The following is a 218,818-nucleotide window of genomic DNA, read 5'->3' as shown; positions in this document are numbered from 1 at the left end:
GGGGGGGCGGCCGCGGCGCCGGCCCGGCCCTCGGTGCGGGGCGGGGGGGGGGGGGGGGCCGCGGCCCCCCCCCCCCCCCCCCCCGCCGCCCGGCGGCCTGCGCGACCCGGGCCCGAAGGGTGATCCCAGGAAACTGCGGCCCTCCGCGTTGCAAAGCTCGCCGGGGGCCGACCCCGGCTGCGCTTTGCGCCTTGACGGCCTTTGTTTCCTGGGTCACGCGAGCCCTCCGGTAGCGTTAACAGGCCCTAGGCAATCAATCGAACCGGATTGGCGCCCGCCGCGCCCTCGCCCTGGGCGAGGGTCGACGGGTCGTCGCCGGTCATGGTCAGGCCGACCACCACACCGCCCAGCAGGGCGGCGGCGATCAGTGCGCTGGCCAGCGCCGAACCGATGCGGGTGTGGCGCGGCAGGATCGGAGGCTCGCGATGCAAGTCGGCGGCTGGCCGGGCTTGGGCATTGACGCAGGTGCTCATGGTCGACTCCTTGGCTATGGCTCGGCCCGCGGCATGGGCTGCCGCGAACCCTGGCCCACGCTAGGCTTGGGGCGCCGCTTCCAGCAGCTCGAAGTCGGCGCTCGGCCAGCCCTCGGCCACGACCGAGACGCCGGGCGCCAGCGCCACCGCCTCGCCGGGGCGCAGCCACTCGTCGGCGGGCAGTCCGCGCTGCTCGGCCACATGCAGCGCCCGATCCCGGGTCAGCCACAGCCGACCACCGGCCAGGCGCAACCAGCGCGGCTGGGCCGACGGCGCCAGGCGCACCGCCCGACCCGGGTCCAGATGCCACAGCATCCCGGCAGCGGCCATGGATTGTTGCGGTTGGTGCATCATCAGAGTGCTCATCATCGGCTCCTGAAACGGCGGTTGGTGAGATGAATCTTCCTTCTTGGAGGGGGCCCGGTCCAATGACTTCGCATCACCTGATCAATACGCGATGAACATCAATCGGATGCGACATCGGCCGCTGGCCATCGGCCCGCTGCGGGCCTTCGAGGCGGTCGCGCGGCTCAACAGCTTTCGCGCCGCGGCAGAGGAGCTGAGCCTCACCCAGCCGGCGATCAGCCGCCAGATCCAGTCGCTCGAGGAGGAGATCGGGGCCCAGCTCTTCAGCCGCGGCACCCGCCACGTGGCGCTCACCGGCGCTGGCCGGCTGCTACTGCAGACCGCGCGGCCGACGCTGATGCGCCTCGATGCCACGGTGCGCGAGATCCGCTCGGCGCGCGGGCGGCGCATGGTCAGCGTCACGACCTTCGCCTCCTTCGCCTCGCTGTGGCTGATCCCGCGCCTGCCGGCCTTCGAGCGCGAGCATCCCGACATCGACATCCGCATCCTCGCCACCGATCGCCTCGAGGCGCTCGACCAGACCGAGCTCGACGTCGCGCTGCGCTTCGGCGAAAGCAGCGCGGTGCCGGCCGGCACGGTGCCGCTGTTCGACGAGGTCGTGACGCCGGCGATCAGCCCGGCGCTGGCGGCGCGCATCGCGCAGGGCAGCGCACCGCCGATGGCGCGCGCCGCCGACCTGGTGGCCCACACCCTGCTCGAGGAGGACGACGTACGGCCGAGCGCGCGCTACCTGCGCTGGCAGCACTGGCTCAGCCGCCACGGCGAGCCGACGCTGGAGCCGCGGCGCTGGCTGCACCTCAACTTCACCCACCAGCAGGTGCAGGCGGCCGAGGAAGGCCAGGGCGTGACGCTGGCCCGGCTGGCGCTGTCTTCCGAGGCGCTCGACAGCGGACGCCTGGTCGAGCCCTTCGGCGCCGATGGCCGGCTCGCCGTGCCCTGCGCCTACTGGCTGGCACGCGGCGAGCCCGATGTGCAGCGGCCCGAGGTCGAGGACTTCCTGGCCTGGGTGCTGGAGCAGGCGAGCCGGACGCGCGAGCGGCTCGCGTGCACGAACTCATGAGCTAGTGTGCTGTCCCACAAGTACCTGCCCATGAAGGCGCGCCTTCATTTTGTGCAGCTACCTGCGGGTCAGCACACTTGTAGAGACCTCCAACAAGGCCTGCGCGAAGCGCTCCGTTACAGTGTTCTCGACCCACAGCTGTTGCCCCTGCGCCAGAACAAGATGAAGTCGTTGCTGCGCCGCCTCCTTGCCTCGTCCTCGCTGGCCGCGATCGCGCTGAGCGCCTGCCTGGCGCTGCCCACGGCCGCCGCGCCGATCAACGTCTCCGACGCCAGCCGCGCCACGCTGCTCGACGCCCGCGAAGCCCTGCGCAAGAAGGACCGCGCGCGCCTGGCCGGCGCCGTTGCGCAGCTCGGCCCGCAGGATCCGCTGGCGATGTGGGCCGCGTACTGGGAGCTCGGCAACCGCCTGCCCGAGGCGGGCCAGGCCGAGCTCGAGGTCTTCTACGCGCGCTGGCCCGGCACCTACGTCGAGGACCGGCTGCGCAACGACTGGCTGCTCGAACTCGGCAAGCGCCGCGACTGGGCCAACTTCCGCGTCGAGTTCCCGCGCTTTCGCATGAACGACGACCGCGAGGTCACGTGCTACGCGCTGCTCACGCGCCACCTTGACGGCGAGGACGTACGCGCGCCGGCACGCGAATCCTGGTTCGCGCAGCGCGAGGCCGACGACGGCTGCACGTTGCTGGCCCAGACGCTCTACGAGGCCGGCCAGTTCAAGCCGGCCGATGCCTGGCGCAAGGCGCGGCTCTCGATCGAGGCCAACCGCAAGACGGCGGCGCGCAACGCGGTGGCGCTGGTCGATGCCGACGCCGCGGCGGCGGTGGGCGATCTCTACGACCAGCCGCAGCGCTACCTGGCGCTCGGTGGTGGCAACGGCAAGAAGGGCGGCAAGGGCGCCGGCACCGCGCGTCGCGCCTCGGCCGAGGACGCAACCGCGCAGCAACTCGCGGCGCTGGCACTGGTGCGCCTGGCGGCGAGCGATCCGGCCGCCGCCGCCGATGCAATGGACAGCCGCTGGGCCGCGAAGCTGGCGCCGACCACCGCCGCCTGGGTCTGGGCCGGGATCGGCCGCCAGGCCGCGCAGAAGCTCGATGGCGGCGCCAGCACCTACTACCAGCATGCGCAGACGGCGGCGCGCTCCACCGACCCCGAGCTGAGCGACGAGACCCTGGCCTGGGGCGTGCGCGCGGCGCTGCGCGCCAACGATGGCGCCGGCCGCTGGCAGCAGGTGGTGCAGGGCGTGGGCGCGATGAGTGCTGCCGAGCAGCGCGATCCGACCTGGATCTACTGGAAGGCACGCGCGCTGCAGGCGCTCAGCGCCGACAGCCAGGACAGTGCGGCGCTGGTGGCGCAATCGCGCGAGCTGCTCAAGAGCATCGCCAGCCCGCTGCACTTCTACGGCAAGCTCGCGCTCGAGGACCTCGGCCAGCCGCTGACGCTGCCGGCGCGCCCGCCGGTGCCGAGCACCGAGGAAAAGCGCGCCACCAGCGATAACGCCGGCCTGCAGCGCGCGCTGGCGCTGATCGCGATCGGCCTGCGCAACGAGGGCGTGCGCGAGTGGAACTACTCGCTGCGCGGCATGAACGACCGCGAACTGCTGGCCGCCGCGCAACTGGCCTGCGAGCGCGGCGTCTGGGATCGCTGCATCAACACCAGCGAACGCACCCGCGAGCAGGTCGACATGGCGCAGCGCTTCCCCACGCCCTACCGCGAGGACGTCGTCGCCAACGCGCGCGAGTCCGGGCTCGACCCGGCCTTCGTCTACGGCCTGATCCGCCAGGAGTCGCGCTTCATCACCGACGCGCGCTCGGGCGTTGGCGCCTCGGGCCTGATGCAGATCATGCCGGCCACCGCCAAGTGGACCGCGCGCAAGCTAGGCCTGTCCTACACCCAGGCCCAGATCGACAATCCCGAGATGAACCTGCGCCTGGGCACCGGCTACCTGCGGCTGCTGCTCGACAGCTTCGAGGATTCCAAGCCGCTGGCCACCGCCGCCTACAACGCCGGCCCGGGCCGGCCGCGCAAGTGGCGCGAGGGCCCGGTGCTCGACGCCGCGGCCTGGGCCGAGAACATCCCGTTCAACGAGACGCGCGACTACGTCAAGAAGGTACTGTCCAACAGCACCGACTACGCAGCGCTGATGAGCGGCAAGCCGCAGTCGCTGCGGGCCAGGCTCGGCGATTCGGTCGGCCCGCGCGTGGCGCCGCTGGCGCCGGCGGAGAAGGAGCTGCCATGAGACTTCTGGTGCTCGGCGGCACTGGCTTCGTCGGCAGCGCGCTGGCCGCGCAACTGGTGACGCGTGCCGGCGGCGGCGACACCCAGATCGTGGTGCCGAGCCGTCGCCCGCCGCGCCACAAGGCGCTGGCCAGCCTGCCCGGGGTGCAACTGGTGCAGGCCGACGTGCACGACCCGGCCGCGCTGGAGCGCCTGCTGGCCGGCTGCGACGCGGTAGTCAACCTGGTCGCGATCCTGCACGGCAGCGCGGCCGAGTTCGAGCGCACGCACGTGGCGCTGCCGCGCACGCTGGCACAGGCGTGCGTGCAGACCGGCGTGCGGCGCGTGATGCATCTGAGCGCGCTCGGCGTCGGTCCACAGGCACCGTCGAACTACCTGCGCAGCAAGGCCGCCGGCGAGGCGGTGCTGCGCGAGGCCGGGCTCGATCTGACGCTGCTGAGGCCCTCGGTGATCTTCGGTGCGGGCGACCGCTTCCTGAACCTGTTTGCGAGCCTGCAGAAGTCCTTCCCGCTAATGCCGCTGGCCGGCGCCGATGCCGCCTTCCAGCCGGTCTGGGTGGAAGACGTCGCACGCGCGATCCTCGCCTGCCTGGACGACCCCTCCACCATCGGCCAGACCATCGAGTGCGCCGGCCCCAAGGTCTACCGGCTGGCCGAACTGGTGCGGCTGGCCGGCGGCTGGGCCGGCAAGGCACGGCCGGTGATGCCGCTGCCCGACGCACTGGCCCGGCTCGAAGCCGGACTGCTCTCGCTGTTGCCGGGCGAGCCACTGATGAGCGCCGACAACCTGGCCTCGATGAAGGTGCCCAACGTGGCCAGCGGCGATCTGCCAGGGCTGGAGCGGCTCGGCATCCGCGCCACCGCGCTCGAGGCGGTGGGGCCGGGCTACCTCGGCGCGCTCGGCAGCACCGAGCTCGACGCCTACCGCGCCGCCGCCCGGCGCGGCTGAGCGAGCCCGGCGCGCGCATCACTGCGATGCGCGATCCTCAACCCTGGCGCAGGCGTGCTCGCCTAGCATCGCGCCACGGGCGGCCGCGGCGCCGCGAAGGAACAGCGAGATGCAACTGGTGATCGGCAACAAGAACTACTCCTCGTGGTCGATGCGGCCCTGGGTGCTGATGCGTGCGGCCGGCATTGCCTTCGACGAGCGCAAGCTGCGTTTCGGCAACGGCTTCGAGACCGACGGCGAGTTCAAGCGCCAGGTCGCCACGCTGAGCCCGGCCGGCCGCGTGCCGGTGCTGGTCACCGACACCGGCCTCGCGATCTGGGACACGCTGGCCATCGCCGAGACGCTCGCCGAGATGCATCCGCAGCTCGCGCTGTGGCCGGTCGATGCGGCGGCGCGCGCGCGCGCCCGCAGCATCTGCGCCGAGATGCACTCGGGCTTCACGACGCTGCGCAACCACTGCCCGATGAACATCGAGGCCGCGCTGCCCGAGGTCGGCGCGCGCCTGCTGGCCACCGAGCCCGGCGTGGTGGCCGACCTGCAGCGCATCGGCTCGATGTGGGAACAGCAGCTCGAGCAGCATGGCGGGCCCTGGCTGTTCGGCGCGCGCTTTTGCATCGCCGACGCGATGTATGCGCCGGTCTGCAGCCGCCTCAAGACCTACGCGCTGCCGCTGCCGCCGGCCGCCGCGGCCTACGCCGGGCGCGTGCTGGCGCATCCGGCGGTGGCCGAATGGATCGCCGGGGCGCTGGCCGAGCACGACTTCGTCGCCGTCGACGAGCCCTACCGCAGCGCGCCACTGCCGGCCTGAGCCGGACGCGGCGCCTCCTACACTGGCGCCATGGAACTCTACGAAGTCGGTGGCGCGGTGCGCGACGCCCTGCTCGGCCGCGCGGTCAACGACCGCGACTGGGTCGTCGTCGGCGCCACGCCGCAGCAGTTGCTCGACGCCGGCTACACGCCGGTCGGGCGCGACTTTCCGGTCTTCCTGCACCCGCAGACGCGCGAGGAAGTGGCGCTCGCGCGCACCGAGCGCAAGAGCGGACGCGGCTATCACGGCTTCGTGTTCCACGCCGCACCCGAGGTCACGCTCGAGGACGACCTGGCCCGGCGCGACCTCACCATCAACGCCATCGCGCGCGCTGCCGACGGCCGCCTGGTCGACCCCCACGGCGGCCGGCGCGACATCGAGCAGAAGCTGCTGCGCCATGTGTCACCGGCCTTTGCCGAAGACCCGGTGCGCATCCTGCGCGTGGCGCGCTTCGCGGCGCGCTTCACCGAGTTCTCGGTGGCACCGGAGACGATGGCGCTGATGCGCACGATGGTCGAGGACGGCGAGGTCGACGCGCTGGTTGCCGAGCGCGTCTGGCAGGAACTCGCGCGCGGCCTGATGGAAGCGATGCCCTCGCGCATGTTCGAGCTGCTGCGCGAGTGCGGCGCGCTGGCGCGGCTGCTGCCCGAGGTCGACCGGCTCTGGGGCGTGCCGCAACGCGCCGACTACCACCCCGAGGTCGACACCGGCGTGCACCTGATGATGGTGCTCGACATGAGCGCGCGCCTGCAGGCGCCGCTGACGGTGCGCTTCGCCTGCCTCGGCCACGATCTCGGCAAGGGCACCACGCCGGCCGAGGTGCTGCCGCGCCACATCGGCCACGAGGAACGCAGCGTCAGGCTGGTGCGATCGATGAGCGAGCGCCTGCGAGTGCCGACCGACTGCCGCGAACTGGCCGAGGTCGTGGCGCGCGAACATGGCAACGTGCATCGCAGCGCCGAGTTCGGCGCCGCCGCGACCGTGCGCCTGCTCGAACGCTGCGACGCCTTTCGCAAGCCGAAGCGCTTCGACGAGGTGCTGCTGGCCTGCGAGTGCGATGCGCGCGGGCGACTCGGCTACGAGGCCAGCGCCTACCCGCAGGCGGCGCGCCTGAAGGCGGCGCTGGTGGCGGCGCAGTCGGTCGACACCGCGTCGATCGCGGCCGCGCAGATGGAACTCGGCAAGAGCGGTCCGGCGGTCGGCGAGGCGATTCACGCGGCGCGCATTGCCGCCGTCGAACCGGGTCTTGCCGCCTGAGAGGCAGGCTGCCGGGCGCCGCGGCGACTACATCTCGACGAGGCCCTTGAAGCCGCCCCAGAACATGCGCTTGGCGTCGAAGGGCGCGGCCTTCGGGTCCATCATGCTGGCCAGGCGCGGATCGCTCATCACCTTTGCGTTGACGCTGTCGCGCTGGCGGCGCGACTTGTAGACGATCCACGAGAACACCACCACCTCGTCGGCCTTGAGCTTGACCGCCTGCGGGAACGAGGTGAGCTTGCCCGGCTTGACGTCGTCGGCCACGCACTCGACGTACTCGAGCGCGCCGTACTCCATCCAGATCCTGCCGCACTTGCGCGACATGCGGCGGTACGCGTCCAGGTTCTTCGTCGGCACCGGCACGACGAAACCATCGACATAGCGGGCCATGCGGATCTCCTTGCGGGTACGCAGCAAGCTGCGGCGGCAACGGGTCGGAACGCGGTGGTAGGCCGTGCTGGGCTCGAACCAGCGACCAAAGGATTATGAGTCCTATAACTTCGACTTTTTAGGACTTAATCCGTTATGAATCAACAGCTTAACATGGTCAATGCTTGCACATCAAGCTGCACACGTCCTGTGTGTGCAACGGTTTTGCACACGATTCCGACAGTGTGCGCATGGATCAGCGCCACGCTGCGATAAGAACGCGAAAGTCGCGCAATCGAGCTCAGATCATTGAAGAGACACACGCATAACGGCCCTGGTGACTTACTCGTACCCCACCCTCTCCTGCTTCAGCCGCGGGCCGCGTGCTGAGCGGTTCATCCCCACCCGCGTGGGGAACGCGGCAGCGCCGAAGATCAGATGGACGGGCTTGAGCGGAGGGGGACGGTTTCCCCGTTCCCTTCCCTTGAGGTGGGACTAGTTCATTCATCATTCGCGAGAGGGGCGGCTTCCCCGTCCCCTCTCTCTTTCTATGAATGGCGAGTGTGTGTTCGTGCTCTAGCCCGGGGCCATGCACCCGAGAGCAGGCAACGAGTGGCTCCAAAAGGGGCCACACTCTCATTGCTCCCAGACGGGCGCGCCACAATGGCTCTCAATACAGCAGAGACCATTCGAAATGGCCGATGAATCCGCCAAGCCCACGCCCGACGAGCACGCCAAGGCTGTCGAACACCTGAAGGCCGACGAGCTTGCCCGGCTTGCGCGAATCGAGGGCAAGCTCGGCGTGCCTCACGGTTACTACCAGTCGCTGCTCGAGAATGGGTCGGACTGGGAGTTCGCCATCAAGCTGGTCGTGCTGCTGGAGGCCGCACTCGGCGCCGTGATTGCGGCGAAGCTTCAGAACGATGTCATGCGGGAGCACTGCGACCGCCTGAACTTGGTTGGGCGCACGGGAAAGCTCGACTTGGCGGTCGGACTGGAAGCGCTCAAGCCAGTTGAGGCAAGCTCATTCGCGATCCTGGCCGAAGTGCGCAATCGATTTGCCCACCGGGTGGAGAACATCAACTCGAACCTTGAGACCTTTGCCCGGAGCCTTCCCAAGGGAGACCTGCCGCGGTACTTGCGCACTGTAATGATGGTGCCCAAGGAAAGTCAGAAGGAAGTCGAGTTCCTGTGGGCGAGCGAGCACGCGCCCAGGCTGTTCCGCCACGTTCTCTGGACCGGCGGTTCAATGGTCTTGGACGCCCTGGCAACACAGGATGCGAAGGCCGAAGCAGAGGCCAAACGTCGAGGCTGGTGGACGTCCGGCGCGAAGCGACAGTGGACGCTGAAGGACCTGTTTGAAGTCGGGCATGCGTCGGCGACTAACGATACGAAGAAGTAGCAGTACGGGCGGCGGCATCGCGCCGCCGAATCGCAGCGGACTATCGGCAAACCGTCGAGCGCGGTCCGCAGCGCCCCTTGTTTCCCGCCCGGCCAAAGCTAGCGGGTAATGCTCAATGCTGCCCCTACGCGGAGGTCACGGCTGGAATTCGTGCAGCTGCGTCACGCGGATGACATCCGCCGCCGGCACGGCCTGGCGCAGCCGCGCTTCGGACTCGTAGAGGTGTGCATCCGGGCGGATGGTTCGGTGATAGTGGCTAAGCACAGCCATCGCCATCGGGTGTTGGGCCTCCAGCACAGCGCCGGGTAGCGAGACCTCAACGACCACGGGCTGTCCAATGGCCTCCAGCTTGGCGGCCACGGATGAGTCGTTCTTCAGCGGCATGAAGACAGCCTCACCGCCGAAGTATCGGTAGAACGTCTCCGTTCCCGACGTCTTCGCTAGCGACCGCGACAGGCAGGCCCACACCAGGCCGTTTCGATGGCGACGCTGCCCACCTTGCACGAAGTACTCATGCCACGCAACCTTCATCTCCGCCAGTTCGGTCTCGGTAAACCGGTCCCCAAAAGCGGCGAGAAACTCGGCCTGATGCGTCTCCACGTCCGTCGGACGCAGGCCACGCGCGACGAAGAACCCAGGCACGGGTTCCTTCGTGCTGTGGTAGCCGTGGATGCGCTGCTGGCTCAGGTGCGCCTCGAGCTCGTCCGCAATCGCGCGGACGGCCGTGTGCTCCAGGACCGAGTCCAAGAACTCGTGCATTCGGAAAAGGGCTCTGTGCGCGACTAGGCGCGAGGCCAACCCGGCGGGCAGGGCGTCTGGAGATTCGAGGCGCAGGGGCAGCATGACAGGCAGTGTCCTTCACTGGCCGACATATTTCCTCCGGCCACTACGAACCTCAATGATGGGCCGTTCGTCATCGATGGCTCGTGGACGTGAGCTCACACCGCTTCCTGCAAGTAGGGATGACCGGCTAGTTGCGCGTCCACGGCTTCGACTGCGAGGCGACGCTTCTCTTGCTGGGAGTTGCGGCCGGCGAGCCAGTCCGGGACAAGCGCCCCTTGAGCCTTGGCGTGGATCACGTGGACGAAGCGGACCCCCATGCTGTCGTAGCTGACAGCATTGACGGCCCGGGCTTCGCCTCGGGCGCGCCCTACTTGCTCCCTGCAGAACTCGATGTAGCGAGCCTCGTTGCCCAACAGAACGACAAGCTTGGTGCGGTCCGGAAGGTCACGCAGGAATCTTTCCACGCAGTTCTTCGCGACCTGGGCCGTGAGGTCGCCTTTAGCGAACTTCTGCAGGATGGCATTGCCGGACTTCGAGTACTTTTCCTTTTGCGGGTCCCATTGGGCAACACTGCACCGGATAAGGGACCCGAAACCAAGGCGTTGCTCACCTACTCTGATGCAGTCATCGATAGGGCGAGCCAAGAGGCGCAGCGACTGGAGAATAGCGGCGAGCTGCTTTCGCATGCCATTGAATGCGATGCCATCAAACGCCAGACCAGCCTTCGACTGGTTTACTCCCTTCGAGAACCCAAGAACCAGCACGCCAGGGCTTGTTGCGCCGAAGGCAGCAGGAGAATTTTCGAGGCACCACCGTGAACCGTCAGAGTTGCTGAACTCCCACTGTGCGTCCGTTCCTGGGAGGCAGCGTCGGCAAGCGATATAGCCGTGAGACGGGAGTGCCATAGTCGCCAGAGAAGTTTGAGTCATAACGTTCGAGTTTCATCAAGACCGGCGAAAGCTTGTCAGCGGGAGAATCGGGAACCGGCCACCTCGAAGGACAACATCCTTTGCTGGACCACCGCACCGGCTCTGGTCAGCAGCGTCGTACGCCGGACACCAGCACCGCTACGGACGCCACGGCCGACAGTACGCAGCCATCGCGTTCGAGGCGAGGCCTACATCCACGGCGTTGCGGCCGCCAGGACCGCATCGACGACCTCGGCCACGCCGGTCGCTGCTCGCCCCTCCAGCACCACGCCCATCTCCATCGAGTGTTCCAGCGAGGCGGCCGTCACGTTCGACGAGCCGAGGTAGGCTGCGCTCCTGTCGCACAGCACCGCCTTCGCATGGAAGGTCTCGCGCCCGCCGTCCATGCGCGGAATCGAGTAGTTGAAGACCCGCACACCCTGCGCCTTGATCCACGGAGAGATGGCGTCGAATCCGAACGGGTAGTCCTTCCGCGTGTTGTCTTCCAGGCTACGAAGAATCAGGGTGCGGTCGACGCCCGGCGACGCGTACGACAGCAGCTGCTGCAGCCAGGCGGCGCCCGTGCTGTCAAAGAACGGCGTCATGACAACCACACGTCGCCGGGCCGCTCGCACCATGCCGTGGAAAGCGTGCTCAGTGGCCTCGAGTTCGGCAGTTCGCCATCCCAATGCCGAGAGCTTCTGCTCCAACACGCTGGGCCGCGGCGGTCTGGTGAGCACCACCTGCGCCACAGTTGCGTCGCGATGCACGGACGACCGGTAGTGCTCCACGGCATGGAGGGCGAAGGCTAGGCGCGGGAATCGCTCGTGCGCTCCATTGCGTGGCCTGAATCCCGCGGGCGTCGACTCCACGAGCCCCAAGCGAGCTGAGCGCTCGAGCAGCCCCTGAGTCGCACCTTCTTCGGTCACGTTCAGTTGCGCTGCGTCGATGAGCGAGCGGGCTGACTGCACCGAGCCGGCGGGCAGCTCTACCCAGGCCTCCAGCAGCGTCGCGGCGAGCCCGGCCTTCTCAGCCATGCCGGCGATGACGGTCTGCTCGAACGCGGTCAACCTCTGGGTCGCCATCGCGGAACACCTACGGCTTGACCGTGTCGAGATAGCCGCGAATCGGCGTGCCCCGCTTATCGAGACGAGGCCTGCCCCCGATGGACCGCAGAACCGACCGCGAGAGCAGCTTGTTGCCGGCAATGCACGATGTCTCCGGCATCATCACGCAGTCAGGGCAGGCGCCGCCGCGCTCTGTACAAAGTGAACCGGTACCGCATTGCGTCGCCTTGGAGCTGAGCATTGCGGTCAGCATCGCCGGGCCGGAATTGCGCCAGAGTGCAGACAGGTTGCCCAGGTCCATCGTCGTGCCGTTGCGATAGACCACGAAGGCGAGGTCAGCCGGGAAGATGTACTCGCCGAGCGAGCCTAGGTCCAGGCCGGAGTACTCCGACAAGTGCTTCATCAGCAGGTGCGAGTAGCTGTGGAGCAGGGTGTACAGGTAGTAGTAGACCGGGGGCGTCGTGGTCTCAGGCAGGGTGTCCAGGAACGGACTCATCGGCTGAGCCGCACCCAGCAGGCCGGCGCCAATCTTCTCGCCCCCGTTCAGGGTGAACATGTCCGGGCACTTCAAGGTGCGCAGCCATTCGAGAACGAGTTCTTCCTTGAGCCGCACATAGATAGCCTCATTACCCTGCTGCACCACGTAGACGGGAAACCGATAGCTGTCGTTTTGCTTCACCGGCGGAAACAGGTTGAGGCGAACCGGCATGTCCATGCCCCGTTTGTCCCGCAGGATGGGCGTCGACTCCATGCGCGAGTAGCCGAAGCTGAACCGACACAGGTCGAACTCCCGGATGAGGCCCATGTCTTCCAGACCGAGCTTGTCTAGCAAGGCACGCGTGGCGCTTTGCACCTGGTCCGTCTTGTCCTTGTCTTCTGGCGCAAGGTCTTCGTCCAGCCGGGTGAAGGACACATACGGCTTCTTCCCGTTGGTCCGCGTCTCCACGTCCAAGCGCGTGCTCTTGAGCGCCGCATGTTCGACGGCCAGGCGGAAAGGGTCGAACTTGGACGCGAACGCCGACTGCCTGTTCTGAAGATTCGAGACGACAGCTACCGGAAGCTCCACCTTGGGCAGCAGAATCTGTCGCCGGCGAAGGTCCTCCAAGATTCGCTGCCGGCTGGTATAGGCCATCTCGATGGCACCCTTGAGCGTAGTGCGCATCGGCTCGGCGAAGCCCTCGAGCGTGCGAATCTGCTCCACAGCGGCCAGGTAGTCCGCCAGGTCCTTGACGCACTCCGGCTTGCCCTTGCAGGACTTCTGCACGTCCTCATCCGTGATGGGCTGCGCGGCAAAGCCATACTGCTTGGCCACGAAGTCTTTGAGTTCTGCTTCCCGTCCAGGACGCAGCCGAGTCAGCAACTGCTGGCTGCCATCCTTGAAATCGATGAACAGGTCGGACTTGACGTAGTACGCGCTCGACGCGCGATAGGGCGTCGCCTGCATCCGCACTTCGGTCAGTCGGTCCGGTCCCATCGCCGGTCCGAGAATGCGCAAGGTGTCGCGGTCGTTCTGCAGCCATTTCGGTGACAGCGGCTTGTCGCAGGCGGCGCACTCGAAGAACCAATCGCCGATGCCGGCAGTGCGCCGATTCAACCTGAACAGGTAGCTTCCGCAGACGCAGTTGTCGCGGCGCTTGACGACCTTGGCATCGCGGTCGCTCCAGTGCCATTGGCCCGGAAATGCTGCCTCCCAGTGACCGGACCAATGCACGAAGACGACATCGAGCTGCTCCCAGTCGCACTGACCCTTCTTCTTAGGATTGGGGCAGCGGTCGGGCGTCAGGTTCTCGAGATTCTTATCCAGCTCTGAGAGGGTCTCGTAGTCCTGGAACATTCCACAGGTCCGGCACACAAACGTCAGCGGCGCCGGCGTGTACTCCATGTGCGAGGGCCGGCACAGATAGAAGCGGTCCTGCCCCGGCAGCTGGAACTCCGACCTCGTCGGGTCAAGCAGCACCTGGTCGACGCACTGCGCCGGCAGGATGCGCGGCTTCGTCGGGTCGCCATCACGCGCGGACGAGGCGGTGCTGAACCAGGCACGCCCCAGTTCGTTCATCCGCTCGAACACCAAGTCGATGGTGGACTCCGAGAGCTGGACTGGCTCGCCGGCCGAAGAGCGGGCAATGCAAGCCCCCATTCCGCCTTCGAAGGTGAAAAAGCTCTCTGGGGCGTAGGCCGTCGCGAGCTGGTTGCGCGATCGGTTCATCGTTTTGGCTTTTGCCATCTCGTTTCTCCCTCAGCTCCGCGCTTCTGTCGCGCTATCGGTCGAATCGATGTCGGCGCCGGAGCCTCGCCGAATGAAGGTCATCGCCCGCGCTGTCATTCCGTCTCCCACGCGCTTGTACGACGCATCGGCACCCGACTCGTAGATAAGGCCAGGCTGGTCTACGTCGCGCAGCGATGTCATTGGCCGCAGGAGGCTGTTGCGCGCAGCAAAAAACTGAACCAGGCGAGTGCTGTTCACCAGGCGGTCGACACCCAGGTCCTGCTGGTAGTGGGTGAGCTGGCTCTTGAGCAGCGAGCGGTAGTAGTTCTTCCCTTCAGGCGACGGCGAGAAAGAGAGCCCGAGCGCCTTCTCCATGAACGCCTCAGTGGCCTTCATGTGGGCTGGAACGGCCAGGAAGTCGCGCACGTCGGGCGCCATGGCAAAGGTGGGGCTGTTGCGCTTCTTGTCGTCATCCGCCGCGCACAGGCGCTCGATGGCGTTCATGCCGCACACATACTCCTGGAAGAAGCTCGGCATCACCCGCACCAGCGCCTTCTCCGCCCAGCGGTCCACGGCCGCCGGCAGAATCATTCGCTCCAGGAATCGGTGGAAGATGTCGTGAATCTCGAGCACAAACCGGTCGCGATACCGCTGCGGCACGGGCACCAGCAGCGAGAAGCCGACGTGCGTTCGGCCCACCCGTGACGAGGCCTGGATGTACTCCGCGATGTCCGACGGGATGCCCGCGAAGAACATCGCGTTGAACTCCTCCACGTCGACGCCGTGCGAGATGGCGGAGGTGGCAATGACCGACCTGAGGGTGTCGTTCAGTTCCGGGAAGGGCTTGTTGACCCCAACGCGGGTCTCGGCCCGCCGGACAATGTCCTGGATGTCAGCGGCGGATACCGCTCCCGAGATGAGTTCCGAGCTCAGGGCCTGGTCAGCGTAACCCTCGGCCTGGTGAAGCTTCTCGAACTGAACCTTTTCGGTATCGATGACCTGGTCGCCACCTTTCTTGTTCGTTACGTAGGTCAGGGCGATGCGGTGCAGGTCCACCAGCGTCAGCAATGTCGCGGCATCCGCGCTCGCCAGGAGCCGGACGAACTGAGCCCGCAGCGGCCCAGGAGACACCCACCGAATCAGTTCGTTGCGGGCGGCCTCTTCCTTGGTCGGGTCCTCGCTGCGCAGGCGCTCGTACAGGCCGGTGAGCATCGCGTGGTAGTGGCCCAGAACTGAGGCCATGGCCACGGTATGGCGGTGTCCGTTGGTCAGGACCGAGGCGTAGACGCGCGCCCAGTGGCTGCGCAGCTCCACGTCACCCGCAGGAATGGCCGCGCGCTCGATGTCGTCAGACGTAGCGTCGGGCTGGAGGGGCGTTGCGTAGAACGAGTCATAGAGCGTGGGCCCCGGATACGGGAACTGGACCGTGTTGTCGCGCTGGTAGAGGTTGCGCATCTGCCGCTGCGGCTCGCTGACCGTGGCCGACGCGGCAATGACCTTGATTTTTCGACGGACCGTCGACTCGGGCTCGTACGAGAGATGGCCCTTCAACAGCGGCGAGAGTTGGTCGAGCGCCGCTTCCAGTGCAGATTCGAACAGACCCGAGAACGTCCCCAGGGACTCGTCCAGCAAGTGGGCCTCGTCCTGGATCAGCAGGGCCGGAAACGGGTCGAAGAACCTCTTTTCGCCTGAAGCGAACGCGGGGAACAGCGCGCGTGTGCCAGCGCCCGGGTGACCATCCCAGTCCTTGGGCTTCATCGGTACGTACAGGCGCTCGCTGCCGGTCTCGACTAGCGGCGCAAACCCAAACATTCCGAAGAACTTGCGGATGGTGCCCTGCGACTGACCAATGGCGGCGAGCTTGTCGACCGTGCCCAGGAGGACGGACGGAGCTAGGTCGTAGATGTCCTCATCGACTATGTAGAAGGGCAGCGGCGTGGGCTTGGCGAACCGGGCGTTCCAGGAGCACTTGTCCTTCGGGGCCGTGCAGTAGTGCCCCATCCCGTTGGCACCCGTGCCTGATTGACGGCGCAGCGCCAAGAGGCTGCCGTCCTTGTTGCCACAGAACGGGCACGAGGACAGCTTCAGCCAGCGCTCGCGCGCGCTCTTGTAGGGCTGGACATCCTTGTGCTTGGCCTCCGCACTCGGGGCGACTTCATCGTCGCCGGGCACTTCGGTGTAGCCGTCCTCGGAATGCCAGTTTGGCGTGTTGCTGCCTCCAACCCAGAACCCGAGCGAGAACGGCTCGCCGGTATGCCCGCGCGTGTGTCGGACCTCCTCGGCAGCGCCCATCGTCGCGAAGGTACGGCGCGCTTGCTGCAGGGTGAGCAGGCGCAACGGGTAGCGCATCAGGGCCGACACGCCTCGGTGCTTTCCCCGCAGACGGTCGAGGAAGAGCACGAATGCCAGCAGGCCCAGGAACGCCTCGGACTTGCCGCCGCCGGTCGAGAAGTACAGCAGCGTCACGGCGTTGGCGTGCTTGGCGACCTCGGGCGTGTAGTAGCTGTGGAACTCCGGAATGCGCGTCGCGAAAGCCGGAATGGACGCCAGGATGAAGGCAAGCTGGAACAGTCGCCACTCTTCATAGCCCTTTGACTTGCCCACCTTGGCCATAGCGGCGTTCATCGACACCCAGGCTTCGAACGGCATACCTAGCGGCGACTTTTGCACACCAGGTCCGCTCCAATTCGCGCGGGACTTCTCCAGGATGTCAAGACCGCAGCGGATGGCACCCAGCTCACGGCGCCACGCCGCGAGGTCCAGGTACAGCTTCTCCTTCTCGGCCGCCCGCTGCACTGCCGCATTCGGTCCGTCGAGGCCCAGGTCCACCGGACGCCGCTCGACCTTGGTCAGCCATGCCTCGTAGGCGGTGACGAGCGGCTCTAGGCCGGCCAGGCAGTCGGGTTGCGACAGCTTTTCGATGTTGCTTACCACGGCACCATCGGTCGGGATGATGCGGGGCAGCACGTAGCGCGGCGCCCAAGTCGTGGACAGACGGTGCAGTGCGCCATCGACAGTCAGGGTGATGCCACCGTTGAACCCCAGCGCCGGGTATCTGAGGTACTCGTTGTACCGATAGGACGGCTTGACGCGGTCTAGGCGCAGGAACTGGTGATCAGCCGCCGGCACCGCCGTGGTCACCGAGACCTGGAAGAGCGATGGCTCCAGCTCCTTGAAGTTGGTCTTCGTGAGCGGAGCTGTCCAGTTTTCGAGCGCCACGTGGACAGTCATACGGGTCTCGTCGACCGGGTCCGGCACCGCCTGAACGACCCAACGCAACTCAATCTGGGGCACGATGATTGCGAGGCTCGAGGCGCGTACCCGTTCCAGATAGCGCTTCCAGTCCCGCACATCGGATGGCCGGACTCGCGTTCGCCGGTACCCCCACATCTTTCCGCCTGTTGCTGGGTCGGAGCTAGCCGCCCAGTCCGCGAGCTGCTTGGCGATGACCTCGTTCAGCGCATCAGTTGCCTTGTTTGCGTCAGCGCCGGCTGTGGTCGGCGTGAACTCGAAGGAGGGCATGGTGAGCTCGAGCCGGAGCCACTTCGGCGGGGGAGGAATGTCTTCAGCCAAGCTGTCAGGGGTGGTCAGGCCGACGGCAACCTCCTGGACCGGGCGGGACTCACCTTCCTCGCCGCCTTCGTCGCTGCCACTTTCGGCGCCATCGGTCTCCGCATCTCCCTCCACCGGCGCACGGTCCAGACGGTTGTCGAACGGCAGGCCTATCGACTCGTACACTGCCTTGCGGGCGTCATAGCTCTTCGCGGCCCACTCCGGGTGCGTCTTGCCGCCTGGCAGCTCAGTGACGAGCTTGCCTAGCGCATCCTTGACCTTGCCACGGATGTCGGCGCGAGCCTCTCGCGTCAAGGGGAACGTGGCTTCCAGCCGTCCCCCAGGCTTCACATCGTCCTCGGTCGGCAGAATGCGGACGTACACGGCGCCGGTCAACGACACGCCCAGCTTGGTGCCTGTGGCAGCCGAGCGAACCTGGAAGTCCATGCCATGTGCACTGATGCGGATGGGGTCCGCCTCCTCGTCGCCGCCGCGCTCCTCGGGCGGCATCGGTACGATGAACTCCGACATCAACGCTGAGCTCGGCTTAGCCCCGTAGATGACCTTGTAGAAGTCACCTCGGCCGGCGAGCCGTGCCGACAGTCCGTTGATCAAGCTGTCGACAACGGCCTCTTTGTAGGCCGGATGGATGTCGCGGGGATTCCTACTGAGGATGGGCACTTGTCTCTCCCTTCTTGGTTGTGGTCACACGCGCCGGGGGCGGCACCACTCGTTCGACTCGATAGACGCAGTGCAACGCCTCCTGCTGCAGTTGCCGGATTACCTCTTCGGGCACCTTGCGGTATATCGCGGCGCTCTCGGGCTGGAACAGAATTTCGGCGTATCGGGCGACCAGCTCCCGCCCCAGGTACTGGTTCAGTCGCCGCGCATTGCGCACGAAGCCCCAGTGCTGCTCAGCCGCCTCGTCGCTGATGCCCAAGGCCTTGCAGAAGACATTGAAGTACTTGGAGTCCTTGGAAGCGTGGGGCCGCGTGTCGTCCTTTGCCTGCAGGGCCAACCAGTAGTACACCCGGCCCGGCCGGCAGTCCGCGGCCTTCGGGTCCAGCTCGACCATCCGCGCGTGAATCTCTCGCGCCAGCGCCGACCGCTTCGTGGACTTGAACATCAACGCGCAGCGCCTTTGAACATCGTCGTGGTACAGCTTGAGCAGCATGCGCACCGGGTCCACCACGGAGCTGACCCCTTCACTGTTCAGCTGTAATGACGACTCCAGCTTGGCGCGCAGCTCGTCGCTCATGTCGAAGACGAAGTCGCCAGGCTGGATAGCGCTTGCGGCCGCACGGCGGAACGGAGGATCTTCGTCGGGCACGTGGCGATACACCCAGCCAGAGGCATATGCCCGGCCGCCACCTTCCAGCTCAAACTTGTAGTACGCCTGCTCGCCGATCTGGCCGTTGTGGCCGTTGCCGTCAAACTTGAACGTGAGGGGCATCTCACGGAGCTTGCTGATGACCAGCGGGTTCGGCACCTCCGCAAGGCGCCGCTCCAGCTCCTGGGCCAGCAGACCGATGCGCCCGCGGTAGGCCTTGAACGCGTCCAAGTCCTTCATGCTGGTGAGCGTAGTGAGCGTGGATTCGGCCTGCCGATAGGCCACCAGCACGGCGGTTCCGTGCGGCACTTCCGGATGCGTCACCAGTATGCGAAGCGCGTCTGGATTGATGCCGACAAAGGTGAAGTGCTTGCCTTTTCGGTCGCCAGAGAGCGTCTTGCCCACGGCGGAGAGCGTGTGCCACTCGATACGCGCTTCGGCGGCGACCCAATCCGCCCCCAGCTTCCGCTGCAGAAACCGATGCGCCAGCAGCACGTACCGGTTGCTCGGCAGTACCAGCGAGATGCCTTGTCGGCCGGCAACTGCGTGCTTGCGAACTTCGGCCAGCATGCGAGATGCCATTGGCGTGGCATCGTTCCAGTCGTCGAGAAGCTTCTCGGCTCGCGCGATTGCTCGTTCAACGGAGTCGCGCACCGGGTTCAACGAGCCCGAGTCGAGCGCTGCGGCGAGTTTGAGCTTTACAGGTGTCCAGGCGTTCTGCTGGCTGCTGTAGTCGCCTTCGCCGGCCTCTGCCGACGTCGCTGTGAGGTCGGTGTATCCCGCCGGCATGTTGGACAGCCGCAGGATGTACATGCAGGCCTCGAGCAGTGCCTGGTAGACCGGGCTCTCCTCGTTGCCGGCCGCCGACGTCAGACGTTGGAACGCCAGCGCAAGCTGGGACGCGTCCCGGTCGACGATGCTCACGCTGAAGTTCGAGTTGCTGCGCTGAGCGGGCTGCCAATCGGGAGCTACCGGGTGTGCCGAGAGCAGCACCTCCTCGGATTCGGCGGCCCAGACCCTCGTTGAGATCGTGCTCACGGAATCGCGAATCTGCGACCGCAAGATGAAGAAGGTCTTCGGGTCGTCCGTCACGATGACTGCACCCGTGTCGGACAAGCCGTGCTCTCGTGTAAACATCAAGAAGTCGGGGATTCGCTGGACCGCGGCGAAGTTCGTGCGCCTCGCGGCGTCCGTTGCGTCCAGCAGCAAGACTTCCGGACGACCCTGGCCCTTCAAGGTCTGGGCAGCCAAGGCTGTCCGCCACGACTCCTTCTTCGCCGTGTGGTGCATCACCATAAGGGCGCCTGGTGCCTTGTCGGGGATGTCCCACTCGAGGCTGACCCTCTGACGGAGGTCGCGGCGAAGCGCCAGGCGTCCGACCTTTGCGAGGGTGCGTTCCAGGGGGTTGGAGGTCGTCGTAACCCAGGCTCGCTTGGCGGGGTCAAAGACAAACGTCGGAACGAGCTCTGCGAGAGAGGGGTTTGGAGCCGCGGGCGTGTGCTGTGTAAGGTCGTTCAGCGCCCATAAGGCGCCGAGGAACGCCGGCGATGAAGTGCACGACTCCGCCCCGAATGCGCCGCTCGGCTGCTGCACCCACAAGGTCCGGTAGAAAGCGCTCAAAGCCTCGCGGTTGGCGAGCACGCTGTGCAGCGGCGCGCGGCAGGCATGCGTGCCCGGATAGAGCAAGGTGCGGACGCCGCGGAGATCCCTGGCGAAAACGCGCTCGACGTTGGCAAGCGCATGCAGCAACGGCAGCGCCGTGACCTTCGCCGGCCAAACCAGGCACAGCGTCACACCACCCTGGTCGGCGGCCGCGAGCACCGTGCTCACGAGCTCTTTGGTCCATGGCTGCGCAGCCGCTGCCTCGTTGGTTGTCCGTGATTGGTAGGTCAAGTGGGCATTGCCGGTGCGGATCTGCGCCCACGGCCGCTGTGGACGCACCGGCGCGGGCGGCTGGGGAGGGGGTGTCGGCACTCCGCGTGGCTTGGCCGACGACTGCTTCCCTCCCACGGGCTTAGTGGCGTACCTGCGAGCCCGTTCGGCTTCCTTCTCGCGGGCCTTCGCTTGGTCTGCCTGGCGCGCTGCCAGTGATTTGAACTGAGGCATTAAAAAGTCCGACCTATGTTTGCTTTGTTTAGTTAACCCTCGGAAACCAGTCCGAACGCCCGGCGCACTGCTTCGTCCATGGACCCACCATTGACGATGGCCGCACGAAGCGCCCGCGGGTCGGGAAGCGCGAGCTGATTGAGCTCAAACGCCGAGACGTTGGTGGCGCCCGAGATGCATCGGAAGCAGCGGTCGACCGCGTGCGCACTCAGGAGCTTTGCCATCTTGGTGGGCGGTAGCGCAGGCTTGTCGCTGACCGCTTCGATGATGACGACATGGTTCTCGCCAATGAACCCGCCATACGTCTCGAAGACGCCCGGCGACACGGCGGCCGCCACAAGGCGCCGCGGCTGGTTGTTGGACGTCACTCGCTGCAAGACCACGCATGGCGACGTGACCACGGACGTGTGCTCCTTGTCGCCCAGGTCGACGAAGCGATGCTCACCGTCGTAGGCAGAGGTGTCCTCCAGCCTGACGATGCCGCCCGGGACGATGTCCCGCGACCACATGAGCGGCATCGCCGTGTACGCCTTGACCTTACGGGCGTCCTGGAGCGACTCGAACTTGGGCCGCTTGTCGCGATTCCAGACGTATGCCCCGATGCGCACGCGGTAGCCATAGTCGGACAGCCGGAACCGCGAGAGGGTGGCCGTCTTGAGGAGGGCCACGTCTTCGACAGAGCGCGGGATGGGCCACACAGCGCCGGCGTTGGGCAGGGTGCACTCACCGACGCTTGTGTACTGACCGGTACCCGAGACTACAGAGACGTTGGCCCGGACCTGCGTGCGGTCCTCCTCGGCGCGGCGCCGCAGCACCGTCATCGCCGTCTCTTGTTCGACGTCGATGAACACACCCTGACGGTCGCTGACCATGCCGATGTGTTCGATGTCTGTATTGCGGATGAGGAACTTGCGCAGCCGCCCGAAGTACTGCCCGGAAAGAAAACTGGTCGGGGTGACCAGTGCGGCTCGTCCTCCCACCCGAAGCAAGCGGACGCAGAGAGCGATGAAGAGACAGTAAAGGTTCGGCTGGGCCTCGATAACGTCCGCGTACGTGTCGCGCGACGGCTCCAGCTCCCCAGCGGTCATCTTGCGGTACGGCGGATTGCAGACAACGACGTCCACGGTACCGAGGCAGGCGGCCAGACTAGTGAGGGAGTTGGCCGCGCGGACGTTGAATCGCGGGACGTAGCCTGTCTTCTGGATCTCCTCGTGCAGGGCCATGCACAGGAAGTGCTTGGATAACTCGCATAGCGTCTTGTCCAGGTCGCAGCCGTAGAGGTGGTTCTCGATGTGCCTAAGCACCTTCAGCGCCGTGAAACCCCGCGCCGTCAGCGCCGTTCGCATCCGCAAGGCGATGGGCGCCAGGAAAGCCGCGCCGCCGCAGGCCGGGTCCATGAAGGACTGGCTGCCGAAGTCGACGCCCTGCTCGGCAAGGTCATCGAGCAGGCCCTCGGTCAGCGAGGCCGGCGTGAAGAACATCGCGAGACTCCTCCGATGGTCATCGTCGACGAGCATGGCGTACGACGAGCTCAGCCAGTACGTCGCATCGAGAAGCGTCAGCCGGCCAAGAATGGCCACGAAGCTTGTGACCTCGGCCTGCAAGGCAAGCGCCTTCGAGTAAGGTAATGCGGGCTTTGACAGCGCAGGGAATGCCGTCTTGCACCAGAGGCGCAGGACAGTGCCTACCAAGGTCGAAGCATCGCATTCACATCGCTCAGCCGCTGTACCGATGTCTCGAATGCGTCGAGTGATTGACAGTTTTGATGGGGCCTCCATCAAGTTCAGTCCCTGCCCCTAAGCGCTTCTGTCGGTGATCCATCGGTCACGTGTTCCCTCCATGGAGTTGGAGTTGTTCCAGATCGGCCAGCAAATCGCCGGCCACTGGTCCACGACTCGCGTCGTGGCAATGCGGGTCGTTGGGCTGCAGCATTCGAAGGCTGTCGCGGCCGGTTTAAGCAACAAGGCCGACTGCGCCGCAGCGCCTGACGTGCCGGGGCTGGGATCCGCGCGAAGAAATCTGCCGGACGACGCGACTCAATGAACTGCTGAGTTGGATGCCCGGTGTCCTTGAGAGCCCAGTTTGGGGTGGGTACCGACAAGGCGATCTGAAAATCGGCTTGTCAAAGAACTGGTCGCTCATGCTTGACTGCTCGTCTGAAGCGAGCATCTCCCCCGACTATTGCACTTATCGAGCCAGTGTAAGCGTCGGTTCGGATTCGTCATGTCGACCGGACGACAGAGCAGCCGCGCTTTCGGGAATTTTGACCGGGAGCGACTGTTCGACAGTGTCAATACAGAGCACGCATGGTCGCAAGACAGAGCTAACGAAGCTCGTCCAGACGACGGCTCGACGACGCTCGTATGGGCAGGACGACCCGTTGGTAGGCCGGGTGGGATTCGAACCCACTGTCGCCCGATTATGAGTCGGGTGCTTGTACCAGGCTTAAGCTTCCGGCCCCTCGAACGATTGTATGAGGCACCCCACTACGAGCATGCTAGTCCGCTCGTCCGCTCGTCCGCTCGTCCGCTCGTCCGGACGAGTTTCGGCCGCGGGCGGGCATCCGGCTTTGGAGCGACGCAGTTCCACTCGCACCCGATGACATCACCGATCTAGATGAAGTTCAGGTCATCAAGTTCGAATTAGTGATGTCTACACAGGGCTCTACTCATAGGAGCCCTTCCCGTGTACCTGCGATTCAAGAAGACCCACATTGCGCTCGTTCGCCTCAATGACCCGAGCCGTTCGGCCGACACGCCACGCGAGCAGACGGTTGGCGTCGTTGCTCTCGACGCCACGAGCGTGCCGGCGGAACTTGCGCCGAAGTTGCGCGATGCCGAGCTTCATCAGATCAACTCACTGCTGAGTGCTCATCAACAAGCCCAGCGTGCACGCGCTGCGAAACCGACTGGCATCAGCTCGCTGCGGTCCTTCTCGATCGACTTTGCGGCGGCACTCAATGCCTGTGCCGACGATCTCGACGAGACGTCCCTGACCGCACTGCGTCTGGTTCGAGACCTGGCAACAGAACGCCTGGCGCAACATCGCCCGTAGGGCAAGGACCCGACCTCGTCCGCCAAGGCGGATGTCGGTCTGTCCGACAAGGACGGAGTGCCTTCGCCCGGGCGATTCAGGCGTCGATGACCAACACTGGGTTGAACGACGCGTTCTCGAGGTCGAATCGTCCCGTCCGCCGTGACTCGCGCACGCTGTAGCAGTACCCAGCCGGGTTGCAGACCACCCGGCACTTGCCTACCCGATAGTCAGACGAGTTGTGCATATGCCCGTGCACCCAGACGTCGGCCCGCTCGACCAGACGCTCCAGGTCGTTGCCGAAGGCGCCATTCACGTCCGAGTCCGCAAAGCTCTCATGAATCGACGCCCGGCTGGGCGCATGGTGCGGAACCACCAGCGTCTTGCCGTCCCACGGCTCATCCAGCTTCGCTTCCAGCCACGCGACAGAGCCCGCGTGCAGCGCGAGTGCGTCATCCGGCTCGAACAGTCGGTCGTCCAGACGAATGAGTCGATGATCGTTCAGCATCATCCGGGCGTTGACCATCGCCAGCGACTGCGGAATACGAGGCTCGTCCACTCGGTAGTCGGTCCACAGCGTGCAACCCAGGACGCGGACGATGCCGAAGCTAACTGCGCTGTTGTCAAGAAAGTGCAGCCGCCCTTACGCCAACTGGCGCTGCCGCGCCATCGATTGATGGAACTCTGTGCCGTAGAGCTCGTGATTGCCCGAGACGGCGACGACCGGGCATGGCCAGTCGTCGAACAGCCGCGCAACGGCCGTGTCGAAGCCGATGTCTCCCGCCAGGACGAGGAGGTCCGCTTCGTCCGTCGGCTGGACGAGCGTCTCCTGAGGCGCGACAAGGCGGCAGTACTCGAGGTGGGTCGTTGGCGATCTGAATATTCATCGTGAAGTCTTCCAATTGAATGCCTAGACCTTCGAGGCGTCGTTCGAACGACGGCTGGACGTCGTCCGGACGTGGATCGTCTGGACGAGTCGTCCGAACGAGTCAATCGACGGTTGAGACGGTCGCATGCCAGTCGGCGAACTCCGCTGGCGCCGCCCCCAACTGCATTTCGGCGTCGACCAGGCCGGCGCGGCGCAAACCCGCCAGCAGCGCGTTGTTGAGCACGCGAGCCGAGTCGGTCGGGCCGACGGTCACGTCCGGCGGGAACGCGAACTCGAAACGTCGGCGCATCAGAAAGTGTCTTCCGCAGGCGGCAACCGACACGCCCTTTCCATCGGGCCATAAGTACGCGATCGCGATCAGGTAGACGAACGTCGGCCCGGCGATCGAGAACTGCCAGCGCAGCCGAGCGCCGGTCGGCGTCCGGACGACAGCCACTTCCTCGATCCAGACGCCGGTCGAAGTCAACGCCGGCTCGTCGGTCGGACCGGGGCCAGGTGCGAAGGGGAACGGGTCGAACGGGATGGGGTTCATGGCGTGGGCTGCTGATCGAGCTGGCCTCTGGCTCCGGGGCGAGGCGTGCTCGGGCAGCTAGTTGAAGTGGCCGGTTAGTCTGCTGGCACCGCCGCTGCATTGGTACTCCCGCTACGGCGGATGGCGCTTCCCAGCAGGCACGCCATCGTGCGCTCGGAGAACGGTGCACTTTGCTGACCGGCGTCCCTACACGTGGGAGGTCAATCCGACCTGCCTAGTAGGAACGTTGATGAGATCAAACTGCGTGCTGCCGTGGGCCGCACACTTGAGCACTGCAGAGATTGGGCGACCTGGCGGCTACATCCTCGCCGCAGTCCGGGCGGAGATTGAGCGCAGGGGCTTGGCACGGCACGAACTGCCAACGCACATCGGCATCACGGCGACGCACTTCGGCAAGTTGCGCAGCGGCACCAGCCCGATCAAGCACGTGAGCGCTCCAGTAGCACGGCGCTTCGCAAAGTTTCTGGGGCTGTCGCTCTATGAAGTTCTGATCGGCCTCGGACAGATCGAGCCGATCGAGACGCTTGCTGAACAGCAGGCCGATGAATGGTTGCACCGTGGCCTAGACGCCATAAGCCGTGATCGCAGCCTCGGGCCGTTGCCGGCAGCCGATCTCGAGTCGACGCCGCGAGCAGTCAAGGTCGCGTTGGTGCACCTTCACCAGCTCGCCAGCTCCGTTCCGCATCAGTCACTGGCGCAAGCACTGTGCGCAACAGAAGAGCCATAGGAGACGAATGCGGGCGACTGCAGCGACGCGATGCGTTTGAAAAGGGGCGGCCGATTGGCCGCCCCTGCTTGCGCCAGATCCCATGATGAGCTCGGGCATTTCTGCTCGACCGTGTAGTAGATCCGGGTCCGGTACTTCATCGGCAACACCCCCTTCCGCTATTGCAGAGAGTCAGTGTGTTGCATCGACCCGTTGAATCCGCCAGCGGCTGCTGTCGTTCGCATCTGCTGATCGTGCGGCAGATTCTTATTGCAAACAGTTGAGCGCAACAAGGGTTGAGCAGCATTTACCGCGAGCGCCGCATCTTTTGCATGTGGCACGACCAGCCGGACGCAGGTGTCACGGCGACCCCGAGCCGGGCTACGCGTCGATGACCGACCCTCCAGTCGAGGCCGGAACCTGAATGTCGCAATACGCCAAGAACGGACACTGCTCGAACAACGTCATCGATCGACTCGCGGCGCCATCCCGGTTCGGTGACCACCTGCCCGCGTATCGATTGCCGTTCGCGGCATCGAGGATCATCTGGTGCACGGTCCGAAGATGCTTTGACTGCGTGGAGATGAACCCGACGCCGACCCGAACTCCGGGGGCTGCCTCTAGCGGCATATGCAGAACCGCGACGGCAAATCGACCGGGATACAACATTAGTTCCACCGATGAGCGCCATGCCGTGTTCGCTGTCGCGTCCGGCCGAACAAGGTGAAGCTCCACAAGCCCGGTCCCGGCATACCTGCCGCGCACAGCTGCTTCCTGCCGCTCCTGTGCTCGGTCGAAGACAAACAGGTCGTCCCCCTTCTGCCCGATCCTGACCGTCTTGCGGAGTGCATCGACCATTAGTCGGAAGTCCTCCCCGCGTCCCCAGAACTCGTAGTCGGGCGCCATCCACGCCACCGAGCCGAAGTGCTTGCCAAGACCCTTGTGCCCCGTCCTAGCTTCATGAACCAAAGACAGCACAACGTCCCGGTTCTTCTTCAAGCAAAGGTTGCCAAAGATTGGCTGCACGCCGGCGGGTGCGGGCAAGCCTCGCTCAACGTCGGTTGCCAGCTTGTGCACGTTCAGCGCGGCTCCTACGGCGTAGGGCTGCAAGAAGTCCAGCTGGAATATCTGCAGGAAGTCCTGCAGGCCCCCATCACCGTCGCAGCTTTGCGCCTCGAACGACAGCGCCATCCGCTCACGAAACTCGGTGAGCAATTCCAAACTCGCGCCAGCCTCGAATTCGTTGGGCAGCCTGGCAGAGAACACGTTGCGTGCGTCTACCTCCATGCTGACTGTCAAAGGAACGAAGCCCGCCTTTCGTGGCTCGACGCTCTCAATCGAGTGGACGCCGTAGGAGCGCTCCCGCTCCTCGCCGCGCGATCGAGCCGATTCACGCTCGATGCGTCCAAAGCTCTCGCGGTACGCGCGCCTGGCTCTTTCCACGCTGCTGCCAACGATGTCTGGCGATGGATTCAGCTTCACCCAGTTCTCCGTCGCGAACGCGAACTCGGCGCGACCCAGCATCGAGAACGTCAACAAGTCGAAGGGAACTACGTCCGATCGCTTCTTGAGCTTCGTCACCCAGGGGCAGTCGTCCGGCGATGCTTCGAACCTCTGCCGCATTTCCTCGCCGAGGGTCAGCTCATCGTCTGACAGGCTGACATAGCCTTGCCGATCCAACGACTCGATCACCGACAAGGCTTCCGCCTCTGAGAACCCGAAATAGTCACGGAACGCCGCCAGAGAAACGCGACCACAGGTGTGCAGAAGCCGGAGCACAAACTCGGTGACCGCCGGCAGACGCTCCTCTGTTGAGATGAACGCCGTCACCTTGAACGGTTGCACCGGCAAGGCAAAGGTGACGCGATTGAACTGAATGTGGTCGGTGCTCATGCCTTGAACTCCTGCCCTCGGACAATGGCGGCGCGCTGCGCGCCAGCCAATGCCTCCACCTTCTTGAGAACTTGGCCCAGCGGCGTCCCCTCATTCTTTCCGCGCCACATCGCCGTAGAGCCAACCACGATCAGGCGCTCCATCGCACGTGACATCGCTACATTGATGCGATACGGGCTCCGAAGGAACCCAGGGTTCAGCTGCGGGTTGTTGCGAACCGTAGAAAGGATCACCACGCGGTTCTCTTTGCCTTGGTAGCTGTCAACCGTGTCCACCTTGATCAGCTTGCGAAGCTCAACGGGTATCCAGCGCGCCTCGCCTTTCATCCGGTTGAGAACCTCGCACTGCTTCGAGTACATGCTGATGATGCCGACGATGGGGTCACCAGGCTGTAGCCCCTCTCGCAATGCACGCACGAGCGCTGGGTTCTGAAGTAGCGCTCGAAGCACAGCCATCACAACGCCTGCTTCGGCGTCGTTCCAGCTGTCTATGCGATCCGGAGAGGTGCTCTCCAGCGCGGCTCTCCCAAGGGTACTGGTGTCGACCCACGAGACCTCATGCCGAAGAGGCGGTGGGAGCAAGCTCGTATCCAGCCACGAGGCGTTTCGCCCCGTAGCGAGCCGCCCACCATAAAAGACATCGGAGACCAGCTCGCCGATGGCAGGCGCCATGCGGTACTGCTCCTTCAGTGACGCACCAACGGCGGCGCCGTACGGTGAGTCGAACACCCGCTCGAAGTCGCTTGCGAAGGCCTTTGAATCGTGGGCGCGGCTCAGCTTCTTGGCCACAACGTCCCGCACCTCCTGCGAGAACGTCGGGGGCAGTTGCTTGTGGTCTCCCACGAGAAGAATGCGCCGACCGGTCTGCATGGCAACCGCCAGCTCGCTGGGCGCTGCCCGTCCTGCCTCATCGATGATGACCCAGTCATACATGTTCTGAATGACACCAGCCGCACGGCGCCCGATGCCCACCAACGTACCTGCAACCACCGTACGCGACTTGGCCAGAAACTCCACGAAATTGGCGGCGGGCTCCCCGAGCGTCTTGAGCCAGTCATCCGACATCTTCAGCAATCGCCGAAGGCGGTGCAACGCCTGCGGCGACTGAACTTCGTACTTCTCGGCCAATTGCTCGAACAAGTCATCGAGCACCTCGCCGAGCTGAACTTCTCCCACCTCGTATTGGTAATCTCGCTTGCAGACCTCGTGAAGTGCCTCCGTCAGCTGACGCAGTCGGTTGGCCGCTAGGTCTTCAGCGGGCGCATCGCCGTCCTTCTCTCTCGCTTTGCGTGATGCTTGTTCTGGGGGCTCCATCGTCAACATGGAGATCTGATCCACAAGGCGACCGACACTCACATGAAGACGTACGGCCGCCGACGCGAACGGGGCCGATAAACCCATTTCAGTCGCGAGCCGGACCACGCGTTCCTTGTACTCAGCCTTGAAGCCCTCTCTGTAAGACTGCTCGATGGACGCCGCGTGGAGGTGCCGGATCGGCTCGGAGACAACGGATTCATGCCCCAGGCGAACGGCATCGAAGGCGATGCCCTTGCTTTCGAATAGCTCCAGCGCCTTTTCGAGCGCGGTGTTCACCGCCTCGTGGGCTTGGCTGACCACCAGAATGCGGCGAGCGCCTTCTTTTGAAATCAGGTAGTGAAGCAGCGACGCGATGAACCAGGTCTTGCCCGTCCCCGGAGGACCCTGAAGCAAACTGAGCGGGCCAAACTGCAGCGCCTTCCGGAACGCGTCTTTCTGGCTCGCATTGAGGCGCTTGCTGCCTTGCGCATAGGCATCGAGCGCTTCCTCAGCCGGAAGGTGAAACTTCATAGGCACCGGCTGCTTGCCAGATGACTGGAAGTAGTCCATCAAGTCCGGAATGACGGACCGGCCTTCCAGGATTCGATCAACTGCGGCAGCGCGTCGGGTGAGGGAGGCATTTTCCATGTTGCTGCGCAGCCGCAACTTGTCTCCCGGCTTCGGTGGCTTTCCGCCCCAGCGCTCGATGGCCAGCTCCGCGTTCGCACCCAGATAGGTGTCGCGCAATTCAAGGTCCCCACAACGGCGCCAGATGCCCTCTGCGTTCTTGCGCTCAACCCATGTCCTGTCGTCCACATCCGGATCAAAGCCAGCCCCGTCCAGGACGCAGGGCAGGAGCATTTGATGCTCGCGCTGCGGATTTCGCCGCGCCTCGGCGGTGACCGTTGCCAGCGGAAGCGATTCCTCTTCGGCGTCCAGCAGGCTGCGCCAAAGCTCCTCCACGTCAACTTCAACCGGTGCTTCGGCTTGCTCGGTCTGCTCTCCGTCTGATGTTTGCGCCGGCAACTGCGGCTCGTCGGATGCAGGCTCGCCTTGATCAGCCTCTGCGGGCTGTCCGGGGCGGTCACCGAACTCTTCGTCCCACAGCTCCAGAGAGGGTTCAAGGTCAGACGCTTCGTTCCGAGCCCCGTCCGCCAACACTAATCGGACACGAATTCGACCGAGGCACTTGTCTTGGGCCCAAATGAGCTGGGTAAGGTCCACCTGCTTGGCCGTCACCCACGCAGCGCGCCGCTCGGTGCTCTGCCACTCGATCGTCAGCCGAGCACCTGCTCCGGTGAGGTGAATCAATCTGGAGCCCGGGTTCCTTCGCGAGTTCTCCATCGTGAGGTAGAAGAACCCGTTGTCGCTGACCATCTCGCCCTGGGCCACTCCAGTTGCCGAGAGGTTCCTGACCGTGATTCGATACGGCTCGAGATCCGGCACGTCGGTCGGCTGCCCTTTGCCGTCGAGTGCGCTCTGCAGCGGTTCGAGGGCGGAGAGGTGGCGTTCGCTGAGGAGACGCTGAATCTCGTCGCGAACCAGCTCCAGCCCCAACAAGGCATCCTCACCTTGGGTGCCCACCAGCAGCTCATTCAGCACGGCCGCCAGCCCATAGCGGTCGCGCGCCAGTGGCGACATCGACTTGTAGTCCGCAGGAAGGTATGCCGTCGTGTAGGCATCACCCGAGGAACGGCGGAAGTCCAGTATGTCGACGTAGACGGGTTTGCCGTTGGCGTCGATGACGATGTTGTCCGGCTTGATGTCTCCGTGCGGCCACTCGAAGTCGTGCATCTGCGCCAGGGTTCGCGTCAAGGCACGTGCGACAGCGAGCTTTGCATCGCGCGACTGCGGGCGTTTCATCCACTCGGCCAGCGTTTCTCCTTCAACCCAGCCCTGAACGAGCAGCAAGCTGCGCCGGCTCAAGCCGCAATCGAGCACCTTGGCTAGGCCTGGCAGGGCGGCGGCACGCAGGTTCCGGGCACGCTCCAGGAAGGATAGGAGCCGGATGGCAAGGTCAGGCCGCTTGAGGTCGGGCTCAACCCCATGCCACTCCTTGACCAGCACGGGCTGGCCATCAAAAGAGCTCCGGAAGGCCAAGAGATCGTCATCGTCAGCCAGTGGCTTGCTTTCTTCGGAGTAGTCCCTGACGCGGCTCTTGGCCCGATAAATGTCGAAAGCCGCGAGGTCGATGACCTGCTCGCTATCCCCCTTGGAGACATCGTTCACCGCCTCCAGCATGTCGCGGGCCGACTCGTAGCGATCCTTCGGCTGGGGGCTCAGCGCCCGCGAGAGCACCGCGTCGAAGCCACCGCTGTGGGCGTCGTCGGCACGCTTCTCCCAGACGAAGTTGCCTTCCACACGAGGAGGACGTTCGCCGTGGAGCATCAAGTGCGCGAGCACGCCCAACATGTAGATGTCGCGCCTGTAAGGTGTCGCGCCTTCGGCGTTGCCTGAGTCCTCAGGCAGGTTGGCCCGCTCAACCTTCACTCTGTCTCGGAAGGCGCCGACGGTCGCCATGGTCGGGTAGTAGGCCGCTGGGAAGCCGGAAATGATGACTTTGGCGGGTCGCTCCACCCAAAGGCAGTGTGCGCCGATGTCGCGGTGCGCAACGTTCAGATCGTGCAGGTCGGCAAACCGCTGAAGCATCGCTTTCACGAGGACAACGCGCTCCGGCGCAGTCAGCCTGGCCAGCCCGGCGTTCACGAACTCGCTCAGCCGGGTCACCTTGGGGGGCAAGGCATAGAGTTCCGCGAAGTCTCGCGTCACGTCGGCTTCAGACATCCGAGCGATCGGCCTCAGCAGGCTGCGCGACAGTTCCTCGTTTCGCAGCTCGACGTGTTCATAGACGCGTTGTTCACGCAGGCCGATGAAGCCGCGCTCGCCCTCACCGATGAGTTCCGAGCCGAGGGCGGAAAAGTCCCACTGCCTCAGCAATGCGAGCTTGTCGGGGTCGGTCTTCTCCTTCGCGCGGTACTCGGCATAGAGCCGCTTGGGGTGTTCCCACAGCGGTTGTGGTTCCGGCCGGTAGCCATGGATGTTGAAGCCAGCAGGGCGACCTCGCTGCCCCTCGAAGAAAAGGTCGTACGCGTTCAGGAAGGTCAGTGGCCTGATGCGGGAGGGGCGGTTGACGAACTTCCGATACTCGTCTTCCTTGGTCCACTCCAGCAACTCATCGATGAACAGCACGGACTTCGCTTCTTCCTGCTCCTCTGAGAGATCCAGTTCCTCGATCGTCCCTGTCAAGACAACGAACGACAGCACCAAGGGCGTCTTCGCAGGCCCCAGACGCGTCTGCATCGTGGTGCCCAGGCGCTTGGCCTTGAGGTTGATGAGCGGCACTGGCGATCGCCCGCGAGGCTGCCCATCCACGTACCAGTTACCGCCGCGAGCGACCAACGCCTTGCCTCGCCAGTTCTTCAGCTCGATGGCGATGATGTGGGTGTGGGTCACCAGGACAAGGTCGAAGTCGTCGTCGCCACCACCAGGGCCGCCTCGGCTCAGCTTGAACGACGCATACCCCCGCCAGCCCTTGGTAAACGCGGCGGCATCGAATCCCTTCTGAATGCGCTGCTGCGCATCGATTTCTGAAGCCGGAACGCCGGCTTTCTCGATGAGGCGAATCTCCATGGTCGCCCCTCAGCCCCGGCCCGGGACACCGCGGCCGTAGCAGTCCGGCGACATCACGGCGCAGGTCGACTCAATCCGTGCCGCCCCGGGCAACGCTCTGAACATGTTGTATGGCTCCCTTTGGTTGCTGCTGCCGCCTCGTACGGGCGTGTTCTGATCAGTCTTTGCCCTTCCGCTCCGGCCGAGGTCACGTTTCCGCCAACTCCCACTTGGTGCTCAGCATCTCCAACAGGTCGGCTTGACGCTGCTCGACGACCGCCGGTGTCCAGGCCGCAGTGTTCAAGACCTGGGTGGTCAGCGCGTATGACGACACGCCTTGCTTGCCGCCGAAGTAGGCCTTCTTCTTGCGCTCGAAGTCGTAGTTCTGTGCCTGTGAGTTCCGACGCTGCGTCAGCGGCACCAGGTTGGCTAGGCGGTGGAGCCAGAGGATGCGATCGCTGAAGTTCGGCCACTGCGTGGCCCACACTGAGCCCTCGACCACTGTCTGCGGCAGCACGTGCTCGATGGTCAGAACGGTGGGGTCATAGGTGGCCGCACCATCCACCAGGAACGAGTCCAACCGCAGGATCAGGTAGTTGCGGCGCCTTGCAGTCATCAGGTAGATGTCGCTCTGCAGCACGCGTCGCAGCGCCGACTGCTCAAAGGCCGTCAATTCGACGGCCTCCACGGGCGACGCCATCGAGTGGCTCCTATCCAGCGCCCGTAGCAAGGTGGCGTAGCGCTCGATCCGCGCGTTTACGTCGTAGCCGCAGATGTGCATGCACGCGGCCAGGCGCTCCAGCTTGCGCAAGAAGAAGTGCACATAGGCCGCGTCGTTCTCATGCTCGGCCAGGAACTGCATCGCCGAGGGCAGCCAGTCCGAGTTGTCGATGCGGTTCAGCCACTTCAACAGCGCGTTGATCTCCGCCGCGTTCGAAGTCGAGATGTACTGGCAGTGCTTGGCGATGAGGTAGGCTCGGGTGTACGGCTCCACTACCTTGGAGACTAGGTCCTCTGCCGAACCCACCTTGGGGATAACGCGCTCGCGGAACTCTTCCAGCAGTGAACGGCGGGCCTTCTCTTTCGCGTAGATCATGCGGATGTGGCCGAAGACCTCCGCGAAGCCGTCGCGCCCGGTCTCGACTTCCAGCTCTTCCCAGATCTCGGTGAAGTCTTCCTGGTGGACTTGCTTGATGCTGCCGATGACATCGGACTTGATGATGTCTGTGGGCAGCAGGTCCAGGCCCCGGCTGTTGAGCACCGAGAACACGCGGAAGGCCGACTGCTGGCTGGGCGTCGACACCGCCACCAGGAAGCAGCGCTGAACCAGAAAGGCGCCGAACTCGCACAGGCGGTCCGTGTCCTCGCCGAAGGTCGCCTTCAGGCGCTGCAGCATTACCTCGGCATTGCGCCGCACGTTGCGTTGCGACTCGTTGTCCACCTGCGCTGGATCAAGCGCCACCAGTTCGGTCAACTTGAGGCCTTGGATGTAGTCCGCGAAGAACTGCCGGTCACGTTCGCGCAGTTCAAGCCGTGGCTTGGGCTTCAGGCCTTGCGAGGCGCGGCCGGGCTCGCGGATGTAGTTCTCGAAGTCCGCACGAAGCTCGCCCGAGAACTGGGTTGTCAGCGCCGCAAGCAGAATGGTCAAAGTGGTCAGCCGCTGCTGCCCGTCGATGACCTCGGCGTGCGGCTTGCCTTCTTCCTTGATGAGCACGATGCTGCCCAGGAAGTAGGTGTCGTCTTTCTCCTTGGTGAAGAAGTCCACTAGGTCCGAGAACAGCTCCCCCGCCTGCACCTCCGTCCACGCATACGGCCGCTGGTAGGACGGAATTGCGTAGTCAAAGTCGGAGCTGAATATCTTCGCTAGCGGAAACTCGGCTCCGCTGATCTTCTTGGTCATGCCCTCTCCCCGGTGGCGCGTTTGCCGGCCATTGTTCAGTGATGGTAATTGACGCACGCGCTGCAGGCGGGCCTTTGATGCTCTCCGGTAGGCCGCATTACTCCGGTGCAAGTTGCCCTCCGCCAGCGACGATCCCCGCAGTTGCAGACCCCTCTGCTTATGTTGGATGTCGCGGCCGTTTGATCGCACGCTCGGCACATGCGTTAACGCCGGTGGCAGTAAGGCAGCTCCAGACGGCTCGATCAGACGATCACGGTTCTTACAGTTTCCGCAAAGCACTGCCGCCTCGTCTCGGGAGGTAGGCCCGAAAGCACTGCCAATGCCTACGCATTCACCGTGTCTACGCCGCCGCCGGCTCCTATGGACACCAAGCTGTCCTACGGACGTTCACTGCGAACGGGTGCACCCAGTCTGGAGCCGCGTGTGAGATCAGGACGGAAGAGCGTCAGCAGGCGGTCGACCGCAGCTAATCGAGAGCATCCTTGCCACCGACAACATTCTCGAACTGATGGTTCAAGGCGACCGAGATCGGCAGGCGTGCCGCTGATCACCGTCTCATACGGAAAATTCGTGCTTGCCCAAGCGCTCCCTCGCCTGCGGGGCAACCCGTAGGGCGATCGGTGTGACACTCGTTGCCCGCATTTGAGCCACGACGACCATGTAGCCCGCGCTGATCTCCAGACGCAACAGCAACACACCGCAGGTGTGTTCGCTGAGTTGCGTCACCTTGGAGATCACATGCACATTCGTACGTCCAGAGCCTCGGTCGCCGTCGACACCCCCGGCGAGTCCAAGCCGTCTTCCCGTCCTGCCAACCCAGGCCGCAGGCCCGCAGCCCAGACACTCTGGGCCACCCGGCCCCTCGCCCTGCGCGACGGCAGGGCCATCGCGGTCCGGCTGGTCGGCGACCGTCTCGAAGTCGCTGTTGTCGATGCGACGACGGCAACGATTCGGTGGCGCCTCGCTTCATCGGTCCTGACCGAGCGGCAAGCAACGATCTGGGCCAACACCTCCGACTCCAGGCGCACCCGCTGAGAACGACAGCGAAGCAAGGGGCAACCTCTGCCTCGCTGCTGTGACCAGCCTCAAACCGGGTCTGCGACTTCATCCATCGGCGCAACTGGTTCGCCACCCGCATCCTGTCCGAAGGCGTCCAGAAAGCCAGCCGCGGTCGCTGCCGCAGCAGCACCGCGCGCCGCGGCTTCTCTTTGCATCATGTTGGCGAGCGTGTCGAGCCTGAGCGGCTCCGGCGCGTGGTAGCACGCGAAGGACTTAGTCAGGTAGGGAATGCGCTCTGTCCAAGGGAACGCCTGGTCGGCTCGATGCGTCCGCTGCCAGGCCTCGCGCCCAGCCTGCTGCAGCTCTAACTTCTGCTCTCGAATTCCGGCGTAGCCGGGCATCCTCTTGACCGCATCAAGGTACGTCAGCAACCGGTCGCCGACGCCGGATCCCGGGCCATGAGAACGGGACAACTGGCGAATCATCTTCAAGTGCTGCTCGAAGCGCTGCGGCGTCATCGCCCACGTCCACCGTTTGCCGCCACCGGCTTCGCGCTGTCGCTGCCGGTGCACGAGCTTGTACTGATCCCCGAAGGTGACCCGTTCGCCCGAGCGATGCGCGTGCTGAAGCTTCTCTCGCTCGTGCACCAGCCCACGGCCGTCCGACGCGAGCAGCCACCAGCGAAAGCAGGTCACGTCAACCGGCCAGAGCAGCAGCTGCGCCGAAGCCCTGCCCTTTGCCCGGACAGCCGTGCGCTGTGCGGGCGTCAGATCGGTCTGATATAGCTCTGCGAACTTGAGCGACAGCGGAACCGCCTTGTCGACCGCAACGGTGCCTGTCGACCACCAAGACGAGCCCCGCTCCACGGTCTCCAGGACGATCCGCATGCAGGCAGTCTGCGAGGACGGGATGCGGACATACGAGGTCCCGACGGGGAAGAGCTTCGGCAGGGGTTGCACAGCGCAGCGTTGCAGTTGAGATGCGTCGTGTAGGCACGCTGCGGTGTGTTCGCGCACCGCAGTCGAATGTCCACGGCGAGCCGCACAGGCGCGCACTGAATGCACCGTGTGATTCGATGAAATCGAATCACACCTAAAGATGTTCCTTGCGAGGGGTACGGGGAGCGCAGCGTCCCCGTTCGACCGGATGGCGCTCAATGCGCCGCCTGGTCGAAGGCATGGCTGCGACCTCATCGGCCATGTCAATGGCTGATGAGGTCGCCGAGGCCGATCTGAGCAGGCATGCGAATGGTCGGTCTCGATTCGGTGGCGCCTGTGCTACACGAGGCAGGTCGAAGCAAAAGCTTCAGGACACCTCATCGGGCAAAGCGCCAACTCACCGCAACTTTTGATGCGAGGGGCGCGCCAACGCCCATCGCAATTTCGTTCTCTCTGCACCGGCCGCCAAGCCGGTTGCAGCACAACTGCCCGTCGCGCAGTGCCTCTAATCAGGCTCGCTGCGTGGCGACGGGCGCTGGGGAGTTAACCACTCCCCTTCGACCCAATCCATGAAGAGGTTGGGCGACACGGAAACGGCCACCTGGGTAACCAGGATCGGACCTGTGTCTGGTGAAAGCGGGAGCAGCAGATGCTGCGTCAGAACCGCCTGTGGGCAGCCGGCAACGGTTGAACGCATGCTGCACGTGTGGGCTGCACGCGCCGCGGGTAACCGCGGCGAGGCGATCAGGCGAAAGCTCGGATCGTTGGTACCAGGGGGCGCAAGCCGCCTGGATCGCTGGATAGCTCAAGCACGTAGTCGCATCCAAACGGGGATGCGTTGCAGAGCTTCATGAAGCCATAGATGCCACTGAAGTGGGCATCGATCACAACTGGAAATCGTTGACAGAGTACCCCAGCCGCTATGGAACATCGGGCGGGGGAAATCGCGGTCGAGACATCGACCGGAGAGCTCACAGAGCTATGTCAATTGATGAGGTGGTGGCGTCACGAAGCGCAGTAGCCGGGCAATAACGTGGGAACTTCCGAAGGCGTCAGGTTGGCACCTGACATCAAGCCGCGCCTCCGAAAAAAGAGGCTTGTCGGAAGGGGAGCGGAGCTGAGTAGTCGTCGAAAGTCTTCATGCGATGTGATCGAAGCATGGAGATGACGGCCGTCGAAAGACGGCGGACGAAAGGCGCCGGGCAGTTGATGAGACACGGCATCGGGAGATGCCAGTTGCGAACTGAAACCGACCCGCGTCGCTTGGCGGCGACGTGGGTCATTGATGGGTCTTGCTTGGCAGCGAGAACCAGAAAGATCGAAAGACAGAAAGGAAACTCAAACAGAACTGGTGCGTGCGATTGCGCGCACCCGTCCCCCGCCGATTTGGCGGGGGACACCCCAATTCTTTGCAGCTGGTGAAGCCATGTCTTCACCGGCTGCGCTTTTCGGTGGTGTGGCGACGCGAAGCGTGCTCGGTGCACTTCTGAAAACAGCGTGCCTATACGGGGCAGGTCAAGACAGTCGTCAAGACCAGTTCAACAGTAGAGGACAGAGATGAAAGACCAAACGAACCAAATGTTCACGCTGCTGCAGCAGCTGCGTTGCGGAGGACTGCTCGACAGAGTCGAGCTTGCTTCGGCATCACCCGATGCGGCGGCACGTAGTCCCAGCGACTACTTGCTCGAGTTCACAGCAGTGGAGAAGGAGATTCGCAGGCTCGAGAGCGGCTTCGTCCCGATCGGCGGACGGATGACGGTGTTTCCATCGCGAGCGGGCGTGATGTACTGCGTGCTGACCGTGCAGTCAGGAAGTATGCAGTGGCGGCACATCGTTCCGATGTCCGATAGCCGGTCCTACAACTGGCTCGAGGAAGTCATCGCCAAGCGCATGGCCACCTTCGCGTGCCACGTGCTGGATACCGGCAAGGTCAACATCCTGCAGCTCGGGATGAATCTGCCGCAGGACGATGGGCTGCTCAGGCTGGTCGAAGAGTGGCCGGAGTTGGCGCCGGAAGACAAGGTGATTGACTGTGCCGTCATGCTGCGGTCGCTGGCATCGCTTGAAGCCATCGGCACGGCGATCGAGGGGTTCATCGTTCAAGAGGTGAATCTGGTGGTTCATTGGCCATGGCTTGCACAGCAGATTGCCGGCGAGCCGGAGATCGTCAAGTTGGACGAGTCGGACATCGACGACTACGCACGGATCGTTCACTGAACGAGCGTGCGTGCAGGTAAGCCGGCATAGCGCCAAGCGCTATCGCCAGTTCGAGAGGCCCCGACTGGGGCCTCTTCTTTCTTCTGGGGCACAAAGAGGGCGGCCAAACGGCCGCCCTTGGGTCTTGCGCCTGGCCCCATGGACCAGGCTGGAACATCAGTTGCGCGATCGAGTGATCCGCGTCCGAGCGCGCATCGAGCCCCAGCGTCGCTGCCGCGTGCCGATGCGGCCGTGTTCGGCGAGCATCAGTCGGAACAGTTGGCATCGGCGTCGCGCCGGGGTACGGTGCGATGCTTGAGGAGCGAATGGAAGACGAAGTTGCTTGTCTTGAGTCATCTCTACTTTGATGGCAGGTCGACATTGACCTGCACCGTGTAGCGAGCTCGCGACAGAAACGCGACCGCGAGATGCGGAGTCGATCCCTCGAAGTAGCGCGTCGTGTTCCTGCTGCGCTTCCAGGCCTGCGAGCGCGTGGCCAGATCGGCCTGACGTCTCTGCCCTACTCGGCCTTTCGACGCGCGCGCGGCGGTCGAACAAGCGGCCTCTTGGCCTGGGTACCTGTAGTGGGTGCGATCTGCACCGACCGCCTCGATGCCATGATGTCCGCGTTAGTCGTGAACATCGCCGGCTCCTTCGAGACCGGCTGACCGCTCTGAGCAGCGCGCAGCTGGCTCGGCGTCATGCCGAGGATCTGGGCAAACCCGAGGAATACGTCACTCGTGATCACACTGGTCGTGTGCTCGTCGATCGCCGCGCGCTGCGTCTTCGCCAGCACGTCCCCCTGGTCGTAAATCTGAACCGATGCAATGGACCGTTGCCCAGTCTGCTTGCCGATCCTCGCGTAAGTCATGCCCTCTTCAATCGCGCGCGAGATGAACTCGCGTCTCATGGCGTGCGTGTGGAATCCAGCGGCGACGATGTCGAAGGCAAGCAAGGTCTTTACCGCCCCCGAATAGTTGAACGGACGAAACGGCTCCGGCGCATCCAATGCCCTGGCGAGCGACGTGAAGACGTACGGCGAGCCGGGGAAGAACTCCAGAGAGTAGTCCTGCTGCGTCCGCAGCACTTCCAGCACCGACGGTGTCAGATGCACTCGGCGGTTCTCTGCCTTGTACTTCGTATTGGTAAACATCGCATCGCCAGACGGCCAGTTGACGTTCGACCACATGAGCCGCGACAGCTCGCCGGCCCGGCATCCCACCCAGCGCATCAAGTACATGAACCGACTCGCTTGCCGAACCACCGGATCCTCATGGTGCATGCCTGCCTGGATCTTTGCGATCTCGATCGGCGGGACGCGGCGAGTCCGCTTCGCCTGGCCCGGCCTCGAAATGGTCCGCACGAAGTTCTCTTTGACGTAGCGTCGCTTCTTGGCCCAAATCACTACCGACGACAGCGCTGCGATCTCGAGGCGACGAGACGTGGACGACAGCGGCTTGCCGGTGCGATGCGAAACCGCTCGCTCACGCAGGTCGATGAACTCGTAGATCAACCCCGGAGCATTCTCAAGATGCTTGAGGGCGTAATCACCGAGGTGCCTCAGCACCGGCTTGATGCGCCCGCTCTCGGTCGTCTGGGTCGTCAGCGCCTTCGTGCGGAAGTCGCTCGAAGCCGCGTACTTCTCCCACAAATCACGCAGCGTGATCTCCGCCGGCTGGAAGCCCTGGGCCGGCAGACTCAACTGCTCCGCCTCGACCATCCTCGCCTCGTTCTCGGTCTCGAAGACCTTGTCGAAATGCGGCAACCCTTTGCGGCGGATCTGAACGCGCCAGCTTCCACTGGGCAACTGAAAAACAGGCATGAACTCCCCTTCAGGCAGCGCGTGTGCAACGGATTTGCACACGGACTGCACACGACGCCTGCTCAAGGAGCGTCTGGCCGACGCTCAATATCGAAGAAAGCAAGCATCCATGCGGCTTCCAAGACATCCGTCTCGATGTCCGCATCTTGTTAACGAAGAGATTATGAGTCCTCTGCTCTAACCAACTGAGCTAACGGCCCGCGCGCGGATTCTAGGTGGGGCCTGCCGGCGCGAGCCTAGAAGCGCAGCGACAGGCCCAGCAGCGCCTCGCCCTGGTAGAAGGCGTCGCCGCGAAGCGAGACGACGCAGCCGCCCGAGCAGAAGAAGCCGCCGCTGCTGTTGATCAGCGTGATGTAGCCGCGCAGTTCCATGCGCAGCGCCAGTGCGTTGGTCAGCGGCTGGTCGAAGCCGAGCGCCAGGCTCATGGAGGGTCGCAGCTCGGCGCTCAGCCCGTCCAGGCTCGGCGAAAAGTAGGTCGCGCCCAGGCCGCCGGCCACGTAGAGCCCCTGGCCGACGAAGCCCTCCACGTAGTTGGAGCCGCCCAGGTGCAGGTAGCCGATGCGCATCGACACCGAGCTCGGCGCGCCGGCGCTGGCCGGCGTCAGCGCCAGTTGCGTACGCTGGCCACTGGCAAAGAGCTGGACGTTGCGTGCGCCGTCGAGCGCCCAGTCGATGCTGAGCGCACCGGCGCCGCTGGCGTCGACATCGGCACTGGCATCGCTGTCGACCTGCTGGAACGAGCCGCCGCCGCGCCACCCACCGTAGAGCGTGACCGCGTTCTGCGCCGCCGCCGGCTGCGCCGCCTGCAGCAGCAGAAGGCCGCAGCCCAGGGCGATCAGCGTGTGGCGCAGCCTCATGCGTGGTGTCCGCTATTTCTGGCTCAGCGCATGCGTCACCAGCCGCGACGTGACGTCGACGATCTGGATCATGCGGTCGTAGGCCATGCGTGTCGGCCCGATCACGCCGAGCGTGCCGACCACCTGGCCGTCGACCTCGTAGGGCGCCGAGACCACGCTCAGCTCCTCGTAGGGCACCACCTGGCTCTCGCCGCCGATGAAGATGCGCACGCCCTCGGCACGGCTGCTGACGTCGAGCAGGCGCATCAGCTGGGTCTTGTGCTCGAAGAGGTCGAAGAGCTTGCGCAGCGAGCCCATGTCGTTGCCGAAGTCCTGCACCGACAGCAGGTTGCGCTCGCCCGAGACCACCACCTGCTCGACGCTCTCGGAGAAGGCCTCGCCGCCGGCCTGCACCGCGGCCTGCATCAGGTGCGAGATCTCGGCGCGCAACTGGTCGACCTCGTTCTTGAGTCGCTCGCGCACCGCCTCCACCGAGAGACCGGCGTAGTGGGTGTTGATGTAGTTGGTGGCCTCGACAAGTTCGGCCAGCGAATGGTCGCGCGCGGTCACGATCACGCGGTTCTGCACGTCGCCGTCGGGCGCGACCAGGATCACCAGCACGCGCCGCTCGCCCAGGCGCATGAACTCGATGTGGCGGAACACCCCGTGCTTGCGCGGCGCCGTCACCACGCCGACGAAGTTACTGAGGTTGGACAGCAGGCTCGCCGCCTGTGCGATGACGCGCTGCGGCTGGTCGGGTTGCAACGCGGCGTCGAACTGCGGTGGCGCCACTGCGCCGTCCGCGGTCAGCGGCCGGCTGGTCAGCATGGTGTCGACGAAGAGCCGGTAGCCGCGCGCGGTCGGGATGCGCCCGGCGCTGGTGTGCGGGCTGGCGATCAGGCCGAGCTCCTCGAGGTCGGCCATCACGTTGCGGATGGTCGCCGGGCTCAGCTCCAGGCCCGAGGCGCGGCTCAGCGTGCGCGAGCCGACCGGCTGCCCGTCAGCGATATAGCGCTCGACAAGGATCTTCAGCAGGCTCCTGGCGCGATCGTCGAGTGCGGTGTTCATGGCTGAATTTCATTCTAGGACCACGGCGTCGCGCCGGCGCCGCAGCCCCGTCTGCGCAACAGGCCCTGTGGTGTAATTTGACGCGCAAACTCAGCACCTCATGACCAGCCGGTTCCGTCACGCCGCCCTCGTGGGCAAGTACCAGGCACCCGGCAGCCGCTCGGTGATCAGCGAGGTGGCCGCGTTCCTGCAGGCGCAGGGGCTCGAGGTCTCGCTCGATCGCGAAACCGGCCTGAACACCGGCCTGACGGAGCCTGCGCTGCTGTCGATCGACGAGATCGGCGAACGCTGCGACCTGGTCGTGGTGGTCGGCGGCGACGGCACCATGCTTGCGGTGGCACGCCAGCTGGCCCGGCATGGCCTGCCGCTGGTGGGCGTCAACCAGGGCCGCCTGGGCTTCATCACCGACATTCCGCTGACCGACCTGCACCAGACGCTCGCGCCGATGATCGCCGGCGACTACGAGGAAGAGCAGCGCAGCCTGCTCGCCGGCCGCATCACGCGCGGCAGCGCCGCGACCACCGGCCACACCGACACCATCCACGAGGGCTTTGCCGTCAACGACGTCGTCATCACGCGCGGCGCCACCGCCGGCATGGTTGAGTTGCGGGTGCAGGTGCAGGACCAGTTCGTCGCCAACTTCCGCGCCGACGGCCTGATCATCGCCTCGCCGACCGGCTCCACCGCCTACGCGCTGAGCGCGGGCGGGCCGATCCTGCATCCCGGCATCAGCGGCTGGGTGATGGCGCCGATCGCGCCGCACTCGCTGTCCAACCGGCCGATCGTGCTGCCCGATGCCGGCGAGGTGATCGTCGAGATCGCCGCCGGCCGCGACGCCAGCGTCAACTTCGACCACCAGAGCCTGGCCAGCCTGCAGATCGGCGACCGCATCCACGTGCGGCGCAGCGAGCACCGGGTGCGCTTCCTGCACCCGCGCGGCTGGAGCTACTACGCCACGCTGCGGCGCAAGCTGCACTGGAACGAAGGGGTGGTGGTGTGAGCCCCCGCTCCTGTCACCCCGGCCCGGCCGAGCGCACCGATACCCTGATCCCATCATGCTGAGACGCCTCGCCCTGCGCGACTTCGTCATCGTGCCGGCACTCGAACTCGAGTTCAGCGCCGGCTTCTCGGCGCTGACCGGCGAGACCGGCGCCGGCAAGTCGATCCTGGTCGACGCGCTGCAGCTCGCGCTCGGCGCCCGCGGCGATGCCGGCGTGGTGCGCGAGGGCGCGCTCAGGGCCGAGGTCAGCGCCGAGTTCGATGCGCTCTCGCCGGCGCTGCGCGCGCTGCTCGACGAAGCCGGCATCGACAGCGACGACGGCACGCTGCTGCTGCGCCGGACCATCGACGCCCAGGGCAAGAGCCGCGCCTGGATCAACGGCAGCGCCGCCACCGTGGCGCAGCTGCGCGAGTTCGGCGAGCAACTGCTCGACATCCACGGCCAGCATGCCTGGCAGGGCCTGACGCGGCCGGAGTCGGTGCGTGCGCTGCTCGATGCCTACGCCGGCTTCGACGGCGCGCCGCTGGCCGCCGCCTTTGGCGCCTGGCGCGCGGCGCGCGACCGGCTCGACCACGCCCGCACGCAGCAGGCTGATCTGGAGCGCGAGCGCGAACGCCTCGCCTGGCAGATCAACGAGCTGGCCAAGCTCGCGCCGGCCGAGGGCGAGTGGCCCGAGCTCGAGGCCGAGCACCGGCGCCTGAGCCACGCGCAGTCGATCATCGACGCGCTGCAACTCGCACTCGATGCCACCACCGAGGCCGACGAGGCCGCCGACGCGCGCCTCGCGCAGGCCATCGACGCGCTCGACGGCGTGCTCGCGCACGACGCCGCGCTGGCCGAACCGCTCGAGGTGCTGCGCAGCGCCCAGGCGCAATTGCAGGACGCCGCCCACACGCTGGGCGCGCGCCTGCGCCACGGCGAGCTCGATCCGGCGCGGCTGGCCGAGCTCGACGCGCGGCTCTCGGCCTGGATGAGCCTGGCGCGGCGCTTTCGCCGTCCGCCCGAGGAGCTGCCGGCCTTGCTCGCGCAGTGGCAGGCCGAGCTGGCGCAGCTCGATGCCGCCACCGACCTGGCCACGCTCGAACGTGATCTCACCGCCGCGCGCGCCCACTACGAGCGCGAGGCCAAGGCCGCGACGCAGGCGCGCCGCGCCGCCGCGCCCAAGCTTGGCGCCGCGGTCAGCGCCGCCATGCAGCAGCTCGGCATGGCCGGTGGCCGTTTCGAGGCCGCGCTCGAACCCGTTGCCGAGCCGCAGCGCTTCGGCCTGGAGAACGTCGATTTCCGCGTCGCCGGCCATGCCGGCTCGTCACCGCGCGCACTGGCCAAGGTGGCCTCGGGCGGCGAGCTGTCGCGCATCGCGCTGGCCATCTCGGTGACCACCAGCGAGCTCGCGGCGGCGCAGGGCGAAGGCGCCCAGACACTGATCTTCGACGAGGTCGACGCCGGCGTCGGCGGCACGGTGGCCGATACGGTCGGCGCGCTGATGAAGCGCCTCGGCGCCGAGCGCCAGGTGCTGACCGTGACCCACCTGCCGCAGGTGGCAGCCTGCGCCGACCATCATCTGGTGGTCAGCAAGCGAACCGAGGCCGGCCGCACCCACAGCACCGTGCAGCCGGTGGCCGGCGCGGCTCGCACCAGCGAACTGGCGCGCATGCTCGGCGGCGAAGGCGCCACCAGCCTCGCGCACGCGCAGGCGCTGCTGAGTGCCGGCGCCGCCACCAAGCCGAGCCCGCGCAGGCGCGAGAAGGCCTGATGAACACGCCTGCGGCCCTGCCCGCCAGCGACGCCCGGCACGAGCTGGTGCTGGTGACCGGCATCTCCGGCTCGGGCAAGTCGGTCGCGCTGCATGCGCTCGAGGACGCCGGTTTCTACTGCGTCGACAACCTGCCGCCGGAACTGCTGCGCGAGTTCATCCGCCTCGAGGCCGGGCGCGCCGACCGCAGCCAGCGCCGGTTGGCGATCGCGGTCGACGTGCGCAGCCGCGGCTCGCTGCCGCACCTGCTGCCGCTGATCGAGCAGCTGGGCGAGGAGGGCGTCGCGGTGCGGTCGCTGTTCCTCGACGCCAGCACCGAGTCGCTGATGCGGCGCTTTTCCGAAACGCGCCGGCGCCATCCGCTGAGCGCCGAGTCGCAACCCGGCGAGCTCGACGAGGCCGCCTCGACCCGCGCGCTGATCGACGCCATCGAGCTCGAGCGCGAACTGCTGGCCGACCTGCGCGAGGCCTCGACCGTCATCGACACCAGCACCCTGCGCCCGACGCAGCTGCGCATCTGGGTGCGCCAGCTGGTGGCGGCCACCGCCGGTTCGCTGACGCTGGTGTTCCAGTCCTTCGCCTATCGCCACGGGGTGCCGCTCGACGCCGACCTGGTCTTCGACGTGCGCGTGTTGCCCAACCCGCACTACGTGCGCGAGCTGCGCCCGCTCTCCGGCCGCGATGCGCCGGTGTCGCAGTACCTCGCGGCACAGCCCGAGGTGATGGAAATGCTCGGCCAGATCGAGGCCTTCATCACGCGCTGGCTGCCCGCCTTCGAGCAGGACCAGCGCGCCTACCTCACGGTGGCGATCGGCTGCACCGGCGGCCAGCACCGCTCCGTGTGGTTTGCCGAACAGCTTGCGCTGCGTCTGCGGGGCCAGGTTCCAGCGCTGGTGCGCCACCGCGAGCTCGACGCGCGATGACGACCCCCACGCTCACTTCGTTCGCAGCCCCCGCGGGGGCTGCGCCCGGCTTGGGGCGGCCCGGCGCTCGGCCGCGGCCCTGCGCTGAGCGTCATTTGATTTTCTTGCTGTCGACCGACCGATGATCCACCCCCGCCTCGCCGAAGAAGGTGCCTTCGAGCTGCCGCTGTTTCCGCTGACTTCGGTGCTGTTCCCAGACGGACTGCTCGGCCTCAAGGTCTTCGAGGCGCGCTACCTCGACCTGGTGGCCGACTGCCTGCGCCAGAAGAGCGGCTTCGGCGTCGTGGCCATCCGCAAGGGCAGCGAGGTGCGCCATGCCGGCGACTCGGGCGCCGGCGCGGAGTTCGAACGCGTCGGCTGCATCGCCGAGATCCTCAGCGTCGACAGCACCCAGCCCGGCATCCTGCAACTGCGTTGCAAGGGCACCCAGCGCTTCGAGACGCTGAGCACCGAGCAGCAGGCCGACGGCCTGTGGGTGGCGCAGGCCCGGCGCCTGCCGGCCGACGAGGCCGTGCTGCCGGCGGCGGCGCTGGTCGGCTCGGCGCAGGGCCTGGCCAACGCGATCCAGGCCCTCAAGCAGCAGGGCACCGAGCCCTTTCTCGCGCCCTACAACTTCGAGAGCGCGGGCTGGCTGGCCAACCGCTGGTGCGAGATCCTGCCGATCCCGATGGTGGCCAAGCAGAAGCTGATGGAGCTCGACGATCCGCAGGTACGGCTGCAGCTGGTCGACGAGTTCCTGCGCAGCAAGGGCGTGGTGCAGTAGCCCCTCGCGCAACGCGAGCCGGCGCCGGACGATGATCACTGCCATCGAGCGTTCGCCGCAGTTCTACGCGCGTCTGGGCGGGATCCTGTACCTGGCGATCATCGTCTTCGGCATCTTCGGCGAGCTCTTCGTCAGGGGAGCCCTGGTCGTCTCGGGCGACGCCCCGGCCACCGCAGCCGCCATTTCTGCTTCGCCGTTCCTCTGGCGTGCCGGCGTCGCCGGCGACCTGCTGATGCACGTGCTGGACGTGCCGGTGATCCTGATCCTCTACCTGTTGCTGCGGCCGGTGAGCGAGGGCCTTGCGCTGCTGGCGACCCTGTTCAACCTGGTCCAGACCGCCGTCCTGGCGGCCAACAAGCTCAATCTCCTGGTTCCGGTCTTCCTGCTCGACAACGCCGCCTACCTGAAGGCGTTTTCACCGGAGCAGCTCCAGGCGCTGTCCTACCTGGCGATCAACGCGCACGGCCACGGCTTTGGCATCGGGCTCATCTTCTTCGGCTTCGCGTGTCTGGTTCGGGGCTATCTGATCTTCAGCTCCGGGTACTTCCCGAGAATCCTCGGGCTGCTGATGTTGGCTGCCGGACTCGGCTACCTGGTCAACAGCTTCGCGCTGCTGCTGGCCCCGTCGCTGGCCGCGGCGATCTTCCCGGCCATCCTGGTGCCCGCCTTCATCGGCGAGCTGTTCTTCTGCCTGTGGCTGATCGTGAAGGGCGTGGACCTGGGGCAGTGGGAGCAGCGAGTCGGCTCATGGCGCGCCCGGGCGGCACACTAGCAGTGCCACCGGAAACACCCCGCCACCAGCGGTCTTGCACCGCCACCAGAGGCCAGCCATGAACGAACCGACCTCGCCCTCCGAGTACCTCGTCATCTCCCGTGGCCAGTGGGACAGCGACATCCCGCGCGAAGCGATCCAGCGCGCGATCGACGACTTCTACATCTGGTACGAGCGGCTGCTGGCCGAAGGCAGGTTCAAGGCCGGGCAGCGCCTGGCGCGCGAGGGCAAGTTGGTCTCGCGGCAGGCGGTGACCGACGGCCCCTTCACCGAGACCAAGGAGCTGATCGGCGGCTACTGGTTCATCGTCGCCGGCAGCCTGGACGAGGCCGCGCAGATCGCGGCCGACAACCCCTGCTTGGCCTGCGGCCTGGTCTACGAGATCCGGCCCGTCGACCCGACGCGCGCCAGCGCCTTCGCGCTGGCTGCCGAGACGCCGGGTGAGCGCCGATAGGCTAGCGGGAGCCACGGCCCGCGCGGCCCGCCCGCGCGTGCCTCGCATCGAGCCCCTCGATCACCGCGAACCCGCGCTGGCCTCGCGCATCCACGCCGTGCTGATGCTCGCCTACGCGCAGGAGGCCAAGTTGCTGCAGGTCAGGCACTTCGCACCGCTCGATCGCACGGTCGAGGACATCCGCTCGAGCCGGGAGTTCTTTCTCGGCGCGCTACGCGATCAGGAGCTGCTCGGCGTCGTCGGCATCGGGCCCGACGACGAGCCCGGGCAGATCTGCATCGCCTCGCTGGTGGTGCACCCCGCGCACCAGCGCCAGGGCATCGCGCGCGCGCTGATGCTGGAGGCGCTGCGGCGTGGCGAAGGCATGGTGTTCTCGGTCTCGACCGGCGCGCAGAATGCACCGGCGCTCGCGCTGTACCGCGAGCTGGGTTTCGTCGACTACCGCTGGGGCACGATCGGCGCCGAGCAGCTGGCGCTGGTCAAGTTGCGCCGGCCTCCCACCAACAAGGACTGCTGATGAGTTCGAACACTCCCATCGCCACCTGGCACCAGCTGGTGCAGAGCCGCAATACGCGCGGTCTCGGCGCGCTGCTCGCCGACGAGGTGGTCTTTCACTCGCCGGTGGTGCACACGCCGCAGCTCGGCAAGGCGGTGACCACGCTGTACCTGTCGGCGGCCTTCCACGTGTTCTTCAACGAGTCGTTCCGCTACGTGCGCGAGGTGATCGGCAGCCACGACGCGGTGCTCGAGTTCACGGTCGTGATCGACGGCATCGCCGTCAACGGCGTCGACATGATCAAGTGGAACGACGCCGGCCAGATCACCGAGTTCAAGGTGATGATCCGCCCGCTCAAGGCGATCAACCTGATCCACCAGAAGATGGCGGCGATGCTGCAGGCGCAGCAGTCGCAGCAGTAGCTCCGCACGGGTCCGCTTGTCGATGCCGGCCAGCAAGCCAGCCGCTCCCGGCGAGCCGCGCTTCTTTGCCACCGCGGCGGCCTTCCGCGCCTGGCTGGCACGCAACGCCGGCAGCGCCACCGAGTTGGTGGTCGGCTTTCACAAGGTCGGCAGCGGGCAGCCGAGCATGAGCTGGCCTGAGTCGGTCGACGAGGCGCTGTGCGTGGGCTGGATCGACGGCGTGCGCAAGCGCATCGACGAGCAGCGCTACCAGATCCGCTTCACGCCGAGGAAGCCGGGCTCGACCTGGAGCGCGATCAACATCGCGCGCGTCGCGGCACTCGAGGCCGAGGGCCGCATGCAGGCCGCTGGTCTGGCGGCCTTTGCCCGGCGCGTGGAGCACAAGTCGCGCACCTACGCCTACGAGCAGGCCGAGAGCGCCACGCTGGCGCCGGCCGAGCAGAAGCTGTTCCAGGCCGACCGGGCCGCCTGGACCTTCTTCGAGCGCCAGCCGCCGAGCTATCGCCACAAGCTGCTGTGGTGGGTGACGAGCGCCAAGCAGGCCGCCACCCGCCAGAGCCGGCTACAGCGGCTGATCGAGGCCTCGAAACGCGGTGAGCGGATCTAGCACGTCCCTGCGCCTGCTCGCGGATGCGGTGCTGATACTGCATGTCGGCGTGGTGCTGTTCGTGGTCGGCGGGCTGTTGCTGGTAATCGTCGGCAACCTGCGCGGCTGGCGCTGGGTCAACGCGCTTTGGTTCAGGCTCGCGCACCTGGCCGCGATCGCGGTCGTCGTCGCCGAGGCCTGGCTCGGCCTGGTCTGTCCGCTGACAACGCTCGAGATGTGGCTGCGCGCGCAGGCCGGCACCACCACCTACGGCGGCGGCTTCATCGAGCACTGGCTGCAGCGCCTGCTGTACTGGGACGCGCCGGCCTGGGTCTTCGTGCTTGGCTACACGCTGTTCGGCCTGCTGGTCGTGGCAAGCTGGTGGATCTTTCCGCCACGCCCGCTGCGCGGCGGCCGCCGACACGCGTCGCCCAGCACGGAGAATGCCGTCATGGCCGACCACACCAGCGACGATCACGAGGTGCTCAACGTCCGCGTCTTCGCGGTGCCGCGCGCGCGCCTGTTCGAAGCCTGGACCGACCCGGCGCAACTGGCACGCTGGTGGGGACCCAAGGGCTTTCGCAACAGCTTCGAGGCCTTCGAGCCGAGCCCCGGCGGCCACTGGCGCTACGTGATGCACGGGCCGGACGGCGCCGACTACCCCAACCACAGCGTCTTCGTCGAGCTGCTACCGAACGAGCGCATCGTCTTCGACCATCTCGGCGACCATCTCTACCGATTGACCGCGAGCTTTGCCGACGCGCCCGGCGGCACCGAGCTGCGCTTTCACATGCGCTTCGAGAAGGCGCACGACGCGGCGCTGCGCGGCTTCATCCTCGGCGCCAACGAACAGAACCTCGACCGTCTGCAGGCGGTGCTCGACGGCACGGCCTGAGGCCGGCGTCCTTCTCCCTTTCCGATCCCACAGAAGCAATCAGATGAACAACAAGAAGCCCTGGCTCAAGTACGTCCTCATCGGCACGCTGGTGTCCTTCGTGCTGCTCGACCTCTTCATCATCGTCAGCGGCACCCGCATCCTGGCGAGCGCGCTGCAGCCGGCACCGGCGCCGGCCCCGGGCGCGCAGGCGCTCGTGCTGGTCTGCGAGTACTTCACCGGCACCGGCTTCGAGACCCGCACCTTCCCGGCCTCGGCCGGGCTGGCAAGCTGCCCGGTCTTCCAGTGAACGAAGCCGGGGCACGCCCCCGGCGAAGCTCCCACACGACCTTGTGTTCGGCGATGAAGGATCGAGCCGCCGCGAGCGACCGTTGAAGGCGCATTGCTGACCTTCAATGCTGGTCGCCGAACGCACCCTCCCGGCCATCACCAGCCATTCAATGTGGATGCCAGAAAGCAGCCGCTCTCGACCTATTGCAGAAGCCGCACGTGCCCGAGTGTCAGGTCGCTACCCTCAGAACGCCGGCATAGGCCCGTGCTCTTTTTTCCATGCTACGGCGACGGGATGTTCAACGAGAGGGGTAACGGACAATTTCATGTACGGATACAGCGGAAGAGACCGTACCGCGGCATGAAGCTCCTCAAGACTGTCAGCCTCCCAGATGCAGCAGGTGTCAGCCGTGCCTACTGGGCGCCAGATGCGGCGCAGTTTGCCCGCTTCAATGAACTCAAAGGCGCGTGCATGTTCGCCCTGACGTAGTTGTTCTTTCAGCTCCGTCGGAGTATCGGCAGGAACGGTTACTTCGAAGTGGATTAGAAAGAGCATCGTGGACTCCTAACGGTGGGGCCGCGGAGGTCATCCTCGGCGCGAGGGGCTTGCACGGCAGTGGGTGCAGGATTGTCGGGGTGGCCAGCCTTTCAGGCTATGACCTCTAAGTGCCTTTGACGAAGGTCAGCTTCTCCTGATACTGGAGGTCCGCTACGGGTCGGGAGCGCGAGTTCGCCGCTCGAAGCTGAACTTCAGCAATGCGCCGAAAACGGCCCTGCCCGGCCTTCTGCGTTTGAACGCTCGGTATCAGCCGCGCGCCAGCACCGGCGCCAGCGCCTGCCCGGTATGCGAGCCGCTGGCCACCACCTGCTCCGGCGTGCCCTCGGCGACCACGCGGCCGCCGCCACTGCCGCCCTCGGGCCCGAGGTCGATGACCCAGTCGGCCTCGGCCACCAGGTCGAGGTCGTGCTCGATCACCACCACGCTGTGGCCGCCGTCAGCCAGGCGGTGCAGCACGCGGATCAGCTTCTCGACGTCGGCCATGTGCAGGCCGACGGTGGGCTCGTCGAGCACGTAGAGCGTGTGCGGGGCGCGGTTGCCGCGGCGCGTGACGTCGTCGCGCACCTTGCTCAGTTCGGTGACCAGCTTGATGCGCTGCGCCTCGCCGCCACTGAGCGTGGGACTGGGCTGACCGAGCGTGAGATAGCCCAGGCCCACGTCCTGCAGCAGCTTCAGCGGGTGCGCGATCGAAGGCATCGAGGCGAAGAACTCCACCGCCTCGTCGACCTCCATCTGCAGCACGTCGCCGATGCTCTTGCCGCGCCAGCTGACCTCCAGCGTCTGCGGGTTGAAACGCTGGCCGTGGCACTGGTCGCAATGCACCTTCACGTCGGGCAAGAAGCTCATCTCGATGGTGCGCAGGCCCTGCCCTTCGCAGGCCGGGCAGCGGCCCTCGCCGGTGTTGAAGCTGAAGCGCCCCGCCGCGTAGCCGCGCGCCTTGGCTTCGAGCGTCTCGGCAAAGAGCTTGCGGATCTGGTCCCAGAAGCCGATGTAGGTGGCCGGGCAGGAGCGCGGCGTCTTGCCGATCGGCGTCTGGTCGACCTCGAGCACGCGGTCGACCGGCTGCCAGCCGTCGACGCTGCCGAGGCCGTGCAAGGGCGGCAGCTTGCCGGCATCGAGCGCGTCGCGGCCGGCCTTGCTGGCCTTCTGCGCGACGATGCCCTGCACGTTGGCCAGCAGCACGTCGCGCGCCAGCGTGCTCTTGCCGGAGCCGGAGACGCCGGTGACCGCGACCATCCGGCCGAGCGGCACCGCCACGTCCACCGCCTGCAGGTTGTGCAGATTGGCGTGGCGCAGCTTGAGCCGCGGCGTCGACCCGTCGACCGTGCGCCGCGGCTGCAGCGGATGCAGCAAGGGCTTGTTGAGGAAACGCCCGGTGATCGAGTCGGCATTCAGACGCAACTGCGCGGCCGTGCCCTCGGCCATCACGCGGCCGCCGCGCTTGCCGGCGCCAGGACCGATATCGATGATGTGATCGGCGCGGCGGATCGTGTCCTCGTCGTGCTCCACCACCACCAGCGTGTTGCCGTTCTCGCGCAGCCGCGCCAGCGCATCGAGCAGCACCTGGTTGTCGCGCGGATGCAGGCCGATGGTCGGCTCGTCGAGTACGTAGCAGACGCCCTGCAGATTGCTGCCGAGCTGCGCCGCGAGCCGGATGCGCTGCGCCTCGCCGCCCGAGAGCGTGGGCGCGGCGCGGTCGAGCGTGAGGTAGCCCAGACCCACGTCTTCCAGAAAACTCAGGCGGCTCCTGATCTCGCTGACCACGTCGCGCGCGATCGCGGCCTCGCGGCCGTCGAGCTTCTGCTTCTCGATCCACTGACGTGACTCGGCCACGCTCTGCGCGGCCAGCGCCGCGATCGACTCGCCTCTGAAGCGCACCGCGCGCGCCACCGGGTTGAGTCGTGCACCGTGGCAGGCCTCGCAGGGTGCGTCGGCCACGTCCTCGACCTCGGGTTCCGCAAAGCTGCGTTCGCGGCCGCCGTTGTCCTCCTGCACCGAATCGTCGAGCGCCTTGCGCTGCTCGCGCGTCAGCGCCAGGCCGGTGCCGACGCAGTCGGGGCACCAGCCATGCTTGCTGTTGTAGGAGAACAGGCGCGGGTCGAGCTCGGGATAGCTGGTGCCGCAGGCCGGGCAGGCGCGCTTGGTCGAGAAGACCTTGACGCGGCCGATGCGCGCGGTCGGTGCGCCGGCCACCATCGCCGCCTTCAGGCCTTCTAGCGGCGCGAGCAGATGGGCCACGCCCTTGCCATGCTCGAGCGCGCTGGCCAGCAGCTTGCGCAGTTCGGCCTCGTGCTCGGCGCTGACGACCAGGTCGCCGACCGGCAGCTCGATCGTGTGCTCCTTGAAGCGATCGAGTCGCGGCCACTTGTCGGTCGGCAGGAACTCGCCGTCGACGCGCAGGTGCGAATGGCCGCGCTGCTTGGCCCACTTGGCGAGATCGGTGTAGAGGCCCTTGCGGTTCACCACCAGCGGCGCCAGCAGGCCGATGTGCTGGCCACGATGGTCGCGCAGCAGTTGTGACGCGATCGCTTCCGGCGTCTGCGGCAGCACCGCGACGCTGGCATCGGCGGTGCAGGCCGGGCAATGCTGCGTGCCGAGCTTGACGTAGAGCAGGCGCAGGAAATGCCAGACCTCGGTGGTGGTCGCGACCGTGCTCTTGCGACCGCCACGCGAGAGCCGCTGCTCGATCGCGACCGTCGGCGGGATGCCGTAGACCGCATCGACCTCGGGCCGCCCGGCTGGCTGCACGATGCTGCGCGCGTAGGCGTTCAGCGACTCCAGATAGCGCCGCTGTCCCTCGTTGAACAGAATGTCGAAGGCGAGCGTGCTCTTGCCGGAACCGGACACGCCGGTCACCACGCTGAACTTGCCGCGCGGGATGTCGACCGACAGGCCCTTGAGGTTGTGCTCGCGCGCGTTGACGATGCGGATCGCCTCGTTCTGCGATTCGCGCTTTGCCTTGACGACGGCCTGCAGTGGCCGGCCTTCCTCGGCCAGCAGCACTGTCGCCGCGCCGCCGTCGCCCAGGCTTTTTGCGTAGTCGCGCAGCGCGGCACCGGTGTGCGATGACGGATGCGCCATCAGTTCGTCCGGCGTGCCGGCCGCGACCAACTCGCCGCCGGCCTCGCCGCCCTCGGGCCCGAGGTCGACGATCCAGTCGGAGGCGCGCACCACGTCGAGGTTGTGCTCGATGACGATCAGCGAATGCCCGGCATCGAGCAGCTTGCGAAAGGCCCGCATCAGCTTGGCGATGTCGTCGAAATGCAGGCCGGTGGTCGGCTCGTCGAAGAGGAACAGCGTGCCCTTCTTCGCCACGCGTTGCGAACTCGCCGGGCCGGCCTTGGCGGCCTCGGCCAGGTAGCCGGCCAGCTTGAGCCGCTGCGCCTCGCCGCCGCTGAGCGTGGGCACCGGCTGGCCGAGCTTGACGTAATCGAGCCCGACGTCGGCCAGCGGCTGCAGCGTGCGCACCACCTCGCGATCGGCGGCGAACAGGCGCACCGCGTCGGCCACCGTCAGTTCGAGCACCTCGCTGATGCTGAACTCGCGGCCCTGGCGCTGCAGCTTCACCTCGCGGATCTCGGCGCGGAAGCGGGTGCCGTCGCAGTCCGGGCAGCGCAGGTAGACATCGCTCAGGAACTGCATCTCCACATGCTCGAAACCCGAGCCGCCGCAGGTGGCGCAGCGGCCGTCGCCGGCGTTGAAGCTGAAGGTGCCGGGGCCGTAGCCGCGCTGGCGTGCCATCGGCGCGTCGGCAAACAGCACGCGGATCGCGTCGAAGGCGCCGACGTAGCTGGCCGGGTTGGAACGCGCGGTCTTGCCGATCGGCGACTGGTCGACGAACACCGCCTCGCTGAGCCAGTCGCTGCCATGCAGCGCGTCGAACGCGCCGGGTGTCTCGGTCGCTTTGCCAAAACGGCGTGCCAACGCTGGGGCCAGCACGTCCTGCACCAGCGTGCTCTTGCCGGAGCCCGAAACACCGGTCACGCAGACCAGCCGCTGCAACGGAAAGCTGACCGTGACGTTCTTCAGGTTGTGCTCGCGCACGCCTTCGAGGATGAGCTTCGGCGTCGCCTCGTTGACGATGCGGCGCAGCCCCATGCCGATGCTGCGCCGTGCGCCGAGGTAGGCGCCGGTCAGCGTGTCGGCGGCCTTGAGCTCGGCCGGCGTGCCGTCGAAGACGATGCGGCCGCCCTGGGTGCCGGGGCCTGGGCCGAGGTCGATCACGCGGTCGGCGGCCAGCATCACGGCCGGGTCGTGCTCCACCACGACCAGCGTGTTGCCGGCGTCGCGCAGCCGCAGCATGGCCTGGTTGATGCGACCCATGTCGCGCGGGTGCAGGCCGATCGAGGGCTCGTCGAGCACGAACAGCGTGTTGACGAGCGAGGTGCCGAGCGCGGTGGTCAGGTTGATGCGCTGCACTTCGCCGCCGCTGAGCGTGCGGCTCTGGCGGTCGAGGCTCAGGTAGCCGAGGCCGACATCGCACAGGTACTTCAGGCGCGTGCGTGTCTCGTCGAGCAGCAGCTCGAGCGCGTCGTCGAGCAACGCGTCGTCAAAGCTCAGCTTGTCGAAGAAGCGGCGCAGGCGGTCGATCGGCAGCTGCATCAGGTCGTGCAGGCTCAGGCCCGGCAGTGATTCGAGCTGCTCACGGCTCCAGTCGACGCCGACCGGCATGAAGCGCCTGGCCGCGGGCATCGCCGCGTCTGCATCGTCCCTGGAGCCGATGCGCCACAGCAGCGACTCCAGCTTGAGCCGCGCGCCGCCGCAGGCGCCGCAGGGCGTGTAGCTGCGGTACTTGGACAAGAGCACCCGGATGTGCATCTTGTAGGCCTTGCTCTCGAGGTACTCGAAGAAGCGCTTGATGCCGTACCACTGCTTGCTCCAGACACCCTTCCAGTTGGGCGTGCCGTCGAGCACCCAGGCACGCTGCTCCGGTGTCAGCAGGCTCCAGGCGGTGTCACGCGGAATGCCGGCCTCGCCGGCGTACTTGATGAGGTCGTCCTGGCATTCCTTCCAGGCGGGGGTCTGCAGCGGCTTGATCGCTCCGCTGCGCAGCGTCTTGCGCTCGTCCGGAATCACCAGGCCCCAATCGACCCCGATCACGCGGCCGAAGCCGCGGCAGGTCTCGCAGGCGCCGAAGGCCGAGTTGAACGAGAACATCGAGGGCTGCGGATGGGCGTAGCGGCGGTCGCTCTCCGGGCAGTGCAGGCCCTGGCTGTAGCGCCAGACCTCGGCCTCGGCGCCCTCCTCGCCCGTGCTCGCGTAGACGTTGCAGCGCCCGCCGCCGCGCTTGAAGGCAGTCTCGATGGCCTCGACCACGCGCGGCTTCTCGGCGCCGCTGAAGCGAAAGCGATCGGCCACCACGTCGAGCACCTTCCTTGGCCCCGACGGCGTCGCCACGCTGCGCTCGGCCTGGACCCGCGTGTAGCCGCTGGCCGCCAGCCATTGCTCGATCTGCTCGGCGCTGGTGTCGGCCGGCAACTCGACCGGGAAGGTCACGATCAGGCGCGGGTCGCCCGCCGCCGAGGCACGCGCCTGCAGGTCTCGATACACCGCGCCCGGCTCGTCTTCCTTCACCGGCCGTGCGGTCTGCTGGTCGAACAGATTCGTCGCCCGCGCGAACAGCAGCTTCAGGTGGTCGTTGAGCTCGGTCATCGTGCCGACCGTGCTGCGCGAGGTACGGACCGGGTTGGTCTGGTCGATCGCGATCGCCGGCGGCACACCCTCGACCGAGTCGACCGCCGGCCGGTCCATCCGGTCCAGGAACTGGCGCGCGTAGGCCGAGAAGGTCTCGACATAGCGGCGCTGGCCCTCGGCATACAAGGTGTCGAACACCAGGCTCGACTTGCCCGATCCCGAGGGCCCGGTGACCACCGTCAGCTCGCCGGTACGGATGTCGAGGTCGATGTTCTTGAGGTTGTGCTGGCGCGCACCGCGGATGCGGATCAGACCGTGGGTCATGAAGGGGACTCGCTACTGCTCGGAAGGCCGGCCCGGGACGGGGCCCAACATTCTGCGCGGAAGGCGCGCCGGCGGCAGCGGCTTGGCGATTGCCCTCACTGCGATTTGCCCAAAGTGCAAGACCATCGGTACTGGCGGCCGCAGCTTCGCGCCCGCCCGTTCCCAGGGAGAACCCATGGCCGCCATCCGAGAAGGCCGGAGCGACGACCACCAGCCACGCGTGACCGTGCTCGGCGCCGGCCTGTCCGGCGCCAGCGTCGCGCTGGAGCTGGCCACGCAGGGCGTGCCGGTCAGGCTTGTCGAGCGCGACACGCGGCCCTTCTCGCGTGCCAGCCTGCGCAACGAGGGCAAGATCCACCTCGGCCTGATCTACGCCAACGACCCCTCGCTCGCCACCGCCCGCCTGCAGCTCGACGGGGCGCTGCAGTTCGGCGCCCTGCTGCGACGCTGGCTCGGCCCGGTCGCCGACACGCTGCGCCTCTCGACGCCCTTTCACTATCTGGTTGCCCACGACTCGCTGCTCGATGCCGATCGGCTCGAGGACCACTACGCGGCCGTGCAAGCGCTCTACGACGAGCGGCGCAAACGCGATCCGGCGCTCGACTACCTCGGCACCCGGCCCGATCGCCTGGCCCGCCGCATCGACCCGGCGCGGCTGGCACCCCACCTGCGCACCGCGCATTTCGCGGCGGCCTTCGAGACGGCCGAGCTCGCGGTCGACACCGCCCAGCTCGCCGAGCTGGTGCGCGCGGCGATCGCGGCCCACCCGCTGATCGAGCTGCGCAGCGGCCACCGCGTCGACTCGGTGAGCGCACACGGCGCAGGCTTCGTCGTCGCCGGGGGCGGCAGCGCCGGTCCCTGGTCGATCGAGGCGGAGCAGGTCGTCAACTGCCTGTGGGAGGAACGCCTGCGCATCGATCGCGGCCTCGGGCTCGAGCCGCCGCCGGGCTGGGTGCATCGCCTCAAGTACCGCGTCATCGCGCGCCTGCCGCAGCGCCTGCGCCAGGGACCCTCGGTGACGATGGTGCTCGGCCCCTACGGCGACGTGGTGGTGCGCGACGACGGCAGCGCCTACTTCTCCTGGTATCCGCTCGGCTGCAAGGGCTGGACCCACGAGATCGCGCCTCCCGCGGACTGGGACACCGCCTGCCGCGCGGCGCTGGCGCCCGAGGCGGCGCGGGCCATTGCCGCCGAGCTGCTCGGTGCCATCGACGCCTGGTACCCCGGCGCGGCCGAGAGCGAGCCGCTGCTGGTCGACGCCGGCGTCATCGTCGGCTACGGCAAGACCGACGTGAACGACCCGGCCAGCGGCCTGCACGACCGCACCCGCATCGGCGTCAACTCGCATGGTCGTTACCACTCGCTCGACCCGGGCAAGCTCACGACCGCGCCGATGTTCGGCCGCCAGGCGGCCGAGCGGGTGATCCGCGCGCTGTGATGGACGACGGGCAACGCCTGCCGCGCGTGGTTGCCTGCCTGCCGGCCTGGAAGGCCGAGACCTTCATCGAGCCCACGCTGGCCTCGCTGGCCGCGCAGAGCTACCCGAACCTGCAGATCCTGATCGCCGACGACGCCTCGCCCGACGGCACCTGGGCGCTGTGCCAGCGCTTCGCGCAGGGCCGCGCCAACGTCGAGCTGCACCGGCAGCCGCGCAACCTGGGCTGGATCGGCAACGTCAACTGGCTGCTGCGCCATGCCGACGGCGACTACCTCTTCTTCGCCTTCCACGACGACCCGTTGGAGCCGGGCTACGTCACGGCGCTGGTCGAGGCGCTGGAGCGCAACCCGCAGGCGGTGCTCGCCTTCAGCGACGCGGTGGTCGACTTGCGCGGCGAGGGCGAGGCCTGGGTACGGACCATGAGCTTCAGCGCGCTCGACGGCCTGGCCAGCGCGCGCGCGCGCCTGGCGGTGATGACCCTGCGACCGAGCCAGTGGTGGCTGCCCAACCGCGGCCTGCTGCGCAGCTCGGCGGTGCGGCGCGTGGGCGGCATGCGCCGCCACCTGGCCGGCGAGTTCTGCGCCGACTGGCCCTGGCTGCTGCACCTGAGCCTGCTCGGCGAGTTCGTGCGCGTGCCCCAGCCGCTGGTGCACAAGGTCTGGCGCCGCGAGGGGCTGTCCAAGTCATGGCGCTGGACCACGCACAAGCGCGCCGCGGTCACGCTGGCCTGCCTCACCGAGATCCTGCGCGCCGACCTGCCGCTGCGCCAGCGGCTGCGCCTGGCGGCCGACTTCGGCGGCTACTGGGGCCGGCGCGCGCTGCAGGGGATCGGGCGCCGACTGGGCCGGACCTGAGCGCCCGGAGCTACGCCGCGCGGTGCGCGCCGTGAAAGCCGCGCCAGGTGGCCGCCAGCGGTGCCGCGAACAGCAGCGCGAAGCCCAGGTTCAACACCGCGTTCTGCCAGAAGCCCGACCACAGCGAGAACGTCGTGTCCGGCACGAACCAGGCCGCGACCGACACCGCCAGCATCTGCCAACCATCCTTCTCACCGCGACCGAAGGGCCCGCGGACCACCAGCAGCATCAGCGCGCCCCAGCCGAACATCACGGCACCGAGAACCGCGTGGACTAGGGCGATGTAGGCGGCGGCCTCGGCACCGAAGCCGGCGATGCGGCCGCTCGATCCGTAGATCAGCAGACTGAAGCCCTGCTGCGTCAGCAGCGGCGCCAGCACCATCGCCAGGCCGAAGAGCATGACGCCGATGCTGGCGAGCTGAAGCCAGCGGATCCAGAACAGTGAGGGTGTCGACAGCATGTTCAACGCGTGATCGCAACGCAGATCAGGCTAAGCCGATCTTCTTCGCCGCCGTACGCATCTTCGCATCCGCATCCGGCGCGAAGCGGAAAGACGACAGCAGGTCTTCGCTGCAATAGACCGGAGGCCTGGAAGTCCCGGCCCGGTGTTGACGATGGTCTGCCTTCGCGCGGATCTTCGATCGCCTGACGAATCACACGCCTACTTCGGCGGAAGCAGGCCGGGCAGGATGGAGTGCAAAGCAAGCCTCAGCTCTGCGTCAGGCTGTTGATTGAACTCGTCGACGTAGCCCCAGTAGCGCAGCTCTTGGTTCTCAACCGCAATCAGATAGATGTCCGTCGGGGCGCCTTGCTTCACTCTGTAAAAGACAAAGCTCCGGCCGCCTGCTGATGCCTGGTGTACCGAAAGGGCGGTTATCCGCTGGACGGCAATGCCTTGGTCAAGTGACAGGTGAACTTGTGCCTTGGAACTGCTTCCTGAGACGACCGCAGTTTGCGGAGGCTCCGGGGAGACGCGAGTGGCGCATCCGGACATGAAGACAGCGCATAGCGACAACAGAATGTTTGCTCTGTTCACAGCGCTTTTCGCCACGGACCGGTCCAAAGTCAATTGATGAAGCCCGCCAGGGTAGCGCGCCCTTTCCTCGACATTTCCTTGCGCGTCAGTACTGACGTGCTGAACGTCACGCAACACTTGCTTCTCTCGCGCATCGCGCACTGCCTCAATATCCCGCCAGAAATCTCTCCACCAGCCCGATCTGCGCCACCGTGTTCAGCGCCGGCGCGTGGCCGCAGTCGGCGATCTCGACCACCGCCGCGCGCGGGCCGCGCAGGCGCATCTGCTCGGTGGTCTCACGCAGCAGCAGGTCGCTGTGCTCGCCGCGCAGGCACAGCACCGGCAGCTCGAGGCTGTCCCACTCGGCCCAGCGCTCGTAGTCGTCGGGACGATGGATGAACTGCTGCGCCATCGCCGGGTCGTAGTGCGGCGTCACGCGGCCGTCGGGCAGACGCCGCACCGAGGTCTCGGTGAGCCGGCGCCATTGCTCGTCGCTGAGCCAGCCGTAGGGTGCGTAGACGCTACGGAAGTAGGCCTCGAGCTCGGTCACCGTGTCGAAGGCCGCCGGCGCGCCGGCATAGCTGCGGATGCGCTCGATGGCCTTGGGCGCCAGGCTCGGCCCGTTGTCGTTGAGCACCAGGCGCTCGATGCAGCCGCGCAGCGGCCCGGCCGCCGCCACGGTGCCGATCGCGCCGCCCATCGAGGTGCCGAGCCAGTGGCAGCGCTCGATGCCCAGTTGCTGCAGCAGGTCGACCGCCTGCCGAACGTAGAAGTCGAGGCAGTACTCCTGCGCCGGCAGCGGGCTCCACTGGCTCAGGCCGCGGCCGACGGTGTCGGGGCAGATGACTCGCCACCGCTTGTCGGGTGCCCCCAAGGCCTCCGCTTCGCGGCGTCCGCCCCCCCGAGGGGGAGCAGTCGAACTTGGGGCGGCCCGGCGTTCGCCTGACAGGTGGCGCGCGATCTCGTCCATGTCGCGCCCGGTGCGCGCCAGGCCGTGCCAGGCGATCACGACCTCGGCCTGCGGCGCGCCCCACTCCACGTAGTGCAACTCGCGACCCGCGCAGCGCAGGTAGTTCGACTTCATCCCCGCTCCCCGATCATCCTCACCCCGCTCAACGGCGGAGCTTGCCGCCGCTGCCGATCACGGTGACCTCGACAAAGCGCGAACCGACCCGCTGCTTCGGCCCGAAGCCGACCGTCATGCCGCCCAGGTCGTAGGACTCCATCGACTCGAGCGCGCGGATCAGCCCGGCGCGCGTGGGCTTGGGGCCGGCGCGGCGCAGCGCCTCGACCAGCACCTTGGCGCCGAGGTACTCCTCGAAGTTCGTGTAGTTGACCTGCTCGCCCGGCGCGAACTTCTGCAGCCGCTCCTGGAACTCGCGCACCACCGGCAGCATCGGTACGTAGGGATAGGGCACGACCTGGCTGATCGCGAGGCCGCGCGCCGCACCTTCACCGGCCAGCTTGACCAGCTCGGCCGGATCGACCACCGAGATGTTGAACAGCTGGCCGCCACCGCCGGCCGCGCGGTACTGCTTGACGAAGGCCGCGGCCGGCTTGTTGACCGCGATCATGATCACCGCCTGCGCCTCGGCGGCGCGCACGCTCCTGACCGCCTCTTCGACGTCGGTCGTGTTGCGCTCGTAGCCGGCGGCGACCGCCGGCACCCGCTGGCGCCTGGCCAGCGCGGCCTCGACGCCGGCCAGGCCGGCCTTGCCGAAGGCGTCGTTCTGGTACAGCACCGCGACGCGCTCGATGCCCTGCGTCGTGAGCTGCTTGACCATGTGCTCGGCCTCGTCGGCATAGCCGGCGCGCAGGTGGAAGATCCACGGGTTGTAGGGCGAGCGCAGCGGCTCGCCGCCGGTGTAGGGCGCGACCAGCGCGATGCCGGCCTGCTCGAGCGTCTTCTCGGCCAGCAGCTTGCCGATGTTGGCGGTGCCGGCAAAGCCGAACAGCGCGACCACCTCGGGCCTGGCGGTCAGCTCCTGGGTCAGGCGCAGCGTCTCGTCGACCTTGTAGCCATCGTCGACGACGATGGTGCGGATCTTCGCGCCGTGCACCCCGCCCTGGGCGTTGATCCAGTCGAAGTAGACCTGGCCGCCGACCACCATCTGCTTGCCGGTGGTCGCCAGCACGCCGGTCAGCGGCGCGACCTGGCCGATCACGATCTCGGATCCGGCCGCGCCGGCACTGCTGCCGGCCGCGGCCAGCAGCAGCGCGGCCAGCTGCGTGCGAAGAATTCCCCAACGACCTGTCTTTTTCATTTGTCTCTCTCTCTCTACGGAAATCGGCGGGCGGCGCCCGCTCAGTTCGGCACGTTCAGCGCATTGCCGGCAAAGCTGATCTGGTCACCCACGACCGGCGCGGCCGCGATCGCCGGCACGTTGGCGGCGGTGATCGCCGGCGCCGCACCCGGCGCGCCGCCGCGCGGCACGGTGCGCACCACCTGGCTCGGCGGCAGCGCAGTCCCGCTCTTCAGGTGCGCGTGCATCGCGTCCATCGCGCGCACGAAGTAGACGTGAAGCGGCACGAAGCGGGAGTCGAAGCCGCCGAAGGACAGGAAGCTGTCGAAGTGCTGGGCGTTGGTGACCTCGATGTAGCTCAGCCGGCTGGCCGCGCCCTCGATCGTGCGGTTGTAGGCCGTGTAGGCGCGCGCGTTGTGGTTGACCGGCACCAGCGCGTCGCTGCGGCCGGCGACGACGATCGTCGGCTTGCCGCGCAGGTTGCCGTTGACCAGAACCTCGGCGATGCCGGCACGCACCGCCGCGCTCTGGGCCGCGGTGGGAACGCTGCTCGCCGTCAGCGCGGCACCGCTGACCGGATCGGTGCCGGTCACCAGCGCGCGCTGGCACAGCGCGTTGTCGAGGCCGAAGTCGGCCACGCCGGTCGAGGGCGAGACCGCGAACTGCCACGCCCTGGCGCCACCGACCGAGTCGTTGTAGACCACGCCGGCCGGAGCGCCGTTGGCGGTGCCGTTGGCGCTCGCGAAGCTGCCGGCCAGCACCACGGCGCTGACCGGTGCGACGGCACCGGTGGCGGCATTGGTCGCCGCGAAACTGGTGTTGCACAGGTTGGCCTCGAGGCCGAAGCGGCCATAGGCCATCGGGTACATCGCCGACAGGATCGGGCCGTTGCCCAGCGCGTAGTGGGCGTTGTGCATGCGGTCGTGGTCGACGGTCCAGCCGAAGGCGCGCAGCTTGTTGAGCGCGTCGAGCGACTGCTCGGCGGTCGTGACACCGGTGACCAGGCCCTTGGCCGCGAGACCGGTGCAACGCGCGGTGGCGCGTGCGGTCATGCCGACCAGCGGGATGTAGTTGAAGATCGAAGCCTCGGCCATCGTGGCGTCCGCGGCCAGCGCGGCGCAGGGCTGGTAGAGGTTGCCGAAGGTCACGTAATCGGCCAGCGGACGGCCGTAGGCCCCGGCCACGGGCGTGCCGCCCTGCTGGATGGCGTAGCCGCTACTGGTCGGCATCTCGGTCACCGGTTCGCCGGCGACCACGCCGTCGATCAGGCCCTCGGTGTCGAGCTCGGCCGCGCGCAGCACCGCGGCGCCGCCGTTCGAGACCGAGCCGGCGATGACCAGCGTGTTGGCCGCGGTGAAGGGCACCGGCGTGATCGTCGTGCCGTGGATGCCGTTGAGCACGTACATCGCGTAGCGCGCCGCCGCCAGCGTGTCCGAGCCCCAGTCCTTCTCGGGGTTCTGCTGCGAATGGGCCTGCTTGATCGCGATGCGGTCCGGGAACAGCGCGTTGAAGGCGGTGCGCGCCGCGTCGCTGAGGTTGGCGGCAAAGAAGCTCAGGCTGCCGGCGGCGGCGCGCGTGGCGCGCGTGCCGTCGATGCGGTTGACCGTGTCGTCCATCGGGTTGTAGAGACCGACACCCTTGCCGGCGTCGGTCAGCGCGACCGCGCAGCCATGCTTGAGGCCCCATTCGCCGGCGCTGCCGATCGCGCCGTAGACGCCGCGCGAGCCGGAAGACGGCCCGAGCACGACGCAGGGGTTGTGCGGATCGAAGCTGTCGGGCACCTGCACCGCGATCACGACCTGCTTGCGGCCGCTGCCGTCGTCGAGCGTGGCGACGTATTCGCGGCCGGGGATCATGCCCTCGCTCGCGGTCAGGCTGCCGCCGGTCGTGATGTTCGGACCGTAGAGGCTGCCGTAGCCGCCGTTGGCCGTGATGTCGACGATGCCTCGGTAGTTGCCATGCAGCGCATTGCGGCGCAGCTCGATCGCGCTCGGGTTGGCGGGATCGGCGTAGGCCGGCGCGGCCAGTGCGAGGCCGCCCTTGCCGAGGCCGCCGGTCAGCAGGTCCTGTGTGGCCGCCGTGGTGCCGAAGGGCGAGCCGGTCGGCGCGTTGGCCGGGTAGGCGGTCACGCCGAGCTGCGTGATGCCGGCCGGCAGCGTGTTGACGGGCGTCGGCTCGTCGTCGTCGCCGCAACCGGCCAGCAGGGCCGCAAGCGCGGCCAGGGCCAGCGCGCTGGCAGCGCTCGGGATGCGTTTGGCGTGGATCGTCTTCATGGGTCTTCTCCGTTTGTTTCTGGCGAGGGACTTCAGGAGTGCGACCCGCGAGCCGCCCGAAGACGTCCGACGATGCCGCTGGGAAAGTGATAGACGCAGAGCACGAAACCGAGCCCGAGCCAGAGCAGCCAGCGATCGGGCGAGACCAGCTCGCCGACGATGGCCGGCAGTTGCGGCAGGCTCGTCAGAGCGTCGTGCGCGAGCTTGAGCAGCGCCTGCAGGTAGCCCTGCGCGAGCAGGAAGAGCGCGCTGCCGACCACCGCGCCGTAGAGCGTGCCCATGCCGCCGATGACGACGATCAGCAGCACGTCGAGCATGATCTCGAAGGAGAGCGTGGTCTCGGGCCCGGTGTAGCGCAGCCACAGCGCGAGCAGCACGCCGGCCAGCGTGGCGAAGCCCGCCGCGAGCATGTTCGACAGCGTGCGGTAGGCGACGACGCGAAAGCCGATGGCCTCGGCGCGAAAGTCGTTGTCGCGGATCGCCTGCAGCACGCGGCCGAAGGGCGAGTTGACGATGCGCAGCAGCGCCAGGAACAGCCCGGTGCTGGCGAGGAACAGCAGGTAGTAGCTGAGGATCCGGCCGTCGATCATGACGCCGAGGAAGGGTTCCTCGAAGGGCTCGAAGCTCGGCGAGAGCCAGGCCGGGTTGCGGAACGAGAGCCCGTCCTCGCCGCCGGTGAAGTCGCTCAGTTGCGAGGCCAGCGTCAGGAAGGCCGAGGCCACCGCGAGCGTGATCATCGCGTAGAAGATCGCCTTGACGCGCAGCGAGAACAGGCCGATCACCAGCGCCAGCAGCAGGCTCACGACCAGCGCCAGCAGCGTGCCGATCGCAACCGCGCCGAAGCCCTCGCCGAGCCGCGTGCTGGCGATCGCCACGCCGTAGGCGCCGATGCCGAAGAACATCGTGTGGGCGAAGCTGACGATGCCGGTGTAGCCCAGCAGCAGGTCGTAGCTCGCGACCAGCACGACGAAGATGCAGATCTTGGCGGCGACGCTCAGCGCACGGCTGCCCTCGAAGACGAAGGGCGCGAGCGCGAGGCCGACGAAGACGACGAGCAGCGCGGCGGCGAGCCAGCGGCTGCGCGGCAGGTCGTGGGAGAGAAGACGGTTCAGCATGGCGGTCTTCTCTTCATCAACGGTTCGTCACCGGGTACAGCCCTTGCGGCCGCCACAGCAGCACCGCGACCATCAGCCCGATGTTGGAGAACAGCGCGACCTTGGGCGCGAGGAAGCCGGTGTAGTTGGCGACCAGGCCCACCAGCAGCGCGCCGACGAAGGCGCCGAAGGTCGAGCCGAGCCCGCCGATGATGATCACGATGAAGATCAGCACGTTGACCTGGGCGCCGATCTGCGGCGTCACGCTCTGCTGGTAGAGCCCCCACATCACACCGCCGAGGCCGGCCAGCGCCGAGCCGGCGACGAAGACGCCGACGAAGAGCGTGCGAATGCGGTAGCCGAGCGACTCGACCATCTCGCGGTCCTGCACGCCGGCGCGCACCAGCAGGCCGATCTTGGTGCGGTTCAGCGTCCACAGCAGCGCGGTCAGGACCAGCAGGCCGACCAGCACCGCCAGCACGCGGTACTTCTCGATCGCCGCGGCGTCGCCGAACACCGGCACCAGGATCGCGCCGCGCAGCGCCTCGGGCAGTGGCAGCGGCAGCTGGGCCGGGCCCCAGACCACCTTGATCAGCTCCTCGCCGACGATCATGCCGCCCATCGTGATGAGGATCTGCTTCAGGTGCTGGCCGTAGACCGGGCGCACGATCAGGCGCTCGAAGACCAGGCCGGCAACGCCGGCGATCAGCACCGCGGCGAGCATCGCGGCGCCTATCGCGAGCAGGTTCGAGCCCAGCGAGGCGCTGCCGGCAAGAGCACCCATGCCGCCCATCACGCTCACCGCCACGTAGGCGCCGAGCGCGATGAACACGCCGTGGCCGAAGTTCAGCACGTCCATCAGGCCGAAGACCAGCGTCAGGCCGGAGGCGATGACGAACAACATCATCCCCATCGCCAGCCCGGCAACGGTCAGCGTGACCCAGGTCGAACCGCTGCCGATCGCGGGCAGCGCAGCGAGCATCACGCCGGCCAGCAGCAGCAGCGGCTGCCAGTCGATCGGGGTCTTCGGAATGGCGGATGCAGCGGTGCCGGTGACCGTGGCGGCGTTCATTGGTGGGCTCCCAGTGCCAGCCCGAGCAGGCGCTGTTGCAGCGTCTCGTCGGCGGCCAGTTCGGCCATCGCGCCGGCGTGGACGACGCGGCCGTCGTCCATCACCGCGACGCTGTCGCCGACCGCCTTGGCCAGCATGAAGTTCTGCTCGACCAGCAGGATCGTCACCTGCTGCCGCTTGAGCTCGTTGAAGGCCTCGACCAGGTTGCGGATGATCGATGGCGCCAGGCCCTTGCTCGGCTCGTCGATCAGCAGCAGCTTGCGCGGCTCGACGATCGCGCGCGCGATCGCCAGCATCTGCTTCTGGCCGCCGCTGAGCTTGCCGGCCGGGTAGAGCCAGAACTTCTTCAGCGCCGGGAACAGGCCGAAGACCCAGTCGAGCCGGGCCTTGTCGAGCGCATCGACGCGGGCCGCGGAACGCGCGGCGAGCACCAGGTTCTCGGCCACCGTCAGGTCGCCGAAGATGCCCATGCTCTCGGGCACGTAGGCGATGCCGCGCTGCGCGATCGCCGGCGTCGGCAGTTGCGCATTGCCGGGGCCGCCGATCGCGGCGCCGTCGAAGCGGACACTGCCGCTCGATGCCTGCCACAGGCCCATGATCGTGCGCAGCGTTGTGCTCTTGCCGGCGCCATTGCGGCCCAGCAGCATCGTCACCTCGCCCTCGGGCACGACGAGGTCGACGCCATGGAGGATGTGATACGCGCCGATGTGGGTGTGGACACCGGCCAGTTCGAGCAGAGGCTTCACGCGGCCTCCTCCTCTGCCACGACGCCGAGGTAGGCCTGCTGCACCACCGGCGAGGCAATCACCGCCGCCGGTTCGCCATCGGCCACCAGCTGCCCCTGGTGCAGCACGACGATGCGGTCGGCCAGCTCGCGCACCACGTCCATCTTGTGCTCGACCAGCAGGATCGCGCGGTCGCGCCGGCTCTTGAGCGAGCGGATCAGGTCGAGCACGACCGGCACCTCGTCCACGCTCATGCCGGCGGTCGGTTCGTCGAAGAGATAGACCTTGGGATCGAGCGCGATCAGCAGCGCCACCTCCAGCTTGCGCTGGTCGCCATGCGGCAGGCTGGCGGCGGGTGCGTCGGCGCGGTCGGCCAGGCGCACTTGCTCGAGCAGGCCCATCGCCTCGTCGATCCAGGTGCGGCGGTCGAGCCAGACGCGGGCCAGGTCGAAGACGCCGCTGACGCGTCCGGCGCTGGCCTCGTGGCGGCCCTGCGCGCGCGCCTGCACCGCCAGCCGCACGTTCTCGAGCACCGACAGCGTCGGGAACAGCTGCGTCAGCTGGAAGGCACGGCCGAGCCCCTTGCGCGTGCGCAGCGGGGCCGGCAGCGTGCCGATGTCCTCGCCGTCGAGCCAGACCGAGCCGCTCGAGGCACGCAGTTGCCCGGACACGAGGTTGAAGTAGGTCGTCTTGCCGGCGCCGTTGGGCCCGACGATCGCGGTCAGCGTGCCGGCGGCGAAGGCGCAGGACACGCTGTCGACCGCCACGTGGCCGCCGAAGCGGATCGTCAGGTCCCTGGTTTCGAGGAGAGCGGCCATTGCTTCAACTTCTGGTGGGGCGTGCGGCTCAGGGGCAGGTGCCGATGACGTAGTAGCCGGGCGAGGTCTGCTTCAGCGTCGTCGTGACGAAGGTGTTCCACAGCCCCATGTTCTGGTTCGAGCCGTTCGCCAGCGCGTATCCGCCGCTCTGGTGTGCACGGCCGGCGGTGGTGTGGGCGTAGTTGCTGCTCGTGAAGCAGGTCGCAGGCGGCGGCGCGGTGCCGGTGGTGGCGCCGGTCGCGGCGCTCGACTGCGCGCCGACGACGCCGCTTGCATCGACCGCGGCCACGGTCCAGCTGTAGGTGGTCGCCGCGGCCAGGCCGGTGTCGGTGTAGCTGGTGCCGGCTACCAGCGCGCTGTTGACTTGCGTGCCGCCGCGGTAGACGTTGTAGCCGCTGGCGCCGCTGACGCTGCCCCAGGCGATCACCATGCTCGACGCGGTCGCGCCCGAGGTGCCGACGCCGGTCGGTGCCGGCAGCGCGGTACCGCCGCCACCGCCACCGCCGCCGCCGCTGCCGGTGCCCGAGGCGAGGCGGTCGACCATCGCCTTGATCGCCGCCATCTGGGTGCCGGCCTTCTGCGCGAAGTTGCTGCCGTACCAGCCGACCCAGTCCCAGCAACCGTTGGGATTGGCCAGCGAACCGCTGGCGGCGGTGCCGCGGCTGGTGCTGTCGACCTTGGCCTGCGGGAACAGCACGATGATGTTGTTGGTGTCGGCCCAGCGCGAGTAGCCGGTGTTCTTGACGAACTTGTCACTGATCGCCACGGTGTGCTGTTGGCAGCCGTGCAGCGCCACGTGCAGCTTGCACTGCGTGCCCGCGGCGCAGCTCGCCGGCACGTAGAGCCAGCCGGTGGCCGCCATGCCGGGGTTGCCGTTGCTGTAGGCGCTCTGGTCGAACTCGATGTAGTTGGCGGCCGCCGGCGCGTTGTTGCGTGCGTTGAGCGTGCCGTAGAACTTGCTCAGCGCGGCCTTGGCGCCGTCATAGCCGCAGTTGCTGATGTAGGGCGAGGCGCTGCTGCTGCAGGCGTTGTTGCCGGTGGCGTCGAAGTCGGTCGGGAACACGTGCGCGGTGCTGGCGCGCCTGACGTACTCCAGGTTCGCCGCAGGCACGCCGTTGTTGGTGTACTGCGTCTGCACCGCGTTCATCGGATTCGGTCCGACGGTGTAGTCGCTGTTGCCGACGAACATATAGATCTTCTGGTTCGCCACGTTCGACTTGCTGTCGATCGCCGTGCCGCTCCAGTTGTTGATGTCGGCCTGCATCGTGCTCAGCATGCTGGCCGAGACGGTGGCGTTGTACATGCAGGCGGTGTAGTTGCTGTGGCCCGCGCACATGTAGGGGCCGGCGGCAAAGACGCCGACGCCCATGAAGGTCGACGAGTAGGCGTAGCCGAGCTGGTTGGCCATGAAGCCGCCGGCCGACAGGCCCGACACGCTGATCTTGCTGGTGTCGACGTTGTACTGCGGCAGGGCGACCGCGCCGAAGGCGCTGCCGCTGCACAGCGCGGCCACCAGGGCCAGCGCGCGCAGGAAGTTGCTGCTGTTCATGTGCCTTGTCTCCTCGTTGTTGGTGTGAAGGAAAAGCTCTCCCCTCGCCTCCGTGTTTGCGGAGGTCGCACTGCAACTGCAAGAAGTGATGCGGCCGGGGCGTTTTGCCCGGCCGCGTGCGCGTCAGCGCTTGTTGCGGATCGGCACCGCCATCTCTTCGGGCTTGATCTCGCGCACCAGCTCGGGCACGCCCCAGGCGAAGGCCGGGTCGGCCTTGATCTTGAAGTGGTACATCGACTGCATCGCCTGGTGATCTTCCTTGCGGAAGGTCATCTTGCCCTTGGGCGTCTCGAAGCTCATGCCCTCCATCGCGGTGATGAGCTTGTTGGTGTCGGTCACGCCACCGGTCTTCTTGAGCGCCTCGACCAGCGCGATGCCCGCGCTCATGCCACCGGCAGTGAAGAAGTCGGGCGGGGTCTTGTATTCCTTGTAGTGGTTGGCGACCAGCCACTCGTTGACCGGGTTCTTCGGGATGCCGAAGTAGTAGTAGGTGGCGCCTTCCATGCCGGGGAACTGCTTGTAGTTCGCCATCGCCGGCAGGATGTTGCCGCCGGTGGCGATCTCGATGCCGTGGCGCTTGAGGTCGAGGTCGGCGATCTTGAACGGATTGCCCGCACCGGCCCAGATGATGAAGATCACCTTGCGACCCGGCTTGTCCTTGAGCGCATCGATCAGGCGCTGGGCACCGGCGGTGAAGTCGGTGGTGGTGGTCGGCAGGTATTCCTCGTGGACGATCTTGGCCTTCTTGATCGCGTCCTTGAAGGCCTTCACGCCGTCACGGCCGAAGGCGTAGTCCTGCGCCAGCATCGCGATCGTGGTGCCTTCCTTGTCGAGCGCCACCGCGTTGCTGATCGCGTCCTGGCTGCTGTTGCGGCCGGTTCGGAAGATGTACTTGTTCCACTTGTCGCCGGTGATCGAGTCGGCCACCGCGGGCTCGACCAGCAGGATCTTCTTGGCTTCCTCGGCCACCGGCAGCAGCGCCAGCGCCACGCCGGAGCTGCTCGGGCCGACCGCGATGTCGGCCTTGTCGTCGGCGTAGGCGGCGGCGAGCTGGGCCTTGCCCACGTCGGGCTTGCCCTGGTCGTCCTTCTCGATCAGCACCAGCTTCCTGCCGTTCACCATCATCGTGCCGCCGGTGGCGTACTGCAGGCCGAGCATCAGCCCGGTCTGGGTCTGCTTGCCATAGGCCTCGAGCGGCCCGGTCTTGCTGTAGACATGGGCGATGCGGATTTCCTTGGCAGCATCGGCCGCCAGCGCGGCACCCGGCAGGGCGAAGGTGGTGGCAGCCAGCGCGGCGGCGGCGATCAGCGCGCGGCGGGCGCGGGTCGGGTGGCGATTCATCGTTTCGTCTCCTCAGGTCGGCCTGTGTTCGGCCGTGGTGAGCCTGCTATCCGCAAGCCATGTGCCATTGGGGGAGAACCCTTGAATCGAGGTCGACAGAGCCGGCTGGCGCGGCCAAACGTGCCATAGGACCGCAGCACCGGACAGCGCCGCTGTCCGCCGATCGGACAGTGTCCGAGGGTTCGGACAGCGGCCGTGCGACCGCAAAGCGGCGCCGGCGGGCAGTGATTGATGCAGCCGGTGTCGACCCGTTGAAGGCATTCGCAGCCACCTTTAGCTGACATTGACGGCTGGCTGCTCGGCCCCGACCTCCGCCGGGTCCGAGGTTCGATGCCTATGCGCATTGGGTGTTGGGTTCCGGTGGTATCGAAGTCGGGTGCCGCCCGACCACTCGGAGTTTCCTAGCGCTTGGGCACGGGATTGGCTGCCCGCCAGGCTTGCGCGCGCTCGTGGGCCTCAGTCAGTTTGTGCCTGGCCAGCCAGGCCTCGAAGGAGGGCCGCCTGCGCACCGGGTCGTACTCCGCGTCGAACAGCACCCGGGCGCGGCCCTGGATGTCGCCGGAGTGGTCCACCTCCAGATGCTCGACAACCGCATCCGGTCGTCCTAGCAGGAACTCCTGCCAGGCGGTGGCGTGCGCGTCCAGATTCTTGCGTTGGCGCATGGCGGCCTGGTCCTCTGGCGCTCCGTAGCGGATCAAGAAGGTCGTGAAGTCCCGCTCACGAGCAAGCCGCAACGCTTCGTCGCGGCGTCCGAGCATCAGCAGGCAGTGAGCCTTCTCCGCCAGTGCGCGCACGGAATTCGGGTCGAGCGCCAGGGCCAGCTCGGCCTCCTGCAGTGCCTGGGCCGGCTGGTTCGCGTGGCGAAGTGCCATCGCATAGTTGAGGCGTGCCCAACCGACCAGCGGTACAGGCTCGGCAGCCCGCCTGAATGCCGGGAGTGCCCCGCCCATGTCGCCCGCGTGCAGTTTCAGCTCGGCCGTCCACCCGTGGCCCGCCGATGAGTCGGGGTCGATGTCGAGCGCACGCTGTGCGTGGCGCCGTAGCGCTTGCATGTCGTCGGCGATCTTGGCCGCCGCGCCCAGCAGGCCATAGGCATGATCGTAGCGAGGATCGATCCGCAAGGCTTCCTGCAGATAGTTGGTCATCCGCTCGCTCGCGACCTGCTTGGACAGCTTGCCGATGAGTGCCAGCCCGAGCACCTGATCCGCCAGGGCCACATGGGCGCGAGCGAAGTTCGGGTCGAGCGCCAGCACGCGCTCATAGGCCGCGACGCGTTGGCCCGCCGGCAGGCCCTTGGCCTCCAGGAAGGCCTGCCAGGCCTCGGGACTCGTCGTGCCCCGACCGCCAAAGCTCGCCGAGTCGTCGATCGACTGTGTCAGGCTGCCTGCAATGCCCAACGCGATCTCGCCCTGGGCAACCAGCACGTCCTTGAATTCGCGGTCGAAGGACCGCGACCAGAGCACCGCGCCGTCGGCTGCATTCAGCAGTTGGGCGCTGATGCGCACGCGCGAGCCGTCCCGCCGAACGCTACCGCCGACCAGGTAGCTGACCCCGAGTTGGCGCGCCATCTCGGCCATCGGCACCTGCTTGCCCTTGAAGTAGAAGGACGAGTCGCGTCCCGTCACGCGCAGGCCGCGCACGCGCGAGAGCAGGCCGATCAACTCGTCCGTGACCCCGTCGGTGAGGAGTTCGTTCGCCTTGTCGTCGCCCAGGTTAGCGAAGGGCAAGACCGCGAGCGTCTTGCGCGCGGTCGCCGCGTCGAAATTGCTGGCCGCGACGCCGCTCGATGGTGTCCGCGACACCACGGCCTGCCAGGCAACGCCCGCCACCGCCACCACCACCAAGGCCGCTGCGATGGCGACGAGCACCCTGCGCGACTTCAGACGACGCGGCGCAGCCGTGTTACCGGCCCGGACGCGGAACACCTGCACCGGCCGCGAGATGTTCTTGACCGACTGGGCGCCCATGTTCTCGAAGTGCGCTGCCACATGCCCCTGAACCGCCATCTGCACCGACTGCGACACGGCGAGGCCGTCGGCATCAGCCAGCGCCTGCAAGCGTGCCGCGATGTTGACGCCGTCGCCGTACACGGTGCCGTCCGCCTTCTCGAACACATCGCCCAAGTGGACGCCGATGCGGAAGCGCAGGCACTGCTCGGGCGGTATTTCACTGCGCTGCTCGTCCAACCGGGCCTGCACCGCAAGGGCCGCGACCACCGCACCAGCCGCGGTGTCGAACACGGCCAGCACGGAGTCGCCGGCCGTGTCGACCAAACGTCCACCGTGAGCGGAAATCTGTTCGCTGAACATGGCGCGCGCCGTGTCGAGCATGGCCACAGTCGCTCGTTCGTCGGCGGCCATCAGGCGCGAGAAGCCCACGCCGTCGGCTGCCAGGATGGCCAGCAGGCGGTGCCGCAGCTCGGAGTTCTCCATGCGCCAAATGATCTCAGGCAGCGACGACTGACGCTAGCGTACCGTGGACATTCACGATCGATTGGTTACTGGTCGCCCTCTGTACGACGGTCCCATGGATCTTTGTGAATGAACAACCTCATGCAGAGTCACTTCTTCGCGAGCTATCGAAGACTGAGTGAGATCAATCGCTTGCGAGTGAGCGCTCTGCGGCACTGGGGGCCCAGGTCCGTTTGTGGTCGACTGCAGACACTGTCGAACAACAGCCTGCCGGCATCCTGCCTCGGCCGCGTGCAGGAAGCGGGGCGTCGCCGAAGTCCGGTCGCAACTCGTGCGAGAAGCTGGCGCGCCGATTGGCGCGACCCAGACTGAACCCTTGCTCTGACGTTCGCGCCAGATCAACGTCTGCCGCGACCTACGACCTCGCCAGGTCCGGCCACCTCGCCAGCTTCTCGTACAGCGTCGCCCGCGAGATCTGCAGCAGCTTTGCAGCCGCCACGCGGTTGCCACCGGTGCTGCGCAGCGCCGCCTCGATCGCGGCGCGCTCCATCGCCGCGCGTCGCTCGGGCAGCGGCGCGGCCGGCGCCGGCGCGGTGGCGACGGGCGCCGGTGTCTGCGCCGCCGCGGAGAAATGGCCGGCCGTCAGCACCAGGTCATCGCTCATCAGCGCCGCCTGCTCGAGCGCGTTGCGCAGCTCGCGGATGTTGCCGGGCCAGGCCTGGCGCGCGAGCCACTCCAGCGCGTCGGGCGCCAGGCTGCGCGCGGTGAGGCCGCTGCGACGCGAGATGTCCTCGAGCAGCGCCTCGGCCAGCGCCTCGATGTCGGCCAGCCGTTCGCGCAGCGCGGGCAGGCGGATCGGCACCACCGCCAGGCGGTAGTAGAGGTCTTCACGGAAGCGTCCCTCGCGCACCATCGCACCCAGGTCGCGCGAGGTGGCGGCGATCACGCGCACGTCGACGCTGATCACGCGGTTGCTGCCGAGCGGCTCGAGCTCGCGCTCCTGCAGCACGCGCAGCAGCTTGGCCTGCAGCGCCAGCGACATGTCGCCGATCTCGTCGAGGAACAGCGTGCCGCCGTCGGCGAGCTTGAACTTGCCGTCGCGGCCTTTTCTGTCGGCGCCGGTGTAGGCACCCGGCGCGACGCCGAAGAACTCGGCCTCGAGCAGGGTCTCGGGCACCGCCGCGATGTTGACGCCGACGAAGGCCGCGCGTGCCCGCGCCGAGGCGGCGTGGATCGCATGCGCCATCAGTTCCTTGCCGGTGCCGGTTTCGCCGAGCAGCAGCACGGTGGCGTCGGTCGAGGCCACGCGCCGGGCCTGGCGCTTGACCTCGAGGGCCGGGCCGCTGCCGCCGATGAAGCTGGCGATCGTGTACTTGGGGCGGCGGTGCGCGGCCAGTTCGGCGCGGGCATCGTCGAGTTCGCGCTGCAGGCGCGAGAACTTGGCCAGCAGCGGCTGCATCGAGCCCGGGTGCGTGGCGTCGGGCGCATCGAGCAGCACCACGCCGAGCGCCCCGATCACGGCACCGGATTCGTCGCGCAACGGCAGCCGGGTCACGAGAAAGGTGCCGGACTTGTTGCTGATCAGGTCCACGAGGATCGGCTTGCCGGTCTCGAGCACCTGGTGCATCGCGGTGTTCGGGATCACCTCGGCCACCGGGTGGCCGACGAAGTCCTCCTCGCGCTCGAAACCGAGCAGCGGCAGCAGGCGCCGGTAGCCATCCGAGATCCAGACCACGCGCGCATTGCGGTCGACCAGCAGCATGCCCTGGCTGCTCTGGTCGAACAGCGAGAACATCGAGGCCGCGGCCAGCTTGAGCACGCTCTGCGTGTCGCGCGGCAGAGCATTCGCGTCGTTCGTGGCGGGGGTGGTCGGCACGGGCGGCATGGTACGCCGCAGGCACCGCGCGTCGCCTCGGCGACAACCCGCGCCAACCGCGAAGGAGCTCACGATGCCCGAGCAACTGACCAAGCATCCGGAGATCACGATCACGGTCCTGAAGAGCGCCGGCGCGCAATGCGCCGAAGGCGCGCGCCAGGACATCCTGCGCGCCTGTCCGGCCGCGCGCTTCTGCAAGCTTCCGGGCGGCGAGCTCTGCGTCTACGGGCTGCCCGAGGCCACGAGCATGACGCAGATCGACAGCGCCGACTGGAGCGCGTTGCGCGGCGCCACGCAGGATGGCGGCAGCGCCGCGCTGCCGGCGGCGACCGGGCTCGCGCTGCCGGCGGCATCCGGACTCGCGCTGCTGGCGGCGATGGCGCTCGCGCTGATGGCGCTCGGCATCGCGATCGGCTGGCGGCTGGCGCGCCGGCGGCCACCGCGCTAGCGAGACCGCCGCCGGGCCGGACTCACCAGCGCAGTTCCAGTCGCAGTTCCCAGCCGCGGCCTGTGGGTCGGGGCGGAGCACCGACCGGCTGCCACGCGGGGTTGCGTGCGATCCGGCCGCTTGGCACGAGTGCGACGCTGAGCTGGGTCGGCACGCCGAAGAGCCGGTCGGTGAGCCCGTTCAGCGTTCCGAGCGGGTCGGTCAGGACCAGCAGCGTGCGGTCCAGCGTGCCCAGCGTGGGTTGCGCCAGCAGGCTCGCGCGCAGCGGCATGAACACGTACTCGCCGAGCAGCCAGCCGGCCACCGGCGTCACCACCAGGTCCTGGTACGAGACCGGCTCGAACATGGCCTCGGCGCCGAACTCGTAGAGCGTCGACAGCAAGACCCCGTACCAGAAGGCCTGCATGCGGTCGAGGCGCCGCTCGCGGCCGCGCACGTAGTAGGCGGCGCCCCAGTAGGGATGCAGCAGGTAGTTGACGACGTGCTGGTCATCGTCCCATTGCGGGTTCGTCACGTTCTCGCGCCACTGGTCGAAGCTCGCGTTGTCGCGGTCGAAGTTCGTCATGTGGGCGGGCAGCGCATAGAGCACCGCGACCGTCGCCACCTGGTAGCCCAGGAAGTACAAGGTGTCGCGCTTGAGTCCCGCGATGTCGGGCCCCGGCCCAGGCGCCGTCTCGTCGTCCTGCGCCGGGGCGCCGATCGCCAGCAGCAGCGCGACAAGGGCCAGCAGGCCGAGCCAGAGAGGGCGACGCCATCCACGCCCGGATGGCCTAGGTCGATGCGGGTCCGGGCTGCGCGTCGGCGACGCTGCGCCGAGGGGCGCGGCGGGGCGGATCGTCGGCAGGGACATGCCGGGCATGGCGACAAGGTTCGGGCGCGGCACCTTCCAACATTAGTGCGCCGCGCCGACGCGGCGCAAGCGCCTCGTGCCGGCGTACTAGAAGCCCGACCCGGGCTGCGCCAGGAAGACCTGCTCCTCGACCGTGCTGGCCCGTCCGAGCGCCTCGTTGCGATGCGGAAAGCGCCCGAAGCACGCGATCACCTCAAAGTGCTTCTGTGCCCATTCGAGCAGGCCGCGCTGCGTGGGATCGTCGCGCTCGAGCTGGCCGAAGAGGCGCAGCGCCTCCCGCTGCGCCGCCAGGTCCTCGGCATGCTCGAACGGCAGGTAGACGAAGCCGCGCTGCACGCCGGTGTAGCCGCGGTCCCAGCCGCTTCGTACAAGCTCCCGCGCAGCGGCCAGCGCCAGCGCGTCGCCGGCAAAGGCGCGCGCGCTGCCGCGGTGGATGTTGCGCGTGAACTGGTCGAGCACGATCAGGCGCGCCAGCGCGGCGCGCGGCACGCCGGCCCAGTGGTCGAGGCCATGCGCGAGCGCCGTCTCGACCAGCGCGCCGAAGCGCTCGGCGATCAGCGCGTCGAAGGCCGGATCCTTGCGGAACCACTCGGCGCGGCGCACGCCGGGCTCGGGTCCGAACCAGAAGTCGAGCACCGTGTCGGCTGTTTCATCGGTCTGCATCGCGACTCATCCTCAGTAGCGCACACGTGCCAGGTAGCTCTGCTGGGCCGCCTCCAGCGCCTGGCCGAGCGTGACGATGCCGCGCTCGGCCAGCAGCGGCACGAGCCGCACGAAGACCTCGGCCGTGACCATCGCGTCGCCGAGCGCCGTGTGGCGGCCGAGCACCGTCACGCCCAGGCGCTCGGCGATGGCCTCGAGCCGGTGCGACTCCTGCTGCGGATGGAGCACCGCCGACAGCAGCAGCGTGTCGAGCACCGGCTGCTCGAAGACCACGCCGGTGCTGGCCTCCTTGAGCTGCAGGAAGCGCATGTCGAAGGCGGCGTTGTGCGCCACCAGCACGGTGTCGCGCGCGAAGGCGTGGAAGGCCGGCAGCACCAACTCGATGCCCGGCTGGCCGGCGACCATCTCGGGGCGGATGCCGTGGATCGGGATCGACGCGGCCGGGATCTCGCGCCGCGGGTCGACCAGTTGCTCGAAGCATTCGTGGCGGCGCAGCTTGCCGCCGACGATGCGGGTCGCGCCGATCTGGATGATCTCGTCGCCGGCCGAGGGTTCGAGGCCGGTGGTCTCGGTATCGAAGACGGTGAAGGCGAGATCGGCGAGGCGCCGATCGGACAATTCGCGCGCCTGCTCGCTGACGCGAAACAGGTCGAAGTCGTAGAACTCGGGCCGGCTCTCGCCGCGCGGGCCGGGCGCCGGCTCGAAGCGCTCGCCGGCCTCGGCCAGCGGCAGCAGGAAACGGAAGAAGGCCTCGTGGCGCACCCGCACGCGCTCGAACCAGAAGGCGCCGTCGTGGCGCTCGACCACGTCACGCACCGTCAGCGCCAGCGTGTCGCTGCCGACCCGGATCGGCTCGGTCTCGAGGCCGACCGCGGTCTCGGTGCTCATCGCCGGCCCGCTCCAGACAAGGTCGAGCTGGGCCCGCTGGCCGGCGCGCGCCAGGCGCAGCCGCAGCAGCCGCACGCCGTGGTCCTCGACCAGGCGGCCGGCCAGGAACACCAGCGCCTGCAGCAGCGAGTAGCTGTCGAGCTGCAGCCACAGCGCGGCGTCGACCTCGTCGCCGACGACGCGACAGGCATGCTGCGTCTCGATGGCACGCAGCGCCGCGGCAACCAGGTCGGCACCGAGCATGTCCTCGAGCGGCCAGCGCGTCTTGATGGTCTGCGCGGTCTGGCTGGCCACGTCGCGCACGCGCACACTCAGCGCGCGCGCCTCGCTGCGGATCACGGCCTGGAAGCGCTCGCGCGTCGGCTCGTCGACATCCGGAAATTCGAGCATCTCGAGCGCCGCCAGCAGGTTGCCCAGGCCGGCGCGGCTGCCTTCGATCAGGTCCTGCAGCAGGCGGTCGCGCTGCGCGGCCTCGGCCGACTGCTGCGTGATGTCCTCGAGCATCAGCACGAAGCCGGCGACTTCGGCGTCCTCCTCGTCGCCCGCGCGCACCGGCGCCATCTGCGCGCGCAGCAGCTGGCCGGCCGGCGTGCCGGTGACGAACTGCGCCGAGGGGTGGGCATCGCCGCGCTGGCGCCGCTGCCGGATGCTCTGCAGCGCATGCTCCACCAACCGGCGATCGAACACCGCGTAGATCGAGCGGCCGAGGCCGATCAGCTCGCCGCCGCCGGCCAGCGCCGGCGCGCTCGAGAGCGCGCGGAACTGCAGCAGCGCGCGGTGGTTGTAGAGCAGGATGCGGCCGTCGAGATTGCACACCACCACGCTCTGTGTCAGCTCGGCCATCAGCGCCGCCAGGCGCTGGCGCTGCTGCTCGATCTCGCGGCTGGCCTCCTGCACGCGCGCCTGGACATCGTCGCGCAGCGCGCCGCGCTGGCGCACCAGATCGTCGATGACTGCACCCAGCGCCCGGTTCTCCGTGCTGCCCTGCGGCGCGAGCGCGCGCTGCGCGTCGGTCGCCGCCAGCACGCGGGCCTCCTCGGCCAGGCGCGCCGGCGCCGCGACCCAGTGGCGGTAGGCGCCGCGGCCGAGCGCGCCGAGGCCACCGGCCAGCAACAACCCCACCAGCAGCAGCAGCGCCGCGCGCGGCTCGAGCAGCGCCGCCAGCGTCGCGCGCTCGGCCGGCTCCAGCGTCGCCCGCAGCAGCGCGGCCATGCCGAGCACGACCAGCGCCAGCACCAGGCCCGGCGCGAGCGTGGCGAGCAGCTCGCGGCGGTCGATCTTCATCGTCATGCGGCGTCGGCGAGCAGGCGGCGCACGGTCTCGGCCAGTTCGCGGGTGGCAAAGGGCTTGGTGACGTAGGCGTCGGCACCGAGCGCGCTGCCCTTGGCGACGTCGGTGTCGCGGCCCTTGGCGCTGAGCATCAGGATCTTCACGCCGGCCAGCGACTCGTCGGCGCGCACCGCCTGGCAGACGTCGAGCCCGCTCATGCCCGGCATCATCACGTCGAGCAGCACGAGGTCGGGCCGCTGCTCGCGGATCGCCGCCAGCGCCGCCGTGCCGTCGCGCACGACGGCAACCGCGTAGCCCTCGCGCTTCATCAGGAACTCGAGCGAGATGAGGATGTTGGGCTCGTCATCGGCGATCAGGATCTTCTTCTGGTTCATGCGCCACTCTCCTCATGCCGCCATGGCAACTCGAAGCCGAAGCAGGCGCCTTGACCTGGGTCAGAGTGCAGCCACATCCGGCCGCCGAAATGCTCGACGATCTGGCGGCTGATCGGCAGGCCGAGGCCGGTGCCCTGCGGCCGGTTCAGCGCGTCGCCGCCCTGGCGGAACTTCTCGAACACCAGCTGCTGTTGCTCCGGCGGCACGCCGGGGCCGTTGTCCTGCACCTCGATGGTGGCGCGCTGCGGATCGACCCGCAAGCGCAGCGCGACGCGCCCTTCCGCGGCCGGCACGAACTTGGCAGCGTTGGACAGCAGGTTCAGCAGCACCTGGGTCAGCCGGTCGGGGTCGGTGCGCAGCGTCGGCACCGCATCGGGCAGCTCCAGCTCGAGCCGCGCGCCGCGCGCGTGGAACAGCTCGGCGGTGGTCTGCGCCGCCTGCTGCAACAGCGCGCGCAGATCGACATCGGCGCTGCGCCATTCGGCGTGGCCCGACTCGATCTTCGCCATGTCGAGCACCTGGTTGACCAGGCGCGTCAGGCGCTCGGTCTCGGCCACCACCAGGCCCAGGAACTGCTGGCGCTGCGCCTCGTCCATCGCCGGGTCGTCGACCATCAGTTCGGCCAGCGCGCGGATCGAGGTCAGCGGCGTGCGCAGCTCGTGCGTCACCGAGGACATGAAGTCGTCCTTGAGCCGGTCCAGGCTCTTGAGCTGCTCGTTGGCGGCGCGCAGCTCGGCTCCGGCGCGCGCCAGCGAGGCCGACTTCTGCTCCAGCGCCTGCGAGTAGGCGCGCAGCTGCGAGCTTTCGTCGAGGATGCGCATCACGTCGTCGATCGCCAGCGGCTCCTCGTGCACCACCGAGGCCACCATCGCGCGTGCCGAGGCGCCACCGATCGCGCCGGCCAGCTGGGTCTCGACGAACTGCACCAGGCGCGCGTCGGCGCTGATGGCGGCAATGTCGACGGCACCGCTGCGGCGCGCGTAGTCGGCAAACAGCCGCTGCGCGGCGTCGGCACCGAGGAAGCGCGTCATCAACCGCTGCAACTCGGCCAGCTCGGCCCGACCGCGCCAGAACACCGGCGCGGCGCCGGCTGCGGGGTGGTCGCGCTCGAAGACATCGACGAACAGCAGCGCCTGGCTGGTCTCGGCCGCGCTGGGCGTGCGCAGCAGCGACACCGCGACGTAGAGCCCGGCGTTGGCCAGCAGGCTCCACAGCAGCGAATGCGTCAGGTTGTCGAGCCCGGCGAGCCCGAGCAGCTGCTCGGGGCGCAGCAGTCCGATGCCGAACAGGCCCTCGGTGAGAAAGGCCTTGTCCATCCAGCCCGACTTGGCGATCGACGGCAGCATCAGCGTGTAGGCCCAGAGCGCGAAGCCGGCCCCAAGGCCGGCCAGCGCGCCGGCGCGGGTGCCGCCCTTCCAGTACATGCCGCCGAGCAGCGTCGGCGCGAACTGGGCCACGGCGGCAAAGCTGATCAGGCCGATGCTGACCAGCGCGTAGGCCTCGCCGGCGATACGGAAGTAGAGATAGCCGAGCAGCAGCAGCAGCACGATCACCGCGCGCCGCACGGCAAGCAGCAGCGCCGTCAGGTCGGCGCCGGCGCGGCCGCCGAAGCGGCGCAGGCGCAGCAGCAGCGGCATCACGAGGTCGTTGCAGACCATCGTCGAGACCGCGGTGGCCTCGACGATGATCATCCCGGTGGCCGCCGACAGGCCGCCGATGAAGGCCAGCAGGGCCAGCCCCTGCTGGCCCTGGGCCAGCGGCAGCGAGAGCACGAAGGTCTCGGGATCGGCGCCGCCGGGGCCGAAATGCAGCAGCCCGCCGAGCGCGATCGGCAGCACGAACAGGTTGATCAGCAGCAGGTAGAGCGGGAAGGCCCAGCTGGCGCGCCGCACATGGCGCTCGTCGACGTTCTCGATCACCATCACCTGGAACTGGCGCGGCAGGAAGATCACCGACAGCATCGCCAGCAGCGTCAGCGCGGCCCACTGGCCGCCGGCGAACGGACCCTGCGTGCCCAGGCCGAGCAGCGGCTTCAGGTCGGGCCGCGCCGCCGCCCGCGCGAACAGGTCGGCCGGCCCGGCGAAGAGGCCCCAGCTGACGAAGACGCCGACCGCCAGGAAGGCCAGCAGCTTGACCACCGACTCGAGCGCGATCGCCGCGACCATGCCCTCGTGGCGCTCGGTGGTGTCGAGGTGGCGGGTGCCGAAGGCCACCGCGAAGCCGGCCAGCAGCAGCGCGACGTAGAGCGTGCTGTCGCGCCACCAGGCACCGGCGCTGCCCGCCTCGGCACCGGTCAGCAGCGCGTAGGCGGTGGCGATCGCCTTCAGCTGCAGCGCGACGTAGGGCAGGATGCCGACCAGCGCGATCAGCGTCACCAGCGCCGCCAGCGCGCGGCTCTTGCCGTGGCGGCTGGCGATGAAGTCGGCGATCGAGGTGATGCGGTGCACGCGCGCGATGCGGATCATCTTGCGCAGCACCATCCAGGCCAGCAGCATCGCCAGCGTCGGCCCGAGGTAGATCGGCAGGAACCACAGACCCGAGCTGGCGGCGCGGCCGACGCTGCCGAAGTAGGTCCATGCGGTGCAGTAGACGCCCATCGACAGCGCGTAGACCCAGGCGTTGCCGATCAGCGAACGGCCGGCGCGCGCACGGCGGTCGCCGAAGGCCGCCACCACGAACAGCAGCAGCAGGTAGGCCAGGCCGGTGCCGACGACGAGCGGGGCGGCGATCATGCGTCGTCGCCGTCGTCGTCGCTGTTGTCATCCCCGCCTGCCTCGACGACCCAGGCCGCGAGGCCGATCAGCAAGGCCCAGCCGAGGAAGAGCACGGTCGGCAGCAGCGGCCAGCCCGCGATCTCGACATCGCGATCCCAGAGCGTGAGCAGCGGAAAGTTCAGCAGCAGCCAGCCGGCCGCGAACAGGGCCACCAGGCGCTGGGAGCGAAGGCGCTCGTGCATCGGTGCGTCCCGCGCGTGTCAGAGGCTGTCGAGCCGGAAGCGGTGGCGCAGCAGTTCGCGAAAGCGGCGCACGATCGCCAGCGCATCCTTGAGCCGGTCGCGCTCGAGCGTGCTGAGCTCGGCCGGCAGCACCAGGTTGCCGGGCGTGCCCCCGGCGCGGCGCTGGGCCAGCTGGTGGTCGAGCTTCATCGCCATCAGCGCCTGCAGCGCCTCGCCCAGGTCCTGCGCCAGCGCGGGCTCGAGCTGGCCGGCCGCGACCAGCGCCTGCAGCCGCGCCAGCGTGCCCGGCGCACGCACGCCATGGCGCAGCGCGAGCGCGCGCACCCCATGCACGATCGGGAAGGTGCCGAGCTTCTTCAGGTCGAGCGGCTGCTCGTCCTGGCGTTGGGTCAGGCGCGTCCACCAGCCACCCGGCTCGCTGAACTGGTCGGCGGCGGCGGCAAAGCGCGCGAGAAAGGCGTCGCTGCCGACGAGCAGGCGTTCAAGCTGCGCCTGCGCCTCGCGCAGCAGCGTGGCGTCGCCGGCCACCGCGCTGGCGTCGAAGAAGATCGCCAGGTTCAGCGGGCCGTCGTCGGTGGCGCCGTGGACCCACTCGCGCAGCGTCGCGCGAAAGGCGACCAACGGCTGGCGCCAGCGCGCGTTGCTCAGCATGATGCCGCCCGGGCATGGCGGGTAGCCGAACTCGCCGAGCGCCTCGCTGAAGCGCAGGGTCAGCGCGTCGAGCCCGTCGCAGTCGAAGCCGTCGCGCAGCAGCAGCGCGTTGTCCTGGTCGGTCTTGAGGATCTGCTCGCCGCGGCCCTCGCTGCCCATCACCAGCAGGCAGCTGTTGGCGACCAGCTCGGCCGGCGCCAGCAGCGACCACAGGCGCGCGAACAGCCGCGCGTTGAGCTCGCTGACGACGCGCGCGATGCGGTCGATGCGGATGCCGCCCTCGTGCAGCAACGCGATCATGGCGTCGATGCGCAGCGCGGCCTGCTTGAGCTCGGCGACGCTGCGCGCCTCGTCGATCTGCAGCGCGACGATGTGCGAGTGGTTCGAGACGAAGCTGACCAGGTCGAGCTGGCCGAGCACGCCGAGCACCGCCTCGCCGTCGCGCACCAGCAGGCGGTGCACGCGATGGCGCACCATCAGCCACAGGGCCTCGAACAGCTCGGCGTCGGCCTGGACCTCGATCAGGTCGAAATGCGCCACCTCGCGCACCGGCAGCTCGGCCGGCGGCTCGGCGCGCAGCAGCGCGTCGCGCAGGTCGGTGGTGGTGAACATGCCCAGGCGGTCGCCGTCGCGCACCAGCGCGTTGGTCAGGCCCTGCTGCGACAGCAGCCGGCAGACCGAGACCAGGTCCTGCCCGCCATCGACGTAGAAGGGCTTGCGCAGGTAGGCATCGCGGATGCGCGCCGTCACCAGCGACAGCCATTCGCGCTGCGTGTCCGAAGCCGGGGTGTCGGGCATGGGCTGGCCAATGAAGAGCGGGACTGCGGCAGTGTGCCCGCAGTCCCGCGTTTCAGGGTTGATCCGGCTCAGGCCGGATGCGGGGGGCGCCCGCGGACGCCGCCCCGCGGCCCGGTTTCAATGCCCGCTCGCGCCCGAGGCACCGATGCCAGTCTCCGAGCGCACCTGCTGCGCCAGGAAGCCGCCGCGGTCGGTGGCGGCGCGCTTGCTCTTGTCGAGCACCGAGAACAGCCAGATGCCGAAGAACGCGATGCTCATCGAGAACAGCGCCGGCGAGGTGTAGGGGAACAGCGCCGAGCCCTTCGGGTTGCCGAGCGTGGCCTCCCACACCGAGGGCGAGACCACGGTCAGCACCACCGACGAGACCAGGCCGAGGAAGCCGCCGATCACCGCGCCGCGGGTGGTGCAGTCCTTCCACAGCACGCTCATGAAAAGCACCGGGAAGTTGGCCGAGGCCGCGATCGCGAAGGCCAGCGAGACCATGAACGCGATGTTCTGCTTCTCGAAGGCGATGCCCAGCGCGACCGCGACGATGCCGAGCGCCACCGTGGTCCAGCGCGAGACCTTGAGCTCCGCGGCGCTTTCGGCCTTGCCCTTCTTGATGACGGTGGCGTAGAGGTCGTGCGAGACCGCCGAGGCACCCGACAGCGTCAGGCCGGCCACCACCGCGAGGATGGTCGCGAAGGCCACCGCCGAGATGAAGCCGAGGAAAACGTTGCCGCCGACCGCGTTGGCCAGATGGATCGCCGCCATGTTGCCGCCGCCGATCAGGCCGCCCTTGGCGTCGAGGAACTGCGGGTTGGTCAGCACGAAGGTGATCGCGCCGAAGCCGATGATGAAGGTCAGCAGGTAGAAGTAGCCGATCCAGCCGGTCGCCCACATCACCGACTTGCGCGCCTCCTTGGCGCTGGGCACGGTGAAGAAGCGCATCAGGATGTGCGGCAGCCCGGCGGTGCCGAACATCAGCGCCATGCCGAAGCTGATCGCCGAGATCGGGTCCTTGATGAAGTTGCCCGGACCCATGATCGACTGCCCGAGCTGGGCCGCCACATCGGCCGGCTTGCCGCCCTGCACCGCGAGGTCGGCCTTGACCTTGACCGCGGCGGCGAACAGCGCCTCCGGGCTGAAGCCGTAGCTCAGCATCACCATGAAGGCCATGAACGAGGCACCGCCGAGCAGCAGGCAGGCCTTGATGATCTGGACCCAGGTGGTGGCGGTCATGCCGCCGAACAGCACGTAGACCATCATCAGCGCGCCGACGATGACCACCGCGATCCAGTACTCGAGCCCGAACAGCAGCTTGATGAGCTGGCCCGCGCCGACCATCTGCGCGATCAGGTAGAAGGCCACGACGACCAGCGTGCCCGAGGCCGCGAAGACGCGGATCGGGGTCTGCTCGAAGCGGAACGCGGCGACGTCGGCGAAGGTGAACTTGCCGAGGTTGCGCAGCCGCTCGGCCATCAGAAAGGTGATCACCGGCCAACCGACCAGGAAGCCGATCGAGTAGATCAGGCCGTCGAAGCCGCTGGCCATCACCGCGGCCGAGATGCCGAGGAAGGAGGCCGCCGACATGTAGTCGCCGGCGATCGCCAGGCCGTTCTGGAAGCCGGTGATGCCGCCGCCGGCGGTGTAGAAGTCGGCCGCGCTCTTGGTCTTGGACGCCGCCCACTTGGTGATGAACAGCGTGCCGACGACGAAGATGCCGAACATCCCGATCGCGGTCCAGTTGGTGGCCTGCTTCTGGGCCTGGCCGAGGTCGGCACCGGCGGCGTAGATGGTGGCGGAGACCGCGCACAGCGCGGCCAGCACCAGCGCCGAGCGGCGCCTGTTGGAGGCGGCGCTCATTTCAGCACGTCCTTGGAGATGGCCGAGGTCAGGTCGTCGAACTCGCTGTTGGCGCGCCGCACGTAGAACGCGGTGATCAGCACGGTGAAGACGATGACGCCGAAGCCGAGCGGGATGCCGACGGTCATCACGCCCTCGCCCAGGCGCTGCGACAGGAAGGGCTTGTTGAAGGCCACCAGCAGGATGAAGCCGTAGTAGACGACCATCATCGCCAGCGTCAGCCACCAGCCGAAGCTGGTGCGCTTGGACTTCAGCTCGTGGTACTTCGGGTGGCTCGCTATGCGCCTGACCAGGTCGTCGTCCATGGTGTCTCCTTTGTTGTCACGCCCAGTGGCGGACGTTGGTGCGAGCCTAGGCCTCGCTACTTACCTTGCTCTGACGCGAATCCAACACACGCTGACAACGGCGCCGGTGGCGGCCGCAGCGAGAGGCCGCGCATCACGGCCGCGGTACGCGTCTCGACGCCGAGCTTCACATAGATGTGCTCGAGGTGCTTGTGGACGGTGCGCGGACTCAGCGCGAGCCAGACCGCGATCTCGGCGTCGGTCTTGCCGCGTGCCAGCCAGGCCAGCACCTCGCGCTCGCGCGCGGTGAGCTTGGCCGCGCCGTCGGCCGCGGCCGGCGGCGGCTGCGGGACGGACTCGGGCGCCAGCGCCTGCGCCGGCCGCCGCTGCACGTTGCTGCAGGCCTGGGCGTAGAGAAAGGCCAGGTGCGGCCGCAGCAGTTCGAGCTTCTCGAAGTCGCGCTCGCTGAAGTCGAGCGTCGAGCGGTTGAGCACCAAGCTCGCCAGCGTCCGGGCATCCTGGTGCAGCGGCACCGCGACCACGTACTCGAGGCCGATGCGGCGGTAGTAGTCGGCATAGAGCGGCGTGCGACGGAAGTCCGCGCGGCCGATGCAGTCGGAGATGCGTGCGGTCTCGCGCCGTCCCTGCCGGCCATGCGCGGCCACCAGCGGGTGGCTGTGGAAATGGTGATCGAAGGCCTCGAGGTCGGCCGCCGACAGACGAACGCCGGGCAGGCCGATCACGTCGCGGTGGCCGCTATCGAGCTGGCAGACGCTGAGCGTTCCGAGCTCGTAGGGCACCAGTTCGCCGATCGCGTCGACCACCGCGCGGGCAAATGCAGCGGGATCGGTGCTCGCAGCCTCGAGCCGCTGCAGCAGCTGCAGCGCGGCAGCGTAGTCGTTGCGGGTGAGGTGGTTCATCGCAGCAGCCGGCGCGGGTCGCCGTACGCAATTCGGATGATGGCGGGTCGCGTGGTGGCGACTAAGGTGAACACACAGTTTAGGCCGCGGCGCCGCCGCCGGCCGGAATGGTTGCGGACTTTCAAGGGACACCGTCATGGCCATCGACGAAGCGCGACTCAACGAGTTCATGGGCAAGTTCGTGACCGACATCGGCGCGGTGCTGCACGCTGCCACGGTGGTGGTGGGCGACCGGCTCGGGCTCTACAAGGCGATGGCCGAGGCCGGCCCGGCCACCGTGGAGCAGTTGGCCAAGCGCACCGAGACCGACCCGCGCTACCTGCGCGAATGGCTCAGCGCCCAGGCCGCCAGCGGCTACGTGGGCTACGACCCGGCCAGCCAGCGCTTCTCGCTAAGCGAGGAGCAGTCCCTGGCGCTGGCGCAGGAGGGCAGCCCGGCCTTCATTCCGGGCGCCTTCCAGATCGCGGTCGACCAGTTCAAGTCGGTGCCGAAGATGGAGAGCGCGCTGCGCACCGGGCTCGGCCTGGGCTGGCACGAGCACGATGCCTCGCTTTTCCACGGCACCGAGCGCTTCTTCCGGCCCGGCTACGCCGCCAACCTGGTCAGCGCCTGGCTGCCGGCGCTCGACGGCGTCGAGGCCCGGCTGCAGGCCGGGGGCAGCGTGGCCGACGTCGGCTGCGGCCATGGCACCTCGACCATCATCATGGCGCAGGCCTACCCGAAGGCGCGCTTCACCGGCTTCGACTATCACGCGCCCTCGATCGAGCAGGCGCGCAAGGCGGCCAAGCAGGCCGGCGTGGCCGATCGCGTCAACTTCGAGGTAGCCTCGGCCAAGGACTTCCCCGGCCGCGCCTACGACCTGGTGACCTTCTTCGACTGCCTGCACGACATGGGTGACCCGGTCGGCGCCGCCGCGCACGTGAGCAAGGCGCTGGCCAGCAACGGCACCTGGATGATCGTCGAACCCTTTGCCAACGACCGTCTCGAGGACAACCTCAACCCGGTCGGCCGCGTCTACTACTCGGCCTCGAGCTTCATCTGCACGCCGGCCTCGCGCTCGCAGGAGGTCGGGCTGTGCCTGGGCGCGCAGGCCGGCGAGGCAAGGCTGCGCGAGGTGGTGACGCAGGGCGGCTTCAAGCGCTTCCGGCGCGCCGCCGAGACGCCGTTCAACATCGTGCTCGAGGCCAGGCTGTAGCCCGGCTTCAACGCCGCTCGATGCCCGGCCGCGCGCGGCCGCCCTCGGCCCAGGCCGGGCCGTCGAACCAGGGATCGCCGCGCAGCGCGCCGGCGACCATCTCGAGCGAGTCCAGGCCCCAGAACAGGCGAGCCTCGGACTCGCCCGCGCGCGGCGGCAGTTCGAGCGTCGGCACGCCGAAGATGCCGCGCGCGACCGCATCGTCGCCGGCCGCGCGCAGCGCCGCCTTGACCGGTTCGGCAGCGGGATCGAGCGCCGGCGCCAGCTGCTGCGTCAGTGCGCTCATGCGCTGCGGATCGTCGACCGCCGCGCCGCCCTCCCACACGTGGCGCAGCACCTGCTCGCATTGCCAGCGATTGGGGCCGAGGCCGCTGTCGTCGCAGGCGTGGAGCAGGCGCAGCAAGGGCAGCGGGTTGAAGGGATGCGCGGCCGGGACCTGCAGCGGCGTGCCCTGCCGTTGCGCCAGCCACTGCACCTGGCGGTAAGTCCAGTTGCGCTTGGGCGCGATCTCGGCCGGCCCGCGCTGGCCCCAGTGCTTGAGCAGCCCGGCCAGCAGCACCGGCCGGTAGCGCACCACGTAGCTGCAGCCCTCGAGCGCCTGCGGCAGGCGCTCGAAGGCGAGCCAGGCGTAGGGGGAGATCGGATCGAACCAGAAGCTGATCGGGGTCATCGCGTGGCGCCCTCCGCGGCGCGTCGGTGCAGTTCGTGCCAGACGGCGCGCTTGGCGCCGTCGTCGAGCCGCGCCCATTGCACGATCTCGTCGATGGTGCGCCAGCAGCCCTCGCAGTAGCCGCTCGCGGCGTCGATGCGGCAGACGCTGTTGCAGGGGCTGGGCACGGCGCCAGCCATCTGCGGTTGCCACTTCGGCAACGGCTGCCGAGCGTTCACCGGGCAGGCTCCTGCACGACATCGGCGACCGGTGCCCCGGTCAGCAGTTCGAGCTCGGCTGGCGTCAGCGGGAACACGCCGTTGGCGTGGCCGGCGGCGGCCCAGACGATGTCGAAGCGGCAGAGGTCGCGGTCGATCAGCGTCACCGGCTTCGTCGCGTGGCCGACCGGCGAGACGCCGCCGATGCTGAAGCCGGTCGACGCCTTCACGAAGTCGGCATCGGCACGACCGATGGCACCGACCAGTGCCGCCACCTTCTTCTCGTCGACGCGGCGGTCGCCCGAGGTGACGACCAGCACCGCCGCATCGTCGGCCTGGCGACGGAAGATCACGCTCTTGGCGATCTGGCCGACCTCGATGCCGAGCGCCTCGGCGGCCTCCTGCGCGGTCCGCGCGGAGACCTCGAGCCAGCGCGGTGCGTGCGGATGGCCGAGCGTTTCGAGCACGCGGCTCACGTGCTCGAAGCCGGGCGGGCGGGGCGGCAGGTTGGCGGTGTCGTTCATGCTGGCGGAGCAATGGTCTCGGCGTAGTCGTAGAGCGCGCCGAGCAGTTCCTGGCCGCGCTCGTCGGCGCTCTCGCTCAGGGTGTCGATGCGGTCGAAGAAGGCCTGCAGCGTCAGCCCGCCATGCGCGCCCTCGTGCAGGCGCTCGCTGCAATGCTGCAGCCAGCGCGCCTGGCCGGCCTCGTCGAGCGTGGCCGGGAAATTGCGCGCGCGGTAGCGGAACAGCAGTTCCTCGAGCCGCCCATCGTCGAAGGCCGGCCGCGCCTGCGCCAGCTGCGCGGGCGCGAGGCCGCGCAGGCGCTGCAGCGTGCGGCGGTCGTTGTTGCCGACGAAGCCGCCGTAGAGGTCTTCGTCGACGTCCGGCGCGCGATCCGGTGCCGGACGCGCGTAGACCTCGCCCCAGAGCCCGTCGAGCACGCCGCCGAGGCTGGCGGCGACGTCTGCATGGCGCAGCGCGCGCTCCATGTCGACGCCCCAGCGCTCGGCCATCGCCGGCGACAGCGTCTTGAGGTTGCTGATGACAATCGGCGACTTGTTGATGTGCAGCGTCTTGATCGGCAAGCGAGTCACACCCCCGGGCAGCTCTTCCTGCCTGCTGAAAAGACGCTCGCGGATCGCGACGGCGTTGAGCCCGAGCAACTCGGACGGGTCATGCGCGAGGTCCCACAGGATGACCTCGTTCTTGTTGGTCGGGTGCTGGCCGAGCGGCCACACGACCGCGATGCCGCCGCGCTCGGCGCCGTACATGCCCGAGACGTGCAGCAGCGGCCGGCGCCCGCCGCCGATCTCGGCCAGCACCGCCTGCTTGCTGCGCAGGCGCAGGCAGAAGTCCCAGAGCTTGGGCTGGCGCGTCCTGATCAGCCGCGCCAGCGCGATGGTGGCGCGCACGTCGGACAGCGCGTCGTGCGCCGCCTCGTGCACGAGGCCGTTGGCCGCGCTCAGGTGCTCGAGCTTGAACGAGGGCCGGCCGGCCATCTCGCCGCTCACGTGCTTCGGCCACTCGATGCCATCGGGTCGCAGCGCGTGGCAGCAGCGCACCACGTCGAGCAGGTCCCAGCGGCCGCAGCCGTCCTGCCACTCGCGCGCGTAGGGATCGATCAGGTTGCGCCAGAACAGGAAGCGCGTGACCTCGTCGTCGAAGCGGATGCTGTTGTAGCCGACGCCGATGGTGCCGGGCCGGGCCAGTTCGCGTTCGATGCGGGCCGCGAAGGCGTGCTCCGGCACGCCCTGCTCGAGGCAGGTCTGCGGCAGGATGCCGGTCAGCAGGCAGGCCTCGGGCTCGGGCAGGAAGTCGGGCGCCGGCTGGCAGTACTGCATCAGCGGCGCGTCGATCTCGTTGAGATCGGCGTCGGTGCGCACGCCGGCGAACTGCGAGGGCCGGTCGCGGCGCGGCACGACGCCGAAGGTTTCGTAGTCGTGCCAGAAGAAGCTGAAATCACTCATGCCGCAAGCTTATGCGGCAGCGCGCCTGGCCAGCATCGCGTTCGCAACCCGCGACACCGGCTTGCGGCCGAGCACGCCGCTGATCCAGGCCGCGGTGTCGACCAGCGCGTCGAGATCGATGCCGGTCTCGATGCCGAGGCCGTGAAGCATGAAGACCACGTCCTCGGTCGCGACGTTGCCGGTGGCGCCCTTGGCGTAGGGGCAGCCACCGAGGCCGGCAACGCTGGCGTCGAAGCTGGCGATGCCCATCTCCAGACAGGCGTAGACGTTGCTCAGCGACTGGCCGTAGGTGTCATGGAAATGGCCGCTCACTTCGGCCAACGGGTAGTGCTTCAGCGCGCGCTCCATCGCCGCCTGGACCCGGCGCGGCGTGCCGACGCCGATGGTGTCGGCGATGCCCACGTGCTGCACGCCGATCTCCTTCATCAGCCGCACGACAAGTTCGACCCGGTCGGGGTGGATCTCGCCCTCGTAGGGACAGGCAACGGCGCACGACACCGCGCCGCGCACCTTGAGCCCTGCTTCGCGCGCGGCGGCGGTCACCGGCGCGAAGCGCTCGATCGATTCCGCGATCGAGCAGTTGATGTTCTTCTGGCTGAAGGCCTCGCTGGCGGCGCCGAAGACGACGATCTCGTCGGGCCGCGTCGCCAGCGCGGCCTCGAAGCCCTTCATGTTGGGCACCAGGACGCTGTGGCGCACGCCGGCCGGCCGCGCGATGCCGGCCATCACCTCGGCGCCATCCGCCATCTGCGGCACCCACTTCGGGCTGACGAAGCTGGTGACCTCGATCTCGCGCAACCCGGCCTGCTGCAGGCGCTGCACCAGTTCGATCTTGTGGGCGGCGGCAACCGCCTGCTTCTCGTTCTGCAGGCCGTCGCGCGGGCCGACGTCGACCAGCGTGACGCGACTCGGAAGGGATGAACTCATGATTTCTCTGTTGCCTCGTTTTGGCGCCGTGTGCACTGCTTCACGCTGCGATGATGCGCGTGCGTCCGGAACCCCACGGCGCAAGGGGCCACGCGCACTTTCACCCTCTGCGGAGGGATGGCAACGGCGTAGGCTGGCGGCGAGGATTCAGCCCATGGACAGCACCCGTCGCCTTCGCATCGCCAACCGCATCCGCATCGTGCTCCAGCGCGAGCTGGGGGTCGCGGTCGACGTGTCGCGCATGCTGCGCCATCGCGCCGAGGCGGCCGAGGTGCTCTGTGCCTGCAAGGGCCTGGCGAGCTCCGAACTGCTCACGCTTGCCGCGCAGTTCGAGGCCGAGACCCGCATCGAGGACAAGGCGCGCCTGCGCACCTTGGCCGCCAGCACGCCGGTGGCCGGCGCGGCACCCTCCTCCTCGCGCGGCTGGGCCGCGCTGGGCAGCGGCTTCGGCTTCAGCAAGCCGCTGTCGGGCTGGGACGATGACACCGATTCGCTGCCTCCGGCCGTCGAGGCCGAAGAACTCCACGCCGGCAATCCGGCGCGGATGGTGATGCAGACGCGCTTCTAGAGCAGAAGCGACGCACTCCCGCCGCGGCATCACGCAGCGGCCTCGAAGTCGAGCAGCGCCTCGCCCTCGCCGACCTGTTCGCCCGCCGCGTAGCGCAGCGCCTTGACGACGCCGTCGCTCGGCGCGGTCAGCGTGTGCTCCATCTTCATCGCCTCCATCACCGCCAGCGGCTGGCCGCGGCTGACCTTGTCGCCGGGCTGCGCCAGGTAGGCGACCACCTTGCCGGGCATCGGCGCGGTGACGCGACCGCCCTCGGCGGCGCCGTCACCGGCATGGGCCAGAACGTCGACCTCGCGCAGGCTGGCGCTGCCCTCGGGCGCGAAGACCGTGACCTGCTCGCCGACCGCGTGCACCGCGAGTTCGACGCGGCGGCCGTCGAGACGCAGTTCGTGGCGCTCGTCGCCGAGCGCGCGCGCGGTAAATGGAATGCGGCGCTCGCCGAGCACCAGGGTCATGCCGCCGTCGTGCAGGCGCTCGAGCACGACGCGGTCGCTGCCGCCCTGCTGGTGCTCGAGCATGAACACCCGCCGCGAGGCGCCGTAGAGGCGCCAGCCGTCGCGCCGCGACCAGGGATCGGCGCCCTGCAGCGCGGCCTCGGCGGCCAGTTCGTGCGCGACGATGCCGGCGGCCGCGAGTTCGAGCGACAGCGGCGCGGCATCGAACAAGGCATCGCGCTCGCGCTCGATGAGACCGGTGTCGAGTTCGGCACCGGCAAAGGAGTTGCTGTTGACGACCCGGCGCAGGAAGGCGGCATTGGTGTGCGGCCCGACCACGCGGGTCGCGGCCAGCGCCGCGTCCATGCGCGCCAACGCCTGAGCCCGGTCCTCGCCCCAGACGATGATCTTGGCGATCATCGGGTCGTAGAAGGGCGTGATCGCGTCGCCCTCGCGCACGCCGGCGTCGATGCGCAGCGGCGCCGGCTCGTGGAAGCGCTCCTGGTCGGCGTTGAAGCGGAAATTCAGCGCACCCTCGGGCCAGCGCAGCACATGCAGGGTGCCGGTGCTGGGCAGGAAGTTGGCGTCGGTGTTCTCGGCGCAGAGCCGCGCCTCGATCGCATGTCCGCGGATCTTCAGCTCGTCCTGCTGCAGCGGCAGTTGCTGGCCGGCGGCCACGCGCAGCTGCCATTCCACGAGGTCGAGGCCGGTGATCGCCTCGGTCACCGGATGCTCGACCTGCAGCCGCGTGTTCATCTCCATGAAGTAGAACCTGCCATCCTGTTCGCAGATGAACTCGACGGTGCCGGCACCCACGTAGCCCACCGCGCGCGCGGCGGCGACCGCGGCCTCGCCCATCTCGCGGCGGCGCTCGGGCGCCATGCCGGGCGCAGGCGCTTCCTCGAGCACCTTCTGGTGGCGGCGCTGCACCGAGCAGTCGCGCTCGAAGAGGTAGACGCCGTTGCCGTGGCCGTCGAAGAAGACCTGGATCTCGATATGGCGCGGGCGCTGCACGTAGCGTTCGATCAGCACCGCGGCATCGCCGAAGCTGTTGATCGCCTCGCGCTGGCAGGAGGCGAGCGCGGCGTCGAACTCGGCCTCGGCCGTCACGACCCGCATGCCCTTGCCGCCGCCGCCGGCGCTGGCCTTGATCAGCACCGGATAGCCGATGCGGCCGGCCTCGCGCTTGAGCAGCGCGCCGTCCTGGTCGGCACCGTGGTAGCCCGGTACCAGCGGCACCTCGGCGGCCTCCATCAGCCGCTTCGATTCGGCCTTCAGGCCCATCGCCTGGATCGCGCTCGCCGGCGGGCCGATGAAGGCGATGCCGGCGTCGGCGCAGGCTTGGGCGAAGCCCTCGTTCTCGCTCAGGAAGCCGTAGCCCGGATGCACCGCCTGCGCGCCGGTGGCTTGCGCCGCGGCGAGGATCCTGGCCGCGACGAGGTAGCTCTCGCGCGGCGAGGCCGGTCCGATATGCACCGCCTCGTCGCAGGCCGCCACGTGCGCGGCATGGGCGTCGGCATCGGAATAGACGGCGACGGTGCGGATGCCCAGGCGCCGGGCTGTCGCCGCAACGCGGCATGCGATCTCGCCGCGGTTGGCAATGAGGATCTTCTTAAACATTGTCATCAACTCCCGTGGCTCAGGTCGCCGGTGAACAGGTGCTCGATGCGGTTGACCACCGCACGCAGGAACTTCCACAACAGGCGGATCAGCACGATCGCCACCACCAGCGCGATGGCCAGCGCGATGAAGAACCAGACCGGATGCTCGACCGCCAGCCACAGCAGCGCCGGCACCGCCATGTCACCGGCCAGCGACAGCGCGACGTTGGAGAAGGGCTCGGGCGAGGTATTCGCCGCCGCCCGCGTCGTCGCCTTGGCGGCATGGCTTGTGGCCGCCAGCGTGCCACCGACCAGCGCGGCGATGGCGGCGAAGGTGGCCTGGTCGGCGCCGAACACCGCCGCCGCCAGCGCGGCGCCGGCCGGGATGCGGATGAAGGTGTGGACCGCGTCCCAGGCCGAGTCGACGAGCGGGATCTTGTCGGCGAAGAACTCGACGCCCATCAGCAGCGCGCTGACCGCGAGGAAGGCCGGGTGCTGCAGCAGGTGCAGGCCGGCCGGCAGATCGACCCAGCCGGCGTAGCCGGCGAGACCGGTGATGAGCAGTACCGCGTAGAGCCGGATGCCGCTGGCAAAGCCGAGCGCGGCGGCGAGCGCGACGAGTTGCGCCGTGTCGAGCCCCTGCACGGGCGCGGCGAGCGCATCGAGCACCGGCTTGGCGCTATCGAAGTCCATGGCTCAGACGGCCGCCGGGCCGCCCCAAGGCCGGCTGCGCCCCCCAGGGGGGGAGCGCAGTCGCGTAGCGGCAAGCGTGGGGGCACACATGTTCAGCCGATCCAGCGCGGCTTGCTCTTGGCGAGGAAGCTCTGCACGCCGTGCTTGCCGTCGTCCGAGGCGCGGGCGTCGGCGATGTGCTCGACGGTACGCACGATCAGCGCCTCGTCGAGCGGACGGTCGATGACCTCGTCGAGCAGGCGCTTGCATTGCGCCAGCGCCTGCGGGCTCGCCGCCAGAAGCGCATCGACCAAGGCCTGCAGCGTGCTGTCGATCTGCGCGGCCGGCACCACCTCCTGCACGAAGCCGAGCCGCTGCGCGCTGGCGGCATCGAAGCGCTCGGCCGTGAGCATGTAGCGCTGCGCTGCGCGCGCGCCCAGCGCCCGCACCACGTAGGGGCTGATCGTCGCCGGCACCAGGCCGAGCTTGACCTCGCTGAGGCAGAAGTTCGCGCCCTCGGCGGCGACCGCCATGTCGCAGGCCGCCACCAGCCCCAGGCCGCCGGCGTAGCAGTCGCCCTGGACCCGAGCGACCACCGGCTTCGGGCAGGCGGCGATGGTGCGCAGCATCTCGGCCAGCGCGGCGGCGTCGGCCAGGTTCTGCTCGCGCGTGTAGTCGGCCATGCGCCGCATCCAGTTGAGGTCGGCGCCGGCGCAGAAGGCCACGCCGTTGGCCGCCAGCACCACCACGCGCACCGCCGCGTCGTTGCCGAGCGCGCGAAAGGCACCGGTCAGCTCGATGATCAGTTCATCGTTGAAGGCGTTGCGAACCTCGGGCCGGTCGAGCGTGACCCGGGCCACCGGACCCGCCACCTCGACCTTGATCAGCTTGGTCATCGGGCCTCCTTCATCACATCCGGAACACGCCGAACTTCGCGTCCGGGATCGGCGCGTTGAGGCTGGCGGACAGGCCGAGCGCCAGCACGCGCCGGGTGTCGGCCGGGTCGATCACGCCGTCGTCCCACAGCCGCGCGCTGGCGAAGTACGGATGCCCCTGCACCTCGTACTGGTCGCGGATCGGCTTCTTGAAAGCCTCTTCCTCGTCGGCGCTCCAGGCGCCGCCCTTGGCCTCGATGCCGTCGCGCCTGACGGTGGCCAGCACGCTGGCGGCCTGCTCGCCGCCCATCACGCTGATGCGCGCGTTGGGCCACATCCAGAGGAAGCGCGGCGAGTAGGCGCGGCCGCACATGCCGTAGTTGCCGGCGCCGAAGCTGCCGCCGATGATGACGGTGAACTTGGGCACGTTGGCACAGGCCACGGCCGTCACCATCTTGGCGCCGGCGCGCGCGATGCCCTCGTTCTCGACCTTGCGACCGACCATGAAGCCGGTGATGTTCTGCAAAAAGACCAGCGGCACCTTGCGCTGGCAGCACAGCTCGATGAAGTGCGCGCCCTTGTTGGCGCTCTCCGAGAACAGGATGCCGTTGTTGGCGACGATGCCGACCGGCATGCCCTCGATGTGGGCGAAGCCGCACACCAGCGTGGCGCCGTAGCGTGCCTTGAACTCGTCGAACTCGGAGCCGTCGACGATGCGGCTGATCACCTCGCGCACGTCGAAGGGCTTGCGGGTGTCGGTCGGGATCACGCCGTAGAGCTCCTCGGGTGCGAGCTTCGGCGACACCGGTTCGCGCAGCACCACCGGCACGTTCTTCTGCCAGTTGAGGTGGCCGACGATCTGGCGCGCGATCGCCAGCGCGTGGGTGTCGTTGCGCGCCAGGTGGTCGGCCACGCCCGACAGGCGCGTGTGGACGTCGCCGCCGCCGAGGTCCTCGGCGCTGACGACCTCGCCGGTCGCGGCCTTCACCAGCGGCGGGCCGCCGAGGAAAATGGTGCCCTGCTTGTCGACGATGATGGTCTCGTCGCTCATCGCCGGCACGTAGGCGCCGCCGGCGGTGCACGAGCCCATCACCACCGCCACCTGCGGAATGCCCTGCGCGCTCATCTGCGCCTGGTTGTAGAAGATGCGGCCGAAGTGATCGCGGTCCGGGAACACCTCGTCCTGGTTGGGCAGGTTGGCACCGCCGCTGTCGACCAGGTAGATGCAGGGCAGCCGGTTCTGCTGCGCGATCTCCTGCGCCCGCAGGTGCTTCTTCACCGTCAGCGGAAAGTAGGTGCCGCCCTTGACGGTGGCGTCGTTGCAGACGATCACGCAATCGACCCCGGCGACGCGGCCGATGCCGGCGACCACGCCGGCGCAGGGCGCGGCATCGCTGCCGTCGCGGTCCTTGTAGACATCGAAGGCCGCCAGCGGCGCGATCTCGAGGAAGGGCGTGCCGGGATCGAGCAGGCCCTCGACGCGGTCGCGCGGCAGCAGCTTGCCGCGCGCCGCGTGCTTGGCGCGCGCCGCCTCGCCGCCGCCCTGCGCGATCTGCGCGAGCTTGGTATTGAGGTCGTCGACCAGCGCCCGCATCGCGGCCGCGTTGGCCTTGAAGTCGTCGCCGCGCGGGTTGAGCTTGGATTCGAGAATGGGCATCGGGTCTCCTCGCGGCGATTCGTTGTTCTGGTTGACGTTGACGTAAACGTCAATTCTAGTGTCGTGAGTTGGAGGTTCGTTGAACAGCTTGGCAGCGACTGCAGAACGGTTCCGAATCCCGCCGAAAACGGCCGCAGCCTAGGCGCGGCGCGGAGCCGGGTTCGACACCCGGCGAGCACCGCAACGACGGATGCGGCCGCTTCTCGGCTGGATTCATCGACGAACTTTCAACTCACGACACTAAAGGCCGGCGCGCACTCAGGCCGTCGGGCCGTAGACCTCGGCCTCGCGCCAGCGCAGGGCGGCCATGTCGGGTACGCGCAGATGGGCCTCGCTCGGCATCAGGAACTCGTCGAGCTGTGGTGGCTCCACGGCCGTGCCGGTCAGCATGGCATGCACCTGGCCGCGATGATGGGTCTGGTGCATGAACAGATGAGCCAGCACATGGGCCGCGCGTTCGCGCTGCACCCGGCCCTGGCTGCGCGGCAGCTCGATGACGCGTTCGCAGCCCGCGCCATCGAGCGCGTCGCAGAACGCGATCAGGCGTTCGTCGCAGGCGGCCTGGCGCGCGGCCAGCGGCGCCAGTTCCTCGTCGGCCTTGAACCGGTCCCAGTGCGTGGCCAGCTCGGGCTCGCCAAGCAGCGCGCCGACGTAGTACTGGTCGACCTCGAGGATGTGGTTCAGCGTCCCGATCAGGCTCGGGAAGAAGCTGGTGCGCGCGGCATGAAGCTCCGCGTGCGTGAGCGCCGCCATCGCGCCGTGCAGGCGGTGATTGGCAAGCCGGTTGGCGTGCGCCTCGATGCGCAGGTGCCGGGAAAGGTCCATCGCCGGATTCTGCGGCCGGCGATGGACGCGTCAATCACCCGCAGCTACCGCTCATTGCCCGTAGAGCACCTGCGGCAGCCACAGGCCGATGCCCGGGAACTGGTACAGCAGGATGATCGCGATGACCTGGATGCCCATGAAGGGCAGCATGCCGGCAAAGATCTGGTTCAGCGTCACGTGTTTCGGCGACACGCCCTTCAGGTAGAACGCCGCCATCGCCACCGGCGGGCTCAGGAAAGCGGTCTGCAGGTTCAGCGCCACCAGCAGGCCGAAGAACAGCGGGTCGACGCCGAAGTTGTCGAGCAGCGGAATGAAGATCGGCATGAAGATCACGATGATCTCGGTCCACTCCAGCGGCCAGCCGAGGACGAAGATGATCACCTGGCTGAGCACCAGGAACTGGGTCTTGCTGAGGTTCATGCCCAGCACCCAGTTCTCGACCAGTTCCTGCCCGCCAAGCAGCGCGAAGGCGGCCGAGAAGATCGCCGAGCCGACAAACAGCCAGCAGACCATCGCACTCGTCTTCGCGGTGAGGAAGACGCTCTCCTTGACCACCGTCAGGTTCAACTGCCGGTAGGCGGCGGCCAGCAGGAAGCCACCCAGTGCGCCGACCGCGGCGGCCTCGGTCGGCGTCGCCAGACCGAAGACGATCGAGCCCAGCACGGCGGTGATCAGCACCAGCAGCGGGAAGAAGCTCGACAGCAGCATCTTGAACACTTCGAGCCGGTTGAAGCTGAGCAGCGCGTAATAGGCCACCATCGCCACCGCACCGACCGCCAGGCCGATCCAGTAGCCCTGCGGAGCCGGCCGCGTGGTGGCCGCGGCACCGTCGGTCGCGCCGGCGGGTGGCGTGGCCACGGCGCCAGGCGGCTCGGCCACGGCAGCGGCGGCCGGTTCGCTGCCGGCCTCGGCGGGGGCCGACGGCGGCTCCGCCAAGCCACCCGCGGCGGGCGGCTCCTGCACCCCGCCGGCGGCTGGTGGCTCCTGTAGCCCGCCACCGTCGCCGGGCGGAGCCTGAAGGCCGCCTGCGTCTTGCGCCTCGGTCGCGCTGCCCGCGCCCATCTGCTGCAGTTCGGAGAAGTCCTCGACTGCGGTGACGCGAGTCACGGTCTGGTAGCTCCACAGCGACACGACGGTGAACAGGATCAGCGGCAGCAGCGTCACGAACAGCTGCTTCAGCAGGAAGCTCGTGCTGACGGCCTGGTTGCGCTTGCCCTTGAGCGCGCCCAGCAGCCAGGGCAGCGCCCGGCCTTCGCCGGTAGCGCCGGCCTGCTGCAGCGGCGGCGGCAGCGGCACGAAGCGCTGCTCCGCCGTCAGCGGCGGCATCAGCGCCGGCTTGATCTTGGCGAGGAGGATCACGTAGACGATGTACAGGCCGGCCAGCATCAGGCCGGGGAAGAAGGCACCGGCGTAGAGCTTGACCACCGACACGCCGGCGGTCGCGCCGTAGACGATCAGCAGCACCGAGGGCGGGATCAGGATGCCCAGGCAGCCGCCAGCGGTGATGGCGCCGGCCGACACGCGCACGTCGTAGCCGCCGCGCAGCATCTGCGGCAGCGCCAGCAGGCCCATCAGCGTGACCACCGCACCGACGATGCCGGTCGCGGTGGCGAACACCGCGCAGGTCACCAGCGTGGCCACCGCCAGCGAGCCCGGCACGCGGGCCAGCGCCAGGTGCAGGCTCCTGAACAGCTTCTCGATCAGGTTGGCGCGCTCGACCAGGTAGCCCATGAAGACGAACAGCGGGATCGAGATCAGCACGTCGTTGCTCATCACCGAGAACGTGCGCTGCACCATCAGGTCGAGCGTCTGCGTCATCGCGCCGCGGGCGGTCTGCCCGCCGGAGTGGTAGGCGAAGAACGCGAACAGCATGCCCATGCCCATCAGCGTGAAGGCGGTCGGGAAGCCGAGCATGATGGCCACCACCACCAGCGACAGCATCAGCAGGCCGTAGTGGCCGTTGGTCATCGTGTCGACGCTCAGCACCATGCCCATCGCCGCGGCGACGATGATGGCCATCAGCGTGAAGCCGAACCACAGTTCCTTGCGCAGCTTCATCACTTGCCGCCTTCCTTGACCACCAGCTTGTCGAGCGCCTCGATGTCTGCATCCTTCACGTGCATCAGCTCCTTGAGCTTGTCGACGTCGACTTCCTCGACGTCCTGCTCGCGCGACGGCCACTCGCCTTCACGCAGGCAGATCACGCAGCGCACGATCTCCACCAGACCCTGCAGCAGCAGCACCGCGCCGGCGAAGGGAATCACGAACTTGAACGGGTAGACCGGCAGCGGGTCGGCGTTGAAGGTCTGCTCGCGGATGGCCAGCGAGTCGTTGAAGTAGGCCCATCCGGCCCAGGTCATCGCCACGATGCCGGGCAGAAAGAACAGGATGTAGAGCACCAGGTCGATGGTCGCCTGGGTGCGCGGCTTGAAGAAGCCGTAGAGCACGTCGCCGCGCACATGGCCGGCCTTGCTCAGCGTGTAGGCGCCGGCAAACATGAAGAGGGTGCCGTAAAGCATGATCTGGGCGTCCAGCACCCAGCCGTGCGGCTGGTTCAGCGCATAGCGGGAGAACACCTCCCAGCTGATCAAGAGGGTCAGGCCGACCACCGACCAGGCAAAAAACTTGCCGATCCAGGTGGAAAAGCGGTCCACCGCCAGCAGCAGGTTCTGCATGGAGCTTCCTAGAGAAAGTCGTTCAGACAAACAAGCGGGGGCGCCGCAACACGGCGCCCCCGGGATTGTCGCGTGCTACGCCTCGAGAAGGTTCAGGCCTTCTTGGCTCCGAAGTAGTGGTTGTAGGCCATCTTGAAGTCGACGGTGTAGTCGTTCCACCACTGACCGGCGCGGCCGGCGAAGGCCTTCTGCGAGTCGATCACCTTCTGGAACAGGGGGTTCTCGCCGCCCTTCTTGGCGACGATCTTGTCCCAGGCGGCGAGTTGCGCGCGCAGGATCGCGTCGGGCGTCTTGTAGAACTTGACACCGGCCTTCTTCAGCTCGACGTAGTCGAGCGAATTGCGATGCGCCGCCTTCCAGCTCATGTCGGCGCTGGCGGCCTGGACGCCGTAGTCGACGATCGCCTTCAGCTCGGCCGGCAGCGCGTCGAGCTTGCCCTTGTTGAACAGGATCTCGAACTGCTCGCCGCTCTGGTGGAAGCTCTGCAACATGCAATTCTTGACCACGTCGGGGAAGCCGAGCAGGCGGTCCGAGCTGGCGTTGTTGAACTCGGCGCCGTCGATCAGGCCGCGGTCCAGCGCCGGCACGATCTCGCCTCCGGGCAACGGGTTCACCGCGGCGCCCATGTCGTTGTACATGTCGACCGCGAGACCGACGGTACGAAACTTGGTGCCCTTGATGTCCTCGAGCTTGGCGATCGGCTTCTTGAACCAGCCGAAGGGCTGCGTCGGCATCGGCCCGTACAGGTAGGACACGACGTCCATGTTCAGGCTCTTGTAGATCTCGGCCAGCAGCTCCTTGCCGCCGCCGTAGTTGTGCCAGGCCAGCAGCATGTTGGGGTCCATGCCGAAGGACGGGCCCGATCCCCACAACGCCAGCGCGGAGTTCTTGCCGTAGTGGTAGGCCACCACGCCGTGGCCGCCGTCGAGCGTGCCCTTGTTGACCGCCTCGAGCAGCTGGAAGGCCGGCACCACCGCACCGGCTGGCAGCACCTCGATCTTCAGGCGACCGCCGGCCATGTTGTTGACCTTGGTCGCGAAGTCGTTCGCGTACTCGTGGAAGATGTCCTTCGACGGCCAAGTGCTCTGGAAGCGCAGCGCGGTCGTCTGCGCGTTGCTGACCATCGGTGCGGCCATGGCCGCGGCACCGACCGCGCCGGCCGATGCGGACTTGAGGAAGCGGCGCCGCTGGGGTGCCGAACTCTTCTTGGACATGCTCGTCTCCTTCGCTTCGGTGTTGAAACAATCCCTCCGTGCCGGCGACCACTGCGGGCCGTTGGCCTTCTCGTCGATGTTACGAACGGCGCCCGCCGCTGGCGCTGGCGTTAACCCGGGCGGGAGACCCCGGGGTGGGCGGGGTTGTGCGGTGCGCGAACCGCAACCGCCGGCAACCGGGCGAGCCCGCGCCGGCTAGCCCAGCGCCCGACCGATGAGGATCTTCTGCACGTCGGAGGTGCCCTCGTAGATCTGCGTCACCCGCACGTCGCGTGCGATGCGCTCGAGCGGGAAGTCGCTGACGTAGCCATAGCCGCCCAGTGTCTGCAAGGCCGCCGAGCAGACTCGCTCGGCCATCTCGGAGGCGAAAAGCTTGGCCATCGCCGCTTCCTTCAGGCAAGGGACACCGGCATCCTTCATCGCGGCCGCATGCCAGATCAGCTGGCGCGCCGCCTCGAGCTGCGTGGCCATCTCGGCGAGCCGGAACTGCACCGCCTGATGCTCGAAGATCGGCTTGCCGAAGGCCACCCGCTCCTTGCTGTAGGCCAGCGCCGCCTCGAAGGCCGCGCGCGCCATGCCCACGCTCTGCGCGGCAATGCCGATGCGCCCGCCCTCCAGCCCGGAGAGCGCGATCTTCAGGCCCTGTCCTTCGTCGCCGAGCCGGTTGGCGGCCGGCACCCGGCAGTTCTCGAAGGTGATCTGGGCCGTGTCGCTGGCATGCTGGCCCATCTTGTCCTCGAGCCGCGAGACGATGTAGCCGGGGGTGTTCGTCGGCACGACGAAGGCGCTGATGCCCTTCTTGCCGGCCGCCTTGTCGGTCACGGCCATCACGATCGCGACATCGCCATGCTTGCCGCTGGTGATGAACTGCTTGACGCCATTGAGCACGTACTCATCGCCCTCGCGCACGGCGGCGGTGCGCAGCCCGCCGGCCTCGGAGCCGACGTGCGGCTCGGTCAGGCAGAAGGCGCCGAGCATCCGCCCCTGCGCCAGCGGCTTCAACCACTGCTGTTGCTGGGCCGGGCTGGCCCAGGCCATCAGGATCGAGCAGACCGGGCAGTTGTTGACGCTGACGATGGTGCTGGTCGCGCCGTCGCCGGCGGCGATCTCCTCGAGGATGATCGCCAGCGCCAGGTAGTCGAGCCCGGCCCCGCCCAGTTCGGCCGGCACCGCGACACCGTAGCAACCGAGTTCGGCCAGGCCACGCAGTTCGTCCTTCGGGAAATGGTGGTTCTTGTCCCAGGCCGCGGCCTTGGGCGCGATCTGGTCCTGCACGTAGCTGCGGACGGCGTCCTGCACCGCGCGGTGGTCTTCATTGAGCAACATGGCGCTTCATCTCCGAAATGTCTTCCTGGTAGGCGGTGGCGCCGAACACGCGCCAACCGTCGGCGCCGCGCAGCAACTGGTAGGCGGTGCCAAAGCGCTGCAGCAGCGAGCCGTCGCGGCGCCACAGTGTCCAGCGCAGGTGCGCCACCATGTGGTCGGGGCCGAAGGCCAGGTGCTCGAGCAGTTCGAACTCGGTGCGCGCGAAGCCGGCCTCGCGGTACACGGCGCACAGCGCCTGCATGTTGGCGCGCATCGGCGCCTCCTCGGTCCAGACCGTGACCCGGCCGTGGCCGTGGCCGTCGCGGCTGTCGGCGATGGCGCTCGGGGTGTGCCAGCAGTCGGCCACCGCGTCGCCGTCGAGGCGGTCGAAGGCGGCGCGGTAGCGATCGAAGAAGTCGATCAGTTGCTGACGGTCCACGCGGCCCTCACCAGTCGATGCCGGAGCCGTCGTAGTTGAGAAAGCGGCCGTTGTCGGCCGCCGTGAGCGCGGCCAGCGTGCGGCGCATGCCGGCGACCGCGTCGGCCACGTCGAGATCGGCGCCGCTGCCGCCCATGTCGGTGCGCACCCAGCCGGGGTGAAAGGCGACGCAGACCGGCGGCGCGGCCGCCTCGTCGCCGGCGTTGGCGCCGAGCGTGATCGAGATGTCCTTCAGCACCGAGTTCAGCGCCGCCTTCGAGGCACGGTAGAGCCAGCCCGAGGCCGAGGTGCGCGGGCCGATCGCGCCCATGCGCGAGGAGATCACCGCCAGCCGCGCCTGCGGCTCGAGCAGTTCGGCGATCTGGCCAACCACCCGCATCGGGCCCAGCACGTTGGCGTGCATCACGGCGTCGAAGTCGGCCTCGCTCGGCGCCTCGATGCCACTGCTGCGCGGACCGTAGACGCCGGCGTTGACGATCACCACGTCGAAGGCGCCACCGTCGAGCTGCCAGGCCAGGCGCGAGCAACTCTCCGCGCTGGTCACGTCGAGGGCGACGGCGCTGGCACCGAGCGCGCGCAGGCGCCCGAGCCCGGCCTCGTCGCGCGCCGTGGCCGTGACCTGAGCGCCGTCGGCACGGTACTGGCGCACGAACTCCAGGCCGATGCCGCGCGAGGCGCCGATGACGAGAGCGCGCATGGCCCGGGCTCCGCGCTCAGACCAGTTCCACCGCCATCGCCGTCGCCTCGCCGCCGCCGATGCACAGCGCGGCGACGCCCTTATTGAGCCCGCGCGCGCGCAGCGCGCCGAGCAGGGTGACGACGATGCGCGCGCCGCTGGCGCCGATCGGATGGCCGAGCGCGCAAGCGCCGCCGTTGACGTTGACCTTGTCGTGCGGCAGCTTGAACTCGGCCATCGCCGCCATCGTCACCGCGGCAAAGGCCTCGTTGACTTCCCAGAGGTCCACGTCGGCCGCGTTCCAGCCGGCCTTCTTGAGCACTTTCTCGATCGCGCCGACCGGCGCGGTGGTGAACCAGTCGGGCGCCTGCGCGTGCACGCCGTGGGCCCGGATGCGCGCCACCGGCTTCAGGCCGCGCGCCTTGGCGGTCGATTCGCGCATCAGCACCAGCGCGGCGGCACCGTCGGAAATGCTCGACGAGGTGGCGGCGGTGATCGCGCCGTCCTTCTTGAAGGCCGGCTTCAGGCCGGGGATCTTGTCGGGCCGCGCCTTGAAGGGTTGCTCGTCCTTGTCGATCACCGTGTCGCCGGCCTTGCCCGGCAGGCTGACCGGCGCGATCTCCCAGGCGAAGCTGCCGTCCTCGTTGGCCTTCTTGCTGCGCTCCAGGGAGGCGATCGCGAAAGCGTCCATCGCCTCGCGCGTGAACGAGTACTTGCTCACGCACTGCTCGGCGAACACGCCCATCGCCTTGCCGCGCTCGTAGGCGTCTTCGAGCCCGTCGATCGCCATGTGGTCGTAGAGCGCGGCGGCACCGTACTTGATGCCCTTGCGCGCAAAGGTCAGGTGCGGCGCATTCGTCATGCTCTCCATGCCGCCGGCGACCATCACCTCGGCGCTGCCGGCGGCGAGCATGTCGTGCGCGAACATCATCGCGCGCATGCCCGAGCCGCACATCTTGGACAAGGTCACGGCGCCGGCGCTGTCGGGCAGGCCGGCCTTGCGCATCGCCTGGCGCGCCGGCGCCTGGCCCTGACCCGCCATCAGGCAGTTGCCCATCAGCACCTCGTCGACCGCGTCGCCGGGCACGCCGGCGCGCTCGACCGCGGCCTTGATCGCGACCGCGCCGAGTTCCCAGGCGGCCAGTGAAGAGAAATCACCGAGCAGGCCGCCGATCGGCGTGCGGGCGGCGGAAACGATGACGATGGGGTCGTTGGTGGCGGACATGGTCGAACTCCTCTGTCGAAATGCTGGCTAGATGGGATTGAAACCGGCGGCCTGTGCCGCGCCGCCGGGACTGTGGGCAGCCGCGTCGAGCATGGCCAGCGCCTCGCTCTCCAGGATGCTGCCAAAGGGCGAATAGCTGTGCAGGCGAAAGCGCTTGTGCGGCTCGTAGGGAAAGACGTCGTGCACATGGCCGGCGCCGATGCGTTCCTTGTGGCCCTGCCAGAACTCGGCATCGAGCAGGTCGGCGTGGTGCTTCATGAAGACCTCGCGCACCTGCGGGTTGCCGAGCAGGAAGGGGCCGAAGGTTTCGGGGAACACGTCGCGCGGGCCGACCGTGTACCAGACCTCGCCCGACATCTCGTCCTCCTCGGTGCGCGCCTGCGGCACCTTGCGGAAGTTGCAGTCGGTGAGGTACTCGATCTCGTCGTAGTCGTAGAACACGACCTTGCCGTGCCGGGTGACGCCGAAGTTCTTCCATAGCATGTCGCCGGGAAAGATGTTGGCGCGCACCAGGTCCTTGATCGCGTTGCCGTACTCGATCACCGCATGCTCGAGCTGCTCGGGCGTGGCCTCCTGCAGGTAGATGTTGAGCGGGATCATGCGGCGCTCGATGTAGACGTGGCGGATCACCAGGTTGCTGGCGTCCTCCTCGATCAGGCTCGGGCAGAAATGCTTGAGCTCGGCGACCAGCTCGTCCTCGAAGCGATGGCGCGGGAAGGCGACGTTGCTGTACTCGAGCGTGTCGGCCATGCGGCCGACGCGGTCGTGGGTCTTGACCAGCAGGTACTTGCTCTGGATCTGCTCGCGCGTGGTGTCCTTCTGTGGCGGGTAGAAGTCCTTGATGACCTTGAAGACGAAGGGAAAGCTCGGCAGGTCGAACACCAGCATCACCATGCCCTTGATGCCGGGCGCGATGCGGAACTTGTCGCTGCTGTGGCGCAGGTGATAGAGGAAGTCGCGGTAGAACAGGTTCTTGCCGTGTTTCTGCAGGCCAAGGGCGTTGTAGAGCTCGGCGCGCGGCTTGCGCGGCATCAGCGAGCGCAGGAACTGCACGTAGGCCGAGGGAATCTCCATCTCGACCATGAAGTAGGCGCGCGCGAAGCTGAACAGCATCAGCAGGTCGTCCTCGCCGAACAGCGCGGCGTCGATGACCAGCCGGTGATGGCGGTTGTGCAGCACCGGCAGCGCGAACGGCGTCTCGGTGAAGCCGTTGATGACCTTGCCGACGATGTAGGCGCCCTTGTTGCGGAAGAACAGGCTCGACAGCACCTGGATCTGGAAGTTCGCGCGCAGCCGGATCTCGCCGAAGCGGCCGCGCAGCGCGTTCATCAGGTAGTCGACGTCGCGCCCGAGGTCCTCGAACTCGCGTTGCAGCTGGTAGTTGTCGACGATGCGCAGCAGCATCTCGCGCAGGCCGTCGGTCGAGCCGGGCCGGCTCGGGTAGTAGGCGCGGTAGGTGGGTGCCGCGGCCGGCTCGTCGTTCTCGATGTACTCGGTGCTGACCGCCGGCCGCACGAAGATGAAGTCGTTGCGGAAATAGCTGCGGTGCAGGATCTTGGTCGTGACCGAGTTGAAGAAGGTCTCGGCCAGCTCGGGCTGGTGGTGGTCGGTCAGCAGGCCGATGTAGTGCAGCTTGACCTGCTGCCAGGTGTCCTTGCTGAGCTGGCTGGCGCCGAACTCGTGCTCGAGGCGCTCGGCCGCCTCGTCCACCCGCTTGTCGTAGAACTCGATGCGCAGCGCCTGCGCCTTCTGCTGGCCATGCCAGTCGCCGGCCTCGAAGCGCTGCTTGGCTGCGGCGCTGGTCTCGCGGAACAGCCGGTAATGCAGGTTGAAGCCGTCGAGCAGCGTGCGCGCGATGTCGAAGGCGCGGGTGTCGTCGAGCGCGCGTGGAAACATCAGACTTCCGCTGCGAGGTAGCGCGCGTGGACGCCGGCCACGGCCTGATCGTGGATGCGCGCCACGTTCTGCGGACCCGGCACAGTCATTGACAGGTCCTGCAGCAGGCCGTCGCTGAGGCCGTAGAACCAGCCATGCACGACCAGCTCCTGGCCGCGCGCCCAGGCGTCCTGCACGATCGTGGTCTGGCAGATGTTGCGCGCCTGCTCGATCACGTTGAGCTCGCACAGCGCGTCGACCCGGCGTGCCTCGGGCACCGTCGCCAGCCAGGTAGCGTGGCGATCGCGCACGTCCTGCACATGGCGCAGCCAGTTGTCGGCCAGACCGACGCGGCGATCGTGCAGCGCCGCCGCCACGCCGCCGCAACCGCTGTGGCCGACGACGATGATGTGCCTGACCTTGAGCATGTCGGTCGCGAACTGGAGCGTCGACAGCGCGTTGAGGTCGGAGTGCACCACCACGTTGGCGACGTTGCGATGCACGAACAGCTCGCCCGGCAGCAGGTCGACCAACTCGTTGGCCGGCACCCGGCTGTCGGCGCAGCCGATCCACATGTACTGCGGGGTCTGCTGCTTGAGCAGGCGGGTGAAGAAACCCGGCTCGCGCGCCTCGGTCTTGGCGGCCCAGGCGCGGTTGCTGGCAAACAGCTCTTTGAGTTCGGGGGTCATGTAGTCGTGCCGCGTAGCTCGTGCAGGGTTCTCATCGTGCCATTTCCGCCGCGCGCTGCCGGGCGAACTGCCGCAAGTCCTCGAAGCGCACGCTGCCGGCGCCGCGACGGTCGATGCGCTCGAACTCGCGCGCCACGTAGCCCAGGCCGGCCGCTTCGGCCTGCGCGCGCGTCAGCCGGCCGCCATGCGCCGCGGCCGCGGCCTCGAAGTCGGCACGCAGCCTGGCCTCGGCCTGCGCCTGGAGCGCGGCGCCGCGGGTCGGTTCGGGCAGCGCGCCGCCGCGCGGCAGCGATGCCGGGGGCACCCAAGGCCCGCGCTGTGCGTTCTCGAACAGCGCCGGCGGCAGCTCCGGCCGCTCGGCGGCCACGACCGGACCGCCGAGGCCGAGCGCCAGTCCGAACGCCAGCAGGCGCCGGGCGGCGGCACGGCGTGGCAGGGGTTGCCGTTGAAGCTGCTGCATCGTCACAAGCCCTGCGCCGCGCGGTAGAAGGCGCCCAGGTCGGCGCGCTGCCGGCCGCGCGAGGCGTCGTCCAGATAGCTCATGTGGCCGCCGGGGTAGGCCCGCGCCACCACGTTCGGCAGGCTGCCGAGCCGGCCCAGGTCGAGTTCGGTCTGGAAGAAGGGCGTCGCCAGGTCGTGGTGGCCGCTGATCGCCAGCACCTGCAGGCGCGGGTTCAGCGTCAGCGCCGCGGCCAGGTCGGGCAGGGTGTCGGGCAGCGGGCGGCCGTCGTGGCCGAAGTCCCAGGACTCGATCGCGTTGCTGAACATCACGTAGCGCGAAGGATTCGTGTAGCCGAGCTGGCCCAGGTAGCTCGTGATCGCGGTGGCGAAGGAAGCATCGACCAGCGTCAGCGAGGGATCGCCGTCGCGCGCGAGCTCGCTGCCGTTGGCGGCGGCGATGCGGCTGTCGTAGCGGCCGAGCAGCGTGCCGGCGATCAGGCTGCGCCGCACCGGCTCGGGCGGCTGGTTGAAGCGCAGCTGCCAGCTCGACTGGGCGATCCCGGTCGCGTCCACCAGTTGCGCGACGAGCCCGGCATCGGGCGCGGTGCCGCTGCTCATCAGCGCCCGCACGGCGGGGTCGTAGCGATCGGCGGCCAGCGTGCGCATCGAGGCGATGAAGGGTTCGGTCGCGGCCGGCGCCGGGCGCACCAGGTTGAACCAGGCGCCGGTGGCGCCATAGCTCGGCAGGTAGCCGGCGCAGCTCGTGACGATCGGCTCGACCACCGCGCAGTTGCTGTTGTAGTCGAGCACCGAGCTCTGCAATACGACGCCGGCAAGCTCGATGCCGGCCTGCTCCAGCAAGCGCGCCAGCACCGCGCTACGGGTGGTGCCGTAGGACTCGCCGAACAACAGCTTGGGCGAGGCGGTGCGGTCGTTGAGCTGGACATAGCGGCGCACGAAGTCGCGGAACACCGCCGCGTCCTTGTCGACGCCCCAGAAGCTGCGGTTGCTGTTGGGCGCGATCGCCTGCGAGAAACCGGTGCCGACCGCGTCGACGAAGACCAGGTCGCTCGCATCGAGCAGGGTCTCGGTGTTGTCGACCAGCGCGAAGGGCCGCGGCAGGTTGGTCGCCGGCACCCCGGTCGCCAGCCGCCGCGGGCCGTAGGAGCCGAGGTGCAGCCAGACCGAGGCCGAGCCGGGTCCGCCGTTGTAGAAGAAGGTGAGGGGCCGGCGGGCCGCGCTGGCGCCATCGAGCGTGTAGGCCACGTAGAAGAACGAGGCCAGGGCCGCGCCCGAGACCGGGTCGCGCGCCGTCAGGTGGCCGGTGGTCGCGGTGTAGGCGAGCGTGCCTGCGGGCAGCGCCAGCGTGTGGCGCGTGACCGCGGCGCGCTCCTCGGCCACGGCGAGCGAGGCATCGGGTGCCGAGGAGTAGACCGTGGCATCGAACCAGTTGCCCTGCGCCGGCGGCGCGGCACCGTCGCTGGAGCCGCCGCCGCAGGCCGCGAGCACGAGCGCCAGCAGGCCGGCGGCCAGCCGATGCAGCAACGTCAATCTCGCGGCGGCACGCATCGCTGCCGGATCCTCAGACCACATTGCGGCGATAGGCCGCGTACTGCACGCGGTCGATCACGCGCCCGGCCTTGATGGCGCTCTGCGGCAGATGCGCCTCGAGCGTGTAGCCGGCCTTGCGCGCGACCGCCTGCGAGCCCTCGTTCCAGGCAAAGATCGGCGCGTAGAGCCGCGTCAGCTCCGGCCGCATCGCCCAGGCCCAGTGCGTGACGAGGTCGAGCGCCTCGCTGGCAATGCCGCGCCGCCAGAAGGCCTGGCCGAGCCAGTAGCCGATCTCGGCGTTGCAGCGCAGCCCGGCGTGGTCTGGGCGCAGGCCGATGCAGCCGACAACGTTGTGCTCGACTTCGATGCCCCAGACCAAGCCAAAGAGTTCGTCGCGCTCCGGGCCGCACCACTCCTGCGCGGCCTCGAGCGTGTAGGGACGCGGGAAGCCCTCGAAGAGATTGCGCCAGACGGCTTCGTCGTCGGCATGGCGACGCAGCGATTCGGCGTCGGCCGGCACCAAGGCACGCAACACGCAGCGCTCCCCCACCAACGTCGGCACGTCCAGGCTCACATGGTCTCCGCGAACAACTCCCGCCCGATCAGCATGCGGCGAATCTCGGAAGTGCCGGCGCCGATCTCGTACAACTTTGCGTCGCGCCACAGGCGGCCGAGCGGGTACTCGTTGATATAGCCGTTGCCGCCGAAGAGCTGGATGCCCTCGCCGGCCATCCAGGTCGCCTTCTCGGCGCACCACAGGATCACGCTGGCGCAGTCCTTGCGCACCTGGCGCACATGCTGCGGCCCGAGCGCATCCAGGTTCTTGCCGACCGTGTAGCAGAAGGCGCGCGCGGCCTGCAGCACGGTGTACATGTCGGCCACCTTGCCCTGCACCAGCTGGAACTCGCCGATGCTCTGGCCGAACTGCTTGCGGTCGTGGATGTAGGGCACGACGTTGTCCATCACCGACTGCATCAGGCCGATCGGCCCGGCGGCGAGCACCGCGCGCTCGTAGTCGAGCCCGCTCATCAGCACCTTGGCGCCCTGGTTCAGGCCACCGAGGATGTTGGCGGCCGGCACCTCCACGTTGTTGAACACCATCTCGCCGGTGTGCGAGCCGCGCATGCCGAGCTTGTCGAGCTTCTGCGCCGTGGAAAAACCCTTCATGCCCTTCTCGACGATGAAGGCGGTCACGCCGCGCGCGCCGAGCTCGGGTTCGGTCTTGGCGTAGACCACCATCGTGTCGGCGTCGGGGCCGTTGGTGATCCACATCTTGGTGCCGTTGAGCACGTAGACACCGCCCTTGTCCTCGGCTTTGAGCTTCATGCTGATGACGTCGCTGCCGGCGCCCGGCTCGCTCATCGCCAGCGCGCCCACATGCTCGCCACTGATCAGCTTGGGCAGGTACTTCTTGCGCTGGGCATCGCTGCCGTTGCGCTTGATCTGGTTGACGCACAGGTTGCTGTGGGCGCCGTACGAGAGCCCGACCGAGGCGCTGGCGCGCGAGATCTCCTCCATCGCCACCATGTGCGCGACGTAGCCCATGTTGGCGCCGCCGAACTCCTCGGGCACCGTGATGCCGAGCACGCCGAGCTCGCCCATCTTGCGCCACAGGTCCATCGGGAACTGGTCGCTGCGGTCGATCTCGGCCGCGCGCGGCGCGATCTCGGCGTCGGCAAAGGCACGCACCGCGTCGCGCAGCGCGTCGATGTCTTCGCCGAGCATGAAGTTGAGGCCGGGCAGGTTCATGTTGATGTCTCCTATGTCTTGTCTTCAGTAGCGCCGCGGCACCGGGGCGATGGTCTGCTGCATCACGGCGCAGGGGCTCTCGCGGCCCTGCTCGTCCAGGTGCACGACCTCGGCCATGGTGACGATGATCCGCTTGCCGGCGCGCAGCACGCGGCCGCGCGCCTCCAGCGTGCCGCCGGTGAAGGCGGCGAGGAAGTTGATCTTGTATTCGACCGAGGTGACCTCGCTGCCTTCCTCGGCCACGGTGAGCGCCGCGTAGCCGCCGGCGATGTCGGCCAGCGCACCGATCGCGCCGCCGTGGAAGCCGCCCTGCTGCTGCGTGACGCGCTCGCTGTGCGGCAGCCGGATCGCCACCGCGCCGTGCTCGACACTGACGAGTTCGGCGCCCAGGTGCCGCATCAGCCCCTGGCGCAGGAAGCTCTCGTGCACTCGCAGCCAGAGCGGACTGTCCATCGCACTCATGCCACTCAGGCCGCCTGGCGCCGCGCGGCCGGCTTGGTGGCCTTGGCCGCCGGCTTGGCGGCCTCGGCCAGCAACTGCCGGCAGCGCGCCTCGTGCTGGGCGATCTCGGCCAGCGTGATCTCGATGTCCTCGAGCTGCTGCTGCAGCTGCACCCGGTGCTCGCCGAGCACGTCGAGAAAGGCCTGCAGCTGGTGCGTGCCGTCGTCGGGCGATTCGTACATGTCGACCAGCTGCTTGACCTCCGACAGGCTCAGCCCCAGCCGCTTGCCGCGCAACGTGAGCTTGAGTCGGGTGCGATCGCGTGCGGTGTAGACCCGCTGACGTCCGCCGGCGCCGCCGCGCTCGGGCGTGAGCAGCCCGCAGTCCTCGTAGAAGCGGATCGCGCGCGTGGTGAGGTCGAACTCGCGCGCCAGCTCGCTGATCGTGTACGAGCCGGTCTGGGCGTTCGAGGCCTTGGTCGCTTTGGTGACTGGGGTGGCGGGCATGGCTGCCTAGAATGGGTGAACGATAGTTGACGTTGACGTAAACGTTAACCAAAACCCAAGTGTATCGGGGCCCGCGATGAATCCTCTAGAACACCAGTTGAGCTACCCGCATGGCGACGCCCTGCCCGCCGTCGGCGCCAGCATCGAGATCGCGCCGGGCCTCAAGTGGCTGCGCATGGCGCTGCCCTTCGCGCTCGACCACATCAACCTCTGGCTGCTGCGCGACCGCGTGGAAGATGCGCGCGGCCTGGTCGAGGGCTGGGCCATCGTCGACTGCGGCATCGCCAACGAGCCCACGCGTGCGGCCTGGGAGCAGGTCTTCGCCAACGAGCTCGAAGGCCTGCCGGTCACGCGCGTGATCTGCACCCACATGCACCCCGACCACATCGGCAACGCGCACTGGCTGGTCGAGCGCTTCGGCTGCGGCTTCTGGATCAGCAGCCTCGACTGGCACGCGGCGCAGCTCGGCTCGCTGCGCACCACCGGCAACGGTGGCGCCGCCGCCGCCGCGCACTTTGGCGCGCACGGCCTGATCGACGAGGAGGCGCTGGCCAAGGTGCGCGCGCGCACCAACTACTACGCCTCGATGGTGCCGGCGGTGCCGACCGTCTTTCACCGGCTGCAGGACGGCCTGCGGCTGCGCATCGGCGCGCACGAATGGCAGTGCATTGCCGGCTACGGCCATGCGCCCGAGCACATCGCGCTCTACAGCGAAACGCAGGGCATGCTGATCTCGGGCGACATGGTGCTGCCGCGCATTTCCACCAACGTCAGCGTCTGGGACATGGAGCCCGAGTCCAACCCGCTGCAGCAGTACCTCGACTCGCTGGAACGCTACCGCCCGCTGCCGGCCGCGACGCTGGTGTTGCCCTCGCATGGCCGGCCCTTCACCGGCCTGCACACGCGCATCGACCAGCTGCGCGCCCACCACGACGAGCGCCTGGCCGACGTGCTGGCCGCCTGCCGCGAAAGGCCGACCACCGCGTCCGACCTGCTCGAGGTGCTGTTCCGCCGCAAGCTCGACCTGCACCAGATCACGTTCGCGATGGGCGAGGCGGTCGCCCACCTGCACAAGCTGTGGTTCGAAGGCGCCCTGCGGCGCGAGCGTGGAGCGGACGGGGTGCTGCGCTTCACGGCAGCCTGAACTCGCGCATCGCCGCCGCGGTGGCGGCGTCGGCCGGGAAGAAGGACTCGATCGCCAGTTCGGAGACGGTCACGTCGAGCGGCGTGCCGAACACCGTGATCGTGCTGATGAAGGACAGCACGAAGCCGCCCTCCATGCGCAGTTGCAGCGGCACGACGACGGCCGGTGCGGCCAGTTCGACCGGGCCGCGCTGCGCGGCCGGGGCCGGCAGCGCCAGCAGTTCCTCGCGCAGCGCGACCAGCTCCGCATCGCCCGAGAGCTCGATGTCGCGCGCCAGCCGCGCGAACAGGTGCCCGCGCCAGTCGCTCATGTTGACGATGCGCGGCCCGAGGCCCGCCGGATGCAGGCTCAGCCGCAGCACGTTGAGCGGCGGCGCCAGCAGCTCCGGCGGCAACCCGGCCAGCAGCAGCGGCACGACGCGGTTGTGCGCAACCAGGTTCCAGCGCCGGTCGACCGCCAGCGCCGGATACGGCTCGTGGCCGGCCAGCACCAGGTCGACCGCCGCGCGCGCGGCCAGCAGCGCCGGATCGTCGAGCCCGCGCTGCGCGTACATCGGCGCGTAGCCGGCCGCGGTCAGCAGGCCGTTGCGCTCGCGCAGCGGCACCTCGAGCCGCTCGGCCAGGCGCAGCAGCATCGCGCGGCTGGGCAGCGCGCGGCCGGTCTCGACGCAGCTCAGGTGGCGCGGCGAGACCTCGGCGGCGCCGGCCAGGTCGAGCTGGCTCAGACGCCTTCGCTGGCGCCAGTCGCGCAGTTGCAGGCCGACCGGTTGACGCGTGGTGATCGAGGCTTGGGCGTGTGGCATGCGGCCATTCTGGATCGCGCCGACGCCGGCGCCATGACCTCCGAGGTCATCGCCATGCGCACCTGTGGCGCCGAACATGGCTGCACCTGCTACCGCAGTGAGCCGCTTCCCAAACCCTCACCAGGAGTCCAGCATGTTCCTCGACCGCTTCGCCTCTCCCGCCTCGTTGCTGCGCACCGTGCTGTGGTGCGACGCCGCCTCGTCGGCGGCGATGGGCCTCGGCCTCATCGCCGGCGCCGGCCTGCTGGCGGCGCCGCTCGGGTTGCCGGAGGCGCCGATGCGGGCCATCGGCATCGGCTTCCTGCCCTTTGCCGCCTTCGCCGGCTGGCTGGCGAGCCGGCCGCTGCCGCCGCGCGCCGGCGTCTGGCTGGTGATCGCCATCAACATCGTCTGGGTCATCGAAAGCCTGGCACTGCTGGCAAGCGACGGGATCGCGCCAACACCGCTCGGCAGCGGCTTCGTGTTGCTGCAGGCGGCCGCGGTGGCCGTGCTCGCCGGCCTCGAGTGGACCGGCCTGCGGCGCTGCCGCGGCGCGGTTCAGGCCGCATGAAGCGGCCGCGCTACTCCAGCGCCGGCAGCGCCGGATCGCGCAGCTGCTCGCGCGCCGCGTCAACGTGCGGGATCACCGAGCGCACCACGTCCCAGAAGCGCGGGCTGTGGTCCATGTGGCGCAGGTGCGCGAGTTCGTGCGCGACCACGTAGTCGATGGTGGGCAGCGCGAAGTGGATCAGGCGCCAGTTCAGCCGGATCGAGCCGTCGGCGCTGGCACTGCCCCAGCGCGTCTGCGCGCTCGACAGCAGCAGCCGCTTCATCTGCACGCCGAGCTGCTGCGCGTAGACCGCGCAGCGTTCCTCGAACACCCGCTTGGCCTGGCGCATCAGCCAGGCCTGCACCACGTCGCGGATCTGCGCCTCGCTCGCATGCTGCGGCAGGCCCACGTGAAGCGTCAGGCGCGGCACGCCGGCCAGCGTCTCCTGCTGCGGACCGGGCATCTCGGCGCCCGTATGCAGCTGGCAGCCGCTAGTGCGCGGGTCGAGCACCAGGATCACGGTCTCGCCCATGAAGGGCAGCGTCGCGCCCTCGCGCCAGTCGATCTTCGAGGCCGCGTTGCGGCGCGCGCGGGCGCGCTGCTCGGCGAGCTTGTTGCAGATCCAGCGTTCCTTGCCGCGCAGCGCGACTTCGATGTCGCCATGGCCGACCCAGCGCGGCGCGCGCACCGTCAGGCCTTCGGGCGAGACGACCATGCCGATCGAGCGCCGGCGCACGCGCACCAGCTCGTAGCCGACGCGCACGCCGCCGAGCGTGATGTCGCGCTCGGCGCGCGGGTGGCGGAAGTCGCCGTTGTGGTGTGGCGGCGCAGAAGCGGGAGTCGCCTGGGATTCGGACAGGGGCAAGACAACAACTTCGGGAGCAGGCCCGGCGGCTTGCCACGGCGCAGGGCCGGCAGGCACGGGGGCCGCGACGGGAGGGGGGGCGGGGGGCGAGTCGCTCGCATCGCCGGCAAACAGCGGCAACGCAAGCTGGGACGGGTGACTGACGATCTTGGGCGCGGCCCGACGACTCATGAGACCGGAGTGTAAGCGGGCCCAGGCCCCGGACCGTTGCCCACGTACGCCTCGGGATCGAGGCGTCGCATCTCCGCCTCGATCCAGTGCTCGACCTCACGCATCATCTCTTCGGGCTGGCGATCGACCGGCGAGATCGGTTGGCCGATCGAGATGTCGATCACGCCCGGTCGCAACACCAGGCTCTTGCGTGGCCAGCACTTGGCCGAACTCACCGCGATCGGCACCACCGGCGTGCCGGTGGAAATGCCCAGCCGCGTGGCACCCGATTTGTAGGTGCCCTGGCTGCCGCGCGGGGTGCGCGTGCCTTCGGGAAACATGATCACCCAGTTGCCCTTGGCCATGTACTTGCGGCCCTGGTCGGCGACCCTGTTCCAGGCCTCGGCGCGCTTGCTGCGGTCGATGTGGACCATGTCGAGCCGGCCGATGGCCCAGCCGAAGAACGGGATGTAGAGCAGCTCGCGCTTGAACACGTAGCACAGCGGGTGCGGCATCAGCGTCGGGAAGGCGAAGGTCTCCCAGGTGCTCTGGTGCTTTGGCGCCAGGATCACGGCCGCGGTGCGCTCGGTCGGCAGGTGCTCCATGCCATGCACGCGGTGGCTCACGCCGCAAATGACGCGCGCCCCCCAGATGCACAGCCGCAGCCAGAAGATGCAGATCCAGTAGACCGGATCGCCGCGCACGAAGATCGACACCACCAGCGCCGTCAGCGCGATCGGCACCACGGTGATCGCCATCCACAGCACGAAGATGGCAGAGCGGACGCGGGCGATGAGCATCAGTGCAGCCCTCCGGGACCGCTGTCGGGCGTCTCGACCACGCCACGCGCGATCGCCTTGGCACGGCGCTCGCGCTGGACCACGAACTCGGCGAAGGCGGCGAGGTCCGAGTGCACCTCGGTGCCCGGCACGCGCGCCGCCAGCTGCAGCGCGGCCGCCTCGTTGAGGCGCGCCGGATCGCTCTTGCCGGTTCGCACCAGATGGGTCTGGCAGCCGGCGGCCGCGGCGGCCTGCAGGTCGCGCAGCGAATCGCCGACCGCGAGCACGTCGGAGAGCTCGACGCCGAAGCGCTCGCCGATCTGCTCGTACAGGCCCGGCAACGGCTTGCGGCACTGGCAATGCTCGGCTGGTGCGTGGGGGCAGAAGAAGACGGCGTCGATGCGGCCTCCGGCGGCCGCCAGCTCCTGGTTGAGCTTGACGTGCATCGCGTTGAGCGTGGCCATGTCGAACAGGCCGCGCCCGAGGCCGCTCTGGTTGGTGGCGACCACCGTGTGCCAGCCGGCGTGGTTGAGGCGTGCGATGGCCTCGATCGCGCCGGGCAGCGCGACCCACTCGTCGGGCGACTTGACGTAGTCGTCGCGATCGGCATTGATGGTGCCGTCGCGATCGAGGATGACGAGCTTCATCGAGCCTCCGTGCTGCGTCATGAGGCCAGCCTGGAGAGGTCGGCGACGCGGTTCATCGCCGCATGCAGCGAGGCCAGCAGGCCAAGCCGGTTGGCGCGCAGTGCGGGGTCTTCGGCGTTGACCATCACGCCGTCGAAGAAGGCGTCGACCGGAGCCTTGAGCACGGCGAGCTCGCGCAGCGAGGCCGCGTACTCGCCGTTGGCGAAGAGCGCATCGGCGATCGGCTGCGCATTGCCGAGGGCTGCGGCGAGCGCGGCCTCGGCCGGCTCCTTGAGCAGCGCCGAATCGACACGCGGCTCCACCGCGCCATCGGCCTTCTTCAGGATGTTGCCGACGCGCTTGTTGGCGGCGGCCAGCGAGGCGGCCTCCGGCAGTTGGGCGAAGGCGCGCACCGCGGCCAGTCGCTGCGGCACGTCGGCCAGGGTCTGCGGCTGCAGCGCGAGCACGGCATCGACCTCCTGCGCGCTGTAGCCCTCCTCGCGCAACTGGCCGGCGAGGCGATCGCGCACGAACTCGAGCAGCGCTGTGCGCGGGTCGTTCTTGAGCCTGTCGCCAAAGGCCGGCACCGCGGCGTCGACCAGCACATCGAGCGCCAGCGGCAGCCTGTGCTCGATCAGCATGCGAATCACGCCGAGCGCATGGCGGCGCAGTGCGAACGGGTCCTTGTCGCCGCTGGGCAACTGGCCGATGCCGAACAGGCCGACCAGCGTCTCGAGCTTGTCGGCCAGCGCGACCACCACGCCGGCCTCGTTGCGCGGCAGCGCGTCGCCGGCGAAGCGCGGCTTGTAGTGATCCTCGATCGCATCGGCGACCACCTCGCCCAAGCCATCGTGGCGCGCGTAGTAGCCGCCCATGATCCCTTGCAGTTCCGGGAACTCGCCGACCATGTCGGTCAGCAGGTCGGCCTTGGCGAAATGCGCCGCGGCATCCACCTTGGCCGCGAGTTCGGTGCTGCCGCCGAGCTGCGTCACGATCGCCTTCGCGATCGCGCGCACCCGCTCGACGCGCTCGCCCTGCGAGCCGAGCTGGCCGTGATAGACCACCTTGTCGAGCTGCGGCACGCGCGAGGCGAGCGTCTTCTTGCGATCCTGGTCGAAGAAGAACTTCGCATCCGCCAGCCGCGGGCGCACCACGCGCTCGTTGCCCTGGATCACCGCACTCGGGTCGGCCGGGCTGATGTTGCTGACGATCAGGAACCTGTTCGTCAGCTTGCCCGCCGCGTCGAGCAGCGGAAAGTACTTCTGGTTGGCCTTCATCGTGAGGATGAGGCATTCCTGCGGCACCGCCAGGAACTCGGGCTCGAAGGCACAGGCCAGCACGTTGGGGCGCTCGACCAGCGCGGTCACCTCGTCGAGCAGCGCCTCGTCGTCGACCGGCTGCAGGCCAGCGGCCTTGGCGGCGAGCTGGCGAACGATCTCGGCGCGGCGCTCGGCGAAGTTCGCGATCACCGCGCCTTCGCTGCGCAGCTGCTCGGCGTAGCTGTCGGCATCGCGCAATTCGATCTCGGCCTTGGCAGCCTCGAAGCGGTGGCCGGTCGTCTTCCGCTGCACCGAGAGCCCCAGCGCCGTGACCGGCACCACGTCTGCTCCATGCAGCGCCACCAGCCCATGCGCCGGACGCACGAACTTCACGTCGCTCCAGCCATCGGCGAGTTGGTAGGTCATCACCTTCGGGATCGGCAACTTCTCGATAGCCTCGGTCAGCGCGCGTTGCAGGCCACCGCGGATATCGACACCGGACGCGACCTGGTCAAGGAACAGCGCCTCAGTCTTGCCGTCCATCTGCCGCTTGAGCGTGGGCACCGCGCTTGCGTCGGCACCGAGCGCGGCGAGCTTCTTCAGCAGAGCAGCCGTCGGCGCGCCGCTCGCGTCGAGCGCGACCGCCACCGGCATCAGCTTTTGCTGCAGCGACCTGTCGGCCGCCTTCGAGGCAACACCGGCCACATGCGCCGCGAGCCGGCGCGGAGAGGCGAAGGACGTGACGGCGGCATCGGCCGTCGCCAACCCCTGCGCCTTCAGACTCGCCGCGAGCGCGGCGGCAAATGCCTCGCCCAGCTTCTTCAACGCCTTCGGCGGCAGTTCCTCGACGAAGAGCTCGACGAGCAGGTTCTTGTTGTTGTCCACGGACGTCATCGCTCAGGCCGCCTTCTTGAGCGCAAGCTGCGCCAGCACATCGTCGGCCCAGGCCTTGGGCGCCATCGGGAAACCCAGCCGCGCGCGGCTGTCGAGGTAGCTCGCGGCCACGCTGCGCGCCAGGTTGCGGATGCGGCCGATGTAGGCCGCGCGCTCGGTCACGCTGATCGCTCCGCGCGCGTCGAGCAGGTTGAAGGTGTGGGCCGCCTTGAGCACCTGCTCGTAGGCCGGCAGCGCGAGTTGCTGCTCCATCAGGTGCTTGGCCTGAGCCTCGTACTTGCCAAAGGCGAGCAACAGGAACTTGACGTCGCTGTGCTCGAAGTTGTAGGTGCTCTGCTCGACCTCGTTCTGGTGGAACACGTCGCCGTAGCTCACACCAGGCGCGTACTGCAGGTCGTAGACGCTCTCGACGCCCTGCAGGTACATCGCCAGCCGCTCCAGGCCGTAGGTGATCTCGCCGGTGATCGGCTTGCAGTCGATGCCGCCGACCTGCTGGAAGTAGGTGAACTGCGTCACCTCCATGCCGTTGAGCCAGACCTCCCAGCCCAGGCCCCAGGCACCGAGCGTGGGGTTCTCCCAGTCGTCCTCGACGAAGCGGATGTCGTTCTTCTTAAGGTCGAAGCCGAGCGCCTCGAGGCTGCCGAGATAGAGCTCGAGGATGTTGGCCGGCGCCGGCTTGAGCACCACCTGGTACTGGTAGTAATGCTGCAGCCGGTTCGGGTTCTGGCCATAGCGGCCGTCCTTGGGGCGGCGGCTCGGCTGCACGTAGGCGGCCTTCCAGGGCTCGGGGCCGAGCGCGCGCAGGAAGGTCGCGGTATGGCTGGTGCCGGCGCCGACTTCCATGTCGTAGGGCTGGAGCAGCGCGCAGCCCTGGGCATCCCAGTACTGCTGCAGGCGAAGGATGATTTGCTGGAAGCTCAGCATGGCAAGGCACCGCGCAGGGAGCGGCGCGAGGGTTCGTGATCCGGACCGGAGATTCTAGGGACCGGCAGTCGTCCGTCAGAACTCGATCTCGAGCTGGGTCCGCAGCGTGGTCCGCGGCGCCGCGCCGCCGGTGCCGAACAGCAGGCCCAGCTCCCAGCGCATTTCCGTTCCGGCGGCCTCGAGCTTGCCGAACAGCGCCGGCCCCAGCACATGCGACTGCTTCGAGCGCGGCGACCAATCGTCCCAGGGGCCGAAATGATCGAAGCCCTGGAGTCCGACATCGAGCGCCTCGCCGCCACGCCGCGTGCGCAGTTGCCACTGCAGTTGCAGTTCGGTCGGCTCCGGCTCGTCGGCGCGCCAGCTGCGTTCGAACAGCGCGTTGAAGTTGAACTGCAGCGGCATGCCCGCCAGCGTCGCCTCGGTCTGGAACAGTGGCCCGAAGTTCAGCTCCCAGCCCTCGGCATGCTCGCGCGGGCGTTCGATCTCGAGCAGGAAGCCGAGCTCGAAGGCATAGCGCCCGGTCGGCGTGAACTGGAAACGGTTCTCCCATTCCCAGGCGTCGTAGCCGGCGCTCTCGCCCACGTTGCGGCGCCACTTGGCGGTGAGTTCGGCGGCCCACCAGGACGTGAGGCCGTAGCTCATGCCGACCGAGGCGCCCCAGGCGCTGTGCCCCTCGCGGTCGCGCGAGATGCCGGCCTTGTTGTCCATCTCGAGCTCGCCCTGCTCGACGATCGGGCTGAAGACGTAGGCCTCCGGCTGCATCTCGGCCGCCGCGGCCAGGCTGGTGGCCACGAGCACGGCCGCCAGCAGCGGCCGCAGGCGATCTGCGCTCGTGTGGCGCATCGGATCAGCCCCGTCCGGCGCCCGGCCGGCGCCACGCCAGCCCGGCGACCAGCGCCAGCGCCAGCAGGATCAGCGGCCACAGGCCGAAGCGGCCGGCCCACCAGGCAAAGGGCGTGATGCCCTCGCGCCCCTCGACCGTGCCCTCGAGCACGCCGCGGGTGTGCGGCTGCAACCAGTGGCGAAGCTTGCCGCGATGGTCGATGACCACCGTGGCGCCGGTGTTGGTGGCCCGGATCATCGGCCGCTGCAGTTCGAGCGTGCGCAGGCGCGAGATCTGCAAATGCTGGTCGACCGCCACCGACTCGCCGAACCAGGCGATGTTGCTGATGTTGGCCAGGATCGTCGGCGCGTCGCCCTGCGGGCCGTAGCGGGCCGCGAGTTCCTCGCCGAACAGGTCTTCGTAGCAAATGTTGGGGCCGACCCGCTCGTTGCCGCCGTCGCGTCGCGGGACCTCGAAACTGGGCGCCACCAGCGGGCCGCGGTCGAAGTCGCCGAGCGGGATGTGCATCATCTCGGTGAACCAGCGAAAACCGAGCGGAATGAACTCGCCGAAGGGCACCAGGTGCTGCTTGTCGTAGCGGAAGAAGCCTTCCGGCAGCGCGCGCGCGGCCGCTGAGAAGCCGACCGCCGAGTTGGTGTAGCCGAGGCTGCCGTCGGCGCGCTTGCGCGTCAACGGCACGCCGACCAGCGACGCGCCGCGACCGGGCGCGGACAGCTCGTCGCGCAGCTGCTCCCAGTAGCCCTCGGGCAGCTGCTCGGGCAGCAGCGGGATCGCGGTCTCGGGCGCAATGCGCAGATCGGCCCTCGAGTCGAGCAGCGCGCGCGTGGTCCAGGCCAGCGTCTCGGGCTGGAGCGCGGTCTCGAACTTCTCGTTCTGCGGCACGTTGCCCTGGATCAGCGCCACCTCGAGCCGGCCGCTGGCGCGGCTGAACTCGGCCGGCACCAGCGGCGGCACCGCCAGCAGCGCCAACGACAGTGCCGCCAGGCCGGCCCGGCCGGACAGCCCCAGCCCGCGCTCGTCGAGCGACGCAGCCAGCAGCGCCGCCGCCAGCGCCCCGACGGCGCCGATGCCGTAGACGCCGAGCCACGGCGCCAGCGCCGCGAGCGGCCCGTCGGTATGCGCGTAGCCGGCCGCGAGCCAAGGGAATCCTGTGAAGAGGATGCCGCGTGCCAGTTCGGCCAGCAGCCACAGCGCCGCGAAGAGCAGGGCGCCGACGAACGGCGAACGGCCGCGCCGCAACGCGACCCAGGCCGCGCCAGCGACGGCCAGGTAGATCGACAGGAAGGCGCACAGCGCCACCACCGCCAGCACCGCCATCCAGGCCGGCAACCCGCCGTAGCGGTGCAGGCTGATGAACAGCCACCAGACGCCGGCGCAGAGCCAGCCGAGCGAGAACACGAAGCCGAGTGCGGCGCCGTGCCAGCGGCCGGTGGCACGCCTGAGCAGCATCACGAGGCCGACGACACAGGCGATCTGCAGCCACCAGGCGTCGCGCGGCGCGAAGGCGAACGTATGCAGCGCACCCAGCGCCAGCGCGGCGGCGAGCATCAAAAGCGTCGCGGCAGTGCTCCGCCGCGGCTCCATGACCGGCATCAGATGCCGTCGCCGCTGCCGGCGTAGGTGGGCGTGGCGTCGCCCGCCGCCGCCCGCGTGACCTTGAACCAGCGCACCGCGCCACCGCGCGCCAGCATCACCTGGAAGCGCAGGCCGCCGATCTCGAAGCTCTCGCCGCGGCGCGGCACCTGGCCGATCTCGTGCGCGACCAGGCCACCGATGGTCTCGAAGTCCTCTTCCGGCAGTTGGGTACCGAAGACCTCGTTGACCTCGGCGATCGCGGCGTCGCCGGCCACGCGCTGGCTGCCGTCGGCCAGGGTGAAGACGCCGGAGTCGTGGTCCTTGTCGTCGAACTCGTCCTCGATCTCGCCGACGATCTCTTCGAGCACGTCCTCGATGGTCAGCAGCCCGGCGGTGGCGCCGAACTCGTCGATCACGATCGCCAGGTGGTTGCGATTGGAGCGGAAGTCGCGCAGAAGCTCGTTGAGACCCTTGGTCTCGGGCACGAACACCGCCGGGCGCAACAGCGCGCGCAGGTTCAGCTCTGGCGCGCGCTGCAGCTTGAGCAGGTCCTTGGCGAGCAGGATGCCGATGATGTTGTCGCGCTCGTCGGCGTAGACCGGAAAACGCGAGTGGCCGGTGTCGATCACCAGCGCCAGCAGCTCGTCGTAGGGCGCGTCGATGTCGAGCAGGTCCATGCGCGGCGCGGCGACCATCACATCGCCCGCCGTCATGTCGGCCATGCGGATCACGCGCTCGAGCATCTGGCGCGACTCGGGCTCGATCAGCTCGCGCTGCTCGGCCTCGGCCAGCGACTCGATCAACTCTGCCTTGGAGTCAGGCCCTGGCGACAGGAACTCGACGATGCGCTCGAACAGCGTGCGGCGGTCCTCATGGGGAGCCGGCCGTTCGCCTTGGCGGGACGAGCGGGCAGAAGCGGGTTCGGACACGAGCGGTGCCGGGAGTCGGGGGGAGCCGAGAATACCGCAGGCCCCGCCGGCGGCGCTCGTGGCCCCGCAAGGCGCCCGCCCGGAACGGCCCTCTATTCACCCTGCCGGCCTGATGCTTGCTTGACAGTCGCCGGCCCTTGAAGGACAGTCCCGCGCCCTCATATTCAGGCGCTTGTCCTTGGTGCCATTCCAGCGAGTTCCCATGTCCCAGACCCTCATTCCCGCGACCATCCTCACCGGCTTCCTGGGCTCGGGCAAGACCACCCTGCTCAAGCGCATCCTGCACGAGGCGCATGGCCAGAAGATCGCCGTCATCGAGAACGAGTTCGGCGAGGAGAACATCGACAACGACATCCTGGTCGAGGAGAGCAAGGAGCAGATCGTGCAGATGAGCAATGGCTGCATCTGCTGCACGATCCGCGAGGACCTGCGCGCCACGCTGAGTGACCTGGCCGCGAAGAAGCGCAAGGGCGAGCTGGACTTCGACCGCATCGTCATCGAGACCACCGGCCTGGCCGACCCCGGCCCGGTGGCGCAGACCTTCTTCATGGACGACGAGATCGCCGAGAGCTACCTGCTCGACTCGATCCTGACCCTGGTCGACGCCAAGCATGCCGACACCCAGCTCGACGAGCGCCAGGAGGCGCGGCGCCAGGTCGGTTTCGCCGATCGCATGTTCCTGTCCAAGACGGACCTGACCCCGGCGGCCGAGGTCGACGCGCTGATCCACCGCCTCAAGCACATGAATCCGCGCGCGCCGATCGAGAAGGCGCACTTCGGCGAGGTCGCGATCAAGGACGTGCTCGACCTCAAGGGCTTCAATCTCAATGCCAAGCTGGAGATCGACCCCGAGTTCCTGTCGGCCGACGAGCACGATCACGATCATCACCACGGCCATGACCACGATCACGATCACGAGCATGACGAGCACTGCGACCACCCGCACCACCATGCCCATGACGACGACGTCAAGAGCTTCGTGTTCCGCAGCGATCGGGCGTTCAACCCGGCCAAGCTGGAGGACTTCCTCGGCGCGATGGTCAATATCTATGGCCCGCGCATGCTGCGCTACAAGGGCGTGCTGCAGGTCACGGGTTTCGACCGCAAGGTGATCTTCCAGGGCGTGCACCAGCTCATGGGCAGCGACGTCGGCCCCAAGTGGGCCGAGGGCGAGGCGCGGACCAGCAAGATGGTCTTCATCGGCATCGAGCTGCCGCGGGACATCTTCCTGCAGGGGCTGGAGCAGTGTCTGGTCTGAACATCATCGGGCGCATACCGGGTACGAAAGGGCCCGGTGACGTGGCTACAATCCGCGCGCCACAGAGGGACCCCCATGGCGAAAGGGCCCGGCAGACTCGTTTCGCCTAGGCAGGCCAGCGGGTATAAAGCAAGCGCCACGCGAGGAGACTTCAGCAGTGAGCAAGCACCCGGCCCCAAGCGCCACAAGCGCCAAGGCACACAGCGCCAAGGTAGGCAGCCCGTCCAGGGCCAAGCCCGCCGCCAGCGTCGCAAACAAGCCGGCCACCAAGGCGGCACCGGCCAAATCCGTGTCCCACGCCAAACCAGTATCAGCAAAGAAGCCCGCCGTGACCGCAAAGAAGACGGTGGTCGCGGCAAAGCCGGCAGCCACCAAGAAGCCCGCACCCAAGACTCCGACAAAACCCGTAGTCAAACCAGCCGCCAAGACGGTGGTCGCACCGCCGCCGGCACCCAGGAAACCGGTTGCCGTCGCTCCCGCGCCGGCGGTGCGGACGGCAGCCGTGGCTGCCGTTGCCACCGCCGTGGCAGCACCGCCTCCCATGAAGAAAAGCGCGTCGAAGAAGCATGCCGCCGCTCCGGCGCCCGCGCCCATCAGTTTGCTGGTGCGTGACCTACCCCCGGCAGCCCCGAGCCGACAGATGACCGTTATCGAAGACACCAAGAGCCGCCGCAAGGTGGACCCGAAGCACGCCAACGCGTGGAAGACCAAGGCCGGACGCGAACTCAGCGAAGACGAGTTGTTCGCGATGCCCGACGCCGAGTACATGAACGACAAGCAGCTGGAGTTCTTCCGCGCGATGTTGATGCAGCAGCGCGACGACCTGCTCAACAACGCCGGCGAGACCACCGAGCACCTGCGCGAGGACACCTCGATCGTTCCCGACCCGGCCGACCGCGCCACGATCGAGGAAGAGCACGCTCTCGAGCTGCGCACCCGCGACCGCGAGCGCAAGCTGCTCAAGAAGATCTCGCAGTCGATCGGCCGCATCGACGCCGGCGACTATGGCTACTGCGACGAGACCGGCGAGCCGATCGGCCTGGGCCGCCTGCTGGCGCGGCCGACCGCGACGCTGTCGCTCGAGGCGCAGCAGCGCCGCGAGATGAAGCAGAAGATGTTCGGCGATTGATGGCCCACCCCCGAAGCGCCTTCGGCGCCTGCCGCTCGCGGACCGGCGAAGCCGGATCCGCGACGGCTGCTGGCCGGGTCGGCTGACTTTTTGCGGCCTCTTGCGATGACCGATTCGATCAAGCCCGATCCGAAGGACGACAGCTTCCTGCGCAAGGTCGCGCGATTCGTCGCCAACCCGACGACGGACTGGGCCGAGCTCAACACCCGCATCGCCGAGGATGACCCGGCGCAGAGCGGCTACGCCAAGAGCGAGCTCAAGGCGATGATCGAGCGCAAGCGGCGCAACGACTTCGTGCGCAAGCGCGAGTTCGACATGCTGCGCAAGATCCGCCGCGAAGGCCTGCCGGTCGACGGCCTGTCGGGCCTGGCCGGCAGTTCCAACCTCGACGACTCCGACCCGCCGCGCCAGGCCGAGACCGCGCGCGCCGACGCCGCGGTGAAGGCCAAGATCGACGAGATCGAGGCCCAGATCGAGGGCGAGAACGCCGCCGCGCGACGCGCCCCGCCGGCCCAGCCAGCGAGCTTCTACACGGTGCCGACCGTCTCGTCCTCGCTCGACGAGGCGCCGGCGATGAACCTGCCCTTCGCGGCCGGCTCGGCAGCCGATGCCGACGCCAATGGTCCCGCCGCCGCCAACGCGCCGGAAGCCGCCGATGCGGTGCCGACCGCGCGCGGCTCGATCGACTGGACGCCTCCGACCGCGCCGACCCCGCTGTCGCCGACCGAGGCCGTGACCAGCGAACTCGGCCGCTTCGTGCAGCAGGCGCAGCCCCCTGCCGCGGCGCCACCGCAGCCGGCACCACGGCCGGGCGCGACGGGAGCCGGCACGGCCTTCACCAATCCGTTTGCCGTCGAAGTCCACGAGCTGGCCTACGACCCCGAGCTCGACGAGGCGGTGATCTCTTTCGCCAACGCCGACTTCGAGAACTGCGAGCATTCGATCACCGGCCTGATCGGCGCCGGCGGCGCACGCGCGCAGCATGCCGAGACCTGGCTGGTGCTGTTCGACCTCTACCGCGCCACCGGCCAGCAACTGCCCTTCGAGAGCCTGGCGCTCGACTACGCGCAGGCTTTCGGCTGGTCGGCGCCGCAGTGGTTCTCGATCCCGGCGCTGGTGGCGGCCGATGCGGCGGTGGCGGCGAGTCGCCAGCAGCCGTCTGCGGCGCGCATCGAGGGTCACGTCGGCTGGGTTGCCCCGGAGATGCTCGAAACCGAGGCCGTCGGCCGCCTGCGCGCGCAGGCGCTGCAGATGCCGATGCCGTGGGTCTTCGACTGGGCACCGCTGGAGGCCGTCGAGGCCGAAGCCTGCGCCCACCTGACCGAACTGCTGCGCCACTGGAGCACGCAACCGCTGTCGATGCGCTGGATCGGCGCCGAGCGGCTGCTGGCGCTGCTGGCCGAGATCGCGCCGACCGGCGAAAAGGATGCCGATCCGGCCTACTGGATGCTGCGCATGGAGGTGCTGCGCCACATCAACCGGCCCGACCAGTTCGACGAGGTCGCGATCGACTACTGCGTGACCTACGAGGTCTCGCCACCGTCGTGGGAGCCGAGCAAGTGCACCGTCAAGCTGGCCGACCATTCGGGCGTGACGATCGCGCCGAAGTCGGCGGTCGCCGATGTCTCGACCGGCTTCGTCGAGTCGCAGATCTTCGAGGAGGCGACCACCGGCGAGAAGACCGCCGCGGTCGAGCTCTCGGGCCAGTTGACCGGCGACATCGGCGCGGTGCTCAAGCGCCTCGAGTCGACGGTCGGCGACGCGACGGTGATCAGCATCAACTGCCAGCGCCTGATCCGCATGGACTTCATCGCCGCCGGCGACCTGCTGAACTGGGTGCTCGCGCGCCGCACCGAGGAGCGGCTGGTCCACTTCGAGGACGCGCACCGGCTGCTCGCGCTGTTCTTCAACGCGATGGGCATCAACGAGCACGCGCGGGTGAAGGTCAGGAATATCTAGACCGGTTCGCGACGGCGGTTGATCTGGCCGCCGCCGGCCTTATCTTCGGAGGATGGATGCATCCTCCTCTTCGTCCCCGCCCTCGTTCCACGGCACCACGATCGTCAGCGTGCGGCGGCAGACGCCGCAGGGCTGGCAGGTCGCCATCGGCGGCGATGGCCAGGTCACGCTCGGCAACATCGTCGTCAAGGCCAGCGCGCGCAAGGTGCGCAAGCTGCATCACGACCAGGTGCTGGCCGGCTTTGCCGGCGCCACCGCCGATGCCTTCACGCTCTTCGAGCGCTTCGAGGCCAAGCTCGAGAAGCACCAGGGGCACCTGGTGCGCGCCGCGGTCGAACTCACCAAGGACTGGCGCACCGACCGCGTGCTGCGCCGGCTCGAGGCGATGCTGGCGGTGGCCGACCGCACGGCCAGCCTGATCATCACCGGCAACGGCGACGTGCTCGAACCCGAGTACGGCATCGTCGCGATCGGCTCGGGCGGCGCCTACGCGCAGGCGGCGGCGCGCGCGCTGCTCGAGCACACGCCGCTCGCCGCACCGGAGATCGTCAAGCGCTCGCTCGAGATTGCCGGCGACCTCTGCATCTACACCAACCAGCACCACACGATCGAGGTGCTCGAACCGCAACCGACATGAACCCCCACGCTCACTTCGTTCACTGCCCCCCGAGGGGGCGCAACGCCCTTGGGGCGGCCCGGCGGGCACTGGCATGAGCAGCATGACCCCCCAGGAGATCGTCTCCGAACTCGACCGCCACATCGTCGGCCAGAACGATGCCAAGCGCGCGGTTGCCATCGCGATGCGCAACCGCTGGCGCCGCCAGCAGGTGGACGAGAAGTTGCGAGGCGAGATCACGCCGAAGAACATCCTGATGATCGGCCCGACCGGGGTCGGCAAGACCGAGATCGCGCGCCGCCTGGCCAAGCTGGCCGACGCGCCCTTCATCAAGGTCGAGGCGACCAAGTTCACCGAGGTCGGCTATGTCGGCAAGGATGTAGACACCATCATCCGCGACCTGGTCGACGCCGCTGTCAAGCAGACCCGCGAGGCCGCCGTGCGGGCCCAGCGCGCGCGCGCCGAGGACGCCGCCGAGGAGCGCCTGCTCGACGTGCTGGTACCGCCGCCACGCGGCAGCGCGGCGGGCGGCAGCGAGTTCGGCTTTCATGCCGCCGCGTTGCCTGCCGCCGCGCCAGCCGCTCCCGAGAACACCGCGCGCCAGGTGATGCGCAAGCGCCTGCGCGAGGGCACGCTCGACGACAAGGACATCGAGATCGAGCTCGCAGAACCCAAGGCCGCGCTCGACATCGTCAGCCCGCCCGGCATGGAGGAGATGGCCGAGCAGTTGAAGGGCCTGTTCGCCAATGCCGGCATGCAGCGGCGCAAGACCCGCAAGCTGAAGATCGCCGAGGCGCTGAAGCTGCTGGTCGACGAAGAGGCCGCCAAGCTGGTCAACGAGGACGAGATCCGCAGCGCCGCGCTGCACAACACTGAGCAGAACGGCATCGTCTTCATCGACGAGATCGACAAGGTGGCTTCGCGCCAGGAGCATGGCGGCGCCGAGGTCAGCCGCCAGGGCGTGCAGCGCGACCTGCTGCCGCTGGTCGAAGGCACCACGGTCAGCACCAAGTACGGAGCGGTCAAGACCGACCATATCCTCTTCATCGCCTCGGGCGCCTTCCACCTGGCCAAGCCGAGCGACCTGATCCCGGAACTGCAGGGGCGCTTTCCGATCCGCGTCGAGTTGAGCTCGCTCAGCGTCGACGATTTCGAGGCGATCCTCACCAGCACGCACGCCAGCCTCGTCAAGCAGTACCAGGCGCTGCTGGCGACCGAGGGCGTGACGCTCGACTTCCAGCCCGCCGCGATCCGGCGACTGGCACAGATCGCCTTCGACGTCAACGAGCGCACCGAGAACATCGGCGCACGCCGCTTGTCGACGGTGCTCGAGCGTCTGCTCGACGAAGTGAGCTTCGACGCGCCCAGGCTTGAGGGGCGCACGGTGGCGATCGATGCCGCCTACGTCGACGGCAAGCTGGCGGCGCTGGCGCGCGACGAGGACCTGTCGCGCTTCATCCTCTAGCGGTCGCCGTCGCCGCTCAGGCGGCGACGGTCTCGTCGGTGACGATCTCGGCCCGCATCGAGTGCGGCATCGCCTGCGTGAGAAGCACGTCGATCATCTGGCCGCGCAGCCGGGCCGCGTTGGGACCGCCGGGGAAGTTGACGATGCGGTTGCACTCGGTGCGGCCCATCAGCTCGCTGGCGTCCTTGCGGCTCGGGCCTTCGACCAGGATGCGCTGCACGCTGCCGACCATGGCTTGCGAGATGCGCTGCGCGTTGGCCTCGATCACCGCCTGCAAGTGCTGCAGCCGCTTGAGCTTGAGCTCCGACGGCGTGTCGTCGTGCAGCGCCGCGGCCGGCGTGCCGGGACGGGCGCTGAACACGAAGCTGAAGCTGCTGTCGAAGCCGATGTCCTCGACCAGCTTCATCAGCTTGCCGAAGTCCTCGTCGGTCTCGCCCGGGAAGCCGACGATGAAGTCGCTGCCGATGCGGATGTCGGGCCGCACCGCGCGCAGCTTGCGGACGATGCTCTTGAACTCGAGCACGGTGTAGCCGCGCTTCATCGCGCTGAGGATGCGGTCGCTGCCGTGTTGCACCGGCAGGTGCAGGTGATTCACCAGCTTGGGCGTGCGCGCGTAGACGTCGATCAGGCGCTGCGTGAACTCCTTCGGGTGGCTGGTGGTGTAGCGGATGCGCTCGATGCCGGGGATCTCGGCCACCACCTCGAGCAGCAGCGCAAAGTCGGCGATGTCCGCGGTGGATCCCATCGCGCCGCGGTAGGCGTTGACGTTCTGGCCCAGCAGCGTCACTTCCTTGACGCCCTGCTCGGCCAGGCCCGCCACCTCGACCAGCACGTCGTCGAAGGGGCGGCTCACCTCCTCGCCGCGGGTGTAGGGCACCACGCAGTAGCTGCAGTACTTGGAGCAGCCCTCCATGATCGAGACGAAGGCCGAGGCGCCGTCGACCTTGGCGGGCGGCAGGTGGTCGAACTTCTCGATCTCCGGAAAGCTGATGTCGACCTGCGGCCGGTCCTGTGCGCTGCGCTGGCTCAGCAGTTGCGGCAGACGGTGCAGGGTCTGCGGGCCGAACACCACATCGACGTAGGGCGCGCGCTCGATGATCGCCGCACCCTCCTGGCTCGCGACGCAGCCGCCGACGCCGATCCTGACGCCCTTGGCCTTGAGGTGCTTGACGCGACCGAGGTCGGAGAACACCTTCTCCTGCGCCTTCTCGCGCACCGAGCAGGTGTTGAACAGGATCAGGTCGGCCTGCTCGACGTCGCTGGTCGGCTCGTAGCCCTCGGCGGCGCGCAGCACGTCGACCATCTTGTCGGAGTCGTACTCGTTCATCTGGCAACCGAAGGTCTTGATGAAGACCTTCTTGCCGGAGCCCGCCGACAGTGTCGGCTCGGCCGCGCCGATGGCGGCCCGCTTGCCCGACAACCTCATCTGCTCGTTCATGGCTTGCTCCAGGTCTGCGCCACCGGATCAAAGCTAAGCTTGGCCGCTTCCTGTGCCGTCTTCGGCCATGGCTTGACGATCTCGTCGTCGCGCAGCACCCAGAGCTGGCTGACGAGGCCGTAGGTGTCGACGGTGTAGTGGCCGATGAACTTCAGGCCCTCGATCGCGCCGGTCACCAGCAGCAGGTTGTCCTGGCCACGGATGCGCACACCGGGCGCCATGCGTGCCGGCTCGCCGTTGACCAGCAGGTCGTTGGTGCTCTGGACGACGATCTCGCCACGCAGCGCGTTGTACGGGAAGCTGCGGCTGACCTGGGGCTGGGCGCCGGCGCCGGCGGCCAGCGTCAGGGCGGCCATCGCGGCCGACAGTTGCAGAAGAACGGAGCGACGCCCGAGGCGATCACAGCGGTTCATGGTGTAGATCCAGAGGCTGTTGAACAGCCGCCATTATCGACCGCGGTCGTGGTGCGCGGGCTCTACAGCTTGCCTCTGCAGCCCGGCACACCACAGCGGCAGGCCAGCCGGCCGGCGTGGTGCGACTCACCGTAGTGCGCCGTCAGCTCCTCGTCGGCCTCGATGTCGCGCAGCGCATAGAACTCGACCCGGCCCTGCTGGAGGCGCAGCACGGCGTTCGGACGGCAGCTGTGGTTGATGAAGCGCAGCGGGCTGTCGCTGGCCGAGGCGTCGATCGCGCGCTTGCCGGACACCTCGACGACCATGATCCGCACCAGACCGCGCACGCGCCGGCGCGCCTCCTGCACCGAGATCGCCTCGCCGCGGATCTCGCCGATCTTGCGTCGCGCCGGGATCGGCTCGGCGGCAAAGGCGCCCTGGCCGTCGATGCGGCTGGTGCGCACCTCGACCGCGAACTTCTGCGGGCCGGACCGGGGCGCCGGAGTGGACGCTGGCGGCGGCGGCAGTGTGTAGAGATAAGGCACGCCGGGCTCCGGGTTCAGGTCCAGCGCGGATCGGCGGTCAGGCAGATCGAGAGCCAGGCCTCGTCGATCGGCCGGTCGGCGGCGGCCCAGATGCGGGCGCGCAACTGATCCTGCTGCTCGATGCGCTGGAGCTGGAAGGCAGGGCCGACCAGCAGGTTGAGTTCGATGAAGTGGATGCGGCCGATCTTCACGATGTGGCTGCTGTGGCTGACGATGTCGTGCTCGGCCTTGATCCTGCGCATCTCGTCCTCGACGCGGCCGACCAGCACCTCGTCGGTGCTGGTCATCATCAGCACCTCGCGCAGGTTGTGATTGAGGATCTTGACCGGCACCGGCACCGGCAGGAACAGCAGCGACATCACCGCCACCATCGCGCTGTCGGCGTACTGCAGCCAGACGCCGCGCCAGGGTTCGGGCAGCACGTAGACCAGCGCAAAGCCAAGCGTCGTCGCGGCGCTGAACGCCAAGCTGATCATCCACTCGCGCGCATCGTTGCGCAGCAGCTGCGAGTCGACCCGACGCGCCATCGTCGCCTCGTAGGCCCAGGCGCAGCCGGCCACGGCCGAGTTGGCGATGTTGTACAGAATGATGTTGCGCGGATCGACCGCGTTGCCGCCGGTGCGGATGCCCTCGATGCCGTTGAAGAAGCCGTAGACGCAGATCACCAGCAGCATCAGCGCGTTCACGCTGTTGACCAGCGGCTCGATGTGGGCGTAGCCATACTGAAACTGGCGGTCCGCGGGCCGCGCGACCAGCTTGGCGGCCAGCAGGTACAGGCCCGATCCGAGCAGGCTGACCAGCGAGAAGACGCCGTCGAGGATGATGACGTCCGAGCGCAACCAGAGCCCGACGCCGAGGCTGGCGACCGCCAGGAACAGCATCACGTAGAGCGAGACGGTGAGCGTGCGCTGCTCGAGCCGAGCCGCTCTGTTCCTTGGTGAGCTTCTTGTACATGGACGCGGCCGTGCGGGAAGGTCGGCCGATTGTGGGCCGGCAGCCGGCGCGGCGCCCAAACGAAAACGGCCCCGCAAATGCGGAGCCGTCGGATTTGGTGGCGCTTCAGGGACTCGAACCCCGGACCTGTGGATTATGATTCCATCGCTCTAACCAACTGAGCTAAAGCGCCTGAGCCGCAGATTATAACGCGGTCGCGGCGACCCGGAAAGATGGTCCGCCGGGGCCGGCCTCAGGAGCCTGCAATGGGTGTGTGGCATAGCGATCTGGCCGATGGCATCCGCAAGCACGGCTTTCGCAAGTGGTACGAGCGCGAGCTGATCGCCAGCCACGCGCACCTGGTGCTCACCTTCTTCTGCACGATCGGCCTGTTCGCGGCCTTCGAGGTCTTCGACCGCCAGTCGCCGGCGTTCGACCAGCTCAGCAACGTGGCAGCGGTGCTGCTGTGCGCCGTGATCGGCATCTGGGCCCTGCGGCGCTACCTGTACCTGCTGACCCATGCCGAAGCCACCGCCAACCAGGCGGTCTGCCCGGTGTGCAAGACCTATGCGCGCTTCGACGTGGCCGCCGAACAGAACCCGCGCAACGCCGGCGTCCTGAACGTGCGTTGCCGCAAGTGCACCCATCGCTGGCCGATCGAGGGCTAGGCCGAGCGCCGGCCCGCCCCAAGCCGGCCTGCGCCCCCTCGGGGGGGGCAGCGAATGCAGGGAGCGTGGGGGCTGTCAGCTTTTCAGACCAGCTTGCCGATCAGCATCGCGACAAAGCTCAGCAGCACGGTGGTCGCCAGCGGCAGCCAGATCCTGCGCTCGCCGATGCGGAACTCGAAGTCGCCCGGCAGCCGGCCCAGCCCCAGCCTGGCGAGCCACGGGCGCAGCAGTCCGCTGAAGACCAGCAGCGTCAGCACGATGATCAGCAGCCAGCGCAGCATGTGCTTCCTTGCTCAGAGCGTGTGGCTGCGGTCGCCGGCGGCAAAGCCGATCGCATCGAAGGGCGTGGTCGCGAAGCCGAGCACCTTGAACAACTCGCCCATCTCGTGTTCGTTGATCAGCTTCTGGGCGTTGGCACGCTCGCGCAGCGAGGCATCCTGCAACTCGCCGACCAGCCCGCAATTGATGAGGAAGTGCGCCTGGCTGGTGTAGCCCAGCACCTCGAGGCCGGCATCCTGGCCGGCCAGCGCGATGGCCGTGAAGTCGACATGCGCCGTGATGTCCTTCTCGCCGACCTCGAGCAGCGGCTCGGCATCGGCCTGGTGCGCGCGGTGGCACATCAGCGTGCCGCCGGTGCGCTGCGGGTGGAAGAACTCGGCCTGCGGAAAGCCGTAGTCGATGAAGAAGGCGGCGCCGCGCCGCAGCGTGACGGCCAGCGTCGCGACGAAGGCTGCCGCCTGGCGACCGAGTTCGATCGTCGTACCCGGCACGAAACCCGCCTCGACCGGCGGCCGCAGTAGCGTCGGCCGGTCGGCGAACACAAATCGGTCGGCCACGCCGAGCGCCACGCCGCGTTCGAACCAGTGCGCGCCGTCCCAGTGCAGCAGCGCCACCGGCATCGCGTCGAGCACCTCGTTGCCGACCACCACCGCGCGCAGGCCGTCGTCCGGGAGCCGATCGACCCACGCCACGCGTTCGGCCAGTTGCGGCAGCGCGGAACGCAGCGTCTGCCGCTGGCGCTCGCGCAGCGTGCCCGAGAGATCGACGATCACGTAGCGCCGCACGCGCTCGCCGAGCGCGCCAAGCAGCTGCGCGGCCAGCGCGCCGGAGCCGGCGCCGAACTCCCAGACCTCGTCGGTGCCGGTGGCGTCCATCGCCTGCGCGACCTGGCGCGCCAGCGCGCGGCCGAACAAGGGGCTGAGTTCGGGCGCGGTGACGAAGTCGCTGCCACTGGCGGGCAGCTGGCCGAACTGGCGATCGCCGCGCGCGTAGTAGCCGAGGCCCGGTGCGTACAGCGCCAGTTCCATGAAGCGCTCGAAGCCGAGCCAGCCGCCGCCGGCCGTGATCTCGGCCGCGATCCGCCGCGCCAGCGCCGAGGCCCCAAGGGTGCGTCCCCCAGGGGCGCTGGCTACACTCGTCTGCTCCCGATCCATCGACCCGATTCTAGGTAGCGCGCGTGCCCCCACTTCCTGCTTCGAACGCATCGTCGGCGCGTCCGGTGGCCCTGGTCACTGGCGGCGCGCGGCGCATCGGTCGCTCGATCGCGCTCGAGCTGGCCGCGCATGGACACGACATCGCTCTGCACCATCGCGGCCCGGCCACCGAGCCAGACCTGCAGCACACGCTGGAGGCAATCCGCCGCGTCGGCGTGCGCGCCGAGCCGCTGCAGGCCGAGTTGGCCGACGAGGCGCAGTGCAGCGCGCTGGTCCCTGCCGCGGTGGCACGCTTCGGGCGGCTCGACGCGGTGGTCAACAACGCGGCCCGCTTCGAGGACGACTCGGTCTTCGACTTCGGCTTTGCCGAGATGGAGGCGCACTGGCGCGCCAACACGGCGCCGGCGCTGATCCTCGCGCGCGAGCTGCACGCGCACCTGCTGGCGCGCGGCGCTGGCGCGGCCCAGGGCTGCGTCGTCAACCTGCTCGACCAGAAACTGTGGAACCCGAACCCGGACCACATCAGCTACACGCTGTCCAAGGCCGCGCTCGAGGCCGCGCAGACCCTGCTCGCGCAGGCGCTGGCGCCGCTGGTGCGGGTCTGCGGCGTCGCGCCCGGGGTGACGATGCCCTCGGGGCCGATGGATGCCGCCGAGTTCGAGCTCGCCCATCGGCTGACGCCGCTCGAGCGCTCGTCGACCCCGGCCGACGTGGCGCGCGCGGTGCGCTTCCTGATCGAGTCGCCGGCGATCACCGGCACGACGCTGCTGGTCGACGGTGGCCAGCACCTGCTGAAGCAGCCACGCGATGTGCTGCACATCGTGCGCAGCAAGCAGCCATGAGCCCCGCACGGCCGCCCGAAGGGGCGAATTCCCTCTCGGAGGGACGGCGCGCAGCGCCAAGGGTGCACCAATGAGCGTCTGGACTCTCGACCCGCGCCTGGCCGACTGCCGGCGCCTGTTCCTCGCCGGCTACACGCCCTCGGTGCGCATCGGCATCCACGACTTCGAGCTCGACGCGCCGCAGCGGCTGCGCTTCGACGTCGACCTGTTCGTGCCGCTGGCGCACAGCACGCCGCGCGCCGACCGCATCGACGAGGTGGTCGACTACGATTTCATCCGCAGCGTCATCCAGGCCCGCGTGGCGCGCGGTCATGTGTCGCTGCAGGAAACGCTGTGCGACGAGATCGCCGCCGAGCTGCTGAGCCACCCACAGGTGCGCGCGGTGCGCGTGGCCACCGCCAAGCCCGACGTCTACCCCGACAGCGAGGCCGTCGGCGTCGAGGTCTTCCACATCAAGAGCGAAAGAGCAGCCGGATGAGCGCCGTTCTCACCATTCCCGCCGTCGAAGGCAAGAAGGCCGACAAGCTCGCCTTCGAGGCCAACAAGCTCAGCAAGCGCCTGCACCGCCTGGTCGGCCAGGCGATCGTCGACTTCAACATGATCGAGGCCGGCGACAAGGTCATGGTCTGCCTGTCCGGCGGCAAGGACAGCTACGCGATGCTCGACGTGCTGCTCAACCTGCAGCAGCGGGCGCCGGTCGCCTTCGACCTGGTCGCGGTCAACCTCGACCAGAAGCAGCCCGGCTTTCCCGAGCATGTGCTGCCCGAGTACCTGAGCGCGCGCGGCGTGCCCTTCCACATCGAGAACCAGGACACCTACAGCATCGTCAAGCGCCTGGTGCCCGAGGGCAAGACCACCTGCGGCCTGTGCTCGCGGCTGCGGCGCGGCATCCTCTACCGCGTCGCCGACGAGTTGGGTGCGACCCGCATCGCGCTCGGCCACCATCGCGACGACATGCTGCAGACGCTGTTCCTCAACATGTTCTTCGGCGGCAAGCTGAAGGGCATGCCGCCCAAGCTGGTCAGCGACGACGGCCGCCATGTGGTGATCCGCCCGCTGGCCTACGTGCCGGAGTCCGATCTCGAGGCCTGGGCCGAGCATCGCGGCTTTCCGATCATTCCCTGCAACCTCTGCGGCAGCCAGCAGAACCTGCAGCGGGTCCAGATCGGCCAGATGCTGCGCGAGTGGGAGCGCAAATACCCCGGCCGGCTCGACAACATGGCGCGCGCGATGGGCAACGTGGTGCCATCGCACCTGCAGGACCGGGCGCTCTACCCCTTCGAGACATTGCGCCCGACCGGCGTGGTCGATGCCGGCGGCGATCGCGCCTTCGACGAGGACGACCAAGGCTGCGCCACGCCCGCAGCGCCCGCCACCGTCGCGATGCCGACGCGCTGGCAACAGGCTGCCGACAGCGCCGATTGACGCCGCGCGCGGTCGGCGCAAACTGGCGATCGGGCGTTGGACAACAGACCCGCAGATCGACAGGAGGTGTGCCATGAACCGTCGTTGGATGCTGATTACGTGCGCGGCCGCGGCCGCCGTGCTGGCGGGCTGCAGCAGCGTCTCCTCGCTCGACGTGATGGTCTCGAGCCAGGGTCAGTGGCCGGCCGAGCGCAAGCCGGCGACCTATGCCTTCGAGCGCCTGCCGTCCCAGCAGGCCGATCTCAGCACGCAGGAACTGGCCGAGGCGGCGGCGCGGCCGGCGATCGAGCGGCTCGGCTTCAGGCCGGCGCCGGCGGCCGAGGCCGACGTGCTGGTGCAGGTCGGCACCCGCATCGTCCAGGCCTGGCGCAGCAACCCCAACTGGGGCGCCAGCGCGGCCTGGTATGGCGGCGGCTGGCGCGGCGGGCCCTACTGGGGCCCCGGCTGGGGACCGATGTGGGGTCCGGCCTGGGGCGTCGGCTGGGCCGGGGGGCCGAACGACTGGCCCGACTACATCATCGAGACCGGCGTGCTGATCCGCGAACCCAAAGGCATGGTGCCGATCTACGAAAGCCGCGGTCGCCTCACCAGCCGCAGCGGCAACAGCAGCTTCTTCGCGCCGATGTTCGACGCCTCGCTGCGCGACTTCCCGGGGCCCGCGCTGAGCCCGCGCACGGTGACGGTGATGCTCGCGCCGGGAGCGCCAACGCCCTGATCAGGACGTCGAGGAGGCCAGCGCGCGCAGGTCGGCCTCCCAGCCACGCAACCTGGCGCGGGCGTGCTCGCGCTGGGCCGGCGTCGTCAGGTTGTGCAGCTGGGCCGCGGCGGCGCAGTTGTAGGCGTTGAGCTGCTGCGCGTAGCGGCCGTAGATCTCGTCGGGCGAACGCCGCGCGCGCTGCCAGTAGCCGCGCAGCGCGGCCAGGGCCTCGGCGCGACCCAGACCCGCCGACTGGATCTGCTGCAAGGCCTGGAGCAGGTCGCGCTGGCGGCGCTGGCGCTCGGCCAGCCAGCGCTCGGGGTCGAAGGGCGAGGCGGCGATGATCTGCGCGAAGCGCTCGCGCTGCGCCGCGTCGAGCCGGCCGTAGAGCATCTCGCTGCGTTCAACGGCGCGCTCGAGGTCGGCCTTGGCGCGTGCCTCGGGCCGCGGCTGCATGTACTCCTCGCGGAACTCCTCGTTGGCGCGCGCCTGGCGCTTGCGCAGCGCGTCGAGTTGCTCCGGGCGCAGCAGCAGCGCCACCTCGGCCGCGCCCGGCAGCGCGTGCTCCACCGCCGCGTCCAGGCGCAGCCGGATCTCGTCGGACCAGCGGCAGGCCTGCGCCGTGGTGGCATCGGACATCACGTCGACCGCGGCCCGGTCGAGGATCGCCGCCAGCTGCGGCAGCTCGGTCTTGCGGTGCCAGGCAAACCACTGGCCGAGCGCGTCGCGCACCGGCTGCTTCTGCGTGGAGTCGAAGTCGAGGTACGAGTCGAGCCACCAGTAGGCGATCGTCGGCCCCTGCGAGTAGCCCAGCCGCAGCGCGCTGCAGCCGGTCAGCAGCGACAGCAACAGGGCGACGCCGATAATCGCGGCCCAGCGCGAGCGGGTCCGGGGGACGGACGCCGACGCGCCAGCTTGATGGCGCCCCCAGGACTCGGCTGCGCCGAGCCCGCCCCCCGAGGGGGGCAAGACGCTCGGGAGCGGCCCTTCGCTTACTTGAGAGGACAGTTCCGCAATGCTCGACATCGTGATCATGGCCGCCGGCAAGGGCACCCGCATGAAGTCTTCCCGGCCCAAGGTGCTGCACACGCTGGCCGGCCGACCCCTATTGCAGCACGTGCTGGCAACCGCCGCTTCGCTCGGGGCTCGCAAGCTGATCACGATCACCGGTCATGGCGCCGACGCCGTCGAGCAATCGATGCGCGCTGCCTTCGGCGCCGACGCCGCGCTGGCCTTCGTGCGCCAGGAGCCGCAGCTCGGCACCGGTCACGCGGTGCAGCAGGCGCTGCCGGAACTGGGCGAGACCGGCACCACGCTGATCCTCAACGGCGACGTGCCGCTGATCGAGGCCGCCACCGCGCGCGCGCTGGTCGAGGCCTGCGGCGGCACCCGACTCGCGCTGCTGACGATCGAGCTGCTCGACGCCGGCGGCTACGGCCGCATCGTGCGCGATCCGATGGATGCCACGCGCGTGCTGCGCATCGTCGAGCACAAGGATGCCAGCGAGGAACAGCGCGCGATCGACGAGGTCTACACCGGTGTCATGGCCGCGCCGACCGCCTGGCTGCGGCAGGCGCTGGCGCGACTGAAGAACGACAACGCCCAGCGCGAGTACTACCTGACCGACGTGGTCGGCTTCGCGGTAGCCGACGGCATGCCAGTGGTCGCCGCACAACCGGCCACCGAAACCGAGGTGCTCGGCGTCAACAGCCCGCTTCAGCTGGCCGAGCTCGAGCGTCGCTTCCAGCGGACCCAGGCCGAGACGCTGATGGAGGCCGGCGTGCGACTTGCAGACCCGGCTCGCTTCGATCTGCGCGGCACGCTGCAGACGGGCAGCGACGTCGAGATCGACATCGGCTGCCTGTTCGAGGGCGATGTCTCGCTCGGCGACAACGTGCGCATCGGCGCCCACTGCTGCATCCGCAACGCCAAGATCGAGGCCGATGCGGTGATCCACCCCTTCACCCATATCGACGGCGAGCAACTCGGCGTGGTGGTTGGCGCCGGCGCGCTGGTCGGCCCCTACGCGCGGCTGCGGCCCGGCGCGCAGCTCGGCGCCGGCGTGCACATCGGCAACTTCGTCGAGGTCAAGAACAGCACGCTCGGCGTTGACGCCAAGGCCAACCACCTGGCCTATCTGGGCGACGCCAGCGTCGGCGCCCGCGTGAATATTGGTGCCGGCAGCATCACCGCCAACTACGACGGCGCCAACAAGCACCGCACCGTGATCGGCGACGACGTGCACGTGGGCAGCAACTGCGTGCTGGTGGCGCCGGTCACCCTCGGCGACGGCGCCACCATCGGCGGCGGCAGCACGATCGGCAAGGATGCGCCGGCCGGGCAGCTCACCGTGGCACGCGCGAAGCAGGTGACGCTGCCGGGCTGGCAGCGACCGGTCAAGCAGCCCAAGGCCAGGTAGGCCGCGCTCGGCACGAGGCACCGGCCCGACGTCGGGCATGCGTGGGCATGCCGCGGGCGCTGGCCGCTGGTTTCGTGCGGGCAAAGAAAAACGCCCCCGAGGGGGCGTTCTTTGCGACAGCGCTCGTCTGGGTCGATCAGAAGACGTGCGCGATGCCGATGGCGGCTTCCTGTTGACGAACGAAGAGGTCGTCGCGATCACCATCGCGCTGCGTGAACACGCCGTACATGGTCGTGCGCTTGGACAGCGCGTAGCGGGCCGACAGGCCCCACTTGCTCTGGTCGAGATCGCCACTGACGGGCGAGACCGTCGACGCCGTGTACTGCCCGCGGAACTGCCAGGCGCCAACCGGGACCAGCAGGCCGACGCTGTAGCCTTCGTGGTCGTAGCGCTGGCCGCCGACGAGCGACGGACCCACGTTGGTACCCAGATCGCTCGTGTCCTGGTAGCCGGCGTAGATCGCGGCAAGGCCGAAGTTCCAGTTGCCGCCGACCGTGAAGGTCTTGTTGTACGCGCCGAAGCCGAGGCCCGTGTACTCCTCGTAGGTCGCAGCGACGCTGAACGGACCGGACTTCCAGCCGATCAGGCCGCCTTGCTGGCGAGCGGTCGTGCCCTCGCCGGCAGCAACCAGGCCGGTGACGTAGAAGCCACCGAAGCTCGGCGACGTGTAGGTCACGGCATTGTCGACACGCGAGCCGAAGTTCTGGAACAGCGGCCGGTTGGCGCGGGTGCCGCCGGCAATGGTCGCCACGCTTTCGGCGACCGACAGTTCACCTTCGCCGGTGTCATCGATGAAGTTCACGTCGATGGTGCGGGTCAGGGTGTCCTGGCGACCCAGGCGCAAGTCGCCGAGCGACGACGAACCGAGGGCCACGTAGGCTTGGCGGTTGAAGGTGCGCGCAGCGTCGCCGGCACTACCGCTGTCGACGTTGAAGCCCGACTCCAGCACGAAGTAGGCCTTGAGGCCACTGCCGAGGTCCTCGGTACCGCGCAGGCCCCAGCGCGAGCCGCCGATGCCGTTGACGGAGCCGTCGTTGAGCTTGTAGACGGCTTCGCCGTTCGCTCCACCGGCAACCGAGGCGTTGCTGCCGGGCTTCTGGTAGGTGCCGTTGGCTTCGACGCGACCGTAGAGGGTCACGGACGACTGCGCCGACACAGCGCTGACGCTGGCGAGTGCGGCAAGCGCAATGAGGGTCTTCTTCATGAAATTCATCTCCTGAGTTACAGCGGAGCACACGGGAAGCGGAGCGGATCCGCAACGCAAGGCGCAACTTCCATCCGGGAAGTTACCCTAATTGCAGCGCCTGACTGTGTCGGGGACGAGAATCCGCACGACAGATCGGCCCATTCGTTGCCCGTCCACAACTGGCCCGCGGCTGCCGCCCTCTGTCAAAAATCTGTCACTCCCAAGAATCATGAGTTCCCATTCGACCCGTTCCGCCAGCGATCACTTGATCGCCGCGGCCGACAACGCGCTGCGCACCCTGTTCGGCAGTCATTCGGCAGCACGTCCGTACCCGGTGCCGGCCAAGGACGACGGCGATGGAGCACTGCCTGCGCACGAACGCGCGCAGGCCGCGGCGCTGATGCGCGTCAACCATGTCGGCGAGGTCTGCGCCCAGGCGCTCTACCAGGCGCAGGCCCTGGCGACGCGCAACCCGGCGCTCAAGGCCCACTACGACGCCGCCTCGCGCGACGAGACCGATCATCTGGCCTGGACCGAAAAGCGCATCGCCGAACTCGGCGGCCGCACCAGCTGGCTCAATCCGCTCTGGTATGCCGGAGCCTTTGGCATCGGCCTGCTCGCCGGGCGTGCCGGCGACGGCCTGAGCCTGGGCTTCGTGGTCGAGACCGAGCGTCAGGTCGAGCAGCACCTGAACGAGCACCTGGACCGCCTGCCGAGCGACGATCGGGCCTCACGCGCGGTGGTGACCGCGATGCGCGACGACGAGGCGCGCCACGCGCTCGATGCCGAGAGGGCCGGCGCGATACCGTTGCCGGCGCCGGCACGCTGGGTCATGCGTGGCGCGGCCAAGGTGATGACCACCACCGCGCACTACCTCTGATCCGGGCGTCAGCCGACCTCGACCAGTTCGACGCTGGTCGTCATCTCCGCGGTCATGGCCAGCATCGCGCTGGCCGAACAGTACTTCTCGTGCGATAGCTGGACCGCGCGCTCGACGGCCGCCAGCGCCAGCCCTTTGCCGCGCACGACGAACTGCATGTGGATGCGGGTGAACACCTTGGGATCGGTTTCGGCCCGATCGGCGCTGAGCTTGACCTCGCAGCCGCGCACGTCGTGGCGGCCGCGCTTGAGGATCAGCACCACGTCGTACGCGGCGCAGGCTCCGGTGCCGGCCAGCACGGTCTCCATAGGCCGCGGCGCCAGGTTTCGGCCGCCGCCATCGGGCGCGCCATCCATCGCGAGCAGGTGGCCGCTGCCGGTCTCGGCGTTGAAGGCCATGCCGGCTTCGGGCTGCCAGCGCACGGTGCATTCCATTCATCACTCCCACGGTCGATGGGTGCGCATTGTGCCCACCGGGGCGAATCGGTTTCGACGTGCTGTCGAGCGAACTTGTTGCGTTGCACCAATCTACGTTCTACACTTTGCCCACGCGGATGGAAGTGATCCGCACCGCTTGTCTCCTCCACCTCCTCCATTGGTGGATTCGGCCCGATGCCTCACGGCATCGGGCCCTTTTTCTTTGGGCTTCGCGCGAGATGCCGGTTCGCGTGCTGCGGCGCAGCGAGGGCGGCTGGGGCGCCGTTTATCATGCCAAGCAACCATAGGAGGAGACTGGATGCCCCGCAGCAAGAGCCGCAGCACGAGTGGCAATGGCCAGCGCGACGCGCTCGCGATGAGCTACCTGCAGCGCATCCTGACCGCCAAGGTCTACGACGTCGCGATCGAGTCGCCGCTGGAGCCGGCAACGCAGCTCTCGCGTCGCATCGGCAACCGGGTGCTGCTCAAGCGCGAGGACCAGCAGGAGGTCTTCAGCTTCAAGCTGCGCGGTGCCTACAACAAGATGGCGCACCTCACGCCGGAGCAGCTCAAGCGCGGCGTGATCTGCGCCTCGGCCGGCAATCACGCGCAAGGCGTGGCACTCAGTGCCAAGCGCCTGGGCACGCAGGCGGTGATCGTGATGCCGGTCACCACGCCGAAGCTCAAGATCGACGCGGTCAAGAGCTTCGGCGGCGAGGTCGTGCTGCACGGCGACAGCTACTCCGATGCCTACGCTCACGCACTCGAACTCGAACGCGAGCGCGGCCTGACCTTCGTCCATCCCTTCGACGATCCGTACGTGATCGCGGGCCAGGGCACGGTGGCGCTGGAGATCCTGCGCCAGCACCAGGGGCCGATCGATGCGGTGTTCGTTGCCATCGGCGGCGGCGGCCTCATCTCGGGCGTGGCGGCCTTCATCAAGGCGGTGCGACCCGAGATCAAGGTGATCGGCGTGCAGACCGTGGACTCCGACGCGATGGTGCGCTCGGTCAGGGCCGGTCGCCGAGTCACGCTGCACGACGTCGGTCTGTTCTCCGATGGCACCGCGGTCAAGACGGTGGGCGAGGAGACCTTCAGGCTGACGCGCGCGCTGGTCGACGACTTCGAGGTGGTCGACACCGACGCCGTCTGCGCCGCGATCAAGGACGTGTTCCAGGACACCCGCTCGATCCTCGAGCCGGCCGGCGCCCTGGGCGTGGCGGCGATCAAGCAGTACGCGGCGCGCCACGCTTGCAGCGGCCAGACCTTCGTCGCGATCACCTGCGGTGCCAACATGAACTTCGACCGCCTGCGCTTCGTCGCCGAGCGGGCCGAGGTCGGCGAGGAGCGCGAGGCGCTGTTCGCGGTGACGATCCCGGAGGAGCGCGGCTCCTTCAAGCGCTTCTGCGAACTGATCGGCCCCGGTAACCGCCAGGTCACCGAGTTCAACTACCGCATCAGCGATACGAAGATCGCACAGATCTTTGTCGGCCTGTCGACCAGCAAGCCCGGTGAGTCGGCGCAGATCGCGGCTCGCTTCCAGAAGCAGGGCTTCGCCACCGTCGATCTCACCCACGACGAACTCGCCAAGAGCCATGTCCGCCACATGGTGGGCGGTCGATCGGAGCTGGCCAGGGATGAGCGCCTGTACCGCTTCATCTTTCCGGAGCGGCCGGGCGCGCTGATGAGGTTCCTCTCCAGCATGCACCCCGACTGGAACATCAGCCTGTTCCACTACCGCAACCAGGGCGCCGACTACGGCCGCATCCTGGTCGGCCTGCAGGTTCCGCGCGGCGAGGCCAAGGCGCTCAAGACCTTTCTCGAGCAGCTCGACTACCCCTTCGTCGAGGAAACGACGAACCCCGTGTACCGGCTGTTCCTGCGCTGAAAATGCAGTGCTCGGCCCGGTAGCGCGGCGCCCCACCCTGCCCCACAATGCCGCGTCTCAAAGGACCCGACCGCCCGTGCAACGCTCACTGATCGCCCCCACGGCCCATCCGAAACTCGAGGAGGCGTTGCGCCTGAAACTGCAACGCCGCAGCGAGACGACCGGCAGCCTGGGCGAACTCGAGCCACTGGCGGTGCGGCTCGGCCTGATCCAGAACAGCCTCAAGCCCAAGCTGAAGTCACCGCAGTTGCTGGTCACCGCCGGCGACCACGGCCTCGCGGTCGATCTGCCGTTGCGCGGACCCTCGAGCGTCGAGCAGGTCGCGCACCTGCTGGGCGGCCGGTTGCCGATGGCGGTGTTCTCGTTCATCCAGGGCATGGGCCTGACGGTGGCCGACGCCGGACTGTCGGAGACCATGCCGTCCAACCCGAGCCTGCTGCAACGCAAGATCGGATTCGGCAGCCGCAACGCGCGCGTGGCACCGGCGATGACCGCCGAGCACGCGCATGCCGCGATCCGCGCCGGCATGGAGATCGCCGACGGGTTGCATGGCAACGTGCTGGCCTGCGCCGCCATCGGCGTCGGTTCGCACGAAAGCGCGGCACTGGTGATCTCGCGCCTCACCGAGGTGCCGCTGCGCGAACTGGTGGTCAGCACCAGCGGACTCAGCCCCGACCAACTGGCGCAGGTCATGGTCGTGCTGCAGGGCGCGCAGGGCCGCCACAAGGATCTGAGCGACCCGGTCGAGGTGCTGGCGGCGTTCGGTGGCTACGAGATCGGCATGCTGGTGGGTGCGATGCTGGTGGCGGCGAGCAAGCGCCACCTGATCATGGTCGACGGCATGGGCGCCTGTGCAGCGCTGCTGGTGGCTTCGCGCATCGCCGCACCGGTCACCGACTACTGCGTGTTCTGCCGCAGCCACGGCCACGCGGGGCTCGACAACGCGATGGGCGTCTTTGGCGCCAGCGCGCTGCTCGAACTGGGACTGGAAAGCATGGACGGCACCGGCGCTACGCTGGCCTGGCCGCTGGTGCACGCCAGCGCGGCGCTGCTGACCGAGGTTGCCGAGGGCGAGGATCCGGGACCGACGCTGCCGGCATCGACGCTGGTCGACAGCGGTCCTTCGACCCGATGAAACCCGTCCGGGCACACGACCCGGACCAGGCAACACTCAGCGCCTGAGACTCGGATCGCCGCCCGGATTGGCCGGACCGCCCTGCTCCGGGGGCACGCCGGTCTCGGAGGTCGGCGGCGGCGGTACCGGCGCCATCTGGCCGGGCGGAACACCTGCCATCGCAAGACCCGGCGGCGCAGGCTGGATCGGCGGCGGCTCGCGCCCGGCAGCGGCCGACACCAGCCCGGCGGCCGCGCTCGGCAGGCTGCCCGTGGCGGGCGCCGGCAACGGGGCCAACTCGAGCGTCAATGCCACGCTGCCATCGGCCGCACCAACCTGCGCACTGCGTTGCGCCACCGAGCGCAGCAGCAACTCACCGTCGATGCGGGAGCCCACCCTATAGGCTCGCGGCGGCTTGCCGTCGAGCGAGATCAGCGCGATTCCCGGCGCGGGATCCGCCGGCGTCGTTGCTTTCGTCTTCGGCGCCATCACGCCGATCAGCTTGAAGCGGCTGGCGAGGCCGGGGGGCGCCGGCACGTCGGCCTGTGCCACCTGGCTGGCACCGAGCAGGCGCGAGATATCGCCATGCAGCCCGCCGCTGGCGGAAACCGGCTGCGCATCGGGCGGCAAGCCCGGGCGACCGACGCCCACGCGCAGGCCCCAGTAGACCGCGCAGGCGGCGGCCAGGGCCCAAGCGACAAAGGCAGCGCTGCGCGCGAGACGATGACCAAACATGAGGGCTGATTATGATCCGGCCCATGAACCAAAACTCGCACCCCGACCGCCGCAGCCGCGGCTTCACCCTGATCGAGCTGATGGTCGTGCTGGTGATCATTGGCGTGCTCGCTGCGCTGATCGTGCCCAACGTGCTCGATCGCGCCGACGACGCCCGGGTCACCGCGGCCCGCACCGACGTCAACAACCTGATGCAGGCGCTCAAGCTGTACCGGCTCGACAACCAGCGCTACCCGACCGGCGAGCAGGGCCTGCAGGCGCTGGTCGCCAAGCCGACCGGCGGACCGATTCCGGGCAACTGGAAGACCTACCTGGAAAAGCTGCCGAACGATCCCTGGGGCCGGCCGTACATGTATGTGAATCCGGGCGTCAAGGGCGAGGTCGATGTCTTCAGCTACGGCGCCGACGGCCAAGCCGGCGGCGAGGGCAAGGATGCCGACGTCGGTTCCTGGCAGTGAGTCGGAGGCCGGCCCGCGCCCTGCATGAGTCGTCGCCGCAAGCCCCAAGCTGACTCGCGCGGCTTCACGCTCATCGAACTGATGGTGGTGGTCGCGCTGATCGCGATCGCCTCGACCATCGCCGTGCTCGCACTGCGCGACCCGGCCGCGGCACGCCTCGACCGCGAGGCCTCGCGGCTGGCGGCGCTGCTCGAGTCGGCCCGCGCCGAGTCGCGCGCACTTGGCGTGCCGGTGCACTGGGTGCCAATGGTCGACGCCGGGTCCGGCGCCGCGCTCGGCTTTCGCTTCGTCGGTCTGCCCGATCCCGAAAAGCGCCCCGCGGGCTGGCTCGAAGCCGAGCCGCTTGCGGTGCAGGCCTACGCCGACACGCCGGCCGGCTATGCGTCGACGCGGGCGCTGGTCCTGGGTCCCGAACCGGTGATCGGCGCCCAGCGCATCGTGCTGCGGCTCGGCGACCGTCAACTGGTGCTCAGCACCGACGGACTGGGGCCGTTTTCGATCAGCGCCGACGCTGCCGGCTCGCCATGAAGCAGCCGCCTGCCCGACCGCGCGGCCTGACGCTGATCGAGGTGCTGGTCGCGCTCGCCGTGGTCGCCATCACGCTGGCCACCGGCATCAAGGCGGCCGGGGCGCTGAGCGGCAACGCCGCGCGCCTGGTCGACGTCGGCGCGGCGCAATGGTGCGCCGACAACCAGCTCGTCGGCTTGCGGCTGGCCAGGCAGTATCCGGGCACCGGCGAGAGCGAGTTCGCCTGCGAGCAGCTCGGCACTCCCTACCGCGGACGCATGATCGTCAACGCCACGCCCAACCCGAACTTCCGCCGTGTCGATGCCCGCATCGAGACCGCCGACGGCGATCCGGTGCTGAGCGTGTCGACGGTCATCGGGCGCTACTGATGAAGGCACCGGGCTCGCCCTGTTCGCGGCGCCCCCCGGGGGCCGCGGCCGGCGCAGGGAGCTTCGGCGCCGGCCCGCCACGCCAACTTGCGCGGCTGGCCGCGTCGAGTGGCTTCACCCTGGTCGAATTGCTGGTCGCCCTGTTCATACTTGCGCTGCTGGCCGGGCTGAGCTGGCGCGGCGTCGACGGCATCGTGCGCACCCGTGACGCCAGCCAGGAACGGCTCGAGCGGCAGCTGCGGCTGCAGTCCGTGATCGGCCAGTGGGAGACCGACCTCGCAGAGCTCCAGGACACCGGCAGCGTGGTGCCGCTTCGCTTCGACGGCGCGTCGCTGCGCCTGACCCGCCGCGTCGCAGGTGGCGTACAGGTCGTCGTCTGGACGCTGCGCGATGGCGCGTGGACGCGCTGGAGCGGCCCGGCGGCGACCACGGTGCAGGATCTGCAGGAATCCTGGCTCAGCTCGCAGCAGCTACTGGGCAACGAGCCCGGCAACCTGAAGGCGCTGCAGGGTATCGAAGGCTGGCAGCTGTACTACTGGCGCAAGAACGGCTGGACAAATGCGCAATCGAGCGGTGACGTTGCCGAAGACGGTGCCGCCGTCGCGCGCGAGCAGTTGCCGGGCGGTGTGCGCCTGCAACTCGGCCTGGGCGAAGGCAGCGGCTTTGCCGGCACCCTCATCCGCGATGTGCAGTTGGCGCCGCAGCCGAGCACGGCGCAGGGGCCGGCATGAGTCAGTCGGGGCTCATCCGCGATCGCCAGCAGCGCGGTGCCGCGCTGCTGACGGCGATGGTGATCGTGGCACTGATCGCCACGCTGTCGGCCGCGATGGTCTGGCAGCAATGGCGCGCAGTGCAGGTCGAGGCGGCTGAGCGCGCGCGGGTGCAAGCCCACTGGATCCTGGTCGGGGCGATGGACTGGGCGCGCCTGATCCTGCGCGAGGATGCGCGCAGCAGCAGCACGGTCGACCACCTGGGCGAGCCGTGGGCGGTGCCGCTGGCGGAGGCCAAGCTGTCGAGCTTCCTGGCAGCCGACCGCAACAACACCGCCACCGACGCCGATGCCGGCGTCGAGGCCTTCCTGTCCGGCGGCATCAGTGATGCCCAGTCCCGCTACAACCTGCGCAACATGGTGCTGGCCGACAAGGAGGCCGCCGCCGCCGAGGCCAAGGTGCTGGCGCGGCTGCTCGAGAGCGTCGGCGCCAACACCGAGCTGGCGGCCGTGGTCTCGGCCAACCTGCGCCGCGCGCTGCCGCCGGCGCCAAGCGCCAGCGACGCCACGGGCGCCCAGGTCACCGACATGGGTACCAGCGAAGCCGGCGCACCGCTGCCGCCGGACCGGCTCGACCAGATGCGCTGGCTGGGTCTGGATGCCGCCACGCTGAACAAGCTCGGCCCCTACGTGACCTGGTTGCCGATCCCGACGCCGGTCAACCTGAACACCGCGCCGCGCGAAGTGATCGCCGCCGTCATCGACGGCCTCGACCTCGGCAGTGCCGACCGGCTGGTCTCGGCCCGCCAGAGCGATCCCTTCAAGAGCCTCGACGACGCGGCCCGGCTGCTGCCACAAGGCACCGAGCTGACCAAGCGGAGGGTCGGCGTCGCCTCGAGCCACTTCGAGATCAGTGGCCGGCTGCGCCTGGATGACCGCGTCGTCGAGGAGCATGCCTGGGTGCAGCGGCGCAACATGGACGTATCGACCTTTGCTGTCGAGAGACGCGCGGCGGTGGAGGCTGCCGCGGGTCGCTGAGGCACCGGCCCGGGGCCAGCTGTTGCTGCCAAGACACATCAAGAAGCGGTTGTAAGTGCTTGATTCGACAAGAACCGAAAAGTCCCCCACCTACAATCATCTGAACTTTCCGCACCCTTCATGAGCGTCCTGGTCGTCCTGATCCCGCCGCGGCCCCGGCTGGCGGCGGGCAGCGCTGCCGCCACCCCGGCGCCGGCGCCGGATGAGTTCGTCTGGGTGCTGTCGGACGATCGACTGAGCATTGCCCGAGAGGGCCGTGGGGCCGCCAGCGCCCTGCCGCGCGCCGAAAGCCTGATCGCGGTGCTGGCCCCGACCGACGTCAGCTGGCACCGCATCGACTGCCCCAGGGCCTCGCCAGCGCGCATGGCCGCCGCGTTGACTGGCGTGCTCGAGGAGATGGTGATCGACGATGTCGAGGGCCTGCACTTGGCGCTCGCGCCCGGTGCCCGCCCGGGCGAGCCGACCTGGGTCGCCGCCACCGACCGCAACTGGCTGCAGCAGGCCCTGGCCCGGCTCGAACAGGGCGGACGCGCGGTCGAACGCGTGACGCCGTCGATGTGGCCCGACACGCCGCCGACGCTGCACGTGCACGAGAGTCTCGCAACCGACGGCCGCTTGCAGCTGACGCTGAGCCACGCCCACCCCGAAGGTGTCGGCCACTGGCCGCTCGGCCCGACACCGGGTGCGCTCGGCGCGAGCGCGGGCTCGGGTGGCTTGCGCGCACTGCTGCCGCAGCCACTGCCGCCCGACTGGCGCTGCAGCGCCACACCGGCCGCGGCCAGCGCGGCCGGGCAATGGTTCGGTCCCGACTCGCCGGTCCAGATCCAGAGCGCCACCGAGCAGGCGCTGCAGGCCACGCGTTCGCTGTGGAACCTCCGCCAGTTCTCGCTGGTCGCCGCGCACCGCGGCCTGGCCCGCCTGCGCGACGGCTGGCGTCGTGTAAGCCGCGACCGCGCCTGGCGACCGCTGCGCTGGGGGCTGGCGACGCTGGTCGTGGTGCAGATCGTCGGCCTCAACCTCGCCGCGTGGCAGCAGCGCAAGACGCTGGCCGCCAAGCAGACCCAGATGGTCGCGCTGCTGCAGGCGGCGCACCCGCAGGTGCGCGCGGTGCTCGACGCGCCGGTCCAGATGCAGCGCGAGACCGATGCCTTGCGCGCCAGCGCGGGGCGCGCCGGTGACAGCGATCTCGAACCGATGCTGCAGGCCGCTGCCAGCGCCTGGCCGCAACCGCAGCCGGTCGGCCAGTTCAGCTACGAACCCGGCAAGCTGACCCTGGCCACGCCGGGCTGGAGCGAAGATCAGATCAATGGTTTCCGTGCCGCGCTGGCCCCGGCCGGCTGGCGCGTCGAGGCCGACGGCGGCCGGCTGACGCTGCAGCGCGCCCCGGCCGGAGCTCCCGCTGGCGCGAGGCCGCGATCATGAGCTGGCAGGCACAGCTCGGGCAAAAGCTGGCGCCGCTGCGTGCGCGCTGGCGGGCGCTGGCGCCGCGCGAGCGGCTGTGGGTGGCGATGGCCGCCGGCGTGGTCGGCACCTTCGTGCTGTGGCTGGTCGCGGTGCAGCCGGCCTGGCGCACGCTGCGCACTGCGCCGGCGCAGATCGACGCCCTCGATGCCCAGTTGCAGCATATGCAGCGCCTGGCCGGCGAGGCGCGCGAGCTGCGCGCGCAGCCGGTGGTCAGTCCGGCGCAGGCCGAGGCCGCGTTGCGCGCCAGCACCGAGCGCCTGGGCAGCGACAACCGGCTCACGCTGCAGGGCGACCGCGCCACCGTCCAGCTCAAGAGCGTTCCCGGCCCGGCGCTCGGCACTTGGCTGGCCGAGGTGCGCAGCGCCGCGCGCGCGCGCCCGGTCGAGGTCACGCTCGTGCGCGGTCCAGCCGGCTACAGCGGCACCGTGGTGCTGGCGCTCGGCGGCCGCGCCTGATCGGAGCCACGATGGCACTCCTGGCTGCCCTGTCGCTGCGCCCTTCGGCCACGGTCTCGAGTCGCGGGGCGCCGCGCTTGGGCCGCAGCACCGAGTGGCACGAGTCGACGCTGGAGGAGATGCGCTGGGAACGCGCCGATACCTCCTCGCGGCGCTGGGCGATCTGGGGCACGCTGTGCGGCGCACTGGCGGCGCTGGTGCTGTTCGCGCCGGCGGCATGGCTGGCAAGCTCGGTCGCCAGCGGCACCGGCGGCCGGGTGATTCTTGCCGACGCCAGCGGCAGCATCTGGAACGGCAGCGCGGTGGCGGTGCTGGCCGGCGGCGAGGGCAGCCGCGACGCGCGTGCCCTGCCCGGCCGGATCGAATGGAAGCTGCGTCCCGCGCTGAACGGGCTGAAGATCGAACTCGCTCAGGACTGCTGCATCAGCGAGCGCGCGTTGCTGACGGTGACACCGGGCATCGGCCGCGTCAGCGTCAAGCTGCATGGCGCGCCGGGCTGGATCGGCCAGTGGCCGGCCCAATGGCTGGCCGGGCTGGGCACGCCCTGGAACACGCTGCAGCTGGGCGGCGCCCTGCGCCTGTCATCGCCAGACGGCATCGCGCTGCATGGCGCCAAGGGGCGCTGGCGCGTCGACGGCAGCGCCACGCTCGACCTGCTGGACGTATCCTCGCGCGTCAGCACCCTCGACCGGCTCGGCAGCTACCGCCTGAGCCTGGCCAGCGACCCGGGCAACGCCGGCCGCGCGCGGCTGGAGTTGAGCACCACCGACGGCGCACTCCAGCTCTCGGGCAGTGGCGAGATCGGTGCCGGCGGAGTCCGCTTTCGCGGCGAGGCCAGCGCGCAGGGCGACCCGGCCCCGTTGCAGAACCTGTTGAACATCATCGGACGGCGCGACGGTGCCCGTTCTGTCATCGTGATCGGATGAGCATGCCAAGCCCCACTCAACGGGCCCCGTCCCGGTCCCTCTCGGCCCGCGCCGCGACTGCATCGCAGCGCCTGAGCGCACTCGGCCTGGCCGCAGCGCTGACGCTGGCATCGCTACCGGTGCCGGCGCAGCCACAGGCCGGACGCGACAGGCTCACCCAGGCGCGCGAGCCGGTGACGCTGAACTTCGTCAACGCCGAGATCGACGGCGTGGCGCGCGCGGTCGGCGCCATCCTCGAGCGCCAGATCGTCGTCGATCCGCGGGTCAAGGGCCAGATCACGCTCTACAGCGAGCAGGCGGTGACGCCGCGCGAGGCCTACCTGAACTTCCTCGCCGCGCTGCGCGGGCTGGGTTTCGCGGTGGTCGAGTCGGGCGGCCTGCTCAAGGTGGTGCCCGAGGCCGAGGCCAAGCTGCAGACCGGCACCGTCTCGGTCGGCTCGGTCACGCGCAGCGGCGACCAGATCATCACGCAGATCTTCCGCCTCCAGCACGAGAGCGCGAACAACATGGTCACGGTGCTGCGGCCGCTGATCACGCCCAACAACACGATCAACGCCAACCCCGGCAACAACTCGCTGGTCATCACCGACTACGCCGACAACCTGCAGCGCCTAGCCAAGATCATCGCCGGCCTCGACGTGCCGGCCAGCACCGACCTCGAGGTGATCGCGATCCAGCATGGCGTGGCCTCCGACCTGGCACCGCTGATCGCGCGACTGGCCGACGGCGCGCCGGTCAGTGGCGCGCCGGCCGCAGCCACCGGTGGACTGCAGGTGCTGGCCGATCCGCGTACCAACTCGCTGCTGGTCAAGGCCTCGAGCCCGGCCCGGCTGGCGATCGTCAGGGGCCTGGTCGAGAAGCTCGACAAGCCGGGCGTGACCGGGGCCGCCGGCAGCAACATCCACGTCGTCTACCTGAAGAACGCCGATGCCGCCAAGCTGGCACCGGTGCTGCGCGCGGCCTTCGCCAGCGGTTCCGGCGGCACGACCGGCGCCGCCGGTGGCGGCACGACGGGTGGCGCCAGTCCGCTCGCCGGCGCACTCGGCGCCGCCGCCGGCGCGACGCCGGCCGGCGGCGCGGCCGGTACCGGGGGCGCCACCTCGATCCAGGCCACCTCGCCGCTGGCCGGCTCCGGCCAGGCCCAGACCGGCGGCTTCATCCAGGCCGACCCGAACACCAACTCGCTGATCATCACCGCCGCCGAGCCGCTCTACCGCCAGTTGCGGGCGGTGATCGAGCAACTCGATTCGCGCCGCGCGCAGGTCTACGTCGAGACCATGATCGTCGAGGTCAACGCCAACAAGGCGGCCGACATCGGCTTCCAGTGGCAGGGCCTGATCGGCAAGGAGGGCGACAAATACGGGCTGGCCGGTGGCACCAACTTCGGCACCGGCGGCAACAACCTGCTCAACCTCAGCGCGGCCATCGCGACCGGCAGCGCGCTCGCCGCCACACTGCCGTCGGCGGGCTTGAACCTGGCGCTGATCCGCGATTTCGGTGGCACCTACGCGCTTTCGGCACTGGCCCGCTTCCTGGAAACCAACGCCGACGGCAACATCCTCTCGACGCCGAATCTGGTGACGCTCGACAACGAGGAGGCCCGCATCACGATCGGCCAGAACGTGCCCTTCGTGACCGGCTCCTTCACCAACACCGGCACCGCCGGCGGCGCGGTGAATCCGTTCCAGACGATCGAGCGCAAGGACGTCGGCATCACGCTGCGCGTGAAGCCGCAGATCGGCGAGAACGGCACCGTGCGCCTACAGATCTATCAGGAGGTCTCGAACGTGGTCGACCAGCGCGTGTCACAGGGCATCGCGCCCGCCAACGCCGGCCTGATCACCAACAAGCGGGCCATCGAGTCCAACGTGGTGGTCGACGACGGCAACATCATCGTGCTCGGCGGCCTGATGCAGGACACCTACCAGGGCGGCGAGGACCGCCTGCCCTACCTCGGCAGCCTGCCCGTGGTCGGCGCCCTGTTTCGAGCCAACAACCGCAGCCGCGTCAAGACCAACCTGATGGTCTTCCTGCGCCCGGTCGTGATGCGCGACCAGGAGTCGACGACCAAGCTGTCGCTCGACCGCTACGACCTGATCCGCGCCGAGCAGAGGGGCCTGCAGCCGCCGTCGCGCCCCCTGATGCCGATCAAGGAATCCGCGGTCCTGCCGGAGGCGCGCCCGCCCGCCGGCACCAGTCCGCAGCAGCCGCTGTGGCCGGACGGCTTTGCGGTGCCGCAGGCACCGGCGCCGGCGGCGAGCGAGCCGCAGCGCTGAACCCGGAGTTTCGAGATGGCCGTGCGCCACCCGCTGCCCTACTCCTGGGCCAAGGCGAACACCCTGCTGCTCGAGGACAGCGGCGACCAGCTCACGCTGTGGATGCCGCCGGCCACCACGCCGAGCGCGGCCAGCGCCGAGGTCATGCGACTCTACGCAGTGGACGCGATCGAGCTCGAGGCAGCCGACACGCTGGCGCTGCGCATCGCGCGCGCCTATGCCGGCGGTGAATCGAGCGCGGCCACCGTGATCGGCGAGGTCGAGAGCGCGGTCGACCTGTCGCGCCTGATGCAGGACATCCCGGCCGTGGAAGACCTGCTCGAGGCCGCCAACGACGCGCCGATCATCCGCATGCTCAACGCGCTGCTGACGCAGGCGGCCAAGGACGGCGCGAGCGACATCCACATCGAGCCCTACGAGCGCAGCAGCGCGGTGCGCTTTCGCGTCGACGGCACGCTGCGCGAGGTGGTACGACCCAACAAGGCGCTGCACGCGGCGCTGATCTCGCGCCTGAAGATCATGGCCGAGCTCGACATCGCCGAGAAGCGCCTGCCGCAGGACGGCCGCATCTCGCTGCGCATCGGCGGCCGCGCGATCGACGTGCGGGTCTCGACGCTGCCCTCCGCGCATGGCGAGCGCGCGGTGCTGCGCCTGCTCGACAAGGGCGACAGCAGCCGCTTCTCGCTCGAGTCGCTCGGCATGGGTGGCGACACGCTGACGCGCTTCAAGCGCCTGACCGCGCAGCCGCACGGCATCGTGCTGGTGACCGGACCGACCGGCTCCGGCAAGACCACCACGCTCTACGCCGCGCTGGGCCAGGTCGACACCGGCACCACCAACGTGCTGACGGTCGAGGACCCGGTCGAGTACGAACTGCCCGGCATCGGCCAGACCCAGGTCAATCCGAAGATAGACCTCACTTTCGCCAAGGCGCTGCGTGCGATCCTGCGCCAGGACCCGGACGTCATCATGATCGGCGAGATCCGCGACTACGAGACCGCGCAGATCGCGATCCAGGCCTCGCTGACCGGCCACCTCGTGCTTGCCACGCTGCACACCAACGACGCGCCGAGTGCGGTGACGCGGCTGACCGACATGGGCGTCGAGCCCTTCCTGCTCAGCAGCTCGCTGCTCGGCGTGCTGGCTCAGCGGCTGGTGCGCAAGCTGTGCCCGATCTGCCGGCGCCAGGACGAGCGCGGCCACTGGCACCCGGTGGGCTGCCCCGAATGCGGCATGACCGGCTACAAGGGCCGCACCGGCGTCTACGAACTGATGGTGGCCGACAGCGGCGTGCAGGCCCTGATCCACGCCCGCGCCGCCGAGAGCCAGCTCTTCGTCGCCGCCGAGAAGGGCGGCATGCGCACCATGCGCGAAGACGGCGAGCGGCTGGTGGCTTCCGGCATCACCTCGCGCGAGGAACTGGTGCGCGTGACCCGAGAATCCTGATTCCCGGTCCGCGACCCGCCGCCAGTGCCTGCCTACAAGTACGAAGCCCTCGACGCCGCCGGCAAGACCGCGCGCGGGCTGATCGACGCCGACAACGCCAAGGCGGTGCGGGCGCAGTTGCGTGCGCAGGCGCTGGTGCCGCTCGACGTGCAACCGGTGCAGACCGCCGCGCGCGAGGCCGCCGCTGCCTCGCGCTTCTCGCGCCGGGTGTTTTCAAGCACCGGGCTGGCGATCTGGACCCGCCAGCTGGCCGGACTGGTCGGCGCCGGCCTGCCGCTCGAACGCGCGCTGACCGCGCTCGCCGACGAGGCCGAGGACCCGCGCCAGCGCGAGCTGCTGGCCCAGCTGCGCGCCGAGGTCAACGCCGGCAGCGCCTTCGCGCGCGCGCTCGCGCAGCAGCCGCACGAGTTCGACGACGTCTACCGCGCCGTGGTCGCCGCCGGCGAGCAGAGCGGACAACTCGGCGGCGTGCTCGAACGGCTGGCCGACGACCTCGAGGAGCGCCAGGCCCTGCGCAGCAAGCTGATCGGCGCCGCGCTCTATCCGGCCATCGTCTCGCTGGTGGCGGTGGTGATCGTCGTCTTCCTCGTGACCTACGTCGTGCCGCAGGTCGCCAGCGTGTTCGCCGGCGGCAAGCGCGCGCTGCCCTGGCTGACCAGCGCCATGCTGGCAATCAGCGCCTTCGTGCGCGGCTGGGGCTGGGTCGTTCTACTGGCCGGAGCGAGCGGCCTCGCGCTGCTGATGTACTCGTTGCGCAACGAGGCCTTCCGCGAGCGCTTCGACGCCTTCTGGCTGACCTTGCCGCTGATCGGCCGCCTCGCACGCGGCTACAACGCGGCGCGCTTCGCCAGCACGCTGGCAATGCTGGCCAACGCCGGCGTGCCGATCCTCAAGGCGCTGCAGGCGGCGGCCGAGACGCTCTCCAACCGCGCGATGCGGGCCGACGCGCTGGCCGCGCTGGTGCAGGTGCGCGAGGGCGCGCCGCTGGCCTCCGCCCTCGCCGCCAAGAAGCGCTTCCCCGGACTGCTGCCGATGTTCGCGCGCCTGGGCGAACAGACCGGCCAGCTGCCACTGATGCTGCAGCGCGCCGCCAACCAGTTGAGCGCCGAGGTGCAGCGGCGCGCGATGGCGCTGGCCACGATCCTCGAGCCGCTGCTGATCGTGGTGATGGGCGTGGTGGTGATGCTGATCGTGCTGGCGGTGCTGCTGCCGATCATCCAGCTCAACACCTGGGTCAAGTAGCGAGATCGCCGGCCCCGGCGTCGTTCACAAGGAAGGATCGCCGATGCAACACACGCGCAAGCTGCTACTGCCGACCGCCTTGCTGGCCCTGCTGGCCGGCGCCGCGCGAGCCGACGATCTGCAGGCGATCCAGCAGGTGCTGGGCGACAGCGAGAACTCGCCAGTGCCAGCGGGCTGGACGCTGGGTGGCGTGGCCTACACCGGCTCGTCGGTCTACCGCGATGGCGACTCGAGCACGATGGCCATCCCGGGCGCGATCTACATCGGCCCGAAGTTCATGTACCTCGGCGACCGCGCCTTCTACACCTTCGGCCGCCAGGGCCCGGTGGCCTTCTATGGCCGGCTGCGGGTGCGGCTGGGCAACCTCGACCCCGAGGACCAGCCCGAGTGGGCCGGTTTGAACGAGCGCAAGGGTCAGCTCGAGGCCGGGCTCGGCGCGGTGCTGATCAGCCCGGTGGGCGCGTGGACCGCGCGCTTCAGCAGCGATGTCTCGGGCCGCAGCAAGGGCACCGAGCTGCTGTTCAACTGGTCGGCACCGATCGTCGGCGAGCGCTGGCTGCTGATGCCGGGGGTCGGAGTCTTCTGGCGCTCGTCGAGGCTGGCCAACTACTACTTCGGCGGCGTTTCGGCCGCAGAGGCGGCACCCGGCCGCCCGGCCTACGACGTCGGCAATGCGTGGTCGCTGTCGCCGAGCCTGGTCGCCTCGTACCGGCTGAGCCCGCAGTGGCTGCTGGGGGCGGTGCTAGGCGCCGACATCTTCTCCGACCGCATCAGCGACAGCCCGCTGGTGCAGAAGCGCGGCCGCTACGACGTGCTACTCGCGGTTGGCTACGTCTGGCGATAACCGTCGGTGCGACGCTCAATCTTCGCCGCCTGCGCGGATCGCGTCGGCACGCGATTCGAGTCGAGCGAGGCGCGGGCTGCCCAGGGCATCGGCCGGCGACGGTTCCAACAGCGTGGTCAGCGTCATCGGGTGCAGCTTCTTGAGTTGCGCCACGTCGAGCTTGCGGATGAATTTCCAGCCGATCGGCGTCTTGATGAAGGCAAAGCCGGTCGGCAGGTCGACATAAACGTCGAAGTCCTGGGACGGCAGCGCGCGTTGCGCGTGGGCCGGCAGGGTGGCGGCGGCAGCCAGCACGAGTGCCGGCACGAGCTTTGACAGCAGGCGGTTGAACATGGGATCTCCGTGATGCAGTGGCGACCGGCGCGCGGACTGCCGGGACTCGACGATCTGCGCTGCGGCAGTTAAGGGTTAACCCTAGTGTATGCGCTTTGGCGCCTCCTTGCTCGCCGGCAAGGAGCGCAGCGCGCCGTCACGGCTGGCGTCCGTCCGGCCGGCTAGCATCCGGTCATGCCCGTCACCCTTGCCGACCAGTTGGTCGTGGCCATCTCATCGCGCGCGCTTTTCGACTTCGAGGAGGAGAACACCGTCTTCGAAGCGAACGACGACCGCGCCTACATGCAACTGCAGTTGCAGCGCCTGGAGAAGCCGGCGCGTCCGGGCGTCGCCTTCTCATTGGTGCGCAAGCTGCTCAGCTTCAACTCGGGCGACGCCGCGCGGGTCGAGGTGGTGATCGTGTCGCGCAACGACCCGGTCTCGGGCCTGCGCGTGTTCCGCTCTTGCCAGCACTACGGCCTGCCGATCCAGCGCGGCGTGTTCACGCGCGGCGCCTCGCCGTGGCGCTACCTGAAGCCGCTGAGCGCCAACCTGTTCCTCAGCGCCAACGAGGCCGATGTGCGGGCCGCGCTCGAGCGCGGATTCCCGGCCGCGCGCGTGCTGCCGCATTCTGCGCGCGCCACCGATGCCCATCCCAACGAGGTTCGCATCGCCTTCGACGGCGACGCGGTGCTGTTCTCGGACGAGGCCGAGCGCGTGTTCCAGGCCGACGGGCTCGACGAGTTCCAGCGCCACGAGGCGGCACGCGCGGCGAGCCCGCTGCCGGCCGGCCCCTTCAAGCCGCTGCTGACGGCGCTGCAAAGGCTGCAGCGCGAGGGCACTGCCGCGATGAGACTGCGCACCGCGCTCGTTACCGCGCGCAGCGCACCGGCGCACGAGCGCGCCGTGCGCACGCTGATGGACTGGCAGATCGAGATCGACGAAGCCATGTTCCTGGGCGGCCTCGCAAAGGGCGAGTTCCTGCGCGAGTTCGAACCCGACTTCTTCTTCGACGACCAGACGCGCCACGTGGAGAGCGCTGCCGGCCATGTGCCGGCCGGCCACGTGGCTGCGGGCGTGGCGGGCGGCTGAGAGCCGCCCGGCGCGTAACGAGAAGCTACCGACCCCCGCGCTCGCGGGTGTGCCAGGCTTCGACCGTGGGGCTGTTTCCTGCCATCGCTCACCTAAGGTTGATCGATTGCCGCAGAGATCCGTCCGCGGCCATGCAGTCCAAGAGCCCTCATGAACCAAGCCTCCTTGCGAGTGCTCGCCATCGCCACGGTCATGAGCATCCCGGCGCTGGCCGAGGATCAGTACATCTTCGGTTACGGCGACGGCGGCGCCGTACGTGACGCGCTCGTCCGCCACGGCTCCGAGGAGTTCCGACCCTTCGAGCTTGGCTGGTATGCCAGTGCCGCTTGGCACGCTGGCCCGAGCCAGGACGGCGAAGCAACCGGCCGGTGCCTGATCTGCACGGCTGCCGCAAACGACGGCGGCTTCGCGAACCCCGACCGCCCTGGTGCCGACGCTGCGTTCAGCGAGTTGGCTGGCGGCATCGGCTATGACACGCACAGCCGTGCGGCCGACCTCTACGCCGACGCGACCATCGCCCGTGATCGGCCGCCGGCTGCCGACGGCAACGACCCCGCAGACGCGCTCGAGATCCCGCCCGCGCGCGCGCCGGGCACCTACGCGTTGATGCTGGCCGGCCTCGGCGCGATCGGCTTCGTCGCGACGCGCCGCCGCGTCTGATCTGCGGCTGCCGCAATGACCCGATGGCAGCTTCGGCTGCCCTTTCTCATGCCGCACGCGACTGGTAGCGCCGCAGGCCTTCGAGGTCGAGCACGCGCACACCGCCGTACTCGATGCGGATCAGGCCGACCGCCTGCAACGTTCGCAGCGCGACGTTGACCCGCTGGCGCGACAGGCCGACCAGGTAGCCCAGCTCCTGCTGGGTGATCTTGAGCAGCGAGCCGACGCCGGGGTAGAGCACCGGATGGAACAGTGCGCCCAGGCTGCGTGCGACGCGTGAGTCGGGGTCGCTCAATCGGTCGATCTCGCGCGCACCGATGAACTGGCCGAGCCGCTCGTTGAGCTGCTGCAGGATGAAGCGGTTGAAGCCGATGCTGCGTTCGAGTAGCAGATGGAAGGTCTCGACCGGTATGCCGGCCACCAGGCTGCTGCGCAGCGCCTCGATGTTGTAGCGGTAGGGCTCGCGCTTGAGCGCGGTGCCCTCGCCGAACCAGCCGCCAGGCGGCACGCCCGTAAAGGTGATCGGCATCCCGACCGCCGAGTCGTTGCTCATCTTGAGCAGGCCGTCGAGCAGGCCGAACCAGTAGGTCGGGGCACGGCCGACGCGGCACACCGTCTCGCCAGCGGCCACCTCGACCACCCGCATCGTCTGCTGCGCGAGCAGGCGATCCTCGTCGTCCAGCCGCGCCACCCAGGGCACGGCATCGAACTCGTCGGTGTGCGCCGCGCGCGAGCGCGCCCGCAGGCCGGCCATGGTGAGCGCTTCGGGGGCGACGGTTTGCACGGGAGGAGCCAGCGACTTGCGATCAGGGGGTGGGAAAGTCCCTTCCGGACAGGCCCTTAGATTGTCTTTGGAAAGACACCTCGGCGTCAAAGCGCGCCCTAGCATCGCGACGCATCCGCAAGGAGAACCCAGGTGCAGACCACGTTCGTTCGCCTTCTTCACGAGCACGCGACGCAGCGCCCGCAGGCGCCGGCGCTGCGCGAGAAGGAATACGGCATCTGGCAGACGCTGAGTTGGGGCGAACTGGCCGCGCTGGTGCGCGATATAGCCGGCGGTCTCGCGGCGGCCGGCCTCGCGCGCGGCGACCATGTGGTCGTGGTCGGCGACAACCGTCCCCGGCTCTACGCCTCGATGCTGGCAGTGCAGACACTGGGCGGTATCCCGGTGCCGCTGTACCAGGACGCCGTCGCGGCCGAGTTCTTGTTTCCGCTCGGCAACGCCGAGGTCGGCTTCGCCATCGTCGAGAACCAGGAGCAGGTCGACAAGCTGCTCGAGATCCGCCCGCAATGCCCGCGCCTCGCACGCATCTGGTACGACGACCCGCGCGGCATGCGCAAGGTCGAGGAGCCGGGCCTGGCCTCGCTCGACACGCTGGTGGCTGACGGGCTCAACTTCAACATCCACCAGCCTGACTTCGTCAGGGCCGAGGGCGAGCGCGCGCAGCCGCAGGACGTGGCGGCGATGTTCTTCACCTCCGGCACCACCGGCAACCCGAAGGGCGTGGTGCATACGCACGCCTCGCTGATCGACCGCGCCGCCGCCGGCGCCCGCTTCGACAAGCTCACGGAGCACGAGGAAGTACTGGCCTACCTGCCACCGGCCTGGGTCGGCCAGAACATCTTCAGCTACTCGCAGTGGCTGGCCTGCGGTTATGTCGTCAACTGTCCGGAGAACGCGAGCACGGTGACGATCGACCTGAAGGAGGTCGGCCCCACTTACTACTTCGCGCCGCCGCGCGTCTTCGAGGGCCTGCTGACCAGCGTGATGATCCGCATGGAAGACGCCGGCAGCTTCAAACGCTGGCTGTTCCGGCACTTCATGGACCTGGCACGCCGGGTCGGCCCGTCGGCACTCGACGGCCACCCGCTGCCTCCCATCGACCGCCTGCACTACGCGCTCGGCCAGCTCTTCGTCTATGGCCCGCTGCGCAACACGCTGGGCCTGTCCCGGGTACGCGTGGCCTACACCGCCGGCGAGGCGATCGGACCCGACCTGTTCAGCTTCTACCGCTCGATCGGCATCAACCTCAAACAGCTCTACGGCTCGACCGAGACCGCGGTCTTCGTCTGCCTGCAGCCAGACAACGAGGTGCGTGCCGACACCGTCGGCGTGCCGATCGAGGGCGTCGAGATCAAGGTCGACGACAGCGGCGAGATCCTGGTGCGATCGCCCGGCCTGTTCAAGGAGTACTACAAGAACCCGGGCGCCACCGCCGAGGTCACGAGCGCCGATGGCTGGTACCGCACCGGCGACGCCGGCTTTCTCGATGCCGGCGGCCACCTCAAGATCATCGATCGCGCCAAGGACGTCGGCCGCCTGGCCGGGGGCGCCAGCGACGGCGCGCTGTTCGCGCCCAAGTACGTCGAGAACAAGCTGAAGTTCTTTCCCTTCATCAAGGAGGCGGTCGCCTTCGGCCACCAGCGTGACCGCGTCTGCGCCTTCATCAACATCGACTTCGATGCGGTCGGCAACTGGGCCGAGAAGCGCAACCTGCCCTACGCCGGCTACGCCGACCTGGCGGCCAAGCCGGAGGTGGCGGAGTTGGTGCGCGACTGCGTGCAGAAGGTCAACGCCGACCTCGCCGCCGACGCGCTGCTGGCGGGCTCGCAGATCAGCCGCTTCCTGATCCTGCACAAGGAACTCGACGCCGACGACGGCGAGCTGACCCGAACCAACAAGGTCCGTCGCGGCACCATCGCCGAGAAGTACGGCGTGCTGGTCGAGGCGCTCTATGCCGGTGCGAGCGAGCAGTACATCGAGACCCAGGTCAAGTTCGAGGACGGCCGCAGCGGTAGCATCTCGGCCACGCTGAAGATCGGCGAGGCCGAAACCTACCCGGCCGCGGCTGCCCTCGGGAGGGCCGCGTGATGGCCGACGGTTCAGTGATCCTCGACGTGCGCAACATCAGCCTGCGTTTCGGCGGCGTCAAGGCGCTCTCGGACATCAGCTTCGACGTGCGCGAGCACGAGGTGCGCGCGATCATCGGCCCCAACGGCGCCGGCAAGAGCTCGATGCTCAACTGCATCAACGGCGTCTACCAACCGCAGGAAGGCTCGATCAGCTTCCGCGGCAAGACCTTCAAGCACATGAACTCGCGCCAGGTGGCCGAGATGGGCGTGGCGCGCACCTTCCAGAACCTGGCGCTGTTCAAGGGCATGAGCGTGCTCGACAACATCATGACCGGGCGCAACCTGCGCATGAAGAGCAACCTGTTCCTGCAGGCGCTGCGCATCGGCCCGGCCGAGCGCGAGGAGATGGCGCATCGCGCGGTGGTCGAGCGCATCATCGATTTCCTCGAGATCCAGGCTCACCGCAAGACACCTGTCGGCCGCCTGCCCTACGGCCTGCAGAAGCGCGTCGACCTCGGCCGCGCGCTGGCGATGGAGCCGCAGGTGCTGCTGCTCGACGAGCCGATGGCCGGCATGAACGTAGAGGAAAAGCAGGACATGTGCCGCTTCATCCTCGACGTCAACGAGGAGTTCGGCACCACCATCGTGCTGATCGAGCACGACATGGGCGTGGTGATGGACATCTCCGACCGCGTGGTCGTGCTCGACTACGGCAAGAAGATCGGCGACGGCACCCCGGACGAGGTGCGCGGCAACGAGGACGTGATCCGCGCGTACCTCGGCACCAGCCACTGAGCGCGAGGTTGCATCGATGGGCTTCTTCCTCGAGACCCTGTTCGGCGGCCTGATGGCCGGCATGCTCTATTCGCTGATCGCGCTCGGCTTCGTGCTGATCTACAAGGCCAGCGGCGTCTTCAACTTCGCGCAGGGCGCGATGGTGCTGTTCGCGGCACTCGCGATGGCGCGCTTCTCGCAGTGGATCCCGGCCTGGCTCGGCTTCGACAACCGCACGCTGGGCAACGTGCTCGGCTTCGTCGCCGCGATGGCGGTGATGGTGGCGGTGGCCTGGCTGATCAACCGGCTGGTGCTGTCCAAGCTGGTCAACCAGGAAGGCATCACGCTGCTGATGGCCACGCTCGGCATCGCCTACTTCCTCGACGGCTTCGGCCAGACGGTGTTCGGCTCCGACATCTACAAGATCGACATCGGCATGCCCAAGGAGCCGATCTTCATCCTCGATCGCCTGTTCGAGGGCGGACTGCTGATCAACAAGGAAGACCTCTACGCGGCGCTGATTGCCGCCGCGCTGGTGGCGGCACTCAGCCTGTTCTTCCAGAAGACCGCCACCGGCCGCGCGCTGCGCGCGGTGGCCGACGACCACCAGGCCGCGCAGAGCATCGGCATCCCGCTCAACCGCATCTGGGTCATCGTCTGGAGCGTGGCCGGCTTCGTCGCGCTGGTCGCCGGCGTGATCTGGGGCTCCAAGCTCGGCGTGCAGTTCTCGCTGTCGCTGGTGGCGCTGAAGGCGCTGCCGGTGGTGATCCTCGGTGGCCTGACCTCGGTGCCGGGCGCGATCGTCGGCGGCCTGATCATCGGCGTCGGCGAAAAGCTCAGCGAGGTCTACCTCGGGCCGATGCTCGGTGGCGGCATCGAGATCTGGTTCGCCTACGTGCTGGCGCTGCTGTTCCTGCTGGTTCGCCCGCAGGGGCTGTTCGGCGAAAAGATCATCGATCGCGTCTAGGAGCTCCATCCGTGTTCTACCGCGAGAACGGCCAGTTCAAGACCAGCTACCGGGCTGATCAACAGATCTTCCCGATCCGGCAGGACCGAATCGCGATCCTGCTGATGCTGGGTTTCGCGTTCCTGGTCATTCCGGCCTTCGCCAGCGAATACCTGTATCGCGCGATCCTGATCCCGTTCCTGATCCTGTCGCTGGCCGCGATCGGGCTGAACATCCTGGTCGGTTACTGTGGCCAGATCTCGCTGGGCACCGGCGCCTTCATGGCGGTCGGCGCCTACGCGGCCTACAACTTCCAGGTCCGCATCGACGGCATGCCGATGCTGCTGGCGATGCTGCTCGGCGGTGCCTGCGCCACCGCCGTCGGCGTTCTGTTCGGCATACCGTCGCTGCGCATCAAGGGCCTCTACCTGGCGGTGGCCACGCTGGCGGCGCAGTTCTTCGTCGACTGGGCATTCCTGCGCGTCGCCTGGTTCACCAACAACTCGTCGTCCGGCTCGGTCAACGTTTCCAATCTGAGCTTCCTCGGCATACCGCTCGACACGCCGGTGGCCAAGTACCTGTTCTGCCTCGATGTCGTTCTGGTGTTCGCGTTGCTGGCCAAGAACCTGGTGCGCGGCCACATCGGCCGCGAGTGGATGGCCATCCGCGACATGGACGTGGCAGCAGCCGTGATCGGCATCCGGCCGGTCTACGCCAAGCTCAGCGCCTTCGCCGTGAGCTCCTTCATCGTCGGCGTCGCCGGCGCGATGTGGGGCTTCGTCCACCTCGGCTCGTGGGAGCCGGCGGCGTTCTCGATCGACCGCTCGTTCCAGTTGCTGTTCATGGTCATCATCGGCGGCCTCGGCTCGATCATGGGCAGCTTCTTCGGCGCCGCCTTCATCGTGATCCTGCCGATCATGCTCAACCAGTTGCCGGCCTTGTTCGGCGTGCAAATCGACACCGCATTGGCATCGCACTTGGAGTCGATGATCTTCGGCGCGCTGATCGTGTTCTTCCTGATCGTCGAGCCGCACGGTATCGCGCGGCTGTGGTCCACCGCCAAGGAAAAGCTGCGCCTGTGGCCATTCCCGCACTGAACATCGGCGCCGAAACGCCCGTCACGAGTGATTCCCGCACCGCAGAGTGCATCTTTGTTCCATCCCTGGAGGCAGACATGAAACTGAAGTCCCTTGCGCTTGCCGCCGCCGTCATGGCGGTCGGCATCAGCGCCACCTTGGCTCCCGTCACCGCCAGCGCCCAGGCGGCCAAGGAGCAGTTCTTTCCGGTGCTGGTCTATCGCACCGGTGCCTACGCGCCCAACGGCGTGCCCTTTGCCAACGGCTATGTCGACTACCTGAAGCTGGTCAACGCGCAGGGCGGCATCAATGGCGTCAAGCTCTCGTTCGAGGAGTGCGAGACCGGCTACGCCACCGACCGTGGTGTCGAGTGCTACGAGCGGCTCAAGGGCAAGAACGGCGGCGCCACGGTGTTCCAGCCGCTGTCGACCGGCATCACATTCGCGCTCACCGAGAAGGCGCCGGCCGACAAGATCCCGCTCATCACCGCCGGCTACGGCCGCAGCGAGAGCGCCGACGGCAACGTCTTCAAGTGGAACTTCCCGCTCGCCGGGACCTATTGGGTGGCGGCCGACGTGCTGATCCAGCACCTGGCCAAGAAGGAGGGTGGATTCGACAAGCTCAAGGGCAAGAAGATCACGCTCGTCTATCACGACAGCCCCTACGGCAAGGAGCCGATCCCGCTGCTGACCGAGCGCAGCAAGATGCACGGCTTCGAGTTCAGCGCGATCCCGGTCACGCACCCCGGCGTCGAGCAGAAGGCCGCCTGGTTGCAGATCCGCCAGAGCCGGCCCGACTACATACTGCTGTGGGGTTGGGGCGTGATGAACTCGGCCGCACTCAAGGAGGCAGTGGCCACCGGCTACCCGCGCGACAAGATGTATGGCGTCTGGTGGGCCGCCGCGGAGCCCGACGTGAAGGACGTGGGCGAGGGCGCGAAGGGCTACAACGGCCTGGCGCTGCAGCATGGCGCCGGCCAGGCCAAGGTCCATCAGGACGTGCTGAAGCTGGTCCACGAAAAGGGCCAGGGCACCGGCCCGAAGGAGGAAGTGGGCACCGTGCTGTACACGCGCGGCCTGATGTCGGCGATGCTGGCGGTGGAAGGCGTGCGCCGCGCCCAGGAGCGCTATGGCAAGGGCAAGGTCGTCAGCGGCGAGCAGGCACGCTGGGGCTACGAGAACCTGGCGCTCGACCAGAAGAAGCTCGACGCGCTTGGCTTCTCGGGCGTGATGCGGCCGATCTCGACCAGTTGCGCCGACCACATGGGCGCCTCCTACGCCCGCGTCCACACCTGGGATGGCAGCAAGTGGAACTTCAGCTCCGACTGGTTCCAGAGCGACGACCAGATCATCAAGCCGATGGTCAAGGCCGCGGCCGACAAGTACGCGAGCGAGAAGAAGCTGACTCGTCGCACCCCGGAGGAATGTCAGAGCTGAGCGGCGACCCCGCCCGGACTTTGAGCTTCTTGCACCACGCCCTTCCCCCTGGAGGGAAAGGGCGAGGGAGGGCTCCTGCGGAGCCCTCATGCAAGCACCGAGCACGGTGCTTGCATGAGTGAAGGCCGACGACCATGAGCACATCACCGAACATCCTCCTCAACGTCAACGGCATCGAGGTCATCTACAACCACGTGATCCTGGTGCTCAAGGGCGTCTCGCTGCAGGTGCCCGAGGGCAGCGTGGTCGCGCTGCTGGGTGGCAACGGCGCCGGCAAGACGACCACGCTGCGCTCGGTCAGCAACCTGCTGGCCGGCGAGCGCGGCGACGTCACCAAGGGCTCGATCGAGCTGCGCGGCGAGCGCATCGAGCGCCTCACGCCGGCGCAGCTGGTGCAGCGCGGCGTGATCCAGGTGATGGAGGGCCGGCACTGCTTCGCGCACCTGACGATCGAGGAGAACCTGCTCACCGGCGCCTACACCCGCACCGACGGCAAGGCTGCGGTCGCGCAGACGCTGGAGAAGGTCTACAACTACTTTCCGCGCCTCAAGACCCGCCGCACCTCGCTGGCCGCCTACACCTCGGGCGGCGAGCAGCAGATGTGCGCGATCGGCCGCGCGCTGATGGCCAACCCGAACATGGTTCTGCTCGACGAACCCTCGATGGGGCTGGCGCCGCAGATCGTCGAGGAGGTCTTCGAGATCGTGAAGGACCTGAACCAGCGCGAGAAGGTGACCTTCCTACTGGCCGAGCAGAACACCAACATCGCGCTGCGCTACGCCGACTACGGCTACATCCTCGAGAGCGGCCGCATCGTGATGGACGGCAAGGCCGCCGAGCTGCGCGAGAACGAGGACGTCAAGGAGTTCTACCTCGGAACCGGCGGCGCCAAGGACGACAGTGCACGCAAGAGCTTCAGGGACGTGAAGAGCTACAAGCGGCGCAAGCGCTGGCTCGCATGAACAATGAACGCTCGGCTGCGCCCTCGCATGAAGGCGCCTGCGGCGCCAATGAGCAAGGCGCCCGAACACGGCAATCGTTGTTTCATCGTTCATCGGCCGTCGCGCAGCGACGCCTTCATCGTTCATCAACGCCATGAGTGACGACTTCTTTGCCCTGCCTCCGTTCAAGCCCGAGGAAGGGCTCGAGCGCCTGCGGCGCGGCTTGCGTGACCTGCGCCAGTTCAGCGAGCGCGGCGCCTCGCGCTTCGACTGGAAGGGCATGCAGGCGGTCGAGGCCGCGGTCGACGGCCAGGTCATCCGGGTCCGCATTGCCAAGCGTCCCGGCCGCACGCCGGAGTGGGAAGTGCAGACGCTGCGCGACAGCGCCGACGTGCGACGCTGGCTCGACGACCTCAAGAAGCGGGTCGAGCGCTGGAGCGAGGAATGAGGCGATCCGCGACTGCTGCCTTCGAGGCGCTGCGCGAGCATGCCGCGGGCTTGCCCGGCGCGACCACCGACATCAAGTGGGGCGCCGACTGGGTTGCCAGCGTCGGCAGCAAGATGTTCTTCGTCGTCGGGCCCTGGCCGGGTCCGGTGGAGGGCTGCTCGTTCAAGGTCGATGCCGATCGCTTCATCGAGTTGACCGGACTGCCCGGCATCGCGCCGGCGCCCTACCTGGCACGAGCCCGCTGGGTAAAGGTCGACGCCACGTGCGGCCTGCCGTTGCCCGATCTGCGCGCACTGGTGAGCCGCTCGCATGCGCTGGTGCTGGCTGCGCTGCCGAAGAAGACGCAAAGGGAGTTGCTCGCATGAATCCGCCGGTCCTCGATCCCCTGGAAACGCGCGCGCCGGCGCAGCGCGAGGCGGCGCTGCTGGCAGCGCTGCCGGCGCTGGTGGCCACCGCACAGTCCGGCACGGCGGCCTTTGGCGAGATCCTGCAAGGCATCGACGCGGCCACCATCACGAGCCGGCAGGCGCTCGCGCGGCTCCCGGTCACCCGCAAGAGCGACCTGCTGGCACGCCAGCAGCAGGCGCGTGCGAGCGCCGACGGCGATCCCTTCGGCGGCTTCTCGGCCATCGGCTGGAGCGGGCTGCGCGCCGGCCGCGGCGCGCGCCGCGTGTTCCAGTCGCCCGGCACGCTCTACGAACCCGAGGGTGCGGCCGCGGACTACTGGCGCAGCGCGCGCGCGCTGCGCGCCGCCGGCATCGAGGCCGGCGACCTGGTTCACGTGAGCTTCAGCTACCACCTCACGCCGGCCGGCTCGATGATGGAAAGCGGCGCCCACGCACTGGGCTGCACCGTGTTCCCCGGTGGCGTCGGCAACACCGAGCTGCAGTTGCAGGCGATCCGCGAGCTGCGTCCGCAGGCCTATGCCGGCACGCCGAGCTTTCTGAAGCTGCTGCTCGACAAGGCGGCCGAGGCCGGCGAGCGCCTGAGCTTCAGCAAGGCCCTGGTCTCGGCCGAGGCCTTCCCGCCGAGCCTGCGTGACGCGGTGCGGGCGCAGGGCGTCGAGGCCTACCAGTGCTACGCAACGGCCGACCTCGGCCTGATCGCCTACGAGACCTCGGCGCGCGAGGGGCTCGTGCTCGACGAGGGCGTGATCCTCGAGATCGTGCGTCCCGGCACCGGCGAGCCGGTGCCCGACGGCGAGGTCGGCGAGGTGGTCGTGACCACGCTCAACCCCGACTACCCGCTGGTGCGCTTCGGCACCGGCGACCTGTCGGCGGTGCTGCCGGGCGCCTGTCCCACGGGCCGCAGCAACACCCGCATCCGCGGCTGGCTCGGCCGCGCCGACCAGACCACCAAGGTGCGCGGCATGTTCGTGCATCCCGGCCAGGTCGCGCAGATCCTCAGGCGCCATCCCGAGTTGCTGCGCGCGCGCCTCGTGCTCAGCGGCACCATCGCGGCCGAGCGCATGAGCCTGCGCGTCGAGGCCGCGGCCGGCGCCGACGAGGCGCTGGCATCGCGAGTCGTCGAATCGATCCGCGAGATCACCAAGCTGCGCGGCGAGGTCGAGCTGGTTGCCGCCGGCAGCCTGCCCAACGACGGCAAGGTGATCGAGGACGCGCGCAGCTACGAGTAGCCACGCGTCGCGCGCCGGCCCGCGGCACCGCTACGTAGTTTCCGCAGCGCGCGCGGTGACGCTCGGGCCCTAGCATCGGGGTCGGTCGATTCCCCAAGCTCTAGAGGAGACAAGTACATGAAGCGCATCCTGCTGGCGATGGCCACCACGCTCGCGGTGACGGGCTCGTTCGCCCAGAACTACCCGGACAACAAGCCGATCACGATCGTCGTGCCCTTCGCGGCCGGCGGCCCGACCGACAAGGTCGCGCGCGACTTCGCCGAGGCGCTGCGCAAGCAGCTCGGCAACACGCCGATCGTCATCGAGAACGTCGGTGGCGCCGGCGGCACCCTCGGCGCCTCCAAGGTCGCCAAGGCCGCACCCGACGGCTACACGCTGCTGCTGCACCACATCGGCATGGCGACCTCGCCCGGCCTCTACCGCAACCTGCAGTACAAGACCCTCGACGACTTCGAGTACCTCGGCCTGATCAACGAGGTGCCGATGACGCTGATCGGCAAGCCCTCGCTGGCGGCCGGCAACTACGCCGATCTGGTGAAGTGGATCAGCGCCAACAAGGGTACGGTCAACCTCGGCAACGCTGGCCTCGGCTCGGCCTCGCACCTGTGCGGCCTGCTCTACCAGAGCACGCTCAAGGTCGACATGACGACCGTTCCGTACAAGGGCACCGGCCCGGCGATGACCGACCTGATCGGCGGCCAGATCGACATCATGTGCGACCAGACGACCAACACCACCGGTCAGATCGAGGGCGGCAAGGTCAAGGCCTACGCCGTCACGACGCCCAAGCGCCTGCCCGGCAAGCTGGCGCAGTTGCCGACGCTTGACGAGAGCGGCATGAAGGGCTTCAACGTCAGCATCTGGCACGGCCTCTACGCGCCCAAGGGCACGCCCAAGCCGGTGCTCGACAAGCTCAACGCCGCGCTCAAGGTCGCGCTCAAGGACGCCGACTTCGACAAGCGCCAGGAGGCGCTCGGCGCGGTGGTCGTCACCGACGCGCGGGTCAATCCTGCCGAGCACAAGAAGTGGGTCGAGGCCGAGATCGGCAAGTGGGGCCCGGTGATCAAGGCGGCCGGTCAGTACGCCGACTGATCACCAAAGGCACGGACGCTAGGAACGGCCCGCCTCGGCGGGCCGTTTGCGTTCCCGACTACGACGGGCTCGTCGAAGCCGCGCGGCCGAGCGGCTCCTCGCCGAAAGGCAGCAGCTCGATCGTGACCTGCAGCCGTGGCACCGCGCGCACCAAGGCGCGGGCGATGTCCTCGCGCAGCCGCATCGAGCGGCCGATGGTCCAGTCGGCCGGAACGTGCAGATGCAGTTCGCAAAAGCGCAGCTGCGCGGCGCGGCGGGTGCGCAGGTCGTCGGCGCGAACGCCATCGACCGCGGCCACGGCTGCTCGCAGCGTGTCCTCGATGACGCGCTGTTCGGCGTCGGTCAGCGCGTGATCCATCAGGCCGTCGGCCGAACGTCGCACCAGCGCGATGCCCTCGCGCGAGATGTTGGCCGCCACCAGCAGCGCGACCGCCGGGTCGAGCCACTGCCAGCCGGTCAGCACGATCAGCAGCAGCGCCAGCACGACGCCGGCCGAGGTCCAGACATCGGTCAGCAGGTGGCGCGCGCCGGCCTCGAGCGCGATCGAGTGATGCTGGCGCGCGGCGCGCCACATGACCCAGGCCAGCAGGCCGTTGAGCGCCGAACTGGCAACCGACAGCACCATGCCGATACCGACCGCCTCCAGCGGCTGCGGCTGCCACCAGCGCAGCAGCGCGGCGACCGCAATGGCCATCGCCGCGCCGAGGATCAGCAGGCCTTCGAAGCCGCTCGAGAAGTACTCGGCCTTGGCATGGCCGAAGGGATGATCGTCGTCGGCCGGCCGCGCCGCGACCGTCACCATCCACAGTCCGAAGATCGCGGCGGCGAGATTGACGAAGGACTCCAGCGCGTCCGACAGCAGGCCGACCGAGCCGGTCCACCACCAGGCCGCCGTCTTCAGCGCGATCGTGGCCAGCGCGACGCCGACCGAAAGCCTGAAGTAGCCGTGGATCTGCATGCTGCCGTCGCCCGCTCAGCGCGGCGCCAGTCGCGCGCGCAGGAACTCGGCCGCCGGCTGCTCGCGGCCGTCGGCAAAGCGGATCAGGTAGGGCTGGCCTGTGGTGCTGGAGCGGGTGGCGATCTGCTCGATGAAGTCCTCGGCGCTGCGCACCTTGTCGCCCATCGCCTTCTGCTTCTCGCGCAGGAAGCGCGCCGCGTCGATGGCACCGTAGCCGCGACCGTTGCGGACGAACTTCAGCGACGGTTCGCGCTCGATGCCGTCGACCAGCGCGTCGATCCGGGCCTGCTCGGCCGCGGACGGGGCGGCGCCGGCAACGGTGGCAACCGCCAGCAGGCCGAGCAGCAGCGCGCGCCGAGTCAGCATCAGCTCAGGGCGCGAGAGTGATACGCGCGAACCTGCGCTTGCCCACCTGCACAACATAGGTGCCAGCGGCCAGCTTCAGCGACTTGTCGGCGACCACGCCACCGTCGACACGTAGGCCGCCTCCGTCGATGAGTCGCATGACCTCGCTGGTCGAAGCTACCAAACCAGACTGCTTGAGCAAGGCGCCGATGCCCAGTGGTGCGCCGGTCAGGGCCACTTCCGGAATGTTGTCGGGCACGCCGCCGCGCGCGCGATGCTGGAAGTCGGCATGCGCCGCCTCGGCCGCCGCCGCGCCGTGAAAGCGCGCGGTGATCTCGCTGGCGAGCATGACCTTGGCGTCCTTCGGGTTGCGACCGGCCTCGATCTCGGCCTGGAGCGCCGCGATCTCGGCCTCGCTTCTGAAGCTCAGCAGCGTGAAGTAGCGCCACATCAGCACGTCGCTGATCGACAGCAGCTTGGCGAACATGCTGTTGGCGTCCTCGCTGATGCCGATGTAGTTGTTCTTGCTCTTGCTCATCTTCTCGACACCGTCGAGGCCTTCGAGCAGGGGCATGGTCAGCACGCACTGCGGTTCCTGGCCGTACTCGGCCTGCAGCGTGCGTCCCATCAACAGGTTGAACTTCTGGTCGGTGCCACCGAGTTCGAGGTCGGCCTTGAGCGCCACCGAGTCGTAGCCCTGCATCAGTGGGTAGAGGAACTCGTGCACCGAGATCGGCGTGCCGGCGTGGAAGCGGTCATGGAAGTCGTTGCGCTCCATCATCCGCGCCACCGTGTACTTGGCGGCGAGTTCGATCATGCCGCGCGCGCCGAGCGGGTCGCTCCACTCGGAGTTGTAGCGAATCTCGGTACGGGCCGGGTCGAGCACCAGGCTGGCCTGGGCAAGATAGGTCTTGGCGTTGGACTCGATCTGCTCGCGCGTCAGCGGCGGGCGGGTGTTGTTGCGGCCGGAGGGGTCGCCGATGGTCGAGGTGAAGTCGCCGATCAGGAAGATCACCTGGTGGCCCAGATCCTGCAACTGCCGCATCTTGTTGAGCACCACGGTGTGGCCGAGGTGGATGTCGGGTGCGGTCGGATCGAGGCCGAGCTTGATGCGCAGCGGCACGCCGGTGGCCTCGGAGCGCGCCAGTTTGGCTGCCCACTCTTCCTGCGGCAGCAGTTCCTCGACCCCGCGCAGGCTGATCGCCAAGGCTTCGCGGACCTTGTCAGTTAGCGGATACTTCGGCGCAGACGCCTCGGACGATTGATGACGACTGAGCTGATCGGAAGTTGCAGAAACGTGAGCCATTGGGCGCCCGGGGCTTGGGATGGAGTGTTCTTGAGGGTTATCGCCGAAGGCCGGCCGGCCGGCGCGGCTAAAATCGCGACCTCTCTCGGGATTGTAGGGGCGGCCTTTGATGCGCCCCAGCTTGGTTCCCGAGGCTTGAGACTCCCTGTCCGGGCCCAGCGTTGGTTCGGCGTGCATGGTGGCCGCGGCCGCCACGCTGTTCTCCCTCCAACCCCGTGCAAGCTCTGACATCGAGCGCCGGGATGCCTAGTTCAGGATCGTTCGTGCCCTTGTCTTCTCTAGACCAACTGGTCGCTCGCGCCTGGCGCCGAACCGAGTCGGTGCTCCAGCGCCACCCGCGCCGGCTGACCGCCGTGGTGGTGGCCGCGCTGACCAGCGCTGGCGTCACCGCCTTCGCGATCGCGCCGCTGGCGCCCGATGCGGCCGACCTGCCGCGCCGCCTCATCTCGGAATCGATCGCCCCGGCCGCGCTCGACGCACAGCTCAAGGCACTCGAGGAGTTCTCTCCTGAGCTCTATCGCAGCGACCTGACCCGCAGCAGCGACACCGCCGATGCGCTTCTGCGCCGACTCGGCATCGACGACACCGAGGCCGCCGCCTTCCTGCGCAGCGACCCGACGGCGAGGACGATCCTCGAGGGTCGCCCCGGCAAGATGAGCAAGGCGCTGACCGCCAACGGCCGCCTACAGGAACTCACCGTGCGCGCCCCGGCCGCGAGCGCCGCGCAGCAGGGCAGCCACTTCACCCGCATCAGCGTGCGCCGCGCGGCCGACGGGCAGTTCACCGCGCTCAGCGAGCAGGTACCGCTGGCGGCCGAGGTGCGGCTTGGTTCCGGCACCATCCTGAGCACGCTGTTCGCCGCCGCCGACGAGTCGCGCCTGCCCGACGGCATCACCTCCCAGTTGGCCGAGTTGTTCAGCACCGACATCGATTTCCGCCGCGAACTCAAGCGTGGCGACACCTTCTCGGTGCTCTACGAGGCGCTCACCGCCGACGGCGAGCCGATCACCTGGGGCTCGTCCTCCTCGGGCCGGCTGCTGGCGGCGCAGTTCGTCAACAACGGCAAGCGCTACGACGCGGTCTGGTTCCAGGAGCCGGGCAGCAAGGGCGGCTACTTCAGCCTCGACGGGAGCAGCAAGAGCCGCGCGTTCCTGGCATCCCCGATGGCCTTCTCGCGGGTCAGCTCGGGCTTTGCGATGCGCTTCCACCCGGTGCTGCAGAGCTGGCGCCGGCACCTGGGCGTCGACTACCCTGCACCCACGGGCACCCCGGTGCGCGCGGTCGGCGATGGCATCGTCACCTTCTCCGGCTGGCAGAACGGCTATGGCAACGTGGTGATCGTGCAGCATGCGGGCGGCCGCGAAACGCGCTACGCCCACCTTTCGCGCATCGACGCCCGCCGTGGCGCCCGCGTCGATCAAGGCCAGTCGCTTGGTGCGGTCGGCGCCACCGGCTGGGCCACCGGGCCGCATCTTCACTTCGAGTTCCTCGTCAACGATCGCCATGTCGATCCGGTGACGATGGCGCGCAGCTCGGAATCGGTCACCGTCTCGACCGCCGCGCGCGCCCGCTTTACCGAGACGGCGCAGACCGCCAGCGCCCAGTTGGCCGCCGCGCCGGCGGCGATCGGCGCCCGCTTCGAGTAAGCGCGGGCGGCGTCGCACGGTGGGCGGCGTCGGCTCGACGACCATCGGACTGATGTCCGGCACCTCGACCGATGGCGTCGACGGTGTGCTGGTGCGCTGGTCGGCCGACGACCGACCCGAGGTCCTGGCCCATGTCCAGCACGCCTTCGATCCGGCATTGCGCGCCGAACTACTGGCGCTCAACAGCCCCGGCGAGAACGAACTGCATCGCGCCGCGCTGGCGGCCAACGCGCTGACCGAGGCCTATGCGCGGACCGTCGACGCGTTGCTGGCAGACAGCGGCGTGGCTGGCGCCGAGGTGCAGGCGGTCGGCGCCCACGGCCAGACCGTTAGGCACCGACCAGGCGCCTTCGACGGCACCGGCTACACCCTGCAGCTCAACGCGCCCGCGCTGCTGGCCGAGCGTTGCGGCATCGACGTGGTGGCCGACTTTCGCAGCCGCGACCTGGCCGCCGGAGGCCAGGCGGCGCCGCTGGTGCCGGTGGTGCATCGGGCGCTGTTCGCGCGACCGGGTCGCGACATTGCCGTGCTCAACCTCGGCGGCATCGCCAACCTGAGCCTGCTGCACGCCGACGGCCGCCTGAGCGGCTTCGACACCGGCCCGGCCAACGTGCTGATGGATCTGTGGATCGAGCGCACGCGCGGCCTGCCCTATGACGCGGACGGCGCGTGGGCCGCGCAGGGCAAGGTGCTGCCGACGCTGCTGGCCGACGCCTTGTGCGAACCCTACTTTGCCGCGCCGGCGCCCAAGAGCACCGGCCGCGACCTGTTCCACGCCGACTGGCTCGAGCGCCTGCTGGCACGCCACCCGGGCGTGGCCGCGGCGGACGTGCAGAGCACCCTGTGCGAGCTCACTGTGCGCAGCGTCGCCCAGGCGCTGGCGGCGTCGATGCCCTCGGCCGCGGAATTGCTGGTCTGCGGCGGCGGTGCGCTGAACGGCGAGCTGATGCGTCGGCTGGGGGCGGCGCTGCCCGCCGTGACGGTGCTGTCTACCGCCGGGCGTGGCCTGCCGCCGCTGCAGGTGGAGGCCGTGGCCTTCGCCTGGCTGGCGCGCGCGCATCTCTCACGGGTAGCTGGCAACGAGCCGGCGGTGACCGGCGCGCGTGGCGCGCGGGTGCTCGGCGCGCTCTACCCGGCGTGAAAAAGCCGCCCTCGGGCGGCTTGTCAGCGGGTGATCCGGACGATCAGGCCGAGAACGAGGACCCGCAACCGCAAGTCGTCGTCGCGTTCGGGTTCTTGATGACGAACTGCGCGCCTTCGAGGTCTTCCTTGTAGTCGATCTCGGCGCCGCTCAGGTACTGCAGGCTCATCGCATCGATCAGCAGCGTGACGCCGTTCTTGGCCATCTGCGTGTCGTCCTCGTTGACGATCTCGTCGAAGGTGAAACCGTACTGGAAGCCGGAACAGCCGCCGCCCTGCACGAACACGCGCAGCTTCAGCTCCGGGTTGCCTTCCTCGTCGACCAGCTGCCTGACCTTGTCGGCGGCGCTGTCGGTGAACAGGATCGGCGGGGGCGGGATGTCGTTGCCGCCAACGGCAACCTTGTTCTCAGCGACGGCACTCATCGTCTTTCTCCTTCAGCGGCGCGGCCGGAAGCCGCGATCCATGCCCTGATTGTCGCAGTTGCCGCCGCCGCGTGCGCTCAACCGTTGTTTGAGGCCAGTTTGAGTGCGGGCATTTCCTGCTCTACAGGCGCATCGAGCGGTCGCAACTCGCCGTGGACCTGCGCGCCCTGGTGCATCTCCAGCGTCAGGTAGCGCACATCGCCTTCGATCCTGGCCTTGGGCTGGAGTTCGAGCAACTGCTCGCACTCGAGCGGCCCGCGCACGGTGCCGTTGACGATCACGTGCGCGGCGTGCACGCGCCCGGTGATCGAGGCCTTCTCGCCGATCACGAGCAGGCTGCGGCCGGCACCGGTGGCGATCACGTCGCCCAGCACCTCGCCGTCGATGCGCAGGCCGTCGCTGAAGCGCACCTCGCCCTCGATCACGGTGCCCTCGCCGATCAGCGTGCGTATCGGCGGTTGTTTATTGCGATTGATTCCGAACATCGACGTCCCTTCCTTGTTGTTGATACTCGCGCCGTCAAAGCTTCAGGCTCTGCTGTGCCCGCACGCCGCCGTCGGCGTCGACGAAGCGGACTTCCACGCTCTGCACGACCGCCTGCGGCGGGAAGTCGACCTCGCCTTCCACCCGCTGGTACTGCCGGAAACGGATGGGGCGCGCGCCGCCGGCCACCGCCTGCGTCCAGCCCTTGCCGTCCAGCTGCCCGCTCAGCGCCAGTTCATAGCGGCCCTGGAAGTCGGCCGGCGCCCGGCTGCCCTGCATGACCAGCAACTGGTAGCGCAGACGTCCGGCCACCGGCACCTCGGCCTGCATGCCGCGCACCGCCAGGGCCTCCTTACCGCCGAGTGGCAGCAGGCGCTCGAAGAAGCCCAGATCGGCCTTCAACGTCAGGTTATCGCTCTGCAGCAAGCGCACCTGGGCCGCCAGGCTGTCCTGGGTGGCGCGCTCGGCCTTGAGCAGGCTGTCGGCGGTGTTGGCGATGCCCTGCGCGCGGTCGCGCTCGAGCCGCGTCTGGGCGAGTTCCTCCTGGGTCGCGGCCAGCTGCTGCTTCAGGTTGCCGTCGAGGCCGGCGATCTCGCGTCCGAACTCGAAGGCCCACAGCGCGAGCGCCGCCGAGAAGCCGAGCATCAGCGCCAGTGCCGCCCAGCGCAGCGGCCACGACAGGTGGCTGCGCACGGTCATGCGCGGGGCGCTGACCGACAGACGACGACGAAGCAACTTCAGACGCATGGGACGGGACGAGAAGACAATCCCTGAATTCTTGTCGTTGGGAAACGAAAAGGCCACCCGGAGGTGGCCTGATCTTGGCAACAAGCGGTGAGGATCGATGCAGAACGGCAATAAGCCGCTCCGATCCTCCTGCTCGTATCAGCGCTTGCTGAACTGCTTGCGACGACGGGCGCCGTGCAGGCCGACCTTCTTGCGCTCCACTTCGCGCGCGTCACGCGTCACGAAGCCGGCGCGGCGCAGTTCGGGGCGCAGCGTCTCGTCATAGTCGATCAGCGCGCGCGTCACGCCATGGCGCACCGCGCCGGCCTGACCCGATTCGCCACCACCGTGGACGTTGACCTTGATGTCGAAGGCTTCGACGTTGTTCGTGAGGAACAACGGCTGCTTGACAATCATGATCGAGGTCTGGCGGCCGAAATACTGGTCGACGGGCTTGCCGTTGACCACGATCTGGCCGGTGCCGCGCTTGATGAAGACACGGGCCACCGACGATTTGCGGCGGCCAGTGCCGTAGTTCCAATTACCGATCATCGCGGCTCCTTAGATCTCGAGCACTTTGGGCTGCTGAGCGGTATGCGGGTGCTCGGCACCGGCATAGACCTTCAGCTTCTTGACCATGGCGTAACCCAGCGGACCCTTCGGCAGCATGCCCTTGACAGCCTTCTCGAGCGCACGGCCCGGATGCTTGGCTTGCATGTCCTTGAACTTGGTCGCGTAGATGCCGCCCGGGAATCCCGAGTGACGGTAGTAGATCTTGTCGTTGGCCTTGTTGCCGGTGACACGCAGCTTGTCTGCGTTGACGATGACGATGAAGTCACCGGTATCGACGTGAGGCGTATAGATTGGCTTGTGCTTGCCACGCAGACGGAGAGCGACTTCGCTGGCCACTCGTCCGAGCACCTTGTCGGTGGCATCGATCACAAACCACTCGTGCGTCACTTCGGCCGCTTTGGCGCTGAAGGTTTTCATGACGTTCCTTGAGTGGATCCTGGCTCGAACTTCCGCGGTCGGTACCTCTTGTCGGGTCGCGCTCACCACCTTGCGGTAGCGGCGCGAATCGAGGCCTCTTAGGCGGACTTGCACCGGCGGTCGGGGCCGAAAGCGCAGACTTTCCCGGAGCCAATTGGCGGGAAAGCCCTCGATCATACAGCAAGTACCAGTGCTGGCGCAGGCCGCTAGGGGCGGCGCCCCAACGGCAACCCGGCGCACTAGGCCCGAGTCTCCAATGGTTATTAGGGTTTGCCCCTATCATTCACCCATGGGCTACCCCGGCGACTTCCTCAACCGCTTCGGCCAACAGGCCGATCGACACGCTCGCCCCGGCGACCCGGCGCAACCACGCCCGCCGCGGTTCAGCTGGGTGCCGATCCGCTCGCTGGCGGCGCGGCACCGCGACCGCATCGAGGCGCACCTAGTGGCGCTGGAGCCCGGCGACCGCTACCTGCGCTTCGGCTTCCCGGCCAGCGACGAGCAGATCCGGCAGTACGTCCAGGGCATCCGCTTCGACCGCGACGAGGTCTTCGGCATCTTCAACCGTCGCCTGCAGCTGATCGCGATGGCGCACCTGGCCTACGAGCCGGTGGCGCAGCAACTGCCCGGCCGGCCGACGATGGTCGAGTTCGGCGTCTCGGTGCTGGAGTCGGCCCGCGGCCGCGGCTACGGTGCCCGCCTGTTCGACCATGCGGTGATGCATGCGCGCAATCGTGGCATCGACAGCCTCTACATCCACGCGCTCAGCGAGAACCACGCGATGCTGCGGATCGCCCGCAACGCCGGCGCCAAGGTCGAGCGCGACGGCGGTGAGTCGCAGGCCTGGTTGAAGCTCGAACCCGACACCATAGGCAGCCAGATGGAGGCGATGGTCGAGGCCCACGCGGCCGAGATGAACTACCAGCTCAAGCGCCAGGCGCTGCGGCTGGAGGAGTTCATCGACGGCATGCAGGAGCTCAAGCAGCAGATCGGCCGCCGCGGCCCGGGCTCGCAGTAGCGCCAAAGTCCTGCCAGCACCTCGCCGGCGGTCGGCATGCGAGCATCGGGGATGACCCCAGATGCACCCGCGGCCGCGACAGCCGGCGCGCCCTTCTCCGAGCTCACGCCACACCGCAGCCTCGACCTGCTCGACGCCGTCGGCCAGCGCACCGATGGCCGCCTGCTGCAGCTCAACTCCTACGAGAACCGGGTCGTGCTCGCGATGCTCGAAGGCGGCGACGCCGTGGTCGCCAAGTTCTATCGACCCGGACGCTGGTCCGACGAGCAGATCCTCGAGGAACACGGCTTCGCGCGCGAGCTCGCCGAGGCCGAGATTCCGGTGGTGGCGCCGCTGGTGCTGGAGTCGACACCGGTGGCCGGCATCGAGCTCGACCTGCTCGGGCATCCGCCGACCCTGGCCCGGGTCGGCGCGATGCGCTACTCGGTCAGCCCGCGCCGGGCCGGCCGCGCCCCGGAACTCGACGACCCGGAGACGCTGACCTGGATCGGCCGCTTCCTTGGCCGCATCCACGCGATCGGCCGCCGCGCACCGTTCCGCCACCGCCGCCGCCTCGACATCGACAGCCTCGGCCATGGCGCGGTGTCGACACTCGTGCAGGCCGACCTGCTCGGCCCCGAGCACCGCGAGCGCTGGCTGCGTGCCGCAACCGAGGTGCTGAAGATCGTGGCCCGGCGCTTCGAGGCCGTCGACGGCCTGCGCTGGCAGCGCGTGCACGGCGATTGCCACCCAGGCAACCTGCTGTGGAGCGCCACCGGCCCGCATTTCGTGGACCTGGACGACTGCGGCACCGGCGTCGCCGTGCACGACTTCTGGATGCTGCTGAGCGGCGACCCGGCCGCCGAGCGGATCCAGCTGGCTTGCCTGCTCGAAGGCTACGAGGACTTCTGCGACTTCGACCGACGCGAGTTGCAACTGGTCGAACCGTTGCGGGCGCTGCGCATGCTCCACCACAGCGCCTGGATCGCCCAGCGCTGGAGCGACCCGGCGTTCCCGGTGGCGTTCCCGTGGTTCGGCAGCGGCGCCTACTGGGAGCAGCAGGTCTCCCAGTTGCACGAACAGCTGCAGCGCCTGGCCGACGGGTAGCGACTCAGCCGACCAGCAACAGGTTGAGTCGCCGCACGAAGGCCGCCGGGTCCTCGAGCTGCCCGCCTTCGGCGAGCACGGCCTGGTCGAAGAGAAGCTGGGCCAGGTCCTCGAAACGCGCCTCCTCGGATGCAAGCCGCTTGACCAGCGCGTGTTCCGGGTTGATCTCGAGCACCGGCCGCGCCCGCTCGGCATCTTCAGGCCGCAGCTGCCCGGCCTGCTTGAGCAGGCGCGCCAGATGGCCGCTGATCTCGCCCTCCTCGGCCACGAGGCAGGCCGGCGACTCGACCAGGCGCGCCGTCACCCGCACATCCTTGGCCCGATCCTTCAGCACGCCGCGCAGGCGCTCGAGCACCGGCTGCAACTCGCTGCCGGCGGCCTCGGCCGCGGCCTTCTCGGCCTCGTCCTGCAGGGCGCCGAGGTCGACCGCGCCCTTGGCCACGCTCTTGATCGGCTTGCCTTCGAACTCGGTGAGGTGACTCAGCAGCCACTCGTCGACGCGGTCGCTGAGCAGCAGCACCTCGATGCCCTTCTTGCGGAACAGCTCGAGCTGCGGGCTCGACCTCGCGGCCGCCAGCGACTCGGCCGTCAGCACGTAGATCGCCTCCTGCCCTTCCTTCATGCGCGCCAGCACATCGGCCAGCGCGGTCGGCTCGGTCTGCGTGGTCGACTCGAAGCGCAGCAGCTTCGCGAGCCGCTCGCGGTTGCCGAAGTCCTCGCCGACGCCCTCCTTGAGCACCGCGCCGAACTCGCGCCAGAAGCCGAGGTACTTCTCGGGCGCGTTCTGCGCCAGGTCCTCGAGCATCGACAGCACGCGCTTGGTGCAGCCCTCGCGGATCAACCGCACGTCGCGGCTTTCCTGCAGCAGCTCGCGCGAGACGTTCAGCGGCAGGTCGTTGGAGTCGACCACGCCGCGCACGAAGCGCAGGTAGGCCGGCAGCAGCGCCTGCGCGTCGTCCATGATGAAGACGCGCCGCACGTAGAGCTTGACGCCGGTCGCGCGATCGCGGTTCCACAGATCGTGCGGCGCGCTGGCCGGCAGGTAGAGCAGCTGGGTGTACTCGCTGCGGCCCTCGACCCGGTTGTGGCTGTAGGCCAGCGGCGGTTGCGAGTCGTGCGTCAGGGCCTCGTAGAAGGCGTGGTACTGCTCCTCGCTGATCTCGTTCTTGCTGCGCGTCCACAGCGCCGAGGCCGCGTTCAGCGTTTCCCACTCGTCGCTCTGGCGCATCGCGCCGGCGTCTTGGTCCCAAACCTCCTTGCGCATCTCGATCGGCAGCGCGATGTGGTCGGAATACTTGGTCACCAGCGAGCCAAGTCGCCAGCGATCCAGGTACTCGGCGGCGTCCTCGCGCAGGTGCAGGATCACGTCGGTGCCGCGCGCGGCGCGTTCGATCGAGTCGACCTCGAAAGCGCCACTACCGTCGCTGCTCCAGCGCACGCCCTCGGCCGCGCCAAGGCCGGCGCGACGCGACTCGACGGTGATGCGGTCGGCCACGATGAAGCCCGAGTAGAAGCCGACGCCGAACTGGCCGATTAACTGCGCGTCCTTCTGCTGGTCGCCGCTGAGCGCGCTCATGAATTCGCGCGTGCCGCTCTTGGCGATCGTGCCCAGATGGCTCACCGCCTCCTCGGCGCTCATGCCGATGCCGTTGTCGCTGACCGTCAGCGTCCTGGCCTCGCGGTCCACGGCGAGCCGGATCGCCAGCGGCGCGCCGCCCTCCATCAGCGTGGCGTCGGCCAGCGCCTCGAAGCGCAGCTTGTCGCAGGCGTCCGAGGCGTTGGAGATCAGTTCGCGCAGGAAGATCTCCTTGTTGGAGTAGAGCGCGTGGGTGACCAGGTGCAGCAACTGCTGCACCTCGGCCTGGAAGGGCAGGGTTTGTTTTTCCATGATGCTCGGATCGCTAAAGTCTGGCCGGTGGCCGGCGCCGCCGGGCAGCGATTGTGGCGTGGCACCGCCGGCCGGGGACTTGGGGCGCGTGGCGCCGCTTTCAAGCCCCAGGATCGACGTGTCGGCAACTGCGACCGAAGCCCATGTTCGGCATCCATCGGTAAGGACGCGCGCCTGCGATAAACGAGGGGCTCAATCTGCAATCCTCAGGGTTCACACTGCGCCCGCCACCATCCGAACCGCCAACCCATGCCAGATCCGACCCCAACCCTGCCGTGGCTGCTCGAACTGCTGCGCGGCGCCGACCCGGTGCTCGGCCTGGCGCTGCTGGTCATCGTCGCGGTCGTTGCCGGCGAGGTGCTGCACCGATCGACGCGCCTGCCGCGCGTCTGCGGGCAGATGCTGGTCGGCGCCCTGGCCAGCCCGCTGGCCTTGCGCCTGCTCGAGCGCAGCGACCTCGATCCCTGGAAGCCACTGCTCGACCTCGCGGTCGGGGTACTGGTGTTCGAGCTCGGCAGCCGGGTGCGCCCGCGCTGGCTGGTCGACAACCCGGGCCTGGCACTGCAGTCGCTGGCCGAGGCGCTGTTCGCGGCCGTCGCGGTGTGGGCCGTGCTGGCCTGGCTCGGCGTCGGCCACACGGCGGCCGCGCTCGCCGGTGCGGTCGCGATGGCCACTTCGCCGGTGATCACGATGGCGGTGCTGCACGAGGCGCAGCCGCGCGGCCAGGTCACCGAGCGCTTGCTGATGCTGACCGCACTGAACAGCGTGCTGGCGGTGCTGGCGGTCAAGCTGTGGCAGCTGCTGGCCAGCGCGACCGGCAGCGCCGGCGTCGGCAGCGAGGCACTGGCCGCACTCGTCAACATGGTCGTCGTGCTCGCCGGCTCCTTCCTGCTCGGCGCGGGCGCCGGTTTTGCCCTGGCCTGGCTGACCCGCCCGACGCGCGACGCTGCCTCCGGCGTGGTGCTGCAGCTGGCGCTGATCGTCATCGCCGCGCTGCTGGCTGTGCAGTGGACGCTGTCGCCGCTGCTGACCTTGCTGGTGGCGGGCACGGTGGCGCGCGCGCGCATGGGCCACCGGCTCAGCGTGTTGCCCCAGCTCGGCAGCGCCGGCGCCGCACTGGCCGTGCTGCTGTTCGTCAGCATCGGCCTGCTCGCCACGCTCGACGGCCTGGCGCAGGTCTGGCCGCTGGTGCTGGCGATGATCGGTGCGCGGCTGCTCGGCAAGGGGGCCGCGGTGTTCGCCTTCTCGCGCGTCAGCGGCCTGGGCTGGCGCCAGGCGCTGGCGCTGACGCTGGCGCTGCAGCCGATGGCGCAGACCGCACTGCTGCTGAGCTCGAGCACCTACGGCTGGCCGGCCGGCGCGCCGGCGATCGACGCCGGCGTCTGGCAGGCGCTGCTGATCGCCTCGACCCTGCTGCAGCTCGCCGGCCCGGTCATCACCCAGTTCGCCCTGCACCGCGTGGCGGGCGAGGCAACTCAACAGCCAAGGAGCTGAGGCCATGCCGCTGCAGGACTTCAGCCACTCCGAGCCGCTGACGATGGGGGTCGAGCTCGAACTGCAGATCCTCTCGACCCACGACTTCGACCTAGCGCCCCAGGCGGTCGACCTTTTGCGCGAGACGGCACGCCACAGTGGCGCCTGGGACATCAAGCCCGAGATCACGCGCAGCATGATCGAGATCGGCAGCTCGATCCAGCACCAGCACGGCCCGCTGCTGGCCGAGCTGCTCGACATGCGCGGCCAGCTCGCCCACGCCGCGCGCCGGCTCAACGTCGCCATCGCCGGCGGCGGCACCCATGCCTTCCAGCACTGGAGCCAGCAGCAGATCTATCCCGGCGAGCGCTTCCAGTACATCAGCGAGCTCTACGGCTACCTCGCCAAGCAGTTCACCGTGTTCGGCCAGCATGTGCACATCGGCTGCGCCGATGGCGACCGGGCGCTGTGGCTGCTGCACGCGCTGAGCCGCTACGTGCCGCACTTCATCGCGCTGTCGGCCTCCTCGCCCTTCGTGCAGGGCCAGGACACCGGCTTCGACTCGGCGCGGCTGAACTCGGTGTTCGCGTTCCCGCTCTCGGGCCGGGCGCCGTTCACCACCAGCTGGGCCGAGTTCGGCGTCTACTTCGACAAGATGAGCGCCACCGGCGTGGTGCAGTCGATGAAGGACTTCTACTGGGACATCCGGCCCAAGCCCGAGTACGGCACCATCGAACTGCGCGTCTGCGACACGCCGCTGTCGGTGCACAAGGCGGCAGCGCTCGCCGCCTACCTCCAGTGCCTGTGCCGGCAGCTCAGCCTGGAGCGGCCCTTCGAGCCGGCCGAGGACGACTACCTCGTCTACACCTTCAACCGCTTCCAGGCCTGCCGCTTCGGCCTCGAGGGCGAGGTCGTCGACCCCAAGACCAAGCAGCGCCAGCGGCTGCGCGACGACATCCTGCGCACCCTCTCGCGGCTCGACGAACATGCGCTCGACCTCGGCGCGGTCGACGCGCTGCAGGGCCTGCGCGACACGCTGTTCGACGGCAACGACGCGCGCTGGTTGCGCCAGTGCCGCGCCGGCGGCGAGCCGTTGCGCGCGGTGATGGAGCAGTCGGCGCAGCGCTGGATGAGCGCCTGAAGCCCCAGGCCGGACAGGCGCGCCCGGGCCGCCTATGCTGCAGCGGCCCAACGGAGAACGCTCGATGAAGACCACCCGCCTCGGCCGCAGCGGCCTCGTCGTTTCGCGCCTGGCCCTGGGCATGATGAGCTACGGCACGCCGCGCTGGCGGCCGTGGGTGCTCGACGAGGCGGCGAGCCGCCCGGTGGTGCAACGCGCGGTCGAGCTTGGCATCAACTTCTTCGACAGCGCCGACATGTACTCGGCCGGCGAGAGCGAGATCCTGACCGGCCGCTTCGTGCGCGAGTTCTGCCGGCGCGAGGAGGTCGTCATCGCGACCAAGCTCTTCTTCCCGGTCAGCCTCGACTACAAGGGCGACAGCCGCGGCTTCCCGCCCAACAGCCACGGCCTCGGTCGCAAGCGCATCTTCCACGCGATCGATGCCTCGCTGCAGCGGCTGGATACCGACTACATCGACCTCTGGCAGATCCATCGCTTCGACCCGCACACGCCGGTCGAGGAGACGATGGAAGCGCTGCACGAGGTGGTCAAGGCCGGCAAGGTGCGCTACCTCGGCGCGAGTTCGATGTGGGCTTGGCAGTTCGCCCGGATGCAGGAGGCAGCAGCCCGCCATGGCTGGACGCCCTTCGTCAGCATGCAGAACCACTACAACCTCGCCTACCGCGAGGAGGAGCGCGAGATGCTGCCCCTGTGCCGCAGCCAGGGCGTGGCAGTTCTGCCCTGGAGCCCGCTGGCACGCGGTTTCCTGGCCGGCAACCGCGCCGCCGGGGACCGCGAGGCCGGCGCCACCACCCGCGCCCAGAGCGACGACATCGCGCTCGGCTACTACTACCGCGCCAGCGACTTCGCCACCGTCGAGCGGCTCAAGGCGATGGCCGCGCAGCGCGGCATCAGCGCGGCCACCCTGGCCTACGCCTGGCTGCTGAACCAGCCCGGCGTGACCGCGCCGATCATCGGCACCACCAAGCTGCCGCAGCTCGACGAGGCGGCCGCCGCCGTCGAGCTGGCGCTGTCCGCCGAAGAGCTCGCCGCACTCGGCACCGGCTACGAGCCGCATCCGGTGCTCGGCCACGCCTGAGCTGTCCGTGGCCACCAAGCCGGGCGTGCCACCCGCAGCGCCCCGCTTGTGCCGCACCGGCCAAAAGCCTACGCTCCCGTTCCCCGGCCCAAGCCCCGCGGTGCTGCTCAGGAAATCTTGATGGCGACGCCGCACCACGGCGTGCCTGCAAATGGCGCGCAAGGAGACGCGTGCCATGCCATCCACCCCATTGCGTGCGCTGCCGCCCGAGGCGCTGCGCACGCTGGCTTTCATCGGGCCGGCCGCGGCCGGCAAGACCACCCTGGTCGAGGCGCTGCTGCATCGCAGCGGGGCACTCGGCGCCCCCGGCAGCGTCGAGCGCGGCAGCACCGTCAGTGACTTCGACCCGCTCGAGAAGAAACACGAGCACTCGCTGAACAGCGCCTTGGTGCACCTGCACCACCCGCTGCCCGATGGCGGCGAGGTGCGCATCCATCTGATCGACACCCCCGGGCACCCCGACTTCATCGGGCCGGCGCTGACCGCGCTCGAGGCGGTCGAGACCGCGGTGGTCGTCGTCAACGCCGGCAACGGCATCGAACCGGCCGCACGCCGCCTGATGCAGGCCGCCGCGACGCGCGGGCTGTGCCGCATGATCGTCGTCAACCGGATCGACGCCCAGGGCCTGGACCTGCCGCTGCTGATGGAGCAGTTGCGCGCCGCCTTCGGCAAGGAATGCCTGCCGCTGAACCTGCCCGCCAACGGCGGCAAGGAGGTGGTCGACTGCTTCTTCGCGCCGGCCGCCCGGCCGGGCCACGAGGCCGACTTCTCCTCGGTGGAAGAGGCGCATCGCGCGCTGGTCGAGCAGGTGGTCGAGGTCGATGCGGCCTTCGTCGAGCGCTACCTCGAGGAGGGCGACGTCGATGCCGGCGAGCTGCACGCGCCGCTCGAGCAGGCGCTGCGCGAGGGTCACCTGATCCCGGTCTGCTTCGTCTCGGCGCGCAACGGCGCCGGGCTGACCGAACTGCTCGAGGTCTTCGCGCGGCTGATGCCGAACCCGACCGAGGGCAACCCGCCGGCCTTCCTGCTCGGCGAGGGGGCCGCCGCCAAGCCGATCGAGGTGGGACCCGATCCCAAGGCGCATGTGCTGGCCCATGTGTTCAAGCTCACCGTCGACACCTACGTCGGCAAGCTCGGCATCTTCCGCATCCACCAGGGCACGGTCACGCGCGACAGCCAGCTCTACATCGGCGACGGCCGCAAACCCTTCAAGGTCGGCCACCTGTTCATGCTGCAGGGCAAGAGCCTGGTCGAGGTGCCGAGCGCCGGCCCGGGGGAGCTGTGCGCGGTCGCCAAGGTCGACGAGATCCACCTCGACGCGGTGCTGCACGACGCGGCCGAGGACGATCACATCCACCTCAAGCCGATCGAGCTGCCGGTGCCGGTGCACGGCCTGGCGCTGCTGCCCAAGCGGCCCGGCGACGAGCAGCGTCTGTGGGAGGTACTGTCCAAGCTCACGGCCGAAGACCCCTGCCTGGCGATCGAGCAATCGGCCGCGACCCACGAGACCATCGTGCGCGGCCTCGGCGACCTGCACCTGCGCCTGCTGATGGAGCGCCTGACCGAGCTGCATCGCTTCGAGGTCGATACCAAGCCGCCGCGCATCGCCTACCGCGAGACGGTGACCGCCAATGCCGAAGGCCACCATCGCCACAAGAAGCAGACCGGCGGCGCCGGCCAGTTCGGCGAGGTCTTCCTGCGCATCGAGCCGTTGGCGCGCGGCGCCGGCTTCGAGTTCGTCGACGCGGTCAAGGGCGGCGTGATCCCCGGCGCCTTCATGCCGGCGGTCGAGAAGGGCGTGCGCCTGGCGCTGGCGCAGGGCGCCTTTGCCGGCCAGCCGGTGGTCGACGTCAAGGTCATCGTCTACGACGGCAAGCACCACAGCGTCGACAGCAAGGAGATCGCCTTCGTCACCGCGGGCCGCAAGGCCTTCGTCGCCGCCGTCCAGGAGGCGCGGCCGATCGTTCTGGAGCCGATCGTCGAGGTCGAGATCGCCACGCCCGAGGCGCACATGGGCGACATCACCGGCGACCTCGCATCGCGCCGGGCCCAGGTCGCCGGCACCGACGCGTTGCAGCCGGGCTGGCTCACGGTGCGCGCACAGGCGCCGCTGGCCGAGCTGTCGAGCTACCAGTCACGCCTGAACGCAATGACCGGCGGCCAGGGTCGCTACACGCTCGCCTTCAGCCACTACGAGCAGGCGCCGCCCTCGGTCCAGCAGCAACTGGTGACGCAGTTCAAGGTGCACGACGACGAGTAGCAGCGCATCAGCGCGCTACCGGCTGCGCTGGCGGCGGCTCGTCGAGCACCGCATCGAGGGCGATGCGAACCCGCGCGCGTACCGGCTGGCCGTCGCGCGTTCCGGGCGCGAAGGGAGTGGCGGCAAAGGCGGCGCGCAGCGCCTCCTCGACCGCCGCCGCCAGCGGCGTACCGCCAAACTCCATGCGCTCGACACGACCGCTGGCATCGATGAAGAGCAGCGCATTGCTGCCGGCCGGCAGCTGATCGATCCCCATGCGCGCGCTGTCCAGCAACACCGGCTGCAACGGTTGCGGGCCGCCGTCGAGCCGTTCGCGCGGCCACCAGTCGGGCTCGGCATCGGGCACCACGGCCGAGCCCAGCGCTTCGGTCGACGCCGACTGCGGGCCCGACGCGGGCGCCGTCGAGCGAGTCGCGGCCGCGCTCGCCGCCGGCTCGGATGCGACGGGCGCGGCGACGGCCCGAGGCTGGCGGGTCGATGGCTCGCTCGCGACCAGCGCGTCGGTTGCCAGAGCGTGGCCCAGCTTCAAGACCTGCACGCGCGAGGCGGCCCTTGCCGGCACCGCTGGTTGCTCGACATCGCGTGGCGCCAGTGGCCACGCCAGCAACAGCAGATGCACCGCGATCGCCGCCGCCAGGCACAGCAGCAGCACCGGCCACCGGCGCGGGCGGCGGCCCACGCTCGTCACGCTCACACTGCGCGTGGCTTGACCAGCGCGGCCGCCTGCTTGGCGCGGGCGCGGGCACGCTCGACATCGGCGTCGAAGGCCAGCGCCACGCCCATGCGACGCTTGACGAAGCTCTCGGGCTTGCCGAACAGGCGCAGCTCGGTCTGCGGCACGCGCAGCGCGGCATCGACGCCGTCGAAGACCATGGCGCGCGCGTCGACCCCACCGTAGATCACGGCGCTCGCACCGGGGCTGGCCAGCCGGGTGTCGACCGGCAGGCCGAGGATTGCGCGCGCGTGCAGCTCGAATTCGTTCTGGCGCTGGGTGATCATCGTCACCATGCCGGTGTCGTGCGGACGCGGGCTGACCTCGCTGAACCAGACCTGGTCGCCCTTGACGAAGAGCTCGACGCCGAACAGGCCCTGGCCGCCGAGGTCGTCGGTGACCGCCTTGGCGATCTCGCGCGCGCGGCCGAGCGCGAAGCTCGACATCGGATGCGGCTGCCAGCTCTCGACATAGTCGCCGGCCACCTGCACATGGCCGATCGGATCGCAGAAGTGGGTCTCGATCTGGCCGTCCATGCCGATCGCGCGCACGGTCAGCAGCGTGATCTCGTAGTCGAAGTCGATGAAGCCCTCGACGATCACCCGCCCGGCGCCGACCCGGCCGCCGGCCATCGCGTAGTCCCAGGCCGCCTGCACGTCGGCCGGGCCGTCGATCTTGCTCTGGCCCTTGCCCGAACTGCTCATCACCGGCTTGACGACGCAGGGGTAGCCGATGCCCGGACGGCGCTCGCCGCCCTCCGCCGTCGATCCATCGATCGCCGCCTGCAACTCGGCCAGCGAGTCGCAGAAGCGGTAGGGACTGGTCGCCAGCCCGAGCGCCTCGGCGGCCAGGCGGCGGATGCCCTCGCGATCCATCGTCAGCCGCGCGGCGCGGGCGGTCGGGATCACGCGCACCACGCCGCGCTCCTCCAGGTCCTGCAGCACCGGGGTGGCGATCGCCTCGATCTCTGGCACCACCAGCAGCGGGCGCTCGGCCTCGATCAGCGCCCGCAGCTGCTCCGGATCGCTCATCGTGATCGTGCGGGCGTGGTGCGCCACCTGGTGGCCGGGTGCGTTGTCGTAGCGGTCGACGGCAATGGTCTCGACGCCGAGGCGCTGCAGCGCGATCAGCACTTCCTTGCCGAGTTCACCGCTGCCAAGCAGCATCACGCGCGTGGCCGCGGCAGACAGTGGCGTGCCCAGAGGCAGGGCGGTGGCGGGGTCGGTGGCGTTCATCGCGGCATCGCTGTTGGTCGTCGATGTCTGATTGTCCCTGCCGCCGGCCGCCGGTGCAGCAACCGGCCGACCGGAGGCGCCGCCCCGGCTACCGGCGGTCGACGCCGCGCGCCGCCGCGTCAGCAGGCCTGGTAGTTCAGGTAGCCGACCGTGCGGCCCTGGCGGTCGAGCACCCGCTCGGCGCGACCGCAGGGAATCGAGGGCGGCTGCTCGCGTGCCGGCCAGAAGACCGGGTCGCCGTCGCCGGGCAGCGTGTCGCCCAGCGCGACCCGCTCGACGGTCTCGACCTTGCGCAGGCCCAGATCGGCCACGCAGTCGTAAGCCACGCCCTCGCGATCGACCAGCCGCACGCCCGCCTTGCCGTGGTTCATCGGCCAGGCCTTGCTGACGCGCTCGGTGCTCGGCACGCCATCGACCAGACAGACGTTGATCGCCGGCAGCAGCTCGCCCAGGTGACGCGACCAGTCCTCGGACGGCTTGGCAGCGGCTCTGGCCACCGGCGCACGGGACAGGTCGATCCCGGTCTTGAGCGTGCAGCAGCCGGTCATGACACGGCCGTCGGGGTGCGAGACGACCGCCCGCCAGTCGAGCGCGGCGATCTTGTCGCCCTCGCCCATCGACGGCACGCAGGCCTCCTGGCGCGCCGTGACCACCACCGCCGGCGCGCTGCGCCGCGCCTTGGCGTCGACGCCGCGCCAGACCAGCCACGGCGGCTGCAGGAAATCCAGCGGCTTGAAGCCACCACGCAGCGTCATTTCCTTGCCGGGCTCCGACCAGGTGGCGGCGTCCGGGCCGGCCGTGATCGCGAAGAAGGGTTCGAAGCCGCGGCACTGGAGCTGCTGCACGGTCGGCGTCTCGGCGGCGGCGGCTCCGGCCGCCAGCATGCACAGGCCCAGGGCCGCGCCACCGGCGAACAGTCGACGCGCAGAAAGCGGCAAGGCAAGCGGCATGGGCGACTCCGAGCAAAGGGCCGCGTTGAATGTAGCGCGCCCGCCGCGGCCGCAGCGCCAGCGCAAGGCTCCTTTATCATCGCGCCTGCATGCCCCAAGACCTCGCCTCGATCCGACTCGCCAACGCGCTGCGCCTGTTCGACGAGTTCGTGCAGGCCACCATCAAGCATCCCGACGCCGCCACGCTGCGCGGACTCGAGGGTCGCTTCGCCGAGCGCCTGGGCATCCAGCCGAGCTACTGGAGCCAGATCAAGGCGCGCGGACGCCAGATCGGCGAGCGCCTGGCACGCCAGTTCGAGCAGGCCTGCCACAAGCCGCCGGGCTGGATGGACCATCCGCATGGCGCGGCCGAAGTGCCCGCCCGGGCACCGGCCGCGGCGGCGCCGAGTCCGCACATCGTCCCGGGCGTGCCCAGCGCCGGGCCGGTGTCGAGCGATGCGGAGAACCTGCCGCGCGACGACGATGAGCGCTTCATCGTCGGCCTGGTGCTGAGCTACTACCGGCGCCACCCGCAGCGCGCCCGCACGCGCCTGCTCGACCTGCTCGGCGAGGTGCTGAGCACGATGCCTGCTGCACCGCCGGTAGCGGCCAAGGACAAGGCGCCGGTCGACGACCAGAGCGCCTGGACCAGCGCCCAGCGCGGCATCCAGCCGCTCAAGCGCAAGAAGTGACGCCATCGGTGCCCGCCCCGGGCACCCCCAAAGCTTTGGGATGCGCGCGCGATTTGCGCCACATCCTGCGCAAAGTCGCTTGCGCAAGATCAATGTTTGTTTATCATGTGAGCAAGTCGATCGCGATGCCCAGCCAACTGCAGCAGCAGTCCCCGGCCCGCCAACGATGACGCCACCGACCAACCCTCACCGGAGCCGAAGCTCGATGCACATGCTGTTTGCCACGTCGCAAGGCATCGCCGTCTCTGGCCTCAACTCGCTGCGGATCCTTCGGGCCCCGCGCGGGCCGGACCTCCTGCACGCGCAGACCTAGAAGTCTGCGCAACGCGCACGGGGCCTCGGCCTCGCGACGGCCCGGGATGGCGAGAGCCCCCGGGCCGTCGCCGTTTGCACCCGCCATCAGTCGCCGTCGTTCACGTTCCCGAATCTGCCACTCAAGGAGTCAGCCATGAAATGGACCACCACTGCCCAACGCGGCAATCAGACGCTGAGCCTCGGCCAGCGCAAGCCGCGCAATCCCTTCGCCACGGCAGCCTCCGCCCGCAACGGCGGTCGCCACGGCACCGGCGCCCAGCGCCAGCGCGCGCGACTGGGCCTGCGCCACGAACTCGATGCCCTGCGGACGCAGGGACCCTGAATCCGGGCTGAAGCCTCGCCGGCGCAAAGGCGCCACGGCCGCAGCCAGATCGCCAAGGAAACGATCATGGTCACGATCATTCATCTCGCTCCTCGCCGCGCCAGCGGCCCGCGCCCCGGCGGTCCCGTGGTGGTGCCGACGCGGCACTCCGGTGGTGCCCTGCGCCACGCCGCAGCGCTGGCGCTGCGCAGTGCCAGTTCGTTGCTGGCCCGGATCGCGGCGCGGCTTGCCGAAGAGGCGGCTCCGCGCTCGCGCGCCGCGCCCGAACTGGAGTTCGCCGACGGCGTTCTCTATTCGGACGGCCGCTATGTCGGTCATGTGGCCGGCGTGCGGAGGCTCTAGATGAGCCACCGGCACGCCGACGAGTTCCCCTGGTTGGAGAGGATCATGAAAGCATTCGAGATGTTGTCTTCAAGCGAACGATGGGCGGGCGGCCTGATGGCCGCGGTCGCCAGCGCTGCGGTGCTGTCGTGCGCGGTTCTGCTGTTCGCCGAGGACGGGCGCACGCCCTGGCTGAGCGAAGGCTCGGCATACGCCCCCGCGGCGCAGAGCTGTCAGCAGGAGCGCTCCGGCGCTCAGCGCCACCGCTGCGTGCGCGAGGTCGTCGCGGCGGCCGTGCTCGGCGCCTCGGCGCCGGTGCTGCTGTCGCAGCGCTGAGGCGCGGCCGGCGATCGCTGTCGATTGCCGGCCGCCGCCATCTCAATCCGGCAGCGCGTTCAGGATGTACGCAGCCTCCAGCAGCGGTGCCGGCGTCACGCGCGGACCGAAGACCTGGCGGAAGGTCGCGCCGATCTCGCCGCTGCGGTAGAGCTGGGCCAGCCCGCGATTGACGGCCAGCCGGAAGGCCGGGTCACGACGCAGCATCAGCGAGTAGGTCTCGACCGAGAGATAGTCGTCGCTGAGCAGCAGCAGGGCACCGGCCGGGCTGCCGAGTACCTCGCCGACCAGGATCAGGCGGTCGGTCGCATAGGCGTCGGCACGGCCGTCGCGGACCGCGGCGACGCCGTCGGTGTGCGTCGTCACCGGCACGAAGACCGGCACCACGCCACGGCCGGCGAGCGCCTTCAGCGCCGCTTCGGTGGTGGTGCCGGCGATCACCCCGACCCGCTTGCCATTGAGATCCGGCACTTTGCGCAGCGGCGTGGCAGCGGCCGAGACGAAGGACGAGCCGTCGACCCAGGTCGTGTTGCTGAAGTCGACCTGCTCCTCGCGGCCCAGCGTGCGCGTGGTGGTGCCGCATTCGAGGTCGACGCTGCCGTCGTTGACGGCCTGCATGCGCGTGGCCACGGTCACCGGTACCCACTTCAGGTCGAGCTTGGGCAGCTTGAGCTGGGCCTGGAGCGAACTCGCGACCCGCTTGCACAGCTCGACCGAGTAGCCCGCCGGCGCGCCGTCGGTGCCCTTGAACGAGAACGGCCTCGAGTCCTCACGGTAGCCCAGCGTCAGGGTCTGGGTCTGGCTGATGCGGGCCAGCGTGTCCTTGGGCGGCGCACCGGTCGTGCTGGCACAACCGGCGAGCACGGCGGCGGCCAGCGCGAGCGCCAGCGGCATCGTGGAGCGTGACTTCATGAGGTCGACCTCGTTGAGTGACGGGAAAATCCAGTCTACGCGCGGCCATAGTCCTGCCCGCTCGACACCGCCGCATTAGGGGCCCTAGCATTGCAGTCACCATGGACGCCACGCCTGCCCCATTGCAGCTCGACGCCGCCACCGTCACCTTCATCGAAGGCGGCGTCAGCATCATCGTCGGCTCCTGCGGCGCGGACGGCGTGCCAAGCGTGGTGCGCGCCGTCGGCTGTCGCGTCAGCGCGGACCGCGCGCTGATGACCGTCCTGCTGGTCGCCTCTCAATGCAGCGCGCTGCTCGAGCAGCTGCGTGGCGGTGGACCGATCGCGGTGGTGTTCACCGAACCGCCGACCCACCGCGCGCTGCAGCTCAAGGCGCCGGGAGCGACGGTGGCCGAGGCCACGCCGACCGACTGGGCCACGGCAACCCGCCACCAGCAGCAGTTCGCGGCCGCGATCGACGCGCTCGGCTTCGGTCACGACTTCGCCTGCGCGATCCATTCCTGGCGACCGGGCGACATGGTCGCGGCGCATTTCCGTCCGACCGAGGCCTATGACCAGACGCCCGGCCCCAACGCCGGCAGCGCGCTGAAGGCGGCTTGCGCATGAGTGCGGCGCTCACGACCGGAGCGGCGCCGGTGCTGGAGGCGCTGCGCAGTTCGATGGACGGCGTGGTCCCGGCCGTGATGACCACCGTGTCGGCCGCCGGGGTGCCCAACGTGGCCTATCTGTCGCAGGTCGAGTACGTTGATCCGCAGCATGTCGCGCTGTCGTTCCAGTTCTTCAACCGCACCCGCGCCAACGTGCTGGCGACCCGGCGCGCGGTGGTGCTGGTGGTCGACCCCGTCACGGCCCAGCAGGCCCGCCTCCACATCGAGTACGACCACACCGAGGACAGCGGGCCGCTGTTCGAGCGCATGCGCGCCAAGCTGGCCGGCATCGCCTCGCACACCGGCATGGACGGCGTGTTCAGGTTGCTCGGGTCCGACGTCTACCGGGTCCGCGCGATCGAACTGGTGCCAGGTCGCACACTGCCGCCGGCCCCGCCGCGCTGTGCGCGCGGGCCGTTGCTGCGCTCGGCCAGCGAGCACCTGGCCGCGTGCAGTACGCTGGAGGCGCTGATCGACGAGACCATGGCCTGCCTGCGCGACCGCCTTGGCCTGCCGCACGCGCTGCTGCTGCTGGCCGACCCGTCGCGACAGCGGCTCTACACCGTCGCCAGCTTCGGCTACGCCGGCTCGGGCCTGGGCTCCGAGATCGAATGGGGGCAGGGGATCATCGGTGTGGCCGCGCGCGAGCGCAGCGCGATCCGCATCGGCCATGCGACCACCGCCTACCGCTACGCGCGGGCGATGCGCGACGCCGCTGCCGCCAGCGGCCTGGCCGACCCGGCGCACGCCGACATCCCGTTGCCGGGCCTGGCCGATGCGCGCAGCCAGCTCGCGGTGCCGCTGCTGGCCGGTGGTCGGGTCCAGGGCGTGCTGTTCGTCGAGAGCACCGAAGACCTGTTCTTCGACTACGACGACGAGGATCTGCTGGCCACGCTGGGCACGCAGATCGGCGCCGGCATCGCGCTGCTGCAGTCGGCGACCGACGTGGCCGACGATCCATCGACGACCGCGGTCGAGCGGACCGTGCCCAGCGGGCCGCCGCTGGTGGTGCGTCATTTCGCGCCCAACGACAGCGTCTTCCTGGACGACGACTACCTGGTCAAGGGCGTGGCCGGCGCGATCTTCTGGAAGCTCGCGCGCAGCGTCGTCGACGAGGGCCGCGACAGCTTCAGCAACCGCGAACTGCGCCTCGATGCCCGGCTGGGCCTGCCGGAGGTCGCCGACAACCTCGAGGCGCGGTTGATCCTGCTCGCGCGCCGGCTCGATGAACGCGGCGCCGGCGTGCGCATCGAGAAGACCGGCCGTGGCCGCTTCAGGCTGGACCTGCAACGCAGCCTGAAGCTGGTCGAGCTGCCGGTCGGCTGACGCTCAGGCGCCGCACAGGCCGGGCGCGACCGGCAGCTTCAGCGCCCGGCAAAGCTTGGCCCAGGCCGTGTCGTCGAGCCGATCGCGGGCGATGCCGAGCACGCCGCGGAAGGCCTCGGGCGGCATCTGGGCCTGCATGCCGGCGAGCATCTCGGCCCGCTCGACCGGTGCCAGCGCCGGCAGCATCCAGTGCAGCACCTGCGCCATCTCGGCGTCGCCGATGCTGGCGAGCAGCGCGCCATGCAGGGCCGCAAGCTCGTCGTCGCGATAGTGGGCCCACAGCGCCTGGTTGTGCGCCGTCTCCTCGATGTGCATGTGCTGCAGGTTGTCGGCGACAAACAGCGCGAGGTGGCGATACAGCCGCAGCGCGAGCACCGAACGTGCCGCGGCACCGGTGGTCGAGGCCAGCAGGTGCGCCTCGGCCGCCAACTCGGCGATCGCGATCAGGTGCTCGCCATGGTCGGCCGCGGCGCGCGCGGCGGCGCCGCCGGCACGGGCCTCGATGGCCGGATGCATGAACTCGTTCTCGTGCGCCAGATGGCGGGCGCAGAACTCGAGCAGCCCGTCGACCTGCGCCAGCGTCGCGGCACATTCGGCCGCGTCGTCGATGTCGATTCGCCCGACGCGGGCCAGGGTGTCGTTCATGAACAGCCGCAGTGCCTTGTGGATCGGCGCGTAAAGGTCCAGGCGCGGCGGCGCGTCATGCGGCACGGCCGGCGTGGCTGGAAGAGCGGCGGCAGCGCTCGGGTGTTCGGAACGGTGAAGGGTCGTCGTCAGCATCGTGGTCTCGCTCGGGGTTGCGTTGAGGGTCGCAACCTGGCGGCACGACGCAGTGACTCTAGGAGCGCCGCCGCGCCGTCGCTGCTAAATCGGCCCTAAGTCTTGGCTCACGAATCCTTAAGCGAAGCGGGGGCTACCGCCTTCCTTCGGGGGAGGACCTACAGTCGCGCCATGAGTGGGCCCGACCGCGCCTTCTGGCAACAACGCTTCGTCGAACAGCATCTGCCGTGGGACCGTGGCGGCGCCAACCCGCAGCTGGCGCGCTGGCTGGCAGACGGCACGTTGATACGTGGCGACCGCGTCGCGCTGCCGGGCTGCGGCGCCGGCCACGAGATCGAACCGCTGGCGCGCGCCGGCCTCGAGGTGACGGCGATCGACTACGCCAGCGCGGCCATCGCGCTGGTCGCCCGGCGGCTTGCCTCGAGCCCCGAGGTGCGGGCTACGCTGGTCGAAGCCGACGTACTCGCCTGGCAGCCAGGCACGCCGCTCGACGCGGTCTACGAGCAGACCTGCCTGTGCGCGCTGCACCCCGACCATTGGATTGCCTACGCGCTTCAGTTGCGGCGCTGGCTGCGTCCGGGCGGCCGCCTGTGCCTGCTGGCGATGCAGGCGCCGCGCCCGGGTGCGCGCGAAGGCCGGGTCGAAGGACCGCCTTATCACGTCGACATCAACGCGCTGCGCGCGCTACTGCCGCAGTCGGACTGGCAATGGCCGAAGCTGCCCTATGTGCGCATCGACCATCCATCGCAAGCCGACTGGGCCGAGTTGGCGCTGGTTCTGGTGCGACGCTGAAACGGCGTGCGTCGCCGTGTCGCGGTCGCGGCGCTGCGGTGACTCAGGGTTGCCCGGAGCTGGAGCCGGCGACGGCCCGCCGGTCGCGGGCCGAAAGAACAGCGCCCACTCGTTCAGCGACTGTGTGAGGTGAGCCGCGCAAGCGGCGAGGCCATGCTGATGCCCGGCGCGGCACTGCGCGCCGCGGGGCCGGCCGGTGCCCGGCTCGCCGCCTCGTCGAGCCGCTCGTCGGCCTGGCCGTCGAGCGCGCCGGCGCCATCAGGGCTGCGTCGCATGGCTACCCCGACCGCAAGGATGTCGATCACCAGCAGGTGCAGGATGCGGCTGACCATCGGCAGGTGCGTGGCCACGTCTTCCACGTGGTCGACGATCAGCGCCACGTCGGCCTTGCGCGCCAGCGGTGACTGGCTGGCGGTGATCGCGATCACCGCGGCGCCGCGCTCGCGCGCCTTGGCCACCACCTCGAGCAGTTCGGGCAGCTTGCCACCGCTGCTGATGATCACCGCGACGTCGCGCGGCTTGAGCACCGCCGCGGCCAGCAGCTGCAGGCGCGGGTCGGTATAGGCCGCGCTCGAGACGCCGAAGCGCAGGAACTTGAACTGCGCGTCCTGCGCCACCACGCCGTAGTGGCCGACCGCGTAGAACTCGACGTGGTCGGCGTGGATCAGCAGCTCGATCGCTCGGTCGATCATCGTGCGGTTGAGCTGGTTGCGCACCTCGAGGATCGCCGACGCGGTATTGCCCAGCACCTTGGCACCGAGCTCGAGCATCGAGTCGTCGTCGGTGACCTGCACATGGCTGACCGGCGCGGTGCCGGTGAGGCCCGAGGCCAGGCGCAGCTTGAAGTCCGACAGCCCCTCGCAGCCCAGCGAGCGGCAGAAGCGGATCACCGTCGGCTGGCTCACCTCGGCGGCGCGCGCGATCTCGGCGATCGGGTGGTTGAGCACCGAGCGCGGATGCGCCAGCACATGCTCGGCCACGCGCAACTCGGCGCGCGAGAGCTCGCCGCGCGCACGCCGGATCTGCTCGAGGATCGCCGAGCCGGGGGCCGCGCGCAGCCGCTTGAGTTGCGCCTCGAGGATCGCCGAGGCACCGGTGAAGGTGGCGTGCTCGGCCGTGATCACGTAGGTCGGGATGGCCGCCACGTAGGCGCTGAAGCGGCCCTTGTCCTCGAAGCGGCTGCGGAACGGCGAGCGATCGAAGTACTCGCCCAGGCGCGGCACGATGCCGCCGCCGATGTAGATGCCGCCCAGCGCCCCGAGCGTCACCGCCAGGTTGGCCGCCGCGGTGCCGAGCAGCGCGCAGAACACCTCGAGCGTGGTGACGCAGACCGCATCGCTGCCATCGAGCCCGCGCTGCGTGATCTCGGGCGCCGACAGCGGCTGCATCGGCGCGCCGGCGTGGTCGGCCAGCGCGCGGTACATCAGCTCCAGACCCGGGCCCGAGAGCAGACGCTCGAAGGACACATGGTCGAAGAACTTCCATGCGTAGCGCAGCACCGCGATCTCGCGCTCGTCGCGCGGCGAGAAGCAACTGTGGCCGCCCTCCGAGCCGAGCGAGATCCAGCCGTCGCCGGCCGGGATCAGGCCCGAGACGCCGAGGCCGGTGCCCGAACCGAGCAGGCCGATCACGCCGTGCTTGTTGGGCTCGCCGCCGCCGACCTGGCGCAGCTCGCGCGCGCCCAGCCGTGGCAGCGACATCGCCAGCGCGGTGAAGTCGTTGACCACCACCAGCGTTTCCAGGCCGAGCTGCTGGCGCATCTGCTCGATCGAGAACTGCCAGTGGTAGTTGGTCATCCGCACCTGGTCGCCGTCGACCGGGTTGGCGATCGCCACCGCCGCGTGCTCGACACGGGTCGCGGCCGGCAAGGTGGCGAGGTAGGCGCTGACCGCGGCGTGGAAATCGGCGTGGTCGGCGCAGCGCAGCGACGCGGTGCGGGTGAACTCGCCCTGCGCGGTTTCCAGCGCAAACCTGGCGTAGGTGCCGCCGATGTCGGCAATCAGCCGGGGGCTATCGAATGGGGACATGCTGGCGGTCGGACTCGCGGTGAATGGCTGTCGGCCCGGCTCGGCAACGACGCTCGGCCCAGGGCACCGATTCATTATCGGGCCGCAGGTCGGAGCCCCGAAACGGCGAGAACCAGCGCCCCGGGTGACGCAGGTCGGGCCGCAGGACGCCAGACCGACGCGTTGCAGAAGTGCCGCACTTACTGTAGCTGGATTACAGTTTCAAGCTTGAAGGTCGCCGATTTACCCGTCCGGGAACCGCTGACGCGACCAGCATGCCCCCCTGGATTCACTGGCTACAGACTGGCCGTTGCCGCCACCGCGCTGATCGCGGCAGCGTTTTGAGCGGAGCCAGTAGGTTTCATGCTATTGTTTTTGAACTGTAGTTTCGCTACCTTTGTAGTCGTTACGCGAGTCGAGCCATCAGCCTGGCCCGCGCCATGCATCCCATCACGGCGCCGCTCCGGGTGCCGGGCGTCGCGGCCCCACGGAGCGCCGCCCTTTCGTCCCGAGATGACCATGCCCGCCTGCGTCCCCCGACCCCGATCCACCGCGAAGCGCCGCGCAGGCATGCGCGCAGCGCCCTGCCCGTGCCCCGCGCCGTGAGTTCGTCCATGAGGGGCGACGCTTCGGCCGCGCACGACTCGTTTCCGCGCCTGGTTGCCGACATCGGCGGCACCAACGCCCGCTTTGGCTGGCTGGCCGACGCCGCCAGCACCGTGCAGCATGTGCGCCGCCTGCCGGTGCTGGCGCACGCGGGTCCGGCCCCGGCGGTCAATGCCTACCTCGGCGAACTCGAGCTGCTGCTGGGCACCGCGTACCGCCCACCGCGCCGGGCCGCGTTCGCGGTCGCCTCCTCGGTCGCCGGCGACCAGGTCGACCTGACCAACAGCCACTGGAGCTTCTCGCGTGCCGGGGTCGAGGCCGAACTGGACCTCGACATGCTGCTGGTGCTCAACGACTTCGAGGCACTGGCCCTGTCGCTGCCGCGCCTGGGTGCGTCACAACTGCGCAGCCATGACCAGCGGCCCCTGCCGGCGCCCGGCGGCACGCTGGCGGTGATCGGCCCCGGCACCGGCCTCGGCGTGGGCGGCGTGGTGCAGACCCGGCACGGCTGGGTCGCGCTGTCGGGCGAGGGCGGGCACGCCACGCTGTCGGCTGCCGACGACTTCGAGAGCGAGTTGCTGGCGCGCGTGCGACGCGAGTACCCGCATGTCTCGGCCGAGCGACTGCTGTCCGGCATCGGCCTGCCGGTGCTGCATGCGGCGGCCACCGCGACGACCGGCGCCACGGCCGCCGCCCTGACGGCCGAAGAGATCGTCGAGCGCGCCGCCACCGGGAGCGACCCCGACTGCGCACGCACGCTCGACCTGTTCTGCGCGCTGCTCGGCAGCTTTGCCGGCAACGTGGCGCTGACGCTCGGCGCGCGCGGCGGCGTCTACATCGGCGGCGGCATCGTGCCGCGCCTGGGCGAGCGCTTCTTCGCCTCGCGTTTTCGCGAGCGCTTCGAGGCCAAGGGCCGCTTTCGCAGCTACCTCGAAGGCATCCCGACCGTGCTGATCGTCGACACCGAGGCGGCGCTGACCGGGGCAGCTCTCGCCATCGAGCAGAGCGCGGACTGAGAGCTTCGGCGGCGGTCACGGCGACGTGGTCGCCGCCTGGTCGTCGGTCACCGCGGATCGCGCCCATCCCGCCAGCAGCGCGGGCGGAGCAGGCGCGCGATGTAGCCGAACTGATGCTGCCCCGCAGCACCTGCATAAGTAGTCCCACTACATTCCGGACTCGAAGCAGCTGTCGCGCGACGGCGACAGATTGCCGGTAAATACCCTGAAACAACGCGGCGTACGCCCATGAAACGTGGCCGCCATCAGGACATCAATGCGGCGCTAGGGTTTACTTTGGTTGGCAACATATCTAGTTTTAGTACAACATTCCATGGAGTGTTGAGGCCCTGGCCTTGCGAGCGCGGCTGCCGATCTCACACGCACGAATCTGTGTTGTTCTGAAGAACCTGAGGAGACGAGAGATGAGAACTTCCGCCAAGCAGCGGTTCGAGGGCCAAGCCCCGAAGCGCGCGTCGTTCCAGTTCAGCCCGGTGGCCGCCGGCTGCGCAGCGCTGCTGCTGGTCATCGGCAGCGCCCATGCCCAGCAGGCCGCGCCAACCCCCACGCCGGCGCCCGCCGACGCCAGCGCCAAGCCGGCGACCGAACTCGACACGGTCACCGTGACGGGCATCCGGCGCGGCATCGAGAGCGCAATCGCCGTCAAGAAGGACAACACCTCGATCGTCGAGGCGGTGTCGGCCGAGGACATCGGCAAGCTGCCCGACGTCAGCATCGCCGAGTCGATCGCGCGCCTGCCCGGCCTGTCGGCCCAGCGCGTGGCCGGTCGCGCCCAGGTGATCAGCGTGCGCGGCCTGTCGCCCGATTTCGCAACCACCCTGCTCAACGGCCGCGAGATCGTCAGCACCGGCGACAACCGCAGCGTCGAGTTCGACCAGTACCCCTCCGAACTGCTCAAGGGCGTGCTCGTCTACAAGACACCCGATGCCGCGCTGATCGGCCAGGGCCTGTCGGGCACGATCGACATGCAGACGGTCAAGCCGCTCGACTTCGCCGGCCGCGTCGTCTCGCTCAACGCGCGGGTCTCGCAGAACTCGCTGGGCTCGGCGGCCAATGCCGACTCCACCGGCAACCGCTTCTCGATCAGCTACATCGACCAGTTCGCCGACCGCACCATCGGCATCTCGCTCGGCTACGCCCACCTCGACACGCCGGTCCAGGAGCAGCAGGTCGGCCTCTACGAGCCCTGGAAGACCGATGCGCGGCCCGGCCTGCCGGCCGGCACCTGGGCCACCGACGGCATGAAGGCGCTGCGTCGCACCGGCAGCGCCCAGCGTGACGGCCTGATGGGCACGATCGAGTTCAAGCCGTCGAAGGACTTCAACAGCGTGCTCGACCTGTTTGCATCGAGGGCCAAGCAGGAGGACACCGCCAACCAGTGGGAGATGAACACCCAGTACAACGGCAACTTCCCCTGCAACCCGTCCTGCGACTACTCCAACGTCGCGGTCAACGGCAACGGCACGCTCACGAACGGCACCCTCAGCGGCGTCTATCCGCTGGTGCGTGGCATGTACAACAAGCGCGAGGACGAGATCCGCGCGATCGGCTGGAACAACAAGCTGATGCTCGGCGAGGTCAAGCTGGTCGCCGACATCAACTACTCGAAGGCCACGCGCGACGAGCTCAACCTCGAGAACAACACCCAGCTGGTGCCCGCGCCGCAGTTCGACAACGTCGAGATCGGCTTCATCAACAACGGCTTCTCGCAGATGAGGCCGACGCTGGACTACTCGGACGCGACGCGCCTGTTCCTGCGCAACACGATCTATGGCTCGGGCTACGGCAAGGTGCCCAGCGTCGAGGACGAACTCAAGGGCTTCAAGTTCGTCGGCAGCGTGCCGATGCCGGTGGCCAAGGACTTCTTCTCCGACATCAGCGCCGGCCTGAACTACGCCGACCGCTCAAAGAAGAAGCGCCAGCCCGAGGGCAACATCAACGTCGGCGCCCAGGGTGACACCGCGATCGCCCCCGACCTGCAGTACGGCCTGGTCGACCTCGGCTTCGCCGGCGTCGGCATGATCCCGTCGTGGAACGTGCCGGCCGCGGTGGCGCGCTACATGACCTTCAACCCCAGCTCGACGGCCGCGCCCTACCTGGTCGCCAAGTCCTGGGACGTCAACGAGAAGACCACCACCGGCTTCCTGCAGGCCAACATCGACTCCGACGTCTGGAGCGGCGTCAGCGTGCGCGGCAATGTCGGCGTGCAGGTGGTGCGCACCGACCAGTCGTCCGACGCCATCCAGCTGACCAACGGCGGCACGCCGACGCCGGTCTCGGATGGCAAGACCATGACCGACGTGCTGCCGAGCATGAACCTGGCGTTCGGCTTCAAGGACGATCAGTTCGTGCGCGTCGCGCTGGCCAAGCAGATGGCACGTCCGCGCGTCGACCAGCTGCGCGCGTCGATCGAGGTCAACGTCGACGACAACCCCACCAACGGCGTGCGCAACGTCAACGGCAGCGGCGGCAACCCGCAGCTCGACCCGTGGAAGGCCAACGCCTTCGACATCTCGTACGAGAAGTACTGGGGCACCAAGGCCTACGTCGCCGCGGCCTACTTCTACAAGGACCTCGACTCCTACATCTACACGCAGACCAACCCGAACTTCGACTTCACGCAGTTCACCTCCGGCATCGCGCCGAACCCGAGCTGCCCGACCTGCCCGATCTCGCCGACCGGCAGCTATTCCGCCCCGACCAATGGCCAGGGCGGCCGCCTGTCGGGCTTCGAGCTCTCGGCGTCGCTGCCCTTCGACAAGCTGACCCCGGTGCTGTCGGGCTTCGGCGTCGTGGCCAACGCGAGCTTCAACAGCAGCAACATCTCGATCAAGGATCCGGAAAGCTCGTCCAGCGTCGGCCCCGACAACATCTCGCTGCCCGGCCTGTCCGATCGCGTCTACAGCCTGACCGCGTACTACGAGAACGGCGGCTTCGAGGCACGCATCAGCGGCCGCAAGCGTTCGGACTTCATCGGCGAGATCGGCAACTTCAACGGCAACCGCACGCTGCGCTACGTGGTCGGCGAAACCATCGTCGATGCCCAGCTCGGCTACAACTTCCGCGACGGCCCGCTGAACGGACTGGGTCTGCTGTTCCAGGTCACCAACCTGACGAACGAGGCCTACCAGACCTACTTCGCCGGCGCCAAGGATCGCCCTCTCGAGTACATCAAGTGGGGCAGCACCTATTTCCTGGGTGCGAACTACAAGTTCTGAGACTGAGCTGAGCGAAGAACAGAAGCCCCCGCGGCGCGAGCCGCGGGGGCTTCCTTCTTTGGGGCCGTGAGGCTCAGCGCGCGATCAGCACGCGGCCGAACAGCGGCGGCACGCTGAAGCTCAACGTCTGGCCCTCGGCTTGTACGACCGCACCGCTCAGTACGTCGACGAAGCTGCGCCCCGCCATCGCGGGCGGCAGCCTGACACTCGCCGTCCTGGCGTTGCCCGCATTGTTGGTGGCGCTGATCGCGAAGGCGCCGGCCTGCTCGCGCGCGAGCACGATCAGGTGTTCGTCGAGCAGCAGCGGCGCATCCAACGATCCATGGCGCAGCACCGGGTGCGCCTTGCGCATCGCGAGCAAGCGCTTCACGTCGGCCTCGAGCGCGAGATCGGGCCGGCCACCGCGATCGGGCCAGGGATAGGTCGCGCGGTTGTAGGGATCGTCGCCGCCGCCGACGCCGACCTCGTCGCCGTAGTAGATCGCCGGCGAGCCGGGGAAGATGGCCTGGAACAGCGTGGCCAGTCGCAGGCGCCGCTTGGCGAGTTCCAGCGCGGCGGCGTCGCGCTCGTCGGTCGCGCCCAGCACATGCAGCGCGCGCGCTTGGTCGTGCGAGGAGACCAGGTTCATCAACGCGTAGAAGCTCTGCTTCGGGTACTGCTCGCGCATCAGCTCGATGTTGGGGTAGAGCTTGCGCGCATCGCCGCCGGCCGCGTAGTCGAGCACGGTGTTGCGGAAGATGTAGTTCATCGTCGAGTCGAAGGCATCGCCGAGGAAATGCTTCGAGGCGTCGAACCAGGTTTCGGCGATCGTGATCGCGTCCGGCTTGGCGCGCTTGACGGCCGCACGCCACTCGCGCCAGAAGTCGTCCGGCACCCAGGGCGCCACGTCCATGCGCCAGCCGGCGGCGCCGAGCTCGAGCCATTGCTGCGTCACGCCGCCCTCGCCGTAGGCGAAGGCGCGGAAGTCCTTCGAGCTCTTGTCGAGTTCGGGCAGGTCGGCCACGCCGACCCAGCCGCGGTACTGCCTGGCAGGGTCGGCCTGCATCGGATCGAAGCGGTACCAGCTCGCCCACGGTGAATCGGCGCGGATGCGCCCCGCCTCGAAGGCGCCGATGCCGGGGTACTTGCCGAAGCGGTCGAAGTAGATCGAGTCGATCCCGGTGTGGTTGAGCGAAGTGTCGGGGATCACGCGGATGCCGCGCTTCGCCGCTTCCTGCGTCAGGCGCTGGAAGTCGGCATTGCTGCCGAAGGCCGGGTCGATGCTCCGGTAGTCCGCGGTGTCGTACTTGTGGTTGCTGGCGGCGGTGAACATCGGCGTGATGTAGAGCGCGTTGGCGCCCAGATCGGCGATGTGGTCGAGCTTGTCGATCAACCCCTGGATGTCGCCGCCGAAGAAGTCGTTGTTGTAGATCGCATCGGAGCCGTCGCCGCTGCCAGGTTTGAAGGGCTTTTCGAGCCAGTTCGCGTGCAGCTCGATCGGCTTGTCCTGGTAGCCGCGCGCGCCCGGCCGCGGGTTGTTGCGCGGGTCGCCATCGCGAAAGCGGTCCGGGAAGACGTAGTAGTAGACGAGGTCGGGCGCGTAGGCCGGCACCTGGTAGTCGGCGGCGTAGACCGTCTGGCGAAAGCGGCGGATGCGCTTGAGCTGCTCCGGCAGCGGCTCGACCAGGCCGAGGCCGCCGGAACCCTTCTCGCGCGTCCAGTAGATCGCGTCGCGGTTGTTCTGGTAGGCGTAGCGCCTGCCGTTCACCTCGATCTCGAACCAGTAGCCGTAGACCGCCGGCTCGGCAAAGCGATGCGTCGCGCGCCAGCGCCCGTCGCGCAGTTCCATCGGCACGCGGGCCACCTCGCGGTACTCGAGGACTTCCTGGTTGCCTTCGAGCCGACGCTTCTCGACCACCAGCGTCGCGCGCTGCACGCCGGCCGGCGCCGCCAGCGCGAAGCGCGCCTCGGTGCCGGCCGTGATCGCACCGAAGGGCGCCTTGTGCGCGGCGTCGCGCGAGTCGAAGCGCAGGCCGAGCGCGACCGGGTCATCGACGCTGGTCGCAGCCACCGCGTGCCGTCGGCGCCAGGCCTCGACGTCGAGCGAACCCGCCGGCAAGGCCTCCAACGCGAGCTGCGGCGCGGCGCCGGCCGGCCAGCGCAGCACGAAGCGCTGCTGGCCCTCGAACGCAGCCTCGACTGCGGTGCCCTTGGGCACCAGGGTGCGCGCGCGGCCGGGCTCCAGGCGCCGGTCCGGCCCCGGGCCGGCGCCGAAGTCGGCGTCGTCCGACCAGTCCTCGTCGGCGAGCTTGAAGGGATGCTCGCCCTTCAGCGCGGCCAGCAATTCGTGGTGGTCGCAGACCCAGGCGAAGCGCTCGTTCTCGGTCGCCGCCCAGTTGTTGAAGGCGCCACGCAGGTAGAGGTCGCGGCCGGCCAGCGGCGCCGGCAGGCAACCGGGGTCCGGCTTGACGGGGGCGACCGGCGCCTGCCGCGGCGCCGGCGCGTTGACCGCGCACGCGCTCAGCAGCAGCGCAGCCACGGCGGGCAGCGCGCGGTTTGCGGTCGGCTTCATTGCCCGGGCACGGATTCGGAGCCGCGCACGAAGACCTGCACCGACTGCGGCGCCAGCGTGATCGCCGCGTTGCCGTCGGCGCCCACCGCCAGCGGCGCGGCGCCGGCCGGATAGGCCGCCTGCAGCGGCTTGCCGGCACCGAGCGCTGGCACGCTGAGCGCGGCCGGCGTGGTGCCGTAGTTGATCAGCACCAGGCTCTGCTCGTCGCCGAGCCGGCGCTGGAAGCCGATCGCCTGGCCCGCGACAAAGGGCCGCTCGTAGCTGCCCTGCGCGATCGACGGCAGGCGGTTGCGCAGCCCGATCATCGACTTGTAGAAGTTGAACAGCGAGTCCGGGTCGCGCCGCTGCGCCTCGGCGTTGTGGCTCGCGGCGTTCGGCGCGATCGGCCGGAACGGCTTGATGCCCTCGCGCGCGAAGCCGGCGTTGGGCCCGGCGCTCCAGCTCATCGGCGAGCGCAACGGATGGTCGGGATCCGCCGGCGCGTCGGCGCCGGCCTGTCCGATCTCCTCGCCGTAATAGATGTAGGGCGTGCCGGGCAGCAGCAGGTAGCTGGCCGCGGCCAGCCGGTACTGGCGCTGGTCGCCCTTGACCTGGTCCCAGAGCCGCGCGCCGGCGAAATGGTCGTGATTGGAAATCATCGTCGCCATGCCGCCCGGCGCCGCGACGAAGTAGTCGGCGACGAAGCGCAGCGCGGCCTCGTCGGCGCCGCCCGACTTCACGGCCTTGACGATGTTCGATTCGAGGTTGAAGGCGAAGGCGCTGCCACAGACCTGCGGCAGGCCGTAGACCTTGGGATTCGCGGTGGCCTCGCAGACGACGTGGCGACCGGGATAGCGGTGCACCAGTTGCGTCAGTTCGCGCGTGAGCTTGCGGCTCTCGGGCTGGTCGTTCCACTCCACCGCGTCACGCTCCACCAGGTGCGGCACCGCGTCGAGGCGGAAGCCGTCGATGCCGCGGTTGAGCCAGAAGCGCAGGCTGTCCTCGTGGTAGGCCAGCACCTTCGGGTTGAGGAAGTTGAAGTCCGGCATGTGCGGGCCGAAGGTGCCGAAGTAGGCGCCGTTCGGGGTCTGCGTCCACGGGTCCTTGTCCCAGATGTCCCAGCCCTTGGGCGCCCTGCCCTGCCAGACATACCAGTCGCGGAACGGGCTCTGGCGGCTCGCGGCGGCGCTGGCGAACAGCGGGTGCTCCTTGGCGCTGTGGTTGATCACGTAGTCGGTGATCACGCCGATGCCGCGCTTGTGGGCCTCGCGGATCAGTTCGTCGAAGTCGGCCAGCGCGCCGTAGTCGCGCTCGATGGCGCGGAAGTCGGTGGTGGCGTAGCCATGGTCGCGGTCGGCGCTTTGCTGGATCGGCATCAGCCAGATGCCCTTGATGCCGAGGTCCTGGAGGTAGTCGAGGCGCGCAATGAGTCCGCGCAGGTCGCCGATGCCGTCGCCGTCGCTGTCCTGGTAGGCGCGCACGAAGACCTCCATGAAGGCGCCATGCTGCCAGCCGGGGGCCAGCGGGCTGGCCGTGACGCGCGGCGGGACGTGGCTCAGGTCGACCGGCGGGGTCGCGGCGGCGGACGCGAGCGCGACCAGCAGGCCAAGGGCAAGACTTGTGTTTCGGAACATGGTGGGACTGTGTGGACGCGCCCGGAGGCCGTGGCATCGAAGCCGGAGGAATGTTCTACGGAAGCAGAAACCGACGCCACCATACTGTAGCCAAACTACAGCACAACATCGTGAACCAATGAGGCCATCGCTTGGTAGTTACCCTGAAGAACCTGGCCCATTGATGTAGTTTTGCTACTGTATTATCGCGCCGCCAAAGACCGATCGCCGCCTGCCCGCGGCCGCGACGGCGACCACATGACGAGAGCGGACAGCGATGGGCCCAGGAGACAACAGGAGCATGCGTCCAGGCGCGCGGCCGACGGCCGTGCTGGCCTCGGCGCTGGTGCTCGGGCTCGCGGCGGGCGCGGCGCCGGCCGTCGCCGCACCCGCGCTGGCAGACTGCAACAGCGCCGAGCACGCCGTGCTGCTGGCGCCGGCCGCCACCACGCGGCGCGAGGCGCGCGCCCATTGGCTCGACCGGCGCCTGCTGGCATGGCCGGGCGCGCCGGTCAGCGGCCGCTACCGGCTCCATCACGCCGAGCGTGGCGCCCTGCTCGCCGAGCCCGGCATGCCGGTGCGCGGCGCCGACGGCGCGCTCACGCTCGACATTCGCGCCGAGCCGCTGCCGGCCGCGCTCGCCGAGCGCTTTGCCTTCGTCGGCGCGGGGGCGCGGCTCGAGCTGGCGGCCTTGCCGCCGGCGCGGCTACAGGCGCTGCATCGCGGGCAATTGCTGCTGGTCCGTGAAGACGATGCCGGCCGCGTGATCGAGGCCACCGGCCTGCAGCCGGCCGGCGCGCTCGACGATCTGTACGCCGCCGCGGCCGGTCTCGACGACCTGGGCGTCGTGGTCCAGCGCGCCGACCCGCGCGCCGGCGCGCCGGGCAGCACGCGCTTCCGGCTCTGGGCGCCGAGCGCCCGCAGCGTCGCGCTGTGCCTGTACGGCAAGCCGGCCGGCAAGGCGCTGTCGACGCTGCCGATGCAGTGGGACGCGCACAGCGGCAGCTGGTCGGCGCGCCAGGGTGTCGACCTCAGCGGCGCCTACTACCGCTATCTGGTCGAGGTCTTCGTGCCCGGCGTCGGCATCGTGCGCAACGCGGTCACCGACCCGTACGCGGTGAGCCTGTCGGCCGACTCGGCCCGCAGCTACGTGGCCGATCTCGCCTCGGCCGCGCTGAAGCCGCCCGGCTGGGATGCGCACACCGTGCCGCAGGGCGCGCGCGCCGCCACCGACCAGGTGATCTATGAGCTGCACGTGCGCGACTTCTCGATCAACGACGCCAGCGTGCCGGTCGCGCGCCGCGGCAAGTACGCTGCCTTCGCAGAAGCCGGATCGGCCGGCATGCGCCACCTGCGCGCGCTGGCCGCGGCCGGCTTGAGCGACGTCCACCTGCTGCCGGTGTTCGACTTCGGCAGCGTGCCCGAGCGCGGCTGCCTGATCCCGGCGATCCCGGCCGACGCCACTGCCGACGGCACCACGCAGCGCAACGCGGTCAAGGCCGTGGCCGAGCGCGACTGCTTCAACTGGGGCTACGACCCCTTCCACTTCAACGCGCCCGAGGGCAGCTACGCCAGCGACGCCGAGGACGGCGCGGCGCGCGTGATCGAGTTCCGCCAGATGGTGCAGGCGCTGCACGCGGCCGGGCTGCGCGTGGGCATGGACGTCGTCTACAACCACACCTATGCCTCGGGCCAGCATCCGAAGTCGGTGCTCGACCGCATCGTCCCCGGCTACTACCACCGGCTCGACGCCGACGGCCAGGTCGAGCGCAGCACCTGCTGCGACAACACCGCGACCGAGCACTTGATGATGGGCAAGCTGATGCTCGATTCGGTGCGGCTGTGGGCGCGGGAGTACCGGATCGACTCGTTCCGCTTCGACCTGATGGGCCACCAGCCGCGCGCGGCGATGGTGGCGCTGAAGGCGCTGCTGGCGGCCGACAACGGGCGCGAGATCCACCTGCTCGGCGAGGGCTGGAACTTCGGCGAGGTGGCCGATGGCAAGCGCTTCGTTCAGGCCTCGCAACTGTCGCTGGGCGGCAGCGGCATCGGCACCTTCAGCGACCGCGCGCGTGACGCGATCCGCGGCGGCGGTGCCGGCGACGGCGAGCAGGAACTGCAGTCACGCCGCGGCTACGTGACCGGCCTGAACTTCGAGGACAGCGACCAGGCCAGCGCCTCGATCGAGCCCTTGCTGCGCGCCGCCGACCTGGTGCGCGTCGGCCTGGCCGGCTCGCTGCGCGACTACGAGCTCACGACCCACTCCGGCGAACGCAAGCCGCTCGCCCGCATCGACTACGCCGGCCAGCCCGCCGGCTACGCGAGCCAGCCGGGCGAAGTGGTGAACTACGTGGAGAACCACGACAACCACACACTGTGGGACGTGGCGGCCTTCAAGCTGCCGCGCGGCACCAGCAGCGCCGAGCGCGCGCGGGTGCAGATGCTGGCGGCGGCGCTGAACATGTTCAGCCAAGGCATCGCCTACTTTCACGCCGGCATCGACCTGCTGCGCAGCAAGTCGCTCGACGCCAACAGCTACGACTCGGGCGACTGGTTCAACCGCATCGACTGGAGCTACCGCCAGAACCACTTCGGCAGTGGCCTGCCGCCGACCCATGGCACGCCGGCCTACGACGCGCTGGCAGCCCCTCTGTTGCGCGACGAGCGCCTGCGCGCGCAGCCAGCCGACATCGGCTTCGCGCGCGATCAGTTCCTCGACCTGTTGCGCATCCGCCAGAGCAGCGCGCTGCTGCGCCTGCCCGATGCCGACGCGGTGCGCGCGCGGCTGAGCTTTCCGAACAGCGGCGCCCGCCAGAACCCGCGCGTGATGGCCGGCCGGCTCGACGGCCGCCGCCTGGACGGCGCCGGCTTCGCCGAGCTGCTGTACCTCGTCAACGTCGATCCGCGCGCGCAGACGCTGGAGCTGCCCGAGCTGGCCGGCCGCAACTACAGGCTGCATCCGGTGCATCTCGGTGAAAACGCCGCCGACCGACGGCCGCGCGAATCGGCAAGCTACGAGCCTGCGAGCGGGCGCTTCGTCGTGCCGGGCAGCAGCGCCGTGGTCTACGTCGTCGTGCAATGACAAGAAGAACCCAGCCGTGAACATCCCGCTCCAGAAGTTCGCCCTCGCGCTATGCCTCGCGGCCGGTGCCGCGGCCAGCCCCGCCGCCACCATCACCATCGCCTGCGGCTCGACCAGCAACGAGCTCGAGGTCTGCAAGAAGCACGCGGACGCCTGGGCCCGTCGCACCGGCAACGAGGTGAAAACCTTCTCGCCGCCGGCCAACCCGACCGAGGCGCTGGCGCTCTACCGCCAACTGCTCGGCGCGCGCTCGACCGACGTCGACATCATCCTGATCGACGCCGTCTGGCCCGGCGTGCTCAAGGACCACCTGCTCGACCTGAAGGCCTACACCAAGGGCGCCGAGAACGAGCATTACCCGGCGATCATCCAGAACAACACGGTGAACGGTCGCCTGGTCGGCATGCCCTGGTACGTCGACGCCGGGCTGCTGTACTACCGCAAGGACTTGCTCGCCAAGCACGGTCTGAGCGTGCCGCTGACGTGGGCCGAACTCGGCGCCGGCGCGAAGAAGATCCAGGCCGCGGAGCGCGCGGCCGGCGTCAAGGACTTCCACGGCTTCGTGTTCCAGGCCAAGGCCTACGAGGGCCTGACCTGCAACGCGCTGGAGTGGGTCGCGAGCTGGGGTGGCGGCACGATCGTCGAGCCCGACGGCACGATCTCGATCAACAACGCCGGCGCGGCCGGCGCGCTGAACATGGCGGCCGGCTGGATCGGCAGCATCGCGCCGATCGGCGTGCTGAACTACGGCGAGGAAGACACGCGCGGCGTGTTCCAGAACGGCCAGGCGCTCTACATGCGCAACTGGCCCTACGCATGGGCGCTGCTCAACGCGCCCGACAGTCCGGTGAATGGCAAGGTCGGCGTCGCCGCGCTGCCGCGCGGCGAGGGCGCCGGCGCCAAGAGCGCGGCCACGCTCGGCGGCTGGCAATTGGCGGTGAACCGCTACTCGCCGAACGCCGAGGCCGCGGTCGACTTGCTGCTCTACATGACCGGACCGGTGGTGCAGAAGGACCGCGCGATCAAGGGCTCGTTCAACCCGACCCGACCCGCGCTCTACGGCGATGCCGACATCGCGCGCGCCAACCCCTTCATGGCCAACCTGCGCGAGGTCTTCGCCAACGCGGTGGCGCGGCCATCGACCGTGACCGGTCTGAAGTACCCGTCAGTCAGCCAGTCGTTCTGGGACGCGACGCACGACGTGCTGTCCAAGGAAGCCCAGGGCGAGGACGCCACCCGCCGCCTCGAAGGCAAGCTGCGCCTGATCCGCCGCGGCCAGTGGTGACGAGGACAGGCCGCTGAAATGAAGAACAACCGCACCCGCACCGCCTGGATCTTCCTGGCGCCGATGATCGTCGCGATGATCGTCGTCGCGGCCTGGCCGCTCGGACGCTCGATCTGGTTCTCCTTCACCGAGACCAACCTCAACGAGCTGAGCAACAGCCGCTTCATCGGCCTCGAGAACTACTTCGGCGAGTACGGGCTGTTCTTCAACCCGAACTACACCGACGGCTTCTGGAAGAGCGACTGGGGCATCTCGATCCGCAACACCTTCAAGTTCGCGATCGTCTCGGTGCTGCTCGAGACGCTGGCCGGCCTCGGCGTGGCGCTGCTGCTGAACCAAGCCTTCCACGGCCGCGCGCTGGTGCGCACCGCGGTGCTGGTGCCCTGGGCGATCCCGACCATCGTCTCGGCCAAGATGTGGGGCTGGATGCTGCACGACCAGTTCGGCGTCATCAACGACCTGCTGCTGCGCGCCGGGCTCATCAGCGAGAAGATCGCGTGGACCGCCGAGCCGGCCTTCGCGATGTGGACGGTGGTCGCGGTCGACGTCTGGAAGACCACGCCCTTCATGGCGCTGCTGATCCTGGCCGCGCTGCAGACCCTGCCCAAGGATTGCTACGAGGCCGCGCGCGTGGATGGCGTGCACCCGCTGCGCGTGTTCTGGAAGATCACGCTGCCGCTGATCAAGCACCCGCTGATGGTGGCGGTGGTGTTCCGCCTGCTCGACGCGCTGCGGGTCTTCGACCTGATCTACGTGCTGACCTCGAACAGCAGCCGCACGATCAGCATGTCGGGCTTCGTGCGACGCGAGATGGTCGACAACGGCAACGTCGGCTTCGGCTCGGCGGCCTCGACCTCGCTGTTCCTGATCATCCTGCTGTCGGCGCTGCTGTTCATGCGCGCGGCGCGGCTCAAGCTGGCGGAGGACGCGCAATGAACCAGCGCTCGCTACCGGCCAGCATTGCCATCTACGGCTTTGCCGCGCTGCTCGTCTTCGTCTCGGTCTTCCCGCTGTTCTACGCGGTCTCGACCTCGCTGAAGACCGGCGCCGCGCTGTTCGACACCAATCTGTGGCCCTCGCAGCCGACGCTGCACAACTACCTCGCGCTGTTCCAGGGCGAGCAGCTGTTCGGCCGCCATCTCTGGAACTCGATCTTCGTGGCCACGCTGACGGTGGGCTTCGCGCTGCTGATGGGCGTGACGGCGTCGTATGCGCTCGGCCGCATCCAGTTCAAGGGCAAGGGCCTGCTGCTGCTGACGATCCTCGGCGTCTCGATGTTCCCGCAGGTCGCGGTGCTCTCGGGCATGTTCGAACTGATCAAGGCGCTCGGCCTCTACAACCGTGCGCTCGGCCTGGTCGTGCCCTACACCGTGTTCACGCTGCCGTTCACGGTGTGGATCCTCAGCACCTTCATGCGCCAGCTGCCCAAGGAGCTGGAAGAGGCCGCGATCATGGATGGCTGCGGCCCGCTGCGCATCATCTTCTCGGTCTTCATGCCGCTGCTGTGGCCGGCGCTGGTGTCGACCGGGCTGCTGGCCTTCATCGGCGCCTGGAACGAGTTCCTGTTCGCGCTGACCTTCGTCGTCGACGACACGCAGCGCACGGTGCCGGTCAGCATCTCGCAGATGGCAGGCTCCAATGCCTTCGAGATCCCGTGGGGCAGCATCATGGCCGCCTCGGTGATCGTGACCGTGCCGCTGCTGCTGCTGGTGCTGGTGTTCCAGCGCAAGATCGTCTCGGGGCTGACGGCGGGCGCCGTCAAGGGATGAAGCTGGACCACGCCAATGCTCGCAACAGACGTTCGATCGGAACGGCTGTTAGCGGCGCATTGCGGTCGTTCGGCTTTCCTGGTGTTCGATCGCTTCGCCAAGCCACGGCCGGGCGGCGTGCTCCGCTTCACTGCGGCGGTCGTCCC

Annotated in this window: 197 protein-coding genes and 3 tRNA genes; 88 read left to right on the top strand and 112 right to left on the bottom strand. The window is 68.7% G+C overall.

The genetic code is table 11. The features are described 5' to 3' along the window. Positions 1–245: 245 nt before the first annotated feature. Positions 246–473 (bottom strand): hypothetical protein, encoded by a 228-nt coding sequence (locus EV670_RS01030; RefSeq protein WP_130429964.1) that lies wholly within the window; start codon positions 471–473, stop codon positions 246–248. A 60-nt stretch (positions 474–533) separates the two neighbouring features. Further along, positions 534–839, bottom strand: a complete 306-nt coding sequence (locus EV670_RS01025; protein ID WP_165393193.1) for a DUF2917 domain-containing protein — start codon at positions 837–839, stop codon at positions 534–536. A gap of 91 nt (positions 840–930) precedes the next feature. Between EV670_RS01025 and EV670_RS01020 the strand changes: the two genes are divergently transcribed. From EV670_RS01020 to EV670_RS01000, 5 genes are all read left to right on the top strand, one after another. Next, positions 931–1,899, top strand: coding sequence for a LysR substrate-binding domain-containing protein (locus EV670_RS01020; RefSeq protein WP_130429962.1), 969 nt, complete (start codon positions 931–933; stop codon positions 1,897–1,899). Between the two features lie 162 nt (positions 1,900–2,061). Then, positions 2,062–4,137 carry a lytic transglycosylase domain-containing protein gene (locus EV670_RS01015; protein ID WP_130429961.1) on the top strand — a complete coding sequence of 692 codons (2,076 nt, stop codon included), beginning with the start codon at positions 2,062–2,064 and terminating at the stop codon, positions 4,135–4,137. Continuing rightward, positions 4,134–5,084: a complex I NDUFA9 subunit family protein gene (locus tag EV670_RS01010; RefSeq protein ID WP_130429960.1), complete on the top strand. Its 951-nt coding sequence runs from the start codon at positions 4,134–4,136 to the stop codon at positions 5,082–5,084. Before EV670_RS01015 ends, EV670_RS01010 begins: the two co-directional genes overlap by 4 nt. A 109-nt stretch (positions 5,085–5,193) precedes the next feature. Continuing rightward, entirely contained in the window at positions 5,194–5,892 is a 699-nt protein-coding gene (locus tag EV670_RS01005) for a glutathione S-transferase (protein WP_130429959.1), read from the top strand. 30 nt (positions 5,893–5,922) lie between these two features. Next, on the top strand, positions 5,923–7,149 hold the full coding sequence (locus tag EV670_RS01000) for a multifunctional CCA addition/repair protein (RefSeq protein ID WP_130429958.1): 1,227 nt from the start codon (positions 5,923–5,925) through the stop codon (positions 7,147–7,149). Between the two features lie 27 nt (positions 7,150–7,176). Here EV670_RS01000 and EV670_RS00995 read toward each other — a convergent pair whose 3' ends face one another. Both EV670_RS00995 and EV670_RS00990 read right to left on the bottom strand, forming a co-directional pair. Next, complete coding sequence (locus tag EV670_RS00995) at positions 7,177–7,539, bottom strand: DUF1428 domain-containing protein (protein ID WP_130430870.1); 363 nt, start codon at positions 7,537–7,539, stop codon at positions 7,177–7,179. Positions 7,540–7,594: 55 nt separating this feature from the next. After that, positions 7,595–7,689 (bottom strand) — tRNA-Met (locus EV670_RS00990). A 523-nt stretch (positions 7,690–8,212) separates the two neighbouring features. On the opposite strand from EV670_RS00990, the gene EV670_RS00985 reads away from it, so the two are divergent. After that, a complete protein-coding gene (locus tag EV670_RS00985) occupies positions 8,213–8,920 on the top strand; it encodes a hypothetical protein (protein ID WP_130429957.1) in 708 nt (235 codons plus the stop codon). Between the two features lie 135 nt (positions 8,921–9,055). On the opposite strand, the gene EV670_RS00980 is transcribed toward EV670_RS00985, so the two are convergent. From EV670_RS00980 to EV670_RS00950, 7 genes are all read right to left on the bottom strand, one after another. Further along, positions 9,056–9,763 carry a hypothetical protein gene (locus tag EV670_RS00980; protein ID WP_207224973.1) on the bottom strand — a complete coding sequence of 236 codons (708 nt, stop codon included), beginning with the start codon at positions 9,761–9,763 and terminating at the stop codon, positions 9,056–9,058. A gap of 95 nt (positions 9,764–9,858) precedes the next feature. Then, entirely contained in the window at positions 9,859–10,467 is a 609-nt protein-coding gene (locus tag EV670_RS00975; protein WP_130429955.1) for a hypothetical protein, read from the bottom strand. 353 nt (positions 10,468–10,820) lie between these two features. Continuing rightward, the gene (locus EV670_RS00970) at positions 10,821–11,696 is read right to left on the bottom strand and encodes a phospholipase D-like domain-containing protein (RefSeq protein WP_130429954.1); all 876 of its coding nucleotides are present in this window, start codon (positions 11,694–11,696) and stop codon (positions 10,821–10,823) included. A gap of 10 nt (positions 11,697–11,706) precedes the next feature. Continuing rightward, positions 11,707–13,902 carry a hypothetical protein gene (locus EV670_RS00965; RefSeq protein WP_130429953.1) on the bottom strand — a complete coding sequence of 732 codons (2,196 nt, stop codon included), beginning with the start codon at positions 13,900–13,902 and terminating at the stop codon, positions 11,707–11,709. 12 nt (positions 13,903–13,914) lie between these two features. After that, on the bottom strand, positions 13,915–18,117 hold the full coding sequence (locus EV670_RS00960) for a DEAD/DEAH box helicase (protein WP_130429952.1): 4,203 nt from the start codon (positions 18,115–18,117) through the stop codon (positions 13,915–13,917). Then, entirely contained in the window at positions 18,101–20,596 is a 2,496-nt protein-coding gene (locus tag EV670_RS00955) for a hypothetical protein (RefSeq protein ID WP_207224972.1), read from the bottom strand. The genes EV670_RS00960 and EV670_RS00955 overlap by 17 nt, the downstream gene beginning before the upstream one ends. Before the next feature lie 308 nt (positions 20,597–20,904). Then, a complete protein-coding gene (locus EV670_RS00950; protein ID WP_242616788.1) occupies positions 20,905–22,476 on the bottom strand; it encodes an HsdM family class I SAM-dependent methyltransferase in 1,572 nt (523 codons plus the stop codon). 247 nt (positions 22,477–22,723) lie between these two features. Between EV670_RS00950 and EV670_RS00945 the strand changes: the two genes are divergently transcribed. Beyond that, positions 22,724–22,915 carry a hypothetical protein gene (locus tag EV670_RS00945; RefSeq protein WP_130429951.1) on the top strand — a complete coding sequence of 64 codons (192 nt, stop codon included), beginning with the start codon at positions 22,724–22,726 and terminating at the stop codon, positions 22,913–22,915. Positions 22,916–23,253: 338 nt separating this feature from the next. Here the strand turns inward: EV670_RS00945 and EV670_RS00940 are convergent. Next, positions 23,254–23,332: transfer RNA gene (locus EV670_RS00940), tRNA-Ile, on the bottom strand. 225 nt (positions 23,333–23,557) lie between these two features. Here EV670_RS00940 and EV670_RS00935 point away from each other — a divergent pair. Then, on the top strand, positions 23,558–23,926 hold the full coding sequence (locus EV670_RS00935; protein WP_130429950.1) for a hypothetical protein: 369 nt from the start codon (positions 23,558–23,560) through the stop codon (positions 23,924–23,926). Between the two features lie 76 nt (positions 23,927–24,002). Here the strand turns inward: EV670_RS00935 and EV670_RS00930 are convergent, their stop codons facing one another. The 3 genes from EV670_RS00930 to EV670_RS00920 all read right to left on the bottom strand — a co-directional run bounded on the left by EV670_RS00930 (position 24,003) and on the right by EV670_RS00920 (position 25,326). Next, positions 24,003–24,464, bottom strand: coding sequence for a metallophosphoesterase family protein (locus EV670_RS00930; protein WP_130429949.1), 462 nt, complete (start codon positions 24,462–24,464; stop codon positions 24,003–24,005). An 84-nt stretch (positions 24,465–24,548) separates the two neighbouring features. Continuing rightward, positions 24,549–24,680 carry a hypothetical protein gene (locus tag EV670_RS18975; protein ID WP_423213563.1) on the bottom strand — a complete coding sequence of 44 codons (132 nt, stop codon included), beginning with the start codon at positions 24,678–24,680 and terminating at the stop codon, positions 24,549–24,551. Positions 24,681–24,894: 214 nt separating this feature from the next. After that, on the bottom strand, positions 24,895–25,326 hold the full coding sequence (locus EV670_RS00920; protein WP_130429947.1) for a hypothetical protein: 432 nt from the start codon (positions 25,324–25,326) through the stop codon (positions 24,895–24,897). Between the two features lie 229 nt (positions 25,327–25,555). Between EV670_RS00920 and EV670_RS00915 the strand changes: the two genes are divergently transcribed. Beyond that, entirely contained in the window at positions 25,556–26,053 is a 498-nt protein-coding gene (locus EV670_RS00915; RefSeq protein ID WP_207224971.1) for a hypothetical protein, read from the top strand. Positions 26,054–26,413: 360 nt separating this feature from the next. Here the strand turns inward: EV670_RS00915 and EV670_RS00910 are convergent, their stop codons facing one another. The 4 genes from EV670_RS00910 to EV670_RS00895 all read right to left on the bottom strand — a co-directional run bounded on the left by EV670_RS00910 (position 26,414) and on the right by EV670_RS00895 (position 35,467). Next, positions 26,414–27,925: a hypothetical protein gene (locus EV670_RS00910; protein ID WP_130429945.1), complete on the bottom strand. Its 1,512-nt coding sequence runs from the start codon at positions 27,923–27,925 to the stop codon at positions 26,414–26,416. Further along, positions 27,922–32,850 carry an AAA domain-containing protein gene (locus tag EV670_RS00905; protein ID WP_130429944.1) on the bottom strand — a complete coding sequence of 1,643 codons (4,929 nt, stop codon included), beginning with the start codon at positions 32,848–32,850 and terminating at the stop codon, positions 27,922–27,924. Before EV670_RS00905 ends, EV670_RS00910 begins: the two co-directional genes overlap by 4 nt. Before the next feature lie 187 nt (positions 32,851–33,037). Next, the gene (locus EV670_RS00900) at positions 33,038–34,729 is read right to left on the bottom strand and encodes a DUF262 domain-containing protein (RefSeq protein ID WP_130429943.1); all 1,692 of its coding nucleotides are present in this window, start codon (positions 34,727–34,729) and stop codon (positions 33,038–33,040) included. A gap of 555 nt (positions 34,730–35,284) precedes the next feature. After that, positions 35,285–35,467: a hypothetical protein gene (locus EV670_RS00895; RefSeq protein ID WP_130429942.1), complete on the bottom strand. Its 183-nt coding sequence runs from the start codon at positions 35,465–35,467 to the stop codon at positions 35,285–35,287. Between EV670_RS00895 and EV670_RS18710 the strand changes: the two genes are divergently transcribed. After that, positions 35,468–35,764 carry a hypothetical protein gene (locus tag EV670_RS18710; protein WP_207224970.1) on the top strand — a complete coding sequence of 99 codons (297 nt, stop codon included), beginning with the start codon at positions 35,468–35,470 and terminating at the stop codon, positions 35,762–35,764. Between the two features lie 50 nt (positions 35,765–35,814). On the opposite strand, the gene EV670_RS00890 is transcribed toward EV670_RS18710, so the two are convergent. Beyond that, positions 35,815–36,615 carry a hypothetical protein gene (locus EV670_RS00890; RefSeq protein WP_130429941.1) on the bottom strand — a complete coding sequence of 267 codons (801 nt, stop codon included), beginning with the start codon at positions 36,613–36,615 and terminating at the stop codon, positions 35,815–35,817. A 1,629-nt stretch (positions 36,616–38,244) separates the two neighbouring features. On the opposite strand from EV670_RS00890, the gene EV670_RS00885 reads away from it, so the two are divergent. After that, positions 38,245–38,883 (top strand): hypothetical protein, encoded by a 639-nt coding sequence (locus tag EV670_RS00885; RefSeq protein ID WP_130429940.1) that lies wholly within the window; start codon positions 38,245–38,247, stop codon positions 38,881–38,883. A 499-nt stretch (positions 38,884–39,382) separates the two neighbouring features. Here the strand turns inward: EV670_RS00885 and EV670_RS00880 are convergent, their stop codons facing one another. The 3 genes from EV670_RS00880 to hrcA form a co-directional block, all read right to left on the bottom strand. Continuing rightward, positions 39,383–40,684, bottom strand: coding sequence for a tyrosine-type recombinase/integrase (locus tag EV670_RS00880; RefSeq protein WP_130429939.1), 1,302 nt, complete (start codon positions 40,682–40,684; stop codon positions 39,383–39,385). Positions 40,685–40,920: 236 nt separating this feature from the next. Next, positions 40,921–41,541, bottom strand: coding sequence for a hypothetical protein (locus tag EV670_RS00875; RefSeq protein WP_130429938.1), 621 nt, complete (start codon positions 41,539–41,541; stop codon positions 40,921–40,923). Positions 41,542–41,553: 12 nt separating this feature from the next. Continuing rightward, positions 41,554–42,588: a heat-inducible transcriptional repressor HrcA gene (hrcA, locus tag EV670_RS00870; protein WP_130429937.1), complete on the bottom strand. Its 1,035-nt coding sequence runs from the start codon at positions 42,586–42,588 to the stop codon at positions 41,554–41,556. 100 nt (positions 42,589–42,688) lie between these two features. Between hrcA and EV670_RS00865 the strand changes: the two genes are divergently transcribed. From EV670_RS00865 to EV670_RS00810, 11 genes are all read left to right on the top strand, one after another. Continuing rightward, entirely contained in the window at positions 42,689–43,588 is a 900-nt protein-coding gene (locus EV670_RS00865; protein WP_130429936.1) for an NAD kinase, read from the top strand. A gap of 55 nt (positions 43,589–43,643) precedes the next feature. Next, positions 43,644–45,341 (top strand): DNA repair protein RecN, encoded by a 1,698-nt coding sequence (gene recN, locus EV670_RS00860; protein WP_207224969.1) that lies wholly within the window; start codon positions 43,644–43,646, stop codon positions 45,339–45,341. Beyond that, positions 45,341–46,264, top strand: coding sequence for an RNase adapter RapZ (gene rapZ / locus EV670_RS00855; RefSeq protein ID WP_130429934.1), 924 nt, complete (start codon positions 45,341–45,343; stop codon positions 46,262–46,264). The genes recN and rapZ overlap by 1 nt, the downstream gene beginning before the upstream one ends. Before the next feature lie 121 nt (positions 46,265–46,385). After that, positions 46,386–47,027 carry an LON peptidase substrate-binding domain-containing protein gene (locus EV670_RS00850; protein ID WP_130429933.1) on the top strand — a complete coding sequence of 214 codons (642 nt, stop codon included), beginning with the start codon at positions 46,386–46,388 and terminating at the stop codon, positions 47,025–47,027. A gap of 31 nt (positions 47,028–47,058) precedes the next feature. Continuing rightward, positions 47,059–47,799, top strand: a complete 741-nt coding sequence (locus tag EV670_RS00845; protein ID WP_130429932.1) for a DUF4386 domain-containing protein — start codon at positions 47,059–47,061, stop codon at positions 47,797–47,799. A gap of 58 nt (positions 47,800–47,857) precedes the next feature. Continuing rightward, positions 47,858–48,253, top strand: coding sequence for a YciI family protein (locus EV670_RS00840; RefSeq protein ID WP_130429931.1), 396 nt, complete (start codon positions 47,858–47,860; stop codon positions 48,251–48,253). Positions 48,254–48,290: 37 nt separating this feature from the next. Beyond that, complete coding sequence (locus EV670_RS00835; RefSeq protein ID WP_130429930.1) at positions 48,291–48,770, top strand: GNAT family N-acetyltransferase; 480 nt, start codon at positions 48,291–48,293, stop codon at positions 48,768–48,770. Beyond that, complete coding sequence (locus tag EV670_RS00830) at positions 48,770–49,171, top strand: nuclear transport factor 2 family protein (RefSeq protein ID WP_130429929.1); 402 nt, start codon at positions 48,770–48,772, stop codon at positions 49,169–49,171. The genes EV670_RS00835 and EV670_RS00830 overlap by 1 nt, the downstream gene beginning before the upstream one ends. A 22-nt stretch (positions 49,172–49,193) precedes the next feature. Further along, a complete protein-coding gene (locus EV670_RS00825) occupies positions 49,194–49,778 on the top strand; it encodes a YdeI/OmpD-associated family protein (RefSeq protein ID WP_130429928.1) in 585 nt (194 codons plus the stop codon). Continuing rightward, a complete protein-coding gene (locus tag EV670_RS18955) occupies positions 49,765–50,652 on the top strand; it encodes a DUF2784 family protein (RefSeq protein ID WP_423213555.1) in 888 nt (295 codons plus the stop codon). The genes EV670_RS00825 and EV670_RS18955 overlap by 14 nt, the downstream gene beginning before the upstream one ends. A 43-nt stretch (positions 50,653–50,695) precedes the next feature. Beyond that, entirely contained in the window at positions 50,696–50,941 is a 246-nt protein-coding gene (locus tag EV670_RS00810) for a hypothetical protein (protein WP_130429927.1), read from the top strand. 225 nt (positions 50,942–51,166) lie between these two features. On the opposite strand, the gene EV670_RS00805 is transcribed toward EV670_RS00810, so the two are convergent. Both EV670_RS00805 and uvrA read right to left on the bottom strand, forming a co-directional pair. Beyond that, positions 51,167–51,478 carry a muconolactone Delta-isomerase gene (locus tag EV670_RS00805; RefSeq protein ID WP_130429926.1) on the bottom strand — a complete coding sequence of 104 codons (312 nt, stop codon included), beginning with the start codon at positions 51,476–51,478 and terminating at the stop codon, positions 51,167–51,169. Between the two features lie 249 nt (positions 51,479–51,727). Then, entirely contained in the window at positions 51,728–57,439 is a 5,712-nt protein-coding gene (uvrA, locus tag EV670_RS00800; RefSeq protein WP_130429925.1) for an excinuclease ABC subunit UvrA, read from the bottom strand. A gap of 175 nt (positions 57,440–57,614) precedes the next feature. Here uvrA and EV670_RS00795 point away from each other — a divergent pair, with 175 nt between their 5' ends. Both EV670_RS00795 and EV670_RS00790 read left to right on the top strand, forming a co-directional pair. After that, positions 57,615–58,877 (top strand): FAD-dependent oxidoreductase, encoded by a 1,263-nt coding sequence (locus EV670_RS00795; RefSeq protein WP_130429924.1) that lies wholly within the window; start codon positions 57,615–57,617, stop codon positions 58,875–58,877. Then, positions 58,877–59,731 (top strand): glycosyltransferase family 2 protein, encoded by an 855-nt coding sequence (locus EV670_RS00790; RefSeq protein WP_130429923.1) that lies wholly within the window; start codon positions 58,877–58,879, stop codon positions 59,729–59,731. Before EV670_RS00795 ends, EV670_RS00790 begins: the two co-directional genes overlap by 1 nt. A 10-nt stretch (positions 59,732–59,741) precedes the next feature. Here the strand turns inward: EV670_RS00790 and EV670_RS00785 are convergent, their stop codons facing one another. The 13 genes from EV670_RS00785 to EV670_RS00725 form a co-directional block, all read right to left on the bottom strand. Beyond that, complete coding sequence (locus tag EV670_RS00785) at positions 59,742–60,191, bottom strand: hypothetical protein (RefSeq protein WP_130429922.1); 450 nt, start codon at positions 60,189–60,191, stop codon at positions 59,742–59,744. A 201-nt stretch (positions 60,192–60,392) separates the two neighbouring features. Further along, entirely contained in the window at positions 60,393–60,881 is a 489-nt protein-coding gene (locus tag EV670_RS00780; RefSeq protein WP_130429921.1) for a hypothetical protein, read from the bottom strand. Between the two features lie 31 nt (positions 60,882–60,912). Beyond that, positions 60,913–61,830 carry an alpha/beta fold hydrolase gene (locus EV670_RS00775; protein ID WP_130429920.1) on the bottom strand — a complete coding sequence of 306 codons (918 nt, stop codon included), beginning with the start codon at positions 61,828–61,830 and terminating at the stop codon, positions 60,913–60,915. Between the two features lie 28 nt (positions 61,831–61,858). Further along, positions 61,859–63,010 (bottom strand): ABC transporter substrate-binding protein, encoded by a 1,152-nt coding sequence (locus EV670_RS00770; RefSeq protein WP_130429919.1) that lies wholly within the window; start codon positions 63,008–63,010, stop codon positions 61,859–61,861. Between the two features lie 41 nt (positions 63,011–63,051). Next, the gene (locus EV670_RS00765) at positions 63,052–65,262 is read right to left on the bottom strand and encodes a 3-hydroxybutyrate oligomer hydrolase family protein (RefSeq protein WP_130429918.1); all 2,211 of its coding nucleotides are present in this window, start codon (positions 65,260–65,262) and stop codon (positions 63,052–63,054) included. A gap of 32 nt (positions 65,263–65,294) precedes the next feature. Continuing rightward, positions 65,295–66,377 (bottom strand): branched-chain amino acid ABC transporter permease, encoded by a 1,083-nt coding sequence (locus tag EV670_RS00760; protein WP_130429917.1) that lies wholly within the window; start codon positions 66,375–66,377, stop codon positions 65,295–65,297. Between the two features lie 16 nt (positions 66,378–66,393). Beyond that, positions 66,394–67,428 (bottom strand): branched-chain amino acid ABC transporter permease, encoded by a 1,035-nt coding sequence (locus tag EV670_RS00755; protein WP_130429916.1) that lies wholly within the window; start codon positions 67,426–67,428, stop codon positions 66,394–66,396. After that, positions 67,425–68,174 (bottom strand): ABC transporter ATP-binding protein, encoded by a 750-nt coding sequence (locus tag EV670_RS00750; protein ID WP_130429915.1) that lies wholly within the window; start codon positions 68,172–68,174, stop codon positions 67,425–67,427. The genes EV670_RS00755 and EV670_RS00750 overlap by 4 nt, the downstream gene beginning before the upstream one ends. Continuing rightward, positions 68,171–68,971, bottom strand: a complete 801-nt coding sequence (locus EV670_RS00745) for an ABC transporter ATP-binding protein (protein ID WP_130429914.1) — start codon at positions 68,969–68,971, stop codon at positions 68,171–68,173. The genes EV670_RS00750 and EV670_RS00745 overlap by 4 nt, the downstream gene beginning before the upstream one ends. A 28-nt stretch (positions 68,972–68,999) precedes the next feature. Beyond that, the gene (locus EV670_RS00740) at positions 69,000–70,520 is read right to left on the bottom strand and encodes an extracellular catalytic domain type 2 short-chain-length polyhydroxyalkanoate depolymerase (RefSeq protein WP_130429913.1); all 1,521 of its coding nucleotides are present in this window, start codon (positions 70,518–70,520) and stop codon (positions 69,000–69,002) included. Positions 70,521–70,643: 123 nt separating this feature from the next. Continuing rightward, positions 70,644–71,861 carry a substrate-binding domain-containing protein gene (locus tag EV670_RS00735; protein ID WP_130429912.1) on the bottom strand — a complete coding sequence of 406 codons (1,218 nt, stop codon included), beginning with the start codon at positions 71,859–71,861 and terminating at the stop codon, positions 70,644–70,646. Between the two features lie 401 nt (positions 71,862–72,262). Further along, complete coding sequence (locus tag EV670_RS00730; protein ID WP_130429911.1) at positions 72,263–74,293, bottom strand: adenylate/guanylate cyclase domain-containing protein; 2,031 nt, start codon at positions 74,291–74,293, stop codon at positions 72,263–72,265. A 394-nt stretch (positions 74,294–74,687) separates the two neighbouring features. After that, complete coding sequence (locus EV670_RS00725) at positions 74,688–76,157, bottom strand: sigma-54 interaction domain-containing protein (RefSeq protein ID WP_130429910.1); 1,470 nt, start codon at positions 76,155–76,157, stop codon at positions 74,688–74,690. A gap of 64 nt (positions 76,158–76,221) precedes the next feature. Between EV670_RS00725 and EV670_RS00720 the strand changes: the two genes are divergently transcribed. Next, positions 76,222–76,596 (top strand): hypothetical protein, encoded by a 375-nt coding sequence (locus EV670_RS00720; protein ID WP_130429909.1) that lies wholly within the window; start codon positions 76,222–76,224, stop codon positions 76,594–76,596. A 22-nt stretch (positions 76,597–76,618) separates the two neighbouring features. Here the strand turns inward: EV670_RS00720 and EV670_RS00715 are convergent, their stop codons facing one another. The 10 genes from EV670_RS00715 to EV670_RS18780 form a co-directional block, all read right to left on the bottom strand. Then, positions 76,619–77,455, bottom strand: a complete 837-nt coding sequence (locus EV670_RS00715) for a DUF3943 domain-containing protein (RefSeq protein ID WP_130429908.1) — start codon at positions 77,453–77,455, stop codon at positions 76,619–76,621. 78 nt (positions 77,456–77,533) lie between these two features. Further along, a complete protein-coding gene (locus EV670_RS00710) occupies positions 77,534–78,109 on the bottom strand; it encodes a DUF924 family protein (protein WP_130429907.1) in 576 nt (191 codons plus the stop codon). A gap of 12 nt (positions 78,110–78,121) precedes the next feature. Continuing rightward, entirely contained in the window at positions 78,122–80,287 is a 2,166-nt protein-coding gene (locus EV670_RS00705; RefSeq protein WP_341274596.1) for a 3'-5' exonuclease, read from the bottom strand. After that, the gene (locus tag EV670_RS00700; RefSeq protein ID WP_130429906.1) at positions 80,284–80,661 is read right to left on the bottom strand and encodes a response regulator transcription factor; all 378 of its coding nucleotides are present in this window, start codon (positions 80,659–80,661) and stop codon (positions 80,284–80,286) included. The genes EV670_RS00705 and EV670_RS00700 overlap by 4 nt, the downstream gene beginning before the upstream one ends. Continuing rightward, positions 80,658–83,393, bottom strand: a complete 2,736-nt coding sequence (locus EV670_RS00695) for a sensor histidine kinase (RefSeq protein WP_130429905.1) — start codon at positions 83,391–83,393, stop codon at positions 80,658–80,660. The genes EV670_RS00700 and EV670_RS00695 overlap by 4 nt, the downstream gene beginning before the upstream one ends. Further along, positions 83,390–83,617 (bottom strand): hypothetical protein, encoded by a 228-nt coding sequence (locus tag EV670_RS00690; RefSeq protein WP_130429904.1) that lies wholly within the window; start codon positions 83,615–83,617, stop codon positions 83,390–83,392. Before EV670_RS00690 ends, EV670_RS00695 begins: the two co-directional genes overlap by 4 nt. A gap of 18 nt (positions 83,618–83,635) precedes the next feature. Beyond that, entirely contained in the window at positions 83,636–85,066 is a 1,431-nt protein-coding gene (locus EV670_RS00685; protein ID WP_130429903.1) for a putative nucleotidyltransferase substrate binding domain-containing protein, read from the bottom strand. A 117-nt stretch (positions 85,067–85,183) separates the two neighbouring features. Continuing rightward, complete coding sequence (locus tag EV670_RS00680) at positions 85,184–86,911, bottom strand: cation acetate symporter (RefSeq protein ID WP_130429902.1); 1,728 nt, start codon at positions 86,909–86,911, stop codon at positions 85,184–85,186. Next, positions 86,908–87,216: a DUF485 domain-containing protein gene (locus tag EV670_RS00675; protein ID WP_130429901.1), complete on the bottom strand. Its 309-nt coding sequence runs from the start codon at positions 87,214–87,216 to the stop codon at positions 86,908–86,910. Before EV670_RS00675 ends, EV670_RS00680 begins: the two co-directional genes overlap by 4 nt. A 56-nt stretch (positions 87,217–87,272) precedes the next feature. Beyond that, positions 87,273–88,115: a helix-turn-helix transcriptional regulator gene (locus tag EV670_RS18780; protein WP_242616786.1), complete on the bottom strand. Its 843-nt coding sequence runs from the start codon at positions 88,113–88,115 to the stop codon at positions 87,273–87,275. A 136-nt stretch (positions 88,116–88,251) separates the two neighbouring features. Between EV670_RS18780 and EV670_RS00665 the strand changes: the two genes are divergently transcribed. After that, positions 88,252–89,310, top strand: coding sequence for a class I SAM-dependent methyltransferase (locus EV670_RS00665; protein WP_130429900.1), 1,059 nt, complete (start codon positions 88,252–88,254; stop codon positions 89,308–89,310). 7 nt (positions 89,311–89,317) lie between these two features. Here the strand turns inward: EV670_RS00665 and EV670_RS00660 are convergent, their stop codons facing one another. Genes EV670_RS00660 through EV670_RS00640 form a run of 5 tightly spaced genes read right to left on the bottom strand, consistent with a single transcriptional unit; the run spans position 89,318 to position 93,070 of the window. Continuing rightward, entirely contained in the window at positions 89,318–89,980 is a 663-nt protein-coding gene (locus tag EV670_RS00660) for a 2-hydroxychromene-2-carboxylate isomerase (protein ID WP_130429899.1), read from the bottom strand. Beyond that, positions 89,977–90,159, bottom strand: coding sequence for a DUF1289 domain-containing protein (locus EV670_RS00655; protein WP_130430865.1), 183 nt, complete (start codon positions 90,157–90,159; stop codon positions 89,977–89,979). The genes EV670_RS00660 and EV670_RS00655 overlap by 4 nt, the downstream gene beginning before the upstream one ends. Before the next feature lie 35 nt (positions 90,160–90,194). Next, on the bottom strand, positions 90,195–90,701 hold the full coding sequence (locus EV670_RS00650; protein WP_130429898.1) for a YbaK/EbsC family protein: 507 nt from the start codon (positions 90,699–90,701) through the stop codon (positions 90,195–90,197). Further along, positions 90,698–92,143 carry an exodeoxyribonuclease I gene (gene sbcB, locus EV670_RS00645; RefSeq protein WP_130429897.1) on the bottom strand — a complete coding sequence of 482 codons (1,446 nt, stop codon included), beginning with the start codon at positions 92,141–92,143 and terminating at the stop codon, positions 90,698–90,700. Before sbcB ends, EV670_RS00650 begins: the two co-directional genes overlap by 4 nt. A 9-nt stretch (positions 92,144–92,152) precedes the next feature. Next, positions 92,153–93,070 carry a hydroxymethylglutaryl-CoA lyase gene (locus EV670_RS00640; protein WP_130429896.1) on the bottom strand — a complete coding sequence of 306 codons (918 nt, stop codon included), beginning with the start codon at positions 93,068–93,070 and terminating at the stop codon, positions 92,153–92,155. A 154-nt stretch (positions 93,071–93,224) separates the two neighbouring features. On the opposite strand from EV670_RS00640, the gene EV670_RS00635 reads away from it, so the two are divergent. After that, positions 93,225–93,638 carry a hypothetical protein gene (locus tag EV670_RS00635; protein WP_130429895.1) on the top strand — a complete coding sequence of 138 codons (414 nt, stop codon included), beginning with the start codon at positions 93,225–93,227 and terminating at the stop codon, positions 93,636–93,638. A 29-nt stretch (positions 93,639–93,667) separates the two neighbouring features. On the opposite strand, the gene EV670_RS00630 is transcribed toward EV670_RS00635, so the two are convergent. From EV670_RS00630 to EV670_RS00535, 20 genes are all read right to left on the bottom strand, one after another. Beyond that, complete coding sequence (locus EV670_RS00630) at positions 93,668–95,692, bottom strand: acetyl/propionyl/methylcrotonyl-CoA carboxylase subunit alpha (protein ID WP_130429894.1); 2,025 nt, start codon at positions 95,690–95,692, stop codon at positions 93,668–93,670. Between the two features lie 5 nt (positions 95,693–95,697). Then, complete coding sequence (locus tag EV670_RS00625) at positions 95,698–96,366, bottom strand: DUF4126 domain-containing protein (protein WP_130429893.1); 669 nt, start codon at positions 96,364–96,366, stop codon at positions 95,698–95,700. Positions 96,367–96,458: 92 nt separating this feature from the next. Then, complete coding sequence (locus EV670_RS00620; protein ID WP_130429892.1) at positions 96,459–97,241, bottom strand: enoyl-CoA hydratase/isomerase family protein; 783 nt, start codon at positions 97,239–97,241, stop codon at positions 96,459–96,461. A gap of 13 nt (positions 97,242–97,254) precedes the next feature. Then, positions 97,255–98,877: a carboxyl transferase domain-containing protein gene (locus EV670_RS00615; protein ID WP_130429891.1), complete on the bottom strand. Its 1,623-nt coding sequence runs from the start codon at positions 98,875–98,877 to the stop codon at positions 97,255–97,257. Between the two features lie 258 nt (positions 98,878–99,135). After that, the gene (locus EV670_RS00610) at positions 99,136–99,702 is read right to left on the bottom strand and encodes a DinB family protein (protein ID WP_130429890.1); all 567 of its coding nucleotides are present in this window, start codon (positions 99,700–99,702) and stop codon (positions 99,136–99,138) included. A 51-nt stretch (positions 99,703–99,753) separates the two neighbouring features. After that, positions 99,754–101,760, bottom strand: a complete 2,007-nt coding sequence (locus EV670_RS00605; protein WP_130429889.1) for a TRAP transporter large permease subunit — start codon at positions 101,758–101,760, stop codon at positions 99,754–99,756. Beyond that, on the bottom strand, positions 101,760–102,377 hold the full coding sequence (locus tag EV670_RS00600) for a TRAP transporter small permease subunit (protein ID WP_130429888.1): 618 nt from the start codon (positions 102,375–102,377) through the stop codon (positions 101,760–101,762). The genes EV670_RS00605 and EV670_RS00600 overlap by 1 nt, the downstream gene beginning before the upstream one ends. 92 nt (positions 102,378–102,469) lie before the next feature. After that, positions 102,470–103,591: a TRAP transporter substrate-binding protein gene (locus EV670_RS00595; RefSeq protein ID WP_130429887.1), complete on the bottom strand. Its 1,122-nt coding sequence runs from the start codon at positions 103,589–103,591 to the stop codon at positions 102,470–102,472. 195 nt (positions 103,592–103,786) lie between these two features. Continuing rightward, positions 103,787–104,917 carry an acyl-CoA dehydrogenase family protein gene (locus EV670_RS00590; protein ID WP_130429886.1) on the bottom strand — a complete coding sequence of 377 codons (1,131 nt, stop codon included), beginning with the start codon at positions 104,915–104,917 and terminating at the stop codon, positions 103,787–103,789. Further along, a complete protein-coding gene (locus EV670_RS00585; RefSeq protein ID WP_130429885.1) occupies positions 104,904–105,335 on the bottom strand; it encodes a hypothetical protein in 432 nt (143 codons plus the stop codon). The genes EV670_RS00590 and EV670_RS00585 overlap by 14 nt, the downstream gene beginning before the upstream one ends. Before the next feature lie 7 nt (positions 105,336–105,342). Continuing rightward, a complete protein-coding gene (locus EV670_RS00580) occupies positions 105,343–106,032 on the bottom strand; it encodes an SDR family oxidoreductase (protein ID WP_130429884.1) in 690 nt (229 codons plus the stop codon). A 16-nt stretch (positions 106,033–106,048) separates the two neighbouring features. Continuing rightward, positions 106,049–107,236: an acetyl-CoA C-acyltransferase gene (locus tag EV670_RS00575; protein ID WP_130429883.1), complete on the bottom strand. Its 1,188-nt coding sequence runs from the start codon at positions 107,234–107,236 to the stop codon at positions 106,049–106,051. A 27-nt stretch (positions 107,237–107,263) separates the two neighbouring features. Beyond that, positions 107,264–109,132, bottom strand: a complete 1,869-nt coding sequence (gene aceK, locus EV670_RS00570) for a bifunctional isocitrate dehydrogenase kinase/phosphatase (protein ID WP_130429882.1) — start codon at positions 109,130–109,132, stop codon at positions 107,264–107,266. Then, positions 109,132–109,800 (bottom strand): carbonate dehydratase, encoded by a 669-nt coding sequence (gene can / locus EV670_RS00565; protein WP_130429881.1) that lies wholly within the window; start codon positions 109,798–109,800, stop codon positions 109,132–109,134. Before can ends, aceK begins: the two co-directional genes overlap by 1 nt. Before the next feature lie 31 nt (positions 109,801–109,831). Beyond that, a complete protein-coding gene (locus EV670_RS00560) occupies positions 109,832–110,260 on the bottom strand; it encodes an EF-hand domain-containing protein (protein WP_130429880.1) in 429 nt (142 codons plus the stop codon). Positions 110,261–110,262: 2 nt separating this feature from the next. Continuing rightward, the gene (locus EV670_RS00555; RefSeq protein WP_130429879.1) at positions 110,263–111,810 is read right to left on the bottom strand and encodes a S10 family peptidase; all 1,548 of its coding nucleotides are present in this window, start codon (positions 111,808–111,810) and stop codon (positions 110,263–110,265) included. 13 nt (positions 111,811–111,823) lie between these two features. Then, on the bottom strand, positions 111,824–112,327 hold the full coding sequence (locus EV670_RS00550) for a GNAT family N-acetyltransferase (protein ID WP_165393192.1): 504 nt from the start codon (positions 112,325–112,327) through the stop codon (positions 111,824–111,826). 35 nt (positions 112,328–112,362) lie between these two features. After that, complete coding sequence (locus tag EV670_RS00545) at positions 112,363–113,541, bottom strand: isovaleryl-CoA dehydrogenase (RefSeq protein ID WP_130429877.1); 1,179 nt, start codon at positions 113,539–113,541, stop codon at positions 112,363–112,365. A 24-nt stretch (positions 113,542–113,565) separates the two neighbouring features. Continuing rightward, complete coding sequence (locus tag EV670_RS00540) at positions 113,566–113,994, bottom strand: PaaI family thioesterase (RefSeq protein ID WP_242616785.1); 429 nt, start codon at positions 113,992–113,994, stop codon at positions 113,566–113,568. Between the two features lie 14 nt (positions 113,995–114,008). Then, complete coding sequence (locus tag EV670_RS00535; RefSeq protein ID WP_130429876.1) at positions 114,009–114,488, bottom strand: MerR family transcriptional regulator; 480 nt, start codon at positions 114,486–114,488, stop codon at positions 114,009–114,011. Positions 114,489–114,564: 76 nt separating this feature from the next. Between EV670_RS00535 and EV670_RS00530 the strand changes: the two genes are divergently transcribed. Then, entirely contained in the window at positions 114,565–115,632 is a 1,068-nt protein-coding gene (locus tag EV670_RS00530) for an MBL fold metallo-hydrolase (protein ID WP_130429875.1), read from the top strand. Here the strand turns inward: EV670_RS00530 and EV670_RS00525 are convergent. Beyond that, on the bottom strand, positions 115,619–116,434 hold the full coding sequence (locus EV670_RS00525) for a helix-turn-helix domain-containing protein (RefSeq protein ID WP_130429874.1): 816 nt from the start codon (positions 116,432–116,434) through the stop codon (positions 115,619–115,621). The genes EV670_RS00530 and EV670_RS00525 overlap by 14 nt on opposite strands. Positions 116,435–116,567: 133 nt before the next feature. Here EV670_RS00525 and EV670_RS00520 point away from each other — a divergent pair, with 133 nt between their 5' ends. Continuing rightward, a complete protein-coding gene (locus tag EV670_RS00520; protein WP_130429873.1) occupies positions 116,568–116,984 on the top strand; it encodes a hypothetical protein in 417 nt (138 codons plus the stop codon). A gap of 10 nt (positions 116,985–116,994) precedes the next feature. Here EV670_RS00520 and EV670_RS00515 read toward each other — a convergent pair whose 3' ends face one another. The 8 genes from EV670_RS00515 to EV670_RS00480 form a co-directional block, all read right to left on the bottom strand. Beyond that, positions 116,995–117,999, bottom strand: a complete 1,005-nt coding sequence (locus EV670_RS00515) for a M48 family metallopeptidase (protein ID WP_130429872.1) — start codon at positions 117,997–117,999, stop codon at positions 116,995–116,997. Continuing rightward, positions 117,996–118,778 (bottom strand): lysophospholipid acyltransferase family protein, encoded by a 783-nt coding sequence (locus tag EV670_RS00510; protein WP_130429871.1) that lies wholly within the window; start codon positions 118,776–118,778, stop codon positions 117,996–117,998. Before EV670_RS00510 ends, EV670_RS00515 begins: the two co-directional genes overlap by 4 nt. Continuing rightward, positions 118,778–119,404: a D-glycero-beta-D-manno-heptose 1,7-bisphosphate 7-phosphatase gene (gmhB, locus tag EV670_RS00505; RefSeq protein ID WP_341274595.1), complete on the bottom strand. Its 627-nt coding sequence runs from the start codon at positions 119,402–119,404 to the stop codon at positions 118,778–118,780. Before gmhB ends, EV670_RS00510 begins: the two co-directional genes overlap by 1 nt. 17 nt (positions 119,405–119,421) lie before the next feature. Beyond that, positions 119,422–121,536: a glycine--tRNA ligase subunit beta gene (glyS, locus tag EV670_RS00500; RefSeq protein WP_130429869.1), complete on the bottom strand. Its 2,115-nt coding sequence runs from the start codon at positions 121,534–121,536 to the stop codon at positions 119,422–119,424. Positions 121,537–121,539: 3 nt separating this feature from the next. Beyond that, a complete protein-coding gene (gene glyQ / locus EV670_RS00495; RefSeq protein ID WP_130429868.1) occupies positions 121,540–122,460 on the bottom strand; it encodes a glycine--tRNA ligase subunit alpha in 921 nt (306 codons plus the stop codon). A gap of 75 nt (positions 122,461–122,535) precedes the next feature. After that, positions 122,536–123,303, bottom strand: a complete 768-nt coding sequence (locus EV670_RS00490) for a hypothetical protein (RefSeq protein ID WP_130429867.1) — start codon at positions 123,301–123,303, stop codon at positions 122,536–122,538. Positions 123,304–123,307: 4 nt separating this feature from the next. Then, positions 123,308–124,852 carry an apolipoprotein N-acyltransferase gene (gene lnt / locus EV670_RS00485; protein ID WP_242616783.1) on the bottom strand — a complete coding sequence of 515 codons (1,545 nt, stop codon included), beginning with the start codon at positions 124,850–124,852 and terminating at the stop codon, positions 123,308–123,310. 44 nt (positions 124,853–124,896) lie between these two features. Continuing rightward, positions 124,897–125,808, bottom strand: coding sequence for an HlyC/CorC family transporter (locus EV670_RS00480; protein ID WP_130429865.1), 912 nt, complete (start codon positions 125,806–125,808; stop codon positions 124,897–124,899). A gap of 202 nt (positions 125,809–126,010) precedes the next feature. On the opposite strand from EV670_RS00480, the gene EV670_RS00475 reads away from it, so the two are divergent. The 5 genes from EV670_RS00475 (at position 126,011) to hslU (ending at position 132,235) form a co-directional block, all read left to right on the top strand. Then, positions 126,011–127,066 (top strand): CobW family GTP-binding protein, encoded by a 1,056-nt coding sequence (locus tag EV670_RS00475; RefSeq protein ID WP_130429864.1) that lies wholly within the window; start codon positions 126,011–126,013, stop codon positions 127,064–127,066. A gap of 157 nt (positions 127,067–127,223) precedes the next feature. Further along, entirely contained in the window at positions 127,224–128,195 is a 972-nt protein-coding gene (dksA, locus tag EV670_RS00470; protein ID WP_130429863.1) for an RNA polymerase-binding protein DksA, read from the top strand. Between the two features lie 105 nt (positions 128,196–128,300). Further along, a complete protein-coding gene (locus EV670_RS00465; RefSeq protein WP_130429862.1) occupies positions 128,301–130,154 on the top strand; it encodes a hypothetical protein in 1,854 nt (617 codons plus the stop codon). Between the two features lie 52 nt (positions 130,155–130,206). Further along, entirely contained in the window at positions 130,207–130,791 is a 585-nt protein-coding gene (gene hslV, locus EV670_RS00460) for an ATP-dependent protease subunit HslV (protein WP_130429861.1), read from the top strand. Between the two features lie 73 nt (positions 130,792–130,864). Further along, a complete protein-coding gene (hslU, locus tag EV670_RS00455) occupies positions 130,865–132,235 on the top strand; it encodes an ATP-dependent protease ATPase subunit HslU (RefSeq protein ID WP_130429860.1) in 1,371 nt (456 codons plus the stop codon). Between the two features lie 16 nt (positions 132,236–132,251). On the opposite strand, the gene miaB is transcribed toward hslU, so the two are convergent. The 5 genes from miaB to EV670_RS00430 form a co-directional block, all read right to left on the bottom strand. Then, positions 132,252–133,661, bottom strand: a complete 1,410-nt coding sequence (gene miaB, locus EV670_RS00450) for a tRNA (N6-isopentenyl adenosine(37)-C2)-methylthiotransferase MiaB (RefSeq protein ID WP_130430863.1) — start codon at positions 133,659–133,661, stop codon at positions 132,252–132,254. Positions 133,662–133,669: 8 nt separating this feature from the next. Continuing rightward, positions 133,670–134,086, bottom strand: coding sequence for a hypothetical protein (locus EV670_RS00445; RefSeq protein WP_242616782.1), 417 nt, complete (start codon positions 134,084–134,086; stop codon positions 133,670–133,672). 62 nt (positions 134,087–134,148) lie between these two features. Next, positions 134,149–134,610, bottom strand: a complete 462-nt coding sequence (locus EV670_RS00440) for an SET domain-containing protein (RefSeq protein WP_242616781.1) — start codon at positions 134,608–134,610, stop codon at positions 134,149–134,151. 14 nt (positions 134,611–134,624) lie between these two features. Continuing rightward, positions 134,625–135,623: a cation diffusion facilitator family transporter gene (locus tag EV670_RS00435; RefSeq protein ID WP_278044403.1), complete on the bottom strand. Its 999-nt coding sequence runs from the start codon at positions 135,621–135,623 to the stop codon at positions 134,625–134,627. A 36-nt stretch (positions 135,624–135,659) separates the two neighbouring features. Then, a tRNA-Met gene (locus tag EV670_RS00430) sits at positions 135,660–135,736 on the bottom strand. 73 nt (positions 135,737–135,809) lie between these two features. Here EV670_RS00430 and EV670_RS00425 point away from each other — a divergent pair. Then, positions 135,810–136,211 (top strand): MJ0042-type zinc finger domain-containing protein, encoded by a 402-nt coding sequence (locus tag EV670_RS00425; protein ID WP_130429858.1) that lies wholly within the window; start codon positions 135,810–135,812, stop codon positions 136,209–136,211. A gap of 83 nt (positions 136,212–136,294) precedes the next feature. Here EV670_RS00425 and EV670_RS00420 read toward each other — a convergent pair whose 3' ends face one another. Together EV670_RS00420 and EV670_RS00415 are read right to left on the bottom strand one after the other, a co-directional pair. Then, positions 136,295–136,492 (bottom strand): DUF2905 domain-containing protein, encoded by a 198-nt coding sequence (locus tag EV670_RS00420; protein WP_130429857.1) that lies wholly within the window; start codon positions 136,490–136,492, stop codon positions 136,295–136,297. Between the two features lie 12 nt (positions 136,493–136,504). Next, the gene (locus tag EV670_RS00415) at positions 136,505–137,644 is read right to left on the bottom strand and encodes a class I SAM-dependent methyltransferase (protein ID WP_130429856.1); all 1,140 of its coding nucleotides are present in this window, start codon (positions 137,642–137,644) and stop codon (positions 136,505–136,507) included. A 65-nt stretch (positions 137,645–137,709) separates the two neighbouring features. Here EV670_RS00415 and EV670_RS00410 point away from each other — a divergent pair, with 65 nt between their 5' ends. The 4 genes from EV670_RS00410 to EV670_RS00395 all read left to right on the top strand — a co-directional run bounded on the left by EV670_RS00410 (position 137,710) and on the right by EV670_RS00395 (position 140,626). Continuing rightward, positions 137,710–138,486 carry an SDR family oxidoreductase gene (locus EV670_RS00410; RefSeq protein WP_130429855.1) on the top strand — a complete coding sequence of 259 codons (777 nt, stop codon included), beginning with the start codon at positions 137,710–137,712 and terminating at the stop codon, positions 138,484–138,486. 70 nt (positions 138,487–138,556) lie between these two features. Further along, on the top strand, positions 138,557–138,964 hold the full coding sequence (locus EV670_RS00405; RefSeq protein WP_130429854.1) for a dihydroneopterin aldolase: 408 nt from the start codon (positions 138,557–138,559) through the stop codon (positions 138,962–138,964). Next, positions 138,961–139,911, top strand: coding sequence for a tRNA 2-thiocytidine(32) synthetase TtcA (ttcA, locus tag EV670_RS00400; RefSeq protein WP_130429853.1), 951 nt, complete (start codon positions 138,961–138,963; stop codon positions 139,909–139,911). Before EV670_RS00405 ends, ttcA begins: the two co-directional genes overlap by 4 nt. A gap of 73 nt (positions 139,912–139,984) precedes the next feature. Continuing rightward, positions 139,985–140,626 (top strand): DUF4136 domain-containing protein, encoded by a 642-nt coding sequence (locus tag EV670_RS00395; RefSeq protein WP_130429852.1) that lies wholly within the window; start codon positions 139,985–139,987, stop codon positions 140,624–140,626. On the opposite strand, the gene EV670_RS00390 is transcribed toward EV670_RS00395, so the two are convergent. Continuing rightward, the gene (locus EV670_RS00390) at positions 140,627–141,457 is read right to left on the bottom strand and encodes a DUF6279 family lipoprotein (RefSeq protein ID WP_242616780.1); all 831 of its coding nucleotides are present in this window, start codon (positions 141,455–141,457) and stop codon (positions 140,627–140,629) included. It lies immediately after the preceding gene. Between the two features lie 166 nt (positions 141,458–141,623). Here EV670_RS00390 and glmU point away from each other — a divergent pair, with 166 nt between their 5' ends. Next, on the top strand, positions 141,624–143,027 hold the full coding sequence (gene glmU, locus EV670_RS00385; protein ID WP_130429851.1) for a bifunctional UDP-N-acetylglucosamine diphosphorylase/glucosamine-1-phosphate N-acetyltransferase GlmU: 1,404 nt from the start codon (positions 141,624–141,626) through the stop codon (positions 143,025–143,027). 136 nt (positions 143,028–143,163) lie between these two features. Here the strand turns inward: glmU and EV670_RS00380 are convergent, their stop codons facing one another. Continuing rightward, the gene (locus EV670_RS00380) at positions 143,164–144,231 is read right to left on the bottom strand and encodes a porin (RefSeq protein ID WP_165393190.1); all 1,068 of its coding nucleotides are present in this window, start codon (positions 144,229–144,231) and stop codon (positions 143,164–143,166) included. Between the two features lie 211 nt (positions 144,232–144,442). Here EV670_RS00380 and coq7 point away from each other — a divergent pair, with 211 nt between their 5' ends. Beyond that, positions 144,443–145,093: a 2-polyprenyl-3-methyl-6-methoxy-1,4-benzoquinone monooxygenase gene (gene coq7 / locus EV670_RS00375; RefSeq protein WP_130429849.1), complete on the top strand. Its 651-nt coding sequence runs from the start codon at positions 144,443–144,445 to the stop codon at positions 145,091–145,093. An 8-nt stretch (positions 145,094–145,101) separates the two neighbouring features. On the opposite strand, the gene EV670_RS00370 is transcribed toward coq7, so the two are convergent. Continuing rightward, the gene (locus tag EV670_RS00370; protein WP_130429848.1) at positions 145,102–145,527 is read right to left on the bottom strand and encodes an OsmC family protein; all 426 of its coding nucleotides are present in this window, start codon (positions 145,525–145,527) and stop codon (positions 145,102–145,104) included. Positions 145,528–145,828: 301 nt separating this feature from the next. On the opposite strand from EV670_RS00370, the gene ilvA reads away from it, so the two are divergent. Beyond that, a complete protein-coding gene (gene ilvA, locus EV670_RS00365) occupies positions 145,829–147,397 on the top strand; it encodes a threonine ammonia-lyase, biosynthetic (protein WP_130429847.1) in 1,569 nt (522 codons plus the stop codon). A gap of 76 nt (positions 147,398–147,473) precedes the next feature. Beyond that, a complete protein-coding gene (locus tag EV670_RS00360; RefSeq protein ID WP_130429846.1) occupies positions 147,474–148,532 on the top strand; it encodes a nicotinate-nucleotide--dimethylbenzimidazole phosphoribosyltransferase in 1,059 nt (352 codons plus the stop codon). A gap of 36 nt (positions 148,533–148,568) precedes the next feature. Here the strand turns inward: EV670_RS00360 and EV670_RS00355 are convergent, their stop codons facing one another. Continuing rightward, positions 148,569–149,246 (bottom strand): hypothetical protein, encoded by a 678-nt coding sequence (locus EV670_RS00355; protein ID WP_130429845.1) that lies wholly within the window; start codon positions 149,244–149,246, stop codon positions 148,569–148,571. A 23-nt stretch (positions 149,247–149,269) separates the two neighbouring features. Here EV670_RS00355 and gspG point away from each other — a divergent pair, with 23 nt between their 5' ends. From gspG to EV670_RS00295, 12 genes are all read left to right on the top strand, one after another. Then, positions 149,270–149,704, top strand: coding sequence for a type II secretion system major pseudopilin GspG (gspG, locus tag EV670_RS00350; protein ID WP_165393189.1), 435 nt, complete (start codon positions 149,270–149,272; stop codon positions 149,702–149,704). Positions 149,705–149,728: 24 nt separating this feature from the next. Next, positions 149,729–150,232 carry a pilus assembly FimT family protein gene (locus EV670_RS00345; protein ID WP_130429843.1) on the top strand — a complete coding sequence of 168 codons (504 nt, stop codon included), beginning with the start codon at positions 149,729–149,731 and terminating at the stop codon, positions 150,230–150,232. Beyond that, on the top strand, positions 150,229–150,600 hold the full coding sequence (gspI, locus tag EV670_RS00340) for a type II secretion system minor pseudopilin GspI (RefSeq protein WP_130429842.1): 372 nt from the start codon (positions 150,229–150,231) through the stop codon (positions 150,598–150,600). The genes EV670_RS00345 and gspI overlap by 4 nt, the downstream gene beginning before the upstream one ends. Positions 150,601–150,695: 95 nt before the next feature. Next, on the top strand, positions 150,696–151,331 hold the full coding sequence (locus EV670_RS00335) for a PulJ/GspJ family protein (protein WP_278044408.1): 636 nt from the start codon (positions 150,696–150,698) through the stop codon (positions 151,329–151,331). After that, the gene (gene gspK / locus EV670_RS00330) at positions 151,328–152,347 is read left to right on the top strand and encodes a type II secretion system minor pseudopilin GspK (protein WP_130429840.1); all 1,020 of its coding nucleotides are present in this window, start codon (positions 151,328–151,330) and stop codon (positions 152,345–152,347) included. The genes EV670_RS00335 and gspK overlap by 4 nt, the downstream gene beginning before the upstream one ends. Before the next feature lie 120 nt (positions 152,348–152,467). After that, entirely contained in the window at positions 152,468–153,769 is a 1,302-nt protein-coding gene (gene gspL / locus EV670_RS00325; RefSeq protein ID WP_130429839.1) for a type II secretion system protein GspL, read from the top strand. Continuing rightward, the gene (gene gspM, locus EV670_RS00320) at positions 153,766–154,266 is read left to right on the top strand and encodes a type II secretion system protein GspM (protein ID WP_130429838.1); all 501 of its coding nucleotides are present in this window, start codon (positions 153,766–153,768) and stop codon (positions 154,264–154,266) included. Before gspL ends, gspM begins: the two co-directional genes overlap by 4 nt. An 11-nt stretch (positions 154,267–154,277) precedes the next feature. Beyond that, positions 154,278–155,192, top strand: coding sequence for a type II secretion system protein N (gene gspN / locus EV670_RS00315; RefSeq protein WP_242616778.1), 915 nt, complete (start codon positions 154,278–154,280; stop codon positions 155,190–155,192). 2 nt (positions 155,193–155,194) lie between these two features. After that, positions 155,195–157,468, top strand: a complete 2,274-nt coding sequence (gene gspD, locus EV670_RS00310; RefSeq protein WP_130429837.1) for a type II secretion system secretin GspD — start codon at positions 155,195–155,197, stop codon at positions 157,466–157,468. A gap of 15 nt (positions 157,469–157,483) precedes the next feature. Then, on the top strand, positions 157,484–158,914 hold the full coding sequence (gene gspE, locus EV670_RS00305; protein WP_130429836.1) for a type II secretion system ATPase GspE: 1,431 nt from the start codon (positions 157,484–157,486) through the stop codon (positions 158,912–158,914). A 24-nt stretch (positions 158,915–158,938) separates the two neighbouring features. Continuing rightward, positions 158,939–160,156 carry a type II secretion system inner membrane protein GspF gene (gene gspF / locus EV670_RS00300; protein WP_130429835.1) on the top strand — a complete coding sequence of 406 codons (1,218 nt, stop codon included), beginning with the start codon at positions 158,939–158,941 and terminating at the stop codon, positions 160,154–160,156. Positions 160,157–160,199: 43 nt separating this feature from the next. Next, positions 160,200–161,000, top strand: coding sequence for a MipA/OmpV family protein (locus EV670_RS00295; RefSeq protein WP_130429834.1), 801 nt, complete (start codon positions 160,200–160,202; stop codon positions 160,998–161,000). Between the two features lie 15 nt (positions 161,001–161,015). On the opposite strand, the gene EV670_RS00290 is transcribed toward EV670_RS00295, so the two are convergent. Further along, entirely contained in the window at positions 161,016–161,333 is a 318-nt protein-coding gene (locus EV670_RS00290; RefSeq protein WP_130429833.1) for a hypothetical protein, read from the bottom strand. A 174-nt stretch (positions 161,334–161,507) separates the two neighbouring features. Here EV670_RS00290 and EV670_RS00285 point away from each other — a divergent pair, with 174 nt between their 5' ends. Then, positions 161,508–162,404 (top strand): 5'-nucleotidase, encoded by an 897-nt coding sequence (locus tag EV670_RS00285; protein ID WP_130429832.1) that lies wholly within the window; start codon positions 161,508–161,510, stop codon positions 162,402–162,404. Between the two features lie 171 nt (positions 162,405–162,575). After that, positions 162,576–163,064 carry a PEP-CTERM sorting domain-containing protein gene (locus EV670_RS00280; RefSeq protein WP_130429831.1) on the top strand — a complete coding sequence of 163 codons (489 nt, stop codon included), beginning with the start codon at positions 162,576–162,578 and terminating at the stop codon, positions 163,062–163,064. 46 nt (positions 163,065–163,110) lie between these two features. Here EV670_RS00280 and EV670_RS00275 read toward each other — a convergent pair whose 3' ends face one another. Further along, positions 163,111–163,818 carry a Crp/Fnr family transcriptional regulator gene (locus tag EV670_RS00275; protein ID WP_242616848.1) on the bottom strand — a complete coding sequence of 236 codons (708 nt, stop codon included), beginning with the start codon at positions 163,816–163,818 and terminating at the stop codon, positions 163,111–163,113. Positions 163,819–163,980: 162 nt separating this feature from the next. On the opposite strand from EV670_RS00275, the gene EV670_RS00270 reads away from it, so the two are divergent. From EV670_RS00270 to EV670_RS00225, 10 genes are all read left to right on the top strand, one after another. Next, positions 163,981–165,936 carry an AMP-dependent synthetase/ligase gene (locus EV670_RS00270; protein ID WP_130429829.1) on the top strand — a complete coding sequence of 652 codons (1,956 nt, stop codon included), beginning with the start codon at positions 163,981–163,983 and terminating at the stop codon, positions 165,934–165,936. Further along, positions 165,936–166,712 carry an ABC transporter ATP-binding protein gene (locus EV670_RS00265; protein ID WP_130429828.1) on the top strand — a complete coding sequence of 259 codons (777 nt, stop codon included), beginning with the start codon at positions 165,936–165,938 and terminating at the stop codon, positions 166,710–166,712. Before EV670_RS00270 ends, EV670_RS00265 begins: the two co-directional genes overlap by 1 nt. Positions 166,713–166,728: 16 nt before the next feature. Further along, positions 166,729–167,658: a branched-chain amino acid ABC transporter permease gene (locus EV670_RS00260; RefSeq protein ID WP_130429827.1), complete on the top strand. Its 930-nt coding sequence runs from the start codon at positions 166,729–166,731 to the stop codon at positions 167,656–167,658. Between the two features lie 11 nt (positions 167,659–167,669). Next, complete coding sequence (locus EV670_RS00255; RefSeq protein WP_130429826.1) at positions 167,670–168,734, top strand: branched-chain amino acid ABC transporter permease; 1,065 nt, start codon at positions 167,670–167,672, stop codon at positions 168,732–168,734. A gap of 77 nt (positions 168,735–168,811) precedes the next feature. Next, complete coding sequence (locus tag EV670_RS00250) at positions 168,812–170,149, top strand: ABC transporter substrate-binding protein (protein ID WP_130429825.1); 1,338 nt, start codon at positions 168,812–168,814, stop codon at positions 170,147–170,149. A 134-nt stretch (positions 170,150–170,283) separates the two neighbouring features. Further along, positions 170,284–171,111: an ABC transporter ATP-binding protein gene (locus EV670_RS00245; RefSeq protein WP_130429824.1), complete on the top strand. Its 828-nt coding sequence runs from the start codon at positions 170,284–170,286 to the stop codon at positions 171,109–171,111. A gap of 133 nt (positions 171,112–171,244) precedes the next feature. Further along, complete coding sequence (locus EV670_RS00240) at positions 171,245–171,538, top strand: hypothetical protein (RefSeq protein WP_130429823.1); 294 nt, start codon at positions 171,245–171,247, stop codon at positions 171,536–171,538. Beyond that, on the top strand, positions 171,535–171,903 hold the full coding sequence (locus EV670_RS00235; protein WP_130429822.1) for an MmcQ/YjbR family DNA-binding protein: 369 nt from the start codon (positions 171,535–171,537) through the stop codon (positions 171,901–171,903). Before EV670_RS00240 ends, EV670_RS00235 begins: the two co-directional genes overlap by 4 nt. Further along, a complete protein-coding gene (locus tag EV670_RS00230) occupies positions 171,900–173,174 on the top strand; it encodes a phenylacetate--CoA ligase family protein (protein WP_130429821.1) in 1,275 nt (424 codons plus the stop codon). Before EV670_RS00235 ends, EV670_RS00230 begins: the two co-directional genes overlap by 4 nt. A gap of 117 nt (positions 173,175–173,291) precedes the next feature. Continuing rightward, positions 173,292–174,266, top strand: coding sequence for a tripartite tricarboxylate transporter substrate-binding protein (locus tag EV670_RS00225; RefSeq protein WP_130429820.1), 975 nt, complete (start codon positions 173,292–173,294; stop codon positions 174,264–174,266). A gap of 58 nt (positions 174,267–174,324) precedes the next feature. Here the strand turns inward: EV670_RS00225 and EV670_RS00220 are convergent, their stop codons facing one another. From EV670_RS00220 to tyrS, 3 genes are read right to left on the bottom strand one after another with little or no spacing between them, the layout of a single operon-like run. Next, a complete protein-coding gene (locus tag EV670_RS00220; RefSeq protein WP_130429819.1) occupies positions 174,325–175,224 on the bottom strand; it encodes a cation diffusion facilitator family transporter in 900 nt (299 codons plus the stop codon). 15 nt (positions 175,225–175,239) lie between these two features. Continuing rightward, positions 175,240–175,590: a DUF5329 family protein gene (locus EV670_RS00215; RefSeq protein ID WP_130429818.1), complete on the bottom strand. Its 351-nt coding sequence runs from the start codon at positions 175,588–175,590 to the stop codon at positions 175,240–175,242. 4 nt (positions 175,591–175,594) lie between these two features. Then, entirely contained in the window at positions 175,595–176,875 is a 1,281-nt protein-coding gene (gene tyrS / locus EV670_RS00210; protein ID WP_130429817.1) for a tyrosine--tRNA ligase, read from the bottom strand. Positions 176,876–177,138: 263 nt separating this feature from the next. Between tyrS and EV670_RS00205 the strand changes: the two genes are divergently transcribed. Both EV670_RS00205 and EV670_RS00200 read left to right on the top strand, forming a co-directional pair. Further along, entirely contained in the window at positions 177,139–178,521 is a 1,383-nt protein-coding gene (locus EV670_RS00205) for a M23 family metallopeptidase (RefSeq protein ID WP_423213554.1), read from the top strand. A gap of 52 nt (positions 178,522–178,573) precedes the next feature. Next, positions 178,574–179,662 carry an anhydro-N-acetylmuramic acid kinase gene (locus tag EV670_RS00200; RefSeq protein ID WP_130429815.1) on the top strand — a complete coding sequence of 363 codons (1,089 nt, stop codon included), beginning with the start codon at positions 178,574–178,576 and terminating at the stop codon, positions 179,660–179,662. A gap of 43 nt (positions 179,663–179,705) precedes the next feature. Here the strand turns inward: EV670_RS00200 and erpA are convergent, their stop codons facing one another. The 5 genes from erpA to rplM all read right to left on the bottom strand — a co-directional run bounded on the left by erpA (position 179,706) and on the right by rplM (position 182,285). After that, positions 179,706–180,086: an iron-sulfur cluster insertion protein ErpA gene (gene erpA / locus EV670_RS00195; protein ID WP_130429814.1), complete on the bottom strand. Its 381-nt coding sequence runs from the start codon at positions 180,084–180,086 to the stop codon at positions 179,706–179,708. Positions 180,087–180,163: 77 nt separating this feature from the next. Further along, complete coding sequence (locus EV670_RS00190) at positions 180,164–180,571, bottom strand: bactofilin family protein (RefSeq protein ID WP_130429813.1); 408 nt, start codon at positions 180,569–180,571, stop codon at positions 180,164–180,166. A gap of 34 nt (positions 180,572–180,605) precedes the next feature. Continuing rightward, complete coding sequence (locus tag EV670_RS00185; protein ID WP_242616776.1) at positions 180,606–181,268, bottom strand: DUF6776 family protein; 663 nt, start codon at positions 181,266–181,268, stop codon at positions 180,606–180,608. 186 nt (positions 181,269–181,454) lie between these two features. Then, positions 181,455–181,847: a 30S ribosomal protein S9 gene (gene rpsI / locus EV670_RS00180; RefSeq protein WP_130429811.1), complete on the bottom strand. Its 393-nt coding sequence runs from the start codon at positions 181,845–181,847 to the stop codon at positions 181,455–181,457. A 9-nt stretch (positions 181,848–181,856) separates the two neighbouring features. Continuing rightward, entirely contained in the window at positions 181,857–182,285 is a 429-nt protein-coding gene (gene rplM / locus EV670_RS00175; RefSeq protein WP_130429810.1) for a 50S ribosomal protein L13, read from the bottom strand. Between the two features lie 289 nt (positions 182,286–182,574). On the opposite strand from rplM, the gene EV670_RS00170 reads away from it, so the two are divergent. Next, positions 182,575–183,303, top strand: a complete 729-nt coding sequence (locus tag EV670_RS00170; RefSeq protein WP_130429809.1) for a GNAT family N-acetyltransferase — start codon at positions 182,575–182,577, stop codon at positions 183,301–183,303. A 51-nt stretch (positions 183,304–183,354) separates the two neighbouring features. Further along, the gene (locus EV670_RS00165) at positions 183,355–184,389 is read left to right on the top strand and encodes a serine/threonine protein kinase (RefSeq protein ID WP_130429808.1); all 1,035 of its coding nucleotides are present in this window, start codon (positions 183,355–183,357) and stop codon (positions 184,387–184,389) included. Between the two features lie 4 nt (positions 184,390–184,393). Here the strand turns inward: EV670_RS00165 and htpG are convergent, their stop codons facing one another. After that, on the bottom strand, positions 184,394–186,277 hold the full coding sequence (htpG, locus tag EV670_RS00160) for a molecular chaperone HtpG (protein WP_130429807.1): 1,884 nt from the start codon (positions 186,275–186,277) through the stop codon (positions 184,394–184,396). A gap of 249 nt (positions 186,278–186,526) precedes the next feature. Between htpG and EV670_RS00155 the strand changes: the two genes are divergently transcribed. The 4 genes from EV670_RS00155 (at position 186,527) to fusA (ending at position 192,229) form a co-directional block, all read left to right on the top strand. After that, positions 186,527–187,771 carry a cation:proton antiporter gene (locus EV670_RS00155; protein ID WP_130429806.1) on the top strand — a complete coding sequence of 415 codons (1,245 nt, stop codon included), beginning with the start codon at positions 186,527–186,529 and terminating at the stop codon, positions 187,769–187,771. Between the two features lie 4 nt (positions 187,772–187,775). Then, positions 187,776–188,891 (top strand): YbdK family carboxylate-amine ligase, encoded by a 1,116-nt coding sequence (locus EV670_RS00150; RefSeq protein ID WP_130429805.1) that lies wholly within the window; start codon positions 187,776–187,778, stop codon positions 188,889–188,891. 64 nt (positions 188,892–188,955) lie between these two features. Further along, on the top strand, positions 188,956–189,969 hold the full coding sequence (locus tag EV670_RS00145) for an aldo/keto reductase (protein ID WP_130429804.1): 1,014 nt from the start codon (positions 188,956–188,958) through the stop codon (positions 189,967–189,969). Positions 189,970–190,144: 175 nt separating this feature from the next. Further along, positions 190,145–192,229 (top strand): elongation factor G, encoded by a 2,085-nt coding sequence (gene fusA, locus EV670_RS00140; RefSeq protein ID WP_130429803.1) that lies wholly within the window; start codon positions 190,145–190,147, stop codon positions 192,227–192,229. Positions 192,230–192,236: 7 nt separating this feature from the next. On the opposite strand, the gene EV670_RS00135 is transcribed toward fusA, so the two are convergent. From EV670_RS00135 to EV670_RS00125, 3 genes are all read right to left on the bottom strand, one after another. After that, positions 192,237–192,917 carry a hypothetical protein gene (locus EV670_RS00135; RefSeq protein ID WP_130429802.1) on the bottom strand — a complete coding sequence of 227 codons (681 nt, stop codon included), beginning with the start codon at positions 192,915–192,917 and terminating at the stop codon, positions 192,237–192,239. 2 nt (positions 192,918–192,919) lie between these two features. Beyond that, entirely contained in the window at positions 192,920–194,176 is a 1,257-nt protein-coding gene (gene purT / locus EV670_RS00130; protein WP_130429801.1) for a formate-dependent phosphoribosylglycinamide formyltransferase, read from the bottom strand. A 119-nt stretch (positions 194,177–194,295) separates the two neighbouring features. Continuing rightward, complete coding sequence (locus EV670_RS00125; protein WP_130429800.1) at positions 194,296–195,126, bottom strand: hypothetical protein; 831 nt, start codon at positions 195,124–195,126, stop codon at positions 194,296–194,298. Between the two features lie 89 nt (positions 195,127–195,215). Between EV670_RS00125 and EV670_RS00120 the strand changes: the two genes are divergently transcribed. The 4 genes from EV670_RS00120 to EV670_RS00105 all read left to right on the top strand — a co-directional run bounded on the left by EV670_RS00120 (position 195,216) and on the right by EV670_RS00105 (position 197,091). Further along, positions 195,216–195,797 (top strand): hypothetical protein, encoded by a 582-nt coding sequence (locus tag EV670_RS00120; protein ID WP_242616775.1) that lies wholly within the window; start codon positions 195,216–195,218, stop codon positions 195,795–195,797. Positions 195,798–196,245: 448 nt separating this feature from the next. Next, positions 196,246–196,434, top strand: a complete 189-nt coding sequence (locus tag EV670_RS00115; protein ID WP_130429799.1) for a hypothetical protein — start codon at positions 196,246–196,248, stop codon at positions 196,432–196,434. A 66-nt stretch (positions 196,435–196,500) separates the two neighbouring features. Next, the gene (locus EV670_RS00110) at positions 196,501–196,776 is read left to right on the top strand and encodes a hypothetical protein (RefSeq protein ID WP_130429798.1); all 276 of its coding nucleotides are present in this window, start codon (positions 196,501–196,503) and stop codon (positions 196,774–196,776) included. After that, positions 196,777–197,091 carry a hypothetical protein gene (locus tag EV670_RS00105; protein WP_130429797.1) on the top strand — a complete coding sequence of 105 codons (315 nt, stop codon included), beginning with the start codon at positions 196,777–196,779 and terminating at the stop codon, positions 197,089–197,091. A 42-nt stretch (positions 197,092–197,133) separates the two neighbouring features. Here EV670_RS00105 and EV670_RS00100 read toward each other — a convergent pair whose 3' ends face one another. Further along, on the bottom strand, positions 197,134–198,003 hold the full coding sequence (locus EV670_RS00100) for an amino acid ABC transporter substrate-binding protein (protein WP_130429796.1): 870 nt from the start codon (positions 198,001–198,003) through the stop codon (positions 197,134–197,136). A 101-nt stretch (positions 198,004–198,104) separates the two neighbouring features. Here EV670_RS00100 and EV670_RS00095 point away from each other — a divergent pair, with 101 nt between their 5' ends. Beyond that, positions 198,105–198,608, top strand: coding sequence for a hypothetical protein (locus tag EV670_RS00095; protein WP_130429795.1), 504 nt, complete (start codon positions 198,105–198,107; stop codon positions 198,606–198,608). Continuing rightward, positions 198,605–199,975, top strand: a complete 1,371-nt coding sequence (locus EV670_RS00090; RefSeq protein ID WP_130429794.1) for a GAF domain-containing protein — start codon at positions 198,605–198,607, stop codon at positions 199,973–199,975. The genes EV670_RS00095 and EV670_RS00090 overlap by 4 nt, the downstream gene beginning before the upstream one ends. A gap of 3 nt (positions 199,976–199,978) precedes the next feature. On the opposite strand, the gene EV670_RS00085 is transcribed toward EV670_RS00090, so the two are convergent. Next, positions 199,979–200,755 carry a hemerythrin domain-containing protein gene (locus EV670_RS00085; RefSeq protein ID WP_242616774.1) on the bottom strand — a complete coding sequence of 259 codons (777 nt, stop codon included), beginning with the start codon at positions 200,753–200,755 and terminating at the stop codon, positions 199,979–199,981. A 171-nt stretch (positions 200,756–200,926) separates the two neighbouring features. Between EV670_RS00085 and EV670_RS00080 the strand changes: the two genes are divergently transcribed. Continuing rightward, a complete protein-coding gene (locus tag EV670_RS00080; RefSeq protein ID WP_130429793.1) occupies positions 200,927–201,547 on the top strand; it encodes a methyltransferase domain-containing protein in 621 nt (206 codons plus the stop codon). A 113-nt stretch (positions 201,548–201,660) separates the two neighbouring features. On the opposite strand, the gene EV670_RS00075 is transcribed toward EV670_RS00080, so the two are convergent. Continuing rightward, entirely contained in the window at positions 201,661–203,574 is a 1,914-nt protein-coding gene (locus tag EV670_RS00075) for a glucokinase (RefSeq protein ID WP_130429792.1), read from the bottom strand. A gap of 593 nt (positions 203,575–204,167) precedes the next feature. Here EV670_RS00075 and glk point away from each other — a divergent pair. After that, positions 204,168–205,175, top strand: a complete 1,008-nt coding sequence (glk, locus tag EV670_RS00070; protein ID WP_130429791.1) for a glucokinase — start codon at positions 204,168–204,170, stop codon at positions 205,173–205,175. 404 nt (positions 205,176–205,579) lie between these two features. Next, on the top strand, positions 205,580–208,393 hold the full coding sequence (locus EV670_RS00065; protein WP_130429790.1) for a TonB-dependent receptor: 2,814 nt from the start codon (positions 205,580–205,582) through the stop codon (positions 208,391–208,393). A 73-nt stretch (positions 208,394–208,466) separates the two neighbouring features. On the opposite strand, the gene EV670_RS00060 is transcribed toward EV670_RS00065, so the two are convergent. Together EV670_RS00060 and EV670_RS00055 are read right to left on the bottom strand one after the other, a co-directional pair. After that, the gene (locus EV670_RS00060; RefSeq protein ID WP_130429789.1) at positions 208,467–210,944 is read right to left on the bottom strand and encodes a glycoside hydrolase family 13 protein; all 2,478 of its coding nucleotides are present in this window, start codon (positions 210,942–210,944) and stop codon (positions 208,467–208,469) included. Continuing rightward, complete coding sequence (locus tag EV670_RS00055; protein ID WP_130429788.1) at positions 210,941–212,557, bottom strand: alpha-amylase family glycosyl hydrolase; 1,617 nt, start codon at positions 212,555–212,557, stop codon at positions 210,941–210,943. The genes EV670_RS00060 and EV670_RS00055 overlap by 4 nt, the downstream gene beginning before the upstream one ends. A gap of 280 nt (positions 212,558–212,837) precedes the next feature. Between EV670_RS00055 and EV670_RS00050 the strand changes: the two genes are divergently transcribed. The 4 genes from EV670_RS00050 to EV670_RS00035 are packed head-to-tail and all read left to right on the top strand — an operon-like array spanning position 212,838 to position 218,672. Then, complete coding sequence (locus tag EV670_RS00050; protein WP_130429787.1) at positions 212,838–215,618, top strand: alpha-1,6-glucosidase domain-containing protein; 2,781 nt, start codon at positions 212,838–212,840, stop codon at positions 215,616–215,618. A gap of 16 nt (positions 215,619–215,634) precedes the next feature. Continuing rightward, positions 215,635–216,903: an ABC transporter substrate-binding protein gene (locus EV670_RS00045; protein ID WP_130429786.1), complete on the top strand. Its 1,269-nt coding sequence runs from the start codon at positions 215,635–215,637 to the stop codon at positions 216,901–216,903. Positions 216,904–216,921: 18 nt separating this feature from the next. Beyond that, positions 216,922–217,839 (top strand): carbohydrate ABC transporter permease, encoded by a 918-nt coding sequence (locus EV670_RS00040; RefSeq protein WP_130429785.1) that lies wholly within the window; start codon positions 216,922–216,924, stop codon positions 217,837–217,839. Further along, on the top strand, positions 217,836–218,672 hold the full coding sequence (locus EV670_RS00035; protein WP_130429784.1) for a carbohydrate ABC transporter permease: 837 nt from the start codon (positions 217,836–217,838) through the stop codon (positions 218,670–218,672). The genes EV670_RS00040 and EV670_RS00035 overlap by 4 nt, the downstream gene beginning before the upstream one ends. The last annotated feature ends 146 nt before the right edge of the window (positions 218,673–218,818 follow it).

Origin of the sequence: Rivibacter subsaxonicus, from assembly GCF_004217215.1 — a bacterium.
GTDB classification, from domain to species: domain Bacteria; phylum Pseudomonadota; class Gammaproteobacteria; order Burkholderiales; family Burkholderiaceae_C; genus Rivibacter; species Rivibacter subsaxonicus.
Note: the sequence above shows the minus strand (reverse complement) of the source record. Positions and strands in the feature narration are given on the sequence as shown.

Coding starts and splice junctions, on each gene's coding strand:
- EV670_RS01030 (WP_130429964.1), bottom strand. CDS start 473: ATGAGCACCTGCGTCAATGCCCAAGCCCGGCCAGCCGCCGACTTGCAT.
- EV670_RS01025 (WP_165393193.1), bottom strand. CDS start 839: ATGAGCACTCTGATGATGCACCAACCGCAACAATCCATGGCCGCTGCC.
- EV670_RS01020 (WP_130429962.1), top strand. CDS start 931: ATGAACATCAATCGGATGCGACATCGGCCGCTGGCCATCGGCCCGCTG.
- EV670_RS01015 (WP_130429961.1), top strand. CDS start 2,062: ATGAAGTCGTTGCTGCGCCGCCTCCTTGCCTCGTCCTCGCTGGCCGCG.
- EV670_RS01010 (WP_130429960.1), top strand. CDS start 4,134: ATGAGACTTCTGGTGCTCGGCGGCACTGGCTTCGTCGGCAGCGCGCTG.
- EV670_RS01005 (WP_130429959.1), top strand. CDS start 5,194: ATGCAACTGGTGATCGGCAACAAGAACTACTCCTCGTGGTCGATGCGG.
- EV670_RS01000 (WP_130429958.1), top strand. CDS start 5,923: ATGGAACTCTACGAAGTCGGTGGCGCGGTGCGCGACGCCCTGCTCGGC.
- EV670_RS00995 (WP_130430870.1), bottom strand. CDS start 7,539: ATGGCCCGCTATGTCGATGGTTTCGTCGTGCCGGTGCCGACGAAGAAC.
- EV670_RS00985 (WP_130429957.1), top strand. CDS start 8,213: ATGGCCGATGAATCCGCCAAGCCCACGCCCGACGAGCACGCCAAGGCT.
- EV670_RS00980 (WP_207224973.1), bottom strand. CDS start 9,763: ATGCTGCCCCTGCGCCTCGAATCTCCAGACGCCCTGCCCGCCGGGTTG.
- EV670_RS00970 (WP_130429954.1), bottom strand. CDS start 11,696: ATGGCGACCCAGAGGTTGACCGCGTTCGAGCAGACCGTCATCGCCGGC.
- EV670_RS00965 (WP_130429953.1), bottom strand. CDS start 13,902: ATGGCAAAAGCCAAAACGATGAACCGATCGCGCAACCAGCTCGCGACG.
- EV670_RS00920 (WP_130429947.1), bottom strand. CDS start 25,326: ATGAACCCCATCCCGTTCGACCCGTTCCCCTTCGCACCTGGCCCCGGT.
- EV670_RS00915 (WP_207224971.1), top strand. CDS start 25,556: ATGAGATCAAACTGCGTGCTGCCGTGGGCCGCACACTTGAGCACTGCA.
- EV670_RS00910 (WP_130429945.1), bottom strand. CDS start 27,925: ATGAGCACCGACCACATTCAGTTCAATCGCGTCACCTTTGCCTTGCCG.
- EV670_RS00905 (WP_130429944.1), bottom strand. CDS start 32,850: ATGGAGATTCGCCTCATCGAGAAAGCCGGCGTTCCGGCTTCAGAAATC.
- EV670_RS00900 (WP_130429943.1), bottom strand. CDS start 34,729: ATGACCAAGAAGATCAGCGGAGCCGAGTTTCCGCTAGCGAAGATATTC.
- EV670_RS18710 (WP_207224970.1), top strand. CDS start 35,468: ATGCACATTCGTACGTCCAGAGCCTCGGTCGCCGTCGACACCCCCGGC.
- EV670_RS00890 (WP_130429941.1), bottom strand. CDS start 36,615: ATGCGGATCGTCCTGGAGACCGTGGAGCGGGGCTCGTCTTGGTGGTCG.
- EV670_RS00885 (WP_130429940.1), top strand. CDS start 38,245: ATGTTCACGCTGCTGCAGCAGCTGCGTTGCGGAGGACTGCTCGACAGA.
- EV670_RS00880 (WP_130429939.1), bottom strand. CDS start 40,684: ATGCCTGTTTTTCAGTTGCCCAGTGGAAGCTGGCGCGTTCAGATCCGC.
- EV670_RS00875 (WP_130429938.1), bottom strand. CDS start 41,541: ATGAGGCTGCGCCACACGCTGATCGCCCTGGGCTGCGGCCTTCTGCTG.
- hrcA (WP_130429937.1), bottom strand. CDS start 42,588: ATGAACACCGCACTCGACGATCGCGCCAGGAGCCTGCTGAAGATCCTT.
- EV670_RS00865 (WP_130429936.1), top strand. CDS start 42,689: ATGACCAGCCGGTTCCGTCACGCCGCCCTCGTGGGCAAGTACCAGGCA.
- recN (WP_207224969.1), top strand. CDS start 43,644: ATGCTGAGACGCCTCGCCCTGCGCGACTTCGTCATCGTGCCGGCACTC.
- rapZ (WP_130429934.1), top strand. CDS start 45,341: ATGAACACGCCTGCGGCCCTGCCCGCCAGCGACGCCCGGCACGAGCTG.
- EV670_RS00850 (WP_130429933.1), top strand. CDS start 46,386: ATGATCCACCCCCGCCTCGCCGAAGAAGGTGCCTTCGAGCTGCCGCTG.
- EV670_RS00845 (WP_130429932.1), top strand. CDS start 47,059: ATGATCACTGCCATCGAGCGTTCGCCGCAGTTCTACGCGCGTCTGGGC.
- EV670_RS00840 (WP_130429931.1), top strand. CDS start 47,858: ATGAACGAACCGACCTCGCCCTCCGAGTACCTCGTCATCTCCCGTGGC.
- EV670_RS00830 (WP_130429929.1), top strand. CDS start 48,770: ATGAGTTCGAACACTCCCATCGCCACCTGGCACCAGCTGGTGCAGAGC.
- EV670_RS00825 (WP_130429928.1), top strand. CDS start 49,194: ATGCCGGCCAGCAAGCCAGCCGCTCCCGGCGAGCCGCGCTTCTTTGCC.
- EV670_RS00810 (WP_130429927.1), top strand. CDS start 50,696: ATGAACAACAAGAAGCCCTGGCTCAAGTACGTCCTCATCGGCACGCTG.
- EV670_RS00805 (WP_130429926.1), bottom strand. CDS start 51,478: ATGCTCTTTCTAATCCACTTCGAAGTAACCGTTCCTGCCGATACTCCG.
- uvrA (WP_130429925.1), bottom strand. CDS start 57,439: ATGACCCACGGTCTGATCCGCATCCGCGGTGCGCGCCAGCACAACCTC.
- EV670_RS00795 (WP_130429924.1), top strand. CDS start 57,615: ATGGCCGCCATCCGAGAAGGCCGGAGCGACGACCACCAGCCACGCGTG.
- EV670_RS00790 (WP_130429923.1), top strand. CDS start 58,877: ATGGACGACGGGCAACGCCTGCCGCGCGTGGTTGCCTGCCTGCCGGCC.
- EV670_RS00785 (WP_130429922.1), bottom strand. CDS start 60,191: ATGCTGTCGACACCCTCACTGTTCTGGATCCGCTGGCTTCAGCTCGCC.
- EV670_RS00775 (WP_130429920.1), bottom strand. CDS start 61,830: ATGAAGTCGAACTACCTGCGCTGCGCGGGTCGCGAGTTGCACTACGTG.
- EV670_RS00770 (WP_130429919.1), bottom strand. CDS start 63,010: ATGAAAAAGACAGGTCGTTGGGGAATTCTTCGCACGCAGCTGGCCGCG.
- EV670_RS00765 (WP_130429918.1), bottom strand. CDS start 65,262: ATGAAGACGATCCACGCCAAACGCATCCCGAGCGCTGCCAGCGCGCTG.
- EV670_RS00760 (WP_130429917.1), bottom strand. CDS start 66,377: ATGCTGAACCGTCTTCTCTCCCACGACCTGCCGCGCAGCCGCTGGCTC.
- EV670_RS00755 (WP_130429916.1), bottom strand. CDS start 67,428: ATGAACGCCGCCACGGTCACCGGCACCGCTGCATCCGCCATTCCGAAG.
- EV670_RS00745 (WP_130429914.1), bottom strand. CDS start 68,971: ATGGCCGCTCTCCTCGAAACCAGGGACCTGACGATCCGCTTCGGCGGC.
- EV670_RS00740 (WP_130429913.1), bottom strand. CDS start 70,520: ATGAACAGCAGCAACTTCCTGCGCGCGCTGGCCCTGGTGGCCGCGCTG.
- EV670_RS00735 (WP_130429912.1), bottom strand. CDS start 71,861: ATGAATCGCCACCCGACCCGCGCCCGCCGCGCGCTGATCGCCGCCGCC.
- EV670_RS00730 (WP_130429911.1), bottom strand. CDS start 74,293: ATGGAGAACTCCGAGCTGCGGCACCGCCTGCTGGCCATCCTGGCAGCC.
- EV670_RS00725 (WP_130429910.1), bottom strand. CDS start 76,157: ATGCCGCCCGTGCCGACCACCCCCGCCACGAACGACGCGAATGCTCTG.
- EV670_RS00720 (WP_130429909.1), top strand. CDS start 76,222: ATGCCCGAGCAACTGACCAAGCATCCGGAGATCACGATCACGGTCCTG.
- EV670_RS00715 (WP_130429908.1), bottom strand. CDS start 77,455: ATGCCCGGCATGTCCCTGCCGACGATCCGCCCCGCCGCGCCCCTCGGC.
- EV670_RS00710 (WP_130429907.1), bottom strand. CDS start 78,109: ATGCAGACCGATGAAACAGCCGACACGGTGCTCGACTTCTGGTTCGGA.
- EV670_RS00705 (WP_341274596.1), bottom strand. CDS start 80,287: ATGACGATGAAGATCGACCGCCGCGAGCTGCTCGCCACGCTCGCGCCG.
- EV670_RS00700 (WP_130429906.1), bottom strand. CDS start 80,661: ATGAACCAGAAGAAGATCCTGATCGCCGATGACGAGCCCAACATCCTC.
- EV670_RS00695 (WP_130429905.1), bottom strand. CDS start 83,393: ATGATCGCCGCCCCGCTCGTCGTCGGCACCGGCCTGGCCTACCTGCTG.
- EV670_RS00690 (WP_130429904.1), bottom strand. CDS start 83,617: ATGCACGAGCGCCTTCGCTCCCAGCGCCTGGTGGCCCTGTTCGCGGCC.
- EV670_RS00685 (WP_130429903.1), bottom strand. CDS start 85,066: ATGCCCGACACCCCGGCTTCGGACACGCAGCGCGAATGGCTGTCGCTG.
- EV670_RS00680 (WP_130429902.1), bottom strand. CDS start 86,911: ATGAGCGCCGCCTCCAACAGGCGCCGCTCGGCGCTGGTGCTGGCCGCG.
- EV670_RS00675 (WP_130429901.1), bottom strand. CDS start 87,216: ATGGACGACGACCTGGTCAGGCGCATAGCGAGCCACCCGAAGTACCAC.
- EV670_RS18780 (WP_242616786.1), bottom strand. CDS start 88,115: ATGAACCACCTCACCCGCAACGACTACGCTGCCGCGCTGCAGCTGCTG.
- EV670_RS00665 (WP_130429900.1), top strand. CDS start 88,252: ATGGCCATCGACGAAGCGCGACTCAACGAGTTCATGGGCAAGTTCGTG.
- EV670_RS00660 (WP_130429899.1), bottom strand. CDS start 89,980: ATGACCCCGATCAGCTTCTGGTTCGATCCGATCTCCCCCTACGCCTGG.
- EV670_RS00655 (WP_130430865.1), bottom strand. CDS start 90,159: ATGGCTGGCGCCGTGCCCAGCCCCTGCAACAGCGTCTGCCGCATCGAC.
- EV670_RS00650 (WP_130429898.1), bottom strand. CDS start 90,701: ATGAACGACACCGCCAACCTGCCGCCCCGCCCGCCCGGCTTCGAGCAC.
- sbcB (WP_130429897.1), bottom strand. CDS start 92,143: ATGAGTGATTTCAGCTTCTTCTGGCACGACTACGAAACCTTCGGCGTC.
- EV670_RS00640 (WP_130429896.1), bottom strand. CDS start 93,070: ATGAGTTCATCCCTTCCGAGTCGCGTCACGCTGGTCGACGTCGGCCCG.
- EV670_RS00635 (WP_130429895.1), top strand. CDS start 93,225: ATGGACAGCACCCGTCGCCTTCGCATCGCCAACCGCATCCGCATCGTG.
- EV670_RS00630 (WP_130429894.1), bottom strand. CDS start 95,692: ATGTTTAAGAAGATCCTCATTGCCAACCGCGGCGAGATCGCATGCCGC.
- EV670_RS00625 (WP_130429893.1), bottom strand. CDS start 96,366: ATGGACTTCGATAGCGCCAAGCCGGTGCTCGATGCGCTCGCCGCGCCC.
- EV670_RS00620 (WP_130429892.1), bottom strand. CDS start 97,241: ATGACCAAGCTGATCAAGGTCGAGGTGGCGGGTCCGGTGGCCCGGGTC.
- EV670_RS00615 (WP_130429891.1), bottom strand. CDS start 98,877: ATGCCCATTCTCGAATCCAAGCTCAACCCGCGCGGCGACGACTTCAAG.
- EV670_RS00610 (WP_130429890.1), bottom strand. CDS start 99,702: ATGGACCTTTCCCGGCACCTGCGCATCGAGGCGCACGCCAACCGGCTT.
- EV670_RS00605 (WP_130429889.1), bottom strand. CDS start 101,760: ATGAAGCTGCGCAAGGAACTGTGGTTCGGCTTCACGCTGATGGCCATC.
- EV670_RS00600 (WP_130429888.1), bottom strand. CDS start 102,377: ATGCAGAACCTGCTGCTGGCGGTGGACCGCTTTTCCACCTGGATCGGC.
- EV670_RS00595 (WP_130429887.1), bottom strand. CDS start 103,591: ATGTCCAAGAAGAGTTCGGCACCCCAGCGGCGCCGCTTCCTCAAGTCC.
- EV670_RS00590 (WP_130429886.1), bottom strand. CDS start 104,917: ATGTTGCTCAATGAAGACCACCGCGCGGTGCAGGACGCCGTCCGCAGC.
- EV670_RS00580 (WP_130429884.1), bottom strand. CDS start 106,032: ATGCGCGCTCTCGTCATCGGCGCCTCGCGCGGCATCGGCCTGGAGTTC.
- EV670_RS00575 (WP_130429883.1), bottom strand. CDS start 107,236: ATGTCCGCCACCAACGACCCCATCGTCATCGTTTCCGCCGCCCGCACG.
- aceK (WP_130429882.1), bottom strand. CDS start 109,132: ATGTTTCCACGCGCGCTCGACGACACCCGCGCCTTCGACATCGCGCGC.
- can (WP_130429881.1), bottom strand. CDS start 109,800: ATGACCCCCGAACTCAAAGAGCTGTTTGCCAGCAACCGCGCCTGGGCC.
- EV670_RS00560 (WP_130429880.1), bottom strand. CDS start 110,260: ATGCAGCAGCTTCAACGGCAACCCCTGCCACGCCGTGCCGCCGCCCGG.
- EV670_RS00555 (WP_130429879.1), bottom strand. CDS start 111,810: ATGCGTGCCGCCGCGAGATTGACGTTGCTGCATCGGCTGGCCGCCGGC.
- EV670_RS00545 (WP_130429877.1), bottom strand. CDS start 113,541: ATGAACCTGCCCGGCCTCAACTTCATGCTCGGCGAAGACATCGACGCG.
- EV670_RS00540 (WP_242616785.1), bottom strand. CDS start 113,994: ATGGACAGTCCGCTCTGGCTGCGAGTGCACGAGAGCTTCCTGCGCCAG.
- EV670_RS00535 (WP_130429876.1), bottom strand. CDS start 114,488: ATGCCCGCCACCCCAGTCACCAAAGCGACCAAGGCCTCGAACGCCCAG.
- EV670_RS00530 (WP_130429875.1), top strand. CDS start 114,565: ATGAATCCTCTAGAACACCAGTTGAGCTACCCGCATGGCGACGCCCTG.
- EV670_RS00525 (WP_130429874.1), bottom strand. CDS start 116,434: ATGCCACACGCCCAAGCCTCGATCACCACGCGTCAACCGGTCGGCCTG.
- EV670_RS00520 (WP_130429873.1), top strand. CDS start 116,568: ATGTTCCTCGACCGCTTCGCCTCTCCCGCCTCGTTGCTGCGCACCGTG.
- EV670_RS00515 (WP_130429872.1), bottom strand. CDS start 117,999: ATGAGTCGTCGGGCCGCGCCCAAGATCGTCAGTCACCCGTCCCAGCTT.
- EV670_RS00510 (WP_130429871.1), bottom strand. CDS start 118,778: ATGCTCATCGCCCGCGTCCGCTCTGCCATCTTCGTGCTGTGGATGGCG.
- gmhB (WP_341274595.1), bottom strand. CDS start 119,404: ATGAAGCTCGTCATCCTCGATCGCGACGGCACCATCAATGCCGATCGC.
- glyS (WP_130429869.1), bottom strand. CDS start 121,536: ATGACGTCCGTGGACAACAACAAGAACCTGCTCGTCGAGCTCTTCGTC.
- glyQ (WP_130429868.1), bottom strand. CDS start 122,460: ATGCTGAGCTTCCAGCAAATCATCCTTCGCCTGCAGCAGTACTGGGAT.
- EV670_RS00490 (WP_130429867.1), bottom strand. CDS start 123,303: ATGCGCCACACGAGCGCAGATCGCCTGCGGCCGCTGCTGGCGGCCGTG.
- lnt (WP_242616783.1), bottom strand. CDS start 124,852: ATGCTCGCCGCCGCGCTGGCGCTGGGTGCGCTGCATACGTTCGCCTTC.
- EV670_RS00475 (WP_130429864.1), top strand. CDS start 126,011: ATGTCCCAGACCCTCATTCCCGCGACCATCCTCACCGGCTTCCTGGGC.
- EV670_RS00465 (WP_130429862.1), top strand. CDS start 128,301: ATGACCGATTCGATCAAGCCCGATCCGAAGGACGACAGCTTCCTGCGC.
- hslV (WP_130429861.1), top strand. CDS start 130,207: ATGGATGCATCCTCCTCTTCGTCCCCGCCCTCGTTCCACGGCACCACG.
- hslU (WP_130429860.1), top strand. CDS start 130,865: ATGAGCAGCATGACCCCCCAGGAGATCGTCTCCGAACTCGACCGCCAC.
- miaB (WP_130430863.1), bottom strand. CDS start 133,661: ATGAGGTTGTCGGGCAAGCGGGCCGCCATCGGCGCGGCCGAGCCGACA.
- EV670_RS00445 (WP_242616782.1), bottom strand. CDS start 134,086: ATGAACCGCTGTGATCGCCTCGGGCGTCGCTCCGTTCTTCTGCAACTG.
- EV670_RS00425 (WP_130429858.1), top strand. CDS start 135,810: ATGGGTGTGTGGCATAGCGATCTGGCCGATGGCATCCGCAAGCACGGC.
- EV670_RS00420 (WP_130429857.1), bottom strand. CDS start 136,492: ATGCTGCGCTGGCTGCTGATCATCGTGCTGACGCTGCTGGTCTTCAGC.
- EV670_RS00415 (WP_130429856.1), bottom strand. CDS start 137,644: ATGGATCGGGAGCAGACGAGTGTAGCCAGCGCCCCTGGGGGACGCACC.
- EV670_RS00405 (WP_130429854.1), top strand. CDS start 138,557: ATGAGCGTCTGGACTCTCGACCCGCGCCTGGCCGACTGCCGGCGCCTG.
- ttcA (WP_130429853.1), top strand. CDS start 138,961: ATGAGCGCCGTTCTCACCATTCCCGCCGTCGAAGGCAAGAAGGCCGAC.
- EV670_RS00395 (WP_130429852.1), top strand. CDS start 139,985: ATGAACCGTCGTTGGATGCTGATTACGTGCGCGGCCGCGGCCGCCGTG.
- glmU (WP_130429851.1), top strand. CDS start 141,624: ATGCTCGACATCGTGATCATGGCCGCCGGCAAGGGCACCCGCATGAAG.
- EV670_RS00380 (WP_165393190.1), bottom strand. CDS start 144,231: ATGAAGAAGACCCTCATTGCGCTTGCCGCACTCGCCAGCGTCAGCGCT.
- coq7 (WP_130429849.1), top strand. CDS start 144,443: ATGAGTTCCCATTCGACCCGTTCCGCCAGCGATCACTTGATCGCCGCG.
- EV670_RS00370 (WP_130429848.1), bottom strand. CDS start 145,527: ATGGAATGCACCGTGCGCTGGCAGCCCGAAGCCGGCATGGCCTTCAAC.
- ilvA (WP_130429847.1), top strand. CDS start 145,829: ATGCCCCGCAGCAAGAGCCGCAGCACGAGTGGCAATGGCCAGCGCGAC.
- EV670_RS00355 (WP_130429845.1), bottom strand. CDS start 149,246: ATGTTTGGTCATCGTCTCGCGCGCAGCGCTGCCTTTGTCGCTTGGGCC.
- gspG (WP_165393189.1), top strand. CDS start 149,270: ATGAACCAAAACTCGCACCCCGACCGCCGCAGCCGCGGCTTCACCCTG.
- EV670_RS00345 (WP_130429843.1), top strand. CDS start 149,729: ATGAGTCGTCGCCGCAAGCCCCAAGCTGACTCGCGCGGCTTCACGCTC.
- gspI (WP_130429842.1), top strand. CDS start 150,229: ATGAAGCAGCCGCCTGCCCGACCGCGCGGCCTGACGCTGATCGAGGTG.
- gspK (WP_130429840.1), top strand. CDS start 151,328: ATGAGTCAGTCGGGGCTCATCCGCGATCGCCAGCAGCGCGGTGCCGCG.
- gspL (WP_130429839.1), top strand. CDS start 152,468: ATGAGCGTCCTGGTCGTCCTGATCCCGCCGCGGCCCCGGCTGGCGGCG.
- gspM (WP_130429838.1), top strand. CDS start 153,766: ATGAGCTGGCAGGCACAGCTCGGGCAAAAGCTGGCGCCGCTGCGTGCG.
- gspN (WP_242616778.1), top strand. CDS start 154,278: ATGGCACTCCTGGCTGCCCTGTCGCTGCGCCCTTCGGCCACGGTCTCG.
- gspD (WP_130429837.1), top strand. CDS start 155,195: ATGCCAAGCCCCACTCAACGGGCCCCGTCCCGGTCCCTCTCGGCCCGC.
- gspE (WP_130429836.1), top strand. CDS start 157,484: ATGGCCGTGCGCCACCCGCTGCCCTACTCCTGGGCCAAGGCGAACACC.
- EV670_RS00295 (WP_130429834.1), top strand. CDS start 160,200: ATGCAACACACGCGCAAGCTGCTACTGCCGACCGCCTTGCTGGCCCTG.
- EV670_RS00290 (WP_130429833.1), bottom strand. CDS start 161,333: ATGTTCAACCGCCTGCTGTCAAAGCTCGTGCCGGCACTCGTGCTGGCT.
- EV670_RS00285 (WP_130429832.1), top strand. CDS start 161,508: ATGCCCGTCACCCTTGCCGACCAGTTGGTCGTGGCCATCTCATCGCGC.
- EV670_RS00275 (WP_242616848.1), bottom strand. CDS start 163,818: ATGGCCGGCCTGCGGGCGCGCTCGCGCGCGGCGCACACCGACGAGTTC.
- EV670_RS00265 (WP_130429828.1), top strand. CDS start 165,936: ATGGCCGACGGTTCAGTGATCCTCGACGTGCGCAACATCAGCCTGCGT.
- EV670_RS00260 (WP_130429827.1), top strand. CDS start 166,729: ATGGGCTTCTTCCTCGAGACCCTGTTCGGCGGCCTGATGGCCGGCATG.
- EV670_RS00250 (WP_130429825.1), top strand. CDS start 168,812: ATGAAACTGAAGTCCCTTGCGCTTGCCGCCGCCGTCATGGCGGTCGGC.
- EV670_RS00245 (WP_130429824.1), top strand. CDS start 170,284: ATGAGCACATCACCGAACATCCTCCTCAACGTCAACGGCATCGAGGTC.
- EV670_RS00240 (WP_130429823.1), top strand. CDS start 171,245: ATGAGTGACGACTTCTTTGCCCTGCCTCCGTTCAAGCCCGAGGAAGGG.
- EV670_RS00235 (WP_130429822.1), top strand. CDS start 171,535: ATGAGGCGATCCGCGACTGCTGCCTTCGAGGCGCTGCGCGAGCATGCC.
- EV670_RS00230 (WP_130429821.1), top strand. CDS start 171,900: ATGAATCCGCCGGTCCTCGATCCCCTGGAAACGCGCGCGCCGGCGCAG.
- EV670_RS00225 (WP_130429820.1), top strand. CDS start 173,292: ATGAAGCGCATCCTGCTGGCGATGGCCACCACGCTCGCGGTGACGGGC.
- EV670_RS00220 (WP_130429819.1), bottom strand. CDS start 175,224: ATGCAGATCCACGGCTACTTCAGGCTTTCGGTCGGCGTCGCGCTGGCC.
- EV670_RS00215 (WP_130429818.1), bottom strand. CDS start 175,590: ATGCTGACTCGGCGCGCGCTGCTGCTCGGCCTGCTGGCGGTTGCCACC.
- tyrS (WP_130429817.1), bottom strand. CDS start 176,875: ATGGCTCACGTTTCTGCAACTTCCGATCAGCTCAGTCGTCATCAATCG.
- EV670_RS00200 (WP_130429815.1), top strand. CDS start 178,574: ATGTCCGGCACCTCGACCGATGGCGTCGACGGTGTGCTGGTGCGCTGG.
- erpA (WP_130429814.1), bottom strand. CDS start 180,086: ATGAGTGCCGTCGCTGAGAACAAGGTTGCCGTTGGCGGCAACGACATC.
- EV670_RS00190 (WP_130429813.1), bottom strand. CDS start 180,571: ATGTTCGGAATCAATCGCAATAAACAACCGCCGATACGCACGCTGATC.
- EV670_RS00185 (WP_242616776.1), bottom strand. CDS start 181,268: ATGACCGTGCGCAGCCACCTGTCGTGGCCGCTGCGCTGGGCGGCACTG.
- rpsI (WP_130429811.1), bottom strand. CDS start 181,847: ATGATCGGTAATTGGAACTACGGCACTGGCCGCCGCAAATCGTCGGTG.
- rplM (WP_130429810.1), bottom strand. CDS start 182,285: ATGAAAACCTTCAGCGCCAAAGCGGCCGAAGTGACGCACGAGTGGTTT.
- EV670_RS00170 (WP_130429809.1), top strand. CDS start 182,575: ATGGGCTACCCCGGCGACTTCCTCAACCGCTTCGGCCAACAGGCCGAT.
- EV670_RS00165 (WP_130429808.1), top strand. CDS start 183,355: ATGACCCCAGATGCACCCGCGGCCGCGACAGCCGGCGCGCCCTTCTCC.
- htpG (WP_130429807.1), bottom strand. CDS start 186,277: ATGGAAAAACAAACCCTGCCCTTCCAGGCCGAGGTGCAGCAGTTGCTG.
- EV670_RS00155 (WP_130429806.1), top strand. CDS start 186,527: ATGCCAGATCCGACCCCAACCCTGCCGTGGCTGCTCGAACTGCTGCGC.
- EV670_RS00150 (WP_130429805.1), top strand. CDS start 187,776: ATGCCGCTGCAGGACTTCAGCCACTCCGAGCCGCTGACGATGGGGGTC.
- EV670_RS00145 (WP_130429804.1), top strand. CDS start 188,956: ATGAAGACCACCCGCCTCGGCCGCAGCGGCCTCGTCGTTTCGCGCCTG.
- fusA (WP_130429803.1), top strand. CDS start 190,145: ATGCCATCCACCCCATTGCGTGCGCTGCCGCCCGAGGCGCTGCGCACG.
- purT (WP_130429801.1), bottom strand. CDS start 194,176: ATGAACGCCACCGACCCCGCCACCGCCCTGCCTCTGGGCACGCCACTG.
- EV670_RS00125 (WP_130429800.1), bottom strand. CDS start 195,126: ATGCCGCTTGCCTTGCCGCTTTCTGCGCGTCGACTGTTCGCCGGTGGC.
- EV670_RS00120 (WP_242616775.1), top strand. CDS start 195,216: ATGCCCCAAGACCTCGCCTCGATCCGACTCGCCAACGCGCTGCGCCTG.
- EV670_RS00115 (WP_130429799.1), top strand. CDS start 196,246: ATGAAATGGACCACCACTGCCCAACGCGGCAATCAGACGCTGAGCCTC.
- EV670_RS00110 (WP_130429798.1), top strand. CDS start 196,501: ATGGTCACGATCATTCATCTCGCTCCTCGCCGCGCCAGCGGCCCGCGC.
- EV670_RS00105 (WP_130429797.1), top strand. CDS start 196,777: ATGAGCCACCGGCACGCCGACGAGTTCCCCTGGTTGGAGAGGATCATG.
- EV670_RS00100 (WP_130429796.1), bottom strand. CDS start 198,003: ATGAAGTCACGCTCCACGATGCCGCTGGCGCTCGCGCTGGCCGCCGCC.
- EV670_RS00095 (WP_130429795.1), top strand. CDS start 198,105: ATGGACGCCACGCCTGCCCCATTGCAGCTCGACGCCGCCACCGTCACC.
- EV670_RS00090 (WP_130429794.1), top strand. CDS start 198,605: ATGAGTGCGGCGCTCACGACCGGAGCGGCGCCGGTGCTGGAGGCGCTG.
- EV670_RS00085 (WP_242616774.1), bottom strand. CDS start 200,755: ATGCTGACGACGACCCTTCACCGTTCCGAACACCCGAGCGCTGCCGCC.
- EV670_RS00080 (WP_130429793.1), top strand. CDS start 200,927: ATGAGTGGGCCCGACCGCGCCTTCTGGCAACAACGCTTCGTCGAACAG.
- EV670_RS00075 (WP_130429792.1), bottom strand. CDS start 203,574: ATGTCCCCATTCGATAGCCCCCGGCTGATTGCCGACATCGGCGGCACC.
- glk (WP_130429791.1), top strand. CDS start 204,168: ATGAGGGGCGACGCTTCGGCCGCGCACGACTCGTTTCCGCGCCTGGTT.
- EV670_RS00065 (WP_130429790.1), top strand. CDS start 205,580: ATGAGAACTTCCGCCAAGCAGCGGTTCGAGGGCCAAGCCCCGAAGCGC.
- EV670_RS00060 (WP_130429789.1), bottom strand. CDS start 210,944: ATGAAGCCGACCGCAAACCGCGCGCTGCCCGCCGTGGCTGCGCTGCTG.
- EV670_RS00055 (WP_130429788.1), bottom strand. CDS start 212,557: ATGTTCCGAAACACAAGTCTTGCCCTTGGCCTGCTGGTCGCGCTCGCG.
- EV670_RS00050 (WP_130429787.1), top strand. CDS start 212,838: ATGCGTCCAGGCGCGCGGCCGACGGCCGTGCTGGCCTCGGCGCTGGTG.
- EV670_RS00040 (WP_130429785.1), top strand. CDS start 216,922: ATGAAGAACAACCGCACCCGCACCGCCTGGATCTTCCTGGCGCCGATG.
- EV670_RS00035 (WP_130429784.1), top strand. CDS start 217,836: ATGAACCAGCGCTCGCTACCGGCCAGCATTGCCATCTACGGCTTTGCC.